At 53.6% G+C, this 230,686-nt stretch carries 197 protein-coding genes, 3 tRNA genes and 4 pseudogenes (1 of these 204 only partly in view); 87 read left to right on the forward strand and 117 right to left on the reverse strand.

Going from position 1 to position 230,686, the window contains the following annotated elements; translation table 11 throughout:
• The first annotated feature begins 53 nt into the window (after window positions 1–53).
• Window positions 54–890 carry an SDR family oxidoreductase gene (locus AC4EYZ_RS06990; protein WP_474192189.1) on the forward strand — a complete coding sequence of 279 codons (837 nt, stop codon included), beginning with the start codon at window positions 54–56 and terminating at the stop codon, window positions 888–890.
• A 30-nt stretch (window positions 891–920) separates the two neighbouring features.
• Here AC4EYZ_RS06990 and AC4EYZ_RS06995 read toward each other — a convergent pair whose 3' ends face one another.
• Window positions 921–1,853 carry an AraC family transcriptional regulator gene (locus AC4EYZ_RS06995; protein ID WP_474192188.1) on the reverse strand — a complete coding sequence of 311 codons (933 nt, stop codon included), beginning with the start codon at window positions 1,851–1,853 and terminating at the stop codon, window positions 921–923.
• A 167-nt stretch (window positions 1,854–2,020) separates the two neighbouring features.
• Between AC4EYZ_RS06995 and AC4EYZ_RS07000 the strand changes: the two genes are divergently transcribed.
• Window positions 2,021–2,764: an SDR family oxidoreductase gene (locus AC4EYZ_RS07000; RefSeq protein ID WP_474192187.1), complete on the forward strand. Its 744-nt coding sequence runs from the start codon at window positions 2,021–2,023 to the stop codon at window positions 2,762–2,764.
• A 142-nt stretch (window positions 2,765–2,906) separates the two neighbouring features.
• Here AC4EYZ_RS07000 and AC4EYZ_RS07005 read toward each other — a convergent pair whose 3' ends face one another.
• The 6 genes from AC4EYZ_RS07005 to AC4EYZ_RS07030 all read right to left on the reverse strand — a co-directional run bounded on the left by AC4EYZ_RS07005 (window position 2,907) and on the right by AC4EYZ_RS07030 (window position 12,004).
• A complete protein-coding gene (locus AC4EYZ_RS07005; protein WP_474192186.1) occupies window positions 2,907–3,473 on the reverse strand; it encodes a sugar O-acetyltransferase in 567 nt (188 codons plus the stop codon).
• A gap of 215 nt (window positions 3,474–3,688) precedes the next feature.
• Window positions 3,689–3,877 carry a hypothetical protein gene (locus AC4EYZ_RS07010; RefSeq protein ID WP_490204192.1) on the reverse strand — a complete coding sequence of 63 codons (189 nt, stop codon included), beginning with the start codon at window positions 3,875–3,877 and terminating at the stop codon, window positions 3,689–3,691.
• A 334-nt stretch (window positions 3,878–4,211) separates the two neighbouring features.
• A complete protein-coding gene (locus AC4EYZ_RS07015; protein ID WP_490204193.1) occupies window positions 4,212–6,053 on the reverse strand; it encodes a DUF3413 domain-containing protein in 1,842 nt (613 codons plus the stop codon).
• Window positions 6,054–6,675: 622 nt separating this feature from the next.
• Window positions 6,676–7,818, reverse strand: coding sequence for an amidohydrolase family protein (locus AC4EYZ_RS07020; RefSeq protein ID WP_474192184.1), 1,143 nt, complete (start codon window positions 7,816–7,818; stop codon window positions 6,676–6,678).
• A gap of 8 nt (window positions 7,819–7,826) precedes the next feature.
• Window positions 7,827–10,886 carry an efflux RND transporter permease subunit gene (locus AC4EYZ_RS07025; protein ID WP_490204194.1) on the reverse strand — a complete coding sequence of 1,020 codons (3,060 nt, stop codon included), beginning with the start codon at window positions 10,884–10,886 and terminating at the stop codon, window positions 7,827–7,829.
• Window positions 10,883–12,004, reverse strand: a complete 1,122-nt coding sequence (locus AC4EYZ_RS07030) for an efflux RND transporter periplasmic adaptor subunit (protein WP_223828014.1) — start codon at window positions 12,002–12,004, stop codon at window positions 10,883–10,885. Before AC4EYZ_RS07030 ends, AC4EYZ_RS07025 begins: the two co-directional genes overlap by 4 nt.
• Window positions 12,005–12,217: 213 nt before the next feature.
• On the opposite strand from AC4EYZ_RS07030, the gene AC4EYZ_RS07035 reads away from it, so the two are divergent.
• The 9 genes from AC4EYZ_RS07035 (at window position 12,218) to AC4EYZ_RS07075 (ending at window position 22,771) form a co-directional block, all read left to right on the forward strand.
• Entirely contained in the window at window positions 12,218–13,033 is an 816-nt protein-coding gene (locus AC4EYZ_RS07035; protein ID WP_190373881.1) for a MipA/OmpV family protein, read from the forward strand.
• The gene (locus tag AC4EYZ_RS07040; RefSeq protein WP_009286853.1) at window positions 13,033–13,719 is read left to right on the forward strand and encodes a response regulator transcription factor; all 687 of its coding nucleotides are present in this window, start codon (window positions 13,033–13,035) and stop codon (window positions 13,717–13,719) included. The genes AC4EYZ_RS07035 and AC4EYZ_RS07040 overlap by 1 nt, the downstream gene beginning before the upstream one ends.
• Entirely contained in the window at window positions 13,688–15,052 is a 1,365-nt protein-coding gene (locus tag AC4EYZ_RS07045; protein WP_190373882.1) for an ATP-binding protein, read from the forward strand. The genes AC4EYZ_RS07040 and AC4EYZ_RS07045 overlap by 32 nt, the downstream gene beginning before the upstream one ends.
• A gap of 49 nt (window positions 15,053–15,101) precedes the next feature.
• Window positions 15,102–15,527 (forward strand): Rid family hydrolase, encoded by a 426-nt coding sequence (locus AC4EYZ_RS07050; RefSeq protein WP_039858846.1) that lies wholly within the window; start codon window positions 15,102–15,104, stop codon window positions 15,525–15,527.
• 130 nt (window positions 15,528–15,657) lie between these two features.
• Window positions 15,658–16,809, forward strand: coding sequence for an alpha/beta hydrolase (locus AC4EYZ_RS07055; protein WP_278370992.1), 1,152 nt, complete (start codon window positions 15,658–15,660; stop codon window positions 16,807–16,809).
• A 107-nt stretch (window positions 16,810–16,916) separates the two neighbouring features.
• Window positions 16,917–17,246: a hypothetical protein gene (locus AC4EYZ_RS07060; RefSeq protein ID WP_190373884.1), complete on the forward strand. Its 330-nt coding sequence runs from the start codon at window positions 16,917–16,919 to the stop codon at window positions 17,244–17,246.
• 562 nt (window positions 17,247–17,808) lie between these two features.
• Window positions 17,809–18,426, forward strand: coding sequence for a class I SAM-dependent methyltransferase (locus AC4EYZ_RS07065; protein ID WP_190373885.1), 618 nt, complete (start codon window positions 17,809–17,811; stop codon window positions 18,424–18,426).
• Window positions 18,427–18,514: 88 nt separating this feature from the next.
• The gene (locus AC4EYZ_RS07070) at window positions 18,515–19,612 is read left to right on the forward strand and encodes an efflux RND transporter periplasmic adaptor subunit (protein ID WP_223828016.1); all 1,098 of its coding nucleotides are present in this window, start codon (window positions 18,515–18,517) and stop codon (window positions 19,610–19,612) included.
• Window positions 19,613–19,615: 3 nt separating this feature from the next.
• Entirely contained in the window at window positions 19,616–22,771 is a 3,156-nt protein-coding gene (locus AC4EYZ_RS07075) for an efflux RND transporter permease subunit (RefSeq protein WP_474192545.1), read from the forward strand.
• Between the two features lie 513 nt (window positions 22,772–23,284).
• Here AC4EYZ_RS07075 and AC4EYZ_RS07080 read toward each other — a convergent pair.
• Window positions 23,285–23,455, reverse strand: a complete 171-nt coding sequence (locus AC4EYZ_RS07080; RefSeq protein ID WP_190373888.1) for a DUF2790 domain-containing protein — start codon at window positions 23,453–23,455, stop codon at window positions 23,285–23,287.
• Between the two features lie 383 nt (window positions 23,456–23,838).
• Between AC4EYZ_RS07080 and AC4EYZ_RS07085 the strand changes: the two genes are divergently transcribed.
• A complete protein-coding gene (locus AC4EYZ_RS07085) occupies window positions 23,839–25,104 on the forward strand; it encodes an AAA family ATPase (RefSeq protein ID WP_223828017.1) in 1,266 nt (421 codons plus the stop codon).
• A gap of 71 nt (window positions 25,105–25,175) precedes the next feature.
• Here the strand turns inward: AC4EYZ_RS07085 and AC4EYZ_RS07090 are convergent, their stop codons facing one another.
• The gene (locus tag AC4EYZ_RS07090; protein WP_022519817.1) at window positions 25,176–26,288 is read right to left on the reverse strand and encodes an MFS transporter; all 1,113 of its coding nucleotides are present in this window, start codon (window positions 26,286–26,288) and stop codon (window positions 25,176–25,178) included.
• 455 nt (window positions 26,289–26,743) lie between these two features.
• Here AC4EYZ_RS07090 and AC4EYZ_RS07095 point away from each other — a divergent pair, with 455 nt between their 5' ends.
• Both AC4EYZ_RS07095 and AC4EYZ_RS07100 read left to right on the forward strand, forming a co-directional pair.
• Window positions 26,744–27,172, forward strand: coding sequence for a DUF2231 domain-containing protein (locus AC4EYZ_RS07095; RefSeq protein WP_022519816.1), 429 nt, complete (start codon window positions 26,744–26,746; stop codon window positions 27,170–27,172).
• Window positions 27,169–28,464 (forward strand): PQQ-dependent sugar dehydrogenase, encoded by a 1,296-nt coding sequence (locus AC4EYZ_RS07100; protein WP_190373889.1) that lies wholly within the window; start codon window positions 27,169–27,171, stop codon window positions 28,462–28,464. Before AC4EYZ_RS07095 ends, AC4EYZ_RS07100 begins: the two co-directional genes overlap by 4 nt.
• 156 nt (window positions 28,465–28,620) lie before the next feature.
• Here the strand turns inward: AC4EYZ_RS07100 and pip are convergent, their stop codons facing one another.
• Complete coding sequence (gene pip, locus AC4EYZ_RS07105; RefSeq protein WP_022519814.1) at window positions 28,621–29,571, reverse strand: prolyl aminopeptidase; 951 nt, start codon at window positions 29,569–29,571, stop codon at window positions 28,621–28,623.
• 194 nt (window positions 29,572–29,765) lie between these two features.
• Here pip and AC4EYZ_RS07110 point away from each other — a divergent pair, with 194 nt between their 5' ends.
• Together AC4EYZ_RS07110 and AC4EYZ_RS07115 are read left to right on the forward strand one after the other, a co-directional pair.
• Window positions 29,766–30,272, forward strand: a complete 507-nt coding sequence (locus AC4EYZ_RS07110; protein ID WP_022519813.1) for a hypothetical protein — start codon at window positions 29,766–29,768, stop codon at window positions 30,270–30,272.
• A 119-nt stretch (window positions 30,273–30,391) separates the two neighbouring features.
• Window positions 30,392–30,688 (forward strand): DUF1330 domain-containing protein, encoded by a 297-nt coding sequence (locus tag AC4EYZ_RS07115; RefSeq protein ID WP_022519811.1) that lies wholly within the window; start codon window positions 30,392–30,394, stop codon window positions 30,686–30,688.
• Between the two features lie 95 nt (window positions 30,689–30,783).
• Here AC4EYZ_RS07115 and AC4EYZ_RS07120 read toward each other — a convergent pair whose 3' ends face one another.
• The 3 genes from AC4EYZ_RS07120 to AC4EYZ_RS07130 all read right to left on the reverse strand — a co-directional run bounded on the left by AC4EYZ_RS07120 (window position 30,784) and on the right by AC4EYZ_RS07130 (window position 35,623).
• The gene (locus tag AC4EYZ_RS07120; protein ID WP_022519810.1) at window positions 30,784–31,773 is read right to left on the reverse strand and encodes a virulence RhuM family protein/type II toxin-antitoxin system death-on-curing family toxin; all 990 of its coding nucleotides are present in this window, start codon (window positions 31,771–31,773) and stop codon (window positions 30,784–30,786) included.
• A gap of 231 nt (window positions 31,774–32,004) precedes the next feature.
• Window positions 32,005–34,131 (reverse strand): TonB-dependent siderophore receptor, encoded by a 2,127-nt coding sequence (locus AC4EYZ_RS07125; protein WP_190373890.1) that lies wholly within the window; start codon window positions 34,129–34,131, stop codon window positions 32,005–32,007.
• Between the two features lie 292 nt (window positions 34,132–34,423).
• Window positions 34,424–35,623 carry a Bcr/CflA family efflux MFS transporter gene (locus AC4EYZ_RS07130; protein WP_190373891.1) on the reverse strand — a complete coding sequence of 400 codons (1,200 nt, stop codon included), beginning with the start codon at window positions 35,621–35,623 and terminating at the stop codon, window positions 34,424–34,426.
• A gap of 210 nt (window positions 35,624–35,833) precedes the next feature.
• Here AC4EYZ_RS07130 and AC4EYZ_RS07135 point away from each other — a divergent pair, with 210 nt between their 5' ends.
• Both AC4EYZ_RS07135 and AC4EYZ_RS07140 read left to right on the forward strand, forming a co-directional pair.
• On the forward strand, window positions 35,834–36,352 hold the full coding sequence (locus AC4EYZ_RS07135; RefSeq protein ID WP_230804764.1) for a cupin domain-containing protein: 519 nt from the start codon (window positions 35,834–35,836) through the stop codon (window positions 36,350–36,352).
• Between the two features lie 317 nt (window positions 36,353–36,669).
• Complete coding sequence (locus AC4EYZ_RS07140; protein ID WP_190373893.1) at window positions 36,670–37,599, forward strand: LysR family transcriptional regulator; 930 nt, start codon at window positions 36,670–36,672, stop codon at window positions 37,597–37,599.
• Here the strand turns inward: AC4EYZ_RS07140 and AC4EYZ_RS07145 are convergent.
• The 4 genes from AC4EYZ_RS07145 to AC4EYZ_RS07160 form a co-directional block, all read right to left on the reverse strand.
• Window positions 37,596–39,011, reverse strand: coding sequence for a YfcC family protein (locus tag AC4EYZ_RS07145; RefSeq protein WP_474192861.1), 1,416 nt, complete (start codon window positions 39,009–39,011; stop codon window positions 37,596–37,598). The genes AC4EYZ_RS07140 and AC4EYZ_RS07145 overlap by 4 nt on opposite strands.
• Before the next feature lie 55 nt (window positions 39,012–39,066).
• Complete coding sequence (locus tag AC4EYZ_RS07150) at window positions 39,067–40,248, reverse strand: M24 family metallopeptidase (RefSeq protein ID WP_159176158.1); 1,182 nt, start codon at window positions 40,246–40,248, stop codon at window positions 39,067–39,069.
• Between the two features lie 187 nt (window positions 40,249–40,435).
• Window positions 40,436–41,830, reverse strand: coding sequence for a YfcC family protein (locus tag AC4EYZ_RS07155; RefSeq protein ID WP_212751702.1), 1,395 nt, complete (start codon window positions 41,828–41,830; stop codon window positions 40,436–40,438).
• Between the two features lie 70 nt (window positions 41,831–41,900).
• Window positions 41,901–43,025: a M20 family metallopeptidase gene (locus tag AC4EYZ_RS07160; RefSeq protein WP_138801309.1), complete on the reverse strand. Its 1,125-nt coding sequence runs from the start codon at window positions 43,023–43,025 to the stop codon at window positions 41,901–41,903.
• Window positions 43,026–43,197: 172 nt separating this feature from the next.
• Between AC4EYZ_RS07160 and AC4EYZ_RS07165 the strand changes: the two genes are divergently transcribed.
• Window positions 43,198–44,133, forward strand: coding sequence for a LysR family transcriptional regulator (locus AC4EYZ_RS07165; RefSeq protein ID WP_190373896.1), 936 nt, complete (start codon window positions 43,198–43,200; stop codon window positions 44,131–44,133).
• A 146-nt stretch (window positions 44,134–44,279) separates the two neighbouring features.
• Here AC4EYZ_RS07165 and AC4EYZ_RS07170 read toward each other — a convergent pair whose 3' ends face one another.
• The 3 genes from AC4EYZ_RS07170 to AC4EYZ_RS07180 all read right to left on the reverse strand — a co-directional run bounded on the left by AC4EYZ_RS07170 (window position 44,280) and on the right by AC4EYZ_RS07180 (window position 50,237).
• A complete protein-coding gene (locus AC4EYZ_RS07170) occupies window positions 44,280–45,794 on the reverse strand; it encodes an MFS transporter (RefSeq protein WP_190373897.1) in 1,515 nt (504 codons plus the stop codon).
• A 116-nt stretch (window positions 45,795–45,910) separates the two neighbouring features.
• Complete coding sequence (locus AC4EYZ_RS07175; RefSeq protein ID WP_190373898.1) at window positions 45,911–49,057, reverse strand: multidrug efflux RND transporter permease subunit; 3,147 nt, start codon at window positions 49,055–49,057, stop codon at window positions 45,911–45,913.
• A 22-nt stretch (window positions 49,058–49,079) separates the two neighbouring features.
• The gene (locus AC4EYZ_RS07180; protein WP_190373899.1) at window positions 49,080–50,237 is read right to left on the reverse strand and encodes an efflux RND transporter periplasmic adaptor subunit; all 1,158 of its coding nucleotides are present in this window, start codon (window positions 50,235–50,237) and stop codon (window positions 49,080–49,082) included.
• A gap of 100 nt (window positions 50,238–50,337) precedes the next feature.
• On the opposite strand from AC4EYZ_RS07180, the gene AC4EYZ_RS07185 reads away from it, so the two are divergent.
• Window positions 50,338–51,111: a response regulator gene (locus AC4EYZ_RS07185; RefSeq protein ID WP_223828018.1), complete on the forward strand. Its 774-nt coding sequence runs from the start codon at window positions 50,338–50,340 to the stop codon at window positions 51,109–51,111.
• The gene (locus AC4EYZ_RS07190) at window positions 51,108–52,187 is read left to right on the forward strand and encodes an ATP-binding protein (protein ID WP_190373900.1); all 1,080 of its coding nucleotides are present in this window, start codon (window positions 51,108–51,110) and stop codon (window positions 52,185–52,187) included. The genes AC4EYZ_RS07185 and AC4EYZ_RS07190 overlap by 4 nt, the downstream gene beginning before the upstream one ends.
• 288 nt (window positions 52,188–52,475) lie before the next feature.
• Here AC4EYZ_RS07190 and AC4EYZ_RS07195 read toward each other — a convergent pair whose 3' ends face one another.
• Complete coding sequence (locus tag AC4EYZ_RS07195; protein ID WP_101148383.1) at window positions 52,476–52,943, reverse strand: VapA/VapB family virulence-associated protein; 468 nt, start codon at window positions 52,941–52,943, stop codon at window positions 52,476–52,478.
• 241 nt (window positions 52,944–53,184) lie between these two features.
• Between AC4EYZ_RS07195 and AC4EYZ_RS07200 the strand changes: the two genes are divergently transcribed.
• Entirely contained in the window at window positions 53,185–54,816 is a 1,632-nt protein-coding gene (locus AC4EYZ_RS07200; protein ID WP_223828019.1) for an FAD-dependent oxidoreductase, read from the forward strand.
• A 16-nt stretch (window positions 54,817–54,832) separates the two neighbouring features.
• On the opposite strand, the gene AC4EYZ_RS07205 is transcribed toward AC4EYZ_RS07200, so the two are convergent.
• The 3 genes from AC4EYZ_RS07205 to AC4EYZ_RS07215 form a co-directional block, all read right to left on the reverse strand.
• A complete protein-coding gene (locus AC4EYZ_RS07205) occupies window positions 54,833–57,979 on the reverse strand; it encodes an ATP-binding protein (protein WP_190373902.1) in 3,147 nt (1,048 codons plus the stop codon).
• A gap of 751 nt (window positions 57,980–58,730) precedes the next feature.
• Window positions 58,731–59,654: a bifunctional helix-turn-helix transcriptional regulator/GNAT family N-acetyltransferase gene (locus AC4EYZ_RS07210; protein WP_223828020.1), complete on the reverse strand. Its 924-nt coding sequence runs from the start codon at window positions 59,652–59,654 to the stop codon at window positions 58,731–58,733.
• 175 nt (window positions 59,655–59,829) lie between these two features.
• The gene (locus tag AC4EYZ_RS07215) at window positions 59,830–60,639 is read right to left on the reverse strand and encodes a sulfite exporter TauE/SafE family protein (protein WP_022519736.1); all 810 of its coding nucleotides are present in this window, start codon (window positions 60,637–60,639) and stop codon (window positions 59,830–59,832) included.
• A 107-nt stretch (window positions 60,640–60,746) separates the two neighbouring features.
• On the opposite strand from AC4EYZ_RS07215, the gene AC4EYZ_RS07220 reads away from it, so the two are divergent.
• The gene (locus tag AC4EYZ_RS07220; protein WP_022519735.1) at window positions 60,747–61,586 is read left to right on the forward strand and encodes an AraC family transcriptional regulator; all 840 of its coding nucleotides are present in this window, start codon (window positions 60,747–60,749) and stop codon (window positions 61,584–61,586) included.
• 37 nt (window positions 61,587–61,623) lie between these two features.
• On the opposite strand, the gene AC4EYZ_RS07225 is transcribed toward AC4EYZ_RS07220, so the two are convergent.
• From AC4EYZ_RS07225 to AC4EYZ_RS07265, 9 genes are all read right to left on the reverse strand, one after another.
• A complete protein-coding gene (locus AC4EYZ_RS07225) occupies window positions 61,624–62,310 on the reverse strand; it encodes a TetR/AcrR family transcriptional regulator (RefSeq protein WP_022519734.1) in 687 nt (228 codons plus the stop codon).
• 25 nt (window positions 62,311–62,335) lie between these two features.
• Window positions 62,336–63,934, reverse strand: coding sequence for a gamma-glutamyltransferase (gene ggt, locus AC4EYZ_RS07230; RefSeq protein ID WP_223828021.1), 1,599 nt, complete (start codon window positions 63,932–63,934; stop codon window positions 62,336–62,338).
• 24 nt (window positions 63,935–63,958) lie between these two features.
• On the reverse strand, window positions 63,959–64,498 hold the full coding sequence (locus AC4EYZ_RS07235; RefSeq protein WP_490204195.1) for a TRAP transporter large permease subunit: 540 nt from the start codon (window positions 64,496–64,498) through the stop codon (window positions 63,959–63,961).
• Window positions 64,470–65,213, reverse strand: a complete 744-nt coding sequence (locus AC4EYZ_RS07240) for a TRAP transporter large permease (RefSeq protein WP_490204196.1) — start codon at window positions 65,211–65,213, stop codon at window positions 64,470–64,472. The genes AC4EYZ_RS07235 and AC4EYZ_RS07240 overlap by 29 nt, the downstream gene beginning before the upstream one ends.
• Window positions 65,206–66,198 (reverse strand): IS30 family transposase, encoded by a 993-nt coding sequence (locus AC4EYZ_RS07245; protein WP_490203942.1) that lies wholly within the window; start codon window positions 66,196–66,198, stop codon window positions 65,206–65,208. Before AC4EYZ_RS07245 ends, AC4EYZ_RS07240 begins: the two co-directional genes overlap by 8 nt.
• Before the next feature lie 144 nt (window positions 66,199–66,342).
• On the reverse strand, window positions 66,343–66,846 hold the full coding sequence (locus tag AC4EYZ_RS07250) for a TRAP transporter small permease (RefSeq protein ID WP_190373906.1): 504 nt from the start codon (window positions 66,844–66,846) through the stop codon (window positions 66,343–66,345).
• An 84-nt stretch (window positions 66,847–66,930) separates the two neighbouring features.
• Window positions 66,931–67,941 carry a TRAP transporter substrate-binding protein gene (locus tag AC4EYZ_RS07255; protein WP_035576900.1) on the reverse strand — a complete coding sequence of 337 codons (1,011 nt, stop codon included), beginning with the start codon at window positions 67,939–67,941 and terminating at the stop codon, window positions 66,931–66,933.
• 539 nt (window positions 67,942–68,480) lie between these two features.
• Window positions 68,481–68,897, reverse strand: a complete 417-nt coding sequence (locus tag AC4EYZ_RS07260) for a type II toxin-antitoxin system VapC family toxin (RefSeq protein WP_022519783.1) — start codon at window positions 68,895–68,897, stop codon at window positions 68,481–68,483.
• The gene (locus AC4EYZ_RS07265) at window positions 68,894–69,148 is read right to left on the reverse strand and encodes a FitA-like ribbon-helix-helix domain-containing protein (RefSeq protein WP_022519784.1); all 255 of its coding nucleotides are present in this window, start codon (window positions 69,146–69,148) and stop codon (window positions 68,894–68,896) included. Before AC4EYZ_RS07265 ends, AC4EYZ_RS07260 begins: the two co-directional genes overlap by 4 nt.
• Window positions 69,149–69,258: 110 nt before the next feature.
• Between AC4EYZ_RS07265 and AC4EYZ_RS07270 the strand changes: the two genes are divergently transcribed.
• Window positions 69,259–69,564 carry a hypothetical protein gene (locus AC4EYZ_RS07270; protein ID WP_022519785.1) on the forward strand — a complete coding sequence of 102 codons (306 nt, stop codon included), beginning with the start codon at window positions 69,259–69,261 and terminating at the stop codon, window positions 69,562–69,564.
• A gap of 383 nt (window positions 69,565–69,947) precedes the next feature.
• Window positions 69,948–70,256: a hypothetical protein gene (locus AC4EYZ_RS07275; RefSeq protein WP_039858818.1), complete on the forward strand. Its 309-nt coding sequence runs from the start codon at window positions 69,948–69,950 to the stop codon at window positions 70,254–70,256.
• Between the two features lie 352 nt (window positions 70,257–70,608).
• Here the strand turns inward: AC4EYZ_RS07275 and AC4EYZ_RS07280 are convergent, their stop codons facing one another.
• The 4 genes and pseudogenes from AC4EYZ_RS07280 to AC4EYZ_RS07295 all read right to left on the reverse strand — a co-directional run bounded on the left by AC4EYZ_RS07280 (window position 70,609) and on the right by AC4EYZ_RS07295 (window position 72,448).
• A complete protein-coding gene (locus tag AC4EYZ_RS07280; RefSeq protein ID WP_022519887.1) occupies window positions 70,609–71,559 on the reverse strand; it encodes a DUF808 domain-containing protein in 951 nt (316 codons plus the stop codon).
• Between the two features lie 95 nt (window positions 71,560–71,654).
• Window positions 71,655–71,921: a hypothetical protein gene (locus AC4EYZ_RS07285; protein WP_022519888.1), complete on the reverse strand. Its 267-nt coding sequence runs from the start codon at window positions 71,919–71,921 to the stop codon at window positions 71,655–71,657.
• Window positions 71,918–72,148 carry a nucleotidyl transferase AbiEii/AbiGii toxin family protein gene (locus AC4EYZ_RS07290; RefSeq protein WP_022519889.1) on the reverse strand — a complete coding sequence of 77 codons (231 nt, stop codon included), beginning with the start codon at window positions 72,146–72,148 and terminating at the stop codon, window positions 71,918–71,920. Before AC4EYZ_RS07290 ends, AC4EYZ_RS07285 begins: the two co-directional genes overlap by 4 nt.
• A gap of 15 nt (window positions 72,149–72,163) precedes the next feature.
• Window positions 72,164–72,448 (reverse strand): annotated as a pseudogene (locus AC4EYZ_RS07295) (type IV toxin-antitoxin system AbiEi family antitoxin domain-containing protein).
• Window positions 72,449–72,800: 352 nt separating this feature from the next.
• Between AC4EYZ_RS07295 and AC4EYZ_RS07300 the strand changes: the two are divergent.
• Entirely contained in the window at window positions 72,801–73,175 is a 375-nt protein-coding gene (locus AC4EYZ_RS07300; protein WP_039858811.1) for a GFA family protein, read from the forward strand.
• 40 nt (window positions 73,176–73,215) lie between these two features.
• Here AC4EYZ_RS07300 and AC4EYZ_RS07305 read toward each other — a convergent pair whose 3' ends face one another.
• The 3 genes from AC4EYZ_RS07305 to AC4EYZ_RS07315 form a co-directional block, all read right to left on the reverse strand.
• The gene (locus tag AC4EYZ_RS07305) at window positions 73,216–73,398 is read right to left on the reverse strand and encodes a hypothetical protein (protein WP_039858808.1); all 183 of its coding nucleotides are present in this window, start codon (window positions 73,396–73,398) and stop codon (window positions 73,216–73,218) included.
• 34 nt (window positions 73,399–73,432) lie between these two features.
• Window positions 73,433–73,957: a helix-turn-helix transcriptional regulator gene (locus AC4EYZ_RS07310; RefSeq protein ID WP_490204197.1), complete on the reverse strand. Its 525-nt coding sequence runs from the start codon at window positions 73,955–73,957 to the stop codon at window positions 73,433–73,435.
• 567 nt (window positions 73,958–74,524) lie between these two features.
• Window positions 74,525–75,499 carry a LysR substrate-binding domain-containing protein gene (locus AC4EYZ_RS07315; RefSeq protein WP_490204198.1) on the reverse strand — a complete coding sequence of 325 codons (975 nt, stop codon included), beginning with the start codon at window positions 75,497–75,499 and terminating at the stop codon, window positions 74,525–74,527.
• A 93-nt stretch (window positions 75,500–75,592) separates the two neighbouring features.
• Here AC4EYZ_RS07315 and AC4EYZ_RS07320 point away from each other — a divergent pair, with 93 nt between their 5' ends.
• Window positions 75,593–76,513, forward strand: a complete 921-nt coding sequence (locus AC4EYZ_RS07320; RefSeq protein WP_490204199.1) for a DMT family transporter — start codon at window positions 75,593–75,595, stop codon at window positions 76,511–76,513.
• A gap of 34 nt (window positions 76,514–76,547) precedes the next feature.
• Here AC4EYZ_RS07320 and AC4EYZ_RS07325 read toward each other — a convergent pair whose 3' ends face one another.
• Window positions 76,548–77,498 (reverse strand): DUF808 domain-containing protein, encoded by a 951-nt coding sequence (locus AC4EYZ_RS07325; RefSeq protein WP_490204200.1) that lies wholly within the window; start codon window positions 77,496–77,498, stop codon window positions 76,548–76,550.
• 603 nt (window positions 77,499–78,101) lie between these two features.
• On the opposite strand from AC4EYZ_RS07325, the gene AC4EYZ_RS07330 reads away from it, so the two are divergent.
• Window positions 78,102–78,887 carry a helix-turn-helix transcriptional regulator gene (locus tag AC4EYZ_RS07330; RefSeq protein WP_490204201.1) on the forward strand — a complete coding sequence of 262 codons (786 nt, stop codon included), beginning with the start codon at window positions 78,102–78,104 and terminating at the stop codon, window positions 78,885–78,887.
• Between the two features lie 254 nt (window positions 78,888–79,141).
• Window positions 79,142–80,158 (forward strand): IS30 family transposase, encoded by a 1,017-nt coding sequence (locus AC4EYZ_RS07335; protein ID WP_317998401.1) that lies wholly within the window; start codon window positions 79,142–79,144, stop codon window positions 80,156–80,158.
• Window positions 80,159–80,186: 28 nt separating this feature from the next.
• Here AC4EYZ_RS07335 and AC4EYZ_RS07340 read toward each other — a convergent pair whose 3' ends face one another.
• Window positions 80,187–80,660, reverse strand: coding sequence for an acyl-homoserine-lactone synthase (locus AC4EYZ_RS07340; RefSeq protein WP_490204202.1), 474 nt, complete (start codon window positions 80,658–80,660; stop codon window positions 80,187–80,189).
• A gap of 142 nt (window positions 80,661–80,802) precedes the next feature.
• Here AC4EYZ_RS07340 and AC4EYZ_RS07345 point away from each other — a divergent pair, with 142 nt between their 5' ends.
• The 6 genes from AC4EYZ_RS07345 to AC4EYZ_RS07370 all read left to right on the forward strand — a co-directional run bounded on the left by AC4EYZ_RS07345 (window position 80,803) and on the right by AC4EYZ_RS07370 (window position 87,234).
• On the forward strand, window positions 80,803–81,819 hold the full coding sequence (locus AC4EYZ_RS07345; protein WP_317998401.1) for an IS30 family transposase: 1,017 nt from the start codon (window positions 80,803–80,805) through the stop codon (window positions 81,817–81,819).
• A gap of 486 nt (window positions 81,820–82,305) precedes the next feature.
• The gene (locus AC4EYZ_RS07350) at window positions 82,306–83,829 is read left to right on the forward strand and encodes an AMP-binding protein (protein ID WP_490204203.1); all 1,524 of its coding nucleotides are present in this window, start codon (window positions 82,306–82,308) and stop codon (window positions 83,827–83,829) included.
• Between the two features lie 7 nt (window positions 83,830–83,836).
• Window positions 83,837–85,309: an FAD/NAD(P)-binding protein gene (locus AC4EYZ_RS07355; protein ID WP_490204204.1), complete on the forward strand. Its 1,473-nt coding sequence runs from the start codon at window positions 83,837–83,839 to the stop codon at window positions 85,307–85,309.
• Between the two features lie 59 nt (window positions 85,310–85,368).
• A complete protein-coding gene (locus AC4EYZ_RS07360) occupies window positions 85,369–85,581 on the forward strand; it encodes a metallophosphoesterase (RefSeq protein ID WP_490204205.1) in 213 nt (70 codons plus the stop codon).
• 89 nt (window positions 85,582–85,670) lie between these two features.
• Window positions 85,671–86,663, forward strand: coding sequence for an IS30 family transposase (locus AC4EYZ_RS07365; protein WP_490203942.1), 993 nt, complete (start codon window positions 85,671–85,673; stop codon window positions 86,661–86,663).
• Complete coding sequence (locus tag AC4EYZ_RS07370) at window positions 86,656–87,234, forward strand: metallophosphoesterase family protein (RefSeq protein WP_490204206.1); 579 nt, start codon at window positions 86,656–86,658, stop codon at window positions 87,232–87,234. The genes AC4EYZ_RS07365 and AC4EYZ_RS07370 overlap by 8 nt, the downstream gene beginning before the upstream one ends.
• 507 nt (window positions 87,235–87,741) lie before the next feature.
• Here AC4EYZ_RS07370 and AC4EYZ_RS07375 read toward each other — a convergent pair.
• The 7 genes from AC4EYZ_RS07375 to guaB all read right to left on the reverse strand — a co-directional run bounded on the left by AC4EYZ_RS07375 (window position 87,742) and on the right by guaB (window position 96,231).
• Window positions 87,742–88,215 carry a DUF808 family protein gene (locus AC4EYZ_RS07375; RefSeq protein WP_474192580.1) on the reverse strand — a complete coding sequence of 158 codons (474 nt, stop codon included), beginning with the start codon at window positions 88,213–88,215 and terminating at the stop codon, window positions 87,742–87,744.
• Window positions 88,136–88,453 (reverse strand): DUF808 family protein, encoded by a 318-nt coding sequence (locus AC4EYZ_RS07380; RefSeq protein ID WP_474192575.1) that lies wholly within the window; start codon window positions 88,451–88,453, stop codon window positions 88,136–88,138. Before AC4EYZ_RS07380 ends, AC4EYZ_RS07375 begins: the two co-directional genes overlap by 80 nt.
• Before the next feature lie 386 nt (window positions 88,454–88,839).
• Window positions 88,840–90,300, reverse strand: a complete 1,461-nt coding sequence (locus tag AC4EYZ_RS07385; RefSeq protein WP_474192576.1) for a helicase-related protein — start codon at window positions 90,298–90,300, stop codon at window positions 88,840–88,842.
• Window positions 90,281–92,113: a DEAD/DEAH box helicase gene (locus tag AC4EYZ_RS07390; RefSeq protein ID WP_474192577.1), complete on the reverse strand. Its 1,833-nt coding sequence runs from the start codon at window positions 92,111–92,113 to the stop codon at window positions 90,281–90,283. The genes AC4EYZ_RS07385 and AC4EYZ_RS07390 overlap by 20 nt, the downstream gene beginning before the upstream one ends.
• Window positions 92,106–92,894, reverse strand: coding sequence for a hypothetical protein (locus tag AC4EYZ_RS07395; protein WP_474192578.1), 789 nt, complete (start codon window positions 92,892–92,894; stop codon window positions 92,106–92,108). The genes AC4EYZ_RS07390 and AC4EYZ_RS07395 overlap by 8 nt, the downstream gene beginning before the upstream one ends.
• Before the next feature lie 193 nt (window positions 92,895–93,087).
• Window positions 93,088–94,665 (reverse strand): glutamine-hydrolyzing GMP synthase, encoded by a 1,578-nt coding sequence (gene guaA / locus AC4EYZ_RS07400; RefSeq protein ID WP_490204207.1) that lies wholly within the window; start codon window positions 94,663–94,665, stop codon window positions 93,088–93,090.
• A gap of 96 nt (window positions 94,666–94,761) precedes the next feature.
• Window positions 94,762–96,231, reverse strand: coding sequence for an IMP dehydrogenase (gene guaB, locus AC4EYZ_RS07405; protein WP_474192524.1), 1,470 nt, complete (start codon window positions 96,229–96,231; stop codon window positions 94,762–94,764).
• A 170-nt stretch (window positions 96,232–96,401) separates the two neighbouring features.
• Here guaB and AC4EYZ_RS07410 point away from each other — a divergent pair, with 170 nt between their 5' ends.
• Both AC4EYZ_RS07410 and AC4EYZ_RS07415 read left to right on the forward strand, forming a co-directional pair.
• Window positions 96,402–96,992, forward strand: coding sequence for a DsbA family oxidoreductase (locus tag AC4EYZ_RS07410; RefSeq protein WP_039858764.1), 591 nt, complete (start codon window positions 96,402–96,404; stop codon window positions 96,990–96,992).
• A gap of 132 nt (window positions 96,993–97,124) precedes the next feature.
• Complete coding sequence (locus tag AC4EYZ_RS07415; protein WP_009286809.1) at window positions 97,125–97,853, forward strand: hypothetical protein; 729 nt, start codon at window positions 97,125–97,127, stop codon at window positions 97,851–97,853.
• 20 nt (window positions 97,854–97,873) lie between these two features.
• Here the strand turns inward: AC4EYZ_RS07415 and AC4EYZ_RS07420 are convergent, their stop codons facing one another.
• Window positions 97,874–98,386: an opioid growth factor receptor-related protein gene (locus AC4EYZ_RS07420; RefSeq protein ID WP_474192523.1), complete on the reverse strand. Its 513-nt coding sequence runs from the start codon at window positions 98,384–98,386 to the stop codon at window positions 97,874–97,876.
• A 162-nt stretch (window positions 98,387–98,548) separates the two neighbouring features.
• Window positions 98,549–99,325: a DeoR/GlpR family DNA-binding transcription regulator gene (locus tag AC4EYZ_RS07425; protein WP_474192522.1), complete on the reverse strand. Its 777-nt coding sequence runs from the start codon at window positions 99,323–99,325 to the stop codon at window positions 98,549–98,551.
• Window positions 99,326–99,436: 111 nt separating this feature from the next.
• On the opposite strand from AC4EYZ_RS07425, the gene AC4EYZ_RS07430 reads away from it, so the two are divergent.
• The 7 genes from AC4EYZ_RS07430 to AC4EYZ_RS07460 all read left to right on the forward strand — a co-directional run bounded on the left by AC4EYZ_RS07430 (window position 99,437) and on the right by AC4EYZ_RS07460 (window position 106,345).
• Window positions 99,437–100,084, forward strand: coding sequence for an SLOG cluster 4 domain-containing protein (locus AC4EYZ_RS07430; protein WP_474192521.1), 648 nt, complete (start codon window positions 99,437–99,439; stop codon window positions 100,082–100,084).
• Window positions 100,085–100,152: 68 nt separating this feature from the next.
• Complete coding sequence (locus AC4EYZ_RS07435) at window positions 100,153–100,944, forward strand: ABC transporter permease (protein WP_190373939.1); 792 nt, start codon at window positions 100,153–100,155, stop codon at window positions 100,942–100,944.
• Window positions 100,941–101,969, forward strand: a complete 1,029-nt coding sequence (locus AC4EYZ_RS07440; protein WP_041157641.1) for an ABC transporter ATP-binding protein — start codon at window positions 100,941–100,943, stop codon at window positions 101,967–101,969. The genes AC4EYZ_RS07435 and AC4EYZ_RS07440 overlap by 4 nt, the downstream gene beginning before the upstream one ends.
• A gap of 9 nt (window positions 101,970–101,978) precedes the next feature.
• Window positions 101,979–103,043: an extracellular solute-binding protein gene (locus AC4EYZ_RS07445; protein ID WP_474193185.1), complete on the forward strand. Its 1,065-nt coding sequence runs from the start codon at window positions 101,979–101,981 to the stop codon at window positions 103,041–103,043.
• Window positions 103,044–103,052: 9 nt separating this feature from the next.
• The gene (locus AC4EYZ_RS07450; protein ID WP_474193184.1) at window positions 103,053–103,877 is read left to right on the forward strand and encodes an ABC transporter permease; all 825 of its coding nucleotides are present in this window, start codon (window positions 103,053–103,055) and stop codon (window positions 103,875–103,877) included.
• 92 nt (window positions 103,878–103,969) lie between these two features.
• Window positions 103,970–105,319: an exodeoxyribonuclease VII large subunit gene (gene xseA, locus AC4EYZ_RS07455; protein WP_490204208.1), complete on the forward strand. Its 1,350-nt coding sequence runs from the start codon at window positions 103,970–103,972 to the stop codon at window positions 105,317–105,319.
• A gap of 66 nt (window positions 105,320–105,385) precedes the next feature.
• Window positions 105,386–106,345 carry a hypothetical protein gene (locus tag AC4EYZ_RS07460; RefSeq protein WP_474192291.1) on the forward strand — a complete coding sequence of 320 codons (960 nt, stop codon included), beginning with the start codon at window positions 105,386–105,388 and terminating at the stop codon, window positions 106,343–106,345.
• A 72-nt stretch (window positions 106,346–106,417) separates the two neighbouring features.
• Here AC4EYZ_RS07460 and AC4EYZ_RS07465 read toward each other — a convergent pair whose 3' ends face one another.
• Complete coding sequence (locus tag AC4EYZ_RS07465) at window positions 106,418–106,561, reverse strand: hypothetical protein (RefSeq protein ID WP_474192290.1); 144 nt, start codon at window positions 106,559–106,561, stop codon at window positions 106,418–106,420.
• 423 nt (window positions 106,562–106,984) lie between these two features.
• Here AC4EYZ_RS07465 and AC4EYZ_RS07470 point away from each other — a divergent pair, with 423 nt between their 5' ends.
• The 3 genes from AC4EYZ_RS07470 (at window position 106,985) to AC4EYZ_RS07480 (ending at window position 109,568) form a co-directional block, all read left to right on the forward strand.
• The gene (locus tag AC4EYZ_RS07470) at window positions 106,985–107,839 is read left to right on the forward strand and encodes an SDR family oxidoreductase (protein ID WP_474192289.1); all 855 of its coding nucleotides are present in this window, start codon (window positions 106,985–106,987) and stop codon (window positions 107,837–107,839) included.
• A 228-nt stretch (window positions 107,840–108,067) separates the two neighbouring features.
• Window positions 108,068–108,322 (forward strand): helix-turn-helix domain-containing protein, encoded by a 255-nt coding sequence (locus AC4EYZ_RS07475; protein WP_041157636.1) that lies wholly within the window; start codon window positions 108,068–108,070, stop codon window positions 108,320–108,322.
• A complete protein-coding gene (locus AC4EYZ_RS07480; protein WP_278369990.1) occupies window positions 108,309–109,568 on the forward strand; it encodes a type II toxin-antitoxin system HipA family toxin in 1,260 nt (419 codons plus the stop codon). Before AC4EYZ_RS07475 ends, AC4EYZ_RS07480 begins: the two co-directional genes overlap by 14 nt.
• Before the next feature lie 43 nt (window positions 109,569–109,611).
• Here the strand turns inward: AC4EYZ_RS07480 and AC4EYZ_RS07485 are convergent, their stop codons facing one another.
• Window positions 109,612–110,502, reverse strand: coding sequence for a MurR/RpiR family transcriptional regulator (locus tag AC4EYZ_RS07485; RefSeq protein WP_474192288.1), 891 nt, complete (start codon window positions 110,500–110,502; stop codon window positions 109,612–109,614).
• A 163-nt stretch (window positions 110,503–110,665) separates the two neighbouring features.
• On the opposite strand from AC4EYZ_RS07485, the gene AC4EYZ_RS07490 reads away from it, so the two are divergent.
• Both AC4EYZ_RS07490 and AC4EYZ_RS07495 read left to right on the forward strand, forming a co-directional pair.
• Complete coding sequence (locus AC4EYZ_RS07490) at window positions 110,666–111,991, forward strand: aspartate aminotransferase family protein (RefSeq protein WP_490204209.1); 1,326 nt, start codon at window positions 110,666–110,668, stop codon at window positions 111,989–111,991.
• Window positions 111,992–112,027: 36 nt separating this feature from the next.
• Window positions 112,028–112,585, forward strand: a complete 558-nt coding sequence (locus tag AC4EYZ_RS07495) for a carboxymuconolactone decarboxylase family protein (RefSeq protein WP_161463260.1) — start codon at window positions 112,028–112,030, stop codon at window positions 112,583–112,585.
• A 31-nt stretch (window positions 112,586–112,616) separates the two neighbouring features.
• Here AC4EYZ_RS07495 and argA read toward each other — a convergent pair whose 3' ends face one another.
• From argA to AC4EYZ_RS07510, 3 genes are all read right to left on the reverse strand, one after another.
• Window positions 112,617–113,930, reverse strand: coding sequence for an amino-acid N-acetyltransferase (gene argA / locus AC4EYZ_RS07500; protein WP_161463348.1), 1,314 nt, complete (start codon window positions 113,928–113,930; stop codon window positions 112,617–112,619).
• Window positions 113,931–114,155: 225 nt separating this feature from the next.
• Window positions 114,156–115,421, reverse strand: coding sequence for an inorganic phosphate transporter (locus AC4EYZ_RS07505; RefSeq protein WP_027957338.1), 1,266 nt, complete (start codon window positions 115,419–115,421; stop codon window positions 114,156–114,158).
• Window positions 115,422–115,431: 10 nt separating this feature from the next.
• The gene (locus tag AC4EYZ_RS07510; protein ID WP_009286796.1) at window positions 115,432–116,112 is read right to left on the reverse strand and encodes a TIGR00153 family protein; all 681 of its coding nucleotides are present in this window, start codon (window positions 116,110–116,112) and stop codon (window positions 115,432–115,434) included.
• A 137-nt stretch (window positions 116,113–116,249) separates the two neighbouring features.
• Here AC4EYZ_RS07510 and AC4EYZ_RS07515 point away from each other — a divergent pair, with 137 nt between their 5' ends.
• Together AC4EYZ_RS07515 and AC4EYZ_RS07520 are read left to right on the forward strand one after the other, a co-directional pair.
• Window positions 116,250–117,149, forward strand: a complete 900-nt coding sequence (locus AC4EYZ_RS07515; protein WP_443603723.1) for a CYTH domain-containing protein — start codon at window positions 116,250–116,252, stop codon at window positions 117,147–117,149.
• 51 nt (window positions 117,150–117,200) lie between these two features.
• Entirely contained in the window at window positions 117,201–118,118 is a 918-nt protein-coding gene (locus AC4EYZ_RS07520) for an ion transporter (protein ID WP_190373947.1), read from the forward strand.
• Between the two features lie 106 nt (window positions 118,119–118,224).
• Here the strand turns inward: AC4EYZ_RS07520 and AC4EYZ_RS07525 are convergent, their stop codons facing one another.
• The 3 genes from AC4EYZ_RS07525 to AC4EYZ_RS07535 form a co-directional block, all read right to left on the reverse strand.
• The gene (locus AC4EYZ_RS07525) at window positions 118,225–119,001 is read right to left on the reverse strand and encodes a 5'-nucleotidase, lipoprotein e(P4) family (RefSeq protein ID WP_022519942.1); all 777 of its coding nucleotides are present in this window, start codon (window positions 118,999–119,001) and stop codon (window positions 118,225–118,227) included.
• 188 nt (window positions 119,002–119,189) lie between these two features.
• Entirely contained in the window at window positions 119,190–119,813 is a 624-nt protein-coding gene (locus AC4EYZ_RS07530; RefSeq protein WP_233975493.1) for an L-threonylcarbamoyladenylate synthase, read from the reverse strand.
• A gap of 87 nt (window positions 119,814–119,900) precedes the next feature.
• On the reverse strand, window positions 119,901–120,821 hold the full coding sequence (locus tag AC4EYZ_RS07535; RefSeq protein ID WP_474193219.1) for a PHP domain-containing protein: 921 nt from the start codon (window positions 120,819–120,821) through the stop codon (window positions 119,901–119,903).
• 144 nt (window positions 120,822–120,965) lie between these two features.
• Here AC4EYZ_RS07535 and AC4EYZ_RS07540 point away from each other — a divergent pair, with 144 nt between their 5' ends.
• Both AC4EYZ_RS07540 and mnmC read left to right on the forward strand, forming a co-directional pair.
• Window positions 120,966–121,265: a YciI family protein gene (locus tag AC4EYZ_RS07540; RefSeq protein WP_138800953.1), complete on the forward strand. Its 300-nt coding sequence runs from the start codon at window positions 120,966–120,968 to the stop codon at window positions 121,263–121,265.
• A 158-nt stretch (window positions 121,266–121,423) separates the two neighbouring features.
• Window positions 121,424–123,433, forward strand: coding sequence for a bifunctional tRNA (5-methylaminomethyl-2-thiouridine)(34)-methyltransferase MnmC2/FAD-dependent 5-carboxymethylaminomethyl-2-thiouridine(34) oxidoreductase MnmC1 (mnmC, locus tag AC4EYZ_RS07545; RefSeq protein WP_490204210.1), 2,010 nt, complete (start codon window positions 121,424–121,426; stop codon window positions 123,431–123,433).
• 473 nt (window positions 123,434–123,906) lie between these two features.
• Here mnmC and AC4EYZ_RS07550 read toward each other — a convergent pair whose 3' ends face one another.
• Window positions 123,907–124,182 (reverse strand): YheU family protein, encoded by a 276-nt coding sequence (locus AC4EYZ_RS07550; RefSeq protein ID WP_022519947.1) that lies wholly within the window; start codon window positions 124,180–124,182, stop codon window positions 123,907–123,909.
• A pseudogene (gene ligA, locus AC4EYZ_RS07555) lies at window positions 124,182–125,057 on the reverse strand (NAD-dependent DNA ligase LigA); the annotation flags it as partial. The pseudogene ligA (AC4EYZ_RS07555) and the gene AC4EYZ_RS07550, both read right to left, overlap by 1 nt.
• Before the next feature lie 114 nt (window positions 125,058–125,171).
• On the opposite strand from ligA (AC4EYZ_RS07555), the gene AC4EYZ_RS07560 reads away from it, so the two are divergent.
• The 4 genes from AC4EYZ_RS07560 to AC4EYZ_RS07575 are packed head-to-tail and all read left to right on the forward strand — an operon-like array spanning window position 125,172 to window position 131,179.
• The gene (locus tag AC4EYZ_RS07560) at window positions 125,172–127,298 is read left to right on the forward strand and encodes a hypothetical protein (protein WP_286902492.1); all 2,127 of its coding nucleotides are present in this window, start codon (window positions 125,172–125,174) and stop codon (window positions 127,296–127,298) included.
• Window positions 127,291–129,312 (forward strand): site-specific integrase, encoded by a 2,022-nt coding sequence (locus tag AC4EYZ_RS07565; RefSeq protein WP_208797129.1) that lies wholly within the window; start codon window positions 127,291–127,293, stop codon window positions 129,310–129,312. Before AC4EYZ_RS07560 ends, AC4EYZ_RS07565 begins: the two co-directional genes overlap by 8 nt.
• A 2-nt stretch (window positions 129,313–129,314) precedes the next feature.
• Complete coding sequence (locus AC4EYZ_RS07570) at window positions 129,315–129,845, forward strand: hypothetical protein (RefSeq protein ID WP_141439926.1); 531 nt, start codon at window positions 129,315–129,317, stop codon at window positions 129,843–129,845.
• Window positions 129,845–131,179 (forward strand): site-specific integrase, encoded by a 1,335-nt coding sequence (locus AC4EYZ_RS07575; RefSeq protein WP_141439927.1) that lies wholly within the window; start codon window positions 129,845–129,847, stop codon window positions 131,177–131,179. The genes AC4EYZ_RS07570 and AC4EYZ_RS07575 overlap by 1 nt, the downstream gene beginning before the upstream one ends.
• 1,090 nt (window positions 131,180–132,269) lie before the next feature.
• Here the strand turns inward: AC4EYZ_RS07575 and AC4EYZ_RS07580 are convergent.
• Window positions 132,270–133,438, reverse strand: a pseudogene (locus AC4EYZ_RS07580) (IS3 family transposase).
• A gap of 177 nt (window positions 133,439–133,615) precedes the next feature.
• On the opposite strand from AC4EYZ_RS07580, the gene AC4EYZ_RS07585 reads away from it, so the two are divergent.
• The 4 genes from AC4EYZ_RS07585 to AC4EYZ_RS07600 all read left to right on the forward strand — a co-directional run bounded on the left by AC4EYZ_RS07585 (window position 133,616) and on the right by AC4EYZ_RS07600 (window position 136,309).
• Window positions 133,616–134,383, forward strand: coding sequence for a cation diffusion facilitator family transporter (locus AC4EYZ_RS07585; RefSeq protein WP_244317809.1), 768 nt, complete (start codon window positions 133,616–133,618; stop codon window positions 134,381–134,383).
• A complete protein-coding gene (locus tag AC4EYZ_RS07590; RefSeq protein ID WP_244317804.1) occupies window positions 134,374–134,529 on the forward strand; it encodes a hypothetical protein in 156 nt (51 codons plus the stop codon). Before AC4EYZ_RS07585 ends, AC4EYZ_RS07590 begins: the two co-directional genes overlap by 10 nt.
• Before the next feature lie 113 nt (window positions 134,530–134,642).
• Complete coding sequence (locus AC4EYZ_RS07595; protein WP_022521292.1) at window positions 134,643–135,320, forward strand: DsbA family protein; 678 nt, start codon at window positions 134,643–134,645, stop codon at window positions 135,318–135,320.
• Window positions 135,320–136,309: a M23 family metallopeptidase gene (locus AC4EYZ_RS07600; protein WP_141439928.1), complete on the forward strand. Its 990-nt coding sequence runs from the start codon at window positions 135,320–135,322 to the stop codon at window positions 136,307–136,309. Before AC4EYZ_RS07595 ends, AC4EYZ_RS07600 begins: the two co-directional genes overlap by 1 nt.
• A 93-nt stretch (window positions 136,310–136,402) precedes the next feature.
• Here AC4EYZ_RS07600 and cadR read toward each other — a convergent pair whose 3' ends face one another.
• Window positions 136,403–136,810: a Cd(II)/Pb(II)-responsive transcriptional regulator gene (gene cadR, locus AC4EYZ_RS07605; RefSeq protein WP_085920374.1), complete on the reverse strand. Its 408-nt coding sequence runs from the start codon at window positions 136,808–136,810 to the stop codon at window positions 136,403–136,405.
• Window positions 136,811–136,908: 98 nt separating this feature from the next.
• On the opposite strand from cadR, the gene AC4EYZ_RS07610 reads away from it, so the two are divergent.
• The 3 genes from AC4EYZ_RS07610 to AC4EYZ_RS07620 all read left to right on the forward strand — a co-directional run bounded on the left by AC4EYZ_RS07610 (window position 136,909) and on the right by AC4EYZ_RS07620 (window position 139,116).
• Window positions 136,909–137,805: a cation efflux transmembrane domain-containing protein gene (locus tag AC4EYZ_RS07610; protein WP_085920394.1), complete on the forward strand. Its 897-nt coding sequence runs from the start codon at window positions 136,909–136,911 to the stop codon at window positions 137,803–137,805.
• A gap of 87 nt (window positions 137,806–137,892) precedes the next feature.
• A complete protein-coding gene (locus AC4EYZ_RS07615; protein ID WP_227404214.1) occupies window positions 137,893–138,708 on the forward strand; it encodes a ZIP family metal transporter in 816 nt (271 codons plus the stop codon).
• A gap of 132 nt (window positions 138,709–138,840) precedes the next feature.
• Window positions 138,841–139,116: a ZIP family metal transporter gene (locus tag AC4EYZ_RS07620; RefSeq protein WP_242007719.1), complete on the forward strand. Its 276-nt coding sequence runs from the start codon at window positions 138,841–138,843 to the stop codon at window positions 139,114–139,116.
• Between the two features lie 28 nt (window positions 139,117–139,144).
• Here the strand turns inward: AC4EYZ_RS07620 and AC4EYZ_RS07625 are convergent, their stop codons facing one another.
• Window positions 139,145–139,603 (reverse strand): MerR family transcriptional regulator, encoded by a 459-nt coding sequence (locus AC4EYZ_RS07625; protein ID WP_127062889.1) that lies wholly within the window; start codon window positions 139,601–139,603, stop codon window positions 139,145–139,147.
• An 86-nt stretch (window positions 139,604–139,689) separates the two neighbouring features.
• On the opposite strand from AC4EYZ_RS07625, the gene AC4EYZ_RS07630 reads away from it, so the two are divergent.
• The 6 genes from AC4EYZ_RS07630 (at window position 139,690) to AC4EYZ_RS07655 (ending at window position 146,362) form a co-directional block, all read left to right on the forward strand.
• Entirely contained in the window at window positions 139,690–141,876 is a 2,187-nt protein-coding gene (locus AC4EYZ_RS07630) for a heavy metal translocating P-type ATPase (RefSeq protein WP_141439929.1), read from the forward strand.
• Window positions 141,873–142,376: a signal peptidase II gene (lspA, locus tag AC4EYZ_RS07635; protein WP_141439930.1), complete on the forward strand. Its 504-nt coding sequence runs from the start codon at window positions 141,873–141,875 to the stop codon at window positions 142,374–142,376. The genes AC4EYZ_RS07630 and lspA overlap by 4 nt, the downstream gene beginning before the upstream one ends.
• A 4-nt stretch (window positions 142,377–142,380) precedes the next feature.
• On the forward strand, window positions 142,381–143,913 hold the full coding sequence (gene lnt / locus AC4EYZ_RS07640; RefSeq protein ID WP_141441464.1) for an apolipoprotein N-acyltransferase: 1,533 nt from the start codon (window positions 142,381–142,383) through the stop codon (window positions 143,911–143,913).
• 53 nt (window positions 143,914–143,966) lie between these two features.
• Window positions 143,967–144,989 (forward strand): L,D-transpeptidase family protein, encoded by a 1,023-nt coding sequence (locus AC4EYZ_RS07645; protein WP_141441465.1) that lies wholly within the window; start codon window positions 143,967–143,969, stop codon window positions 144,987–144,989.
• Window positions 144,990–145,266: 277 nt separating this feature from the next.
• Window positions 145,267–146,052, forward strand: a complete 786-nt coding sequence (locus AC4EYZ_RS07650) for a cytochrome c oxidase assembly protein (RefSeq protein WP_233975634.1) — start codon at window positions 145,267–145,269, stop codon at window positions 146,050–146,052.
• Window positions 146,030–146,362 (forward strand): copper chaperone PCu(A)C, encoded by a 333-nt coding sequence (locus AC4EYZ_RS07655; protein ID WP_233975635.1) that lies wholly within the window; start codon window positions 146,030–146,032, stop codon window positions 146,360–146,362. Before AC4EYZ_RS07650 ends, AC4EYZ_RS07655 begins: the two co-directional genes overlap by 23 nt.
• 182 nt (window positions 146,363–146,544) lie before the next feature.
• Here AC4EYZ_RS07655 and AC4EYZ_RS07660 read toward each other — a convergent pair whose 3' ends face one another.
• Window positions 146,545–147,543, reverse strand: a complete 999-nt coding sequence (locus AC4EYZ_RS07660) for an IS5 family transposase (protein WP_141439932.1) — start codon at window positions 147,541–147,543, stop codon at window positions 146,545–146,547.
• Window positions 147,544–147,616: 73 nt separating this feature from the next.
• On the opposite strand from AC4EYZ_RS07660, the gene AC4EYZ_RS07665 reads away from it, so the two are divergent.
• A complete protein-coding gene (locus tag AC4EYZ_RS07665; RefSeq protein WP_141439933.1) occupies window positions 147,617–149,368 on the forward strand; it encodes a hypothetical protein in 1,752 nt (583 codons plus the stop codon).
• A 327-nt stretch (window positions 149,369–149,695) separates the two neighbouring features.
• On the opposite strand, the gene AC4EYZ_RS07670 is transcribed toward AC4EYZ_RS07665, so the two are convergent.
• The 5 genes from AC4EYZ_RS07670 to AC4EYZ_RS07690 form a co-directional block, all read right to left on the reverse strand.
• The gene (locus AC4EYZ_RS07670; RefSeq protein WP_141439934.1) at window positions 149,696–150,064 is read right to left on the reverse strand and encodes a hypothetical protein; all 369 of its coding nucleotides are present in this window, start codon (window positions 150,062–150,064) and stop codon (window positions 149,696–149,698) included.
• A 75-nt stretch (window positions 150,065–150,139) separates the two neighbouring features.
• The gene (locus tag AC4EYZ_RS07675) at window positions 150,140–151,807 is read right to left on the reverse strand and encodes a phosphoethanolamine transferase (RefSeq protein ID WP_141439935.1); all 1,668 of its coding nucleotides are present in this window, start codon (window positions 151,805–151,807) and stop codon (window positions 150,140–150,142) included.
• A gap of 24 nt (window positions 151,808–151,831) precedes the next feature.
• Window positions 151,832–152,518, reverse strand: a complete 687-nt coding sequence (locus tag AC4EYZ_RS07680) for a phosphatase PAP2 family protein (protein WP_141439936.1) — start codon at window positions 152,516–152,518, stop codon at window positions 151,832–151,834.
• Window positions 152,500–152,877 (reverse strand): diacylglycerol kinase, encoded by a 378-nt coding sequence (locus AC4EYZ_RS07685; protein WP_233975619.1) that lies wholly within the window; start codon window positions 152,875–152,877, stop codon window positions 152,500–152,502. Before AC4EYZ_RS07685 ends, AC4EYZ_RS07680 begins: the two co-directional genes overlap by 19 nt.
• 74 nt (window positions 152,878–152,951) lie before the next feature.
• Window positions 152,952–154,145, reverse strand: a complete 1,194-nt coding sequence (locus AC4EYZ_RS07690; protein WP_141439937.1) for a glycosyltransferase family 9 protein — start codon at window positions 154,143–154,145, stop codon at window positions 152,952–152,954.
• A gap of 298 nt (window positions 154,146–154,443) precedes the next feature.
• Here AC4EYZ_RS07690 and AC4EYZ_RS07695 point away from each other — a divergent pair.
• From AC4EYZ_RS07695 to AC4EYZ_RS07705, 3 genes are all read left to right on the forward strand, one after another.
• Window positions 154,444–156,014 (forward strand): IS3 family transposase gene (locus AC4EYZ_RS07695; protein ID WP_233926273.1). Its coding sequence is split into 2 segments (ribosomal slippage): window positions 154,444–154,897 and window positions 154,897–156,014, totalling 1,572 coding nucleotides; the frame shifts between segments, so codons are not numbered across the junction.
• A 112-nt stretch (window positions 156,015–156,126) separates the two neighbouring features.
• On the forward strand, window positions 156,127–156,789 hold the full coding sequence (locus AC4EYZ_RS07700; RefSeq protein WP_141439938.1) for a response regulator: 663 nt from the start codon (window positions 156,127–156,129) through the stop codon (window positions 156,787–156,789).
• Window positions 156,786–158,198, forward strand: coding sequence for an ATP-binding protein (locus tag AC4EYZ_RS07705; protein WP_141439939.1), 1,413 nt, complete (start codon window positions 156,786–156,788; stop codon window positions 158,196–158,198). Before AC4EYZ_RS07700 ends, AC4EYZ_RS07705 begins: the two co-directional genes overlap by 4 nt.
• On the opposite strand, the gene dmeF is transcribed toward AC4EYZ_RS07705, so the two are convergent.
• The 7 genes from dmeF to AC4EYZ_RS07740 form a co-directional block, all read right to left on the reverse strand.
• Entirely contained in the window at window positions 158,199–159,128 is a 930-nt protein-coding gene (gene dmeF, locus AC4EYZ_RS07710; RefSeq protein ID WP_141439940.1) for a CDF family Co(II)/Ni(II) efflux transporter DmeF, read from the reverse strand.
• A 42-nt stretch (window positions 159,129–159,170) separates the two neighbouring features.
• Window positions 159,171–159,446: a metal-sensing transcriptional repressor gene (locus tag AC4EYZ_RS07715; protein ID WP_141439941.1), complete on the reverse strand. Its 276-nt coding sequence runs from the start codon at window positions 159,444–159,446 to the stop codon at window positions 159,171–159,173.
• 368 nt (window positions 159,447–159,814) lie between these two features.
• Window positions 159,815–160,390: a hypothetical protein gene (locus tag AC4EYZ_RS07720; RefSeq protein ID WP_233974416.1), complete on the reverse strand. Its 576-nt coding sequence runs from the start codon at window positions 160,388–160,390 to the stop codon at window positions 159,815–159,817.
• A 1,932-nt stretch (window positions 160,391–162,322) separates the two neighbouring features.
• Window positions 162,323–162,967 (reverse strand): hypothetical protein, encoded by a 645-nt coding sequence (locus AC4EYZ_RS07725; RefSeq protein ID WP_141439942.1) that lies wholly within the window; start codon window positions 162,965–162,967, stop codon window positions 162,323–162,325.
• Complete coding sequence (locus AC4EYZ_RS07730) at window positions 162,955–163,914, reverse strand: MvdC/MvdD family ATP grasp protein (RefSeq protein WP_141439943.1); 960 nt, start codon at window positions 163,912–163,914, stop codon at window positions 162,955–162,957. The genes AC4EYZ_RS07725 and AC4EYZ_RS07730 overlap by 13 nt, the downstream gene beginning before the upstream one ends.
• Before the next feature lie 28 nt (window positions 163,915–163,942).
• Window positions 163,943–164,410, reverse strand: a complete 468-nt coding sequence (locus AC4EYZ_RS07735) for a hypothetical protein (RefSeq protein ID WP_208797127.1) — start codon at window positions 164,408–164,410, stop codon at window positions 163,943–163,945.
• Between the two features lie 366 nt (window positions 164,411–164,776).
• The gene (locus tag AC4EYZ_RS07740) at window positions 164,777–165,031 is read right to left on the reverse strand and encodes a helix-turn-helix domain-containing protein (RefSeq protein WP_141439944.1); all 255 of its coding nucleotides are present in this window, start codon (window positions 165,029–165,031) and stop codon (window positions 164,777–164,779) included.
• A gap of 100 nt (window positions 165,032–165,131) precedes the next feature.
• On the opposite strand from AC4EYZ_RS07740, the gene AC4EYZ_RS07745 reads away from it, so the two are divergent.
• Both AC4EYZ_RS07745 and AC4EYZ_RS07750 read left to right on the forward strand, forming a co-directional pair.
• Window positions 165,132–165,746 (forward strand): hypothetical protein, encoded by a 615-nt coding sequence (locus AC4EYZ_RS07745; protein WP_141439945.1) that lies wholly within the window; start codon window positions 165,132–165,134, stop codon window positions 165,744–165,746.
• Window positions 165,743–167,125: a DEAD/DEAH box helicase family protein gene (locus AC4EYZ_RS07750; RefSeq protein WP_141439946.1), complete on the forward strand. Its 1,383-nt coding sequence runs from the start codon at window positions 165,743–165,745 to the stop codon at window positions 167,123–167,125. Before AC4EYZ_RS07745 ends, AC4EYZ_RS07750 begins: the two co-directional genes overlap by 4 nt.
• 439 nt (window positions 167,126–167,564) lie before the next feature.
• Here the strand turns inward: AC4EYZ_RS07750 and ligA (AC4EYZ_RS07755) are convergent, their stop codons facing one another.
• The 13 genes and pseudogenes from ligA (AC4EYZ_RS07755) to ccmA form a co-directional block, all read right to left on the reverse strand.
• Entirely contained in the window at window positions 167,565–169,580 is a 2,016-nt protein-coding gene (ligA, locus tag AC4EYZ_RS07755) for an NAD-dependent DNA ligase LigA (RefSeq protein WP_141439947.1), read from the reverse strand.
• A 94-nt stretch (window positions 169,581–169,674) separates the two neighbouring features.
• A pseudogene (gene ligA / locus AC4EYZ_RS07760) lies at window positions 169,675–170,838 on the reverse strand (NAD-dependent DNA ligase LigA); the annotation flags it as partial.
• 182 nt (window positions 170,839–171,020) lie between these two features.
• A complete protein-coding gene (zipA, locus tag AC4EYZ_RS07765; protein WP_041157625.1) occupies window positions 171,021–172,844 on the reverse strand; it encodes a cell division protein ZipA in 1,824 nt (607 codons plus the stop codon).
• A gap of 640 nt (window positions 172,845–173,484) precedes the next feature.
• Window positions 173,485–176,979 (reverse strand): chromosome segregation protein SMC, encoded by a 3,495-nt coding sequence (gene smc / locus AC4EYZ_RS07770; protein WP_490204211.1) that lies wholly within the window; start codon window positions 176,977–176,979, stop codon window positions 173,485–173,487.
• A 24-nt stretch (window positions 176,980–177,003) separates the two neighbouring features.
• Window positions 177,004–178,242, reverse strand: coding sequence for a c-type cytochrome biogenesis protein CcmI (gene ccmI / locus AC4EYZ_RS07775; RefSeq protein ID WP_474192463.1), 1,239 nt, complete (start codon window positions 178,240–178,242; stop codon window positions 177,004–177,006).
• Window positions 178,239–178,709: a cytochrome c-type biogenesis protein gene (locus AC4EYZ_RS07780; RefSeq protein WP_039858734.1), complete on the reverse strand. Its 471-nt coding sequence runs from the start codon at window positions 178,707–178,709 to the stop codon at window positions 178,239–178,241. The genes ccmI and AC4EYZ_RS07780 overlap by 4 nt, the downstream gene beginning before the upstream one ends.
• Window positions 178,700–179,227 (reverse strand): DsbE family thiol:disulfide interchange protein, encoded by a 528-nt coding sequence (locus AC4EYZ_RS07785; protein ID WP_041157622.1) that lies wholly within the window; start codon window positions 179,225–179,227, stop codon window positions 178,700–178,702. Before AC4EYZ_RS07785 ends, AC4EYZ_RS07780 begins: the two co-directional genes overlap by 10 nt.
• Complete coding sequence (locus AC4EYZ_RS07790; RefSeq protein WP_474192462.1) at window positions 179,224–181,245, reverse strand: heme lyase CcmF/NrfE family subunit; 2,022 nt, start codon at window positions 181,243–181,245, stop codon at window positions 179,224–179,226. Before AC4EYZ_RS07790 ends, AC4EYZ_RS07785 begins: the two co-directional genes overlap by 4 nt.
• Before the next feature lie 52 nt (window positions 181,246–181,297).
• Window positions 181,298–181,807, reverse strand: a complete 510-nt coding sequence (gene ccmE / locus AC4EYZ_RS07795; protein ID WP_027957351.1) for a cytochrome c maturation protein CcmE — start codon at window positions 181,805–181,807, stop codon at window positions 181,298–181,300.
• Window positions 181,804–181,995, reverse strand: a complete 192-nt coding sequence (gene ccmD, locus AC4EYZ_RS07800) for a heme exporter protein CcmD (RefSeq protein WP_022519956.1) — start codon at window positions 181,993–181,995, stop codon at window positions 181,804–181,806. Before ccmD ends, ccmE begins: the two co-directional genes overlap by 4 nt.
• Window positions 181,995–182,762, reverse strand: a complete 768-nt coding sequence (locus AC4EYZ_RS07805) for a heme ABC transporter permease (RefSeq protein WP_474192460.1) — start codon at window positions 182,760–182,762, stop codon at window positions 181,995–181,997. Before AC4EYZ_RS07805 ends, ccmD begins: the two co-directional genes overlap by 1 nt.
• Before the next feature lie 14 nt (window positions 182,763–182,776).
• Entirely contained in the window at window positions 182,777–183,445 is a 669-nt protein-coding gene (gene ccmB, locus AC4EYZ_RS07810) for a heme exporter protein CcmB (protein WP_223828158.1), read from the reverse strand.
• Window positions 183,446–183,729: 284 nt separating this feature from the next.
• Complete coding sequence (ccmA, locus tag AC4EYZ_RS07815; RefSeq protein ID WP_342584773.1) at window positions 183,730–184,350, reverse strand: cytochrome c biogenesis heme-transporting ATPase CcmA; 621 nt, start codon at window positions 184,348–184,350, stop codon at window positions 183,730–183,732.
• 197 nt (window positions 184,351–184,547) lie between these two features.
• On the opposite strand from ccmA, the gene AC4EYZ_RS07820 reads away from it, so the two are divergent.
• Together AC4EYZ_RS07820 and AC4EYZ_RS07825 are read left to right on the forward strand one after the other, a co-directional pair.
• Entirely contained in the window at window positions 184,548–184,928 is a 381-nt protein-coding gene (locus tag AC4EYZ_RS07820; RefSeq protein WP_022519959.1) for a LexA family protein, read from the forward strand.
• Window positions 184,928–185,554, forward strand: coding sequence for an IMPACT family protein (locus AC4EYZ_RS07825; protein WP_022519960.1), 627 nt, complete (start codon window positions 184,928–184,930; stop codon window positions 185,552–185,554). Before AC4EYZ_RS07820 ends, AC4EYZ_RS07825 begins: the two co-directional genes overlap by 1 nt.
• A 230-nt stretch (window positions 185,555–185,784) precedes the next feature.
• On the opposite strand, the gene AC4EYZ_RS07830 is transcribed toward AC4EYZ_RS07825, so the two are convergent.
• The 3 genes from AC4EYZ_RS07830 to AC4EYZ_RS07840 form a co-directional block, all read right to left on the reverse strand.
• The gene (locus AC4EYZ_RS07830; RefSeq protein WP_022519961.1) at window positions 185,785–187,107 is read right to left on the reverse strand and encodes a sodium ion-translocating decarboxylase subunit beta; all 1,323 of its coding nucleotides are present in this window, start codon (window positions 187,105–187,107) and stop codon (window positions 185,785–185,787) included.
• 10 nt (window positions 187,108–187,117) lie between these two features.
• Window positions 187,118–188,932, reverse strand: a complete 1,815-nt coding sequence (gene oadA, locus AC4EYZ_RS07835) for a sodium-extruding oxaloacetate decarboxylase subunit alpha (RefSeq protein ID WP_490204212.1) — start codon at window positions 188,930–188,932, stop codon at window positions 187,118–187,120.
• 91 nt (window positions 188,933–189,023) lie between these two features.
• Entirely contained in the window at window positions 189,024–189,281 is a 258-nt protein-coding gene (locus AC4EYZ_RS07840) for an OadG family protein (RefSeq protein WP_022519963.1), read from the reverse strand.
• A 159-nt stretch (window positions 189,282–189,440) separates the two neighbouring features.
• Between AC4EYZ_RS07840 and AC4EYZ_RS07845 the strand changes: the two genes are divergently transcribed.
• The gene (locus AC4EYZ_RS07845; protein ID WP_223828023.1) at window positions 189,441–190,436 is read left to right on the forward strand and encodes a tRNA dihydrouridine synthase; all 996 of its coding nucleotides are present in this window, start codon (window positions 189,441–189,443) and stop codon (window positions 190,434–190,436) included.
• 173 nt (window positions 190,437–190,609) lie between these two features.
• Here the strand turns inward: AC4EYZ_RS07845 and AC4EYZ_RS07850 are convergent.
• The 9 genes from AC4EYZ_RS07850 to AC4EYZ_RS07890 form a co-directional block, all read right to left on the reverse strand.
• Window positions 190,610–190,686: transfer RNA gene (locus AC4EYZ_RS07850), tRNA-Arg, on the reverse strand.
• Between the two features lie 142 nt (window positions 190,687–190,828).
• Window positions 190,829–190,905: transfer RNA gene (locus AC4EYZ_RS07855), tRNA-Arg, on the reverse strand.
• A 56-nt stretch (window positions 190,906–190,961) separates the two neighbouring features.
• Window positions 190,962–191,054 (reverse strand) — tRNA-Ser (locus AC4EYZ_RS07860).
• Between the two features lie 133 nt (window positions 191,055–191,187).
• Window positions 191,188–191,376, reverse strand: a complete 189-nt coding sequence (csrA, locus tag AC4EYZ_RS07865) for a carbon storage regulator CsrA (RefSeq protein WP_007111501.1) — start codon at window positions 191,374–191,376, stop codon at window positions 191,188–191,190.
• 194 nt (window positions 191,377–191,570) lie between these two features.
• Complete coding sequence (locus AC4EYZ_RS07870) at window positions 191,571–192,821, reverse strand: aspartate kinase (protein ID WP_009286781.1); 1,251 nt, start codon at window positions 192,819–192,821, stop codon at window positions 191,571–191,573.
• 99 nt (window positions 192,822–192,920) lie between these two features.
• The gene (gene alaS / locus AC4EYZ_RS07875; RefSeq protein WP_490204213.1) at window positions 192,921–195,530 is read right to left on the reverse strand and encodes an alanine--tRNA ligase; all 2,610 of its coding nucleotides are present in this window, start codon (window positions 195,528–195,530) and stop codon (window positions 192,921–192,923) included.
• 214 nt (window positions 195,531–195,744) lie between these two features.
• Window positions 195,745–196,209: a regulatory protein RecX gene (locus AC4EYZ_RS07880; RefSeq protein ID WP_022519966.1), complete on the reverse strand. Its 465-nt coding sequence runs from the start codon at window positions 196,207–196,209 to the stop codon at window positions 195,745–195,747.
• Between the two features lie 24 nt (window positions 196,210–196,233).
• Window positions 196,234–197,307: a recombinase RecA gene (gene recA / locus AC4EYZ_RS07885; RefSeq protein ID WP_009286780.1), complete on the reverse strand. Its 1,074-nt coding sequence runs from the start codon at window positions 197,305–197,307 to the stop codon at window positions 196,234–196,236.
• 129 nt (window positions 197,308–197,436) lie between these two features.
• Window positions 197,437–197,976 (reverse strand): CinA family protein, encoded by a 540-nt coding sequence (locus AC4EYZ_RS07890; protein ID WP_035538996.1) that lies wholly within the window; start codon window positions 197,974–197,976, stop codon window positions 197,437–197,439.
• 83 nt (window positions 197,977–198,059) lie between these two features.
• Between AC4EYZ_RS07890 and mutS the strand changes: the two genes are divergently transcribed.
• The gene (gene mutS, locus AC4EYZ_RS07895) at window positions 198,060–200,621 is read left to right on the forward strand and encodes a DNA mismatch repair protein MutS (RefSeq protein WP_474193018.1); all 2,562 of its coding nucleotides are present in this window, start codon (window positions 198,060–198,062) and stop codon (window positions 200,619–200,621) included.
• 159 nt (window positions 200,622–200,780) lie between these two features.
• Window positions 200,781–201,104 (forward strand): ferredoxin FdxA, encoded by a 324-nt coding sequence (fdxA, locus tag AC4EYZ_RS07900; RefSeq protein WP_007111508.1) that lies wholly within the window; start codon window positions 200,781–200,783, stop codon window positions 201,102–201,104.
• A gap of 565 nt (window positions 201,105–201,669) precedes the next feature.
• Here the strand turns inward: fdxA and eno are convergent.
• The 12 genes from eno to pilM all read right to left on the reverse strand — a co-directional run bounded on the left by eno (window position 201,670) and on the right by pilM (window position 219,208).
• Complete coding sequence (gene eno / locus AC4EYZ_RS07905) at window positions 201,670–202,959, reverse strand: phosphopyruvate hydratase (RefSeq protein WP_009286778.1); 1,290 nt, start codon at window positions 202,957–202,959, stop codon at window positions 201,670–201,672.
• Between the two features lie 66 nt (window positions 202,960–203,025).
• The gene (gene kdsA / locus AC4EYZ_RS07910; protein WP_009286777.1) at window positions 203,026–203,889 is read right to left on the reverse strand and encodes a 3-deoxy-8-phosphooctulonate synthase; all 864 of its coding nucleotides are present in this window, start codon (window positions 203,887–203,889) and stop codon (window positions 203,026–203,028) included.
• Window positions 203,890–203,901: 12 nt separating this feature from the next.
• A complete protein-coding gene (pyrG, locus tag AC4EYZ_RS07915) occupies window positions 203,902–205,557 on the reverse strand; it encodes a CTP synthase (protein ID WP_009286776.1) in 1,656 nt (551 codons plus the stop codon).
• Window positions 205,558–206,112: 555 nt separating this feature from the next.
• On the reverse strand, window positions 206,113–207,531 hold the full coding sequence (locus AC4EYZ_RS07920; RefSeq protein WP_009286775.1) for an FAD-dependent oxidoreductase: 1,419 nt from the start codon (window positions 207,529–207,531) through the stop codon (window positions 206,113–206,115).
• 36 nt (window positions 207,532–207,567) lie between these two features.
• Window positions 207,568–212,010, reverse strand: coding sequence for a glutamate synthase large subunit (gene gltB, locus AC4EYZ_RS07925; RefSeq protein ID WP_490204214.1), 4,443 nt, complete (start codon window positions 212,008–212,010; stop codon window positions 207,568–207,570).
• 544 nt (window positions 212,011–212,554) lie between these two features.
• Entirely contained in the window at window positions 212,555–213,673 is a 1,119-nt protein-coding gene (aroB, locus tag AC4EYZ_RS07930) for a 3-dehydroquinate synthase (RefSeq protein WP_022520003.1), read from the reverse strand.
• Window positions 213,670–214,248: a shikimate kinase AroK gene (aroK, locus tag AC4EYZ_RS07935; protein ID WP_009286772.1), complete on the reverse strand. Its 579-nt coding sequence runs from the start codon at window positions 214,246–214,248 to the stop codon at window positions 213,670–213,672. The genes aroB and aroK overlap by 4 nt, the downstream gene beginning before the upstream one ends.
• The gene (locus tag AC4EYZ_RS07940; protein WP_022520004.1) at window positions 214,248–216,308 is read right to left on the reverse strand and encodes a type IV pilus secretin PilQ; all 2,061 of its coding nucleotides are present in this window, start codon (window positions 216,306–216,308) and stop codon (window positions 214,248–214,250) included. The genes aroK and AC4EYZ_RS07940 overlap by 1 nt, the downstream gene beginning before the upstream one ends.
• 13 nt (window positions 216,309–216,321) lie before the next feature.
• Window positions 216,322–216,897 (reverse strand): pilus assembly protein PilP, encoded by a 576-nt coding sequence (locus AC4EYZ_RS07945; protein WP_022520005.1) that lies wholly within the window; start codon window positions 216,895–216,897, stop codon window positions 216,322–216,324.
• Window positions 216,894–217,553: a type IV pilus inner membrane component PilO gene (locus AC4EYZ_RS07950; RefSeq protein ID WP_022520006.1), complete on the reverse strand. Its 660-nt coding sequence runs from the start codon at window positions 217,551–217,553 to the stop codon at window positions 216,894–216,896. Before AC4EYZ_RS07950 ends, AC4EYZ_RS07945 begins: the two co-directional genes overlap by 4 nt.
• Window positions 217,550–218,122: a PilN domain-containing protein gene (locus AC4EYZ_RS07955; RefSeq protein ID WP_022520007.1), complete on the reverse strand. Its 573-nt coding sequence runs from the start codon at window positions 218,120–218,122 to the stop codon at window positions 217,550–217,552. The genes AC4EYZ_RS07950 and AC4EYZ_RS07955 overlap by 4 nt, the downstream gene beginning before the upstream one ends.
• A 24-nt stretch (window positions 218,123–218,146) precedes the next feature.
• Window positions 218,147–219,208 (reverse strand): type IV pilus assembly protein PilM, encoded by a 1,062-nt coding sequence (gene pilM, locus AC4EYZ_RS07960; protein WP_009286767.1) that lies wholly within the window; start codon window positions 219,206–219,208, stop codon window positions 218,147–218,149.
• 202 nt (window positions 219,209–219,410) lie between these two features.
• Between pilM and AC4EYZ_RS07965 the strand changes: the two genes are divergently transcribed.
• Entirely contained in the window at window positions 219,411–221,936 is a 2,526-nt protein-coding gene (locus AC4EYZ_RS07965; protein WP_039858713.1) for a penicillin-binding protein 1A, read from the forward strand.
• 118 nt (window positions 221,937–222,054) lie between these two features.
• On the opposite strand, the gene AC4EYZ_RS07970 is transcribed toward AC4EYZ_RS07965, so the two are convergent.
• From AC4EYZ_RS07970 to AC4EYZ_RS07980, 3 genes are read right to left on the reverse strand one after another with little or no spacing between them, the layout of a single operon-like run.
• Complete coding sequence (locus AC4EYZ_RS07970) at window positions 222,055–224,073, reverse strand: TRAP transporter permease (RefSeq protein ID WP_009286765.1); 2,019 nt, start codon at window positions 224,071–224,073, stop codon at window positions 222,055–222,057.
• Window positions 224,074–224,105: 32 nt separating this feature from the next.
• On the reverse strand, window positions 224,106–224,618 hold the full coding sequence (locus tag AC4EYZ_RS07975) for a DUF1850 domain-containing protein (RefSeq protein ID WP_009286764.1): 513 nt from the start codon (window positions 224,616–224,618) through the stop codon (window positions 224,106–224,108).
• Window positions 224,619–224,664: 46 nt separating this feature from the next.
• Window positions 224,665–225,636 (reverse strand): TAXI family TRAP transporter solute-binding subunit, encoded by a 972-nt coding sequence (locus AC4EYZ_RS07980; RefSeq protein ID WP_027957372.1) that lies wholly within the window; start codon window positions 225,634–225,636, stop codon window positions 224,665–224,667.
• A gap of 361 nt (window positions 225,637–225,997) precedes the next feature.
• Here AC4EYZ_RS07980 and csiR point away from each other — a divergent pair, with 361 nt between their 5' ends.
• From csiR to AC4EYZ_RS08005, 5 genes are all read left to right on the forward strand, one after another.
• Entirely contained in the window at window positions 225,998–226,717 is a 720-nt protein-coding gene (csiR, locus tag AC4EYZ_RS07985; protein ID WP_022520012.1) for a DNA-binding transcriptional regulator CsiR, read from the forward strand.
• A 136-nt stretch (window positions 226,718–226,853) separates the two neighbouring features.
• Window positions 226,854–228,032, forward strand: coding sequence for an acyl-CoA dehydrogenase (locus tag AC4EYZ_RS07990; protein WP_039858710.1), 1,179 nt, complete (start codon window positions 226,854–226,856; stop codon window positions 228,030–228,032).
• Window positions 228,033–228,074: 42 nt separating this feature from the next.
• On the forward strand, window positions 228,075–229,289 hold the full coding sequence (locus AC4EYZ_RS07995; RefSeq protein WP_039858709.1) for a CaiB/BaiF CoA transferase family protein: 1,215 nt from the start codon (window positions 228,075–228,077) through the stop codon (window positions 229,287–229,289).
• A gap of 278 nt (window positions 229,290–229,567) precedes the next feature.
• Window positions 229,568–230,377 (forward strand): EAL domain-containing protein, encoded by an 810-nt coding sequence (locus AC4EYZ_RS08000; protein ID WP_051051935.1) that lies wholly within the window; start codon window positions 229,568–229,570, stop codon window positions 230,375–230,377.
• Window positions 230,364–230,686 carry the 5' portion of a GGDEF domain-containing protein gene (locus AC4EYZ_RS08005; RefSeq protein WP_009286759.1) on the forward strand. 616 nt of this gene lie beyond the right edge of the window, so 323 of the gene's 939 nt are visible here — the first part of the coding sequence; its start codon is at window positions 230,364–230,366; its stop codon lies off the right edge, out of view. Before AC4EYZ_RS08000 ends, AC4EYZ_RS08005 begins: the two co-directional genes overlap by 14 nt.

Here is a 230,686-nt window from a genome sequence, read left to right on the forward strand (position 1 = left end):
ACTGCCCTAACCTTTGTCTTGCAACATTTAATGAATGACTTAGGAGATATCTCATGGCTAAAACCTGGCTTATCACAGGCACATCCACCGGCCTTGGCCGACTACTCACTGAACGGCTGCTTGAACGCGGCGACCGCGTTATAGCAACGCTACGCCGCAAGGGTTCGCTGGACGACTTGCTCGCCCTGCATGGTGATCGCTTGCAGATACTGACCTTCGACGTGACGGATACGTCGACGATGAGAGATGCCGTTTCGCAAGCGTTCACTACGTTCGATCGAATCGATGTGGTCGTCAGCAATGCGGGGTATGGACTCTTTGGAGCTGCCGAAGAAGCCAGCGATGAACAGATTGAGCGGCAAATCGCGACCAACCTCACAGGCTCTATCCAGTTCCTTCGCGCCGTACTGCCACATTTACGTGAACAAGGGGGCGGCCGCATCGTTCAGGTATCGTCAGAGGGCGGCCAGATCGCCTATCCAAGCTTCAGCCTTTATCACGCCACGAAGTGGGGCATCGAGGGGTTCGTCGAATCCGTGGCAAAGGAGGTCGCGCCATTTGGTATTGATTTCGTTATCGCCGAGCCGGGCCCCACGGCCACTCACTTTGCTGAAGGACTGGATCGCACACCCACGACGACGATCTATGAAGATACCCCAGCAGGCGAGCTGCGTAGAGCACTGGCGTCAGGAGACTTGGCCATTAAAGGCGATGCAGGCAACACCGTTGATGCCATCATTAGCATAACTGACATGCCGAACCCACCACTGCGTATTACGTTAGGCAGCACGGCCTATGACTCCATTAGCCATGCGCTAAAAGAAAGGCTTGAGTCGCTCGAAGCGTATAAGGAGGTGGCGCTCTCTGCGGACAGAGATGAAGTGACTTAATATGCAACTCCCGCTATGCATTGTCTTCACTCAAGCGCCTATTCGTTGCGCTTCAGGAACGTCTCCATTAACGGCTTGGAGAGATTTTTGATAGCGGAGAGCATCGCGCTTCGGTGGTGTTTGAAAAAGACGGCCGTATTCGCGAGTGAATTGCGATACGCTCTCGTAACCGACCTCAAAGGCAGCATTACTCGCGGAGCATCCCTCGTCGAGCATGAGGCGGCGCGCTTCAATCAAACGCAGCCGCTGTTGATACTGTCCCGGCGTTAGCGAGGTCATGTGCTTGAAGTGTTTGTGAAACGAGCTGAGGCTCATGCCTGCCTTTGCTGCTAGTTGCTCCACCGACACCCGAGACGTGTACTCGGCTCGCAAGAGTGCAATGGCGTCAGCAAGGCGGCTCGCGTAGCTATCCGGGTCGGCGATATCCCGTAAAGCGGCCCCCTGAGGGCCCGACAGCAGCCAGTAATGCAACTCCTGCATGATGCCTGGGCGAAGAAGCGGCGCTGAATCAGGGCGATCCAGCAGTTTCATCAGCCTTGATACGCAGTCAATCACCTCGACTTCACTATCTTCGGCAAATAAGGTCGGCATCTCGGGTAGTTGCTGGGCATGGGCACTCCCTATATGAGCGGCTAGCTCACGCAGGATCGCCCTATCCAGCTCGACCGCAACGGCTAGATAGGGCTCCTCCGTACTTGCCTGCACAATCCTACCCACCACGGGCATATCAGCGCTGACGATCGCTGACTCCCCGGCGGACAAGACCGCTTGTTGTTTCCCAACAAGAATGCGCTTGGCGCCCTGCAGAACCAAACATACCAGTGGCTTATAGACCGATTGCAGATCGCCAGCTGGCGCCTCGACGCACATCATTCGAAGTCCCGGCACGGGTGTTAACGCCAAACCATCGCTATTGGCGTGACGTTTGGCATACGTCTGAACCGCCTGTTTGAGTGAATTCATCTGCTTTCCTCCAGCATCTCAACTCAAATTTAGCATGGCGGAGAAGACGCTTCTCCACGCGTGCAGGGTCAGGCAAGTTTTGCGTAAGTGATGGCAAGCCCAGCCCCCCGTCAAATTGATAAAAAGTACAGGGTATTGAGTCCTAAAAATAGACGGAGCGTGAAACCATGAAAATGTCAGGAAACACCATACTTATTACCGGCGGCGGTTCCGGGATTGGTCGTGAACTTGCCTTACGCTTCAATGCATTTGGCAACACCGTAATCGTCGCCGGACGGCGCATGGAAACGCTGGAGGAAACCATTGCTGGCCAGCGCGACATGCACGCGATGGTTGTCGATGTTGAGGATCCAGAGGAGATCACCTCCTTTGCTGAGCGTGTCATCGCCGAGCGTCCCAGCCTCAATGTGCTGATCAACAATGCGGGCATTATGCGTCGCGAGGACTTGTCCCGCACCCGCGACCTGAGCGATGCCGAGCAGACAGTCGTTGTCAATCTGCTCGGGCCCATCCGGCTAACGAACGCACTGACCGACCATCTGGTAAACCAGCCAGACGCGGCGATCGTGAACGTCTCCTCGGGGTTAGCGTTTGTGCCGTTAAGCGGCACGCCCACCTATAACGCCACCAAGGCAGCCATCCACTCCTATACAATCTCACTACGCGAGCAGCTAAAGGGTAAGGTCGAGCTCATCGAGCTTGCGCCTCCCGCCGTACAGACAGAGCTGACGCCAGGCCAGTCGACCCGGGAAGGCTATATGCCGCTTAATGACTATATCGAAGAGGTCATGACACTGTTTCAACAGCAACCGACACCCAAGGAGATTTTGGTGGAGAAAGTCAATTTCTTACGCTGGGCAGAGCGTGACGGACACTTCGATCAAGCGGTCGAGATGCTCAGCAAGATGTGAGTTCACCCATCCTCTAAGCTTCTAACTCGCACATGCACTGTTTGCTGATGGCCGCAGTGCATTTGCCCATTCACACCTGCCAACCGTGCTCAGAGCGAATAAAGGATAGAAGACAAACCCTTACCTCAACGCAAGCTAACGGTTACCCACCCTTAACTGCAATATTTTTAATTATGCGAGCAGGATTACCGCCTACCACCACATTATCGGGTACATCCTTGGTTACAACGGCGCCCGACGCTATAACCACGTTATTGCCTACTATAACGCCTGGGTTAATGATGGCGCCGCCACCAATCCAGACGTTATCGCCAAAAAAAATCGGCTTTGCATACTCTTTACCCGCATTGCGTTCATGGGGATCAAGGGGGTGCGTGGCCGTATAAATCTGTACATTTGGCCCGAGCATGCAGTTATCGCCAAACCGAATTTCACAAACATCCAGCAGGGTGCAGTCGAAGTTGGCAAAAAAGTTTTCGCCAACATGAATGTTATACCCGTAATCCAAGCGTAAATTAGGTTCTATATAGAGATGTTCCCCCGTCGATCCGAACAACGCTTTCAAGGCTTTTAAGCGCTGAGCATCAGTTTCCAAAACATGATTATATTGCCTCACCTTCCGCCTTGTTTCTTCACGCTCTTTTAGCAATACCGGATCAGCAGGGTTATAGAGCTCTCCCGCTAACATCTTGTCTTTTTCTGATCGCATTAGTTGCCGTCCTAGCTTGAACCCATTGTTAATCAACCATAGCCGTTATTACTTTTACGTCGCTTCGTCGTAACCTAACACAGCTGGTTGACGAGCAGACTCAGCGGCATTGAGGTCATCAGCCTCTGAACACGGCGAAGGCCATAGGGACGCTAAAGCTTGGATCGATGATCGCGCCCCAGCGATTCAGACCGTGATCCTTCCGCGCCCAGAGATTATTCCTGAACGACAAATGATCCATTGGGGTAATAGTTGCAGATGAACTCCACAAAGGCCCGGACTTTGGGGCTCTGTAAGCGTCGGGAGGTATGCAGAACCCAAAGCTCGACTTCGTTGCCGGCGGCGCCCCACGACACCAGCTCGCCTCTTTCCAGCAGGCCTCCGATGATGGATTGCGGCAGCATGGCCGCTCCTGCACCCGCTACAGCGGCATCTCGAACCGTCGCGTTCTGTACGTCAATGTGTCGCACTTTGCCGACAAGTATAGTGTGGAGCACATGATCGAGCAGATGGGCTTTAACGCCACCATCCTGCGGCGCAGCCAATTCACTATGCCACTACACTTGTTGTTCCTGGTCATTGAAACCGCCAAGCCTTCAACGCCGCACGGGGTTCGGGGTCGAAGACCTGTACCTTGTCGGGTTCCCCATTGGCCTGTTCAACAGATGGTTATAGGCATTGAGGCCATGGCTGATTCACTCCGTACGCTGAAGTCGGCAATGCACCACCCTTGGTGTTTTAGCGATAGAACCTCGACAGCGCCCTGAGTACCTCGTTCGACACCCGGGGCTGGAGCTCTATATCGTCGAGTTCGTTCATGCGGTAGTCATAGACTTCAAAGGCCCCCGTGGGGTGCACCGCCACCTGATAGTCGGGCATCAGGATGCCATAACCCATGTAGCTGCCTGAAAGCATCCAGTCGCGATGGGGTTCGACGTTCAACAGGCTTTGCCCCAGGGTGTAATGTTGAGGAGCCGATTCACAGTCGAGCAGCTCCTCGAGCAGCGTCGGTGCGATATCGGCGTGGTGTGTTCGCCGCTCCAGCGCACCACCGGATCGCCCCGGCAAATGCATCACCAGCGGAACCTGGATCTGCTCCGGCGTGTAGTTGCTGCCATGTCCCCAGTAGTTCTTGCCATGTTCGTTGAAGGACTCACCGTGGTCGGCAGTAATCACTATCGCAGTATCCTCAAGCCGCCCACGGCGCTCCAGGTCATCGAGTACACGTCCCAATTGCTGGTCCACATAGCGCGCTGCCGTACGATAGCGGTTCCAGTAAGGTTCGGGATCAAAGTCAGGCCCCAGGCTCATGTGGTTGATATGCTCCCAATAGGGCGTGAACCGCGGGAAGTCTGGCGGATGGCTGTAGCCATGCACGGCGTCATAGAACAGGAAACCAAAGAACGGGCGCTCATCTGACCTTGCCTCTTCTTTGTCCATCCAGGCTAGCCAGTTATCGGTGATCTGCTGATCGCGCTCCCAGGGCTCGCCTTTTGCTGGTTCCAGCGAGACATCCTTGAGGCCGGCAAAAACGTTACGGTCGAAGGCAGGGCTCACCAGCGTCGCCGAAGAGAGAACCTGAAATCGGTAATCGGCAGCCTCTAATCGCTCCATCAGTACCGGGGGCGTCTGGCTGGCAGTAAATGCATCCCAGTAGGTGACTGGCAGGCCATAGAAGAGGCTGAAGACGCCGGCCTTGGTGGAGTTGCCACCGCTGATATGCTCACGCGCCCTGAACCAACCGGGTTGATTGGCGTACCGGTAAAGATTCGGCATCACTTCAGGAGTGAGCACGTCGTGGCGCAGGGTATCCACCAGCACCAGCAGCAGGTTGTCGGAAGACACCGACGGCGAGCAGCTCAGCGGCGCGGAGGGGTAGACCAGGTTCTGCGCCTCGCCCTCCGTCGCCTCGAGATCCACCTGATCGCGCACTACCTGGGGATCGACCCACCCCTGCTTGACGAAGAAGCGCTTGGCAGTGGCTGGATAAAAGACCGGCACATGACGCGTTATGCCGGTGATGTCGCGGTCGTAGTGGGCATCCGCCCAGGCATGCCAACCGTGCCCCCCCAGCAGGGCCAACAAGCTCACTACCAGCATTGCGCCCACAGGCCGTGAAGGTGGACGTCGCTTGAACAGCAGTCCGAGACCACCCTGCACCGCCAACATGCCCAGCACGCCACCGACGGCCAGTGCCCAGGCGACCCATGAGAAGCTGAACACGTCTCCTCCGGCGTTAAGCAGCAGGTCGAGGATGAAGCCGCTCAGGTGAAAGCGATACTGAGCGTAGACGAAGGTATCAAGCAGCAGTAGCAGCTGCAGGCCACTCGCCCACAGGGTGGTCATCAACCATAGCCCGCTGCCGCGCAAAACCATGGCCAGCAGGAACATCGGCAAAGCTCCCAACCATACCAGCAGCGAGAGATGACCGAGGAAAACCATCAGCAGGTAGCTCCACTGCTTGGCCCCTTCGGGCTGAATATAGCCGACATAGCGCAGCGAGATCACCCAGGCAAGCAGCAGGTTGGCCAGGGTCCAGGCGCCAAGCCAGCGCCACCGGTACAGGAGTCGATAGATCATGCACGAATCCTCGAAAGAGCAGAGGCCCTTCAGTCGACGTTGAGTGGAAAGAGTGTTGACTGTCGCAGCCGCTGGCTTACTGAGAACTTACGCAATACTTCTCGATCGTTCCGATCCCCCGCTAAGGCTTCTGAAAGACGCATTACCGGGCAGTCTCGTCCTATGCGACGAGGACACCACATGCTTCCATCCACCGATGTCATTCCTGATGCCTTTATGCCTCGCCGTCGCTGCTCAATGATGGGCCTCGACATGATCGGAGAAGGTCAGACAAGCTGCAGAAGAAGCCGAAAACGTCCTATTCGCATTTGCTAGTATCACTAGATCGCCGCTTTCACATTTCAGCGACGTTTTAGCCACATTGGCTTTGCTAACCTCCCAGAGTTTCATCAAGACAGCGAGGCCGAGCCACTAATTGGTCTGCGACTAGGTTATGCCTGAAAAGGGGGATTAGCTGATGGGAAACGTGCTTGGAGCGGCACCGATTAGAGTGTTGATGGGAGGCAAGGCGCCTCGCTTGGCATCCTTTGGCTGTACCCTTGAGATACAGCCAAAGTGATCTCCGGTTATGGCCCCGCTGACACCAAAACCAATCGGCATCATTCGATCCCGGGCGGATGCATCAGACCTTTATTCCGAACAGCTTTTCTGCATTTCGGAACGCAATCTTTTCCTTGGCTTCACGGGGCAGATCCACCGCCCGAAACCAGTCGGTTCCTTGCTTCATGTCTGCAAACGGGTAATCCGTTCCAAACATCACTCGATCCACACTGATGTACCTCAGCAAAAGATGAAGCAATTCGTCCTGGAAGAATGCGCTGGTTGTGTACCAGAAATTGTCACTGAAGTATTGCCCGATAGGCTTGTTCAGCGAGTCTTCAGTCGACTCGCTCATATCTCCCACGATACGCTCGTAGTAGAATGGAAGGCCCTCTCCCATATGGCCGATAATCATCTGCAGTTTAGGAAATTTATCGAACACCCCAGTGATGATCAGTCGAAGACATTGAGTCAGCACCTCCTGGTGCCATCCATATCCTGAACCGCTGAAAATGTAGTTCTGGAACAATTGGTCATACCCTGGCCGCATGGTGTTGTAATAAATATTGAACACGTCTTCCGGGGGGAAGCCTGGATGCAGGTATATCGGCACATCAAGTGCCTCGGCGCGCGCCAGAATGGGCTCGAAATCCGGGTGGTCGAGGAATTTGTTGCCAATGAATCCGTTGGTCATGGCCCCCACAAAGCCATCTTCCCGAACGGCGCGTTCCAGTTCGTCCGCTGATGCTTCCGGGTTCTGCAGAGGCAAGGTTGCATAGGCCTGGTACCGCCCAGGATGGGTGGCCATCGGGCCATCGGCAATCATCTTGTTGAGACGATAGGCAAAATCGATGCCCTCCTGACCGGGGACATTCTGCACGCCCGGCGTATGTGCGGAGAGGATTTGAACATTGATCCCCGCCTTATCCATTGCGCCGATGCGGCCAGGACCGAGTTCGGCAAGACCCGTTTCCCTGAGGTACTCTACGTGTTGATCGTTAATCGCGTTCAGCGCGATCAGTTCCTCGGTGGTATAGGTCTCTTCCGTGGCGATAAATGGCAGATCCTGGTCTCGCAACGCGATGACCGATTTCTCTGTCGCGGCAGCACTGGAGATAATGGCAGGCGCGGACAACCCAGCACCAACACCAAGTGCAGCCGCGCCAGTTAGAAAACTGCGGCGTCCCATTGTCAGGCTCTCTAGGTTTTTTTCGATCTGTTTCATGACAATTTCTACTCCGATGTTTGCGTTGCGTGGTTTGGGGGCAGCTTGAACCGCCCCAGGATATTGCCGATGTCATCCACGTAGCTGTACACCACCGGGATAACCAGCAAGCTCAGAAGCGTTGAAGTGAGCAGTCCGCCAATGACCACGAAGGCCATGGGGGCCCGGAAGCTGGGATCGCCAGCCCATCCTAGGGCGATCGGCATCATGCCCGCCCCCATGGCAATGGTGGTCATCACGATGGGCCGGACACGTTTTTTGCAGGCATCAATAATGGCGTCCACGCGTTCCAACCCATGCACCCGACGGGCAATAATGATGTAGTCCACCAGCAGGATTGAGTTCTTGGTGGCGATGCCCATCAGCATGATCAATCCGATCATGGCAGGCAGCGACACGGGCGTCTGCGTGAGGAACAGCGCCAGGAAAGCCCCAGGTACGGAGAGCACCAGCGCCACCAGAATAGTGACCGGTTGCATGAAATCCTTGAGCAGCAGCACCAACAACATATAGATACACAGCACGCCGGTCAGCATGGCAATTCCGAAGCTTGAGGCAAGCTCCTCCATTTCCTCTGCATCGCCTTCTGCTTTCTGAAACACGCCGCGCGGCAACTGACGTAAACTGGGCAGTGCCTGCACGGCCTGTTCGATTTCTCCCAAAGGCTGCCCTTGCAGGCTCACCTCGAAATTGACGTTGCGCAGACGATCATGCCGGGTGATTTCCGAAGGACCGCTGCTCCACTCAACGTTAGCCACGCTCTCCAGCGGCACTGGCCCGTTCGCACCAGGCACTGGTAGCCGTTTAAGGGTCGCCATATCCTCCCGAGCGGCATCCGCCAGCCGAACCATCACCGGCACCTGACGCGAGCTGAAGTTCAACTTAGGAAGGTCCTCGGCGTTATCGCCCACGGTCGCGATGCGCAGCGTATCGGCGATGGTCTGAGCCGAGACCCCAAGGTCGGCGGCGCGGGCAAAATCAGGGCGTACAATGAGTTCAGGCCTGACCAGGCTGGCCGTCGAACTCACCGCGCCGATGCCGGGAATGGCGCGCATCTCCCGCTCGACTTGGCGGGCATGCAGTTCAAGCACTCGGCTATCCTCACCGGCGAGCACCAACTCATAGCCATCCCCCTCGTCGCCTACGCGAGTTCGCACGCCGGGAAGCGTGGCGAGTGCAATGCGTAACTGCTGCTCTATGTCTTGCTGCGTAACGCCCGCGCGGGTTGCGCGATCCGCCAAACCAACGGTCAGTTCCACCGAGGTCACATCAGAGTCACTGCTGCCGGAGTCCTCACCGACGGCCGCGAAGACGCTGACTACATGCTGTTGCGTCTCCAGTCGTGAGCGTGCCTGCTCGGCAAGCGCCTCCGCTTCAGACAAGGTGCTACCGGGCGGCAAGGTGAGCGTCGCCTGCGTCTGGGAATTATCATCGGGGGGTATGAAGGTCCCCGGCAGGGTCGAGGCCAGCCAGATACCTCCTGCAAAGCAGGCCGCCGCCGCGAGGAGCGTTGTCTTACGGTGGCGCAGGCACCCGTTAGCAACGATCAAGTAGTAGTTAATCCACGTTGGATCGCGCGAGGGATGTTGGGGTTTGCGCAGCAGATACGCAGCCAGCATGGGCGTGAGAAGACGCGCCACCAGCAGCGAAAACAGCACCGCTACCGAGGCCGTCCAACCGAACTGAACGAAGAATTGCCCGACGGTGCCACTCATAAAGGCCGTGGGCAGAAAAACGGCAATCAATGTAAAGGTGGTGGCGACAACGGCCAGGCCAATTTCCGCCGCCGCGTCCATGGCGGCCCGGCGCGGGGGCTTGCCCATCAGCAGGTGCCGTTCGATATTCTCAATCTCGACAATGGCATCGTCCACCAGCACCCCGATCACCAGCGAGAGCGCCAGCAACGTCACCACATTGAGCGAGAAGCCCACCAGGTGCATGAAAGCGAAGGTGGGGGTGATCGACAGCGGAAGCGTGACCGCCGCTATCAGTGTGGCCCGCCAATTGCGTAGAAAGCAGAACACCACCAGCACCGCCAGCGCCATGCCCTCGAATAGCATGTGCATGGAGCCCTGGTAGTTCTCCAGCACCGGCCCAACAAAATTGAAGGCTTCTTCGACCTCGACATGGGGATATTGCGCCTGCAAGTCGGCAACAGCAGCCTGCACCCCCTCGGCCACATCTACCTCGCCGTACCCCTCGGCACGGGTCATCTCGACGCCGACGACGGGCGCGCCATCAAGCAATGCCATCGAGCGCCGCTCGGCCACGGTATCGGTAACCGTCGCCACCTCATCAAGGCGAATACGCCGACCGTCGCTGAGTGCCAGCTCCATCGTCGCAAGCTCAGCTGCGGATTCAGCGTTGGCGATGATGCGCACGGCCTGTTCGGCTCCGCCGACATCCACGCGCCCACCGGGCGCCTCCAACTGCGCCTGGCGCAGCTGGTGTGAGATATCCAACGCTGTCGTGTTCATCGCCAGCAGGCGGTTCGGATCCAATGCCACGCGGACTTCGCGATCGACCCCGCCGATACGCCGAACCGAGCCAACGCCTGGCACCGACAAGACGGCCTTGGTCATTTTGTCATCGACGAACCAGGAGAGTGCCTCATCGTCTAGATCGGAGGAGCTCACCGCGTAGCGTACAATCGGCTCACTGAAAAACTCACCCTTCCGAATCACTGGATCACGCAGGTCGGCGGGTAGATCCGAGCGGATGCGAGCAACAGCGTCGCGCACATCCTCCAGAGCCTCTTGCAAGGACTTTTCCAGTCTGAATTCAATAGCAATGTCGGCATTGCCATCCGTCAGCGTTGTAGAGATGTTTTTGACGCCGGAGACGGTAGCGATGGAGTCCTCGATCTTGCGGGCAACCTCGTTCTCCATTAAGGCGGGAGCCGCCCCCGGCAACGAGGCGGATACCTCTACGAGGGGCAGCTGTACATCCGGCAAGTCCTGAATAAACAAGCCTCGGAAGGAGATTAGCCCCCAGAAGGTCAATAGGATGAAGAGCAGAACAACCGGAATAGGATTGCGAATCGCCCAGGATGAGGTATTGAGCGTCATACCCCCTCCTCGGCGTCGGTCTCAACCACCCGCACCTGATCACCGTTGCCAAGAAAAGCACCGCCCGAGGCGACCACCAAGGCGCCAGGTTCAAGGCCGGAGAGAATTTCAATGCGATCCCCCGAGTGCTGGCCCAGGGAAACTTTAAGCTCCGTTATTTGGCCAGCATCGCTGACGCGATGGACGTAGCCAAAGCCATCGCGTAGCTGCACCGCGGCACGGGGAAGCGTCATCACTTGGCGGCTGCCCAGTTCAAATTCACCCCGTGCAAACATTCCCGCCCGGGCAACGTCGCTTAACGGTAGGTCGACATAAACCAGACCATTGCGTGTAGCGGTGTCCACTAGCGGCGCGATGGTGCGCAAGCGCCCTTCGAGGTCGTAGCCGCCAGGCAGGCTTATCCTGGCAGTCTGGCCGGGTCGCAGCTTATTCAGATCGGACGCGGCGACCTCGGCCCGCCACTCCAGCCGACCGTGGCGCGTCAATCGGAACAGCTCCTGACCGGCGCCTGTAACAGCGCCAACAGTGGCCGTGCGGGAGGTAATCAAACCGTCGTCTGGGGCGGCAACCTGCGTCTGAGCCAAGCGTAGCGCTTGGGCTTCATTCTGCGCTTGCGCAACGTTGAGCCTCGCCCTGGCGGTGAGCTCGGCGGTTTCGTATTGCTGAATCTGCTGTTCTGAAAGCGACCCGGTGGTTTTCAAACCCCGGGCACGTTGGGCGTTAGCCGTTGCCTCCGCAAGCGTTGCTTCGGCTTCCGCCACGGCGGCGCGGCTTCTAGCCAGCTCCGCGCGCACGGTCGTGTCGTTATAAACGGCCAGCACCTGCCCTTCCGTGACCTCATCACCCACGTCTGCCTTGACGTCGACCAGCCGCAGGCCACCGATTTCGGTACCGATAATGATCTCCTGCCACGCAGCAATATCACCATTGGCCGCAATCGTCGTTGGAAGCGTCTGAGGTTCTAATGTCGTCACGTTGACTGATAGTGAGGGCTGCGCCGTCGGTTCGGCGACGGCATCACTTTCCGACGACACCGCCTGCATACATGCCAGCGCGGCAGCGCTAGCAATCACGACAATCATAATGCCGAAACAACTTTTTCGTTTTGGAAATGGCATAATCCAGGCCTGCTTCAAAGGGTTCAATTCATTGATGAAAAAGAAAATCCAAGAATTTCAGTTGAACCACTATCGGTCTGCCTTCCTTTCTCATTTCTTACTGACGTCACGTTTTAAATAAATCCGGCACCAGTAAGAAACGCGTAAGATAGCGCTCCTGATGATGGCACTTTCAAACCACTCTCACTTTCAAACCATGCTAGGAGTGCCACCATGAGTTATCATCAGTCGCTATTACTGAACGGCCGCCTCATCACTATAAGATTGGCGACAGCCGCATGTATCGGTGGTCTTGTTATTGTCTCTCCGTTGGCGTTCGCCGACGAAGAGGACTCAGACGAAACCACTTGGGGATTGGGCGTAGGCGCAATAAGCGAACAGGATCCCTATGCCGGTATCGACAGGAAAAACACCCCATTTCCCTTGTTCCTGATCGAAAACCGGTACATTAGTGTCTTCGGACCGGAAATCGAATTTAAACTGCCGAGTCTTGTCATCAACGACTCACAACAGCTCAATTTCGGCATCGTCGCCCAGTACGATGAGAGCGGCTACGAGCCAGGCGATGCCCCGATTCTCAACGGCATGCGTGAGCGCAAGGGCGGATTTTGGGCGGGGGCCAAAATGGAATGGGAGACCGACTTCGTTGATGTTAGTGCCGAATGGCTCACCGACGTCTCCGGCAACAGCGACGGACATCGCTTCGATCTTGGCCTGGAGAGAACGTGGGAATTCGGCGAACATATAATGGTAACCCCACACGTGGGGGCGTCCTGGCAGGACGACAAGAACGTCGATTACTACTTCGGCGTTCGCGATAATGAGGTTCGCTTCGATCGCCCCGCCTATAAGGGAGAGTCGGCTACCAATATCGAGGCGGGGGTGCGCGGCGTGTACCAGTTTGACCAGCATCACTCTGTGCTGTTAGGCGTTGAGGTCACGAGCCTGGCGAACGAAATCAAAGATAGCCCACTGGTGGATCGTTCGACCCAAAACGCCGTGTTAGTTGGCTATCTTTATACATTCTGATGAGCCGCATACTGCTGATCGAGGATCATGACCGGCTAGCCCACTTGATGTGCAAAGGGCTGGTGGACGCCGGTATCGGCGTTGATGTGGTCGACCGCATCGATTCGGCTTGGGCTGCCGTTCAGCAGATGCCCTACCAGGCACTGGTACTCGATCGTGGCTTGCCGGATGGCGATGGGCTGCTATTGCTCAAGAAGTTGCGCAACGCAGGCCTTAGCGTGCCCTGCCTGGTGTTAACGGCTCGCGATGCGCTGCATGACAGGCTAGAAGGCCTCGAAGCCGGTGCCGACGACTACCTCCCCAAGCCGTTTGCCATGGATGAGATGGTGGCACGTGTCCGTGCCTTGCTACGCCGCCCTGCGGAATTCCATTCAATCGACCCCATTCACGGCGACCTGAGGCTGCATACGGAAAGCGGCGTTCTGTTTAGCGGCGACAAGAGCATTACCCTCGCCCCGGCGGAGCTGCACATCATGCAGTTGCTGTTATATAAGCACGATGAGGTAGTTCGCCGCAGCGCGCTGGAAGCAGCGGCCTGGGGGCTAAGCGAGGCGGTGACACCGAACGCCTTGGATGTCGCCCTGCACCGTTTACGCCGCAAGCTGCTTGCCATCGGTTCGCGCCAGCGGATCGCCAACGTGAGAGGGATGGGATATGCGCTTCGTCAAGCGGATGACGCTCAATAGCCTGAGGCTGAAGGTGCTGCTGGCCTATTTGGCAGGTATGGTGCTGAGTATCACACTGCTGGTAATTGCCGCAGCAGTGGTGCTTCAGAGCGATCTACTGCCTCGTATGGATATGGCCGACGCGGCCGATGGGCTGGTGGACAATGTCGAGTTCGACAGCCGTGGCCGGCCCGTTGGTTTCGACGCCAGCATGGACGACCGCGCTTGGCTATACGAAGGCCCACAACCCGAAACGGCGTACCGTATTCTGGATGATGCCGGGAACGTGGCGGTGGCCTCGAGTGCCAGAGAAGCTTTCTGGCCAGCCGACGGCGAGGTTCTGCGTTTGGCGCGGGGCACCTTTTCCTTTGAGTATGACGACAGAACTTTCTACGGTGCCACGGAGCCCTTTGAGCATGGTGAAAGAACGTGGTATCTGCAGTTCGTCGCCAGTTCAAGATTCGTTGATGTCCTCTATCTCGTCGCCTTTCCACTGGTGGCAGCGGGCGTACTGGTGTTTGGCTTTGTCATGTTCGTTGCCTTCGGTCTATGCGCCTACATTACCTTGCGCTTAACCCTCAAGCCGCTGCGCGATGTTTCCAAATCGGCGGCGGCTATCTCGCCGCGCTCTATAGACGCCCGTCTCGATACGGACGCCGTGCCTGTGGAAATTGCCCCGCTGGTACATAGCTTCAATCACGCTCTGGAACGCCTTGGGCGGGGTTATCGCCTGCAGCAGGAGTTTCTCGGCCACGCGGCCCACGAGTTAAAAACGCCCCTGGCGCTGATCCGCGGGCAGGTTGAGTTGCTCGAGGAAGGGCGAAATGACCGCAAGGAACTATTGAGCGATGTCGAGTACATGACCCGCCAGGTGCAACAACTGCTACTTCTGGCCGAAGCGAGCGAGGCGCACAACTACCAGTTTAGCGTTGTTCGAATGCACGACATCGCCCACGAAGCTTCCATCTACTTGCAACGCATGGCGGAGTCCGCCGACGTGCATTTAACGGTGCTTGCCGCGGATCAAGGGGTGACATGGAAGGCTGATCACGGGGCATGCTTCACTCTGCTCAAGAACTTGCTGGAGAACGCCATCCAGCATGCCCCCGCGCAGACTCTCGTCAGCATGGAAATCCAGAGCAATACGATAACCGTGCGTGACCGAGGGTCTGGCGTCGAGCCTGAACAGCTGTCTCTGCTGTTCTCTCGTTTCTGGCGAGGTGCACATCGACGCGACCATGGTGCTGGTTTGGGGCTGGCCATCTGCCAGGAAATCGCCATGGCACACGGCTGGGTGCTTTCGGCTCACAACGCCCATCCCGGGTTGATCATGACGCTACGCAAAGAAGCCTAGGGTTAATCCCTGCAAACAGCGCCCTACATCACTTATCAACGAGGTGGTCATGCAAATTTTAAGACGCAAGCCCCTAAATCCGCCCAACCTGCCCGATACCTTGATCGAAGGTCACAGCCAAGCCGTATTAGTTCAGGGAGGCTCCCGGGTACTGATGTCCAGCCAGGTAGGGGTCGATGCCGAAGGCCATTTAGCGGGCCCTGAACTTCCCGAGCAGACCGAAGCAGCGCTGAACAATATCGAACGATTGCTATCAAGCCTCGGCGGCGATCTCTTGCGGGTGGTGATGTTGAGAATCTACTTAGCCGAATCCGCTCGCTACGACCAGCAAGTGGTAATGGAGGCGCTGAAGCATCGTTTCCCCACCGCCCCGCCGGCGGCTACTTGGTTGATTGTGTACGGCCTTGCCGAACCGGAATGGTTAATTGCTATCGAGGCCGAGGCAGTGCTGCCGGGGTTTGCTTTAAACAGCTAAATGACCGTAACCGTCGAAATAATAACGCTGCTCGTTAAACACCGCACCGCCCGGTTGCCCGATCATTCTAAATAAGGGGGAGCACATTTGTGGCTCTCTGTCAGAGGCAAGCACCTACAGAGAGGGTTTCATGATTAGCCGCCTGAACGTTCTACTTTTCACACTTTTCTTGCTGGCTTCCTGCGCCGTGCCACCGGATTCGCCGGGTTTTCAACCCTCAGAAAACCTGCCTCGCTATGATCAGGAGAGTTTCGATCAATATGTGCGCGAAACACGTGCATGGATTGCGGATAACCGCGCTTTCATCAGTGACGACCGCGACCTTGAAATACAGCTCAATACGCCGTTCGAACTCCGCCCTGATAAACCGGCCAAACGCGGTATCCTGTTAGTGCATGGACTGGGCGCAAGCCCGTGGTATTTCATCGATATCGCCACCGCCATGGCGAATGACGGCTGGCTGGTTCGCTCCATCCTTCTGCCTGGCCACGGCACACGCCCAGCCGATCTGATGCTGCCTGATAATGATGATTGGGAAAAAATCATTGCCCATCACGCGGAACTGCTAGCAGCCGAGGTCGATGAGCTTTGGCTTGGCGGTTTCTCAACCGGCGGCAACCTGGTCACCTCCCATGCGTTCACAGACGACAATGTCGATGGCCTGCTGCTGTTTTCTCCTGGATTTTACCCCGATACCCACTATCTATTTCTCGCCCCGACCATTGCCTATTTATGGGACTGGCTCGATATCGATGATGAAGACAATATCGTCACTTACCAATCATTTCCTGCGCGAGGGGCCTCGCTCTATTATCACTCGGTCAGTACCGTGCAAAAAAATCTCAAAACCTCACACTTTAATAAACCTGTCCTGATGACGATGAGTCAACATGATAGTGTCCTTGACCCCAACGCGACGCTCATTGCCTTTCAAAACCGCTTTCCCAACCAACAATCGCGCTTCATCTGGTACGGCGATCCACCACAGCACCTTGACGACCCCCGCGTCACCGCCTTTACCAGCCACCTTCCCGACCGGCGAATCAGCAACTTTTCCCACATGAATGTGCTGTTTGCGCCCGAGAATACCTATTACGGTCAAGCGGGTAGCTACCTCATGCTGGAAAACGGCCAGGATGGCCTCGCGCCGCCCGACGACCCGGATGCCCTGTGGTTCGGCGCATGGGGGCAGAGCGACGCGGAAAAATACCACGCTCGACTGACCTGGAATCCCTATTTTTACGACCTCCTCGATGGTATTCGCGAGGTAACAGGAGACTAATCGACGTCCCTCCCCGACTGAGTTTTTCGGGACTCATGGAGAATAGGTGCAATAAGATGGTTATATCTATATTTTCACTATCCAAGTGTTTTCTTGTAACGCTATGCATGGAAGAGAAAACGTTATTCACAAATGCTTGGCTATCAGAAACTCCTGGAACTTTAAGTCATTCACAGTGCTTTGCTTTACGCATCACAATAACTTTAACTGCCTTTTTAGCGTTACCCATGACACTTCTTGATGCAGGATCAATTGAAAACATCATTGCCGTCTTTAGCGTTGAAGCTAGCACTACAGCCTTAATCTTTTCCAAAGTAAAATCAAAAAGCACTACAGCTTGGCTACTGAGTGATATTGAGGATGAGATACTAGAGTGCACCAATACAATAGGAGTGGCAGGCGTAGGGACTCTTTTAGTTATATTTTTGTTGGCCTAATCCACTTCTTAATTGCTGTGCTGAATATCAAATGACGAATTAATCATTAATAACGACTTGGCCGCAGAATCTGAGAAAAGCAGCCCCTCGAATATACTTGCTGGAAGAGACAGGTAGCAGCACAGTGTCACTCGCAAGCCGGAGGAAACTCACTCGGTAAGTCAAAGACAGTCTCTTTTCTTTCAATGTGCCGCTCCCCCCCCCGACCGCCAATCATCATTCGCCTGAAACCACTGCTTAGCATTAGATGAGTTTGGTCTCGACCATTCGCAATAGAACTCTCCTCCGGTGGATAAGTAGCTGTGTGGCTTCAGCAACATTTACCGCGCTTTAGTTGTCTTGATGCACCTTGCTACAAAATACCCAATTCTTGACACACTGTGGGCATAACCATGGCTTACTTTTCATTTCCAGCGAAAAGTTTTGATAGCCCGGCTCGGTAAGCAGAGATAATCACATATAGAGAGCAGCGAAGTATTAATAGTAGGCAGGGTCTTGGTAACAATCGATAGCCTTCGCAGATGCTGCCGTCTTCGATCCTTTGGAAGAGTTTAGAAAAGCTATGGAACTTAGAAACCTTTCCGATACATTTTTATTCTTCAAGGCTTGGCTCTTTAACCCACTGAGTATTGGTGCGCTCATGCCTTCTGGTCGAGCGCTGGCCAACCTTATCACCTCGGAAATATCTACGGATACGGGTCTGATCATCGAGCTTGGGCCGGGGACGGGTGTCTTTACACACGCACTCATTGAGCGTGGTATCGACCAGAAAAACATAGCATTAATCGAGAATGACGCGGCATTCGTTACCAAGCTACAGCATCGCTTCGGGCATGCTCACACATTTTGTATTGATGCTTCACGGCTACACGAAGTTGAGTTTTTCGACGGGGCACATGCCGGTGCTGTCGTCAGTGGGTTGCCCATGCTGTCAATGTCTCCACGCAAGATGATCGCCATTCTGGACGGTGCTTTTGCCAAAATGCGGCCCGAAGGATCTTTCTATCAGTTCACTTATGGCCCCCGTTGCCCGATCCCACGAACGCTGCTCGATCGTCTTGGGCTGAAAGCAATGCGTGTCGGTCGCATACTCGTAAACGTCCCTCCCGCTACCGTCTACCGCATCGTTCGACGTAAGCCTCGTCCTGCCGCTAGCGGTGAGCGCATCAGCGTGCGATGACGGAGTGTCATCTGCACTACTCCATTCACAGTAATCGGAACCCACTGATGGCTTTTCTCCTAGCAGAGGATGGCCGGAGAGGATGACAATGACCATCAAATTCTGGCTTTCTGGATTCGCCTGTTTTCTGCTGACCGCCTGTGGCACCCCTGCTGACGATAATATAAGTGACAATGAGCGTGCTGCCGTACCTGTCTCAGCGGTACCAGCGGAACTGGCGACGTTAGGCGAGCAGTTGTCGCTTACGGGCACCCTAACCGCTGAGCGCCAGACACGTCTCTCCCCTCGCGCGGACGGACTCGTGGCACGCGTGCATGTTGAAGCGGGTGATCATGTTGAGACCGGACAGCTACTCCTCGAACTCGACCCGGCCCTTGCACAACAGGCGCTCACGCGTGCTCGCGCTCAGGAGGAAGAGGCAAACGCCTCGGTGCGAGAGGCTGAACGCTTGGTAAATGAGGCACAGCGGCTCGCTGAACGTCAGGCCATCCCCGCAACAGAGGTCGCATCGCGTGTTGCCGCGCTAAATCTAGCACGGGCATCGGCAGCCTCCGCTCAAGCAGCCACACGAGAGCAGGAAGAACTGGTTGAACGGCACAGTTTGCCAGCCCCCTTCCCAGGCGTCGTCGCCGAAAAACTCACCGAAGTTGGCGAATGGGTGCAACGGGGAACGCCGGTGTTATCGTTAGTCACGATTGATCGTATACGTCTGGATGTGCAAGTGCCCCAAGAGCGATTTGGGCAGCTAGATGAGCAGGCACAAGCGCAAGTATATGCCGATACGCTGGATGACACCCCATTGCCAGCGCAGATCATTGCACGGGTTCCCGTCACCGACCCCGAGGCGAGAACCTTTCTACTTCGCCTACTGGTAAACGATCCACAGGGTCGATTACTTCCTGGCACCTCCGCCCGAGCAGAAATTTCTTTACCCCCGCAAGCAACCGATACGTTGGCCATCAGTCGCGATGCGTTGCTGCGCCAACCGGATGGTAGTCACAGCGTCTACATCGTCGATAACACAGACGATGAACGCATCGCCCGCCGGCGCCAGGTGCAAATTCTGTATGAACAGGGCGGTCAGGTCGCCGTTGCAGGCGACACCCTGCGCCAGGGCGATCCGGTCGTCACCCGAGGCAACGAGGCCTTGACCGACGGTCAGTCCGTAGAAGTGGTGGAGCGTTAACACATGGATTTCGGACGCGTTATTCACCACAGCACCCTGATTGCCGTCGCGGTTCTGATCCTGTGCTTGCTGGGGATCACTGCTGCACTGCGGGTACCGGTTCAGATGATTCCCGACCTGGAAGTACGCACCATCAGCGTGGAGACAAGCTGGCCTGGGGCGTCTCCCCGTGACGTGGAGCAAGAGATCCTTATCGAGCAGGAACAATACCTCCGCACCTTGCCCAATCTCCAACGAATGGTTTCCACCGCCAGCATCGGCCAAGCCAGTATTGAGCTGGAGTTTCCCTTCGGCGTCGACATTAATGAAGCGCTGATACGCACCAACAACGCGCTTAGCCAAGTATCCAGCTACCCTGAAAATGTCGATGCCCCCGCCCTGACGACAGTCTCTTCCTCAGACGAACCTTTCATGTATTTCCGCATCGGGCCACATGCAGAGAGTGGGGAAAATCTCGATCTGGCGATGATGCGCAACTTTCTGGAGGATGAGGTGCGCCCCCGTATGGAGCGCGTCAATGGTGTTTCGCTCGTGGAAATATGGGGCGCGGAAGCACGACAGGTGCGGGTAGAAATCGATCCGTACCGTTTGGCCGAACGCGGGCTCGACATGACCGATGTTCGCAATGCACTACAGACCCGTAACGTCGACAGTTCAGCGGGCGACCTGGACAGTGGAAAGCGCAGTGTGATGGCACGCACGATCGGCCGCTTCCACGAGCCCGCCGATATGGGCGAGTTGATCATTGCCGAGCGCCAGGGCGCCTTGATGCGGCTCTCCGAACTGGCCAATATCCGGCTCAGTCACCATGAAATGCGTACCCAGGCATTCTATAACGGCCTACCTTCACTGATCCTGGCGGTGCGCCGCGAAACGGGATCGAATGTCGTCCAGACCAAGTATGCCGTACTGCCGGAAGTCGAGGCGATCAGCGACGAGATTCTGGCGCCGCTGGGTCTTGAAATGACGCTGATCAACGAAGATGCGCGCTACGTTGAAGACTCGGTCGCCAACGTCTGGAATAACCTTTTACTCGGGACACTGCTGGCAACACTGATAATGTTTGCCTTCCTGCGTTCGGCGCGCAGCACCTTTGTCGGGGTGATTGCCATACCGGTCTGTACGATCGCCGCCTTTATCGGCCTGTTACTCGCAGGCCGGACGCTGAACGTTATCTCATTGGCCGGCGTAGCGTTTGCCATCGGCATGACGCTCGACAACACCATCGTCGTCCTCGAAAGCATCGATCAAGCACGACGACGCGGCCTAAAACCCTTCGATGCTGCAGTGGCGGGTGTGCGCCGGGTCTGGACGGCGGTCATGGCGAGCACGCTTACGTCAGTCCTGGTATTTGCCCCCACACTGTTCATTCAGGAGGAAGCCGGACAGCTCTATTCGGATATCGCGATTGCGATTTCCTCTTCTATTCTTGCGTCGATGGCCGTTGCGGTGACCGTGCTACCGGCGATGGCGGCGCGGCTGCTACCGGCAATACAGCCAGATGTTACCGTCAAGGACGGCGCCTTTGACCACATCGGCCGCTGGATCACCCGCGCCTATAGCCGTCCGATGCGGCGAACGATGATTCTACTCGGCATGCTTGGCTTGTCGGCATGGGTCGTGGTGTGGCTAACCCCTCCGGCGGAGTACTTGCCGGAAGGCGAAGAGGCGCGCATCTTCTCTAACATGATCGCGCCGCCGGGCTACAACCTGACGGAGATGGAATCCATCGCGCAGGAGCTAATCCCGGAGCTGCAGCAGCGTCTTGATGACGAACCGGCACGCTTCCACCGTGGCGAAACGAATATGCCCGCACTGCGCTTCTTCGCCATGTTCGTCGATGCCCAGGGCATTCGTGTCATTACCGATCCGAAAGATCCAACCGATCTGGAAGCATTAATGGGCGCCCTCGAGGCACGCTTTACGGCCTGGCCGGGCATGCGCGCATTCGCCTCACGGGGCTCCATCATCTCCACCAACGATGGCGGTACGCGCAGTATCAACATGGACATTTCCGGCTCTGATCTTGCCGAGATCTATCAGGTTGCGAGCCTTGCCTATGCCCGCGCAGGAGCACTGTTCGACGACGCGCAGATTGGTTCCGAACCCAGCTCACTCAGCCTGGATCAGTTATTGCTGGAGATCCAGCCTCGGTGGGAGCGTCTGGTGGAAGTCGGGCTCGACGCTGAGCGCTTTGGCTATTCCGTGGCGGCGCTAAGCGATGGTGCGTTTGCCGACCAAATGATCCTGGATGACCGTCGGGTCGACATCTACCTATTCAGCAGCGCGGGTAGCGATCAGCGGGCAGAGCGCCTGGGTGACCTGCCCATTGCCACACCTTCTGGCGACGTGCTGCCACTTTCTGCATTGGCCGATTTGAACGAGTCCGTCGATACGGACAGCATTCGACGGCTGGACGGGCGCCGCACGGTGACGCTGAATATCGTGCCGCCGCGCTCGGTGGCGCTGGAAACGGGCGTCGAACGCGTGCAAAACGAGCTGATCGGGGCCATGCGCAGTGACGGTGAGATCCCGCACGGCGTCTCGATAGATATCACCGGTGCCAGCGACCAGTTGCAAGCCACCCGCGAAGCAGTCTCGGGTAATTTCATGATCGCGGTGCTGTTGTGCTATCTGATGCTCGTGGCGATTTTCCGCCACTGGGGGCGGCCGTTATTCGTCATGGCCACGATTCCTTTGGGGCTCGCGGGTGGGATTCTTGGGCTGGCGATACTCAACGGCGTAGGCGCTCCGTTTGGCATCCACCAGCCTTTCGATATGATCACACTCCTAGGTTTCCTGGTATTGCTCGGCTCCGTCGTCAACAATCCGATCCTGATCGTTCAGGAAACCTACAAGCGGCTGGAAGAAGGCGCGGAATCCATCGTCGCGGCAGTCGACGATGCGGTCAATATCCGTCTGCGCGCGATCCTGATGTCCAGCCTGACCACCATCTTCGGTATCGCTCCTCTGGTACTGATTCCCGGGGCGGGCACAGAACTCTACCGTGGCCTGGGCGCCATCGTGATGTTCGGCATCGCGTTTTCCACGGTCATCACCCTGACGTTCCTGCCCAGTTTGATGGTAGCCGCCATAAGCGGGTACCGGCATATTGCCGGATGGGTATCATCGCGCAGGGCTCAACGCTCAACACCATGAAAGGCGCGGGGCTGGACAAAGCAACACTTCACCTAATGGGGTAAATGTTGTGCTTGGCTATTGAGACTGCAGCCCTAGGAGGTAGCGTAAAATCTCAACCTTACTGAATCAAATGGAAGCCTGAAAATAAACGGGCGGGCCTAAAATTACTAGGCCCGCCCGGCATTACTGTCTATATCAAGATCAGTAGTTCGCTTTAAGGTTTATAACCAGCGTGTCAGATAATGGAAAACCCCTTTCGCTTGTTGCGAAGACATTTACTCGAGCTAAGCAATCTCTTTATCTTCATCGGAACCTCTCTCAACGGATGTTTCACCTGAGAAAAGTACTAATATAATTATTTAGGCTGCATTTAAAATTTTCATAATTTACTCCTTATCCTTAAATAACTAGCCATCACTCGACCAACCCTGTGACATGTGATTAATTTAAAATCCACATGCCACCGAGCAGTTTCAATGACTTTAATTCACATCAAAACACACTACCTACAACTGACCTACTTAGCTCTGTTCAAGGGTTGTCAGAAAGCACCTGGGAGGCCGGAATATCCTGATTACCGCTGTCTGTAGATGTCGATCCAGAATAAACAATCCTGTTATCTTCATCCGAGCCTCTTTCAGCAAGTGCTACGCCTGAAGAAAGCAGTAATGCAATGATTAAGGCCGCATTTAAAAGTTTCATGATTCACTCCTTACGTTTAACTACTCGATCAACCTACTGAGCTAAAAGCAACCTCATGGATCGCTTCCCCCTCTAATTTCCTACATGTGAGTTAATTAGCTCTTTTAGAGAAGAAGGCTTGGTTTGCTAGTCGCTTCATCAGCATATGAATGATAGATTCAAAATGAACGGATCAGAATGCCAAATACTCTTTCGTTCTTGCCTGATCCAGTCTTTCGGTATATTTCCGAGAATCTTTTAATACTGAGAAGAAGTGATGCCCGCATGAAACTCTCGTCAGACAGCTAGTACAGAATAAAGGCAACTGCCGACCAAAACCCTCACCGAAATCGAGGATATCAACATTCCGCCTCTCAATTGGCACTTAAGATCTCCAGCTATCGATGTCTTCTAGTGAGGGGGCACTTGGGGCTAAACTGTTATTTTCACGCTACTCAGAGCAGCCAGCCCCCAACGCCGCAGAGCCTATGATCAACACCTTTGCCGTATCCAACTACCGCAGCCTGAAAAACGTTGTCTCTCCCCTGTCGAGTCTCAATGTAGTGACTGGGCCCAACGGGTGCGGCAAATCCAATTTATACAAAGCGCTGCGGTTATTGGCAGAAACAGCCAAAGGCAATCTTATCTCATCGATTGCTCAAGAAGGCGGGCTTGATAACACCTTCTGGGCTGGCCCGGAAAAACTCACCAGAGGCATGAGAGACGGCTTCGATCCCATCGAGGGCACTGCCAAGAAAAACAGTCCCCGGCTTAGGCTGGGTTTTGTGGGTGAAGATTTCGGCTACGCCATTTCATTGGGGATGCCCGCACCTCAGGGCTTTGCGGGCTACCAAGACCCGTCCATGTTCCAGTTCGACCCCGAAATAAAACGGGAATGCATTTGGGCAGGCGATGTTTGCCGACCCAGCAGCTGTTTGATTGACCGAGTTGGGTCTGTGGTCAAAGTGCGTGCAGGTCGTAAATGGCAGGTTTACGGCGCCCACCTTAACAGTTACGAAAGCATTCTGAACGAAATCAGTGACCCGATCGCCGTGCCTGAAGTCCATGCGGTTCGGCAAACTATTCGTCATTGGCGCTTCTACGATCAGTTCCGAACCGATCCGCACTCCATCATCCGCACACCGCAAATCGGTACCCGTACCCCGGTGCTGGATCACGATGGCCACAGCCTAGTGGCCGCATTGCGCACCATACACGAGATTGGCGACCGAAAGGCCTTGTATGAGGCAATTGAAGACGCCTTCCCCGGCGCAACGATTGATTTTGGGGCCGATGCTGGGAATCGCTTTCTACTGCAGTTTCTACAAAAGGGGCTGTTGCGCCCCTTAAACCAGTCCGAACTATCAGACGGCACGCTTCGCTATCTGTTGCTGGTGGCGGCGCTGCTCACACCCAGGCCGCCTTCCTTGCTAGTGTTGAATGAGCCAGAAACCAGTCTACATCCGGATTTGCTTCCCGCCTTGGGCCGCCTGATTATCCGTGCATCGAGGGAAACTCAGGTGTGGGTGGTCTCCCACGCGCCACGCTTAGTGGCAACACTGGAGCAAGATCAGGCCTGTAACTCTATCGCGCTGGATAAAGAGTTTGGTGAGACCGTTATCCTAGGCCAGGGGTGGCTAGATGAACCGCCCTGGCAGTGGGCGGATTAAGCAGAACGCTAACGAACCGAGGACACTAGCGTTTCGTCTTTTCCATTTAGTTTGCCTAGAAGCCCTTTTCGCTAACTAAAGTGTAGCTGTTGGGGTGCTTTAGATTGATCAAAACGTAGGCTCATCACTATCAGCCCAATAAAAATCACCCCAAGCATCAGCCATGCCTGCTCAAACCCTCCCAGTAAGTCTTTTATCAACCCCGCCGCGATAGGTGCTAAAGAGGCGATGAGATAGCCGATCCCTTGTACCCAAGCAGCAAGCTGACCAGATAGCACGGGGTCGTCTGAGTGATCCATAGTGATGATCAAGCTTAAGGGAAAAAGGCCTCCAATTCCTAACCCCAGCAGCGCGGTTGCCAACCAAGCCATTGTTTTAGGCATTAGCCCAAGAAGCAAAAAGCCCGCCACCGATAACAGAAGCACCAGCAATAACACCGGGCGACGGTCTTTCATCTGTTGAGCCAGTATGGGAAACGTTAGGCCAGCCATCACCTCAATGGCAGTTAGCCAACTAAGCGCCAGCCCCGCTTGCGTTTGAGACCAGCCTAAATTGATAAAGGTGGGCGGAATCCAAGCCAGAAGGCAGGTATAACCCGCCGTACCTAAACCAAAGAAAATCGCCAACGACCAAAACCGAGGCTGCCGAGCCATCGCTGAAAAAGCGATGCTAACACTGTTGTTTTGACTAGGGGCTGGCAGTATTCGCCTGCGCATCACCCAGCAAACGAGCCCTGCAAGTGCTAAAAGTCCCCATAACGCCAAGGCGCTCTGCCAGCCAATATAATCACTCACCACAGGCGTAATGGCAGAGGCTAGAGCCGCGCCCCCCATGATGGAGGCAATGTAGAACCCCATCACCATCGGGGTTTTCTCGCCTGCCGCCTGTTTTATCACCGCAGGAAGTGCCGCCTGGATAAAGGCTATGCCAATGCCGGCGCCCAGCGCGGCTGCCCATAAGCCTGTATACCCGAAGCCAAACCAGTGTAACGCGTCCGATAAAGCAATCGACGCAAGCGCCAGGGTAATCACGCTATTAAAGCCGATCCGCTTTGCAAGCAACGCGCTAACAAAACACCCCAACCCCATCGCTAGTACCGGTAACGTGGTTAAAAGCGACAGCTGTGTAAATGAAAGACTCACATCATACCGGATTGCCTCAACCAGCGGGCCAATAGCCGCCATGGATGGCCTCAGGTTGAGCCCAATCAGAATGATCAGAAGGATCGTTCTTACCAACGGTATTGATCTCGAATTGCTATTGCGCATACCCACTGCCCACCCTTTATCGGCCATTGCTAAAATAAGAATCGGCGCTTACTTTAAAACCTCAGGTTAACTTGAGGTCAAGATAAATGATGAACTGGCTAATTAGGCCTAAAGAAGAGAGTGTTAAGCGTGGGTGCAGTGGCTAAAAGAAGCAGGTTTAACGTATCGACGATGTATTATTACGGTGCAGAAGGGTTATAACGAGCTGGCAAAAATCGCGGCGACCAGCGCCGCTTCGCTTTGGGCAAGTTGTTTATCGTCAACTATACTGCGCCCTAACGAACATGATGTCGTTGCCTGAGTTGGGGCTAGCGTGCAGCGCCAGCCAACAAAGGTAAATTAGTCAGCTTGAACAGCATAAGGAGTTTGCCGTGACAGCCACTAACGATCGCACTTATCGAAGCGGACCAAACCCGTTTCATACCGTAATGCTTGCAGGGACTACGCCACTCTTTCTTGGCACCATGCTATGTGATTACGCCTACTCAACCACCTACCATATTCAGTGGGCCACCTTTGCTTCTTGGCTAAATTTGGGTGGGCTTATTTTCGCGGGACTTGCGCTTTTGTGCGCAATTATTGGCTTTTTTCGTTCCCAAGACCGTCGTTTGGCTTTTCTGATGTATCCAGCGCTGCTATTGCTCACCTGGGTACTGGGTCTTGTCAATGCGTTAGCCCATGCACGAGACGCCTGGGCCATGATGCCAGTTGGCTTTGCTCTTTCGATCGTCGTTGTTTTGCTCGCAGGCACGGCGACGTGGGTCGGTTTTTCCCGCTTTGGTATCGGAGATAAGCCATGAAGTTTTCCCATTTCTTCGCCGCTCCTCTCTCGATACTTCTGGTGGCAGGTGTTGCTCGCGCTCAGGACTCTCAAAAGTATGGGCCAAACCCTGACCTTCCTGAACCACAACGTGGGCTTCTGCCGGATATGTCAGTTCCCGAGCCCGCAGAATGGGGCGACCAGCTACCGACGGTTCCCGACGGTTACACCATTACGGCCATTGCTACTGATCTTAAGGTGCCGCGCCAAACGCTGGTGTTGCCCAACGGCGATATTCTGGTGGCAGAGGGAAGCGGCGGCAACGCACCGCCCCTGAAGCCAAAAGATTTTATTGCTGGCTACATAAAAAGCCAGGGCACCACCTCCGTTGAAAGCGGTAACCGATTGACCCTTTTGCGCGATAGCGACGATGACGGCAGCTACGAAGAGCAAACGGTGTTTGCCGAGAACCTCAACGCGCCTTATGGGCTGGCATTGGTTGATAACAACCTCTATGTCGCTAACCAAGATGCGGTTGTACGCTTCGATTACGAGGAAGGCCAAACCGAGGCCAGTGGGTCGCCAGAAATAATTACGCTGCTACCCTCGGAAATCAACCACCACTGGACCAAGGCGATGACCGCGAGCGCTGACGGAGACTACTTGTACTTGGGCATTGGCTCCAACAGTAACATCACCGAACGTGGCATGGCAGCGGAGGTTAGTCGAGCCGAGGTATGGGAAATTGATGCCGACACCGGCATGCATCGGCCTTATGCCACCGGCCTGCGCAACCCCACGGCGTTGGCTATCCAACCCGATACTGAGCGACTTTGGGCAGTCGTTAATGAGCGTGACGAACTAGGCCCGGACTTGGTTCCAGACTACCTAACCACCGTACAGGACGGCAGCTTTTATGGCTGGCCATTTAGTTATTGGGGGCAGCATGTTGACCCCCGCGTACGCCCGCAGAACCCTGAAAAAGTGGAGTCAGCAGTGGTACCCGACTACAGCCTAGGCTCGCACGTAGCACCACTGGGTCTCGCCTTCTCCATACCGGAAATGGGAGATGAGTTCGCTGAAGGCGTGTTTATCGGCGAACATGGCAGTTGGAACCGCTCAGACCCTGTGGGCTACCAGGTTGTCTTTATCCCTTTCCGCAATGGCGAGCCCGACGGTGACCCAATTGATTTCGTTTCCGGGTTTCTTACTGAAGACGGTAAAACTCGCGGTCGCCCAGTCGGCGTCACCATCGATCCAGAGGGCGCCCTTATCATCGCTGACGACCTGACGAACGCCGTTTGGCGCGTGACCTACGATGGCGATGAGTAAACACTTAACCCTCCGCGTAAAAAAAGGCGGCAGCCTGTTGTACTGCCGCCTTTTCCGTTTGTTCTAAAGAAGCCTTTATATGAACAACTCATACCAGGTTAACTCATGCACTACTTCAATTAACCGCGCAGTAGCAAGTATTGTCATGGTTAAGATTTATGATACAAAGCGATCTGTCGCGCGTATCAACTGATCGAGAATGCCGGGTTCGCTCCAGGCATGCCCTGCCCCTTCGATCAAATGGAATTCGGATTCTGGCCAAGCGTTATGCAGTGCCAGCGCATAACGAACAGGGCATGGCATATCGTACCGCCCATGGACAATGACGCCGGGAATGCCTTTTAGGCGTGAAGCGTTAGCAAGCAGTTGCCCCTCCTCCAGCCAAGCGCGATGAGTGAAATAATGGTTCTCTAACCGCGCAAAGGCTAACGCAAAATGCCCCTCTCTGTAGGGAGCCGATAAGGCAGGGTCTGGTAGCAGGGTGATGGTTTCACCCTCCCATATCGTCCAGGCCTTCGCCGCCTCAAGCTGAGCGATAGGGTCGTCACCCATCAAACGATGATGGTAGGCGGCCACCATATCGTGTCGCTCTGCTTCAGGAATAGGCGTCTGAAACGCCGCCCACTTATCGGGGAACATTTCAGACACACCAAACTGATAGTACCAGTCAATCTCCGCTTGAGTGACCGTATAGACGCCTCGCAAAATCAACTCACTGACACGTTCAGGATGCGCCTGGGCGTACGCAAGGCCCAGGGTAGAACCCCAAGAGCCGCCAAAAACCATCCACTGGGTTACGCCAACATGCTCACGTAGCCTCTCGATGTCTTCGACTAAATACCACGTAGTATTGGCTTCGATACTGGCATGGGGCTCTGAACGTCCACAGCCACGCTGATCAAAGAGAAGAACATCGTAGTGCTCAGGGTTAAACAGACGTCGATGATCAGGCGAAATTCCACCGCCGGGGCCACCATGCAGGAACACCGCAGGCTTACCGCCCGGTTTGCCAACACGCTCAAAATAGACCGTATGGCCACCCCCAACATTGATCATGCCTGTTTCGTAGGGTTCGATCGGTGGGTATAGGGTTCTCAAGTTCGTCATTCAAGCCTCCCGCTTCAGTTTCACCTTTCCAAACACCGTTTGACACTTCCACCTTCGCCGACGACTTTACTACAGGCGATTCTCAAATGACCTCGAAGAACGGTCAGGAATGCTAGTATCTAGGAAAGGAAGTGAACCCGGAAGTGGTACAGCCAGCACTGGATCAATCTGGCAATAAATGAAAGGACCTCATCATGATTGAATCAATAGAAGAACTCGAAGCGATTAGAAAAACGTGTCATTCGATGGTCACCAAGAGTTCGAGCCTCTCTGCGGGCGCAGCGGTTATACCCATTCCAGGGGTGGATATAGGTTCAGACGTTGCCATATTGATGCGGCTAATTCCCAAAATTAACCAGAAATTTGGTTTAACGCCTGAACAAATCGACAGCCTGGATACAGAATCCAAGCTCTTTGTGATGACGGCCATCTCAAATACCGGCAGCAAAATGGCCGGTAAATACATCACGAAAAAACTTATCGTGATGCTGTTAAGCAAGATGGGCGTCAAGGTAGCGTCTAAAGGTGTTGCTAAGTTCGTGCCCTTTGTAGGTAGCGCTGTGGCAGGTGGCATTAGCTTCACCGCCATGAAGTACATGGGTAACAGCCATGTTGAAGATTGTTATCAAATTGCCTTGGCGGCACTGGAAAAAGAGCGTCGGGAACATGAAATCGTGATTGAATCAGAGCCAGACGTATAACCCGCCCCTCACTGCAGAGATACTCAGTAAAGCTGAATAGCGGTCTTTCTAATGTGGCTCCGCTAGTGGGCGGTGATATGCTCTAGTTGATTTCTTAACGATTACATCAGGAGAATTTAATGCCCGCTTACGTCGTACTAACCCGTGAACATACTCACGACGCCAAGGAAATGGAGCGCTACGGCGAGAAAGCAAAAGCTGCTCGCGAAGGCCACGATCCGCAACCGCTCGCTTTTTATGGCGATTTTGAAGTGCTTGAAGGTAGCGCTATGGAAGGTGCGGTGATTCTGCGCTTTCCGGATATGGCTGCCGCCCGCGCCTGGTATCAAAGCCCCGCCTATCAGGAAGCCCGCAAGCATCGCTTCCAGGGCGCCGACTACCGCGTTTTTATCGTTGATGGCCTAACAGAAGCCTAAAGAACCTCACCTGCAAAGGCGATGGAACCCTCGCCTTTGCGGGGCCGATTTTCCCTATCCCAATCATGACGCAACGATTACCCCCGCGTTAGCGCTCAACTTTCTTTAAGCAGTACAAAATGCTCAATCAATCGAATCATCAGCGTTTTCTGATCGGGCAGACTTTCCGCCACTAATAACGCTAACGCGACCAACGTGTTGTCATTAATAAGCTGCTCAACAGGGCGTGCCAGTAACGCGGCGTTGCGGCGCAGGTACCACAAAAACAGAAAAGAGCCACAGCGCTTATTTCCATCAGCTAGGGGATGGTTCTTGATAACAAAATAAAGCAGGTGCGCCGCTCGGGTAGCCACATTGGGGTAAAATAGCTCATCACCAAAACCTTGTTCGATGGTGGCGAGAGCTGATGTCAAACCATCACCCCGCACCTGTCCAAAAAGCTCGGTTGCTTCGCCTTTGCTAATGAGAGTTCGCTTCAACTCACTAATGGCTTTCAGTGCCTCTTCTAACCCTAGCGAATGCATATCAGGCTGCTTGATGTTTAACTCAGCTAATTGCTGTTCATCGTAGCCCTGCAGCAAACTCCAGGAGCGTGCGTAGTCGCTAATAACACGCGCAACGGCTTCGCCCTCGATAGATACCAGCCCTTGGTTGGTCAAGGTTCGGCTGAGCAGATTGACTGCCTGTTCAAACTCGATACCGCGCTCGGTTAGTCGGCGTTGGTTAAGGGTATAGCCTTGAACCAGATATTGTTTGAGTACATCGGTAGCCCACTTGCGGAACTGTACACCACGCTGAGATTTCACGCGGTAGCCAACTGAAATAATGACATCAAGATTGAAGTGATCAACCTGATAAGCTTTGCCATCTTCGGCAGTATGTGCAAATTTTGCACATACTGAATTTCGCTCCAGCTCTCCCTCGTTAAAAACGTTACGAATGTGCTTTGTAATAACCGAACGCTCACGCCCAAACAGTTCACACATCTGCGCCTGACTCAACCACACGGAGTCCTGTTCCAACGCCACTTCCAGCTGCGCTTTGCCATCTTCGCTGGTGAATATCTGTATTTGCTGGTCATTCATCGATTGCGCCCCCGTTTTTATCCCGATCTACCTGTCGCTAAAGCGACTTTCTTAGTTAGCTAAGTATAAATCGCGACTTAAACTGTACACCTATACAGCAAAAATCCCAAAAAATGTTTGCTGTTAAACATCCACGAACGCTCTGGGGGATGGAAAACGCGATACCAAAACGCCCCGAACCAAGTCGGGGCGTTTTGCCGTTGCTTTACCTCTGGGATAGGCGGAATTACATCACCAGCGATAGCTCACTTTCGCGCTGATTTCGCGACCCGGATTATAGTAATCGGCCGTGCTTGAACCGACCACGTGCTGCTCGTCGAGCAAGTTGCTGACATTGACGGCTAGGTCGGCGTCTTTAGTGAGCTGGTAGCTGAAGGCCGCGTCAAACAGCGTTGCCGCACTGCTCTTTGACGTATTGGCGACATCAAAGTAGTAGGAGCCAATGTAACGGGCGCCGAGACCAACGCTCATATCCTGGCTTGGCAAGGTATAGTAGCCCCACAGCGACGCCGTATGTTTGGGTGCTGCGGTGAACTCGTTACCCTCTCTGGCTGCGTTGCTGTCGCGTACCACCTCCGACTCCATATAGGAGTAACCACCGGCCACGCTAAAGCTATCGGTCAACTCAGCCTTCGCTTCCAGATCAAGACCCCGTACGCGGGACTCACCCACGGTTTCCCGCTCGATAACGCCATTGTCCTGTACAACCGAGATGGTGACGTCGTCCCTGGTTAGGTCATAGATGGCCGCCGAAAACAGCGCATTGGTACCAAAGGGGGAATATTTCGCACCAATTTCGTACTGCTCACCCCGTTCGGGGTCGACACCAATCGTGGGCGGTGCGACCGACTCCACCATGCTGACATAGGTAGAAATTTCGTCGGTGACCCGATAGGTCAGCGCACCGCGAAGTGAGGTCTCAGAGAAGTCATCGGAATCGGTAACGCCCGCCATGTTGGTGCTTGAGACATCCATCGAGTCGTTGCGCACACCCGCTGTCACAATGAATCGGTCATAGAAGGACAAATTCTGAGTCAGGAAAACAGACTCAGTGGTGAAGTCCTGCTTGTTGCTGCTGTAGACGTTCAGGCTACTCGGGGCACCGCTAAAAACGGGATTTGCGATATCAATGGAGGTCGCATCCCCGTAAAACGAACGGTCTTCGGTTGAAGCTTCGCGATACTCGACACCCACGAGCGTGCTGCTATCGACCTGATCAAAGCGGGCGTCGTATTGCAGGATAGCGTTGCCGATCAACTCCTGGGCTTCGTTGTCCGTTCCAAAATAGTCGCGATCCACCACGCTACCAACTCGCGCCGCGGAGTCAGTGATATAAACGTAGCCGAAGTCATCAGTCAGGTCGCTATAGCGCAGATTACCCCGCAGCGTCAGCCCGTTGTTGAAATCATGGGTGAGCTGTCCGGTAAGGCTGGTACGCTCAACATCGTGATAATTAAAATCAGGCTCACCAAAGAACTCGCTGCGATCGTACTCCCGGTCGAGTGGATAACCGCCGCTGTTAGGGGTGTCGTCACGCTTCAGGTAATCGAAGATAACGCTTGCTGAGGTGTAATCTGTCGGCTCCCAGGCCAAGCCCCCCATCAGGAAACCATTGTTGTCTTTGGAGTGATCGTATTCGCGGTCGCTGTCTCGGATGGTGCCGGTAAAGCGGTAGGCCACTGTCTCGTCAGCGTTCAGCGTGTCACCCACATCAACACCGGCTTCTTTTGCGTCAAATGAACCGTAGGAGAGATAGCCCTCTCCAAAACGCTCAAAGCGTGGCCGCTTGCTCACGAAGTTGACCGAACCACCTGGATCCGCCGGGCCAAACAGGGTGGAGTTGGCCCCACGCAACACTTCAACGCGTTCGTAGGCGTAAGGCTCTTCGCGTACACCGCGCATTGAGCCTAGCGTAAGCCCGTCACGGTAGGTGGTGGCCTCGAATCCGCGAATTTTAAAATAGTCGTTACGGTCATCGGTGCCGTAATAATCAGTGAGGACGCCTGGCGTATATTGCAGCACTTCCTCGGTGGTAGAGGCGTTGCGCTGCTCAATCTCCTTCTCAGTGACGACCGACACGGAAGCGGGGGTATCAAGGATACTGGTAGCCACCTTACCGCCGACCCATAGCTCTTGGGCCACTATCGAGTTGGCATCATCATCAGCGTAAGCCTGAGCATTGACGATAATGGGAGCAAGGCGATAGCCCTCATTACCTTCACTGCTCTCGCCGGTTTCCTGGGCGTTCCCAATCATGGGAATAGTCACCAGCGTGGTGCCGCACAGAATGGCGGTAGTGGTCTGCTGCCACCGTAACCAACTTGCGTTGCGCCGGACTGTGCTACTGCTATCAGTCATGTTGAAGATCCCTTGAAATGATTAAACCGGCCCTGCTCGCCTTATGGTTTTCTTTTAAAAGGCCGTGAGAGTATCCAAAGGTGGCAGCACCTAGTCAATAGTAATAACACAAATCATAATCATTTATTTTGAACTTTAGTTCATGATTGCAATACACGTATGAGGTCATGCACCAACCGACTACCCGTCCTATATCTGCAGCGCTCGTGTACCAGCGGCATCTGATCAACAAATAAAAAAAGCCCCGTGTTATCCAAAACACGGGGCTTTTGACAAAGGAGTGTGGCCTGGCTCAGTGTGCCTCGACAGCGGCACGCCCTTTGATGATAGAGCGGGCAAGCATCAGATACGCCACCGAGCCACAGGCGGCCATGGCCAGAATGACCGCTTCAAGCGTATGCGGCAACATGGCGGACAATGCGCTCAGCAGCCCGGCGACACCGAACTGTGCTGCGCCCAGAAGCGCTGCGGCCGTCCCGCCACTGGTGGGAAAGAACTCCAAAAAGCAGGCCTGAATATTCGGAGAGATCGCCCCCACCGCGCCGATGGTCAGCATCATGGCGGCGAGGAAGGCGTAAAGCGACCAATCCATAAAGGCAGCCATCACCAGCAATACTATACCCACTGCCTGACAGCCCGTTGCCAACTGCAGGATACGCAGTGACGGTAGCCTGGAAAGCAACACTCGATTGAGAATGTTGAAAATAAGCATCGCGACGATATTCGCCGCAAACAGCATCGAAAAGCTTGAAGGCGACTGGCCGAAATGCCCCTGATAGATAAATGACGCATAGGTGATGAACATCATCAGAGTAGAAAACGAAGCAGCCTGCCAAACGATGAACGGCAGCGCCGGTTTTGTCGACAGTACCAGTTTGTAACGCGCCAGCAGGCTCATCTTAGGGCTTTTCGCGCGCGACACCTTTCCCGGGCCGGTAAACAGCACCCGCACCAGCAACGGCACCAGCAGCACCGCGTACACCGCCAAGGCAAAAAAGATATAGTGCCAGGAACCCAGCGCCAGAATCGCGCTGCCTACGCTCGGAGCGATTCCAGGTGCCAGCACCATGATAAAGCCCATCATCGAGAACAGTTTCGCGGCGTCGCGGCCCGCCACCCGGTCGCGCACCAGCGCCGGCACAGATACCAGGGTAAAACCGGCGCCAAGAGCCTGAACTGCCCGCCCGCCGAGCAGGGTGTTCAAAGAATCCGCCATACCAATGACGATGCTTGAGAGCGCAAAAATCGCCAGCCCGCTCATCAGCACCCGCTGGCGCCCGAAGCGGTCTGAAAGCGCACCGCCGATCAACTGGCCAAACGCCAACGCGAGTACATACACTGAAACGCTCAACGATACCGCCTGCTGAGAAATCCCCAGCGATTCACCAATAACCGGAAAAGCCGGCAGATACGTATCCATGGAAAACGGGCCCAGCATCATGGTCATTGCCAGGCTCAGCACCACAGTGAAGGGCGTTTTAGATTGGGTCATAGAAGCTCGCGGTAAAAGGGCGTAATGATGGACAACATCAACGATATGATACCGACTGATGCTATCAAGGCAATCGAACAGAAAACGAGGGATACGCTGCCGGGCGGTAATTGACAAAACACACAGCCAGTTTGTTATCGGTTAGCGCGGCTATGCAAAAGAGTGTGCTCAAAGCTATTTTAAAAACACACCCCCAACGAGGAGACCAGGATGTCTACCCCTCAGCCAGAACGACTCCATCTCGACAGCGATGCAGCGACCGGCTACCCCAACTCCCCTCTACCAGTGCTGGTTTATCGCCAGGTTCTCGATATCAGCAATGCAGAGGAGCGGGCCGATGCCTTTGAAAGCATGTTCAAACACCACGGTTGGCCGCCTGCGTGGCGCTACCACCTGTATGACTTTGATCACTTTCACTCCACCGCCCATGAAGCACTGGGCATCTTCCGTGGGCAGGCCCGGGCACGGCTAGGTGGCCCTAACGGCCAGGAGCTGATGCTTTACCCGGGCGATGTGCTGGTGCTGCCGGCAGGAGTTGGGCATGCCAGCCTGGAGGCGGACGATGATTTCTGCATGGTAGGCGCCTACCCACCAGGCCAAAAGCCGGAAATAGAGCGCGGTGATCCCGCACAACTTGCAGCAGCAAAAGCCCGAGTCGCTGCCGTTGCCTTACCCGAGGATTCCCCGGCAGGAGGTTCACTAGCGGAGCTGTGGCGGGAAGGCTCTTAGCAGGTGGAAGGCAATTGGCAAGCTCGACGATTAATTAGCTTTTCGACGAACCGGAGCAGTTTTTAACTATTTATGCATAATCTGACGCTTCACCTGAGGAGTTTTAACAATGTAAGTAATATCTTGGGGAAACGACCAATGTAATGTGTGAAATATCATTAAATAGGTCGTCGGAAAAAGAGTACTCTATAGCACCATATATTGCTAACATGGCTTATTCTCTGCATTTATACTATTTTTTTCTACATAAAATCGTGGTTTCTCAGCCAATACAGCAGCCTTTTTCAATAAATAAAAACCAGCACTAAAGGGAGCTCATGGAACTCAGACACTTAAGATACTACATTGTCGTCGCCGAACAACTTCACTTCGGGCGCGCGGCTAAATTACTTAATATATCGCAACCACCCCTAAGTAATCAGATAAAAAACCTTGAAGAAGAAATCGGCGTTCAGCTTCTTATTAGGAATAACAAGGAAGTCCGCATCACGCCAGCGGGTCAGCATTTTCTCGAAGCGGCAAGAAAGTGCATTGCGACGCTGGATAAGGAAATAGCCTTTACTCAAAGAATAGCACAAGGCAAGGAGGGATCTATTTCAATCGGATTTAGCGGTACTATGTCGTTTCACTTGATTCCATCTATCGTTAAAGACTTTAAAAGAAGCCATCCAGGTATCGACATACGTTTGCAACAACTTACCACTCACAATCAGATTGTCGGCTTGATACATGGGACAATTGATGTCGGATTTCTTGTCTCTCCTGTCTCAGACAAACGAATAGACAATATCACGATACTAGAAGAGCACTTCGTTGCCTGTCTTCCTAAAAGCCATTCACTAGCGACCACTAACCAGGAGGTCGACGTAAGTAAACTCAGTAATGAAAACTGGGTGATGACACCCCGAGAAGCAGGGCACGGTTACTATGATGCGATAATGGCTCTGTGTAAAGAACATGGCTTCAAGCCCAATGTCATTCAGACAGCTCAGGAGCAGCAAACACTGGTGGCACTCGTGGCCGCCGAAATGGGCGTTACGCTACTTCCCCACTCGGCCACCTACATAAAAAATGACCATGTGGTGTACAAGTCGATTAATTCAGATGTGCAAAAGGTCAGCTCGATGGCGTGGAATTCCAATTTATTGACTGATACGGCACGTTTCTTTATTCAGTATATTGAATCGAAGATAAATGAAGGCACGATCGAAAAGCCGATCGTGCCTAAAACTTATCTGCTTTCTTAAAAAGGGCCTAGGTTGATGGCCACCGCAATGCTTAGCGCCGCAGCCCCAATGGCTATCCAGATTAATAGCAAAGGGATCACGAACTTAAGCCATTTAAGCCATGGAACCCCACCGATCGCAATACTGGCCATTAAAATTCCCGACGTAGGGGTAATAATGTTAGTAAAACCATCACCAAAGTTATAAGCCAGCACGGCAACTTGCCGGGTCAAACCGATAGTGTCTGCTAATGGCGCCATCACGGGGACAACAATCGCCGCCTGACCGCTGGCAGAACTAATGATGATATTGAACGCCAGATTGAACCCGTACATACCTAGTGCCGCCAACACATTAGGTAATGGCTGAAGTACCATCGCAATCGAGTTAACAATGGTGTCCAGAACGTAAGCGTTTTCGAGCACGACCACAATTGCCCTGGCAAGGCCCACAATTAATGCTGCGTACAGCATTCCTTGCGCACCTCTGATGAACAGATTCACATACTGGTTTGCGGGTACCTTTTCAATCGCCGCCGTTCCCAGGCTTATTACCAAGAACAGCGCGGCCATTTCATGCAACCCCCATCCTAAGTTAAAAATGCCCACTACGTAGCCAATCATACAGGTCGAAAAGTATCCCAATATCACCTTATGTTTCCGAGTAAACTCGGCGGGGATTGTGTTAGCGTTTTCAACCTCTGTGGGGAAAGGTGTAGCGCCCAGCACAGATTTACTTTGATCTTTTGAAACTTTGGAAATGTAATGACAAAGATAGGCGATCGTCGACGCTAAAATGCAGAGGTAGACGGCAAAACGAAACCATAGGCCGCTGAAAATGGGGAGCCCCGCGATCTCTTGACCAAACCCGGTGGTAATCGGATCCAAACCGCCAATCGTGTAGCCTGCATATGCTCCCAGGTAAATAATCGCCACGCCTGCTACCGCATCTAGCTTAAAGGCTCTGGCGATAATGATGCCGATGGGGATAAATGCAATAACAGCCGTTTGTAACGCGCCAATAAACCCCGCTGCCGAAAAAGCGATAGACACCGCCACTATCAACGCATATTTTTTATCCTGCGTTTTCTTGATCAGCTTCATAATGCCAGCCTGAATGGCTCCTGTGTGATCCAGGATGGCGAACGAGCCGCCAATGGTCAGCACAAGAAAGATAATGCTGGCAGAATCGATCAAACCAGACTGTATCGAAAGAAAAAAATCATAGAGCGTGGTGGGACTTGCAGGCAACGCTTCATAGCTACCTGGCACCACCATAGCAGTGCCACTTTCTGTTGTACGCTCAAAGCTGCCTGCTGGAATGAACCACGTCGCTATTGATGCAATCATTAGCATCGCGAACAGGATGACATAGGAGTCAGGTATATTTTTCTTCTTTTTAACAGCTGAGGCATTCGGGTCTATTTTTTTCATTTTTACCTCTCTAAAACTTATAAGGGCAAGGTCAAAGGCCTCACCCTATTGTGAATTAACCAATGATTAGCGACTCGAAGTCTCTGGGAAAGTAAGTGATCATATCCATACCCTTTTCCGTTACCACGATAGTGTCGGAGTGTCGGAAAGCGCCCAGGCCATCGACATACAGCCCCGGCTCAACGGAAAAGACCATGCCTGGTTCAAGCAGAGTGTGATCTCCCAGGTCGAAAAATGGGGCCTCGTGGTTTAAAAGTCCCATGTTATGGCCGGTATGATGTTTAACGTATTGCGTTAAGCCATTATCCTTAAAGTATCGTTGCACCTCTTCCTCTACTTTAGAAGCGGGAATACCTGGTTTAATAGTTCTAAAAGCTACTTCCTGCGCTTCATACATATGATTGAAGAATATTTCCTGTTCTTTTGTTGCTTCTTCAATAAACATGGTACGTTCTAGCTCGCTCTTGTAGCCCCAAACATCGCAGGCCGCCTGCGAGACAACATTGAACCCTTTCTTGAACATGGCGTTCTGGTTTTGCGAATGAGGGAAAGCCGAATGCGGGCCAATCTGACCGCGATAGAATGCATGCGCTGGCGATCCATAGGAACGATAACCTGCGCCCAGGGTTTCGAACATCGCCTTGGTCGCTTCCTGGGTAGCGCGGCTTTCCGCCTCCATTTCACGGCCACCCGCATGGGTATACTTAGTCAGCAGGTTGTGCGCCAAATTACCCCATCGGGCAGACTCTTTAATCAGCTCTATTTCCGTCGATGATTTAATATAACGCTGCTCTTCAACGAGCCCTTTGATAAGCACCTTATCGGCAAAAGTGATCAGTGAAGTAATTGCCGGCCCCGCATAGCCCTTTGCTGACCCATACCCCTCGGCATCAATGCCAACACTTAAAGAACCAAAGTTCTTATCCTGAAGTACCTTTTTGAGATACTCCATCGGATGAGTAATGCCAGGGTATTCAGGGTAATCGTAAGAAGTACTTATAACGGCGTATTCTTGTGCATGCTCTACCTCCATGCGGGGCACAAATAAACTGAAAAAGCCCTGTGCATCCACAATAAGAGCAATCGGCCTTTCTGAAGGGCGGAAGTTAAATCCTGTAAGATAGAAGATATCGGTAACACTAAAAAGCAACGCTGCGTCGCAGTGCTTATTTTTAAGATTAGTTAAAAAAATTTCTTGCCTTGCTTTAATTTCTGAAACAGAAATTTTCAAAATCATGTTGCTAGCTCCTGAGTTAACCACCTCAGGAAGCTACCAGTGCCCTCACGTGAGGGTAAAATACTATATAAATGTCATTCGATATCTTATAAATATCATTAATGGAGAACCAAACCGCTCAACTTGAGCGGTTTGGTTGTTTATTTCCAATGTATTGCATACTAACCGAGCGTATTCTTACGCTTGATTAGAAAGGCCCGTAGTTAATCAACACAGCGGTAACTACAAAGGCGATGCCCACTAGCGTCCAGAGGCATACCAACGGAAACGCGAAACGTACCCAGTTACTCCATGGCACTCCGCCCACGGCAAGCACAGACATCAACACCCCCGATGTCGGCGTAATAATATTGGTGATCCCATCACCAAGCTTGAATGCAATCACCGCCGTTTGCCGAGTGATATCAAGCATATCCGCAAGCGGCGTCAAAATCGGCATCACTACAGCTGCCTGACCGCTACCAGAAGGCACCAGGAAGTTGAAAAAGAGGTTGAATACAAAAACAGCGAGCGCACCCAACATGGAGGGAAGCGTACTCAAGGGCACAAAAATTGAATTCACTACCGTATCGAGAATCATCCCCTCGGCCATGAGCACCGTAATGCCTTTGGCAATGCCAATAATAAAGGCACCATATAGCATACCTTTGGCCCCCTTCATGAACATCTGCACAAACTCATTAGGCGAGAAACGAGCGAGTGCAGCGCTTCCTATCCCATTGATCATAAAGATGGCAGAAAGCTCATTAACGCCCCATCCCAAACCTAAAGAGCCATAAATAAACACCGCCAGGCAGGCAACAAAGAAGATTAAAATGACCAGATGCCGACGCGTAAACGTTAAGTTCTCATCATCGGACCCAATGGCTTCAGTGCTAAAGGGCTGATTCCCCATCAAACTACGGGCGGGATCGTCGCTAATGCGTTTGATATACCGACACACATAAGCAATTGTCACTGCCAGTAGCACGAAAAATAGCGCCACCCTAAGCGGCGCGCCAGAAAATAGTGGCAGCCCTGCTATAGATTGCGCGATACCCAGCGTAATAGGATCGAAAACAGCCGCCGCTGAGCCCGAAAAATAGCCCAGATAGACAATGGCGATCCCCGCGATCGCATCTAACTTAAGCGCTCGTGCCAACACGATACCCAACGGAATAAAGGCAATAACGGCATTCGACCCAACGCCAATGGCAGATACCACGCCAAATACAAAAGACACCACAATCGCGAGCAGATATTTACGCCCCCGGGCTTTATCAACTAGGCTTTTGATACCTGCATTGATCGCACCAGTAGACTCCACCACTGCAATCGCACCGCCCATTACCAGAACTAAAGCAATGAGGTTTGCTGAGCTGATAAAACCGTTTTGAATAGAAAGAAAAATATCGAAAAAATTAAGGCCGCTAGACTCCACCAGATGAAAACTGCCGGGAATAACCGTAGGACGCCCCTCTGTGGTTCGCTCAAACTGGCCCGAGGGAATAAAGAAACTCAATAGCCAAGCCACCAGTAATAACCCAAACAGAATCACAAAGGCATCGGGCATGGCCATTCTTTGTATTGATCTAGTTTTCACGTTGAAATTTCCTGAATATTTTTTCATATAGTTATTTATTTAACGCACTGACAAACGGCTGAATGGCGTATCAGACCTGCCGTATCAACGCCGCCAGGATCGCCGCACGCGGTACAATTGAGGCTATTTCAATGTGCTCATATTCCGCATGGGGGGCAGCGCCAGTTGCACCCAGCCCATCAAGGGTGGGAATACCTTTGGCTGCAGCGAAATTGCCGTCGCTTCCTCCACCTACCGAGGCTTCCGTAAGCTCAATGCCGAATGCACCGGCAGCGTGCTGGGCAAGTTCAAACAGACGAGCCGTAGCATGTGTTCGCTCCATCGGCGGGCGCGTCATGTCACCGCTAACGGTTAGCGTTACGCTGGGATGAAATGGGGTACTTTGATAAATGGCATTGTAGAGCCGCCCGGCTTCTTCCAGCGTCGTTACCCGAACATCAATACCTAACTCAGCTTCCTCCGGCACGACATTAAGTGGGCCACCGCCACGTACCATCCCAACATTCACTGTGGTTCCCAGGCCGGGGTCGGCCAGACTATGTAAGTACTGAATCTGGTGGGACAACTCCTCAATCGCACTCACCCCTTCTTCAGGGTTATTGCCCGCATGAGCTGCTTTACCCGTTATATGCATGTAAAAGCGTCCAGAGCCTTTACGTGCCGTTTTCAAAGCGCTGCCATTAGCCGTGGCAGGTTCAACAACCAGCACCACATCGCTCGCAACCGACTCCTCCTCAATTCGTTGTCGCGAGGTAGGGCTACCTAACTCCTCATCACTGGTACATAGAAAACGAATACGGGCATTGGGAAGCGCATCGAGTTCAACGAGTGCTTTGACAGCCCAAATGGCTTGAACAATACCTGCTTTCATATCCAAAATGCCGGGACCGTAAAACTTGTCCGTCTCACGGCGGATAGCGAGCCGGCCGATATCCCAAACCGTGTCGAAATGCCCCAAAATAAGAATCTGACGATCCCCCTCTCCTAGCGTGAAGCCAAGATGATCGCCCTTTTCAGTTTGTGGGAACGTTTCCGCCTGACATTGGAGCCGGTCTTGAAATAACTGGCGCAACATTTGACCACAGGCGTCCACTGCGGCTTTATCATTTGATGGCGATTCAGCACGTACCAACGCTTCAATATCATCGAGAATAGAACGCTGATGCTCTTGCAGATAAGTGTGAAGGGTATTCATATAGCCTCTCGAGTAAGAATGACAGCCTCTAAACAGCAGCAACTCAGAACAGCGTTGTGCTATTAGGCGCACGGTCAGTATGTGAGGGGCGTAACAAGGAAAGAATAAGAAGCACGCAGCCGAATCGTTGCGTTCAAAGCAACGGTTAAGAAGCCGGTGAAGGATAGAGAGAATGGTGCAACAACGCATAGACCAGGGAATTACCGAGCATCGACTGGCTTACCTTTACGAGGTTGCCATGCAAGGAGGTGTTAGAGCGGCTGCCGAGTCAGTCGGCGTTAACCCTTCGGCCATTAGCCGGCAAATAGCACTGCTTGAGCGCCATCTGCAAATTCCCTTGCTCGAAAAACAGGGAAGGAACGTCACGGTGACCCAGGCGGGAAAGCTACTGATCGAGCACCACCGGGAAATGCTGTATCGGCGGCGTCAGTTAGCCGAGACACTGCAGGATATGCGCCACTTGCGTCGAGGCAGTGTCAGCCTACGAGTCGGGCAGGGTATGATCAGTGAATTTGTGGAAGGGCCTCTCCAACAGTTCAGTGCAGATTACCCTGATGTGTTTGTCGATATTCACTCTGGCAACATGAGTGAAACAATCAACATGATGCTGCGGGGCAAAGTGGACATGGCGATCAGCTTTGGTCCATTAGGCGATCCTCCGGTCATGGTTCGCAGTTTTAACCGCGGCCCCATTTGCGCCATAGTGCCGCCACATCATGCTTTGGCAGGCCTTGAAGCCATTACGCTTGAAACCCTGGCCCCCCAGCGATTGATCTTTATGGCAGAACAATTCGGCATCCAACAGTACATCAATGAAATGTTCAGCAGCCAACACCTAGCCCCTCTGCCCGCTTACCAGTGCAATCATTTTTCAACGGCTATTGCGCTCGCAATATCAGGGCTAGGTATTGCCTTCATGACGCGGCAGTCTGCCCGCCCATTGGTGGATCGTGGTGATATCGTTGCGATCCCTGTCGAGCACCCTTTATCGCATACCGCTACCTGCCATCTCATCCGTAGCCAAGGAAGAAGGTTCACTCCTGCCGCTGAACACCTATGGAAAGTACTCGCGAGCTCAATGCAATCACAGTCTGCCGGGAAGCGCTGAGCTTAAATCAGGTAGCGGTTAAATTTGGGGAGTAATTCGCGCCCAGTAATGCCCCCATATGAAACTGCCAAGGCAACCCGCCACGCTTACCTTAACAGCTAACACCGGGGCTAGAACCACATGGATGTACCAGTGCCCGACCGACATCACTCGTGCGCACCCACCTTGTCTGGGTGGCTACCCAGCATCAGAAAAACCACCACCGACAGCAAGGCGATGAGAATCGCAGCAGCTGTTAGCAAGATCGAGTGCGTGGTGGAGAATGCCGCCTTCGCGGCCATGATGAGTGCATCCGCCTGATCTGCAGCCAGTCCTTGTGCCACAACGATGCTGTCGCTCATTGAGCGCGCTGCCTGTGCACCGAGGGCTGGCTCCAAGTGTGGCGGCAGTACAATAGTGCTGGTATAGACGCTCGCCATGAAAACCCCGAACAGGGTAATACCGAGCCCACTGCCCAATTCATAGCCGGTGGCTTCCAAAGAGCCTGCAGCCCCTCCTTTACTGGCATCCACGGCCCCCATAATGGCAATTGAGGAAGCGGTCAGGCCGATGCTCAGGGTGAGCCCCAGCACGGCCAAAGCTGTTGGCACTGTCCAGTCAGGCGCGTGGAAGTCAGCCTGCGCCAAGTAGCCCAACGCTGCAGCCGCTAACGCCATCGACATACTGGCCACCAGCCGTAAGCCAAACCGGTTGGACAGGTAACCTGCAACGGGCCCACCGACTGCAGCGGCCGCCATGATCGGCACCATGAACAAACCGGCCTGCAGCGGCGTCTTGTCCAGCACATATTGCAGCTCTTGCGCCAGCGTCAGTTCGACACCTGCCAGTGCGCCGGAAGCCACTAGCGCCATCACCATGCCAGCAACAATGGCCGGATGGCGAAATAGCGATAAGTCCAGCATCGGCTCCGCCGAACGCAACTGGATACGTGCAAACCAGGTCAGCATCGCTAGTCCCAGGAAGAGCACCAACCCTGCACGCCACAGCGGCTGCCCCGCACCCACCCCAGACTTGATGCCGTAAACCACCGAGATGATACCAACAAGCAAAATCAAGGCCTGACCGAAAGCCCATTTGCCTGGCGTCGTAGCCTCGTGGCGGGGCAGCAGCGCATAGGCGACCGGCGCCACCACTAGCATGATGGGCACATTGATGAGGAATACCGAGCCCCACCAGTAATGTTCCAACAAGACACCACCAATCAATGGGCCAACTGCCGCGCCTGCGGCCCCAACCGTTCCCCATAGGCCAAGCGCCATCGCACGCTCGCGCTCATCTTCGAAGGTTTTGCGGATAACACCTAGCACACAAGGCATAATCATCGATCCGCCAATGGCGAGCAGCACTCGAGCACCGATCAACATGACGGGTGTCGTCGAGAATGCCGCCAGTAGTGACGCCACCCCGAACACCAAGAGTCCGGTCAGCAGCACACGACGCGTACCGATTCGGTCAGCCAGCGTGCCCATCGGCACCAGCAGGCCCGCCATCAGCAGCGGATAAATATCGATGATCCACAGCACTTCGGTGCCAGTGGCACCTAGCGCCGGCGTCAGTACAGGTATAGCGACGTGCAGGATCGTCATGTCGATGACAACGGGCAGGAACGCCAGCATTACAGCAAACAGAACTAGCCAACGTTGTGGGATAGCAGAAAGCATTAGCCACTTAACTCCTAGATAATGATGTCACTTCCAACGCTGCCACTGAAAAGGTGTCTGACACAGGGGACGCCGACAGCGTTAGCACGACAGGCAGAATCAGTCGGCGCATGGCATTAATGCTCTATATCGTTATGAGGTTGTAAGGATGAGGGGCGACGAGCAGTACGCCAGCCATTCACCCGTTCCTGAAGGCCTATCACGAAAACGAAGAACACCGGAACAAAGAGAATCACCAGAAGCGTTCCGCTAACCATGCCGCCGAAAACGCCCGTGCCTATCGCATGCTGGGTTTTAGCACTGGCGCCAAACGCGACCATCAACGGCACCACTCCCAAGCCGAAAGCGAGTGAGGTCATAAGGATCGGACGCAGGCGCAGGCTGGCGGCTTCCACCGCGGCCTCCATCAGCCCCTTACCTTGCTCACGCAACTGTTTTGCGAACTCAACGATCAAGATCGCGTTTTTCGCAGACAACCCGATCACGGTGACCATACCGACTTTGAAGAACACATCGTTAGGCAGGTCACGCAGCAACATAGCAGCCACCGCCCCCAGCAACCCCAGCGGCACAACCAGGATGACCGACAGCGGAATGGACCAGCTCTCGTAGAGAGCGGCTAACACCAGAAACACCGCCAGGATGGATAGCGCAACCAGCATGGGTGCCTGAGCAGCGGACTGGCGCTCCTGAAGGGACTGCCCCGTCCAGGCCACTGCGAAACCGGGCGGAAGTTGCTGCGCCAGACGCTCCATTTCAGCCATGGCATCACCAGTGGAAGCCCCCTTCGCCGCACTGCCGGAAATGCTGGTGGCGGGATAGCCCAGGTAGCGCACCATTTGTAGCGGTGTTTCGTCCCACACCGGAGTCACCACCTCTGACAGGGAAACCATGCCCCCCCTGCTATTTCGCACATGCAGCTTGAGCACGTCGTCGACCTGCATGCGTGCCGACGCATCCGCTTGCATAATCACCTGCTGCATCCGGCCCTCATTCGGGAAATCGTTGATGTAGGACGACCCCATCGCGGTAGACAGGATTTCGCTAATGTTGGCGAACGACACGCCGAGCGCTTCGGCTTTCTGGCGATCGATGTCAAGACGAATGCTCGCCCCTTCCGGAAGGCCGTCGGAATAGACGTCACTAACTACCTTGCTCTGCGCCGCCAGTTCCAGCAGCGTCGTCTCGGCAGCCTTAAGGGCGGCCGGCCCCTGGTTGCGGCGATCCTGCAAGAACATCGTAAAGCCGGACTTGGTACCCAATTCATCAATGGCCGGCGGCAACATACTCATCACCGTCCCTTCGTTCAATTGACTCATGGCTGCCTGAGCTCCTTCCGCTTCACTCGCCGCCGTGGCACCGTCGCGCTTCCCCCACTCCTTTAGCGTGGTGAACGTCAGCGCTGTATTCGCGCCAGACCCAGAGAACCCGAAGCCCAAAATAGACATATTGCCGTCCACTGCAGGGCGCGCCATGACGTACTCCTCATACGCCTTGACGACATCCAAGGTACGCTCGGTGGTCGCATTGGCAGGTAACTGGATACTGGTCATGAAATAGCCTTGATCCTCTTCCGGCAGAAAAGCCGAAGGCAACTGGCGGAAGGCGAACACCAGCACACCTGCGATGACCACAAACACCAGCATGACCCGACCGCTGCGGGCGACCAGTTTCCCCACACGCGATTCGTAACGGGCGGTCATACGTTTAAGCGACCGGTTGAACACGCCGAAGAAACCGCCTTTGTCGTGGTGCCCCGGCTTAATGGGTTTGAGAAGGGTGGCGCATAGCGCCGGTGTTAGCGTCAACGCCAGAAACGCTGAGAACAGAATCGAGACCACCATCGCCAGCGCGAATTGCTGGTAGATCACACCGACCGAGCCACTCGAGAAGGCCATCGGGATAAACACCACCGTCAATACCAGGGTGATGCCCACCACCGCACCAGTAATTTCCTTCATCGCCTTGATGGTGGCGTCCTTTGGCGACAATCCCTCTTTGGCCATGATGCGCTCAACGTTCTCGACCACCACGATAGCGTCATCGACGATGATGCCAATCGCCAACACCATGCCAAACATCGTCAGCACGTTGATTGAGAAACCTGCCAGCAGCATCACCGCGAAGGTCCCCAACAACGCAATCGGCGCGACCAGTGCGGGAATCAGCGTGTAACGGATGTTCTGTAGAAACAGCAGCATCACCAGGAACACCAATACCATCGCCTCGATAAGGGTATGGATGACCTTCTCGATAGAAACCTTAACGAACGGGGCCGTATTAAAGGGGACCGATGAGCTCATACCCGCGGGTAGCGCCTGGTTTAACTCAGCCAAACGCGCTTGCACACTTTCCGACGTGCGGACAGCATTGGCACCGGGTGCCAGCTGTATGGCTGCCGCCGTCGCTGGCTGGCCATTCTCACGATTGGAGAAGCCGTAGGATTGGGCGCCCAACTCGACTCGCGCCACATCGCCCAACACCACTTTAGAGCCGTCGACATTAGCGCGAAGCACGATAGCGGCGAACTCTTCCGGCGTGCTCAATTGCCCCTGTGCGGTCAACAGCGAGGACACCTTTTGGCCGGGTAAGGCCGGAGACGCGCCGATGCTGCCCGGCACAATCGGTGCGTTCTGCTCCGTGATCGCGGTCGAGAGATCATTCACCGACAAGCCGAAAGCAATCAGCTTCTCCGGCTCTATCCAGATTCGCATTGCCTGCTCAGCACCGAACAGCTGCACACGACCGACACCGTCAATGCGGCGCAGCTCCTCGACGATATTGCGGGCCATATAATCGTTCAGGGCAATCTCATCAAAGCGCCCATCATCGGAATTCAGACCTACGATCATCAGAAAACTGGATGACGCTGACTCGACGCTCAGCCCATCCTGACGAACCGCCTGGGGTAACCGAGGCTCGACTGCCTTGAGTCTATTCTGCACATCCACTTGAGCCAGTTCCGGATTTGTCCCTGGCTTGAAGGTGGCGGTGACAGAGGCCGACCCTGAAGAGTCCGCCGACGATTCGAAGTACAGCAGATTCTTGACGCTGGACAGTTCTCGTTCGATGAGACTGAGCACGGCGTCATTCATGGTCTGCGGTGTGGCACCCGGATATGTCGCGGTAATGGTCACCGAAGGGGGCGCTACCGAGGGGTAGTGAGCGACCGGCAACTTAGGAATCGCGATCACACCCGCCAAGATAATAAACAACGCGACCACCCACGCGAAGACTGGGCGCTGGATGAAGAACTGAGGCATTGCGGAGACTCCTGAAGCTTAATTAAGAAGATGCCACTGAAGCCTCAAGAGGCGATGACCTATGCCAATCAGTCGCGCTGACTTCGACACCATCAGAAAGTCGCTCTATACCCTCGACGACAACCTTCTGCCCCTCTGTCACCCCCGTCTTAATCCGATAATTACCGTTCGCCAATTCACCAAGCTCCACTGAGACCATCACCGCCTTGTCGCTGTCACCAATCAACCACACGTAGGGCTTACCGCCGATGCGCACCACGGACTGTTGCGGCACCGTCAACGCGTTGTCATAGCGTGCGTAGGGCACGCGGGCGCGCACAAACATACCGGGCAGCAGGCGTCGATTGGGATTGTCCACGAGTACACGCAGTAAAAGGTCACCCGTGCTGGCATCCACATTGATGCCCGAAAAAAGAATGTGTCCGGTGACATCGTAGGGTGTACCGTTGCTGCCGAGGATGGTGACCGGTAAACCATTATCTAGCGAAGGTTGCGCCGCCATCGCATCTTGAAGCGATTCAAGTGAGGAAGCCGAACGCTGAACATCGACATAAACTTTATCGATCTGCTGAACACGGGCCATGGGCGTGCTATCGCTGCTACCGACAAGCGCTCCCACCGTTACCAACTCTTGATCAATTCGGCCAGAAATGGGAGACGCCACCGTGGAAAACTCTAAGTCAAGGCGGCGACGTGACAGCGTGGCACGCGCTTGAGCCACCTCAGCAGCGGCCTGCTGACTTTTGGATACGGCGTCGTCATAGGCCTGGCGGCTCACCGACTGCCCCCTGACCAGCGACTCCAACCGAGCGGACTGCGCACGGGCATTCGCAAGCTCGGCTTCGGCTTTCTGCAAAGCGGCTTCTGCCGTTTCCACTTCAGCTCGAAACGGCGCTGGGTTGATTTCGAATAATGGCTGCCCCGCACTCACGTCGGTTCCCTGTTCGAAAAGTCGACGTTGAACAATTCCGCTGACCTGGGGACGAATTTCCGCCACTTGAAAAGGAGCGACCCGGGCCGGTAAGTCTTCGGTCAGCTCCAATCTAACGGGTTCCAAGGTAACAACAGACACTCGGGCAGGCGGCGGCGCTACTTCTTGCTCAACTGGCCCGCAGGCGGTTAGCACGGTTAGCAGCAAGGCACAGAAGCCACCATTGCGGTAAATATGTCGGATCGTCATGCATCGTCCCTTCAGATATAGGCAAACATTTGCCTACTCATAGAATTGAAGGGGACTATATCGCTGTAGCGTGGTATTAACGTCGACGGTATGTGTAGATATGATGGAGAACACAATTAATGTTTCATTAGGCACTTTTATGTCCACGACTCAACAGTCGCCAAATTCTTCTTCTGGCCTGCAAGCACTGGTTCTCATCGCCGAAGACGAGCCTGAGATCGCTGATATTTTGCAGGCTTACCTGAAACGTGCGGGCCTGCGAACCATCTACGCAGAAGATGGACGCAAGGCATTGGACATGCATTTGTCGATGAAACCTGATCTCGTCTTACTTGATGTAAAGATGCCTAAAATGGATGGTTGGCAGGTGCTGTCAGAGGTTCGTCATCGTGGTGAGACGCCCGTCATCATGTTGACCGCAATGGATCAGGACATCGATAAGCTGATGGGCTTGCGTTTTGGTGCCGACGACTACGTCGTCAAGCCGTTTAATCCTGCCGAGGTCGTCGCACGCATTCAGGCGGTGTTAAGACGCACCATGGCTGATGCTAGCCATCAACCCCGTGTCCTCCGGGTTCCGCCCTTTGAGATCGATCTGGAACAACACGAAGCCTTTGTTCAGGTGGGAGGAGACTCGCATAGTCTTGCATTGACGCTCACCGAATTCAGGTTGTTGACGCACCTTGCACGCGCGCCCAAAAAAGTTTGCACCCGCGCAGAGTTATTGGCCGCCTGCCTCCCCGAGGGTGAGGCGCTTGAGCGCACTGTCGACAGCCATATCAGCAAGCTGCGTAAAAAACTGGAAGACGTCGATGTGAGAGGCATACCCGTTGGCATACGCGGCGTTGGGTACCGGCTGTGGGGAACAGAATGAAACTCATTGGATTGAGCCGGACAATCGCGTTGACAATGGCAGCAATGGCGTTTGGGATCACACTGTTAGTCGTGGTGACCTCTTATGTGTTCTATTTCATTACCTTCCATTTTTGGCAGGGGTCGATTAACGAACCCAACATGTTCCCGTCGGGGCTAGAGTGGGCTTGGCTCGTTGGCACTACGTTGGTTGGGCTGGCGTTCGCCGTGATAGTGGGTATTCACTTGGCACGTCGCATTCTGGTGCCGCTAAACTCCGTCACAGAAAGCATGCGTCGCGTCGCGCAAGGCGACCTGGACGCACGCGCCACGACGGGTGATCGCTCTTTAGGCGAGGCCGCCGTTTTGGCAAACGACTTCAATGCCTTGGCAGACCAATTACAGCGTATGTCCAAGGAAATGACGTTCTGGAATGCGGCGATTGCCCATGAGCTGCGTACGCCCGTTACTATTTTACGCGGACGCCTGCAAGGCTTGGCAGAAGGCGTATTCCCCCCCGAAAAACCCCAGTTTCAAAGCCTCCTTACCCAAATCGACGGTATGGCACAACTGATTGAAGACCTTCGCGCCGTAAGCTTGGCCGAAAGCGGCCATCTGAACCTTGAGATCAAGAAATGCGATCTTTCTACTGAAATTGAATCAGTCGTTGAATTTTGTAGACATGCCCTAGATGCATCAAATCATTATCCAACCCTTGATCTGCAATCTGGCGCCGCGTATTGCGATCCTGTCCGTATTCGTCAGGCATTGCTTGCGTTGCTGGAAAACGCTCGCCAGCATGCATCCCCAGGGACACTCATCATCCAAACGCGCCAGGACGACGGCTGGTGTATTTTGCGTGTTGTGGATTCCGGCCCTGGTATTCCTCAGGAATATGCTTCTCAGATTTTCACGGCATTCCGGCATGCGCGGGACGCTGACAGTGGTATGCCAGGAGACAAGCGAGGAAGCGGGCTAGGATTGGCGGTAGTGGCGGCGATTGCAAGAGCCCATGGTGGCGAGGCTAAATGCTACCCCTCTGATGAGGGTGGCTCTTGTTTCGAGTTGCGCTGGCCTTCTCAATCACATAGGGGGTGATGACATAGCGCGTTTACCCTCTTGGCGAACTACTAAGAAAAAATCCTTAGTGGTTGCCTGCTCGCGCAATTGGCGCTGCTCCCAGAGATACACGAGCCGAATAGAGTTCATATTCGGCTCATAGGTTAGTCAGAAAGCTAACTGGGATGGAGAAGTATAGGTGGAGGGAAATCAGGGGAGAAGAGTGGATTGTGAAGAATGGATTGAGAGCATGCTGACGTTCTTGCTCGCGGTTACCCGGGAACGCCGAGGGCGCCCCCAGGTTTAGAATCAGCATACGGCTAAGACTCAACTCCAGCTGCCTGTGCCACCGCCAGCGCCGGTAACGGTGGAGACGGCACCCGACTGGAAGTGGCCCAATAGATTACTGTCGCCGTCGAAGAACAGAATGCTCAGATAGACTGGCGTACCCTGAAATTCGAAACTTACCGTATCACGATAGAGCCGTTCGAGATCTTTGGTATAGACATCCCCAAAGAGAGCGCCGCCGCCCGCTGAGGAGATGCCGCCAGCATTGCCATCGAAGGACTTGCCATCGGTGATGTTAACCTGAAACCTAAGATAGAAGATCAGGCTGGCTACGCTGCCAGTAGCAGGATAGGCCTTCTCGGAAGCCATCAAAGCGTCGGCAACGTCATCGATCTGCTCAGGCTCGAGTTTTTCATGCATGGCAACACGAAAGTCGTGGGCGATCAGTTTTTTATCAATGGTTTGAGGAGCATTGTTTTGAGGAACATTGCTTTGAGGAGCATTCATGGTTAGATACCTCATGCGGATGTTGTGAAATCGGCGGCCGGTCATCGACCGCGGCTTACCTGCCCTAAGCATTTCAGCTTAGATACTGCGCAGTCACAGCATCAGCTCGGCATCACCAATATTGCTAACAATAGCCACACGAAGTACAACGGATCACTTCGGTATCAGCTTCTCTTGCGCCCTTGGCAGCAACGAACTCTTGGAAGATCCTGGAGCAAACGACTGCATAAGGAGAATAACGATGGACACTTCAACGCTTCGGGTTGCCATTATCGGCGGCGGCGTCTCTGGCCTGTCACTGGCCTACTACCTTCAGAAGCTCGGTGGCAAAGCAGCCCAGCAGATAGAAATCACCCTATTCGAGCGCAAAGCCACGCTTGGCGGCAACGCCGAAACGGTGTGGGTCGACCTCGGCAATCGGCGGCAACCGGGCAAGCCCGAGTCGCCCTATCGGCGCTGGGCCGACCTGGGGGTCAATGATGTCAACTTGGCCACCTATCATCGCCTGCGCACGGTGCTTAGCGAGATCGGCGAGCTAGAGCGCATGAAGCCGCTAGAGAATACCGAGAGCTACTTCAGCCGTGACGGAGCGATAGCCCTGACCGATGATAGCGACTTGGCCCGCGGTGTCAGCGACCCCGCCCACGAGCTAAATCAGGCCGAAGGGGGCAAGCTAGCGCCGTTGATCACCGTGGTGCATCAAAGCGCCATCGACCTAGTGGAGAGTGGACGCATTACGCCCCACTATACGGTAGATGACTTCTTCGACAGCTGTGTCGCCACGCCCGTCGAGATGCTGGCAGCCGCAGCGGATCATTTGAAAATCACCATCGACTGGCAGGACCCGGCGCTACCAGCTCGGCTGGAACGCATCCGCCACACCATCTACTATCCACGCATATCGGCCATGTACTTCGCCGACGATCGCGGCCCGGGCGGTATGCCACTCCAAGCTCCCTTCGAGTATTACCGCATTCAGGAAGGTGGCTCGCCCCCGGACCGCCGCTACTTCGAGCATGGCTCCCAGCACTGGCTTGAGGCCTTGGCCGCTTATATCGCCAACCCCGAGACTCAGGGCCCAAGAGTCAAAATCTTGCGCGGCATCGACGTAGAGGCAAGGCTCTCGCCCCAGGGCGCAACGCTAGCCGAGCGTACCGCTTCAGGTGAACGCCGCTGGCAGGCAGATATTCTAATCATGGCCACCCATGCTGAAGATGCCCTGCCGATACTGACCTTTGGCGACGGCCTGACTGAGATCCAGCAAGGCCTTCAGCATATTCTTGGCAAGGTGCGCTACACCCGCAGCTTCAGCGTCTGTCACACCGCTGCAGCCCGCCTGCCACCCAATCGCAACCTATGGCGTACCTACAATATCGAAGTACGGAACCCTGAAGACACCTTCTTCCCCTACCGTATCGACTATGTAGCCAACCGCCACCAGAACGATGCAGAGAACAGTGATTACAATCAGGCAGGCCTGCCGCAGTACTTCGTCTCTCTGGTGGATGATCTCAACAAGATTCCCCACCGCGAGATGCTCGAGCGGCGCCCTTCGCCCCTGAACGACTCCATAGCCACTGAGCCAAACGAAGCTGGCTACCGAGACCGCTTGCCGCCACTGGGCAGCGCTCTGGAAGCCAAAGCCTGGACCCTGTTCAAGCACAATGTACTGGATGCCAACTGCCTGGAAGCTCAAGCGGAAATCGAGCGCTATAACCAAACCACCGCCCAAGGACGCTTCGAGGGAAACCAGAACGTATGCCCGCTGCTGTTTGCTGGCGGTTGGGCGCGCGGCGCGGGCCTTCAGGAGCAGTGCCTGGAACAGTCAGAGCATCTCATCGCCCTGCTGTTGGGGGATACCGGATCAACGTAAAGATAACGCGCGACGACTAGTAACGGCTGGCAGCCAGACAAGGCATCGTCATCAGCAGACCAGCCACTTCGCCCTGGCGCCAGCAATCCCGTAAAGCTTCCAGAGCGCTAGACTCGCCGTTCTCTTCGCAGCTCTCCGACCAAACAGCGTGAGCCTCAATCAGCGCTCGGTGATGCTCGCCCCAGGCACAGGGCTCCGCCGCCATCAGCTGGGTCAAGCGCTGGGCATAGTGGCGGGCTGCGGAAGGGCGATGGTCAAGCAAGCTAACCTCCGCCGCCGTGACCAAAAAACGGTAGCCGTTGTGCCCCACGCAGCCAGCATCCAGCAGCGCTTCACCCTGTTGCAGCGTCTCCAAGCGAGCCTCGGGATCCTCTTCCAACAGCGCCCGAGTGCCGAGCACCCAAGGGCCAATAAAGGCCGTCAGACGGTGCTGTTCCACCAACTGCCAAGCACGCTCGATACTGGCTCGCGCCTCAGCCTGTCGTCCGGTGATCAGCTCGATACGGGCACGGCTCTCCAACAGAAAGGCCTCGAAGCGCCCTGACCCCAGGCCGCGAGCCACTGCCAGCGCCTGTGTGACCTGCTCGTCGGCCGCATCGGGATTGCCCTGGGAAATCAGAACCCAGGACGCCGTTAGCCGAGCCACCACTTCAGCACGCCGATTGCCAACACGCTTGCCCAGCTCAGCAGCATCGAAACAGTCGGCCAACGCCGCCTCGGTCTCGTTAGCATAAAGACGAGCCGTACCCAGCATGAACAAATTAGAGGCCTCTAGGTCAGCGTGGCCGTGAGTTCGGCAGAGTGCCACACAGTGGTCGAAAAGCTCGTAGGTGCTGCGCATCTGCCCCTCGGCATAATGCGCATCGCCCAGCCCACTCAGGGCCTGGATTTCGGTATGCACATCGCCACCCAATCGGGCCTGCTCTAGTGCCCGAGTGTGGTAGGCCCGGCTGGTGGCAAAATCGCCCCGGGGGAAATAGAGATTACCTTTTAGATAAAGCACTTCAGCTAGGGGCAAAGGGTCTTTCAGCATCTCGGCCAGGGGCAACAGTCCATCGAGTATCGCTTCTTCTGCCTCTAGGGCATCGAGCATGTTCAGCACCCGGGCTAGCCAAAGATCCGCGGTAATGCGCTGACACTCCTCTCGGGCGAACGTGCGCGCCGTCTCGAAGTGCTCGCGAGCCGCCTGGATGCGCCCGGTCGCCATCGCCACTTGGCCTTGCAGCAGCACTAACCGGTACTCATCCTTCGGCGCATAATCGATGGCTCGGCATTGTCTCAGCAGCGCCATGGCTTCCTCATGCCGATAACGCAGCATTTCCGCTGCCACCGCCTCCAGGAACGCATTCGGTGCTTCCAGGGAACGTGCACGGTGAAGATGGCGCGCACGTAGCCCCAGTTCCGTTTCACCATAGAGCTCGGCCAGCCGGAGATGCAGGCGGTCGCGTTGTATTTTTGGAATCCCTTCGTAGATGCCCTGCAGAATCAGGTCATGCACAAAGCGATAGCTCCCCTCTTCCAGCGGGCGTACCAAACTGTAGCGCTGGGGGAGTTCAGGTCGATAATCGGCCTGCCCCACCACTTCCTGCAGCAACGCTAGGGAGAAGCGCTGCCCCATAACGGCGGCGACGCACATGGCCCGACGATCCAGATCGGTGAGCTGATCCAGCTTGGTCTGTACCAGATTAGCGAGGCTGGCTGGCAAGCTGCAGTGGGGATGAAACAGCAACAGTTGAGTCAGAAACAGCGGATTGCCCTGGGCCTGAGTGACAAGGCGGGAGGCATGCTCGGTGGGAACCGCTCCGAAGCTGGCTACCAGGGCCTCGGCCTCTTGGGGGCGCAATGGAGGAAGTTCGATCAGGGTTAGCGGCGACTCAGGCAACTGTGGCCTTAGACGGGTCTCTAGTGGGTCCTGCTCTAAGCGTGAGGTAAACAGCCAGATCACCGGCGCTTCCAGGGTCTCCTGGAGTAGCCCAGTCAGGGTTCCCAGCAGCGCCTCATCGGCCCAGTGAAGGTCTTCCACCACCAGCAATTGGGGGCGATGAATAGACCGCGCCAGGAGAGTGTCGCGCAGTGCCAGAACCAAACGCTGGCTGCGGGTCTCCGGGGTCATGGCCGCATAGAGACGCTGCGCATCCTCTGGCTGAGCCAGCCCCAGCAAGGGGCGCAGCAGCATGGCATGATCCACGGGCAAACGCAGCGCCGAAAGGCGAGCGAGCAGGCTCGCTTCGTCTATCGTTTCACCTTTCGTCTCATCGGACGTTTGAAGCAGCGAACGAGTCAGCTGCATCAACGGGCCTTCATCGGCACGCGTGCCGAAGTCCAACACCTCGGCCTGATGATGATCGGCATGCGCCGCCGCCATCTCGGCAAACTCGGCGCTGAGACGCGTCTTGCCGATGCCCGCCACGCCGCGAATATAGATCAGATGGCCAGCCTGATAGTCACAGGTACTCTCTAAAATGGCCTGCAGCTGCCCCAACTGCACCCGGCGCCCCACCAGTTCGAAGCGGGCCTCCTGAGATTCGTCTCGGGGATGGCAGTAGCGCAGCCAATCTCCGCCTTCATCATCGAAGATAAAGCGTTCCGCCAACTGCACCGCCACCCCGCGCTCAACCCAAACACCGCTCCGCTCCTCCGCTATCGAAGGGGGCGTAGCGGACGGCCATTGGCCAGCCTGGAGATATACGACCTTCGCCACTCCCTGTTCCACCAGGGTAGCGGCGCACAACAGGCCCCGCTGGGCATCGCTACGGTAAGCCCGGGGCAGCCCAAACAGGGCCGTCCCTTCTTCCGCCAGGCTGCCGCCGAAATGCTGAACCCAGGTCGCCAGGGTTGGCTGGTCAGCCACCACGGCATGCAATTGAATCAAGACACGCGCGCTTTCCATCTCCTCGCTATCAGCGGCAGGCACAGCGGCGGCCTCTTCCGCATCCACTGACAACGCCTCAACCTCGACGCCGTAGATCTCAGCCAAGTGGCGAGCGGTGCGATAAAGCACCGCCCGCCCACTCTCGGCCCGTTTAATCGAAGCAATAGAAACGCATAGGCGCTGGTCGAAGCAGTACTCGGCCAGCGCCTCCTGACTAAAGCCCAGCCGTTTGCGGTGCTGCTTCAAGCGCTGGCGATCCAGCCGCAAACGCCCATCTTGGGGAGCGATCATGATTGCCTTCCTTTCTCGAACACGCGGGAAATGTCGACCATGGCACTGCATCACGCTTTACATGAAAAATCGGCGTGCAAAGACTGGCTAGCTTTTGTGCAAGCCTATGGTTTTTTAGTATTAGATGGAACTAAGCCTAGCAGATTACGAGCTAGTGCAGAGCAAGCGGCACTAGTTTTGAGGAAAGATGAGCAGAAATACATAGACCTACCACCTCGCCCATTCAGCTCACAGGATGAGCCGATTATGGTTTATATTCGGCTCATAATATAGCCAGATACTAATTGGAATTTGGTAAAATAGAATCAGTAGCAGAAAAAGCTTGATGCAGCTATGGCTGACGGTCATGCGTAGCGTTAAAACCAACATTAAAGAGGCAATTAGATAGCCAAAAGACTCACCCCGTTTGTTATTGCCTATGATTTTGATGGTACTGAAGGCCGTTACTACACGATTTATCTTCTCGGCTGGCTCCCACTGGTGCTGCCCATTCTGGAGGTAATCCTGGTTATTCAGGGGCCTTCCAGGCCAGTCCAGGAAATCGGCGTATCGCATAAGATGATTTACGTTCTTTACGTGCAGATTTTACATATGCTGACGTGCGGGTATTCGTGGATTGGGTCATTGAACGCATACAACTTGCCGAGCCACGGTGGCAAATTAGCAATATCATTTAAAGGTTTGCGCTCGCCCCCCTGTTGTCCGGCATACGGCCTTTACCTAGGCAAAGCGATGCTTCGCAACGTGGGTACTACAGCTCACGGCTCCACACCTGACCGACAAGATCCTTGCCGAAGCTGTGATGGGGCGTTTCCTCAACCAGTTCGAAACCCGCCCTTTCATAGATTTTTCGCGCACCAATAAGAACGCTGTTGGTCCACAAGATGATTTTTTTATAGCCAGATTGGCGGGCGAATCTTAGGCATTCATCGACAAGACGGCCACCTATTCCAAGACCGCGGGCGCAGGGATCGACATAGAGTAACCGCAGCTTTGCGGTCGCTTCGTCCTCCCTAACGACGAACACGGAACCAACGACACTTCCTTGCTTCTCGACGACCCAGCACCGTTCCCATTGCGGGTCATAATCACGCAGATACTTGGCGACGATGTCTGCTGTCAGTGCTTCATATTCACTGTTCCAGCCGTACTCCTGGGCATAAAGAACCGCCTGCCGATGGACGATCCATCCCATATCGCCTGGCTGCGGGTCGCGCAGCAGGTAGTTCGAATCAGTATCGCCAAGCAGGCTCTCGATTTGATGCATAGCCTCGATCAACTGGTGTTGCTCAGGCTCCGAAAGCCGCTTGAGCATGGCAACAACTTCGCGCTGCGATGCATCACTCAACGGCAGGTAAGTTTCCCGCCCATGATCAGTCAATTGCAGTTGCGCCGCCCGGCGATCGGAGGGCAAGGGGATCCTGGTGATAAGCCCCTTCTTCTCGAAGCCTTTCAGCACCCGGCTCACGTAACCGGCATTGAGCCCCAGCTCCCGGCAAATATCCGAGCTGGTAAGCATCGGCCGATGCGCCAGCTCATACAGAATGCGAACCTCCGTTAACGAGAATGGGCTTTCCAGCAGATGCTCGTGCAGCACACCGATCTGACGCGTGTAGAAACGGTTGAAGCTTCGCACCGTTCCAGCTCGCTCATGCAAGCGTTGTTCTACGGCCATGAAGAGGCCTCCAATTAGTTGCCTTAAGCACATAATTAATTGCTTTTGGTAACCATGTCAACAAGATCTCATAAGAAACTACTGACAAAATAAATCAAGCTCTCTCGACTGCGCGACGCCCTGAATATCAAGCGCCACACATCTCCCAAACAGGCATCTCCCAAGCAAGCAACACTCAATGAACAAAAACCATCACCACCAGCACCATGGTCAGCAATAGCAGGTACACCCTGGCATGAAGACGATCAGGGATGCGCCCGATCCAGGTCGATGCCAGGCGGATTCCGAGCCATGAGCCCACTGCAAGTACCAGCAAGGCGCGCAGATCCACATAACCGGCATACCAGTCCCCCAACGCTGGGTGATTTGCCGACAGCAACACATACGTCGCGGTGCCACTCACCGCCATGGGCAACGACAACGGATTGGCCATGGCAGTAGCTGCCGTCATACTTGCGCCTCTACGGCGCATGAGCGGTACGGTCATCACACTGCCGCCAACGCCCAGCAAGGCGGCCACCGCACCAATCAATGTCCCCGTCATCGCCGTTACCCCACGCCCTATAGGACGCACATCACTCCCCGCCTGATGCAGAAAACCGGGTCGCAGAGCGGCATCCGCAATCGTGATGCCCAGATAGCCGATGAACGCCCAGCGCACCCACTCCCCGCTCAACGACACGGCAGCCGCCGCGCCAAGCACGGCGCCCACGGCGATATAGCCCACCAGCGGACGCACCAGGTGCCACTGCACGGTCTGCCGTAGATGGTGGCGCCATGTGGACAGGGAAGCAGCAAATACCATCAACGCCGTCGAGGTGGCCACCGCGATATGCATGGCCGCCTGACCGATACCACTATCCGGCCCATGGACGGAAATCAGCAGGGTATACAGCAAGGGAACCACCACAAACCCGCCACCGAAACCGAACAATACGGTGGTCACTCCCGCCACCCCGCCACAAAGTAGCAATACGCTATACACCGGCACTCTCCTGATGAAACGAAACAGCAGGCACTATATGCTGGCGAGGATTGGCCGACATTCGTCATTCGGACAACCATCAACGCGTTTCAGCCAGGTTAACGCTAATGCTCAATACACCTCTTTCAGATGTGGATCATGTAGCACGGCCCGTGGTGGCCATCGGCACTGACTACCGCCCCGGCACCCTCCTCGACTTTCATACCCATCGCCGTGCCCAGTTTCTCTATGGCATGACCGGCGTGATGGAAGTTAATACGGATGATGGCACCTGGATGGTGCCGCCATTCAGCGGCGTCTGGCTACCTGCGGGCAAGCGCCACCAAGTGCGCATGAACGGGGTGAGCACCCGAAGCCTGTATATCGAGCCCCACGTTGCGCCACGCACATCGCGCAACTGCGAGGTGCTAGTCGTGACGCCTCTCCTGCATCACCTGTTGCTGGCTTCCGCCCACATCCCCGCGCTCTATGACGAAAACGGCCGCGACGGTGCCCTGGCGCAACTACTCCTATACGAGCTGGAACAGGCTCAGGCCCTGCCACTGTTTGCCCCCCTGCCCCATGACCTTCCGCTCGCCCGCCTGTGCAGAGAGTTCCTCGGCCAGCCGAGCATTCACACTCTTCCTGAGGAGTGGGCGCGGCAGTTACATTGCAGTCAGCGCACCTTCAATCGCCTGTTCCGTCAGCAGACTGGACTCTCTTTTGGCCGATGGCGCCAACAGGCCTGCCTGATGGCAGCAATTCCCAGGCTACTTTCGGGCAGTTCCGTTACCCGAACCGCACTGGAACTCGGCTACGACAGCCCAGCCGCTTTCTCCAGTATGTTTCGCAAGGTGCTTGGTCAATCTCCCAGCGCTTTTGTTCGGGCGGCTAGTCGCCCGCCGGAGGAAGGCGGCGGTTCTGGCTTGGTTTGCTGTCGTAAATTTATGCAGCAGATGGGCAAGTAGATGAGGTATTCGGAGCCCTGCAGATAGTCCTTGTCGCTTATTTAATCACCCGGGACTCAACACATAGATAGGAAAGTATTACCTCGACCGCATGGGCACGCCGCTCAATCAACCAATCCGGGTCAGCCAGATCCTGCTCGAAGATGATGGATAGCGTGTCGCGTTGATTGATGTGAATGATTGATAGCGAAAGAATAGAAATGTAGAGCTGGGTAGGGTCTACAGCCGAGCGAAATAACCCTGCTGCTTCCCCTCGCTTTAGGGTATCCCGGATCATGCCTACGAGCGGCGTCGTTTGCTGGACGACTTTGCTCGATTTGCGCAGCATGCGCCCACCCAGCAAGTTCTCATTGCGCACCAGGCTGGTGAACTCGGGATGCTCGGCCATATGATCGAAGGTGAATTCGACCAGCGCGCGCATACCTGCAACGGGCTCGAGATAGCTTAAATTGAGTGCCTGCTCCTTGGCGCGCAACTCCTCATAGACTCGTTCGAGAACAGTCAGGTAAAGACCTTCCTTGTCATCGAAGTAGTGATACACCATGCGCACATTACAATCGGCTGCACGCACGATACGTTCCATGCGAGCACCATCGTAGCCGCGCTCGGAAAACTCTTGAGTCGCCGCTTGAAGCAGGCGCTCGCGTGTTTCATGAGCATTACGGCGGTTTTTTCCCCGGGTACGGGCACTCTGTTTCACATCGAGCGTATCGCTTTTTGTCATGTACACATCCTTGTTTCTATTGGTGCTATAGCCCTAACGCGATGCCATCGCTGCGAGGGTCATGAGCAGCGTAAAAGCCTTTCGCCGGGTCGATAACGACCGCGCCGGGGTGGCCAGCCAGGGCACTTTGAACGGGTAGCGGGCTCATCTGATGACCACGCCGGGTCAATTCAGCGAAAATAGCATCTCCCGCATCCTGCTCAAGTTTTAGCGTGTCACGTCCATCGGAAAAGGTTCGCCCCAGTAGGAAGCGCGGCGCTTTAAGCGCACTGAGCGGATCCATGCCGTAGTCTATCAAGCGCGTCAGCACGGCAGCGAGGGTTTGCGGCTGTCCATCTGCTCCTTGAGTACCGTAAAGTAAACGAGGCTTTCCATCGACACGATACATACCCGGGTTAAGGGTATGAAAAGGACGCTTTCCAGGGGCAAGCGCATTCGGATGAGCAGGATCAAGACTGAACGCGGCACCACGGTTATGCCACAAAATCCCCGTATCACCGACACTGACACCACTGCCCCAGTCGTAATAAATCGTCTGCAGCATGGAGACGGCATTACCGAAACGATCAGCTGCCGCCAGATAAACTGTGTCGCCATGCTGATAAGCAAAGGGCCAATCCAATGCTTTCCCCGCCTCCACTTTTGCCGCTTCAGCATCAAGATGAGCAGGCGATAACAACCTTTCACAAGGCACCGACGCGAAATCGGGATCAGCCAGGTAGCTATTACGATCCAGGAAAGCGCGCTTTACCGCCTCCACCAGCAGATGGTAATAATCGGCGCTGCCCTCTTCGATCCTGGAGAGGTCAAAACGCGCCAGGATACCCATTATCTCTAGTGTCGTCATACCCTGGGTTGGGGGGCGATGGGCCAGCAGCTCGCCACCACGGTAGGGAACAGACAACGGCTTTTCTACTCGTGCTCGGGTAGCCGCCAAATCAGTGGCCGTGAGTGGAGACCCTACTGCTGCCAGTCCAGCGGCGATTTTCTTCCCCAACTGCCCTTCATAGAAGTCCCGGTAGCCGTGGGTCGCAATGGACTGCAGTGAAGCGGCCAGCTGTGGCTGGTACAGTTTTTCACCCTCATGGGGAATCTTCCCGCCTGGCATAAAGTGCTCTCGCACGCCTGGCATCATCGACAGCTCATCGCTACGAAAATCAAGCCAGAAGCGCTGCGATGGCGTTATCGGGAAGCCTTCCCTCGCTAGCTGTATCGCTGGCTCCATCAGCGCTGCCCAGCCAATTTGGCCGCCACAGTTCTGACGGGAAATCTCATGCGCCTGCCCCCAGGTATCAACCGTGGCAGCCGTGGTTAACATGGAACCTGGCCCTCTCGTAGGCAATTGGCCAGACAGTTCCAACTTGGCCTGTGGTGCCTGACCAATGCCTGACAGGGTTCGCACACCACCGCTTGCATCCGCAATGATCATGAAGGCATCGCCGCCAAGCCCGGTAAAATGCGGATACGTCACTGACAGACAAGCCCCCATGGTGATGGCAGCCTCAACCGCATTGCCTCCTTGACGAAGTACCTCACGACCCGCCTCTGTTGCCAACGTATGTGGACTGGTCACCACCCCCTCATGGGAATGCGCCAGCGCTGATGAAGTTAAACTAATAGACATTGCTACCATCCTTATTCGGGCTGTTTAGCCGCCATACACCACACTGGGTAGCCACATACTGATCGCAGGAATATAGGTCAGCAAAATCAAGGCAAACAGAGCAATGCCAATAAAGGGCAAGGCACCACGTACCGCCTGGACGTAATCGACGCCGTTGATAGTGCCCGCCACGAACAGGTTGAGGCCGAACGGCGGCGTAAACATACCAATCGCCCCATTCACGGTCAGTACTGCCCCCAGGTGGACAGGATCAATACCAACGCGCATGCCCACCGTGTAAAACAGGGGAGCGAGAATCACCATGATGGAGGAAGCATCAAGGAACATGCCGGCGACCAGTACCGTCACATTGATCAGCAGGAAGATATGGTACGGATTGTCGGATAACGACAGGATAGCGTTGGCCAACATGGCCGCTAGCCCATTACTGGAAAGAAACCACGCCAGAACCGAGGCAGCAGCGAGAATAATCATTACCTGAGCCGTTGTGGTCGCCGCTTCAATCATGCTTTGGAATAGCTCTGCAAAGCTCTTCTCACGATAAATCTGAGACCAACAGGGCATAGATCACCGATACAGCGGCGGCTTCAGTGGGCGTAAAGATACCCAGGTAAATCCCACCCAAGACGACGAGAGGAACCCCTAACCCCCACGAAGCATCTTTGAATCCTGCTAAAACCTCGCCCCAACTGGGCGGCTCCACGGGAGTGACACCGTCCTTTTTGGCGCGATACCAACAGTAAGGCAATAAGCATGCTGCATATAATAAACCGGCGCCCACCCCCGCCATGAACAGCGCACCCACTGACACACCAGTGACAGCCGCGTAGACGATCATTACAACCGAAGGGGGAATGATGATGCCCAATGAACCGGCAGACACCAGCACGCCAATCGAAAATTGACCGGAATATCCTTCCTTGCGCATGGCCGGATAGAGCAATGAGCCCACCGAAACCACCGTGGCCGGGCTAGATCCGGAAATAGCGCCAAAAAACATACTCGCTGATACCGCCGTCATCCCCATACCACCGGTAAAACGCCCCACCAACAAGTTGGCCAAGCGGATGATACGCTGCGATAACCCACCCGCACTCATCAAACTACCAGTGAGAATAAAAAAGGGTATCGCCATCAATGGAAACTTATCCAACCCAGCAAACAAGCGCTCGGCAACAATGGTCAACGGAATATGGCTAAAACTCCCCATCGCCACCGTGACGGAACCCGCCAACGCAATAAAGATGGGCGTTCCCACTAACATCCTGAATTCAAACATTAAGCGCAGCACCCGCGGTTTCCAGCGCTCCTGAATACTCTCCCAGGAACACTTGTGCCGGTGTCCGATACCCCAAGCGTTTTCTGGGGCGATTATTCAGCTTGGCAACGACTCGCCTCAGTGCTGAGTCGCTCACCTTTCGGAAGTCCGTCCCTTTCGGGAAATATTGGCGAATCAGTCCGTTGGTGTTTTCATTGGTGCCACGCTGGCATGAGCGGTACGGGTCGCAAAAATAGGTCTTGGCCGAGACGGCCTTGGCAACCTGTCGGTGCTCGGCGAATTCCGAACCGTTATCCAAGGTGATGGTCTGCACTGCACCTCGGCGTGGTTTTAATAACCGGGTCATCGCTTTGGCCGTTCCTGTGGCCGTGATTGTCGGCAGGCGCGCTGCCAAGAGGTATCCGCTGCGTCTCTCGACCAGGGTCACCAGGCCGGATTCTTTGTGGCCCTTGAGCACCGTATCGCCTTCCCAATGGCCGATATGGCGCCTTTCTTCCACTTCGGCGGGACGTTGTTCAATACCTACCCGGTGTGGAATTTTGCCCAATCCCGCATGCTTGGCCAATCGGCGCTGATAGCGCCGCTGGTGTGGTAAGCGGAGTCGCTTCCATAAGTCGCCGCCGTGTTTCTTGTCGTCCCAGATTAACGCATAGATCCACTGATGGCTTACGCAAACGCCGTTGGCATTCGCCATGAAGCCACTAATTTGCTGGGGGCTCCATTCGTCCATCAGTTGATCAGTGACCCATCGAATTAGGCTGGGCAGTCGCTTCGTCACTTTCCAGGCGCTGCGTCGACGCTGATCACTTCTCAATTGAGCCTGCTCAGGCGCATAGCCAGCAGTAAGCCCATTGCGCTTTATCTCCCGGCTAATGGTGCTGCTGTGAACCCCAATAGCCTTGGCTATCTGTCGCTGGCTGATGCCAGTCTCGAGGTAAGCGAAAATTTGGTATCGTTGGGCCTGGGTCAGTTGTCGGTATCCCATTCTCTGCTTCACTTTGGTCGGTAAAGTCGAGAGGGTACCGGCGCTGGCCCTCCTTCCTCTACTGTGTGATCCAAAGTGCTGCGGTTATTCTATGAATCCAGGATCAAAACAGCTAATAGAACCAGGAAGGTGATGACCATATTCTTATCCAATTTGATCAAGGTGGGCAGAGGATTGCTCTCGACCAAGCAACGTCCGGAAGAAATGCTGGGTAAAGCGAATGCCCATTAAGAGAGCGCCCACTGGAATGGCCAACTGAACGATCCACATAGGCGCCTGAAGAGCAGAGCTCACCTGACCGAACCGATGGGTTTGCTCAGTTAACTGGATACCGTAAACCACCAGGAAGAGGCAGAAAGCGATAGAAACCGCATGAACTAGCAACTCTATCCATTTCGCCATAAGGGGAGGACTAAACCTGCGTAGAATATCGATCCCAATATGAATCCCTTGCCGTGCAGCAACGCTCGCGCCAAGCAGCACCATCCATACAATTTGGTAACGCACCAGCTCCTCAGCCCATGAAAAACCATCGTTAAACACGTAGCGTGCAATGACGTTGGCGAAAAGAATGAACGAGGCGGACAAAATCAGCAGACCAATCAAGACCTCCTCGGCACGCGATATTAGGCGATCAAGTTTGCGCATAGCGGACTCCACCAGCGATGAAAACAATGGGGAAGGAAAGGGCTATCGGGATCACCGATCAGCCCTTTAATGGGTGAAGCGCTACTATTCAGCATCAGCAATGGCTTGCTGGAATTCCGCCATTAGATCTGCGCCAATTTCATTGGCAAACTCATCGTGCACCGACGCTGTCGACTCTCTGAAAGCCGTCAGTTGGGCATCATCCAGTGTGCTCACGTTAGTGCCACTTGCTTCGATAGTGGCAATGTAGCCCGTTTCACGGCGGGCGGTTTCTTCACGCTGGAATGCGGTGGTTTCACGTGCAGCGTCCGTCAATAGCGCCTGATTCTCAGGGCTTAAGCTATCGAACCAACTCTGGCTAAACAGAAATGCATAGGCTAGATAAGCGTGGTTGCTGATAACCACATCCGACTGCACTTCATAAAATTTCATTTGTGTAATCGATACCAGCGGATTTTCCTGGCAGTCGACAATGCGTTGCTGCAGCGCGTTGTAAGTTTCACCGAAGGCAATCGGTACCGGGTTAGCGCCCATCGCTTTAAACTGTTCCATGATGATAGGGCTTTGCATCACGCGTACCTTTTGGCCTGCGAAATCCTCCGGGCCATTAACGGGCTGGTCACAGGTAAATTGCTTAAAACCACTTTCCCAGAACGTCACCCCCTTCAGCCCCACCTGCTCTACCGTCGCCAAGAGGTCATCACCAGCCTGCCCATCCAGAACGGTGTGGGCGATATCGGGAGATGGGAACAAGAAAGGCAGATCGACGATCTGCATGGCGGGAACGAAGCCCGATAACTTGGCGGTCGGAATAATCGCTGCTTCCACAGCCCCCATCTGCAACTGTTGGGTGACTTCGACATCATCACCGAGTGTGTTATTAGGGAAAATTTCTACTGAAATCTCACCACCACTACGCTCAGCCACCATGTCCCTGAAGCGCTCAGCCGCCAGGTGCTGTGCGCTATCTTCAGGCAAATCATGGTGAAACTTGATATTAATATCGGCGCTTGCCATACCAGTATGTGCCAAAGCACCCAACGCGAAACTACAAGCGAGGGCCTTCAGCTTCATGTTCTTAAATTGCTTTTTCATGGTGTGATCCTTGCCATTGCGCCCATTCAGAAAACACTCTTCATGGAGCGAGTTAAGTAACTATTTACTTACTTAAAGAAAAAGCAATTATCATGCCACCTTGAAACATGAGAGATTCTGCGGGTTGTTGAACGTATCTATGCATAAATTCGCACCAACTTTGTGCTAAAGGGCTCAATATGGTGCGAATTTATTCGGGGCCTGATGCCACCCATCAAGCCATCGTCCTCTTAGTCAATTCTTGGCAGGATCGGGCCGGGAGCTCTTTGCCGCCCGGCAGTGTTTGAACAGCTTTTGCATCGAGGGCTTGGGGGTCGAACAGAGCGCGCTACTTGAAGGCTTTGAGGCCGCGCGCAGTTACTCCGTTAAAAAGACGGCCAGTGGTGCTATTCCCAAATATACATGAGCCGATTGCATCATCTATTCAGATCATCTTATGAGCCGAATAAGGTTTATATTCGGCTCATGGGCTAGTCGGAGGGTATGTTGGGGTAAGAAGAATGGGTTAAGCAATTAAAGTGCCCAGCAGACCGCACCAGTTAGGCTTCAAAAGGGTTAATGACGTCCACATTGGCTGCCTCAAAAGGAGCCATATCTCTGGAGGCGACTTGATAGCCTTGTGATACGGCAATAGCAGCAATGTAGCCATCCGGCACAGGAAAACCACGCCCGGCGGTTCTGGCTGTCACGGCTAGCTCTGCATACTTGCGAGCGGCGTCAACGTCAAAGGACAAAATCCGCCCTCTGAACAACTCCACAAGGCCGCCCAAGGTCTCGCTCAACATGTCCTTGCGCTTCCCGTTGGGCAGCGCCGCAATACCAAATAACAACTCTGCAAGTGTGACACTAGACAGGTATAACGTTTCAGCCGACTGCTCATTAAGCCAAGCTCTGACGGCTGGATCAGGCTCGGGTTTCATCGCCTCGGAAACGACATTGGTATCCAGAACGATCATTCAAACCTCATCGGTTCAGCAGGCGTCTTGTCACGCACCTTTTCAAAGACCGCTACGTCTTCATTGGTCAACCCGATCTTGCGACCCAAATCAGCCAGGGCATCACCCATTTTGAGGCGACTTTCTGGCCGTGTGATCTCTTCCAGGATGGCCCGCACCTCAGCCTCGGCGCTGCGGTGATTCTGCTTGGCTCGCGCTTTTAGTGCATTGTGTACTTCGTCAGGAATGCTTCTAATAGTCATCATGCCCATAGCCCAAACTCCTATTGCATGTGGTAAGCGCAGCTGCGCTCCAACTGCATTCAGTATAGTATACTGGATGCAAAAGGCAAGCACTTGCAACACTGCTTTTCAGAAGTAACGTGTACTTTAAGGATATTTTGCAACCGCAAAGCGATGCCTGCATAACTAATCCCGTGGAGAACACTCCCGCACCAATTGCTGACATATTTGGTCAAGAGGCTGCTTTTGTGGCCAAAAGACAATCAGATTATGGTCACACCGGCTTCTTTGCTGAGCGGGTACTACTGATCCGCCAAAACGGCTATTCATTACTGACTATGAACCATTGCATCAGGTTATTTCATGGCATGGGGAATGTCTGCCATCCTCAGCAGCCAAATACAGAAAGGGCAGTCACTTGGACTGCCCTTTCGTTTTATGTGTGAAGCGGGAATACGTAAATGAAAGCACGGATCAGCGCTGACCTTCAGTGCGCAGCTTTGCCACTTCATCTAGCGCCAAGCCTATCGCTTCAGCAATCTGCTCATCACTCTACACCTCACGCAGCCAACCCAATAATGCCTCGCTGCCTGGGCGCTGAGGTGCGCCTTGACGTGTGTATAGGACAATAGCATCGTGCTGAGGCGATGGGTGTCCGGAATCAGTGAACCACTACATAAAGCAGTTTAGTGTCGTAAGGTTGGCGCGGATCCTTGTGTAAACCAACTACTCGCTAACCAATGAAATCGGATGGGCAAAAAGTTATTATCCAGCTAAATAATTTTTCTACCGAATTCATGCACTTTTATATCCTCTCACTGGACACTCTATGCATAACCTATGGATTCCCGTCGTCGCCATTTTCGTCGTTGCTGGCCTGGTATTCGGTAACCAGGCCTATTCTGAGGCCCAGCGTGATGCCCACATCGCCGCGACTATATCTGAACGCCTCGACAGCCAGGCACCGGCCGAAATTTCCCACTTGACGCAAGTCAATAAGGGCTATGGGGTGTGCGGCGACTATGAGCTTTCAAGCGCCGAGTCCGGTCGTTTCTACTACAATCACGCCACCAAGCGCCTAGTGTTGGGTACCGATGCTCCGCTGTATCACGACAACTGCGAGGGCGTCTCTGACTGACCCCTTAGAACCTGTTCACGATCTTTTCAGCAGTAAAGTGATTGCGCACAAACCCCATGCCCCTCCTCACGCAGCGCTTTTCTATGCCGCTGCTTTAGTGGCCCTTTTACCCCTCGAAACTTCCACCATATTCTCTCGGGACAAGATCAGCCTCTTCGTCGCCCGTCCTGATAAGGTTGACGATCATTTGCGCGACCAATGACAGTGGGTGAGCTATCGAAGTTGCCCCAACCTCTTGCTCCTGTGCGGTGCTCAGGCCTGACGAGAGGGACAGCCAACAGAGTTCAATGATCCGGCCATAGCAGCGCTCTGAGCCGTTAGAAAGCTCCACCGGAAACACCCGGCGTAAACCTTACTCGACATGCGCCTTCTTAACAGGAAGTAGGTGCACCACGCCCACCACTACCGAGCCCACCAAAAAGCCAATCACCGCAGAGCACAGTGTATTGAAGCTCCAGCCCAGCGTGCCGCCCAGGGCACCGGTTGCCTCGCTAATGCCAAGCTCAATATGGTGTACCCACTCATAGGGAGCGTTGAACCAACCCGTACCATCGGCACCTAGATTGGCCATCAGTATATGCCCACCCACCCAGAGCATGGCGACAGTACCCACGACCGAGATGGTCGCTAGCACCTTAGGCATGGCTGTCACCAGGCCACGGCCCAGTGTCTGCACGCCCGAACTATCCCGCTGGGCGAGCCTCAGGCCGATATCATCCATCCTGACCAACAGCGCCACTACTCCATACACCAGAAGTGTGATGACAAACGCGACCACCACCAGGCTAACCATCTGCGACCAGAACCCTTGATGGGACACTGTTGAAAGCGCGATCACCATGATTTCGGCGGACAGAATCAGGTCGGTACGAATAGCGCCACCCACGATCTGTTTCTCGGCCTCCGGTCCCTTTTCTACCGCTGGTTTGTCGTCGTCATGCTGACCAGAGAGCTTGTGCCAGACCTTCTCAGCGCCCTCAAAGGCCAAGTAGGTGCCGCCCACCATCAGGATGATCGGCAATAGCGCGGGCAAAAAGTGATTCAGCAGCAGCGCCACCGGCAGGATAAAAATCAGCTTGTTGCGAATCGACCCCAGCGCGATCTTCTTCACAATCGCCAGTTCCCGCTCCGCTGTTACCCCCTGCAAATATTGCGGCGTCACCGCCGTATCATCCACCACCACCCCGGCCGCCTTCGCCGTCGCACGCCCTGCGGCGGCACTCACATCATCCAATGATGCTGCGGACAGCTTCGCCAATGCGGCAATGTCATCCAATAATCCTATCAAGCCGCCTATGGCCATGGGTGCTTCCTCCGTGAATAACAGGTGCAGATAGTAGAGCACAAAGCGGCTTGGGCGGATCGCCTCTTTTGCTTCAAGATTCCGACTTGCGCACCTTACCCCAGCAGTACTTTCAGCTCATGACGTTGTTCAGCATGTTTGGCCGCGTTTTCGTTTTTCAGTTTTTCCAGATTGATAAGCTTCCAGCGTACGGCAGGCAGATCCGCCGCCCGAGGGCGATCAATAGCATCAAAATCGGGCATACCGTCATGCAGGCTCATTAGGAATTGCTTGGTGTTCTCATCGAAGCGGGAATGAATATCTGCAATCAATCGTTTACGGGTGTCGAAGAGCTCTTGGAGACTGACAGAAGCTCTGGTCATTCCCTCAAATTTTTGGTGGCCATCGCGTTGTTGATCTCGGAAAGGCTATCGTTTCGATCTTTCACCGGCAGGTAGGTCAGGTCGATATCGACTGACAAACGCGGGAGATCACGATAGAACAGGTTTATCGCCGTGCCGCCCTTCAGCGCGAATACATCTTCCTTAGCGACATGCGGGAGAATACGCACAAGAAGTGCGACCTGTGCTTCATAGGTTTCACGTGCCATCGTTGGTCTCCGTCCTTACAAACGCTTCAGGCGCCATAATCCGATAGCGCGGACGTATCTTGCCCCTTTTACCAGTGCACGGTCGCCGCTGCCGAGATTGAACTCTGCTGGGTCGAAGCGCTTGCGCCAGGGGGGATCGAGGCGATCGACAAAGACAAAGAATAGCCGCTTTACCTTGATCTACTTACAACTCTGCAGCAGAGCTGCCAGTAGTTTAGGGCGCAGCGTTGTCAGGCTCTCAAATAGCATATCGAGATTGTGAAAACTCTCATGGTCGGGCAGCTCGTCCATAGCTTCCATAATTGCCCTTTCGAGTGCCGACCTCTTGAGCGTCCAGTCCCATGGCAGCGTGTCTTCGGCGTTGATTAACTAAAGAATCTTCCATAAGGCTCTTTAATATCGTCAAATTTTGTGTACTTTTAGTTCACAAAGCACCTATCTTTTAAAGACCCACGGGGAGGCGATTTACCAGCTTAATATCCGCGCCTGCTTGTAACCGAGATACAAACTAATTCCGGGCTCTAAGGCAAATCCGCCTCCTGCAACAGCTAGCTTTTATCGGTTTTCGGGCATCAAATACCAACGAGACGGCAGCAAGACAAAACAAAAAGTGCCACCTACTTTGAATGTATGAATCTTCTGGAGATTGGCAATGGAACAACTAACAGGTGGCTGTCTCTGCGGTAAGATCCGAATCTTGGCCAATGGCGAGCCGCTTCGGGTAGGTATTTGCCACTGTATGGATTGTCGCAAGCATCATGGGGCGCTTTTCTATGCGGCTGCTGATTATCCCAAGCAAGCTGTCATTATCGAAGGCGAACCGCACAGTTATCAGGGGCGCTACTTCTGTTCCGCATGCGGTTCGTCGGTTTTTTCGGTAAGCGAGGAAGAAATCGAAATACACCTTGGTACCCTTGATTCACCCAATCAACTTAAACCGACGTATGAGCTTTGGGGCATTCGCCGCGAACATTGGCTACCGCCATTTCAAAACGTGGAGCGATACGAACGAGATCGGGAAGATTGAGCGGGTTCAAGGGCTGCCGCTTAGGTCAGAAGGTAATCGATCAGCGCTTACCTTCAGTGCGCAGCTTAACCACATCCTCTAGCACCAAGCCTGTCGCTTCAGCAATCTGCTCGTCACTCAGCACTCCCAGCTTGAGCAGATTACGGGCCGTTTTCTCAATGCCCAGCTTTTCGCCTTCCTGGCGTTCTTGCTGAGCCCAGTTTTCCAAATTTTCTGCCAACATGTCTTTATCCTCCACCAAACTATTGAACTGTTGGCTACGCGGTCAGCAACTCCATTTCCTCGCGGCTACGAACCGGATGGCGGATCGCCTCTTTGGCTATATTCACTTCTAATGCCACTTTCGCAGTATCTAGCACGCCAACATCAATTTGGTAGCCCCCTCGGGTCATCAGCCAGTCAAGCACCTCCGCCAAGTGCCAGATTGAGGCACTGCCTTCGTGAACCGGCATAGGAAACGTCGCTCGGTGGGTGAGCATCAACTTCCTCATTGCCTGTCGCGAAACGCCCACAACGTCTGCTACATCCGTCAGGCCAACAAGATCCGGCGAGGCCTCGATCAGCCGCGCGGAAGGGATCGCTTTTTTTACGTCAACCAGGGCAGCGCGAACCGCTTCCTCGGCGCTGCCCGCTTCACGAGAGAATTCCAGCGCCAAGCGGCCCGGCTGCCCTACGCCCACCAGAGCATCATCACAACCGGCGGCGCCCAAACGCTCCACCAGTGCATCTAGGTCGCTGTCGCAGTCAGCCAGTTGGTATTTCAGCGTAAAAACATATTCCATTCTTCAATCCTCCGGCTCCGCTTCGTCTCGATGCTTGTGGGTCGAGCACTTGTCCACCACTCTCCGAATTGCCCGGGCGTGGCTGCCGGGATTTTTCGGTGTACTCCACACGCTCGCGATACAAAACTCACCGCAGCGGCATTCATCATCATTATAAGGACAGTAAATTTTGCCCCAGGCATGGCTACCGCCGACTTCAACTCGCCAGCCCTCCGCTTCCGCATGTTTGAGGGCAGTTTCGATCTCTTTTTCGGATGTGCTGGACGAGTCATTATTTGCCTCTGAGTATGAAGCCCCCTTCAATGGTTGTCAATTGACAACCATTGATGCAGCAGTTCATATGCTTGCCGACGTTCATCTAAATAGATAGACCCAAGTGTCTCTTTTAGCTCCCTAATAATCATTTAAGAAAGAATATCAGTAGGTACAACACTTAACCTGACGCTGGGGGCTTTAATGGCATGGGGAATGTCTACCATCCTCAGCAACCAAATACAGAAAAGGCAGCCAATTGGACTGCCCTTTCGTTTTATGTGTGAAGCGGGAATACGTAAATGAAAGCAAGGATCAGCGCTGGCCTTCAGTGCGCAGCTTAGCCACATCCTCTAACGCCAGGCCTGTCGCTTCAGCAACCGGCTCATCACCCAACACCTCACGCAGCCAACCCAATAACGCTTCGCTGCCTGGGCGTTGGGGCGCGCCCTGGCGTGTGTATAGGGCGATAGCATCGTGCTGGGGCAAGCTCTCTGTCACCGGGCGGATCAGTTCGCCATTTTCAATTAAGCGTTGCGTTGTGCGCCGCCATCCCAAGGCGACACCGTGCCCCGCGACAGCCGCTTGCAGTAGCAGTGGATAGCTATCGAAAACAGCACTCTCCGCCGATGAGAGTTCAAAGTGCCCCATGGCACGCAACCAGCCATCCCACTCCAGCCAATCCGCCGGGTCAGCGTGGTGGTGCAGTAGCCGCTGCTTCAGCAACGCGTTGAGACTCAACGGCGTAGTGACCCCTTTCAGGTAAGCAGGGCTGCAGACCGGAAATATCTCATCCTCGGCGGTAAACACCAATCGATGGCTCCCGCTGGGTCGTCCGTTGGTTTGCAGTGCAATATCGAAGCTGCCACTAAATTCGGTAATCGGCCTTGTCGAGGTCGCCAGCTGTATCTCAATGTCAGGATAACGACGATTGAAGTCAGCCAGCTGTGGCATCAGCCAATAGAACGCTTCGCATAACTGGCAGAACAACACGACGCGCTTATCATCCGGGTCGCCGCGCAGCGCCTGAGCCCCCGTAGCAATACTTTCCAGCGCCTGGGAGACTGTACGGCCAAACTCACGCCCTTCGCGGGTAAGAAACACACTGCGATTACGGCGCTCGAAAAGCATCACGCCAAGGTCTTCCTCCAGCGCACGGATCTGTCGGCTGATAGCCGCCTGGGTCAGGTGGAGCTCATCGGCCGCGCGCGAAAAGCTTTCAAGCCTGGCGGCTGCCTCAAAGGGGCGCAGCGTCGCCAGCGGTGGAAGAGACTTGATGAAGTTATCCATAATCTGAACTCATGCATTGTGACGCAGAAGTCGTTTGAAGCACTGCTAGAGGCAGCGGCATTCTAGAGCGGAATTCAACTCTGGAACGCTGCAATGAAGGCCACCGCTGAACCACAAGATAATATCCTACAGGGTGTATGCCTTATCGTGGGGGCTGTGTTTCTGCTGGCGTTGACCGACGCCCTGGTTAAGTATCTAAGTGCCAGTATGTCGCTATGGCAACTCTATGTCATCGCCTCAACACTATCGCTGCCGATACTCTTTGGATTGATCATTAGCCATTCAGGCCCCCGTCCCAAGGTAAAATCACGCCGCTGGGTGGCGATTAGAAGCCTGCTTCTGTTGCTGATGTGGATCGCCTACTACGCAGCACTGCCGCTGATTCCACTCTCGGTGGCAGCGGTCGCCATTTACACCACGCCGCTGTTTATTGCCGTACTGGCTGCTTTTGGGGCGGGCGAGCATCTTTCACGCCAGGCTTGGCTGGGCATTCTCTGCGGTTTCCTGGGCGTGGTGGTGGTGTTGCGCCCTGGCGGCGACACCTTCACTCCTGCCACACTGCTACCCGTGCTTGCCGCCCTCTTTTATGCGCTAGCCATGCTGGTCACTCGCCACCACTGCCAAAAAGAGCATCCCTTACTTCTCACCCTGGGATTAAATCTAGCCTTCCTGGCAGCAGGCGGTTTCTTCAGCGTGCTGGTGGCAATCAACAGCACGGCAACACTCGCTGAACGCGCGCCTTTCCTGTTCGCCGGTTGGCAACCGCTAGACGCCACAGCGTTATTGATCGTGGGCGCCTACGCCCTACTGCTGATCATTGTGAATACCGGGGTGGCAAGGGCTTATCAAATTGCTCCTTCGGCGTTGATCGGCACCTTTGATTACGCCTACCTCATCTTTGCCAGCCTTTGGGGCTACCTGCTATTCAGCGAAGTACCCGATGTCATGACCTGGCTGGGTATGGGCATGATCTTAATGGCGGGGGTGATGGTGTTACGGCAACGGCGGAGCTAATCGATATTTCTGCTTACTTCGTCGCAGCCCACACCTACTCGGCATGCGCCTTCTTATTAGGAATGAGGTGCAGCATACCCACCACCACCGAGCCCACCACAAAGCCAATCACCGCAGAGCACAATGTATTGAAGCTCCAGCCCAGCAAGCCGCCCAAGTCACCGGTTGCCTCGCTAATGCCTAGCTCAATATGGTGTACCCACGCATAGGGCGCGTTGAACCAACCCGTGCCATCAGAACCAAGATTGGCCATCAGGATATGCCCACCTACCCAGAGCATGGCAACGGTGCCCACCACAGAGATGGTCGCTAGTACCTTTGGCATGGCAGTCACCAGACCACGGCCCAAGGCCTGAACTCCCGAATTAGCCCGCTGGGCAAGCTTCAGGCCGATATCATCCATCCTGATCAACAGGGCCACCACGCCATACACCAGAAGTGTGATGACAAATGCGACCACCACAAGGCTCGCCATCTGTGACCAGAATCCCTGATGGGAGACCGTGGCCAGCGCGATCACCATGATTTCAGCGGACAGAATGAGGTCGGTACGAATGGCGCCACTCACGATCTTTTTCTCGGCTTCCGGCCCCTTTTCTACCGCTGGTTTGTCGTCATCATGCTTACCGGAAAGCTTGTGCCAGACCTTCTCCGCGCCCTCAAAGGCCAGGTAGGTGCCGCCCACCATCAGGATGATCGGCAATAGTGCGGGCAAAAAGTGATTCAGCAGCAGCGCCACCGGCAGGATAAAAATTAGCTTGTTGCGGATCGACCCCAGCGCGATCTGCTTCACGATCGACAGTTCACGCTCCGCTGTCACTCCCTGCAAATATTGCGGCGTCACCGCCGTATCATCCACCACCACCCCGGCAGCCTTCGCCGTCGCACGCCCAGCGGCGGCACTCACATCGTCCAATGATGCTGCGGACAACTTCGCCAGTGCAGCAATGTCATCCAGTAATCCTATTAAGCCGCCTATGGCCATGGGTGATTCCTCCGTGAATAACAGTTGCTGATAGTAAAGCACATAGCGGGATGGGTGGGCCGCCTCTTATGGCCCTAGAGTACCGCCAACAATGCCTCACTGATGGTTTGCCGTTCAGGCATTTGAGTCATTGCGTTAGCCAGAATCAGCGGGGAACACCTCCATCCAATCACATTGAATATGCTTAAAGAATGGCATTATTTGGAATATCTCATTGATTAAGGGTACTTATATATGTGGAAGGTCATTAGATATACATGAGCCGATTACCCTGCCTATTCAGGTCAAATTACGAGCTGATTATGGTTTTTCTTCGGATCATAAGTTAGATAAAGGATTGATTAGGATGGAAATAGGTATGCAGAAGAGAGAAGTCTGGACGTGAAATACCCATTTATTTTGAATTGTTGCTATAAAAACACTCATTGAATTGTGAGGTATTTAGGCGGTGGCGACGTCGGTAGCAGACCGTCGGCTAGACTAAAGTCGAACATTTGCAAAGAATATTGTAGTCATTTTCCTACATATAATGAGAACGAGGCATGCTAGCATATTGGTAAGTTCAAGTAGCCATAACAACGCGCTGGCCTTGGAGGATGCAACGTGACAGGAACTAAACAGGTTGGATCTGCTGAGATAATTAGAGGTTCCATGTTTCAAGCTGACGGGCGATCAATACGTGATCTTGGACATTACCTTCTGACTGAAATCCAGCACAACATTGGCAAAGGAGCACCAGAATATGTAGAAGTACTTTCTTGGGCCTTTGAAAAAATAGGGATCGCTAATTTCAGCTATGTCTATGTGGGTTATCTACCACCCGAGGCTGATAAGGCTGTCATTTTAGGTAACTATCCAAAAGACTGGGTAAAACTCTATGAATCGCATGCTTTATACCGCAACGATCCTATAATCAATCACTCTTCAACAACGTCCGCAGCTTTCTTTTGGAAAGGTAGCCTAAGGAGAGATAATAAATCAAGACACATATTTGACATGTCTGCTCAATATGGCATTGAGCAGGGTTTTACTGTCCCGATACACGAGCCAGGCTGTGCTTTTGGGTCAATGCACTTAGCGAGCAGAAAAGAAAATTTAGAATTTAAAAAAATTGTGCAAAATTATTCATATCTAATATCTACTATTAGCTACATAGCACACCAGAAACGCCCATCCCTTGCTAGGCTTAAGCCTTACCGACGCCTCTCAGAACGGGAAGCGGAATGTCTACACTGGGTTGCAATGGGCAAGTCCTACGGAGAAATTGCTTTAATACTAAGCATATCCGAAAGAACTGTTAAGTTTCACGCACAGAATATAATTAAAAAATTAGATTCAGTTAATATTAAGCAAGCAATGACAAAGGCATTGCGCATGAACTTGATTTAACAAAACAATCATTTACGTTGCCACTTCCATTATTCTTATTAGCAATAAGCATAATATCTTCAACTGCCTTTTGACAACAAGGAAGATTTCCATAATAAACTTTTTCACTTAATGACCCAAAACCAGAATTGAGAACATTGAGGGGCCACCCGCACATTCTTAACACACGCCTCATCATTTCATCAACAACGACTTCATAGCTTGGCCGCAGAAATTGAGTGCAACACCTGAGCATTTCGCTAAGGTGTTGTCCCATGTCTTACCTCGAACTCAGCATTGAAGAACGTGCCAGCATCCAAGTGGGTCAAGCCCAAGGGATGAGCCTTCGGCATATTGCCCAGCTCTTAGGGCGAGCTCCTTCAACCATCTCTCGTGAAATACGCCGTAACCAAATAGCCCAGAACGGTTACTGTGCCCGGCACGCTCAACGTCAGCGAGAAAAGCGTCGAGCTGCCTGTCGCCCGACACAGAAGCTTGTGCCGGGCACGGAGCGTTTTGACCTCATCGTTTATATGTTGCGACAACGCTTGTCTCCTGAACAAATTAGCGGCAAGCTCAAAATGATGAAACTACCTGATTTGCGCGATGCCTACGTCTGCCGAGAAACCATCTACACGGCCATTTATGCCTTGCCTGTTGGCCACCTTCGCAAGGAACTGATTCACTGCTTGCGACAAGGTAAAACCACACGCAAGCCTCGCCGTGGCGAAGTGGATCGACGTGGACAGATCCCTGACATGGTCAGCATTCACTTACGTCCGCCCGAGGTCAGTAAGCGTGAAATGCCCGGCCACTGGGAGGGCGATCTGATTAAAGGTAAGAATAACGCGTCTGCGGTAGGCACCTTGGTAGAACTTAGTAGTGGCTATCTGATACTCGCAAAAATGGATGACGCCACCGCCACATCCGCCGTCGCAGGCTTTAGTGCTGCCCTGAACCGAATGCCGACCACCGCTCGAAAAAGCATGACTTATGATCAGGGGCGTGAAATGGCACACCATGCAAAAATTACTCAAGAAACCGGTGTTGCGATTTACTTTTGCGATCCCCATAGCCCCTGGCAGCGGGGGGCCAATGAGAATATCAATGGCCTAATCCGTCAATATTTACCGAAAGGAACGGATCTTTCAGTGCATAGCCAGGAAGAGCTAGACGCCATTGCCTTTGAGCTAAATATGCGACCTCGAAAACGCTTTGGGTTTAAATGTCCGATAGAAGTGATGAGCGAGCTGATGACCAAGTACCATGAAAGCCCATCAACCATCCAGTGAGTGTGTTGCACTCAGAGTCTGCATCCGCCTAGTTTATAATCTCTCTATTCAAACCAAAATCAATCATACTTATAAATAAAGCATATATTCTTGCATCAAAACTCTTTTTACCTCCAAAGTTTATTTTTTCCGGAGTAATAAAAAACCGCGAGGCTTCCCAGCTATTATCAAGCTGACTTTCGTCAAACTTACTTGGCTCTTTTAACCACTTCAGAGCTCCAGTCATAAGAGTTGGGGATGTTGATGGACGAAGTCTTACACAACCAGAAATACAGTTATTAATTAACAGATAGATATAGTAAGCTTCATAATTATCATACTCGTCATATTCTAAATCCCCTCCAGTGTAGCTCTCTATATTCCATTTTCTTCTATCAATAAACACTTTCTTTCTAAGTTCAAAAATTTTATCAAGACTAGATTTAGGTAGACCAGTGTAATTAGAAACTACAATTTCTATGCCATGAAAAATTTGATTTTTATTTAATGAAGATAAAAACATAACCCTTCCTCTGAATCAATTCCTTAAAATAGTAAAACTAGTTAATTCATTAACACACCTGTCCCATAGTACAGTTGACTTTTAAGGGCTTGGCCGCAGAAATTGAGTGCAACACCTGAGCATTTCGCTAAGGTGTTGTCCCATGTCTTACCTCGAACTCAGCATTGAAGAACGTGCCAGCATCCAAGTGGGTCAAGCCCAAGGGATGAGCCTTCGGCATATTGCCCAGCTCTTAGGGCGAGCTCCTTCAACCATCTCTCGTGAAATACGCCGTAACCAAATAGCCCAGAACGGTTACTGTGCCCGGCACGCTCAACGTCAGCGAGAAAAGCGTCGAGCTGCCTGTCGCCCGACACAGAAGCTTGTGCCGGGCACGGAGCGTTTTGACCTCATCGTTTATATGTTGCGACAACGCTTGTCTCCTGAACAAATTAGCGGCAAGCTCAAAATGATGAAACTACCTGATTTGCGCGATGCCTACGTCTGCCGAGAAACCATCTACACGGCCATTTATGCCTTGCCTGTTGGCCACCTTCGCAAGGAACTGATTCACTGCTTGCGACAAGGTAAAACCACACGCAAGCCTCGCCGTGGCGAAGTGGATCGACGTGGACAGATCCCTGACATGGTCAGCATTCACTTACGTCCGCCCGAGGTCAGTAAGCGTGAAATGCCCGGCCACTGGGAGGGCGATCTGATTAAAGGTAAGAATAACGCGTCTGCGGTAGGCACCTTGGTAGAACTTAGTAGTGGCTATCTGATACTCGCAAAAATGGATGACGCCACCGCCACATCCGCCGTCGCAGGCTTTAGTGCTGCCCTGAACCGAATGCCGACCACCGCTCGAAAAAGCATGACTTATGATCAGGGGCGTGAAATGGCACACCATGCAAAAATTACTCAAGAAACCGGTGTTGCGATTTACTTTTGCGATCCCCATAGCCCCTGGCAGCGGGGGGCCAATGAGAATATCAATGGCCTAATCCGTCAATATTTACCGAAAGGAACGGATCTTTCAGTGCATAGCCAGGAAGAGCTAGACGCCATTGCCTTTGAGCTAAATATGCGACCTCGAAAACGCTTTGGGTTTAAATGTCCGATAGAAGTGATGAGCGAGCTGATGACCAAGTACCATGAAAGCCCATCAACCATCCAGTGAGTGTGTTGCACTCAGAGTCTGCATCCGCCCAATAAATAAAAATCGTCTAATTCTAGCAGTGGCATGTTATCAATCATTGCTACCATATACTTGGATGATTATCACTTCCCACACTTTAAATTGATAACAGCAAATAACTTTAAAAGCTTTTTTCTAAGTATATTCAAACGCATGTATAAATTTAATTTTTTAAAAATAAATATCTTACACTTTCAGCTGACATACGAATGTTTATTTTAACATAAAATTAATCATCCCTCGGCACATTACATCTTCCTATATAGCATCTATTCCTAAGGTTTTTCACTTAATTATAAATGCATAACCATCCATACACTTTCAGATCGTATAGATAGACAGAAAGGTATACATACCTGTCCTTTAGGCCAGTTGTTGTCACAGCAAAAATTTATTTTACTAAGTGTTGAATGCATGTGATGTGTGTAGCGTAAGCAGATAGATAAAATGACAATAAGGAGAGACTTAATGCAGCAAGCACAGAAGTCGGTACTGGATCTAATTGAAGCACATGCCTGTAAAGATCCTGATAGAAAAGCAATTGACAATGGAAACTTTAAATTAACTTATGGTGGTCTTTGGCATAATATAGAGAAAATTTCAGAATATATACAAGCTCAAGGCATAGAGCCAGGCACTATCATAGCGGTAGTCCAATATAATGTCTCAACTGCAATTGAAACTATACTAGGAGTAATGCATGCCGGTTGTATATATACACCTATATCCGCCGACATAGGCCCAGAAAGGATTAACAATTTAGTAAGCATGAATAATATTTCATGTGTGATAAGTGACGCACCAGAGACAACCGACGCCATTAAAAATGCAACTATTTATTCATATCAAGATATCATTTCGCAACTTTCATTAGCAACCTCCCCTGTAAGAAAACATCACCCTGTAGCCTACGTAATGTTTACTTCTGGCTCAACTGGAGTACCCAAAGGCGTCGTCATTAGCCACGCTAATTTATACTACGTGTATAATTGCTGGCGAAGTATATATGGGCTTGAAAAAATCAAAAGGCACTTGCAAGTAGCCAGCCTTTCATTTGATGTATTTGCCGGTGATTGGATAAGAGCGCTGGGGTCTGGTGCGACATTGTATATCCCTGATATAAGGGATAACAATGTGAGCGAACTCTATAAATACATTGAAAGAAACAGAGTGGAGTGCGCTGAATTTACTCCAATTATTTTGAGAAACTTACTAGATCATGTAATTAGTATCGACAGCAGGTTAGAGAGCTTCAAGGTTCTCGTAGCCGGCTCTGATGTAATGCATATAAATGAACTGAAGAAAATAAAGAGTTTCATGCATCAAAATGCTCGTTTGTTTTACTCATATGGAACAACAGAAACTACAATAGATAGCGTTTGTCTTGAAGTTAAACCTGGAATACTAAACATGTTGCCTGATGATGCAGCAGCACCAATAGGCAAGCCAATACCTGGAACCAAAATACAGATTCTTGATGAGAATTACCAGAGAGTAGCGGATGGGACGATAGGAGAGTTATATATTGGTGGGCATGGAGTAGGAGTGGGGTATCTAAAACATACAAAACAGACAGCAGGACGTTATCTAAGCGACATAAACGGCAACTTGAAAGGTACATGGTACAAATCCGGAGACCTGGCCTCGTGGAAAGATGGGATTCTATACCTCCATGGTAGATCAGATCATATAATAAAGTACGAAGGGAGAGTCGTAGATATTTCGGTAATTGAAAATAAATTAAGGAGCCATCCAGGTATAGAAGAATGTGCTTTAGTTCCGGTTGGTGAAGGGCTTAATCAGAAAATATCGATTTTTATTAAGGCTGAAAAGACAATACCAATGTCGAGGTCTCAAATTGTTCAGATTGCAAATGACTCATTTATTTCGGAGAAAAGTGTCGCTTCAATACTCGTAAATAACGAAATACCGCTTACTACAAGTGGTAAAGCTGACAGAAAAAAACTTCGTGAAATTATGGAAAAACTGTGAGGTTATCATGTTGCGTATTCTTCAAGTTGGAGCTGGGCCTTCAGGAGCAAGTTTTCTTAGACAGCTTACTCGGCGTTTGGGTAACTCAATGAGTAAGGTGGAGTACACCGTTGTAGATGAGATGCTATCTGGTGGCGGCGCAGCTTTTAGGACTCCTTGTAACACACATATTTTAAACTTGCCAGCAAGCTCAATGAGTTTGGATCCGAATAATGCAGACGAGTTTTTGGAGTGGCGTGAAACGTACAAAACGATTTGGCAGGAAAATATTGATAGTAACGAAGAAGTTTGGTCGGAATACCCGCCAAGGAAGCTGTATGGAATTTATGTACAATACGTTCTTAATGAAACAATCCGTAGCTTCAGAAATATTAGACTATGCCGCGACAAAGTAGTAAACATTGTTCCAATGGGCAGCGATAATTACATTGTAGAGTTTTCAGAAAACAAGACAGCTATATTCGATTTAGTTATTCTTTGCATAGGCTCCGTTCCAATAAAACCTTTATTTGATGAGAGTGTGAATGGCTTCATAGCATCACCTTATAGCGAATTTAGTGTGCCAGATAACGCAAATGTCGGCATTATTGGGACTAGGTTAAGCGCAATTGACACTGCCCTTAAGCTTAAGGAGACTGGACACCGAGGTAAAATAACAATGGCTTCTAAGAGTGGCAAATTGCCAAGCGTAATTGGCCCTCCCTATCATTATACATATAAAGATTTCAAAGAGGCTCTTGCTGAAACAGTAAACTCCCCTTCGTTGGTTGAAGTTTTTAATGTCTTCAAGCACGAAGTAAATAACCATTGCTTTGAAAGCTTCTCCTGGGATTCCATTTCAAAACCGGGGCCTACATCCCTAGGTGACCTCTCTGGCGAGCTCACCATTGTCGAATCCGGGAAAGTACGGCCATGGCAGTCCATACTTATGTCTAGTTACCTAACCAGTGAAGAAATATGGAGGAATTTGCCTTATTCTGAACGTGCATATTTTTTAAAAAATTATGCAAATATCTGGATGCGCTATCTTGCGGCCTTTCCTCCAGCCAGCGCCAAACGAATTATGAATCTTATCAGCACAGGGCAGTTGTTCATTAAAGATGGGCTTGAATACGTTGGCGTAGATAGTAGTGGTTTTAATTTTAGTTACACTGACCGTCCACCTGATAGATTCGATTATGTAATCGATGCGCGAGGCCTAGGGTATGATGAAGAATCTCTAACAAGAATTCCTTTAATTAGAAATATGCTCAAATCAAATTTGATAGCCACTGACGAATTGTGTGGTCTTAGAGTGGATCCAGAAAGCTTTAGATCGTTGAGTAAAGAAAATCTTGATATTTATATACTCGGAGACCTAACAAAAGGGGCTTTCCTAGCTACTACAGATGTGGCAAGAAATCTCGATCAAGCCGATCGCTTATCTTTGGTTATCAGTAGCTTAGTAAAAAAAATATCTAAACTTGACTTTTCTTCTTAAAAATGGATATAACGGAGCTTGAATTGGCTCCGTTTCCCTAACATTTTTTAGGTTTTATTGTGAAATTAAGAATATTATCTGATTTGCACTTAGAACATGATGGCTCTGATTCTGATATAACGTCAGCTGATGCTGATGTCGTTATACTAGCTGGTGATATTCACAATGGCGTATGCGGATTGGCTTGGGCAGCTAAGAAATTTCCTGATGTGCCAACTATTTATATTCCTGGCAATCATGAATTTTATGGCGCTTGCATCCTGGATTCATAGAATAACCGCAGCACTTTGGATCACACAGTAGAGGAAGGAGGGCCAGCGCCGGTACCCTCTCGACTTTACCGACCAAAGTGAAGCAGAGAATGGGATACCGACAACTGACCCAGGCCCAACGATACCAAATTTTCGCTTACCTCGAGACTGGCATCAGCCAGCGACAGATAGCCAAGGCTATTGGGGTTCACAGCAGCACCATTAGCCGGGAGATAAAGCGCAATGGGCTTACTGCTGGCTATGCGCCTGAGCAGGCTCAATTGAGAAGTGATCAGCGTCGACGCAGCGCCTGGAAAGTGACGAAGCGACTGCCCAGCCTAATTCGATGGGTCACTGATCAACTGATGGACGAATGGAGCCCCCAGCAAATTAGTGGCTTCATGGCGAATGCCAACGGCGTTTGCGTAAGCCATCAGTGGATCTATGCGTTAATCTGGGACGACAAGAAACACGGCGGCGACTTATGGAAGCGACTCCGCTTACCACACCAGCGGCGCTATCAGCGCCGATTGGCCAAGCATGCGGGATTGGGCAAAATTCCACACCGGGTAGGTATTGAACAACGTCCCGCCGAAGTGGAAGAAAGGCGCCATATCGGCCATTGGGAAGGCGATACGGTGCTCAAGGGCCACAAAGAATCCGGCCTGGTGACCCTGGTCGAGAGACGCAGCGGATACCTCTTGGCAGCGCGCCTGCCGACAATCACGGCCACAGGAACGGCCAAAGCGATGACCCGGTTATTAAAACCACGCCGAGGTGCAGTGCAGACCATCACCTTGGATAACGGTTCGGAATTCGCCGAGCACCGACAGGTTGCCAAGGCCGTCTCGGCCAAGACCTATTTTTGCGACCCGTACCGCTCATGCCAGCGTGGCACCAATGAAAACACCAACGGACTGATTCGCCAATATTTCCCGAAAGGGACGGACTTCCGAAAGGTGAGCGACTCAGCACTGAGGCGAGTCGTTGCCAAGCTGAATAATCGCCCCAGAAAACGCTTGGGGTATCGGACACCGGCACAAGTGTTCCTGGGAGAGTATTCAGGAGCGCTGGAAACCGCGGGTGCTGCGCTTAATGTTTGAATTCAGGATGTCTTCTCTTCGAGAGGAGTTGGCCAAAGAGGCAATGCGCTTAGGTATTCATCTATTAGATAACCAAAGTCTTACTCTTGGAGGTGTTCGTTTCTACGGTACTACACTGTGGACAGACTTTGCTCTTTATTCGAATCATCAGGATCATGACCCAGCGCTTATCGAAGAGAAAGCACAAAGGTTTATGCCAGACTTCAGTGTTATAAAGGCAGATGAAAGTAATGCTTTTACAATAGCTGAGAGTCAGCGGCTACACGCAGATGCGCTTGCCTGGCTAGATTCAGAGCTATCTCTCCCATTTAATGGGCCACGAGTAGTGATTAGCCACCATGCACCTCTTGCAGAGTGCATACCAAATAAATACCAGGGCGACGACCTTTCGCCCGCTTTTGCCTCGCATCTTCCTCATTTCATGGGTCGCATGAACCTATGGATACATGGTCATGTCCATGAACCAGTGGATCGAGTCGTGGAAGGTACACATGTCTTCGCAAATCCCAGAGGCTATCCGGGTGAATTTGCACCGCCACTATTCGCTCCCGCATGTATCCTTGAAGTATGAGGCACCGGCTACGATCTTTTCTATGAGCCCTTAGTAGCCGTTATGTGATGTATTGATGCAGCATCAGCAAGTGATCGTCGAGGGTGTCACCCCACGGACTACGGTTACTAGGCTCAGGACTGATGCCTAAGCAATGGGCAATGAGTGGGTAAAGAACTCCCTTACCAGGGCGTTGATGGGCTTCTGACGTTTTGCTCTGCCAGCCTGGCGCCCCCTCCTGGCCTGGGTTCGTCGTGTTAACCCGCCGCCGCCCCTCGCGGCCGAAAGGTGCCGCAAGCATATTCCAGCCTGCCCTTCAGGAAGGATAATCAGCAGAATGTAGTCGTGACGCTGGCCTGCTCCCGGGCTTTCAGGCCATCAATTTCAAAGGGCTGAGCCCGAGCGCCCAGGTCGATGACGTTGATGCGCTCTCTGTGAAATGGTGTGCCGAAACGGTCTTCGCATGCGGCGGTCTAGCTTGTTCTCTTTGGAAAGTAGTGGGCGATGATCACCCAGATGGTTGGGGCATTATATATACAGCTCATACATGAGTTTCTTCCCAGTCGAGGTAGTATGGCATTGGAGAATGGCAGCCACCAAACCACGGCCCAGGGCCTGAATTCCCGAATTATCCCGCTTGGCGAGTTTCAGGCCAAAGTCATCCATCCTGACCAACAGCGCCACTACCCCATACACCAGAATGGTGATGACAAAAGCGACCACCACCAGACTCGCCAGCTGTGACCAGAATCCTTGATGGGAGATCGTGGCAAGCGCAATCACCATGATTTCAGCGGATAGAATGAGGTCGGTTCGAATGGCACCACTCACGATCTTTTTCTCGGCTTCCGGCCCCTGCTCTACCGCTGGCTTGTCGTCCTCATGCTTGCCGGAGAGCTTGTGCCACACTTTCTCCGCGCCCTCAAAGGCTAGGTAGGTGCCACCCACCATCAGGATGATCGGCAATAGCGTGGGCAAAAAGTGATTCAGCAGCAGCGCCACCGGCAGGATAAAAATTAGCTTGTTGCGGATCGACCCCAGCGCGATCCTCTTCACGCTCACGCTCCGCTGTCACTCTCTGCAAATATTGCGGCGTCACCGCCGTATCATCCACCACCACCCCGGCCGCCTTCGCCGTCGCGCGCCCAGCGGCAGCACTCACATCGTCCAGTGATGCTGCGGTCAACTTCGCCAATGCGGCAATGTCATCCAGCAATCCTATCAAGCCGCCTATGGCCATGGATGCTTCCTCCGTGAATAACAATTGCAGAAAGTAAAGCATACCGCTGCTTGGGCGGGATGACTCCTTTGTCTTAAGGGCAGTACTGTTTCATTCTCTCAATTACCTGCCACCTGTTGTGTATGTTTAAAGAACGGCAACAGGCGAAATATCTCGTTGAGCGAGTGATACTAATCTAGGGGAAAGATCAAGATCCTTAAAGTCGTGTTAGCACACCACCATACGTTTATTTTTAAAGCCATCGCAGGCACAAAGCTAACACCTACAATGCCTGCAATTACCAATAAAAGTACATATAAATCAACTGCTTAAAAATCCACCCAGAAGATACATAACAGTTCATTCATAAGAGCTTATATTCAAATAATTCAGCTTTTTCACAGCTACTAAATTTCATTTAAAATTGCATTTTGGATACGATTCTCCATCTCTACGACTGTTTCATTAGCATTAGGTTTAACAATATAAGGTGATATTTCAAAAAAAGCTCTGTGAATTTCTCGACGGGCCCAATGATGTGACCCGACTTTTACTGCATAAACAGCCATCTCAGCACTCGCATAGCCCTTCCGTACGGAGCGGCTGGAGTAGACGAGTACTGGGCTAGCTTCACGTGGATCGCTTTTTTCAAGGTTTATATATCGTAGAAGTATTTGAAGAGGTGTGCCTATCAAATGCGCTAAGTCGGGCACAACTCGGATAACAAATTTCCTTGCACTTGTACTATGCTTAACATCTCTTGTCTTAGTAGACAATTCAGTTTGAACATCTATAAGAGGAGCACCATTCATCCATTTATTAAGAGCTGAATGTAATTTTGGAAGAGCGAAAAAAGCTCGTTCCTCGTCGTTTAATTTTTTGAAGTCTTCGCCAAATAAGGACTCAATATTTTGAGGTTTTATCAAGCGAGATAAGTTCGTCGGATTTTTAAGTAGCCAGCTGAACATCCAGTCGCATAAATCGACAACACTGGTAAAATTTTCAACTCCCCTTTCCTCGAGTGCACTGGAAAGGTCTACTAAAACATCCTCTGGTATACCCAAAATTGAGGCCAAATCACGTAAAGGCCAAGATTCAGTATCTACATTTTCAGTATCGCTATTAAGCAACACGAGAGCTGCTGCTGTTCGGCTGACTACCCAATCTTCTTCACCTCCCTGTTTTTTTCTAAATGCTGCAAAGCTGCGGCCCAGCCCAAGTCGAACGTGGCGCTGTTCACTCTCGCTGTGATCGACTTCAGCTAATCGAGCAACGATATATTTTTCCAAATCTCCTACTTCGTCTGCATTATTATGTATTCGATCCATTAATGCCGTAAGAGGGTCATCCAGAATAAGGCACTGATCAGAAAGACCAAAAATATTGCGCAGACGAGACCAGCGGTTGCCGATCTTGTTTTCGGCATCATTAAGGCCGACAACCTTACCAGGAATTACAATAACGATACCCGTTGCACTTTCACCCGCACGACCTGCCCTACCCGCAGCATTCAACAGTTCTTCAGGTTTAAGAATATCTCGACGTCCAGAGTCGGCGTTATATTGACTATCCTCAGCAATAATGACTATGTCTGCGGGTAAGTTCATTCCTTGACCAAGAGTTGGAGTCGCAGCCAGAACCGATATAGCTCCATTACGTGAGTATAGGGACTCGGCAAGATGTCTCTCGACGGGAAGCAGTTGACCATGATGACATCCAGCACGGGCCGTCAATTTGCCATCAGTAAGATTTATATAGAGCTGTTCAGACGACCCTAACTCATCAACTGCTGTGTCATAAAATCTGCGCTCTGATTCGGTCAGTTCAACTTCGCAGGCATCAAGGACTTTAGAGGTTTTTTTCAGCAATAGATACTGCATTTGGAATCGACTGAGAGAAGACTAGTGTTCTTAGACCTTCTTTAGCAGCAGCAGCGGCAATAGAGGACGCTACGACACCAGAGTTTGGGGTTAAGCCCCAAGCAGTATTTGTCGAAAGCTGCAACGATTCAGTCGCAAAGGGCACCAACGCATAGTCACGTCGAACTTGAGAAGCCCAAGTTTGTTTTACACTAAAAAAAGCTAAGGGACGCACTGTCAACTCTCTTTTTATAGCTGCAGGCACACTTCCCTTTGGCTTTCGGATACGCTCTTGCTGAAGTATTTTTTCGAGGGTCTCGAGACGATCAGAATCGTATACAATGCATCCTCTTAATTGGCGGGTCGGCTTCCAGGCATTATCCAATGCAAGTGCTTTTCGCCCAGTCAAATCGGAAAGCCAACTGCTTAATTCTTTCGTGTTTTTCATCATTGCAGACAAGAGAACAAGATCGGCTTTAGGTGCCACACGTACAAACCCCAGAATACATAGCATCGCGTCAACCGCGCGGCGATCACCATCAGTCTTAGGATGTATCAAATGACATTCATCAAAGATTAAAAGCCCTACGTCATCAAATCGCTCTGGTTCCATATGGGTCAAGAGTAAACAGGCTTCAGGCGTCATTATCATGACATCGGGAAGGTCTTCACCTCCATTCAAAAAACCAAACTCGTCAGCACGCTCGCCTTGAACACTTGCCCGCGGAAAATATTCACGCAAATCGCGAGTGGTCTGATCTACAAGAGCATGTGTTGGAGCCAAAAAAACAGCCTTGTGTCCTGACAGCAAATTGGCTTGAATTTTGAGTTGCGCTATCGTTGATTTTCCAGCACCCGTGGGGAATCCAATTGCGGAAGATGTTCCTTGCTCAAGATATCCCTGGCCCACAGCCTCTTTGTGATTTCGCCAGAGATAAGGTCTCGTCTTTGCAACAAACTTCATTGCACTTTGCCACTTGTCTTCCTCAACACCACTGGGTGGTGGAAGTTTAATAACAGCTCCGTCTAGCAAAGAGTTGCCAGCAGCCACAAGCAGGCTGGCAAGGTGAAATGGCCCTGGAAACACAGCAATCGCATCGTTTGATGAAGCAGCCGGCATTTCACCCGAAGTAGGTGCAGATAAAGTTTTTACCTTATAGAAAACCTCAATTGGATTCGCTATATCAGATAAGGTGCGCCCTTGTAAAAAGAACGCAAGCGCACGCACTCCCCGCAAAATCTGATAATACAAAGCCGCGTTAGCACGCTCTGCTCCTTCACCCTGCACCAATTTCTTTTGTGAAGATAGCTTACGATCAACAATGCTTCCGATCTGGCCTTTTGCCAGCATTATTAAGTGTGAAATTAATTCAAATTGAAGGGGATCTTCGGTTGGAATCTGAATCGAACGTGCAACCTCTAAAGCATCCGCTGACGCCTCAGCCACTAAAAAAAGGAGCATTGCCGATATATCAGAGCTTATAGCGGTTGATGTTATAAACGCCGCAGGGTGTTTTGGCTCACGTAAAGCTGTTGCTTGGTAAACAAGCTGATATGCCGTAGCAGCAACAAAACCAGCTGCAGCTCTGTTCGATCGCTCGGGCTCAATTGCAATTAAAGCTTCATTTGTTCTAGCAAGCCGTAAAGCGTAACGAATTGTTTCTGAGATTTGAACCCTGTCTTCAGCGACATCTCGTGCTATTACCCGAGAAGAAACAATCTCTGCAAAAGCACGGGAAAGGTCATCCGGCAGCGCTTCTCGATCTAAACCTGGTAGTTCCGGTGTTGACTGAATGAGTGCAGAAGTTACGGGATCATACATGGCTATTTGCCTCCTCTGCGTCTATAACTGCAATTGCTTTTGCAGAAATGCTAGCAATCCAACCCCGTACATCTGCGAGATAAAGAGTCTCAGCGCGACGCTTTGTAATATCACCAACAACCTTTTTCTCATAGCCCTTAAATAATTTTTCACGCCCCTTATCATTTGCGTGTTTTTTCCCAACGGTAACCGCAACTCTATAAGCGCGCAGATCTTGCCATAATATATTGGCGACTGTGCTATCAGGATCCGGATCAGTTGATCTATCTAATATTGATGTTACTGATGCGATAAGTTCATTGTCACGTGCTCCAGTCTCAAAATCTTCAAACTCTGGCCAAACGGCAGACTGAACCTTTTGACGAGGATTTTCTGTAGCCTTTTCTTCACATATTACTACTCGTGCAATATGGTCTTCATCAAATTCAATAATCAAACCATCCAAGCCCTTATCCGCTTTTATCATCTGTGGTGCTCTGATCAGGGCATCCTCATATGACTCATGTGCCGCTATCCAAGAGATAACCTGAAACACCCATCCATCACGGTGGTAAGGATCCTTGCTCGGATTTTCTGAAAGCAACTCTCTAGCGCCATCAAAACCACTCTTAGGAAAAACATTGCTTAGTGCGTCTGTCTCGCGCAGAACTCGCTCTACAACGCGTGACTGTCCAATCGCAACTCGAGCTATCATCTCAGCTAGTTTATCTTCGTCATCAATAGTCCAAGCTGTTCCAGACCAACAATCTTTTACAGAAATGGCTGTGAATGAAATTGGCATAGTTTATTCATCGGCTAATAGTGCATTTATTATTCAATTTATTAGTATTTTCGACAGCATTCTTATCATGCACAAACTGAGGGACGTTCATACCAAAATCAGCTGTTATATATAAACTTGAATATTCGACATCTTGACTAGATATAAAAAAGCCCATCGTAAGATGAGCTTTTGAAAAACCAATATCTAATAATCACTCCCACTCAATAGTAGCAGGCGGCTTACTGGAGACATCATAAGTCACCCGCGAAACCCCTTCCAACTCATTGATAATCCGGTTGGAGACTTTTTCCAGCAGCTCATAGGGAAGGTGGGCCCAGCGGGCGGTCATGAAGTCGATGGTTTCTACCGCGCGTAGTGCGATGACCCATTCGTAGCGGCGGCCGTCGCCTACTACGCCTACGGATTTCACCGGTAGGAACACGGCAAACGCCTGGCTGGTTTTTTCGTACCAGCCAGAGGCGCGCAGCTCTTCGATGAAGATGGCGTCGGCATCGCGGAGGATATCGGCGTACTCTTTCTTCACTTCGCCGAGGATGCGCACGCCCAGGCCGGGGCCAGGGAACGGGTGGCGGTAGACCATATCGTAGGGCAAGCCGAGTTCCAGGCCGAGTTTGCGCACTTCGTCTTTGAACAGTTCGCGCAGCGGCTCAACCAGCTTGAGCTTCATGGTTTCCGGCAGGCCACCTACGTTGTGGTGGGATTTGATCACGTGTGCTTTGCCGGTTTTAGAGGCGGCGGATTCAATCACGTCCGGATAGATGGTGCCCTGGGCCAGGAACTCAACGCCTTCGATCTTGCTGGCTTCTTCATCGAACACGTCGATAAAGGTGTTGCCGATGATTTTGCGCTTGGCTTCCGGGTCTTTCTCGCCTTTCAGCTTGCCGAGGAATAGGTCTTCGGCGTCTACGCGGATCACCTTAACGCCCATGTGCTTGGCGAAGGTTTCCATTACCTGGTCGCCTTCCGCTTTACGCAGCAGGCCGTTGTCGACGAATACGCAGGTCAGCTGGGTGCCAATCGCTTTGTGCAGCAACGCAGCAACTACAGAGGAATCCACACCGCCGGAAAGGCCGAGCAGTACGTGGCGGTCGCCCACTTGCTCGCGCACACGCTGAACCTGGTCTTCGATGATTTGCGCGGGCGTCCATAGCTTTTCGGCTTTACAGATATCCAGCACGAAGTGCTCAAGAATGCGCTGGCCCTGCAGGGTGTGGGTCACTTCCGGGTGGAACTGTACGCCGTAAAACTGTTTCTCTTCCCAGGCCATGGCGGCAATCGGGCAGCTCGGCGTGGAAGCGGTCACGGTGAACTCGGTGGGCGCTTGGGCCACCTTGTCGCCGTGGCTCATCCATACGTCCAGCAGGGCTTTGCCGCTTTTAGCGTCCACATGGTCTTTGATGTCTTTAAACAGCGCGTTATTTTCGTCGATTTGAATCTGCGCGTAGCCGAATTCACGCTGATTGGAGCCTTCAACCTTACCGCCCAGCTGCTCGGCCATGGTCTGCATGCCGTAGCAGATACCAAACACCGGCAGGCCCATCTCAAACACGCACTGGGGCGCACGCGGGGAGTCCAGTTCCGTCACGGATTCCGGGCCACCGGCCATGATAATGCCGTTGGGGTTGTACTCGCGGATCTCTTCTTCGGTGATATCAAACGCGCGGACTTCGGAATAGACGCCGATCTCGCGAACTCGGCGGGCGATCAGTTGGGTGTACTGCGAGCCGAAGTCGAGAATCAAAATCTTATGGGCGTGAATGTCACTCATGGCGGGGTCTCGGTTAAGCGGTGTGGGTGCCGCTGGTAAGGCCAAAAAGCAAGCGGCGGGGCAATGCCCGCCGCGCCATATAACTAATCTTGCTGGTTAGCTCACCCGGTAGTTGGGAGCTTCTTTGGTGATCTGCACGTTGTGGACGTGGGATTCGTTAAATCCAGCGCCGGTAATTTGTACGAACTCCGGCTTGGTGCGCATTTCCTGAATATCGCGGCAGCCGGTGTAGCCCATGGAGGCGCGCAGGCCACCCATCAACTGGTGAACGATGGCGCTCATCATGCCTTTATAGGGAACGCGGCCTTCAATGCCTTCCGGCACCAGCTTCTCGGCGCCTTCGCTCTTATCCTGGAAGTAGCGGTCGGCGCTGCCCTGGCTCTGCGACATGGCACCCATGGAACCCATGCCACGGTAGGCTTTGTAGGTACGGCCCTGGTAAAGCTCGACTTCGCCGGGAGCTTCTTCGGTACCAGCCAGCAGGCCGCCGACCATTACGGCGCTGGCGCCAGCGGCAATCGCCTTGGCCAAATCACCAGAGTAGCGCACGCCGCCATCGGCAATCAGCGGAATGTCGTACTCTTTGAGCGCTTCGGCCACGTTGGAAACCGCGGTAATTTGCGGTACGCCAACGCCAGCAACAATACGCGTGGTGCAGATTGAGCCAGGGCCGATACCGACTTTAACGGCATCCGCACCTGCTTCGGCCAGCGCCCGGGCTGCACCAGCGGTGGCGATGTTGCCGCCAATCACTTGAATCTGCGGGAAGTGCTCTTTGATCCAGCGAACGCGGTCGAGAACGCCTTGGGAGTGGCCATGGGCGGTATCGACAATGATCACGTCCACGCCTGCTTCAGCCAGGGCGGCCACGCGATCCGGGGTTTCCGGGCCGGTGCCGACCGCTGCGCCGACTAACAAACGGCCGTCGCTGTCTTTGGCGGCCATTGGGTAGGTGCGGGCTTTTTCGATATCCTGGAAGGTAACCAGGCCACGCAGGTGGAACTCGTCATCCACAATCAGCATTTTCTCGATACGATGTTCGCGCATTTTGGCTTTGCTGGTTTCGAGGTCGGTACCCTCTTTGACGGTAACCAGCCGGTCGCGCGGCGTCATGATCGCTTCTACACTGTCGCCGTGGTTAGGCTGGAAGCGCATGTCACGCTCAGTCACGATACCCACCAGGGTTTCGCCTTCTACCACGGGGAAACCGGAGAAGCCGTATTCACGGGCCATGGCAAGCAGGTCTTCGAGCTTGGCTTTCGGGCTAACGGTGACCGGGTCTTTCACAATCACGCTTTCGTGCTTTTTGACCTTGCGCACCTCAGCGGCTTGCTGGGCCATGGCCATGCTCTTATGGATGATGCCGATGCCGCCTTCCTGGGCCATTGCAATCGCTAGACGCGCTTCGGTGACGGTGTCCATCGCGGCAGAGAGGAGCGGAATATTGAGCGAAAGATTGCGGGTCAGGCGGGTTTTGAGGCTGACATCCTTGGGAAGGACATCGGAGAAGCCGGGAACGAGGAGAACGTCATCGAACGTTAGTGCTTCTTGGGCCATACGTAGCATAGCGGCAACACCCTGATTGAGAGGAAGTGGGGCGTGAAAGGTTAATCGCCTATTATAGCGTTTTGAGGGCCTTTCCAGCAATGCAGTCAGGCTTTTGTGCTTATACCAAATGCTAATGACGTATGCTGTTAGGCTGATAGCTGGCCATTTTTACTGTTCAAGGGGGCTTTTTGTCTCAACAGATTATTGTTTACACCGATTACGTTTGCCCCTTCTGCCTGCTAGCCGAAGAGGCCATTGTTCAGGCAACCGACGGTATGGATGTGGAAATCCGCTGGCGGCCCTTCGAGCTGCGCCCTGCCCCGGTGCCCACGTTGAAGGTGGAAGACCCTTACTTGCCTAAGATATGGCAGGATTCGGTTTATCCCATGGCCAAAAAGCTCGGCGTGCCCATCAAGCTGCCCAATATTTCGCCGCAGCCGCGCACCGACAAAGCCTTTGAAGTGTTTGCCATGGCCGAAGAGCAAGGCTTGGGCCACGCCTACTCCATGGCAGCGCTGAAAGCGTTCTTCCAGCAGGAGCGCGATATCGGCGACCCGGAAGTGCTGGCGGATATTGGTGAGTCGGTAGGCCTGGAGCGCCAAGCGGTGCTCGATGCGCTGGCCGAAGGCCGCTACCGCGAGCAGCACCAGATGGCCCAGCGCCACTCGGTAGAAGAAGCGCTTATCCAGTCGGTGCCTACCTTGGTCATCGATGGCGAAGTGATTCAGGGCGTGCCTGATCCTGCCGCCCTCAAACGTTTTCTGATTGAGCGCGCTTAAGTCTATGGCCTCCCCTATTCCCCAGGCCCTCACCGTCAACCAACTCACCCATCGTGCCTAGCAAACCCTTGAGTGTGATGGTGAGGTTATGGGGTGTATCATGCTGATTATTATTAATAAAAGGGGACAAGAATGGCAGACCAACCTAGGCAGCTCTACTACAGCAATCCAGATAACATCACGGGGGCACGTGTTTCGCGCGATATGATGGTGACGTTATGCAGTGCTTTCGGGGAAGCGCTTGACGACCCAGATACGCGTCATTTCATTCGCAATACGCGTATTCCCAATGAGCGGGAACTCTACGGTACCTTTATCAAGGCGCTGCTCAGTGATGGCTTTAATAGCCAGATTGGCCACATTGCCACTGAAGTACAGGTATCTCGTCAGACAGATGAAGCCAGCGGCAAAGGCCGAGTGGATATCATTTTCGACTATCGCAGCACCAGCTTTCTCGTCGAACTAAAAGTCATTCGTGCTTCTGTGAATGGTCGTCAACCTGGTGAAGAATACGCAACAACGACACAGCGACTCGTTCGCCCATGGCAGAAAGCCGTCAATCAGCTCATCGAGCTTGATGAAACAAGCCTGGGAAAAGCACTAAAGAAGAAGGTTATCAAGCTACCTATCGCCCTCTACCTGCATGTGGATAACAGACAAAAGGGCAATACGGATCAATGGGAAGCACTCTGCTCTGCAACACACGAAAGGATCGTATCTCAGTTATACGCGAGCTACCACTTCAGCTACTTCCAGCCACTGACAGACCCGGTGACCACATCACGCCGAAGAGGCTGCCTCGTAGAGGGAACGCCAGACGTAAGGCTTTACGGCTTTACCATTATTGCGGCATGCCAGTAACAATATCCGAATAATACAGGCTACTCCTTATGTGCCTCGCTCCAATACTGGATCGAGGCATCTGAAACGATGCCCTGCTCGGCACCAATACGTATCACCGCTTCCTGTAAAGCCAGCGCCAGATCGTACTGATGGCAAAGCGCCAACGAACGAATCATCCGCGAGATACGTAGGTGATTATGCCCGCCTGCTTTGAGCCAAATATGCTCGCGGATATTGAGGCTCGGCTGGGCAGTAATGGTGAGCCCATCCCGAGTTAAACCCAAAAAACTCAGCATGACATCCAGCGAGACTCGCTGTTGCTCACGTAACGCACTATCGTCTTGAAATATGTCACGCTCGACATCGGTCAGCCGCGGAGCAAAACCGTTAAAACGTCCAGCCTCGGGAATGGGAAAAAGCCATTGAATATAATCATGGGTGTGCTCCAGCCAGAAGTGCGACAAAGCCCAAATGGCATTGATATAGCGCCCTTTATGATCCGGTGCCTCGCCACGGTAAAAAGCGATCAGCGATGTAAGCTGGTGGCTCATAGCATTTCCTCGTGATTCCCTCGGTAATACAATGATACTTTGAAGTAACGACACCACTTTACTCGACTAGCCGTAAAGATTCCCGGATTCCCTAAAGCAAGGGACAGCAATGAACGCACCAACGCCCGCTACACTCTCCGTCAGCCAACTCAACCAGCGAGCCTATAAAGCTTCTTGCCAACGCTCAGGGTAGGTCATGAGCGCCTGAATTTCTTCGGGTGCAGGTACATCACAAATCACTTGATCAAACTCATCAAGATGAGTAACACGCTGGATACCGCGCTGACATAATTTCGCTGATCCCATCAGCAGCACTTTACGGCCAGCGTGGCGCATCATGGTTTGTTTTACTTCTATTTTTTCACTGTCGAAGTCGAGCAGGTAACCCTCTGCATCTATGCCTGAAACGGAAATCATCGCCACATCCAGCCGATAGCTGGTCAGCTCTTTGATGGTGCGCGACCCAGTCAGCGCCCCATCCCGTCCCGCCACCTTTCCGCCCACCACATGAATATCGAACAACTGATGCTGGGCAGCGAGCGTCAGCGCGGCCGTTAGGTTATGAGTGACCACGTGCAGCCTTTTACGGTAGTTCAACAGCTCGCGTGCAACATGATCGCAGGTTGTGCCCGTATCCAGAAACAGCGCTTCACCTTCCTGCAACTGCGATACCGCCAGGGTCGCCATACGCCCCTTCTCTACCTGCTGCGAATCCTGTTTGGTGGCGTAGCCAAGCCTAACCTGGGGTTTTTCGATCCGAGCCCCGCCCCGAAAACGCTGGAGTACGTTGGCGTCACACAGTTTACGAATATCGCGCCGCACGGTTTGAGCGGAGCAGTTGAGCCGCTGGGCAAGAAATTCGATCGAGGCATGCCCATGCAATTCAACCAAGGCAATTAGCTCGCGATGGCGTGGGTTCAAATGCGCTAGGTCAGTCATCGGTAACAAACAATCCCCTGATAAAAAATCCGGCCTTGCGACCGTCCGTCATCAAATTGACACAGCGGGGCGCGACCATAACGATCAAATTCTTACATTTTGATCAAAATCATGACTCATACATTACAAATTTATCTTGATGAATGCCAGCGTATCATGACCCACGCAGGTGAGCCTCTGTTGCCCAAAATGCGTCCGCTTGGCGAGGCCGACTGGCCAGCCGTGCTGCAATCCCCTTGTTTGCCCCGCGAAGCGCTGATTGCGCTGAAGCACAGCAATACGCCGATGCAGCGGCCTCCGGTGGGCGTGATTGGGCCTCGCGAGGCCACCCAGCGCCAGCTTGAAATAGCCTATGCCTTAGGCTCGGGGCTGGCCGAGCTGGGCATTCCGCTGTTATGCGGTGGCCGGGGCGGCGTTATGGAAGCGGCCAGCAAGGGAGCCGCACTCCAAGGAGGCGAGGTCATCGGCCTGCTTCCCGATACCCACGCAGAGGCTGCCAATCCTTGGGTTACCCTACCTATTGCCAGCGGCTTGGGCGAGGCACGCAACGTGCTTATCGCCCGAGCCAGTGTGCTGCTGATCGCCGTTGGCGGAAGCTTGGGCACCCACACCGAGGTGGCCTTTGGCCGCCATTTTGACAAGCCTGTACTCACCTTTCCGGACGCCCCCACTGCTGAAGGCATTACACCTGTCAGCAGCGTAGAGGAAGCCCTGCGCCTCACGGCTTCCTACCTATGGGGAGTCACACAACCGTCATGAATACATCAACAAACGATCAAATTCTTACATTATGGTCATTTATATTTAATCGTGGTTAGGGGGCAGACATGCGATTGATCACTTATGGTTACTTGGTTTACTTGCTGGCCCCTATCGTACTCCTGCTTATAGGCGCTTTCGGTGATCATTGGAGCAACACGCTGCTACCTGAGGGGCTAACTTGGCGCTGGTTTATCACGGTATGGGAAGACGCCACCTATCGAAATGCGATGGTAACGACCTTCAAGCTGGCCTTGACCACCTGCCTGATCAATATATTACTCGTCGTACCACTGGTGTATGGCGTCACGCTCAAGTTCCCTGCCGTGGCGCAGAGCATCACGCGCCTTCTGGTCATGCTGCCAGTAGCCGTTCCCCAGTTGGTCATAGGCTTTGCTTTCATTTTGGCCTTTAGTACCGCCATGCTGCCCTGGTTGGGTAGCCCCTGGCTGCTGGTAGCAGGCCATGTGGTGGTTACCTTCCCCTACCTTTTCTACACCGTATATGCCGATATCGAGGCCTCTCCCCTCAAGGCGTATGAACGCATGGCCCAGTCCCTTGGGGCAGCCGAGTGGCAACGTTTTGTGCACCTCTATTTGCCACTGGTATATCGCTCGGTATTCACCGGCAGCTTAACGGTTGCGGCGCTGTCCATTGGCGAGTTTGAGCTGAGCAACCTGATTTCAGGTTTTATGACCCAGCCCTACCCAGTGGTGTTGATCCAAGCGTTTTACCGCACCACAGGCTTCGCCTGCGCCGCAACGCTTTTCCTGCTTTCACTCGCACTGCTGTTCTCGCTGTTTTCCACCCTGGTGCAGTGGCGGCTGGGCCGATCCTCTTCCCGGGAGTTACCGCAATGATTGCGCTAGAAAACATCCAGTTCCACTACCCCCATAGCAGCGTGGGTGTTCACGACATCAACCTGCAGGTAGAAACGGGCGAATTTCTTGTGGTGGTGGGTGCCAGCGGATCGGGAAAAAGTACGCTTTTACAGCTTATCGCGGGCTTCCTCACCCCGCTTCAAGGGCGCGTTCTACTTGATCATCAGGATGTTACCCAGCTCTCATGCGGCGAGCGCGGGCTGGGAATCGTGCTGCAGGATTATGTGCTTTTCAACCATATGACAGTGCTTGGCAACGTCGCCTACCCGCTTAAGGTTAAAGGTGTTCGCCAGGGAGAGCGCCACCGACGCGCCCGCAAGATCCTCCATGATGTAGGCCTTGAGGCGTTGGAACATTGCTATCCATCCCAGCTTTCCGGTGGCCAGCAGCAGCGCGTGGCCATTGCACGCGCGCTGGTATTCGAGCCCCGCGCCCTTCTGCTCGACGAACCGTTTTCAGCGCTCGACGCCTCCCGCCGCGAGTCAATGCGCCAGGAGCTCAAGCATATACAGCGTCAATTCGGCGTCACCACGCTGATGATCACCCATGATCAAGAAGAGGCGCTGATGCTGGGCGATCACGTTGCCGTGCTTGAGCAGGGCGAACTCCTTCAACACAGCGCGCCCCACCAGCTTTACACGCAGCCTGTTAGTGAAGCCGTGGCACGTTTCATTGGTCGCACCAACTTTATCGACGCTCAGGTACTTGATTCACAGCGCATTCAAACCGCCGACCTGGGCATCTTAGAAGTGGCACCACACGCCTTCACGACGGGGCAGACCGTACGCGCCATGATTCGTCCCGAAGCCATTATTGCCAACCCAGCTAGCGATATCGCTAACCAGGCGCCTGCCACGGTGATAGAGAGGCAGTTTCTGGGCGCCCAGCAACGTCAGTATCTTCTCTGCGGCACTACCACGTTGTCGCTTGAGTCGGCGTCAATGCCGGATCACATCACTCACGTGGCGCTTCCTCCCACTCATATCCACCTGTTCAATCGCTGAGGTACTACCATGCAACGCTATTTTGCTTACTGCCTACTCTCCGCCCTTAGCCTGCTGCCTTTATCAGCGTATGCGGCTAACACGCTTGACGCTGAGCTCTACGACGGCGAGCAAGCCCTCTACGATGCCGCCCAGGAAGAAGGGCTGGTTGTATCGTTTGATACCGGCCCCACCTGGGCCAATTGGCAAAGCCAGTTCAACCGTTTCACGGAACGCTACCCGGGTGTTCAAATTGTTTTTAACGACCTAGGCTCGGGTGCCACCGTGGTCGCATTGGAGCAGGCCCGCAACCGCCCCCAGGCCGATACCGCCTACTACTACGCTTCTTCCGCCATTAATGCCTATGAAAAAGAGCTGTTAAGCCCCTTTACTCCCATCAATTTCGACAGCATTCCCGATGTCTTCAAAGCAGACGCGGGTGAGTGGTTCACGATCCACTCCTTGAACGTGGCCTTTATCGTTAATACGCAGTTAGTCGATGAAGTACCGCAAAGCTGGGAAGACCTGCTCGATGAGCAGTACCGTAACAGCATTGTGTACCTTGACCCGCGCTCGACCGGGCAAGGCCAAGTCCTAACTCTGGCGGCCAATTATGCGATGGGGGGCGATCTCGATAATTTAACGCCGGGCATCGATTATCTCGCGGAGTTGAGCCGCATCGGTAATGTTGCCCGTGTGGTTGGTACCACGCCCTATGCGCAGTTCGTGCGCGGTGAAATTCCTATCTGGATCGGCTATGAAAACGACGGTCTAAAAGCCAGCATTACCGATGGCATGGGCGACAACGCTGCGGTGGTGATCCCTGAAGAGGCTTCAGTGGCAGCGCCGTATGCTATTTCGCTGGTTAAGAACGGGCCAAACCCTAATGCCGGGCGCTTGTGGCTGAACTATGTGATGTCGGACGAGGGTCAACGTACCTTTGCGGAAGGATTTGTTCGCCCTGTCAATGGAGATATCGAGCTGCCCGACACGCTGGTAGAGGCGCCGCAGATTCGCCCGTTGGATGTGCAAAAAGCGTCAAGCATTAGCGCTGACCTCAGCCACCAGTGGACTCAGCACGTCCTTAATCAATAAGGCCACGCCATGCCTCGCCTGCGCTTTTTTAGCGTTTTGCCGCTGGTTCTACCCAGCGGCATTATTTACACGCTGTTTTTTATGGTGCCGCTGACACTGCTGATCATTGCAGCGCTTGAGTCACCTTTGATCACGGGTGCTCGTCTTCTTGACGAAGGGCTGGTGTTTAAAAGCTTAATAACCAGCGTTGCTTTATCAATGAGCACTGCGCTCTTGTCGGTCATCGTTGGTGTCGTGATTGCTGAGTTTCTCTATCATCAGCCGGAACGGCGACGCTTTTTTCTTCTCTGGCTGATCTCTCTCCCGCTGATTTTCAGCGGCTTGATTGTGGCATATGGTTTTATCCTCTTGTTGGGGCGGGCAGGCTTTATCACCCTGTCCCTGGCATCGCTGGGCGTAGACCCGGCATGGTTTGGCCGCTTTGTGTATACCCCACAGGGATTGGTGTTGGTGTATGCCTACTTCTTGGTACCCCGCGTGGTGTTACTGATGCTACCGGTGGTTCAAGGGCTTGACCGCCGCCAGCTGGTGATGGCCGAAAGCTTTGGTGCCTCTCGGTGGCAGCAAATTCGTGACGTGTACCTACCGCCGTTACTGCCTGCGTTGATCTCCTCCTGGAGCCTTTGTGCTGCCGTAGCTTTTGGCGCCTATGGTACGGCCCTGGCGCTTACCGGTTCACAGATCAACCTGCTACCGCTCCTGCTTTACAGCAATATTTCCGACGCAGGGTCTGATATGGCTTCTGTTGCTCTTCTTGCGCTGCTAATGATGTGTTGCTGCTTGTTGCTAACCCTTCCCGGCGAATGGATTCGTCGACGTTCTCAGCATCGATAGCGCTTGCGGGGCAACGAATTTGCCCCGCTCTATATTCGATGAGCGCTAGTATTTGATGCTAGGCTACAGTGCCCTGCATTCAGATATCCGCCATGACCCAAACACCCGCCCAAACACTCTCCGTCAGCCAACTCAACCAGCGCGCCAAGCAGACCCTTGAGCGCGATGTGGGCGAGGTGTGGGTGGAGGGCGAACTCTCTAACGTTTCTCGCCCCGCTTCCGGGCATGTTTATTTCACGTTGAAGGATGACCGGGCGCAGATTCGCTGCGCGCTGTTTCGTCAGCGGGCACGGTTTGTTTCGGCGCCGATGCGCGACGGTGATCAGGTCAAGCTGCGCGGGCGGGTGTCGCTGTTTGAACCCCGCGGCGATTACCAGCTAATTGCTGATGCCGTTCAGGCGGCAGGCCTGGGCGAGCTGCTGGCGGCCTTTGAGCGCTTAAAAGCGCAGTTGGAAGGCGAAGGCGTGTTTGCCAATGCCCGGCCGCTGCCCTTCCCACCCCGTAAGCTGCTGATTTTGAGCTCCGCCACCGGGGCAGCCATTCGTGATGTGCTGGCGGTGCTGGAAGCGCGCTGGCCACTGGCGGACGTGACGTTGATTCCGGTGCCCGTTCAAGGTGCCGAAGCCGCCCCGGCGATGATATCGGCGCTGGCGCTGCTTAACCGTCAGGCGCGGCTAGACCCTGAGCGGGATGTGATTCTGATTACCCGCGGTGGCGGTAGCCTGGAAGACCTCTGGGCGTTTAACAACGAACACCTGGCTCGGGCGATTTTTCACTCCCGGCTACCGGTGATGTCGGCGGTAGGCCACGAGGTGGATATCACCCTGGCGGATTTTGCCGCAGACATGCGCGCGCCTACCCCATCGGCTGCCGCCGAGCGCTTGGTTCCCGACCAAAACACCCTCAAGCGCCAGCTGGAGCACCAGCACAGCCGCCTGCAGCGGGCCATGCAGGCACGGTTAGAGCGCGACAGCCAGCGGCTGGATACGCTGCGCGCCAAGCTGCGCCACCCCGGCGAACAGCTCAACCGTCAGCGCCAGCACTTAACCGCCCTTGAGCAGCGCTTGAATCGCGCCATGCAGTTAACGCTCGGCCAGCAGAAAGTCCAGGTGACACAGCTGAGCAGGCGCTTGGCCAGCCAGGATATGGCGCGGTTGCACCGTGCAGAAAGCGAGCGTGTGAGCCAGTTACAGCGCCGTTTGGGAAGTGCGATGCAGCGCCAGTTAGAGAGCCGACAGGCACGCTTGAAAGCCGCCGCACGGGAGTTAAACGCGGTCAGCCCGCTGGCGGTGCTGGGGCGCGGCTATGCGATTGCCCAGGATGAGCAGGGGCAGATCATTCGCCGCGCGGAAGATACCCAGCCCGGCCAGAAGCTGAAACTGAAGCTTGGCGAAGGCAGGCTAAGCGTGGAAGTTAAGCGGCGTTTAAAGTCCGGGGGTTAAAGACCGGGGGTTAAAGTCCTAAGTTAAATGGTCGATATCTTCTAACAATGAGGAGAGGATACCGCCATGAAGATAGGATTTTCGTCATTCACACTGATTCACCAGCGCCAGGATAAGCCGCAGTTTTTAACGCCTACCCGCGTTGCCTCCCAAAAGAGCGAGCCTGCTGAAGACGACCCGTTCACAAAGCGGCTTAAAAAACAGCAGGAAGCGCTGGAAAGCTTGGCGTCGCTACCTACTCCAAAGGAAGCCTCCCAGCAGCAGGCCACCGATAAAGTGGGCTTCCTGCGCCAGCGGATTGAAATGCTGAAAGCCATGATGGCCTTTGCCTCTCCTGAACAGCTTAAAAACATGGCCAAGGAGCTCAAGAGCATCGCCCGTGAGCTTGCCGGTGCAGCTAAGCTGTTGAACAACCAAGGTGGCGGTGGTGCAGGCATGACCGCTATCCCGTCCGTGGTTGCAACGCCAGCAGTTCCCACGACAGCAGCTCAACCGGCCGTGGCTCAAACCAGCGGAGCCGAATCAGCGGGGGCCCCGGCGGGTGGCGATGAGAGCGCTCAGGCAACGGTTTCCAGTGACGCGCAGCAAGCCGAAGCCAGTGCGCAAACAGCCGAAGATGATGCTGAGAAGGCTGCTGAGCAAGAGGCCGAGAAGGCAGCGGGCGAGCCTGAAAGCGATGAATCCACCGAGCTCGGCGTATTACCAAGCCTACCTAACCTCATTCAGAATGAAGACAACCGCTCGAAATCCAATGGCCCCAGCGCTAGTGAACACGCACTACGCGGCGTACTGACTGACGCCCAAAAAGCGCTGCGCGAAGCAGTTAACGAACTTAAGGTTCGGCTGAATGAAGAAGATAAAGAAGCTCGTCGTGAGCTAAAGAAAGCTGAAGAAGCCATGGAAAAGACGGATCGAGCGGTTGCCGCATCAACCTCTGAGGCCCTCTACTCCTCATTGGGGCAGTTACTGCCTACCTCGCTAGGTGACGTTGCCGTATCAACGTCCTCTATCAACATAGAGGTTTAACGCTAATAGAAAAGGCGCTACCGGAAGTAGCGCCTTTGTTGTTTTGCGTTGGCCTAAAAAATGTTGCATAGATTATTTCTTGGTATCCCTGCCTGACTTTTTATCGTCATCGGACTCCGGGTTTACATGATGAGTATCCGGCATCGGATTGGCCTCATCATGGTGGTCATCCTTCTCTTTAGGGGCTTTCTTGTCTTTATCGGGAACTTGAGTCATCGCTTCTTCCTTACCGTGGTGGGTGAGCGAAAGAGTGGGAGGCGTTCGTGGTGCCTCCTATCTCTGGCTGACTTAACTGTAGCCCTTCCTCTTCAACTTGCAATTCACACCCATGGAAGCCCACAGCACAATCACAACTAAAATATATTAAAAAACAAACACTTAAAACAATACAACTTCATGCCAGCTATATTGGCAAGCTTGATAGCATTAATAACCTGACGCTATCAGCGTCTGTGGGTTACCAACCATTTTATCGCTATGCGTTCGCCCTCCGGTTTGCCGTTATTACTACCTTGGTCTACGTTTACAGCGTGAAGGTACTCGAGGATACGAGGGCCTAAACAGTGGTTAGTAAGTGATGTTTTACGATGACTAACCGTATGTGCAAACCAAATTGTGCCAACAATGGAGTGACCGCACATGAGTGATCAACACCAACCACCCCAGCATCAGGATAAACAGCCTGGTGATGAACACGCCATGCGCCCAGAGCCCGAATACATTCGTGAAAGCTACCGGGGCGCCGATAAGTTACTGGACAAGGTCGCGATTATTACCGGTGGCGACAGCGGCATAGGACGTTCAGTCGCCGTTCACTATGCCCGCGAAGGTGCCGACAGCGTGATCGTGCACCTTAAAGAAACCAAAGATGCAGAAGAGACCAAGCGGCTGGTGGAAGCCGAAGGCCGTCGCTGTTTGGTTTTGAAAGGCGATGTGGCAGCGCCAGCGTTTTGCCGTGAGATCGTTAAGCGCACTCTCGACCACTTCGGCAAGATCAATATCGTCATCAACAACGCCGCCGAGCAGTACGATTGGGATGACATTACCGAGATCCCCGATGACCAACTGCTGCGCACCTTCCAGACCAATATTTTCAGCCACTTCTATCTGAGCAAATCTGCCCTGCCGCATCTCAGCGAAGGTGACACCATTATTGCCACATCATCGATCAATGCCTTTAAGGGCAACGATACGCTGATCGATTACACCGCCACCAAGGGCGCTATTCAGGGGCTGGTGCGTTCGTTGGCGATGTCGCTGATGGATCGTGGCATTCGCGTGAACGCCATAGCGCCAGGGCCGGTATGGACGCCGCTGATTCCCGCCAGCTTTGAGGATGAGAAAGTGGCCTCCTTTGGTGGCCAGGTACCCATGAAGCGCGCAGGGCAGCCTAGCGAAATGGGGCCGGCGTACGTCTATTTGGCCTGCGAAGAGTCCTCTTACATGAGCGGCCAGACCATGCACCTGAATGGTGGGGTTATCTTAAATACCTAAGTGTTTCTTATTAAGATATAGCGCACTTTAACGGGGCGGCCTTGGGTCGTCCTTTCGCCAGAGCACCGTACATAAAATCACGGCAACGCCAAAATATTCCCGCTCGGGAATATTTCCTTCCAGAAAGCCTCTCTAAACACTGAAAGTTACCGATCGGGAATAATCATAGCGTTTTGATCACTAATATGGTCTATCATTACCGTACGGTAATTTTATTGGACAGTCGCTATGACCTCCCAGATAGAGAGCGCAAAACGTATTCGCAACAGTGAAGAGCTGGGCAAGCTAGTTCAACAAACCCGGCGTGATCAATCATTGCTGCAAAGTGATATTGCCGGGCTTGCGGGTACAGGCAACCGCTTTATCGTCGATCTTGAGCGCGGCAAGCCAACCCTGCAGCTACAAAAAGTACTCGATGTTTTGGATCTAATGGGATTGGAAGTGATTATACAGCGCAAAGGGAATCACCATGGCCGCCCATAGCGAAGCGCTTGACCTGTTCTGGGGGGAACTGCATGTCGGGCGTTTGCATAACACTCAGCCGTTGCGGTTTGACTATACTCAGGAGTGGCTAGCCAATAACCAAGCGAATAGCCTTTCGCCCCAGCTACCGCTGACTCAACAACGACATAGCGGCGATAGTGTGCTGGCATACTTCGAAAACCTACTGCCTGAGGGCGAACTACGTCGCTATATTGAGCTACGCCACCACACCACCACTGTTTTTGGTCTTTTAAAGTCGATTGGCGGTGATACGGCGAGTGGCTACACCCTACTCCCGCAAGGTGAAACGCCTCGACCAGCCAGCTATCGCAAGACGAACTGGGAAGCTATAAACGACTTTCTGCATAATGAAACCCAGGGTGAATTAACCGGGCAACTTGCTCCCCAAGCGCGAATTTCATTAGCGGGCGCTCAAAATAAACTGCTGCTAATGGTACTCGCTGATGGCAGCCCGGCGCTGCCTGAAGGGGCCGCGCCTTCAAGCCATATTTTGAAACCGGATATCCGTGGTTTGAAAGGCGTGTGGTGTTCTGCGCTTAATGAAACGCTCTGTATGCAACTAGCCGCCGCGTTAGCGCTAGGGGTAGCTGAAGCTACCTTCCAGCCTCAAACACGCGCCTGTTTAGTTAAGCGCTATGACCGGTTTTATGATGAGCACGGCAACTTACAGCGTTATCACCAGCTAGATATTTGCCAATTAGCAGGGACACCTTCCACCCTCAAATACGAAAGCGACGGAGGGCCTGGTCTCATTGAGTGTCGACAGTTACTTCAGGCGGCGGGTGTTCCCGCAAAAGACCTGCTGCGTTTTTCGCAGTGGTTTTTTTTCAACCTGTTTATTGGTAACAATGACAGCCACGCCAAAAACCTCTCTATATTGCAAACGCCGCAGGGCGTTCAACTAGCCCCGTTTTACGATCTCATGTGCACAACGCTCTATAGCGGCCTCTCGAACCGCTTTGCATTTCGAGTGTCAGGCATTGATCAGCCAGGCAGTATCGAACGCTCACACCTTGCGTCTCTCGCCCAGGCGCTGGGATTTAAACCTGCTTACTTCATGAGCTTAGGCGCACGTCTCGCCGATGAGATTCTCAGCGTTTTGCCCTCTGTGATGGAGGCCCTACAGGAGGTCGCAACGCCAGGTACAGAGCATGTATTGTTAGAGCGCCTGTCTCGGCGCATTAAACAAAACTGCCAAAAAATGACAAAACGCTGGTCGGCTTAAGTAATGATCTACCCAGATCAAAATGACTGACTGGCCTCGCTTCTCACTGCCGCCTGGGGATAGCCGTCGCATACGTATTGAGATGCGAGAGGTGTTCATCCGCTTGCTGCAAAGCGTCTAGCGTCTTAGGCCGGTCGAATTCCGCCAATAAGCTGCACAGCACTTCGGAAATGGCTAATGCCGGGGTTAGCGTGTGGAAAAAGCTATCGGTTTCCGTGGGGCATAGAATCGTCTGCGCTGACATCCCCACCAGCGGCGACACTTCACTATCGGTGATGGAAACAATGCCTACCCCCTTATCTTTTGCCAGTTGGGCCAGTTCCAGCGTCCCTGTTGCATAAGGTTTGATGGAGATAACGAGCAATACATCCTCAGATGTGGCACGAATTAGCCCATCTCCGCCGGTACACCCAGGCCCATCCAGATGCACCGAGCGCTCGCCCAGTAGGGTCATCACGTAATGGAAATGCCAGGCAACGGCATGGCAGGAACGTAAACCCAGCACGTATACCTTTCTCGCTGATCTCAGCCTAGTGGCGGTGGCTTCCAGCTGCCGTAGTGAATCGGGTTCGCAGAGCTTAGCAAGCTGGGCACTCAGCCCTTGAAGCATATGCGAAGCGGTATCGCTGACTCCCCTTTCACTGCTGCCTTCATCTACCCGCTGGCGAACCTTGGCCGCAAAGCCATCGCCCCCCTGACGTAACACCGCTGCATACTGCGCCCGAAGTTCATCGTAGCCTGGCAACCCCAAGAATTTGGCAAGCCGTGTCATGGTGGCGGGTTGCACACCCGCTAGGCGCGCTACCTCTCGCATGGACACCAGCGCCACTTCCTCCGGATGCTCAAGCACGTAGCGAGCGGCCTGTTGCAGCTGCGCAGACATGGCATCGTACTGGGCAATAATCTGCTCTCTCAGCGAATCGCTCGGCTGCATAGTAGTTGGCTCTGTGAAGAAATAGTCGGTTGGCTCTGTGAATATATGATCTACATGTTTCACATTATATTTAAATGATTTATTTGTTGCAAACATCTTTGTGAGTGTGCCAATCTCATTGTCATATGAATTACTCACCGTTTGATAATGAGGGAAAGAGGCTATGACGCGTATTCTTCACCGCGGTATCGGCGGGAAACTGCCTCATGCTGCGTCGGCACAAGGCGTCTATATCACGGACACCACGGGGCGCCGCTATCTGGATGGCTCGGGAGGCGCTGCGGTCACCAGCGTAGGACACGCCCACCCGGAAGTGCTGGCCGCCATGCGCTCACAGATCGATAGCCTCTGTTACGCCCACACCTCATTTTTCACTACCGATGCCGCCGAAGCACTTGCCGAAAAGCTCGTGGATTTAGCCCCCGCAGGGCTGGATTACGTCTACTTGGTGTCGGGTGGGTCAGAAGCCGTCGAAGCGGCGCTGAAAATGGCCCGGCAGTACTTTGTAGAGATTAATCAGCCCCAGCGACGGCATATCATTGCCAGACGCCAGAGCTACCACGGCAATACCATCGGCGCGTTGGCAACCGGTGGCAATGCCATGCGGCGCCAGCAGTTTCAGCCCATTTTGCCAGAAACACACCATGTATCGCCCTGCTATGCGTATCGCGACAAGGGCACCGACGAGACGCCCGAGGCCTACGCTGCACGGCTTGCCGAGGAGCTTGAGGCAAAGATTCTGGAACTTGGCCCTGAAGAAGTCATGGCCTTTGTTGCCGAGCCTGTCGTCGGTGCCACCTTAGGGGCGGTCGCCTCTGAGGCGGATTACTTCAAACGCGTGCGTGCCATTTGCGATAAATACGGCGTACTGCTGATCCTCGACGAAGTGATGTGCGGCATGGGAAGAACCGGCACCGTCTTCGCCTGCGAACAAGATGGGGTAACGCCAGATATCATCACGATCGCCAAGGGTTTGGGCGGCGGTTATCAGCCTATCGGCGCGGTGATGCTATCGGCCGACATCTACGCCAGTTTTGCCAATGGGTCTGGGCTGTTTCAGCATGGTCATACCTATCTTGGCCACCCTGTGGCCGCCGCGGCCGCCAACAAAGTGGTTGAGATCATTGCACGGCCAGAGACGCTGGCGAACGTCAATGCCATGGGCACGAGGTTACAGAGCGGCCTTGAAGCGGCGCTCGGCGCATCCCCCCATGTGGGCGATATTCGCGGCAGGGGCTTGTTTCGCGGTATCGAGATTGTCGCGGACAGGGAAAACAAAACACCTTTCGATCCGGCTAGAAAGATTTACGCCAAGATCAAGCGACAGGCCATGGCGCGTGGCCTGATCAGCTACCCGATGGGCGGCACTATTGATGGCATTAACGGTGATCATATCTTGCTGGCTCCGCCCTATATCATTGCGCCTGACGAAGTAGACCTGATCATTGAGCGTATTGCCGAGGCCATAACCGCCGCCATCGCAGAGTGATGACACAATCAATAACATCTGAAAGGAGACCCACCCATGCCCTCTTCTCCCTGCCCGCCTATTTCCGATGCCGACTGGCCTGAGGAGATCCCTGATTTACGCGAGGGCTTTGCTGGCGCACTCAACGTTTATCGCACCATGGCCCATCACCCGGCCTTGCTTAGAGCGTGGGCGCCCTTGCGCCAACACGTTGTTAAGGAGAATGCGTTAGGCCCGGAACTGACCGAAGTGGTGATTTTACGCGCGGGTTTACGTATGGGCTCAGCCTACGAGTGGGCCCATCATGTTAGTCGTGCACTTGCCCTGGGATTCTCCGAACACCGGATCACGGCTATTCGCGGTACTCCCGAAGGTGTTGACGGTCTTATCGTCAACGCCGTGGATGCGTTATTCGATGAGCGCATGCTGGCCAAGGAGCAGGAAGCAGAACTTGCCGAGGCGATCGGACGCAAAGCAGTGATCGACCTGATCGCCATGGTGGGTTTTTATTCGGTGCTCGGTTACCTGCTCAAAACCTACGACACACCGATTGACGACACTATTCAACAAGAAGCGCAAAAACAGCCGGAGCTGTTTTCGCTAATGCCGCGTTAAACCAGCTAATCCAGATCTGCTAATAAGCGAATTACGCTAACTGCTTAACCAACACCTTCGATTTGCGGGCGTGGTTGTAGGTTTCGCGTTTCAGCGGCGGGAGGTCTTCCAGGCTGGCGGCGCGGAAGCCGTGTTCCACAAACCAGTGGGCGGTGTGGGTCGTCAGCACGAAGATTTCAGTTAAACCGCGCTGGCGGGCGCGGCGCTCCATGGCCTCCACCAGGCGCTCGCCCCGCTCGCCACCGCGGTAGCTGTCGTGCACCGCCACGCAGGCGAGTTCGGCAATGCTGGTATCCGTAAATACATGCAGCGCGGCGCAGCCAATCACCATACCGTCACGCTCGATCACCATGTAGTCATCGATTTCGTGCTCCAGGCGTTCACGGGAGCGCGCTACCAGCATGCCCCGGCGCTCTAGCGGTTCCAGCAGTTCCAGCAGACCCGCTACATCGTTGAGCGTGGCCGGGCGCAGCTGTTCGTAGCGGTGCTGGGTAATCATGGTGCCCACGCCGTCCCGGGTGAACAACTCACCCAGCAGGGCATCGTGGTTGCGCCAGGAAAGCAGGTGCGTACGCGCCACGCCTTCCCGTGCGGCGGTGCAGGCGGCCTGTAAGTGGCGGGCTAGCTCGCTGCCTGGCACTGCGGCGCTTAAACGCGGCTCGGCCTCCGCTGGCGAAAGCTGGCGCAGCAGCGCGCCCTGCTCATCTTCCAAGCCTTCGGATTCCCCCAGCAAGATCAGCTTATCGGCTTTCAGCGCCACGGCGGCGTGTTGAGCGACTTCAGAGGCGTCTAAATCAAAAACTTCACCGGTACTGGAGAACCCTAGCGGCGGCAGCAGCACCAGCGAGCCTTTTTCCAGCAGGCCTTCAATGGCGCTGGCACGCACCCGACGCACTTCGCCGCTGTGGTCGAAATCCACCCCTTCGCGCACGCCTAATGGCTTGGCGGTCACTAGGTTGCCGGAGATCACGCTCAGTTCCACACCGTGCAGCGGCGTGCTGGGCAGGCCAAGGGAGAGCCGTGCTTCAAGCCATAGCCGCTGGTGGGCAGCTACCTGCTCAACGTGAGCCATCACCGCGCGATCCGCGACCCAGCGGCCATCGATGCGCGTGGGCTCTACGCCAGCGGCAGTCAACGCTTCATGCACCTGGGGGCGAATGCCGAACACGACAACCAAACGCACGCCCAGGGTATGCAGCAGCGCCAAATCCTGAATCAGTTGCTCCCCTCGGCCAGACGCCATGGCTTCGCCTTCAATTAAGATGACAAAGGTTCGCCCCCGGTGGGCATTGATGTAGGGGGAAGCGTTACGAAACCAATCAACAAAAGGGAAGCGCGTATCCAAGGGCCGCTCTCCGGCAGCAGGTGAAAGAAACAATCTCAAAAACAATTTCAAAAACAATCTCCAGTTACTTTACCAGAGCACGAAAAACAGCGGCACCTTCAAATGCAAATCTGCTCGATCTAATGCAGATAAACATGAAGATGCCGCTGTGATCTTATCGCTCAGATGCTTCTAAAGCCTTTCGAGCCTTGGCGTACTACGTTTACAAGTGCTGTTTATTATTCGTTAACCGAACATGCCCTTGAACATGAAGAAGAACAGAATCGCCAGGCCAGCGCCTGCTGGTAGTGTGATCAGCCACGACATGGCAATCGTGCCGATGACCCGCAGGTTCAAAGCCGCCATGCCGCGTGCCAGCCCCACCCCAAGAATCGCGCCGACCAGGGTGTGGGTGGTGGAAATCGGCAGGCCAGTGCCCGAGGCCAGCACCACCGTGGTGGCTGCCGCCAGGGTAGCGGCAAAGCCACGGCTGGGGGTCAGTTCTGTAATACCGGTGCCCACGGTAGCGATGACCTTATGGCCGTAGGTGACCAAGCCCACCACGATGCCGCTGCCGCCAAGTACCAGCACCCACCAGGGCACCAGTGCAGAGCCGCCAATTTCACCGCCGGTTTGCACCACGCTGATGACTGCCGCCAGTGGGCCAACCGCATTCGCCACATCGTTGGAGCCGTGGGCAAAGGCCATGGCGCAGGCGGTGAAGATCATCAGCACGCCGAACACACGCTCAACATTGGCATAGCCGAAGTGGTCGTTGGTATTGTGCTCGAACTTGATACGCCGCTGCATGATCAGGCCAATACCCATGATCACCAGGCCCAGCAGGATCGACAGCAACAGGCTCTGATTGAAGGTTAGGTCCAACCCCACATGAGATAACCCTTTGGTCAGCGTGACCATCGAAACGATGAAACCTACCAGAAACACATAGCCGGGTACGTAGCGTTTGGCGGCCGTGAATGGGTTGGCGTCCTCGAAAATCAGGTGGTGTACCGATTTAAACAGCACGAAACCGATGGTACCTGCCAACAAGGGGGAGACCACCCAACTGGCGGCAATCTTGCCTACCGCACCCCAGTCCACCGTGGCAGGGCCTAGCCCTGCAACCGCAAAGCCTACGATCGCGCCGACAATCGAGTGCGTCGTGGAAACCGGCCAGCCTTTCATGGAGGCCACCAGCAGCCATGTTCCCGCCGCCAGCAGGGCTGCCAGCATGCCGTAGACCAGCAATTGTGGGTCGTCCTGTAGCAGTTCGGGGTCGATAATACCTTTACGGATCGTATTGGTAACTTCGCCACCGGCTAGCCAGGCACCCAGGAATTCAAAAATGACCGCAATCAGGATAGCCTGTTTGATGGTGATCGCTTTCGACCCCACCGAGGTTCCCATGGCATTGGCCACGTCGTTGGCGCCAACGCCCCAGGCCATGAAAAAGCCAAACAAACAGGCCAGGATGATAAAGATTTCACCGTGCTGGGCAATAATCAGCATGAAAGTCCCCTTAGCGGGCAGTCAGGATCTGCAGACGGCTACCCACGCGCTCGGCGCGGTCGGATAGTTCGCCAACCCATTCAATGATCTTGTAGAGAAAGATCACGTCCACTGGTGGTAGCTGGCTCTCAAGCTTGAACAGCTGGCGGCGAATGGTGATCTGTTGGTCGTCGGCTTGGTGTTCGAGGGTGTGCAGCTCACGGATCATCTTCTGCATCACATCCGAGACATTTTTGCCAAAGCCGGACTCGAGCAGATCCTTGAGCTCTTCTAGCGCTTGACGCGCTTGCGCCACGCAGGCAACGCTGGTTCGAATGTAGTCGCGCATCGGCGCGGCCAGCTCATCCGGCACGCGCATTTTACGCCCCAGCATAATGCCGGTAATGTCACGCACCTTGTTGGCGATCTTGTCCTGCACGCTGATCAGATCAAGCAGATCGGAGCGCGACACCGGAAGAAACATGGTGTTGGGCAGGTTCAACCGTAGTTCTGTTTTCAGCGTATCGGCGTCATGCTCTAGGCGGGTGACGTTTTCGCGCAGCTCAGCCGCTTTGTCCCAGTCATCAACCAGGGTTGCTTCAAAAAACGGCAACAGCTGATCGGCACACTCATTCGTCTTGACGATATGGGCCAATAACGGCTGGAATGGCGAGCGGCCAAACATCGAAGAAAAAGGATTGGAGGTAACCATAATGCCTTTTAGCCTGTTTTCGGGGAGCCTGGAAATGGCGGCGCCAGTATAAAGAGTGCGCCTGCCGCCGTCATGAAAAGTTCACAAATGTAATCAAATATTCATTTAAATGTCACGATAACGAGGTGGCTAGCGTCATGAAAAGCCCAAACCCCATGGAAGTGGAACTTAAACTGGCCCTTGCCCCGACAGGGCCTGCGGCGCTGACTCAACACCCGTATCTCGCTTCACACGCCGTGCGTAAACAAACGCTGACCAATACCTACTTTGATACCCCTCAGGGTGATCTGGCGAAAGCACATATTGCGCTGCGACTTCGCCAGGTAGACGGCCAGGTGCTGCAAACGGTGAAAACCGCTGGCCAAGGTGGTGGCGGGCTTTCCCAGCGCGAAGAGTGGGAGTGGCAGATTGCTGGCCCGCAGTTGGATCTCACTTCAATTGCCAAGCTCCCCCCTTTTCAAGGCGAACTTAGCAGTGTGCTAGATGCCCTCGCCCCCCAACTCAGCACCGATTTCACACGGCGTAGCTGGCAGCTAAAAGAGGGTGGACAAGGCCAGGAGAGTCATGTCGAGCTGGTATTGGATGAAGGCGAAATTATTAGCGGTGGCTACCGCACGCCGATTCGCGAGGCAGAGCTCGAATTAAAAGGCGGCGAGCCTGAAGCTCTGTGGGCGCTGGCATTGACCCTTGCTGAACAGGTACCCCTGCGACCCTCGGACAGTAGCAAGGCGGCCCGTGGCAATGCCCTTAGCACCCAACACTGGCCGCTACCCGAAGCGCACTCCCCGGCAGAGTGGCTGCACCGTGCCACGCTGGCGCTGGACGCCTACCACGACAGCCAACAAGCCAGCTTTTTAAACGATGCCCAGCAGGCGCTGGCCACTCTCGCCGAACATCCCGAACTGGATACCACCGCACGCGCTTATGCCCAGGCGCTGCCTGGCGCGCTCGATGCGGACGGCCAGCCCAATGCAGCCTACGGTAAAGCGGCGTTAGCGCTCGCCCATCGCTTGGCGTACCAAACCGCGCTACGCTAGGTCCTAGCGCACTTTTCAGGACGGCATTGAGGTCCACTTCAGGATGATGCAATGAATTTAAACTTAACCCCCGGCGCGGAAGGCCTACGCACCCGCCTGTTTCATATCATATTTGAGTCTGACACGCCGGGAGCAAAAGCTTTTGATATCGCCTTGATTGTGGCGATTCTACTCAGTGTTGCGGTCATTATGCTGGGCAGTATCGAGACTTATGCCGAGCGGTACGGCGACCTATTCTTCTATCTTGAGTGGGTCTTCACGCTATTGTTCAGCATTGAGCTGATCTTGCGCATTTACTGCCTGGAAAAGCCGACACTCTATTTAAGAAGCTTTTATGGCATCGTCGACTTAATCGCGATTTTGCCCATTTGGCTGGTACTACTGGTGCCCGGTGCACATGGTCTGGTGATTGTACGTTTGCTGCGGGTACTGCGCATTTTTCGTATTCTGCGCCTGATGGAGTTTGTCGGCGAGGCGCGTCTTTTAATGGATGCCCTTAAACGCAGCATGCGCCAGATATTGCTGTTTTTTAGCGCCATATTAATGGTGATTACCCTGTTCGCGGCGCTGATGTACACCATCGAATCCTCTGAGGCGGGCTTCACCAGTATTCCGATGTCGATGTACTGGGCCATTGTCAGCATGACCACCGTCGGCTATGGCGACATCGTCCCCGCTACTGCGCTGGGTAAATCGATTACGGTGGTACTCATGCTGCTCGGCTACTCGATCATTGCCGTGCCCACCGGGGTATTTTCCGCTCAGGTGATTCGCTCGATCCGTGAAGAGCGTTACTCCGAAGAAGCCTGCCCCGGCTGCGGTCACGAACGCCATGAAAAACGCGCCCGCTACTGCCTACGCTGCGGCACCTGGCTGGATGAAGACAGCGAAGACCCGCGCAAGAAGGACGACGACAAAACAGATGACGCTCAAGAAAATAGCCACGAGAGTGACGAAGACAAGAACTAAGACAAAAACACGCCCCAAGACAGCTAAACTAAATCGTCAAACAAAATAGCCAAATCTGGGGCGCGCAGCGTTTATTTAATGCGGTATGGAGTGGTTATCTAACCGATCACTCCACTTCGTGCGGGGCTTCCCAGGCGTCTAACTCAGCCTCGCTCCAGGCACCGTAAGTAGCGTTGGGGAACACGATCCAATCGTTGCCAAAACGCTCGGCATTCTCTTCAACAAGCGCATGCTGCTGGTCAAGGTCGGCGCCCGCGAAGTCACCCGCGAAATCGTGAAGGGAATCACCCAGCTGCATCACCAGCGTGTGGTTATCCACCACTTCCGCGCGGCGTTCTGCCTTGGCAGGCCCCAGCAACATCACGCTCTGTTCAGAGACTTGGGGTAGCTCTAGCGCTTCCAAGGTGGCGATAGTGTCGGCCTCGTTCTCCTGGTAGCGATCAGAGACGTAAAAAATGGCCACGCCCTGCTCATCCGCGTAATCCAGGAACGCTTTGGCACCCGGCATCAAACGCGGTTCGCCTTCACGCTCCCAATGCTTCCATGTGTCCCAGGTGGTGTAGTCGTGGCACGCCTGCATGTCGCGAACCAACAGAGCGCTATTATCCAGCACCGTTTCATCCAGGTCGGTAATGATCGCCAAGTCGTCGCTGCCACCATGCGCCTCAATCTGATCCTCAAGCCGGTAGGTGGCGAGGGCAAAACCCTGACGCTGCAGAGCAGCGGCTTCAGCAGACTGCTGTTGATAGCGCAGGCCCATTGCATAGGCTTCCTGGGCACATATTTCTGCGTCATCACTATTTGCATGGCTGGTCAGCGGTAAAGCGGTGAGGCTGGCTAGAGCAGCAAGGGTGCAGAGGCGAGAAGGGAATGGCTTCGTCATTGAATGATCTCCTGGGCTAGGCGATCTCAAAAAGACGAGGCGATTCCTCGCCTTAAAGGATCACAATTTATTATCGAAAAGAACCGTTAGGATCATATTTTATTTTCATTGAACATTCAAATAATGAAAAATAGACAAATTCCCTGCTCATTAAAGCTAAAAGCAGGGATTTGCTCTGAAAAGTGTTTTTAGACGACGAAAGGAGAAATATCGCCGCGCCCTTCACGGATGATTTTCGGCGGCAGTTCGCGCAGGTCGATGACGCTGGTGGGGTCTAAATGGCAGGCGCCGCCGTCGATAATGGCATCCAGGTGGGCGCCAAAACGCTCGCGGATCTCTTCCGGGTCGTTCATGGGCAGGTCATCGCCCACCGGAATCAACGTTACGCTCATCAACGGCTCGCCTAATGCGGCCAGTAACGCGTGGGTAATGCGGTGATCCGGTACGCGCACGCCAATGGAGCGACGCTTGGGATGCAGTAGCAGGCGCGGCACTTCTGAAGAGGCATCCAGAATATAAGTGTAAGGCCCTGGAGTATGGGCTTTCAGCAACCGAAATACATCGTTATCTACCTTGGCGTAGGTGCCAATTTCCGAGAGATCGGAACACACCAGGGTGAAGTTGTGTTTATCGTCCAGTGAACGTAGCCATTTTATCTTCTCAATGGCTTTCTTCTCACCCAGATGGCAGCCAAGCGCATAGCCCGAATCAGTGGGGTAAGCAACCACACCGCCTTTACGAATGATCGCAATCGACTGATCGATGAGGCGTTTCTGAGGGTTTTCCGGGTGAATCTGAAAATATTGGCTCATTGGTAACTCCTGTCCGTAGGCACTGCCTATACAGCATAGCCGACTTGGCTTTTAACTGACCGGGCTTTGCAATGACCCGGCTGTGATTTAACCGACCGCCAGCAGGCCGGGTGACGCATCGCGCAGGTGCAGCAGCCGGGGATGCTGCCATATGGGGGGCGCCGCAGTGCGCGGCACTAGGCTCATGCTGCCGGGGGCCGCATGACTGCCAGGGAAGTGAAAATCGCTGCCCATAGAAGCGTAAAGGTCGCGCTCCACTAGCTGACGCGCCAGGTCGCGGGTGCTATCCGGGTTCTGCTGGCCGCTGACCAGTTCAACCGATTGGCCGCCCGCCGCTTGGAAGGTATCCATCAACAGGCCTCGCTTGCGCCGGGTTAAGCCGTGGCGCAGTGGATGGGCAATCACGGCCACGCCACCGGAATCGACAATCCAGCTCACGGCTTCGCTGATTTCCGGCCAGTGGGCTTTAACATCGCCCTTTTTGCCGCTGCCCAGATAGCGCTTGAAGGCGCTGGCCCAGTCGGGCACCACGCCTTCCGCTACCAGCGCTCGGGCAAAGTCCGGGCGGCCTAGCGGGCGGTCGCTGCCGGCGTGCAGGCGCGCTTTTTCCAGCGCGTTGGATAAACCGACTTTTTCCAGCCTTTCGGCGATCACTGCTGCACGCTGTATCCGCGCTTCACGCTGCTGAATTAGGCCTTCTACCATTGGCCCCTGTAAGCCACCGGGCATCAACGCCACCACATGGATATTGACGCCCTGCCAGCGTGTGGATAACTCACAGCCGGGGATAAGACACAGCCCTGCTTGCTCCGCCGCGCGGCCCGCTTCTTCAATGCCGTCCATGGTATCGTGATCGGTGAGCGACATGTGCGTCAGCCCGCGTTCGGCACACAGGGTTACCAGCTCGGTGGGCGTTAACGCGCCATCGGAAGCGGTTGAGTGCATGTGCAAATCAACTGGGTAGCGCTGATCGGCATCAAAGGTATAGGGAAGTCGAGGCATAAGCATGACGCCGTGTGGCCAGTTTGTCAGAATGCGCTTTTCAGCTGTGAATGAACCCTTCGCAATGGGTAAGATATGGTGCGCGCTTATGCCAGTGCGGTCAATTAACGGTCACTTTGCATCCTCGTCTTATCAAGGAGTTAACCCCAAATGCTGTATGCCATTATGAGTGAAGATGTACCCAATAGCTTAGAGCGCCGCTTAGCGGCCCGGCCAGACCACTTGGCACGCCTGGAAGCGCTGCGCGATGAAGGCCGCCTGGTACTGGCTGGCCCTCACCCTGCCATCGACGCTGAAAATCCTGGTGATGCAGGCTTTTCCGGCAGCTTGGTGGTAGCGGAATTCGACAGCTTGGAAGGCGCCAAGGCGTGGGCCGACGCTGACCCATACATTATTGCAGGGGTGTATGCCAAGGTAATTGTTAAGCCGTTCAAGAAAGTTATGCCTTGACGCCAATAGGCAAGTATGGAGGGTTCGTCGGCTTTTTCACAGAGCCTGTGGAAAACTCTGTGCAAACCCGGCGGACGCTTTGCGCTAAGCCAGAGATAACGCCAGCGCTAACAAATTGATCATTTTTTAACCACCTGTTCATCAATACGGATACCTGCGTGACCCAACGTTCAAACGCTTTGCCACCGCTTGCGGCATTAACGACGCCAACCCTTACCTGGAACGAGGGAGCCCCCCACGCAACAGCGTTTGATGACATCTATTTCACCCGTGGTGATGGGCGCGCAGAGACCGAGCATGTCTTTCTGGGTGCCAATCACCTCCCCGAACGCTTTGCCGCCTGGGAAGCCGCGCGGCCCTTTGTGATTGGCGAAACCGGCTTTGGCACCGGGCTCAATATGCTCTGCGCCTGGGCCTGTTTTGAACAACATGCCCCTTCTTCTGCACGGCTGCACCTGTTATCCACAGAGAAGTTTCCCCTTGAGCTAGTTGCCCTTGAACAAGCATTAGCGAGCTGGCCCTCGCTGGCGACTTATGCACAGGCGCTCTGCGGACAGTGGCCCACCGCCGTTAGCGGTATTCACCGCCTGCACTTAACCGATCGTGTCACCCTTGATCTGCATTTTGGCGATACCACTGAGCGCCTGGAGCAGTTGGATGGTCAGGTCGACGCCTGGTTTTTAGACGGCTTTGCGCCCTCTAAAAACCCCGATATGTGGCAGCCTGAATTGTTTAACGCCATGGCCGCCCGTTCACACCCCGGCGCAACTTTCGCCACTTTTACCTGCGCAGGAATCGTCAAACGAGGCCTGAAAGCGGCGGGCTTTAACTGGAAGAAAGTGCCGGGCTATGGCCGCAAGCGGGAAATGCTAGCGGGCAGTATCGAAGCTCCACCAGCGGATCACCGCCGCCAGGCCACTCCCTGGTTTATCCCACCGCCTGCGACACCGGCCAAGCACGTTGTGATAGTCGGCGCCGGGTTGGCGGGAAGCAGCGTAGCGGCAGCGCTGGCACGGCGGGGCGTTAAGGTGACAGTGGTGGAGCGCGAAGCACTCGGTGCGGGCGGTTCGGGTAATCGCCAGGGCGCGCTATATGTAAAGCTTGCCGCCGAGACCAATCACCAAAGCCGGGTTTATCTTGCTGGGCTGTTGTACAGCCAGCGCTGGTTAACGCAGCAAAACTCCCCCCAAAGCTTATGGCAGCCCTGCGGCGTGGTGCAGTTGGCAAGCAGTGATAAAGAGGCACGCCGCCAGCAGCGTTTTATCGAGCAACACCCGCTGCCACCTGAAGTCGTCACGGGCATGGAGAACCCGACGTTAACCGAAACGGCGGCAATCACCGTCAGTGCACCTCACGGGCTTTATTATCCACAGGCGGGGTGGGTAAGGCCTAAGGCGCTGTGTGAGTACTTGCTTAGCCAACCAGGCATTAGCTTGCAGCAAGGCGACGTTAGCTCCCTTACCCAACTAGAAAACGGCTGGCAACTGAACTTGGCCGATGGCAGTACGTTGCGGGCGGATCAGGTGGTGATTGCCAGCGCGCATTTGGCTAACTGCTTTACGCAAACGGCGGAATTACCGCTACAGTCGGTGCGCGGCCAGATTAGCGAGCTAACGCTACCCAATGAGGTAGCGGGCCCTAAACGCGTAGTCTGTGCTGGCGGCTATGTGGCGCCCGCTTTAGATGGTGTGCTGACCTTCGGGGCTAGCTTTATACCCAACAATGCGACAACTGATGTGACGGATGACGACCATCAGCGCAATATCGATGAGCTGCGTCAGACGCTGCCCGCGCTGGTAGAGGCGTTGGAAAAGGCAGGCATTGAGCTGAGCCCTGAGAGCCTTAAGGGCCGTGCCGCCGTGCGTGCAGCAAGCCCCGACAAAACCCCTTACGCTGGGCCGGTGCCGGTGGCAGAAGCATGGCGAACGGATTATTCGCTGCTGAGCAAGGATGCCACCCGCGTGGCGGAGATACCTGGCAGGCACCATCCAGGCCTGTGGATATCCACCGCCCACGGCTCAAGGGGGCTCGCCAGCGCGCCGCTTTGTGCCGAGGTAATCGCCTCACGAATCTGCGATGAACCAATGCCACTAGAAGCGCCGCTGGTCGATCACCTGCATCCGGGGCGGCGGATTATTAGTGCGATTATTCGCGGCGAGAATGCTTAATAGAAAACCGGGTAACAGCTCTTTTTTGTCACTGCGAAGTACTCCGCCTCATTATATGGGGTGCCATTGCAAACGCAGTGAAGCAAACTGGGGTGGGGGCCCCGACAGGTTGAGATTGCTTCGTCGTTTCACTCCTCGCAATGACACATAGGCGTCATTGCGAACGCAGTGAAGCAATCTGGGGTGGGTGCCCCGACAGGTTGAGATTGCTTCGTCGTTTCACTCTCGCCATGACACATTGGCTGGGCGCCTGGCTACAACATTCTTTTGTCATCGCGAGCGTAGCGCGGCGATCTCGGGTTTGCCTGCCAATGCCAGCAAAGATTGCTTCGTCGTTTCACTCCTCGCAATGACACATAGGCGTCATTGCGAACGAAGTGAAGCAATCTGGGGTGGGTGCCCCGACAGGCTGAGATTGCCGCGTCGCTGCGCTCCTCGCAACGACATATTGGGAGGCTTTTCGCAAGATGAGGCTAAATATCGCCCTCTTCTTCGTCGTCGGCGACATCGCGCCCAAACGAACGCCACTGAGCCAGGGTCATCACTTCGGTCATCTCTAGCTCAAGGTCGTGGGCGATAATCAGCTCATTGCGCTCAAGCTGCTTTTTCAGTTCGGCTACCCAGCCGTGCATGCCCTCGCCCGTGGTATCAGTGGTGTCGTAGCCCTGGCGGGTCACAAACGCCTCCAGCAGGGCATTGAGGGTGTCCGGTGGCAGCATTCGGGCGGGTACTTCAATAAAACGGCTCATTAACGCTGCTCCCACTCTGCCAAACGTTCGATAAAGGTGGCTTCGTCCACGACTTCCACGCCCATCTGTTCAGCTTTGGTAAGTTTACTGCCCGCCGCTTCGCCTGCGACCAGGCAGGTAGTCTTCTTCGATACACTACCCGCTACCTTAGCACCCAACGCCTGCAAGCGTGCTTTGCCCTCATCCCGGGTCATACTCTCCAATGAGCCGGTGAGCACCCAAGTCTGGCCTTCCAGCGGCGTAGGGCCTTGAGTGACTTCCGCTTCTTGCCAGGTAATGCCCGCATCAATCAGCGCGGCAATGGTTTCCTGGTTGTGCGGTTGGCGAAAGAAAGTATGCACATGGGCGGCTACAATCGGGCCGACATCGTTGACCGCTTCCAGCGCTTCCAACTCAGCGGCTTGAATGGCCTCAAGGGTACCAAAGTGGTTGGCGAGATTGGCCGCCGTCGCCTCACCTACTTCACGAATACCTAAAGCATAAATAAACCGCGCCAGCGTAGTCGATTTAGCGGTTTCAAGCGCGTTGACCAAGTTGGTGGCTGACTTCTCGCCCATACGCGGCAGGTTTTGAAGCTGTTCAACAGACAAGTGAAACAGCGCCGCCGGCGTTTCTACCCAGCCCAAATCAACTAACTGCACGATCAACTTTTCGCCCAAGCCGTCAATATCCAGCGCTTTGCGACTGGCGAAATGCTTGAGCGCTTCTTTACGCTGCGCCGCACAGTAAAGGCCCCCCGAACAGCGAGCGACCGCTTCACCTTCAATACGCTCGATATCCGAACCGCACACCGGGCAATGTTCGGGAAAAATGATCTCCCTTGCATCCGCTGGTCGCAGCTCGGTATGCACGCTCACGACTTGAGGAATCACCTCGAAGTGTCACTCTCTACAATTACATCATATGAATAATTTCTCATTTTATCAATTGTTTATACGATAACAATAGTGCACGATCTCTACTTGATACTTTCAAATAGGTATTGAGCATTGACTTACAACGACAAAATTGAATATCTATCTACCTTCATTGATAGCGAAACTCTTAATTTCATCACTGGATATGCGAATAGCCTAGCCAAGTCGAACCGCGAGGCCACTATGCATGCTCTTTGTACATGCATCGGCTTGCTCATCGAATCCAAGACTGGAAACAATAATTCATTTTCTCTGGTACGAAACCTCGAATTTATTCGTTCGTATTACTGCCAACAACACACTCTGACAACCGCCGCAAAAAATTATGCATACATCTTAATTATAACTAACAAACTTATAGGTTATGGCTTTATTAAAGAAGATGGCGAACTTCCATCTAAGCCTCAAACAAACATGGATCACCAAAAGTACAAAGAAGAAAAAATTCCCGATAAAACGCTCAACAAGCTAAAAGCAAAGCTAAGTGCCGACCAAATCTTTGACGCTATACTTTTAAAATGTTGCACTCCAAATATTGCTAAAAGACTTAAAGAACATGTCAACTCGAAAAAAAATAGCAAGCATCATCGCGGCCCGCTGGTTGAAATTCTACCGCAGCTTCACGCAACATCCACTAACTGGCATGAAAATCCAAAAATTATTAACAACGAACTCTCTATATTTCGAGATGATTTGTTAAATAATTATCAGCGAAGTAGCGCATATGGTCGTTTTCAGAATGTAAAAAATTCGTTTTTGGTACTCATCGAGCACCAATTGCTACCCAATAATATTGTTCTCCCGAACAACTTGCGTCGATGCACACGAACGCAGAAAGTGCGTTCTAACAACCCTTTAATATCAAATATTAAAGTGTATGACGAACATCAAAAAGAAAAGTTTATTGACTCCAGCACATTTATATCTGATTTAAAAAAAGATTTATCTAACAATTTAAATATAATCGTATCAGAAGCAAAAAATATAGTTTACGACGCTTATCACGCCTTCCAATCAAAGAAAGAAATAGTTGAAAAAAGCCAGGTTAAGGAGTTTATTAACCACCCCAAAATGCTGGTAAAAAACAATACAAAAGGTAAGAAATATCTTAATCCATTTTATAATACAAACCCACTGAGTTTTGAAAATCAAGTTGCAGCACTTGATCATTATTTTGATTCCGTGGTGCAGAACGTTCAAACATTTAGTATTTATGGATTTCGTTGTCGTCATGAGCTTTTAGGTTATTTGGGACTACTACCTAAAGTTGCGTCTGCCATGCAAATCATCATTGTAGAAGAACTCGGGATTAATCCCTACTCACTCTACAAAGTTAAAATCTATAGTGATAGCCACGGCCATGAATTTGTTCAAGTAACAGATGAAGGGAGTGTACGACTCAAGGCCTTAAAGCCTCGCGCCAGAAATGCTCGAACCAGACATGCTGCTGGCAGCACATTTCCACTGACTGAAATAGATCCTAATGATATTGATGCAGCAACGTGTTTGAAGATGGCACTAGAAATGACATCACGAACTCGAGGTATAACCAAACAATCTGAGCTTTGGTTATGCCTAACCAAGTGGGGAGCAACATCCCCAACACCAGAAACTTTCCAGAACTGTTTTAATAACATAAGACAAAAGCTTGCAAAAGAAAAAACAGTTTTTAATGAAGCTTCGTTGAAAAAAATTCGCACGTCGAAAGCAATTTTAATTTATCTTGATTCGAATGGAAACGCATTAAAGTCCGCAACCTATCTTGGTAATCACGTAAAAACAACACTTGCACGGTATATACCCCCATACCTTTCAGAGTTAGTTTATAGAGTCAAAATCCGAGCTTTCCAAAATATTTTATTATATATGGCAGTATCTAGTGATGCTGCACCAGCTCAGTCACTTTTGCTTGACAGCGAAACTTTTGAAAATCAAGTCAAACAAGCTTTTAAAAATCCAGATATGGGCGGTAATCTCTTCGAGAGAATCGCTTTTCACCCACAAACAGTAAGTAAACCCTCCAACATATATTTTTGTGTATCCGAAAAAAACATCGCTCTCGCAATTAAATATGCCTTAGAAGGCTCCGAAGAGACCTTGCGGGAATACTGCAAAAATGTACTTACCAAAATCTCAGAAGGTCCTATCACCATGAAACAGCTTTTGCGTAAAGCGCATTTAGCCGTGCAGAATGGATAATATGTTAAATAATATGAAAAATTTCAATTTTAGTCCAAAAAGAGAGCTGGTCGATTATATTGAGGCGGTCAATATAATAGAGGATAAGAACTACCCAAAGCCCAGATGGATGTTAAATAATTCTGTAGACGATGAAGTATGGATACTGGCGAAGACAGCATTTCCCGCTACAATACCAGGAGAGGATCCCCAGAGTGTAGATAAACTGGAATTCAAACGATCCGTGTCATATGGAGAATATTTAACGGATCCTCTATGGTCACCTTTACTAATCGATATCCGCCATAGCCTTTTGTACTTACACCTAATCGGAAAGATCAGCCGACCTCTTCGCATGAGAGACATATTAATTACGACAACATATGTCATATTTCATGCGAATGAGCTACGACATAGAACCAATAAGCCACCAGTAAGGAATCTAGACCAATTAACATTCAACGACCTTAAACACTACCTACTGTCATACAAGGTTTCTAGACAACATTTAGATGCTGCATTAGAAATTATAATGCACCGCTGGAGAGCAAAATCAGAAATTGATTGGAATGAACTTTCTCATGAATTTCAGATGACTTTAAGAGAATTCATGAGTCTGAAACACAAGTTGATTCTCCTCTTAGATTCTCGTTTCGATAACTTTCAAGCACAAAAAAATCAATTTCGAAAGTATCAAAAAGCAAACACGAAGGATTTTAACTCAGATATAGACCTAGCTCCTAAAGAAAAAACAATCTCAAATATTATTTCTCATTTAGAAGCGCTCTACGTATCGCGGACGGCTCAGCTATACAAATTCCAGCACTCCCCCATAAAGTTATTTTCTTCGGGAAAAACAATATTTAAGCACATGCTGGAGCCAGAAAAAACGCCCTTAATGCCTGTTAATGTTGCTCTTCATACAATTTCTTCAGCTTTACATTTTGCACGGAATTTTGGCCCCCCGTTACTAGAACTTGTTTCACAACTTAATAAAACAGAGCAAAATAAAATCAAAGAACTAGGGCACTCACCATCTACAATTCAAGCTAGATATTCTAAAGAAATTAAAGAGTATACGTTTAAACATACCAGTATTCCAGACGCTCTTACCTCTCTCAATATAACATCGTGGCTCACAGAAACAGAAGAAACAGTTTCGCCAAACGATAAAAAAGGCTTATCAGTATGTAATGCCATAACATTATACTGTGCGGCTATATGGCTTTTATTAGCGAGCTTTTCAGCCGGGCGTTCAACCTCCCTACTCTCACTTAAGCGTGACTGTTTTCGACAATCTCCAATCGATGGTTTATTCGACCTTGTTCTTCGCATCCCAAAAACTTCAGAACGATTTGATTTAGAGGAAGTGCATCGACCCATTCCCAATTTAATTCATGATTATGGGCTAGACTTTGCGGCACTTATTTGTGAACTTGAATCACGTCGCAACTTCTTCTCACAAGACTCTGAATCATACTTATTTGGCGCGATAATAGCAGAGAGATCAATGTACGCTAACCTTTATTCCGGTGGAGAATTTTATAAAGCGCCTTTAGGACTCGATAGTATCTACAATGCTATAGATTTTTTCCAAGACTGGAGTGAATCTCCACTCATAGATGGTAAACGCTGGTATCCAACCACACACCAGTTTCGTCGTTTATTCGCAGTGCTTTATTTTAACTTCTCTGATTCTTACGGTTTAGATGAATTATCTTGGTTTATGGGACATGCAGACCTAGATCAAACATTCCATTATGCCGAAGTATCGCCTACAGATGAATGGCTTGAGGAGGCAAAATTAACGATTGCACGTACTGCCGCCCAACTACATAAATGTATTTACAGTGATGAAACCATACAAAATATCGTTTCATCAGCCAGGCAAGAATCAAAAATTTCCACTGTTTTGGAGCCTCTTGTCCACAGTATGATCAATGATCACATAGCAAATACTGGCGAACAAGTACGTTTTCATAAAATAAATGGTGAGGATGTTTTTTTCTATTTCTCAGATAAAGAGGAATCTTAAAAGTGTCAAAATTTAAAACTGGTGAAACATCTAAAAACGTGCTTGATAAGAAGAATAAAATAACAAAGTCAATATTGCTAAAAGCTAAAATTCTTGATCAAATTGATATTATAGATGATATACCTACAAGCCTTATGATAAAAGGGCGAAAAATATCTGAAGTTGCTATACACAAATGGCACGATGAGGAACTTAATATATGTGCATATTCTCGTAATACAGCGTACGCAGACCATAACGCAAACGCTCTCAAAACCTTACTTTCAGCTATTAATAATGCAAACCAAAGAATTATAAACTCGGATACGAGTAGCCGTGAATATAAATTCTCCTCAAATGCTAGTTACGATAGTTTAACTGATCTTCGTGAAGAGAATGAAATGTTGAGATCCGCTCTTGCGGAGGTATATCGCGCCTATATGCAGTTAATCGAGAAAAATCGAGAAGACAAACATATTGATGAAGCATATAGAACAATGATTTTAGATCAATCACGAATTCTTGGAAGGCATCGTTTTCAGATGATTAAGTAATGTCTAAACTACAGATAGCTAAGTATCCGCGCTTAGATTTTATACTGACCAGCAGCCGAAAGCACGAAAGCTCCAATTGCCCATTACCTTTAATCATAAAAAATGATGGTAGCTTCGACTGGGAAGCAAATGCATATTTAACAAATTACGGCGGGGGTTCGCAAGTTTACAACATTTCTCCCTTAGCTACTACTGTAGTTAAAAAGGCATACAGCCTTAATATTTTTACTTCTTTTTTAGACGATAATAAAATCAAACTAGAAATGATTGATGATAGTATTATTTATGATTTCATTGAAACCTTAAATGATCGAGGCGTCAATGACGACACTATTATCTCCCATGGTAGAACTGCACTCAACTATATTCTTTACCTAAGTGGTAAATACCCAGAATGGCAATTGGCTACTTCAAATTTTTCATTAGATAAGAAATTCAATGTACACTACTCTTTATCAAGTTTTCAAAAAAACGGTCGTAACATTGAATATATAACACACCGCGCCTTAGATGGTTTAATACATATAAGTCGTGAAACTGATTACATTCGTGACCACGAACTAATGATGTGGTTTGATGCAATTAATCATACCACCTATCATCCTAATATTAATGATTTTTTAGTTACTCGTTGGCAAGCATTAGGCACTTTACTAGATATATCAGGATCACGAATTACTGAAATTCATAAAATTACACGATCAATGATTAAGAAGGCAATGCATCCATTAGCGGATGTCAATGAAGTAGCTGTTATCCGGGACCTCCCTATTCTTAAAGGAAAATATAAAGGTAAGACCCGTCAAGTTCCCACTACAATGGATGACTTGCAAATTATAATGATACATATCTTAAAAGTTGAAGATAAATTTCCAAATTTAAATCATGATGCAATTTTTGTTGATATAAGAACTGGGAATCCTCTTACTGCATCCTACATAAAAAACTATGCTAAGAAAGTGATAAATGGTAGCCAATACTCTGACTACTTAAAACACCTCAACAATCACTCTTTTCGTCATCGTTTCATAACAATTAACATTGCTAAGGCAATCCAAAAAATTTCATCTTCAGGTAGTTTCTTCAACGTATTAACAGTAGCTGCAGACGCATGCAGAAAATTAACAATGCACGCATCAAACGACACGTTATCACGATATATACATTTAGCTTCAGAATACAATAATTTACAGAATGGCAATAATGAGAATATTTCTACGCAAGTTAGAATACGCATACAAAAAATGAAAACTATTGCAAAAGATTTAAGATTAAACAATATTAATGAGAACAAAGCATTACAAAAACTATTAGTTTTACTTGATGAGCTATAAAGGATTTATCCACGTTTAATTAATATAACTCTACGACTGTTTATCTTTGCAATTGGTGTTTAATTACATTTTAAATGGCGTCAGTTAGACGCCATCAAGTGCTTCCCTCACTATTGTTATATTTATAGTATTGAAAATATTAAATGTACGCTCTTGTTGAAATGATAGTTATGAAACCTGTATATTCGATCTATTTACTTCCGGCTTAGTTTACTCCTTTGTTTTGATGTGCGCTAAACACTCTGCCTCGGTTAGTATATTTACTTCTTTTTCTTTAGCATCTTCAAGCTTATTTCCAACATTATTGCCTACAACTAAAAATGAAGTATTTTTTAGATACTGATTTACTAACTTTTGCACCAAGTTTTTAAGCGGATGCTTTCATAATAGATCTTCCTCAACTTTCCATCGTACCAGTAAGTACAATTTTCTCTCCCGACAAGAATTGGCTAGATTCATTATCTGATTCTTTAGTCTCTACAACATTAAACCCTAAACCATACACTTTTTAAAATTCGTTTCTTATACTTCTTAGATCTTCATAAATAGTCGATGCGCTAACTTGAGCAAAACCATCTAACTCGATCATAGGGCCTTTACTCAAATTAAAGCCAGAATTCATCAAATGCTTAAAATTGCAGGTTACTATAATTCCAACGAAATGAGTGACAAAGACGCACTCAACTCACTTCTGACTACTATTTCAGAACTGCGCAGACTTCCTTCACTTATAAGCTAATGATTTCAGCAGCATCGTCACGCCTCAATCAACTGGATGGAAGCATTTAAAGGCAGATCTGTCTAAATTTTCTATCACTCATGCTTAGATAGGCGGCTTATTCGATCTATTGGCTCAATCACACTGAATACCGACTGCCCTTGCCGCGATGAGCCCAGCTAGTATTGGACACTGTAAGAATAAAAACCATATAACCCCCTAATTTTAACTTATTTTCCATTAGCTTTTTATAGCTCGTGAAGTAGGTATTGTTTTCTCTATCCAAGCAGAATGGTTACCATAGCAACTTCTTTTTCATCATCGATTGCTTGAACCCTTTTTGGAGTGGTCAACCAATTTGTGACACCCCAGTTAAGCTACTTTCTTTAGTTCTGCCATTGCTGATTCGTAATCATTGGGGCTGGTGTAAACTAGATATGAGTGTAGCCGCCGACTGTTATAAAACATCGCGATATAGTCCAGAATGTCTTACTGCGGCGCGGGTTTGATAATGTTTCCATTGGACTCGCTCCTTCATAAGGCTGGCAAAAAAGCTGTCTGCCAATGCGTTGTCCCAGCAATCGCCTTTGCGACTCATGCTACCGACAAAGCTATGGGCTGATAGCAAACATCCATACGAGTTGCTTGCGTACTGAGATCCCCTGTCTGAATGCACTATCAAGCCTGCTGCTGGCCGTCGCTGCCATAAGGCCATGTGCAGCGCATCAGTGACCAGACGGGCCTTCATCCTCGACCCCATACTCCAGCCCACGACCCGCCGACTGAACAGTTCAATATAGACAGCCAGATATAGCCAGCCCTCTTGTGTCCAAATATACGTAATATCTGATACATAAGTCTGATCCGGCACCGCCACCGTAAACGCTCGCTTCAGGACGTTTTCAAATACCGGCTGTTTATGCTGACTGTTGGTCGTTACCTTGTATTTCTTACGGTAGCGCGCCCTGACGCCGGCCTCGCGCATCAGTGATCGGGCTTTCCTGCGGCCCACCGGGTAGCCCAAAGCATTGAGCGCCCGTTTCATTCGCCTCACCCCGTAGCTGTAGCCACTCGCTTCAGCAATTTCTGTGACCGCTGCCAACATCGCTTGGTGTTCAGGCGCTGGCGGTTGGCTCTGATGGCGCCGTCTGTACTTATAGTAGCCATTGCGGCTTACACCCAGTAATCGACACATTAAAGCGATCGGCCAGATCTTCTTATGTTGGGTGATGAACGCGTATTTCACCGCGTTTCCTTGGCAAAGAAGACCGTCGCTTTTTTTAGAATTTCTTTCTCCATCTTCAGAAGCCGCACCTCTTCACGCAGCTTGCGAATCTCAGCCTGCTCCGGCGTCAACTTTCCGTTACCGCGAAATGCTTGCCCGTCGTCGGTCGCCAGCTCTTGCTCTTTGATCCACCGGCCCATCATGTTGGCATTGATGCCTAAGCTGCGTGCTGCTTCCGCTCGGCTACAGCCTTGCTCTAACACGAGGCTAATGGCGTCCAGCTTGACTCCTTTGAATACTTCTTTTTTGCAGTCATTTAGCACAGTCTCCAGTAGAGGGGATTATTCCTTAACTGGGTTGGTCACATCCATTAAGCCACTTCAGAACGCTCTTCCCAATCAAGCGATGCAAATAGACAATGCTCAAGGGTTGAAGCTTTAGTTGCTAGAGGTTTTATAGTACCAAGAACAGATAATTCGAGAGAGGGTAACAGATGGGACATCATCATGATCATCCCCACATTGATCCTGCCTCTGGCGACCGGCGCGTCAGCATCTCCATTTGGGCCAATGGGCTCTTAACCATCGCTCAAATCGTCGGTGGCATTATGGCGGGAAGCTTATCGCTGATCGCTGATGCGTTACATAACTTTTCAGACATGGCAGCGTTAGTCATTGCCTTTGCCGCTCGTAAAATCGCCAGACGGCCCGCCGATGCGCACATGACCTTTGGCTATGGCCGCATCGAGATAGTGGCAGCACTCATCAACTACACCACCCTCATTATTGTCGGCGTCTACCTGATTTACGAAGGCGCTATGCGGATGATCGATCCTCCTGAAATAGAGGGATGGACGATCGTGATTATTGGTGGCGTCGCGCTTGTCGTCGATGCCCTTACCGCCGTGCTCACGTGGTCAATGCAAAAAGAGAGTGTCAATATCCGCGCCCTTTTTCTGCATAACTTATCGGATGCTTTTGCCTCCATCGCCGTGATTATCGGTGGTTCGCTTATTTTACTGTACGACATGCGCTGGGTAGACCCCGCGATCACGATAGGGATTGCGCTATATATTCTTTACCTAGCCTTCTCTGAAATTGGCGGCCCTATCCGTACGCTAATGCTGGGATCTCCCCCGGACATTGACGGGCAGGCAGTCGTTGAGACCGTACGAGATATCGAGAGAGTCCAGGATATTCACCATGTGCATCTATGCAGATGCAGGAAAACACGGCAGCCCTTGACTGCCACGTGGTTCTGACAGAAACCGGCTGGCAGCAGCTTGAATCCGTCAAAGCAGAGATCAAGGAGCAGCTAAAAACGCGCTTCAATATTGCTCATTCCAGCCTAGAGTTTGAGCATAGTGACCACGCCCATCAAAATGCCTATCTATATGGGCATGAGTGACAGACCGAGGCCGGCTCCCGGCTTAGGTAGATAGCGAGCAGCTTACTCCCATAGCGATTGGCTTATTTTTCAACCCGACTTTTCCACCCTATCGTTGAGACAGAGAGAAAAACATGTTCAAAAAAGCGTCTTTTATATTGGCCGGTACGTTAATGCTGACCGCTGCGATCGTCGCCGTATCGAAACCTGCCCTCTTAGACATGCAAGCTCAGGCAGCAAAGGAGAGCGGTGTCCAGGCAGAGGACTCCTTGGTGCGCTCACACTCCCCCATCTTGGGGCGAGAAGACGCGCCGGTGACGATTGTGGAATTCTTCGATCCGGCTTGCGAAGCCTGCCGTGCTTTCTATCCCCTGACAAAAAGTATTCTGGAAACCTACCCAGAAAAAGTGCGGCTCATCGTGCGCTACACTCCTTTCCACGGCGACGTATCTGATAAGGCCATTCGGGTATTAGAAGTTGCTCGTCGTCAGGGCGTCTTTGAACCGGTACTGGAGAGGCTGCTGGCTCGCCAGGATCAATGGGCTTCACATGGCAGTTTTGATGAATCCGCTATCCTCGATATCGCGAGCCAAGGGGGCCTTGATTTAGCGGCTGCCGAAGAGCAACTGACTTCTGCTGAGGTGCAGGCGGTGATTGACCAAGACATGGCGGATGTCAGAGCCAATCAGATTCGCCAAACACCCACCTTTTTTGTCAATGGCGAGCCTTTAGACCCCTTTGGTATGCAAGAGCTGATTGATGCCGTCGAGAGTGAAGTAGCGGAGATCTCTGGGGAAGAGGATGGCCAGTGATGCAGCGCTGGTGGTTACTAGGCTTGGTGGGCTTTTACCCCTTGCTAGCCGAAGCCAATTGGCAAACGCATCTTTCGTTGCCGCCGTCTGAACTTAGCCCTGTCAGGTTACAAGCGACTAGCGAGCAAGAAGGCACATTACCGCTTGATAGCGTTGATACCCTAACCTTTGGGCGTGATGTCATCATTGATACCACCCTCTACGAGGCTTTAGCAGCAGAAGGTGTCCCTACGCGTTTCGCCAGTAAACTGGAAATACTGCTCAGCGAGTTTATCGCAGCGCCGCTGGAGTTTTCTGGCAGTGAACGTATTCAATTAGTGTGGGAGGAAGATCGACGCCAGGACGGCACCCGTGTTGGGCCACCACGCCTCAGTTATGCAGCTCTGCCTGATCAGGCAGAGCCCTTGGAGGTCGTTTGGCCGGTCACCCAAAAGGGGGACGTAGCTCTTTTCAAAAGCGACACCCTGCTAGGCACGTTGCGGTTGCCCGTGCTTAGTGCCCGCTTAACGTCTCGCTTTGGGAATCGGCGACATCCTGTGTATGGAGGGATGCGTCCTCATAATGGAATTGACTTGGCTGCGCCGACAGGAACGCCGGTCATTGCCACCGCACCTGGGCGCGTATCCTTTATGGGTCGCCAAGGGGGATATGGGCAGGTGATCGAGGTGGAGCACGACACAGGGGCCATTAGTCGCTACACACACCTTAGCCGAATCTCCCCACAGCTAGTGGTTGGGGATTTAGTCAACGCGGGAGAGTCGCTCGGAGAGGTAGGTTCGTCCGGGGTCGCCACGGGCTCCAACCTGCATTACGAAGTGAGAGTCAATAACCAGCCTGTTGATCCCCTTGGTCAAGGTCAACGCATCATGCTAGGCAAACAGCCGACTCAAAGTGAATATCAAGCGTCACTTTACGAGGCAAGAGATCGCTTAGAACAAGCTATCGGTACGGCTTCTATTTACGTTCTGATTTCACTTAACGAGCAATAAAATTTAGATAAGTGGATTAAATGGTGGGTGTCACCTTTGCATGAGAGTGAGGCAAACCGACCTCTCATCGGAATATCTGGTTGATGCTTGAGCCTACTGTGAGTACATATTTCCTTCGCTAATTCCGGCAAGAACGCCACACGCTTCAATTTCTCGATCATCATTGCAACATGCTCGCAGTGAAATGAGATGTTTCTCAAGCGTTTGCAGAGCGGTTATCTGCGATTGCACATGAGAGATGTGCTCATCCAGCATTGCGTTGACGGCAGTACACGGCTGGTGAGGGTCGTCCTGATAGCGTTGTAGCTCGCGAATCTCTGTCAGTGACAGATCAAGGATTCGACAGTGACGGATAAAGGCAAGCCGCTCACCATGCTTCTCGTTATAAATGCGGTAACCATTCTGCTGGCGGTCTGGCAGCGGCAACAGGCCCTGTTTTTCATAGAAGCGGATCGTCTGCGTGTCGATACCCGCTATCTGGGCTAACTGACCAATGCGCATCAGGCTTACTCCTTAACGGATCATCTGTCCTATTGACCTTATAGTGACTATATAGTTTTAAATGATGACAAACTATGTTGGCTAACTGGAGCCGTACCGTGCGTAAAACCTGTGGAGGCCCATGTGGCTGCGACGCAACGTCTGCAACGGATACCGATATGCCGGTCTTCTCCGAAGCGTCAGGGAAGTATGTCAGTGTGTATGCCGTGCCGAAGATGGATTGTCCTTCAGAAGAACGGATGATCCGCTTGGCGCTGAATGGCTTTGATGAGATTCAAACGCTGTCATTTGACTTGTCGAACCGCCGGTTGGAGGTCTTGCATGATGGTGAGGCTGAGCCCATTACCGCGAAACTGGCAACCTTGGGGCTAGGTGCTTCTCTTCAGGAAACTGTCATTGCCGACCCAGAGACAATTAGGGCCGCTGAGAGCTCGGCGGCTTCTGCGACGCAGGAGTCTGGCACCCTGCGCGTGTTGCTCGGCATCAATGCGCTCATGTTCGTGGTGGAAATGACTGCTGGCCTGATCGCCCAGTCTACCGGCTTGATCGCTGATTCCCTGGACATGTTTGCCGATGCAGCTGTCTATGGCCTGGCCCTCTATGCCGTAGGGCACAGTGCGAAGATGCAGGTACGTGCCGCGCATCTGGCTGGGGTACTGCAACTGATTTTGGCTATCGGCGTGCTCGTCGAGGTGGTGCGACGCTTTGTATTCGGCAGTGAGCCCGAATCACTGATGATGATGGCCATCGCCTTCGTCGCGTTGATCGCCAATACCGGTTGTCTGCTGTTGATATACAAGCACCGCGAGGGCGGCGCGCATATGAAGGCAAGCTGGATATTCTCGGCCAATGATGTGTTGATCAATATGGGCGTCATCACCGCCGGTGCCTTGGTCGCCTGGACGGGGTCTAGCTACCCTGACCTGATTATCGGTACCATCGTGGGCCTGATCGTCCTCAACGGCGCCCGGCGCATCCTAGCGCTCAAGGCATAAGGCTGCACGGTATGCAGCTATCGATGCCTGGGACACTTAATCGAAGTGGCTGTACAAGTGCGCTAGGCCTGAACGACTACGAGTAGCGTGAGGTCCGGAACTAGTAAGGCAGCGTATCTAGGAATCTACCAAGGAAGGAAGATGATGGATAGTATTTGGCTGGTACTCGGCTTGGCGCTGTTGCCCGCGTTGGGAAACTTCAGCGGCGGGCTTGCTGCGGAGGCCTCCCGAACGACAGGGCGCCGTCTCAATTACGCCCTTCACGGTGCTGCCGGCCTCGTCATTGCGGTGGTGGCGGTGGAAATCATGCCACGTGTGCTGGAGAGCCTTTCAGCCTGGCTAATCGCCCTCGCTTTCGCGCTGGGTGGCATTGTTTACGTAGGCCTTGAGAAGCTCGTTGAGAGTCTCCAGAAGCGGCAAGGTCAGCAGAAAGAAGGCAGTCAGACGAGTGTCTGGATGATCTATATCGCCGTGTCCATCGACCTGTTCAGCGATGGCCTCCTGATCGGGGCGGGGTCGGCGGTCTCACCGTCGGTCGCGATAATACTGGCGGCGGGGCAGGTGCTCGCGGATGGCCCTGAGGGGTTCGCGATGATCGCCAACATGAAAGACAAAGGAATTCCCCGCAGCAAGCGCTTGCTGATCTCTGCCTCCTTGGCGGTTCCCGTACTCTCGGCAGCCATCTTCGCTTATTTCGTGCTCAGGGACCTACCGGAAGCGTTCAAGCTAGCAGCATTGACGTTCACGGCAGGCCTTCTCACGGTCGCTGCCATCGAGGACATGATATCCGAGGCTCATGAGAGCGGAGAAGATACCCACGTCTCGCCGCTGGCCTTCATAGGCGGCTTTGTCCTGTTCGTTCTGGTATCGGCAGGCTTGGAAGGGGTTGTGTCACAAGGCTAATGTACAGCTCTCCAATAAAGCCCCTGTCGTGCTGGCCCACGAAGCAGCCCCTGTTTACGGTGCACCTAGTCGTGGACAGAAATATTCACTTTCCCCCCAGGTCAATCCCGCCGAATGGGTTGATGTGCAAGAATGCCAAGCGTGGGCTATTCACGTTGGCGGTCATGGACGATTGCCGCCCTTACGGGGCTTGTTGAACCGTTGGGTGGCTTATTAGGCGCTGGAGTCATCAGCATGTCACAAGCGCTACTTCCCTGGGGTTTGGCCTTTGCGGCGGGAGCGATGCTGTATGTGATTAGTCATGAGATTATTCCCGAAACTCATCGGAGCGGGCACCAAAAAAAGGCCACGCTGGGCCTCTCCATCGGATTGGTACTCATGCTGTTTTTGGATGTTTCTCTGGGCTAACCAGTGGGCGTGGGGCGTAGCGTTAGTTCTAACCCAAGTCGTGAGCCCCTCCGTGCGATTTTTCAGTGATACAGAGCTGATGATCACTGATGACCTCAATGATTCGGCAGCTTTCCACTTTGCCACCGGCACACTGTGTGACCATCCGTTGAAGCTCCTCACGCAGTGCGGACAGTCGTTGAAGGCGGGATTCCACTTTCTTTAGGTGATGCGTGGCGATGGCATCGACTTCTTGGCAAGGCATGTCAGGTTGATCTGACATGGCCAAAAGCTCTCGCACTGACTCTACCGAAAAGCCAAAGTCTCGGGCATGACGAATAAAGGTCAAGCGCCGCACAGCGTCGTCTCCATAGCGGCGCTGCCCCCCACCGGTTCGTGTCGCATCGCGCAACAGCCCAATACGCTCGTAATAGCGAACCGTTTCAGGTTTGCAATCGGCTCGTCGTGCTAACTCACCAATGCTGATACTTTGCCCCATCATCGACATGGTAAAACTCCTTACGCAGGGCTTGAAGCTATAGTTGCTACAAGGTTTACACTGCGAAACCATAGCCCATTGGGAGAAGAGGCACCATGAAAACATCAACGCAGGCGACAGCGCCTACCTTTTTGACGCTGCGTGTTGAAGGCATGGACTGCGGCGGTTGTGAGCGCAAGGTCGTGTCGGCGCTAGAGCGGCTGGACGGCATTGAGGAAGTCACGGCAAGCTCGGTCACGGGATCGGTGAAGATTCATCACCACGATCACGGGGCCCCCTCGCGAAAGACCATTGAGGGCATCCTGAACGAACTAGGCTATCAAGTGGCTTCCCATGATGGCCAAACACACGCATCTGGCTCTGCATCCCCTTGGTGGCAAACCGCTAAAGGGCGCTTGGTCATTATCACAGGAAATCTGCTGATCGTGGCCTTCGCGCTTCGTTTAGCATGGCCTGCGCTGGGCAATGTGCCTTTCATTCTGGCCACGCTGGTCGGCTTAATGCCCATTGCGCAGAGTGCCTGGGGTGCCCTCAAGATGCGCAACCCCTTTACCATCGAGATGCTGATGTGCATCGCTGCGCTTGGCGCATTGGCCATCAATGCTGCCGCTGAAGCTGCGATGGTCGTGTTCTTGTTCGCCGTAGGTGAGCTACTCGAAGGGGTAGCTGCTTCTCGGGCGCGCCGCAGTATCTCAGCCTTGGCAAATTTAACACCCTCAACGGCGAGGCTGATGGACAACGGCCATCTGCGTGACGTCTCGGCGGAGTCACTTAAACCCGGTCAGCGTGTGCTGGTGCGGCCCGGTGATCGCGTTCCCTGCGATGGACGCATCCTGGTGGGCACCTCCGACATTGACGAGTCGCCGGTTAACGGCGAGTCCATCCCCCGTTCGCGAGCGCCTGGTGATGACATTTTTGCTGGCACAGTGAATCTTGATGCCGCCCTGGAGGTGGAGGTAACACGAGGCGCTGATGACAATACGATCGCACGCGTTATTCGCCTGGTTGAAGAAGCACAGGCCGCCAAGGCACCGATAGCACGCTTTATTGATCGTTTTGCGTATTACTATATGCCCGCCGTCGTCTTACTCGCCCTCCTGATGGCGATAGTGCCACCGCTGGTATCGACCATGGCATGGTCGGAGTCGATTTACCGTGCGTTAGCATTGCTGTTAATCGCATGCCCCTGCGCGTTAGTCATTTCCACCCCAGCCGCCATCGCCGCAGGCCTCTCGGCGGGCGCTCGGCGCGGCCTACTGATCAAAGGGGGAGCCGTTCTTGAACAGTTAGGTAAGCTTCGCTTGGTGGCATTAGATAAAACGGGCACCCTCACTGCGGGTACCCCAAGAGTCACAGATGTGGAGTCTTGGATCGCTGAGGAAGACGATAACAGCGTATTGCGGCTCGCCGCTGCGATAGAGCGAGATTCCAGTCACCCTATCGCCATGGCTATCGTTGAGCATGCCCGACAGTCAGGCCTAAACCTCCCCACCGTCACTGGCAGTCGTGCTTTGGCGGGGCGCGGTGTCTCAGGCCGGGTGGAGGGTCGCGAGCTGAGCTTAATGACGCCTCGTCACCTTCACGAGCAAGTCATCCTTGAGGAAAGTCTCAGTGCTCGGATTATCGCGTTAGAAGAAGCCGGTAAGAGCCTCGCTCTCCTCGTCGAAGGCGAGCGTTTGTTGGGCTTGATCGCGGTTCGCGATGAGCCACGCGAAGATGCCATTGAAGGCCTAGCGGCGCTATCCCGTTTAGGCGTACAGGCGGTCATGCTCAGCGGTGATAATGCCCGCACCGTCGCTGCCACGGGGGGTCGCTTAGGCATTGAAGCGTACGGCGAACTAATGCCTGAAGACAAGGCAGCGTATGTTCGAGACTGGCAAGCGGCAGGCCGTGGCCCCATCGGTAAAGTAGGCGATGGCATCAACGATGCACCGGCACTCGCGGCAGCCGATGTGGGTATCGCGATGGGGGGCGGCACGGATGTGGCGTTGGAAACCGCCGATGCAGCCTTGCTCAAGAACCGCGTTACCGGCATCGCTGAGCTGATAGACCTCTCTCGTGCCACGCTGCGCAATGTGAAAACCAACGTTGTTCTCGCCCTTGGCTTAAAAGCCATTTTCCTGGTCACCACAGCGCTGGGTATTACCGGTATGTGGATTGCGGTGATGGCCGATACCGGTGCTACCGTCCTGGTGACGTTGAACGCCATGCGACTGCTGGGTTATCGCTTTTCGCCCAGTACCGCATTGACAGGCCTGTCACACGGAAAAACAACGTCATGAGAACAGCGCAACACGACAGCCCTTCACGACGTTGGCCATGGTTCACATTTGCTTGCGTGTTGGCTCTAGCCGATCAACTGGTCAAAGAAATCGTGCATGCCCAGATGTCGTTTGGCCAAGTCATTCCGCTAACACCGTTTTTTAACTGGGTTTACACCGGTAATACAGGGGCCGCTTTCAGCTTTCTCGCGGAGGCAGGTGGTTGGCAGCGCTACCTCTTTCTTGGTTTAGCGTTGGTGGTGGTCGTCGTATTGCTCGTGCAGCTATGCAAACCCAAGCCGCGCTTGGAAGCCTGTGCGTACAGTCTGATTCTTGGCGGCGCACTCGGTAATACCGTTGATCGCTTAGCGCGTGGGTACGTCGTTGACTACCTGGACGTTTACTGGGGCGAATGGCATTGGCCCGCCTTTAACATGGCCGATATCGCGCTGTTTGCAGGTGTATTGATGTTCGCAGTGGCGTTATGGCGTGAAAGTCCTGCTTTTAAGCGCTCTGAGTAACGCTATGGATGTGGTCGATAAAGATAAAGAATATACGCTTTTTGCTGGGCGCTCCTCACCAATAGTCGATTGCGTTGTAGCGCTCGCCGCTGGGGTACTGACCACCTTGAGTGCCGCCCCCTTTTCCCTATGGTGGCTTGGCCCAGTGGCCGTGGCACTGGTCTATTGGAAAATAGCGTCGCTAACGCCCGCCATGGCCACCCTGCGTGGGTGGTGTTATGGCGTAGGCCTGTTCGGTTCAGGCACGTCGTGGGTCTTCGTTGCTATTCACGATTTCAGTGGCACCGGGGCCTTAGTAGCGATGTTCCTCACCACTCTTTTTGTCAGCGTCCTGGCGCTCTTCTTTGCAGTCCCCTTTGGGCTCTATCGACGCATCACGGGGCCACGGTTCGCCTTTCTTAGCTTTGCCGGTATGTGGGTGGTGAGCGAATGGCTACGCACCTGGTTGCTCACCGGCTTTCCCTGGTTATTGCTGGGCACCTCTCAGATAGATTCTCCACTAGCCCCATGGGCGCCCGTTGGTGGTGTGTACTTGCTGTCACTCATGACCGCGCTGACAGGCACGTTAGGGGTAGAGGTACTGCGTCGCCGCTGGGGTTTCCTCGTCCCAATGGCCGCCTTGTGGATCGTTCCATTCCTATTGCCCGCCCAATGGACAACCCCTGCTGGCAAGCCCATCCAGGTGGCATTGCTGCAAGGGAATCTTGATCAGCGCATTAAGTGGACTGCCCAAGGGCAGCGCGAGGCGGTCAATATCTACACAACAATGACACAAGAGCAAGCAAGGGACATCGATCTCATCGTTTGGCCCGAGGCAGCCCTTCCCATGCTTGAGCAGGAAGCACAGCGAATACTGGAGCAAGTAGCGTCAGACCTGGGGCCTGACACCGCCTTGTTGACTGGCATTTTGCAACGCGATGGTGAAGGGCGCTCTTATAACAGCGTCATAGGGCTAAATGATGTGCAAGGCGAATACCAAAAAGCGCACTTAGTACCCTTTGGCGAGTATTTGCCATTCCAAAGCCTCCTCGCTGACACCCTTGCTTTTTTCGACTTGCCAGCACCCCGCCTGACCCCAGGGTCAGACGAACAGGCTCCGTTACACGTGGCTGGAGCCACCATTGGCACTGCCATCTGTTACGAGATCATTTTCGCCGACCATGTCGCCCAACAGGCGCGTAATGCCGAGCTGCTATTAACGGTTTCCAACGATACGTGGTTTGGGCGTTCCATTGGCCCACACCAACATCTTCAAATGGCGCGTCTACGTGCCTTAGAAAATGGTCGTCACCTACTTCGAGCTACCAGTAATGGCGTGACGGCCATCATCGATTCACAAGGTCACGTCACAGCCCGTGCCCCACAGTTTGAACAGGCCAGTTTAACTGGCAAAGTGACCCCGATGCAGGGCCTAACTCCTTTCACACGCACCGGTAGTGGCCCCTCTTGGATACTCGCTGCCTTGCTGACGCTGCTCGGATTACAACTCAACTTATCTCGATCAAAAAACGACGCATTAGATGAAAAAGGAACCTAGCGATGCTCTCGGTAAATAACGCAGCAATACTTAAGAGACTCCTCCCATGGCCAATGCAGATGGGCTTCATCATGAGTGTGATGGTTTCGTCTCTGGCATGGCTCCCTGTTGCCATGGCGGCACAACCCGCCACTACCCAGGAGACGGAATGGCCCAAGGGGCATTACCCGCTACCTGAGGAAGGCAATATTATCGGAGAGGCTGACACCTTCACCGTGAAGGATTACGACGATACATTGATAGATATTGCCAAGCGTCACAACCTTGGCTATTTGGAGATGACCCGTGCAAATCCAGAGGTCAGCATCTGGGTTCCAGGGGTGGGCACGGAAGTGACTATTCCCGGACGTTTTATTCTGCCGAATGTCGAGCGAACTGGGATCGTAATCAATATTGCCGAGCTGCGGCTTTACTACTACCCAGATGTCAAAAAAGGTGAGACACCGCGCGTTGAGACCTATCCTATCGGCATCGGTCGCGAAGGGTTTGATACCCCTCTCGGTGTGACCGAGACCACCATGAACATTAAAAACCCCGCATGGTACCCGCCTGAGTCGGTAAAACGTGAAGCTGAAGCACGCGGCGAAACCGCGCCAAGTGTTGTCCCGCCCGGCCCCGATAACCCGCTGGGAGACCACGCCATTATCTTAGGCTTCGATGGCTATTTGATTCACGGTACCAACCAGCCCGATGGCATTGGCATGCGTGCAAGCCGTGGCTGTATACGAATGTTGCCTGACGATATTGAATCAATTTTTGACCGCATACCGGCGGGCACCCAGGTCAATATCATCAACCAACCTATTAAAATCGGTTGGGACAACGGACAGCCGCTGGTACAGGCATTACCTCCTTTAGGGGTGGAGGATCACACCGTGACCGCTATATCAGATGCCATTTCACGCCTTGAGCAACGCAATGTAGATGGCGTTAGCTTCGATTACGAACAGCTTAGCGATTTACTAGCATTATCCAACGGGCTTATCGAACCTCTGTATCCGAAGCCGGAACCGAGTAATAAAGAAGACGACAATATCAACAGTGTTTATGAAGAACTGACACTTCATTCGTCGTGAATGTCGATAAAGACAAGGCAGCGCGTTTTGTCAGACCTTAGGAGAACAACGGCTTGGCTACCGTCAAGCCCTTAATATTCGTCGTGTGTTGTTGATTGAGCTCTTCCATCCCTAGCGTAGAAAGAGCTAATACGATCATCACAACGTTGGTAGCATCCACTTGCCGCATCGTGCAGTCGCTGCCTCAATGTGTTTAATCTGAGGGAGAAGGGCTATTGACGTCGCTCTGAGCTACTTAAGGCCTTGGGAGTTCTCACTGACGTGGGCAACCGCCTGTGTGCTGGCTATCGTTCTCTACCTGCGTGGCCTCCGACAGTGCCAACGGCTCGGCGAGCCTACAAGCATAGCCCGCACGTTCACCTACCTGCTCGGAGTTGCGGCGATCTATGGCGTCACCCTGACACATTACGACTACCTCGCTCAGTACATGTTCTTTGCCCATCGTGCCCAACACTTGGTACTGCATCACGCTGCCCCCTTCTTGATCGCTTTGGCAGCACCCCTGCCGGTATTGATCGAAGGTTTGCCAACACGAATTAGACAACTTTCTAGGGGGAGGCTATTCACACATGTGCTGCACCCCGCCTACAGGATACTTCAGCAACCATTAATCGCCACCGTGTTGTTCGTTGGGCTTATCTATTTCTGGCTGATCCCCGAGATCCACTTCGATGCCATGCTGAGCGCTGACCTTTATCAGGTGATGAACTGGAGCATGGCGCTGGATGGGTTACTGTTTTGGTGGCTGATCTTTGATCACCGCTCGCCACTACAAGGTGGACTCGGCTATGGTAAGCGAATTGCCATTCTAATGGCGGTGATCCCACCGCAGATTGTTCTGGGTGCCTACATCGCCTTCAGTGAAGAGGTGATTTTTGATGTCTATGAGGTTTGTGGCCGTGCTTGGCCGTTGGATCCTCTCGATGATCAACGTATTGGCGGCCTGCTGACCTGGATTCCAGCCACCATGATGAGCGCTCTTGGAGTGCTTATTGTTCTTAGCTTTATGTTCCGTGACGCTCGAAATGAGGATACTGTTCATGCTCCCCACCCAACTCGCTAAATTACCGCGATCAGCGAGCATCTGGTGCTCGACTTTTGTGTTGGCTTTCGGAATGCCCGGCACGCTGCTCGCTGCAGATTTGCAGATCTCTGATGCTCGTATACGACTACTGCCAGGCGATATTCCTGCAGCAGGCTACTTTACCCTCACGAATACCGGTGAAACAGGCACCACGCTGATAGGGGCGGATAGCTCGGCCTTTGATAACGTCACGATACATCAAAGTGTCAGTCAGGACGGTTGTCATTTTCAACAATTGTTGCGACTAAACAATAATTGCTGCGACAATCTCTATGTTGAGTTTACATAGAGCGCGCCCTTGTGACCGTTTCCCTCAAACAATACAGAACCTTTAGGGAAACGCTGATCAATTTGTCTCTGGGCAACTGAAGCGCTCAATGTGGCCCGAGTATTGTCTCCGCGTTCACTATTTAGCCGCTGTCGGTGGCGTTTTTTACCTGGCAGCCGTGTTTTCCGGCTGCCAGACCGAATTCAAGACGCACTTACCCCCTTAGGGTGTTTCTGGCATCGTCCAGCGAGTACCAGGTTGGCCAACGCAAATAGGCTGAACAGCTGCGCTTGGTTCTTGGTCAGCCCTTTGTAGCGAACCTTGCGATAGCCGAACAGGTTTTTGATGACATGAAACGGGTGCTCGACCTTGGCGCGGATACTGGCTTTGGTCTTTTCGAATGCCAGCAGCAGCGTTTTCTTCCGGCTGTCTTCCATTTTCTTAATCGCGCCGCGCCTGGCAGCGGCACAGCACCGAGTGGCCGGATCCTGCTTATCTTCACCCAGGTATTTCCCCATGCCGAGATAACCCGCGTCGCCGTATATCCGTTTGTCATCTTCACGAACCAAATGCCCCGTCATGGTGACATCGGCGACATTAGCCGATGTGGCGACCACACTGTGGGTCAGTCCGGTCACGGCATCGACGCCGATATGGGCCTTCATCCCGAAGAACCATTGATTCCCTTTCCGGGTCTGCTTCATCTCCGGATCGCGTTGCTTGGCCTTGTTCTTGGTGGAAGGCGCAGCGGCCACAATGGTGGCGTCGACGATGGTGCCTTCACGCATGAACAAGCCTTGCTCAGCCAGACTGGCGTTGATCTCCTCGAAGATCCGTTGGGTCAGGGCATGCTTCTCCAGAAGGTGGCGGAAACGCAGTAGCGTAGTCGCGTCAGGAACACTCTCAATGGCTAGGTCGATACCGATAAAATCACGCATGGCTTGGCTGTCATAGATAGCATCTTCAAGCGCCTCGTCGGCCAGTGCATACCATTGCTGAAGAAAGTAGACCCGCAACATCCGTTCCAGGCCGATGGGTGGCCGTCCGCGCTTGCCCGCCGACGACGGAAAGTAGGACGGCGACAACGCCTCGATCAGGCGTTGCCATGGCATCAAGGCCTCCATCTGCGCCAGAAACCGTTCCCGGCGGGTGACCTTCTTCTTGTTCTGGTGTTCAGCCTGAGCAAACGAGATCTGCTTCATTGGAAACTCTGTCGGACAGTGGAAGACTATATTTTACCCTGCCGGTGGCACTTAGGCAGCCACGGCTGTATTTATGCAGCGTTTCCTTAGCTTCCCAGATGGCACTCTCAAAGACGAAGCTGAGCGCTTGGTCGTTTGGTGGTATGGGCCTATCTTCAAAAATACTCGCTCACAAAGCGTCCCTAAAATCTATGTGTTTTTAAGACCTATTGATCAGTGGAACAATTTAGGAGATGTGATTAAGCGTGAGACGGTCTTAACGCATGTGGGGCTATTGAGAATAGGGTCTGTCTGGGAAAAGGGGGTGAGCAACTCCCGCATCGCGTTTGATGAGAAAATATTCCCCGTTTCGTTCTCCCCTGGCGGCTGGCGGATTATCTCCTTAGACGACTTGCACAAAGCAGGGCGCAGCCTCCATACCCCCTTTCATGATGCAAGCTATTTACCACTGGATAGAAAGCACAAATCGTACCTGATTGAATTTGACCTCCCAGATGGCAAACATCTGCTCATCCCTTGCACAGAATTTTTTGCACGCGTTTACGGTCGATCCTCTGAAATAAAGCGTGTGCTCGCCACTTACTGTTGGGAGGAAGTCAAAGAACGGCTTTATCGACCGCTTAATGCGCCCCCATCGCCAGGAACCTGGCCTGTCAGATTTACATATCGTGTTCATAGGCACGATGCGATTTTGCTCGCGCACATGCTGTACGACCCCTATGCCGAACAAGCTGCCAGAAATATTTATTCGCAGACTGAAGCCAGCTTCCCCCAAGATAAGATGCTGTTAAAAGTCACTCCCTGGTTTCAAGGCAGCGGGGAAATCTCTGTTTCTGGCGTTCCAATTGATGATGGCAACGCATTTCTAGGCTTGCAGATATTGGGCTGTACCCAGCCCGACGGTGCCACGATCCACCGTGAAAGAGAGAAATCAACGCCGATATCAGCCACCGATGGCGACGACGCACTACCTCAATTTCCCTATAATCAGCTTCAAGATATCCCCGATGTCATTGACCTTACGGATGATGACGAGCCTGACCATGGTTCATCTTGGCTTGATCTTCCTGAGGACGAATTCGTTGTTCTAGGTAAGCCCCGCGCCGTCCTTGATAAACAATATATTCAAAAAAGCGTACCCAGTAAACGAGGCGTTCCGGTTCCTGGTGACGAAACCATTTTCTCCACCGGGGAGCCACATGGATCAGGAAAGGGGGTCGGACAGGCCTCTATTCACGCTCCTATTACACTGGGGTCGCAGGGATTTCTACGTGATATGTGGAATGCGCTGCTCTATTTACAATCTGCTTATCCCAAGTCGGTTCATAGCGTTAGCTGGTTTACCTTTGAAGATGGCTTTAGCACTTCCCCCGACCCTCGATTGATCAGCCTCGAACCTTTCGAAATAGACGACGATGTTGAAACGTCAGTCGCCAATTGGGTTTACATTGATACTCAGACCAAGGTATCTCGCGGGGTGCTCGTCATTAGGGTGCATGTGTTAGATCAAACACTCTATCTCATGGAACTCCAACGCCGCCCTCCTAAACCCAGAGCTGACGGAAGTGAGGAGGTATCCAAACCTCCCTCCTACAAAGGTTTAGTATTCACTCTTAACCATCAAGGTCGCTTTGAGAGTTGGTTACGCCAGGTGCTTTCCAACGTGCGGCTCGTCCAAGGTGTCGTGCAAAAACTGACCGACCACAGTCCCGAGTTTGCCGACACTTTCAAACATCCTAAATCTAAAAGCGAGAGTGTACCTTGTGAAGCCTCTGTGCTTAATGCATTTAGCAAAGTTGGAATTACACGCGATGATCTAGCTTAAAACCTGGATTTAACTCATAGCTAGGTGGCAAGAAGACTACCTATAACTAAAGCTATAAATTTTTACTTTTGGATTGTGCACTGAATTTCTATAGCAATTCATAGGAGAGAAGGTTCTTGGCCATCTAACTACATAAACAGGCTACAATCCCACTAAACTCGTGCTGAGTTCCAGGCAGAACCCACTAACACCGGAGATAGCGAGCTGGTTAACCAGTATGCGGCCTGACCGATTCGACTATCCGCCGTTGGCCTCCCCCCCAGCGGCGATGTTATGGTCTCGATAGTACCAAATATCAGCCTAATGCTGATGGCGTGCCGAAGTTTGCTACCCCAATAAATATAAAATTATTAATGTTCCAACTCCTGCAGTTCCTAATGCGTTGAGCGTATCTATCAAATCATTTTCAACTATTTTTAATACACTGACAGAATCATAGCGTCCAAGTAACTGTGATATACCATTTGACGTTACACTTAATGCGGCGATGGTAATCTCGATTTTTTCTATTCCTGTTAACCACAGCAGAGTCGCTAGCAAAGTAATCAAAACAACGCTAGCTCTAAAGGAAAGCCATTTAGCAGAATGAATAGATGAATTGACACCGCCTAACAAGCCCTCCTCTGTTGCCATTTTTTTGGGTAGCAGCCGTCTCCAAAAACCTTGGCTGGAGTCCAATAAATGCGATAAAACCATATGCATACACCAGAATAATTGAGCAGAATGGATAGCAGCTTGCCATGGAATACTTAACGATCACTTAAGCATTCATTAATTGGCGAGGCTCCGGCACGTTTGGCTAATATCTTTTGCCTGCAGGTAAACGTCCGTTGCTACGTCAAGCAAACCCAGCACACTGTGAAATAAGTTATCGTGCGAGGCGGCTTGATCAGAGACTTGGCGTAAGCAGTCCGTATCAAGCCCTTGTTGCTGTGAAAATGAGTTGGAAAGCCACCAAACCATAGGCACATGCGTCTGTTCGTCAGGGGCAATGGCGTAGGGAATACCGTGCAAATAAAGCCCTTTTTCGCCCAGTGATTCACCATGGTCAGAGAGATAGATCATCGCCGTTGCATAGTCTTCCTGACGCTTTAACGTCTCAATTACCTGATCCAACACAGTGTCGGTATACAGAATGGCATTGTCGTAGCTGTTGGTAATGGCGTCTCTTGAGCACTTGGCTAAATCAGCGGTGGTGCAAGCGGGAACAAAACGTTCGTAGTCATCAGGGTAGCGTTGGTAATAGCTGGGACCATGGTTGCCTAGCTGATGCAGCACGACCACCTGATCAGCTGAGGTACCGCTAATTTGCTTGGTCAAGGCTTGAACCAGTGCTTCATCCAAGCATCGCCCATCTTGACACAAAGACGCATACTCCTCTGGCGAGAGCGCTTTTGTTGTCACTCCGTCGCAGACACCTTTACAGCCTGACTGGTTATCAAGCCAGGTGACCTCTAACCCGGCGTGGGCCAATACGTCCAGCAAGGATTCATGTTGCTGAGCATAAGATTTAGCGTAATCGTCACGCCCTGGTAATGAAAACATGCAGGGTAATGATACTGCTGTGCTTGTACCGCATGAGGAAACATCTGAAAAATTGATAACGTCAGGCTGCAGGGCAAGTTTAGGTGTGGTTTGGCGTTCATAACCATTTAACCCCCAATTCGCCGCCCGTACCGTTTCGCCCACCACGATGACGAGAAGTGTGGGCTTGTCACCCGCTTGTGAACTGATACTGGCGTCCTCACCCACTGGGGAACGCACCGTATTCGCGGAAGCGTGTTGGCTGGAAAGAGCCTGCGCCATCGAAACAATATAATTACCTGGGGTCACCAAATAGCGAAGCTCTTTATTGTTGCGCATGAGTGACGACACTTCTTGGTAAGATAAGAAAATTGCGAACAGCAATATAATAGTGCTGGCAAGGCAATAAGCCGAGCGACGCAACATTGCCTTCTTCCAGGTTGAAGGTGTGATTTTAACGCGCCAAATCATGACGGTAGGCAAGCCAAAAAAGATCGCCAAATGAATCAGTAAACCAGCTGTGAGAAGTTCCTGTGCTTCGTTAGTGTCCGTTTGAAGCACATTGTCTAGCATGGAGGTGTCAAAATAGGTGCCATAGTAACTGGTAAAGTAACTGACAAAGGCGGCAATCAGAAACAGCAAGGTTAATAAAGGTTTTACCAGCGTTCGAAAAGCAAGGCTCACGAAGACCAAATAGTTAAGGCAGGTCATCACCAAAAACATATTGGCAAAGGTTAGCCACGTCTGGACGGCAAGAGGGTCATAGCCAGCAAAGGCTTGTTGCCAAAAAGGGACATTGTAAAAAACACTGAATATGACAACGCCCCATAAGACAAGCTGCTCCGTACTTAATGTAGGGCGATAATGCCAAGCGGTGCCTACAATTTTTGAAGGCAATGATAGCAAAGGACGCATCGAAAGGCTCTCTGTATGAAAAGATTAATGAACGCTGGTGGGTAATAAGAATCTTGAAAGGACAAAGCTTACGGTCCAACAAATCATGACGGTCCAGAGGTCGTGGGAGAGAAAGTGCGCCCCGCGGAACTGTTGAGTGATTCCAAACGTAAGGCCAAGTCCTAAACCCAGTGCAAGCCCTGCCCATCGCCAGTGGGGCCGTATGGCGGTAAAAAAGAAATACAGGGCTATCCACGTATATCCTGCGCTGGCATGCCCGGCGGGAAAGCAGGCGGACGCTGGCATTGAGGAAGGCCTTATGTTGAGCAAGCCAATAAAGTCTCGTGCCCCACCATAGCGAACTAAATCCCAAGGGCATTCCATGCTCACCAAGTGTTTAATAGTTGCTACAAGTAGCGCTGAAAGAAGCGTTGCGGAAAAAAGATATAAAAGCGGAGTTCGATACACTTTAAAGCGAGCAACCACGGTGCTTAGCATCAAAAGGAGGAGTGTGATTAAACCCATCGTTAAGCTTAACCATTTACCACCTTTATGAAGAACATCTTGGGTAATTAAGGTATCTTTCCACGCCCAGGCATTACCCTGAAGGCGATATATAAAATCAGTTATGGTGAAATCTATTTTTAAAACACTGAAGACTGACATGGCGATTAGAAATAAAAGCCATGCTGATGCTACGGGTTTGAGAACATTTAGTAGAGCAGCACGCATAGCCAAATACCCATCATCATAAAAATGGTCATCATGACGGCGGCAGCCCCCATGTCTTTAGCACGCCCGCTAAGTTCGTTATGTTCTAGTCCGATACGGTCAATGGTGCTTTCTATGGCGGAGTTAATGAGCTCCACTATCACTACAAGTGTGAGCGAAGAAAACAGCAATGCTTTTTCCACAGAAGTGACATTAACAAAAAAAACAAAAGGGTAGAGAATGAGACAGAGCACCACCTCTTGTCTAAAGGCAGATTCATTTACCCAGCAAGCTTTTAAACCCGACACTGCATTCATAGAAGCGCGGAAGATGCGTTTAACACCCGTGCCATTAGGTTTTGACGTAGTTGAGATAGGCAAGACAGTACTCTCGATAACGTAATAGTAGGGTCACTATAAAGCGCAAAACTTAACGAACAGTTATGCGCTTTAATTTAGTAACTAGAATACAGAGGGTCAGCACTGGGTGGTGGTGTTACCCACTGTGTTGGTTGGTTTGTTGCCGAGGCCGGTTGAACGGGAGCCGTTGAGTTTTGTCCGTCAAGATTAGCGCGTATGGCTTCTATTACCGTGCTGATCTCTGGGCGCCACAGAATAGTGTCATAGGCTTCTCGTGGTACGAAGGCGAGTGATTTTTTCTGGCGTACCAGGGAAATAGTGGCTACATCGAGTGCTGCCGCTAAGTGCATAGGCCCGGAGTCTGGCGTCACGAGTAACTGCGCACGCCCTAGAACAGCGGCAAAGTGCCGGATAGGAAGCGGTGGGCATAAGCTACCATACAGCGATGACCTCAAATGCTGCTCAATAGGCGCTAGAAGCCTAAACTCCTCCGGGCCAAGAAATACGACATAGCGCATTTTACGGGCTTCCATGGAATCAATGAGCATTAACCAAAATTCCAACGGCCAACGTTTGTTTTGATGCCCACCAACGAAGATCGCAATAAAATTTGTATCTGATGATTGATGGCTATGAAGGCTTACTAGCTTTTGTATTTTCGTTATTGCCTGATAGCGTTCCTGCTCTGTTAACTGGAGCAATGGCCGGTTACGGCAAGCAACACCGAGCGGACGAGTCAAATTAACGATGGCATCGTAGGCATGTGATGACTTGCCTTCCGCCTCAATGTTGTACCAACGCTGGTGACCTTTACCTGACCCCATGCTGTACCGTGCCCCAATTAACCGGGTAACGATAAAGCCGCTCGTTGATCCTCCGCTCACTTGTACCGCCAAGTCATAGCGTTGTGCTCGTAAACGTCGTAATAGTGTCACACACTGCCAAGGTCGAAGAATGGCGGTTCTCGACAGTAAATAAAAATGATCAACAGGACGTTGCTGCAACAGTGGCCATGTTTTATCAGTCGCTAAATAATCTATGCGTGCGGAAGGAAAACGGTCACGAAAAGCATCGATGACAGGAGTGCTGATTAGCGCGTTGCCCAGACGAAAATTGGGGCGAATAATGAGGATTTTTTCTATTCCCACAAGGCTGTCAATGGTTTCTGTTGCAGGCGCTTTGACGATATACCGTATGCCTCCCAGTAAATATCGCTTCATTCTTTTTTCTAAAAAACGGGCCATTATTTTTAAATAATAGTTTGTTCTAATCAATGTTAGCAAGTGCATACTCTGGCGCTCTGTTCAGTTAATAAAAAATGACCTGCCCACGATAGCGACAGGGCAGATTCAAAATGACCGCCATTGAAGGCACTGCTTTGGCTTTGCCCATGGCGAAAGATGAAGCTTGAGCCTAAATAACTTAAAGAAGAGTTAAGCAGCGCAAGAGATTCGCAAAAATAGAGTGGTGGGCTTACTGGTTGGATTAGATGAGGTTGTTTTTTTTTGGAAGCCCCCTCTGTCAGCCTTGTTGTCCGGTTGGTGATATCGCCTAAATCTAATCCAGAGGGAGCGGCATGGAGTCCTTGTGCCACGTTATTCTGCAGAGCGTAAAGCAGCCGTCCTGAAGAAGTTGTTACCACCCCATAATCACAGTGTGGCATCGGTAGCAACAGAGGAAGGCATCTCTGACGCGACGCTGTATAGTTGGCTAAAACAGTGTCGAGTAAAAGGAGTGCCTGTGCCGGGTTACACCCAAGGCGACAGCGAATGGTCGCCCGACGCCAAGCTCGCCGTGGTCATCGAAACCGCCACCCTGTCAGAGGCGGAGCTTGGCGCTTACTGCCGCGAAAAAGGCCTTTATCCCGAGCAAATTCAACAGTGGAAAGCGGCTTGCCTCGAAGGCGCTGGTCGGCAAGAAGATCAGGAAAAAGCGGCGCAAAAGCAACGTAAAGAAGACCGTAAGACCATCAAGCAACTCAAAGCGGAAGTGCGACGCAAAGACAAGGTAGTGGCAGAGACGACGTCGTTACTGGTGCTCTCAAAAAAGCTCGACGCCTTGTACAGCGAAGATCCCGACAGCGGCGAGGACGACTAACGCCGCTCGACGAACGTGCAAGGCTTATCGCGCTATTTGACGAAGCGGTTATGGGGGGCGCTTCCCGCTATCAAGCAGCCGATATTATCGATGTAAGCGAGCGCACACTAAAGCGTTGGCGATCTGAGTGTGGCACTGTTGTTGAGGATCAGCGTCCACAGGCGGCACAAGGGAGGCAGCCGCATCAGCTGACGCATGAGGAAAAGCAGACCATTTTGAACACGTGTCATCGTCCCGAGTATCAGAGCTTGCCGCCGTCTCAAATCGTGCCCTTACTGGCAGACAACGGCGTCTATCTGGCCTCCGAATCGTCGTTTTATCGGGTCTTGAAAAAGCATCACCAGCAGCATCATCGTGGCCGTACGAAAGCACGCCGCACAGTACCCGCGCCGACCAGTTTTACGGCGACAGGGCCGAACCAGGTTTGGAGCTGGGATATTAGCTATTGCGCCTCCGTTGTACGAGGCCAGCACTGGTATCTCTACCTGATCATGGATATCTACAGCCGCAAAATCATTGCCTGGGAAGTTCATGAGACGGAATCGGGCGACTTGGCTAAACAGCTGATGGAGCGTGCATTATTGCGTGAGAAATGCTGGCATCAGCCGCCGGTGTTGCACTCGGATAATGGCGCGCCGATGACGTCCTATACGCTCAAAGCGAGGTTAACCGAACTAGGGATGTTGATGTCTTACAGTCGACCGAGAGTAAGCAACGACAACCCTTACTCGGAAGCGCTGTTCCGTACCGTCAAATACTGCCCAGCATGGCCCACCAAGGGCTTTACATCGCTGAGCGCGGTACGAGAATGGATGTTGGTGTTCGAGCGGGCTTACAACGAACAGCACCTTCACAGTGGCATCCAATATGTCACGCCAGCTGACCGGCATCGTGGCGTTGATCGAAAACGCCTTGAACGTCGTAAAGCGGTTTATGAAAGCGCTAAGCGTCGCTATCCGAAACGCTGGTCGGGCAGCACCCGAAACTGGGAGGTCACTGGTTCAGTGTCGCTTAACCCAGGGAAAGTGCAGGAAATCGAGCGTAATAAAAAGGCTGCTTAAGTGCAGCCATTTGGACAACTGGGTTGAAAATCACCGGAAGTAAGATTCCGTATTTAAGAAAAGCTTAAGTTTTGGAGGCGACAATAGCGGTTTGTCGATTAAGGGGATCAGCATGCGCGCACTATTAATAGAAGATGACCCCTTGCTTGGGGATGGCATTAAAACGGCACTTGAGCGCGAGGGCTACACAGTCGATTGGTTTATGCTTGGCCGAGAGGCAATCAGCGCTATCGGCAGCGAGACCTTCAGTGTGATTATTTTGGATCTTGGACTGCCCGATATGGACGGTATCCAGGTACTGCATTTACTCCGACAGCAATCTACTCTGCCTATTCTGATTTTGACGGCCCGCGATGGGATGGAAGACCGTATTGGCGGCTTAGATGCGGGGGCGGATGACTATGTGCTCAAGCCTTTCAATTTGCAGGAGCTACTCGCCCGTTTGCGTGTCGTAATGCGACGCGCTGAGGGACGTGCCTCGCAAATATTGACGCTGGGAGCACTGAGTATTGATGAGGCCCGCCATGCGGTGAGTTGGCGAGGCAAAGACGTAAAGTTGGGTCGACGCGAGTATGCTTTATTGCTAGAGCTAGCTAGGCATCCGGACAGGGTGTTATCTCGCCCTCGTTTAGAAAATTTGCTTTACGGCTGGGGCGACGAGGTAGAGTCCAATGCGGTGGAAGTTCACATTCATCATCTGCGTAAAAAGCTTGAAAAGCATCTGATTATTAACGTGCGCGGGATTGGCTACCGACTGGATAGCCAGGCGCAATGAGATCGATACGGCATTATCTGCTTCGCACGCTAGCCATTACCATGGTTGTCGCGGGGGGCGTTGCGGTTACTGCGGCTTACTTAATTACAGATCACGAGTTAGAAGAAATTCTCGATACACAGCTCAGTCTGCATAGCCGGATTGTGGCTGGCCAACTCGATCCAAACGCCACCATTGACGACTATGCTCGCCTGGCTTCACGCATGGGCCTTCCAGAACATCCGGCTCAGCTATATCGCGACGGTAACTCAGTGCCCGTGAGCAGTTCTGAATCAGGTCCCAAGCTTTATCACGAAGAAGAACTTAAATTAGTACTGGGTTTTTGGAATGCCGATAGCTCTCCCAGGCTGTTAGGGGCCAGTTGGAGTGATGCAGGCCCTTTCCCCGCGCCTTTAGGGGAGGGTTTTCGCTGGGAAAGTTACAATGGTCATCGCTGGCGGGTTTTCAGCATGTTCGATGTTGCTAGCGATACCTGGATTAGCATGGGGCTACGAGGTTCGTTTCATGATGAAGTAGTGGAGCGCATCACCTGGAACAATTTATTGCCGATGCTCTTGTTGCTGCCACTCCTCCTTTGGCTGATGAGTCGTATTATCCGGCGGGGTATCGCGCCTATTCAAGCGCTTTCCAGCCAGGTACAAGGCCGCTCCGCCCACGACCTGCGTCAAATCGATAACGCGGTTCCTCAAGAGCTTAATGGATTACGCCAATCGCTAAACGACTTTATCGCCCGGTTGAAAGAAACGTTAGAGCGCGAGCGGCGCTTCACTGCAGATGCGGCCCATGAATTACGCACGCCCTTGGCAGCGCTGAGAATCCACTTAGATAATGCGCAGGCAGGGGGAGAGCAATCATTACAAAAGGCTTATGTCGGGGTTGAGCGACTTCAGCGTGTGGTAGAGCAACTACTTATTTTGGCTCGATTGGATCAAGTTGCCACAACCTCACCGGCCACTATCGACCTTTATCCGATTATTGCTGAATTGTTAGCCGAGCTGTGGCCACTCGCTGAAGAGCGAGATCAGCACTTGAGGCTAACAGGCTTAACTCGGCTGGAGGTTCGCGCCGACGAAGTCGAGGTGGGAATTCTCTTTCGTAACCTACTAGATAACGCCTTGCGCTATACGCCGGGAGGCGGCCAAGTGGAGGTAGAATTAGCGCTTTGGGAGGGGTTGCCTCAACTCACGGTGAGAGACACTGGCCCCGGGCTCCCCGAGGCACTTTTGGATAAAGTCACTGAGCGCTTTAGGCGAGCGTCTGGCCAGGGCACCACCGGCAGCGGATTAGGTTTATCGATTGTCTCGGAGTTGGCTCAGCGCCAAAACGCACGCCTTACGCTTAGTAATCGCACGCCCAACGGTCTAGCGGTCAGTGTGACCTGGGAGCAAAACCAACATCAAGATCGTTGATTAGTTTGCTGGGCTGGTCTTCGAACTTAACTGCGTTTCCACCGATATATGCACCAGAGAATCGCACTGTTGCTGAATGCGCTGTCGGTAAATGTCAGGTGATTCTGGGGTGCCCGAGACCAGGGCGACAATCGCTGCATGGATATTAGGGCCAATAGACCAAATGTGTAAGTCGGTGATATGAGTTTGCTCGTCTTCGATAGCCTTTTTAACCTGTGCTTCTAGTTCACTGCGCTGCTGATCAAGTAATACGCGGGCAGTATCCTTAAGCAAAAGCCATGACCATCGGGTGATCAGCACGGCGCCAACAATGCCCATGGCCGGATCCAGCCAGTTCCAGCCCATGTATTTACCTGATAGTAGGGCGGCAATCGCCAGCACTGACGTCAAGGCATCGGCAAGTACGTGAAAATAGGCCGCCCGGCGATTGTGATCGTGGCTGTGATGGTCATGGCCATCATGATCGTGTCCATGCCCCTCTCCACCTAATATCCAAGCCGAAAGACCATTGACTGCAAGCCCTATAATCGCCACAAAAATCGCCCCGTTAAAAGAAATCGCCACGGGATTGATAAAACGATCAATACTCTCGATGACCATGTACAGCGCGAATACGGCTAGCAAAATAGCCCCGGTGAAGCCACCTAGGGCGTTAACCTTGCCGGTGCCGAAAGAGAAGTGTGCGCTAGTGGCATGACGACGTGCATAAATATAGGCGAAAGCTGCAATGCCCAACGCCACCGCGTGCGACCCCATATGGAGACCATCGGCAAGTAAGGCCATTGAGCCATAGGCAATACCGGCGGTAATTTCCCACACCATCATGACAAGGGTGAGGCCAACCACCAACAGCGTGCGGGTCTCGCCGCTGCGTCGTTTATCCTGATCGAAAACGTGATCATGCTGCCAAGCACTAAGGTTATGGTGCATTGGAATACTCTCCATTGAGATAGCTATTAAATGAGATATCCATTAAAGGTAACGAGCAATAGCCTTGAAATCCTTGACATGCTCACGTTGTAAGGCTGTTAAAGGCCCGACTGCCGCTTCCATACAGTGGTCGATGTGATCCTGCACCAAGGTTTTTTTGGCTTGTTGAATGGCTTTCTCAACGGCGTGGAGTTGCTGGGCAATCTCTAAGCAGGGCCGCTCGTCTTCTATCATGTTGGTCACGCTTTGAAGGTGGCCGCGTGCTCGGTTTAGCCGCTTGATGATCTCTGGATGTGTTTGATGTGTATGCGATGTCATGATGTGTCCTCTTTATATTCCTATCCCCCTGGAGGGGATACTAGGTTATTCAGAGTTTTTTTACTATAGCCTGTGAATGACGGGCATCGATGATGGTGCATTGCAATGGATTATGCGCCCGATGTTGTTGCTATCAGAGTCGCTGTGAACGCTTGTCCATCGAAATTTACGTCAACGCCTGAGGTATTTAATGTTACTGCTGATGGTGATGCAGGGGCTTGTCGTGACTAGTATTAATCTCTCACTTGAACCGCTCCGGTCAAAAGGCCGGAGCGCCTCCCCCTTAGCGCATCTAGCTATTAACACCTGGGCTTGCTCTTAGTGTGTGCATTGATGCTTGTTAACGCATCAATAATACATCTGAACACTCATGCAATAGGCAGCCAGTAGCTCTCGTCGCCCATGGTAACCCGTACCCCGTCTCCTGAACTCTCTATGGCCTGCCACCGAAGTGCTTTTTTGGTCACTTTCTTGTCATGAAAGTATTCCATGGCAGTTACGATCCACCGCTCCCTCCACTCATCCCCTTGTTCAGCGCACTTAGCCATTTGCATCATGGTGCGAGCCAACATTTCTTTTCGCCGGTTTCTTGCCCGTTTCTCATTCACCCTAGGGGCCAGTGTGGTGGCATATTGTCGATTTAAAAAATTGATAAACCCCGTCACCGAGGCAGCTTGTCCAGGCACTGCCTGCAAATAGCTGTCTACATCGCCTTGTTGAGGCAGCCGCTGCCCCTCCTGGTCAGTAGCGAATAGCAATGCGGATGCCGCTCTTAGGGCAAGCCGTGCGGATGTGTGGGACGCTTTTCCCGCCTCTATACGGGTTTCCAATTGAAGCCAATAGGCTTGCAGCACTTGGCCTGATAGCGAAGCGGACGGCATAGAACTGAGGCACGCTTGGATACGTCGTTTCTCTGAGTCGATCTTCTTTGCTTGGTGATCCAACTCTACCCCTTACTCTTCATGCAACCATCGCATGGGCAGCCTCACTCGCCGCACCCCCTCCGCCCCGAAGTGATGAAGTAGCTCCGAATAGCTCGGTATCCGTGACCACGCCTGGTCGAGCTCAAGGAAGAAGGAGAAGAAATGATTGATCTTGAGGGCAGCTTTATGCGTCCCCGTGGTACGGATCAGCCATTCACCAAATTCCCCAATTGCCTCACTTAACGCTTTTGTGGTGATACCGGCTTGTCCAATGGTGATGCGTTTACGGCATGTTCGCGTCCTGTAACAGGGCTCACAGACATCGCCTCGACCCGCAGGCATAGGATGGCCACACGATGGGCAGGCAATCTCACCTTGCTCATAACAAACTTTGCACAATGCGTCACCGCTTGATGTCATGACCAATAAGCGATGTCGACGACACGCAGAGCAGGTACCGTGATCAGCCATCGCACAGCGTGGACATAAGCGATGATCATGCCCCATACGCGTCACTCGGGTAAGACGTTGAGATGCTTTCCCACACGCCTCGCAGGGCTCTGGTGCTTTGAAATAGGGAGCGCAGGCGTTACAGACAGGGCCGTAGGGAGTGACCTTGCCGATGGTGTAGTCTGAACTAGCTTTTCCACATCGTGCACACGGTTTGTCGACGTCGCACTGATGACAGGCGACGTCTGGATCATTTTTAGGCAGACGGGCTAACTCGCCACATCGTGGGCACATCCGCCGCTTAAACACACGAGCATAGCAAGTTGAGCAGTAACCATGACCATGACCCTTATGGCGTCGCCACAATTTAGAGACTTCTCGACCACACTCATCGCAGTCTACCGTTAGGTGTTGCTTCAAGAGGTTGGCTCCGCTTTCATTCTCCGTTTTAAACGCGCCCATGAGGCTCTAACTGCGCGTTCCGACATGGGCGATGAGCCGGTGGAGCGCGGCGGCGATGCGGCCCATGGGGGTGGTGGGATAACCGTGTTATCAGCGCCAACAACACAACGGTGGGGTGACTTTCGGGGATCATGAAGCGCGCTCGTTTTGACCTTGAACGCGACCAGAGCGCTGAATATTTGATTGTCTGTCTAAGCGCTCGACATCTTGCTGCCAAGGGGGAATTAATCGCTCGCTGGTCCATGTCACCAATTGAAGGAGTGTGGCCTTTATCAGCTCTCTATGGTTAACGGATTGGCACCATATCTCGACCGGAAATGCTTGAATATTTTAGCCGCAAATCTTGGTTCAAAAGCTGGGGCAGAATCGCCCCAGCTCTCATAATCAGCGTGTCTACCGCGGCGAGCTCGGGGTATCCCTCCCTTTAACCAAGCTGCTGGAACATCCGTGAGAGGTTTATCGATGGTTGCAGGAATCCTAGTCAAGGCATTCGATAAGCTCCGCTCATCCGCGATTCGATCGGCAGAATTTTCTCGCTGACCATCTTTATTGATTATCAACCGGTGATATAGGGACAAATCCATCACTCGCTGGGCTGCAATTAAAAGGATATGTTTATCTTTAACCAGGTAGAGAGCCTGCAATGCTGTGCTGACGATGTCTTCCAGCGTATGAGCTGTAAGCTGGTATCAGGCCTGGAGTGTCTACGAAACCTGGGGCGATTCAATGCCAGTCAAGCAGTTTTTTAGTCGTTTTTATTAATGTAATTCACACCTAGGGCCGGTACCAAGAACCGAGAAGTGGAGTACTACGGCCGTCAGTGAGCCAGGTCCGGCAATGCAGCCCAACTCAGACGCCGATGCCGACAACCGCCTCCATTAGGGTCGATTACCCCGCATCATTACCGCCGACCAAAATGTTGAGGCCTTTGTTTGGATTGAGGGTGAATCACCTTAGACCCGATAGTCTTGCACCCTGATTTTCATGATCATATGCAGTCCTTATGTGAGTGCTAAAGATTCTGAGATCGTATCATGCAGCCTATTGGAGACAGCTCATCAGCGGCGCGACGATTTCATTATGAATTCGGCTAACAGCCCAGGCTGCCACCGGCCAAACCGCTTGGACTGCAAGAAAAGCTACGAAGCAAAAGAAGGCGCGCAGTAGGTACTCATGCGTCATTTTTATGCAGCTGATCTTTTGGTTTGTGCCGTTGTAGTTGTAAATCACGGCGCTCAGCAGATGTTTCACAAGTTGCTCTTCAGGCCTATCGGAGCTGAAGGTTTCTGCGATATCACCTGCACCTAGCTGTGCTGCAGCAGAGGTCTTGATGGTCTTCAGTGCCCATAAACCTGCTCGCATAAGGTATATCAGCGCGAAAATGAATATACCCAGCAAGGTGCCAGCCAAAGCTTTATTGATTTGATCATCCCAGAGACGAGGGAGGATCGTTGCCAGGATCGGCATCAGCGCTGTAATCGCCGCGAGATAAAGCCCGGCTTTGGAATCAGCCCCACGACGGCGCTCCTGCTCTGCGTCAAAAAGCCTGCGCGCCTCCTCCAGAGCGACATCATTTTTTTCCAGCCAAGAACCTTGGTTGACCTTGTCCCTCTCACTTTGAAGCCACTCGTGCTGAGATGAGAGCGTAAGGCGAGGCCACAGCCATTGAGGGATTAACTTTGGCACCGAGCAATTTCCTCAAGTTCATCAACTATCGCAGCGGCAATGGGGTAGCCGGTGAGGTTTTCAATCCAGGCCCATTGGCCATTCGGGTTGATCTCAAGAAACCACAGTTTGCCCTGCTGATCGCAGATTAGGTCAATCGCTCCATAACGTAGTTTCAGGCATTCCATCAGTGCCAAGCACTGATCGTTGACCTCGCCAGGAAGTTCAATGCGTTCATGCTTGAGATCGGGCCGGCGCCCCTGGCGCCAATCCACTGTGGTTTCTTCGTGTTCCTGCGACTTGATTGCGGTTGCGAACACCTGGCGGCCTACGACTGTAACTCGAACGTCATACTGTTTTTTGATTTCGGCCTGGGCGATGAACGGTGCCAAGGCAATTGATTCTTTGTCGCTGTCGCGAAGAATCTCCAGTCGGGTGGTAAAAATCACCCTTTCTTGGTCTCCGTTGATCAAAGCCTGCCGAAGCGGCTTCCCGATCGCGGGTCCAGCCTTAGCAACCTCACGAATCGAGGCGATGTCGTTCGTGATCTGAACCTGCGGCACGTTGAAACCGATCTCGCTCGCGAGCATCAGTTGCTTTGGTTTGTCTTCAGCAGCAAAGATATCCATCGGCGAATTCAGCCAAAGGCCTTCCAGACGCGCATACAGGCTCTTCAGAAAGGCTTCCCACTCCGCGCCCACGTATTCCCTTTCACCGTCATCCGAAATGGTGAGGTTGCTAGCAGGCGGAGCAGGACGTCGAAAATACGCAGCGCGCACATCGGCTCCCTGGAGTATTCGCTCTCTGAAAGATAATGACCATGCGCTTCTCGGAAATGCGGACATTGTGCAGCGAGCCGTCGACAGCTCTTCGGTATTCAAGCGGAAAAAAGACGTCTGGCGGCGTTTGAGTTCAGCCACGACATAGTCGATCGTAATGTCGCGGCGATTTGTGACTAACAAAAGCATTCGCTTTCCTTAACTCGATCGGTCCGGGTCAGCAATCAAATCCTAGGGTTCGGAAACCATCGTCATCTGTTTCCTGCTCTACCTTGGTTTTGGTAACTAGCTCCAGCAGTTGGCTCGCGGAATAGTTGTCATCGACTTCCTGTATCGAATCTGTCTTGGTGATTAACTGCAGGAGGTTGTTGTATCCCGTTGGTCTGGTGTCGTCGTCACTTTCGAGCTGCTGGTAAGTCTTGGTAATCAGTTCAAGCGCAAGATAGTTGTCGTCATCCTCTTCATTATGCACTCGTGTCTTGGTCATCAGCTGCGAGAGCGCTTGCTCGTTGATAATAGGTAGTGCGCCTTGCTCCGTATCGACCACCCACATTTGTTGCTGTTCGCAATAATAGCCAGGAAGCTGATCTTCTCCAGTGCGAGGCTTTCCAGCCTTAGCTAGAAAGGGCGAAATACCTTTTTCACTGCGGTAGTTTCGAGCTTCCATGTTTATTGTATTACCCATGAAGCCAGTCCTTTAGATTAATTGTTCGAAATGGGTTTAATGCTACTTTGCGATCAGCTACCGAAAACATGATTTTTTCGGCGGTGCGCACACCACTGTTGCGATAGCTTCAGCAACGTAGCATTTGATCAGAGCATTTAAGGTACAACACTTCAGCTTTCAGAGACGAAGCGTTGCGTTATCCAAAGCATGTGCAGCTGATGCAAGCTGTGAAAGAGCCATAAGCATGGATGTCCACGCAACTTAGGTAAGAGTACGTGGCCCTGGACTCATAGATATCCATACTTGGAGAAATTAACCTTTCTCTGATGAAGCTAACGTCTGCGTTAACAAGCATCAATACCCGGCACCATGTTCTTTTTGGTTCTAACCGCTTTTGGCCGGTTTGTGCCCTTCTGGTTCCAAGGTGGTTTGATCAGGTAAAAGAGATGCTGGTTCACATTGGAGCACGGCAGCAATCTCATATAACTTTTCCACGGTGATATTAACTTCTCCTCGTTCGACTCTTCCTATATAGCTGCGATCAATACCAGCAGCTAAGGCAAAGGCATCTTGCGAAAGCCCCTTCTTCTTCCGTTCTTCCCTGATATTTTGTCCCAGAGTCTTCGCTAGCTCACCCATACCCGCCTCATTTCCTTTTGGCGGGACTATCCTTCGTTGCGGCCTACCTAGCCACGGACTATAATCCGCATTTCGTTTTTACCTCTCCTAGGTGATGGTCATGTCGGGTACCCCCCCTTCGATTGAGGAGCGCATTTTCGAACTCCTTTTAGAAACTGATAACGCTCAATTCACTATACGCAGCCTCCGTGACCAATATGCACACCAACATGGCATAGCCGCTGAGTACCGCACTGCTCTGAGGCGTTTTATCTATGAAAGAATTAAAAAGCTAATCACCGCTGGCTTGGTGGAGAAAGACAGTGAAAAACGCAAACGCGATCAGCTCTATTTTGTTTTGCCTTCAATTAGAGAAGCGGGCTTGAGCCTGGAGGGAGAAAGTTTTGAAGCATGGCACCAGCGGCTCGTGTCGCAAACAGCAAATGAAACAACAGAGACAACCGTTATTCCAAAAGACGAAAATAGTAGTGAACAGAGCCCCAGTGCTAGAAAGGCTTCGAGTCAATATGCCTTGGAGAAAGTGTTAAAGGAAACGCAAAGTGAATTCCTTTCTACACTGGGTGAAGTCGAGGCGTTCCGTGAGCTTATGGATGAATACCCTGATCTTAAGGCGAGTATCGTGGTTGATCATCGTGATGCTTATGACCGGAGCGCACGCTTAATGGGCCGGGTGCGTGCACTAGAAAAATCCCTACATCGGCTAAAGGGTACATGAGCACGAGGCTGCGGAGATGGCAAGCAGAGTGCTTGGAGCTAGCGAAGGTTCACTACTTACTCCATAGCGACTTTTTCGTGCAAGCAACACCTGCGAGCGGAAAAACCCGACTGGCAGCTGAAATGACTCGATGGCTCCTTGAAGAAGGACATATTGATTTTGTTATCTGCTTTGCGCCAACGAGAGAAGTGGTGGCTGGTATCCAGCGCACCTTTACCGTCGTATTGAATCAGCGGTTTGGCGATACGCTTGCGTCAGTAGGGGCTGCCTATACCTACCAATCAATGGAATATCACCCTGAGGATTTTTGGACGTTATTCACAGAATATCGCACATTGACCATTTTCGATGAGATACATCACTGTGCAGGCCATGATCCGCTCCTCAGCAACACGTGGGGCCAGCAGATAATTCAGCGTATCCAAAATGCGGCCACTTACACGTTAGCGCTGTCAGGAACGCCCTGGCGTTCGGATGAGTTACCTATCGCATTAGCTCGTTACAGCGATCCAGAAGGCAAACTCATTTGCGATTACCGTTATGACCTTAAAACCGCCATTCAAGACGGTGTATGCCGCTCGCCACGAATTACGCTCATCGATAACCCACTGATCCGCTTAACCGAAGAGAACGAAAGCACAGCATCGGTAAGAGCGTTTTCCTCATTTCAACAGTTGCTTAGTGAGTCGCCAATCAGCTACGAAGACCTGTTGCGACACGACGACATCCTGAATGCGGTGCTAGACCTTGGCATCAAACGACTCAACAAAGAGCGGAACAGCGTGCCTAATGCTGGCGGTCTAGTCGTTGCTACTGACATTGAACATGCCCATCAAATCGCTGAGCTTTTGCTTCATAAGGGTGAAAGTTATGTAGTGGTGACTAGCCAAACACCGAAGGCGCATCAACTAATTGACCAATACCGATATAACAGTACGCGCTGGATTGTCGCGGTAAGCATGATTTCCGAAGGGACGGATATCCAACGGTTATGCGTTTGTGCGTACCTGAGCAGGATTCGAACAGAGCTGCATTACCGGCAGGTTTTAGGGCGCATTTTACGCAAAATGGGCGACTCAGATGTAACAGCATGGCTCTATGTCATCGCCGAGCCACTGCTGCGTAAATATTCGCAGCGAATAGCTGAGGATTTACCCGAAGATCAGGCGATGCTTCAAACCCAAAAGCTGAACCTACGATTGGAGAAAGCGCGCTCCAGTCAAATGGGCGGCACTGAGGAGAGTGAGCCAGCTGCGAGTAATAGCCAACCGTTATCAGCAGAAAATATTAATGAGCGTGAGATGCTGTCTCTTGAGCCTCCCTTGCTAACGCTTAGCTTCTCGGAATACTACCGCCAGCACCTCTTGTCTCTTATATAGGCCCTCTTTTATAAAGTTTTATGAACAAAAAACCTTTTGATTCATCTACGTAAGGACCACCAAAGATGAATCAGAGCCGTCTGCTCTATGGGTCATTCCCCCATTTTAAAAAGCTACAGAAGTAGAGCTCAGAGCACAGCCGGGCACCTCTATATTTCAACAACGTCGGTAATAATAGCTTTTTGCCAACCAAAATGTGGCGCTTAAGTGAAAAGCTGCATAAATACTAACGCAGCAGATTGATCGGTGCCGCCAGTGTAGAATCTGTCCATCAGGACACCGTATAACAGAACTACCCAATGGAAGCAGATCTCGGTAGCCAAGAAGTTACCTGCCGAGATCGGTTCCTGGCCCGGAGGCCGTGTGTCAAAGCAACAATTGATCGAAGTACTGTCGCCGTCCTACTTCGCCCAATGCGGCATGTGTCAAACTGACCTGGCTATGCTTTTGCGTACTTAGCTAGCATCTGAATCAGCTCACTTTCATTAATTACCTCTACACCGAGGTCTTTAGCTTTTGTAAGCTTAGACCCTGCACTCTCTCCCGCCACAACGTAAGATGTGCGAGTTGACACGTTTCCAGACACTTTGCAGCCTAGGCTTTCCAGAGATTCCTGTGCCTCAGACCTAGTCATACTGTTCAAAGTACCTGTTAAAACGAACGTTTTTCCTTTCAACGGCTGCGAACTCTCATCTACCTGGACTACTTCCCACCGTACGCCTTGCTCGATGAGCGCGTTAATTACCGACAAGTTTCTTTCCTGCCGAAAAAAGTGATAGATATGTGTTGCGACGATTTCTCCTATATCAGGAACATCTACCAACTGCTCCATAGAAGCAACTATGAGTTTGTTGAGATCCCCAAAGGATAGTGCCAAGTTCTTTGCTGTAGCCTTTCCAACTTCTCGTATCCCTAATGAATAGACGAACTTATCAAATGTCGTTTCTTTAGAATTATCAATAGCTTGAAGTATATTCTCAATCTTTTTAGGACCCATTCGATCCAGATGCAATAAAGAGGGCGCGGTTAGGGTATAAAGGTCAGCGGGGCTTTTGACTATCTCTTGCCTAACCAACTCCTCAATAATTTTTTCACCTAGACCAACTACGTTCATGGCATTTCTAGAGCAGAAATGTCTTATTGCTTCTATCAACTGCGCTTTACAAACTAGCCCACCGGTACATCTTGCATCAGCTTCCCCTTCAACCTTTTCAATATCTGATTTGCATACTGGGCAGGATTGAGGAAATATGATGGGCTTTCTATCTGCCCCCTTGGTTGATACAGACATGACCTGCGGGATGACATCTGCTGCGCGGCGAATGATCACCTCATCACCTATACAAAGGCCAAGGCGCTCAATTTGATTCGCATTGTGTAACGAAGCACGACTTATTGTCACTCCTCCTATAAAAGCTGGCATCAGAACTGCAACTGGCGTTATCTTTCCAGTTCTCCCAACTTGAAACTCAACGTTTTCCAATCGGGTCTTACCTTCCTGGGCTGGAAATTTATGAGCGATTGCCCACCTGGGAGCATTTGTAATGAAGCCAAGTGACTCCTGTTGAACAATTGAGTCAACTTTAAAAACGACCCCATCAATCTCATACGGAAGGGCTGAACGAGAAGCCATAAGCTCCTCAATGTAGTCGTGACAACCAGATACTCCAACTTTAGTCGTACTTTCTTTCGGAAGTGCAAACCCCAGATCTTTGAGATAAATTAGTCGCTCAAACTGGCTAGCAGGGAGCTCTTTACCTTCACAAACGCCGACTCCATATGCAAAAAACTCTAGAGGCCTACGTGCTGTTACATCAACATTCAGCTGTCTCAAACTCCCAGATGCCGCGTTTCGTGGATTTACGAGCAAGTTTTTTCCTTCGCTCGCTAGGCGTTCATTAAGTTCTTCAAACTTTACCACAGGAATTACGACCTCACCCCTAACCTCAAGCCTATTAGGAGCATTAATATTTGATAGCGTTCGAGGCACATTACGGATGGTTTTTACATTCCGTGTTACATCTTCACCAACACTGCCATCGCCTCTAGTTGCCCCCCTGACCAGAGCCCCATTCTCGTATATCAGACTAACGGCCAATCCATCTAGCTTCGGTTCTGCGCAAAATGTTACAGGACTCGATGTACCAAACGATTTCTCGATCCTTCGAATGAAATTTTCCAAGCCACTGAAATCAAACACATTGTCCAATGAAAGCATTGGAACTTCGTGCCTCACCTTTTTAAAGCCCTTCGCTACTCCTCCTCCAACTTTCTGAGAGGGTGATGAAGGATCACTTCTCTCGAGATTTTCACTTTCTAGTTCCTTCAACTCACGCATTAGCTCGTCGTATTCGGAGTCAGTAACGGAGGGCTCATCCAAAATGTAATATTCATGATTGTATTTTTCTACAAGAGCTCTCAGCTCCGAAATTCTGTCTTGATTTTTATGATTCATCGTCATCAACTCGACCGCTTGGGTGCATTTGCTACCTAGCTATGATTATTTTACAAATTAGCCTATTTGAAACTCCGAGCTACAGGGTGACACCTACATCACCGGCCCGGCGAATCGACACCGTATCGCCGATCATGACATCCAAGCGTTTGATTTCATCGGCGTTGTGCAGCGTCGCGTTAGACACCGTCACACCGGCCACGGTGACTGGTTCCAGGCGCGCCACGGGCGTAATCGCCCCGGTTCGGCCGACCTGGAACTCCACATCGTTAAGCGTGGTGACCTCTTCCTGAGCCGGATACTTGAACGCCACCGCCCAGCGCGGCGCGCGGGCAACAAAGCCAAGTTCACGCTGGTAGCGCAGGTCGTTCACCTTGATCACCACGCCGTCGATATCGAAACCTAAATCGTCTCGCCTTTCGCCTAACTGGTCACAGTAATCGGCAACGGCCTGCGGGCCTTTGACCACCTTCAATTCTGAACTGGCGCGAAAGCCTAACGTGGACAAACGCTGCATTAGTTCGCTGTGCGCAGTATCCCCTAAGTCTGGCTCCAAGCGCGCAGCCTGATAAGCATGAAACTCTAGCGGGCGCTTTGCCGTGATGCGTGGATCCAGCTGGCGCAGGCTGCCTGCCGCCGCGTTGCGGGGGTTGGCAAAGACCTTGCTGCCCTCTTCCCGGGCGCGCTCGTTCAGCGCCTCAAAGCCCGCATGGCGCATAATTACCTCGCCACGTACTTCTAGCAGCGCGGGCACGTTTTTGCCCATTAGCTTGAGCGGCACCGAGCGCAGCGTGCGCAGATTAGAGGTAATGCCTTCGCCGGTGCGACCATCACCTCGAGTCGCACCGCTCACCAGCATGCCCTGCTCATAAACTAACGAGACGGCCGCGCCGTCCAACTTTGGCTCGCAGGTAAACTCAAGACCGTCTGCCGTGCATTCGAGGCGTTCGGCCACCCGTTCAGCAAAGGCGAGGATATCGTCACGGCTAAAGGCGTTATCTAGCGACAGCATGGGGATAGCGTGGGCCACCGATGGAAAGCCATCCGCAGGGGCAGCGCCCACACGCTGAGTGGGTGAATCGGGAGTGACCAACTCCGGATGCTCAGCCTCCAACTGCTGTAAACGCTGAAATTTACGATCATAGTCGGCATCCGTCAGCGTCGGTTCATCCAGCACGTAGTAACGGTAGTTGGCCTCGTCCAGGGCGGCCCGCAGTTGGTTAATCTCTTCCAGAGATTGAGAATCAGACTGACTCATTGGGGTGGGTTCCAGTACTAGCTAAAATCGGCAGCGAAAACGCAAAAGCTAAATTTCAAAAGCTAAATTTCAAAAACATAAAAAATGACAAAACAACAGCGTATTGAACAGAAACACCCGCCTCCTGGCAAGAAGGCGGGTGTTTCACAGCAAGTGCTGCTTCGTCGGTTAGTAGGCGACGATTAGCGGGCTTGCAGTTGACGATGCAGGCGATGGCGGCGCTCAAACTCACGCACCCGCTGGCGGGCAAATTCGATCGTTTGTGCGGTCATCACGCTGCGGTTTTCGTCTTTTAGCTCGCCGCCCATATGGCGAACCACCACCATGGCGGTTTCTACCATCGCCTCAAAGGCAGCGGCACTATCGATGGCGCCAGGTAGCGGCATCAACAGCGTGATACCGGGCGTCATAAACTCACCCATCTCTTCAATGGGGAAAGTACCCGGTTTAACCACATTCACCATCGAGAACTGAAGCTCACTAGCATCGCTCTCGGTTTCAAAGCGGTGGAAAACACCCATTTCACTGCTGTAGCGCAAACCGCACACCATCATCAGCTCAAGTAGTTTGGTGCCATCGAAGCCTTCTGGATCACGGGACAGAACGCTAATCACCACGACTTCTTCGGCATTGGACAGCGTCTCTTTAGCGTGTTCACCGTTCACATCATGGCGCAGAGCTTTTTCTAACGTTGGGTGTACGCGGACTCGCTCGTTCATACCACGCTCGCCGGCCGTTTGGCCATCATAAGCGTCTGCCTCGAAGCTTTCTTCAAAACCTTCTTCGTGGGCTGCATACTCATGGCTTGCGTAGCGACGCGCCTCTTCATCGGCAGCATGCTGCTGGGCGGCTAGCCTTTCGGCGGCAGCCGCTTCTTCACGAGCTTGGGCCTGCTCTTGAGCAAGGCGGGCACGCTCTGCGTCAGCGGCTTCTTTGGCTTCACGCTTCTGCTCTGCTTCCAGCGCTTTGCGCTCGGCCTTCTGTTGGGCCAAGGCTTGATCACGCACCGCTTTCTCAGCTTTTTTGCGCTGCTTCTCTTTACGCCGCGCAATCAAACGACGCTTCAGCGAGCGCCCCATGCCTTCAAAGTCGACCAGGCGATACTCATCAACTTCGTCATCATCCAACTCGTCGTATTCGCCCGCTGTATCAGAACGCAACTGACGCCGTTTCGGCGAATGCTCATTGGCGTGTTTAGCAAATACTGCATCTTCTGGCTCAGCCCGCAGCACAGGCTCCTGGGTGTGCTCTGGTTCCTGCTGAGTGCGAGGCTGTGCCGCCATTTCGCTGTCTGTTTCAGTGGCAGCTGCGTCACTGGCGGTGAACGAGATAGCATCTGAAGCAGCAGGTTGAGACGCTTCAACGTTCTCTTCTGCCACCGGAGAGCTAGGCGTTGCAGCAGAATACGCAGGCTGCTCGCTTTGTGGTTCCGGCTGCGAAGGTACTGTCGCCTTGACCTGCGGCCTCTCAGTTTGAGGAGAGCCAGTTTGTGCAGAGTCAGTCATTGAGATACTGGGCTCGCGGCGCTCATGTTCAGTGGGCGCATTGTGGGCAGCATAACTAGCAGAAGACGTCGCCGCAGAAGTGACTGGCGGCTCTGTCTTAACGGCTACGCTTGGTGCTGGCTTAGCAACTGATGCTGCTTTATCGAGTTTATCTGCCTTATCAGCTTTGCGCTTGGCGGCTTTAGCAGAGGCGGAACGTCTAAACTCTGAAAGCACTCTAGAAGGCCCAGGATGCTCTTGACGTTCTAACTTTGGTTTATTACCTAAGCCACTATAGTCTGCGGGTTTAACAACTCGAGCACCGCCATTTGGAAGTTCCCAATTGATCTCCGCAGCTTTAGCAGCCTCCTCGGGATCATCTAGCGAACTCCCGGATAGGTCTTTCTCCGCCTGATCCAGACGGGGTACACGACGCTGCCGTTGAAGTCTTCGCACACCGTCAATAACGATGAGCGATACCAACGCCAGCCCTAAAATGATTAGCCACTCTCTTAGTTCCATGTCGAACGTTCCATGGTCGTCTTGCCGGTTGCTAAGGCACGGTGTCTAAAATGTCATGCCTGAATATAGGTAACGGCTATTGAATAATTACCTGCTATCAATAAAGCCAAGCATAGCGCGATTACTACCAAAAGGGCCAATTTTTGCTGCATTTAACGCGATTTTCACGCCATGGCAGAATTCTGCCTCTCTTTAGGCCAGAGAAATCTGACCTTAACTTCAAACAAAAGTGCCGCAATCATTAGATCTAACATCTATAAATAGCTTTATAAAGGAATCCGAGAAGCAAGAAAAGCCGTTTTGACAACCGACACACCCGCCATTGCGTATTGCCTCTATAAGCCGTTTAACCATCTCAAGCGCGCTATTAGTAGGGTTAATATAGTTAAGAAGAACGCTTTAGGACATTTTTTTACGCATTTTTCCAACAAAAAGTTTATCTACTTGGCGTTTGCCGCTTCAGCTTTGCTCACTCTACTATCGCCAATAGTGCTTTCGCTAACTCTGCTTTCGACAATAGCCTCCTTGGAAAAACGCTCTCAACAGAAGTGCTCTTCCAAGAACTCTGCTGCTTAGTCTTCGTTCTCCCAGGTCTCAATCAGAATGCTTTCACTGCTGCTTGGTAGGATAGGGAGTTAGTTTAATCGACCAGCGCCGCCGCTTCTTCAATACCCACCGAGACTAACCGCGATACGCCGGGCTCTTGCATGGTGACACCCATCAAGCGCTCGGCGGCTTCCATGGCAATCTTGTTGTGGGTGATGTAGATAAACTGAACGTTTTCAGACATCTCTTTCACCAGCCTGGCGTAACGGCCCACGTTGGCGTCATCCAAGGGGGCATCGACTTCATCCAGCATACAGAACGGCGCGGGGTTAAGCTGAAAGATCGCAAATACCAGCGACAGCGCAGTCAGCGCCTTCTCGCCGCCCGAGAGCAGATGAATGGTGCTGTTCTTCTTACCCGGCGGGCGGGCCATAATCGCCACGCCGGTTTCCAACAGATCATCGCCGGTTAGCGTTAGCCATGCAGCACCGCCGCCGAATACGCGAGGGAAAAGGGTTTGTAGCCCAGCGTTCACCTGATCAAAGGTTTCGCGGAAACGCACACGGGTTTCTTGATCGATACGCTTAATCGCCCTTTCGAGGGTTTCCAGCGCTTCGGTCAGCTCAGCATGCTGCGCTTCCAGATAATTTCGCCGCTCGGCCTGCTGGTCGTACTCCTCAATGGCAGCGAGGTTGATCGCCCCCAAGCGGCGAATTTTATCCGTGGTGCTTTCCAGGCGTTCCTGCCAACGGGTTTCCGTCGCTTCCTGGGGTAACTGTTCGGCAAGAGTCTCGACGTTATGACCAAGCTCAGCTAGCTGCTCATCCTGGGTGGTGGCTTTAAGCGCCAGCGCCTGCACGTCCATGCGCCGCTGCTGGAGCTGCTCGCGGCTCTGTTCCAGGTTGCGCTCGTGCTGCTGGCGGGCAAGTTCATCGTTACGCAGCTGTTCTGCCAGTGCCTGAGCCTGCTGACGAGTGGCGTTTAAGCGCCCTTCCTGCTGCTCGCGCTGATGAAGCAGCTCTTCAAGCTCTTCACCGGCCAGCTCGTCGGGTTCGATCAGCATTTCCCGTGACTCTTCCAGCTCGGCAATCCGCAGCGAGAGCCGCTCTTCAGAGTCACTTGAACGCGCCTGCTGTGAGCGCAGACTATCGCGCTCGGCACTCAAGCGTTCACGCTCCAGCGCCAGCGCCTGCTGCTGCGCTTTGAGCGGGGCGTGCTGCTGGGTCAACTGGTCACGCGCTTCACGCTGCCGGTTGCGCTGTTCGGCGCTGGTTTCCCGCGCTTGCGCCGCGCTTTCCAACTGTTCCATCGCCACATGCCAGCGGGCACGCTGCTCGTCGATGGTAAGCGCTAACTCCGCCTCATCTTCTTGCAGCTGGGCAAGCTCTTCATCGAGTTCAGTGGCGCGACTCTCCAGATGTTCCAAGCGCTGGGCCAGGCTGCGCTCTTTTACCGCCAGCTGTTGCAGGGTGGCGGCGTGGGCGCGCTCCTGTTCGGCCTGCTGTTCACGGGCCTGCTCCAGGGTTTCAATGGTTTCACTGGCCGCTTCACACTGCGCTTCTGCCAGCGCCAGCGCCTCTTCTTCGCTTTCGCGCTGGGCGGTCAGTTCGGCGTAGCGGCGGCGCGTTAATAGCAGCCCGTCGATACCTTCGCCGTTGGCCTGCTGGTTCAGCCAGCCGCGGCCCAGCCAAACGCCATCCTGGCTTACCACGCTTTCGCCAGGTGCGAGGTGCGCTACCAGCGCCTCCGCTTGTTCTGCCGTTTGCGTATAGTGAATGCTCGCTAACCATTCACCCAACGCACCGGCGCCTTTGACCAAGCTGTCTAATCGCTGGCCAGAGGTTGAGGCGGCGGGTGGTGTTTGATCAATCAGCCGCCACTCCGTGGCTAAGGCTTCAGGTAAAGCGGCCAGTTGGTGGCGGTTCACCAAGCGGGCATTGAGCCAGGGCGCGAGCAGCCAGGACACCAGCGTTTCCCAGCCGGGCTCAACCTGCAGTGCTTCACCCAGTTGGGGGGCATCCGCTAAACCATACGCTTCCAAGGTCGTGCCAATAGCAGGATCGTGATCCACCAGGGCGGCATCAATCAACGCTTGAAGTGAGGCTAACTCCCCCTGGCGCTGACTGAGTTCAGCGCGCTGATTGTCCCGCGTCTGAGTGGCCTGCTGGTAGGCTGTTTTGGCATCGCCGTAGCGCTGCTGCCATTGATCCCGCTGGGTTTGAAAACCTTCCGACTGCTCCTCGGCCTCGGTCAACTGCGCCTGGCACACAGCGTGCTCTTCACGCAGCGCGGTGAGATCGGCTACCTCGCTGCGCTGCTGACGGCGGCGCTGATTTTCCGCTTGTAAACGCTGAATACGCTGTTCAAGGTCGCGCAACTGATCCTGGCTACGATCCGCATCGCGGCTGGCATCCCGCCAGCGGGTTTCGGCATCGGCCCACTGCTGCTCGGCGGCTTCCAGCGCGGGAGACGCGTCGGCCAGCGCCTGCTCCAGGCTTTCGAGCTGCTCCTCCAGCGCTTCATGTTCGGGGAGTAGATCGTCAAAGCGCTCGTCAATGGCGGCTAAGCGCTCCTGATCGCCTTCGCTAACGCGGCGCTGCTCGTCCAATTCGCGGCGAGCCGTGGCGATGTCGCTGGCCAGTTGGGTTTCACGGCTACGCCGGTGGGCCTGATCCTGTTCTAAACGGGCGATGCGCGTAGTGGTTTCAAAGAACTGCTGCTGATGGCGATCGAGCACCTCAGAAAGTTCGTCGTGCTGCTCCCGGGCCTGCTCCAGGCGGGTTTCGCACTGGCGGACACCGAAGACATCTTTTTCTACCGCTATTTCCAATTCGCGAACGCGGCTCTCTTGATGCGATTGCTCGGCACGCAGGGCGCGCCCGCGCAGCAGCGCCAGCTCGCCCTTGAGCCGATACTCCTGTTCCTTGAGATCCTGATAGCGCTTGGCGGCTTCGGCCTGACGTTTGAGGCGCTCTAGCTGCTTATCCAGCTCTTCGCGAATATCGTCCAGTCGCTCCAGATTCTCCTGGGTTCGCCGCATGCGGTTTTCGGTTTCCCGGCGGCGCTCTTTGTACTTGGAGATACCCGCGGCCTCTTCAAGCGTTGAGCGCAGATCGTCGGGGCGGGCTTCGATCAGCCGCGAGATCATCCCCTGGCCGATAATCGCGTAGGAGCGCGGCCCCAGACCGGTACCCATAAACAGGTCGGCGATATCGCGCCGACGGCATTTCTGGCCGTTAAAGAAGTAGTTGGATTGTCCGTCGCGGGTGACCAAGCGCTTAACGGCAATTTCCGCGTACTGGGCGTAAACGCCGCCCATGCCGCCATCACGGTTGTCGAACTTGAGTTCTATGGACGCCTGGCTGATTGGTTTACGGCCGGTGGAGCCGTTAAAGATAACGTCGGCCATGGATTCGCCGCGCAGGGTTTTGGCGGATGACTCCCCCATTACCCAGCGCACGGCGTCGATAATATTGGATTTACCGCAGCCGTTGGGGCCTACGATGGCGGTCATATTGCCATCAAAGGGCACCGTGACGGGATCCACAAAGGACTTAAACCCGACTAAGCGAATCGACGTTAAGCGCATACCGAAGCGGCGTTCCTGTTGCGATTATTCAAAGACACGGTTAATCACCACTTCGGCCGCTTCGTCGTCTTCAATTGGCCCGATGCTGACGCTCTCAAGGTCACCAAACAGATCCCCGGGCTGGGGCGCTGCTTGGCCAGAAGGAGAAACACGCACCACTAAACGGGCTTCCTGTACCTGGGATATTTGCGCCTGGGGAGACATTGCGACACTGTTATCTAGCGTCACGGTCATAGGCAGCTCGGATACCTGTGCCCGCACCACGGCCAGGGGCGGTAACTCGCCCTCAATATCGCGGGCGGTAATAAAGACGCTGGCATCGCCATCTACGCGCCCGACGAGCTCCTCATCCAGCGAGACACGCACACGAATGCCGGTGCCCTCGGTGACGGCTTCTTCGGGTTCAATACCCAATCGCTCCTGAGCCACGCGAATGCCGTCGCGTAGCGAGGACACAGTGTTGGGATCCTCGATATTGGCAATCGCCCGGCGCCAGTGGTCAATAGCCTGCTCGTAATCGCCGTTGTCGAAGGCATTAATGCCCAGCAAGCCCAGCACGGTGGGCTGGCGGGGATCCTGCTCCAACGTCTCGTCGACCAACGCTTGTACTTCGTCGGTAAGCTCGCGCTCAGCCATAAAGAAACGAATCTGCGCCAACTGCGCAAGCAGCGGTGGAATGCGCCCTTCAATCTCGATCAGGCGCTCCAGGGCGTCCACGGCCTTGGGCATTTGTCCGGTTTCACGGTAGAGCGGAAACAGCTCGCTCCACACATTAGGGTTATCCGGCTGGCGTTCGGCCTGCTCCTCCATGCGCTCGATATACATGGCAAGCGATCCATCAGGGTCGTTCTGCACTTCTTGCTGCACGGCCAGTAGCACCAGGTCGCCCTCAGCGCCCTTTTGCTGATACCAAATAACGCTAACAGCGACCACAGCGAGCATCACCACAGGCACGACAATACGGCCGGCGCTGGCAGCCTTTAGCGGCCGACGCTCGCGAAAAGCAGTGTCTTCCAGCAGGCTGCGCTCGAGTTCCAGCCGGTCTTCCTCAAAGCGTGCGGCATCTATGTCGCCGCGTTCAAGAGCCGCTTCCAGTGACGCCAAGCGGCGCTTGAAAATCGCCACGTTCTGCTCGGCGGAGGTGTCGTTGGCTTCAAAATCGCGCTGCTGGTCATGCAGGGCACGCGCGTTTCTTAGCGGCGAAACCAGCAGCCACAGCGCGGGGAGCAGTAGAATGGCAATGGCTATCCAGATCAGCGTCATGAAGACCCCTTACGGTTAGTCAGCGCGTCTATGCGCTGGCGTTCTTCGGCGCTCAACGCTTTAGCAGAGGCGTTACGGCGGGCGCGAATCATCAGCACAACCACCATCGCACCTAGCAACACCAGGGCGATGGGCAAGCCCCAAAGCAGGTAGGTACGGCTCTCTAAACGCGGGTTGTAGAGAATATATTCACCAAACCGCTGCACCATATGGTTGATAATTTCGATATCCGACTGCCCGTCTTGCAACAGTTGATAAACCCGCTCACGCATATCTGCCGAAATGGGTGCATCGGAATCGTTTATGGCTTGGTTTTCACACAGTGGGCAGCGCATGGAGGCGGTTAAATCGTGATAGCGCTTCTCCATGACCGGGTCGTCAAATTCGCGCAGTTCGATACCACCTGCCGCTGCACCAAACGCTATGACCAGCAGTAGTAGCGCTGCCATGGTTCGCATTAGCGCCATTTTTCCACCTCCGGAAGAATTCGCTCGCGCACGTCTTGCGGTGATACGTAGCCTTTATGGTGATAGCGAATGACCCCGTCGGCATCGACCAGGAATGTCTCCGGGGCGCCGTAGACGCCAAGATCAAACCCTAGCTCGCCTTCCGGATCAAAAATATTAACTTCAAACGGATCGCCAAATTCGCTGAGAAACTGCATGCCTTTCTCGCGGGTATCGCGGTAGTTGACCCCGACCATGCGAATGTCGTTATCAGCCAGTTCCAGCAGTTGCGGCATCTCCTGCTTACAGGCCGGACACCACTCGCCCCACACATTCACCAACGTCACCTCACCCTTTAACAGCGTTTGGTCAACGCGGCGATTCTCATCACGCAGCGTGCTGGCTTCAAAGGTCGGGAACTCCCGCGCCATCAGCGCTGAATCCCGCTGGGAGGGGTCCAGCGAGAGGCCTTGGTAAAAGAACAGCGCCAGGGCTAAAAAACACACCGGCAACAGTAATAGCAGTAGCCGTCGCTTCATGCCGTGGCCTCCCGTGCGCTGTTCTGAGTACTATCATCCTGGCTAGCCACTTTGGGCGCTTCACGGGTGGATGCGGTACGGCGGTAGCGCTTGTCGAGCACCGCCAATACACCGCCAAACGCCATTAGCAGTGCGCCCAGCCAGAGCCAACGGACGAACGGCTTATACTGCACCCGCATTGCCCAACTGCCATCGCCCAGGTTCTCACCCATGGCGACATAGAGGTCGCGGAACAGCCCTGGGCGCAGGGCCACTTGCGTCATCGGCATACCGGTGGCCAGGTAGAGACGCTTTTCGGGCCGCATGGTAAAGCTGCTGCCTGAGTCGCCGCGCTGCACTTGTAGAATCGAGGTGTCCGCCAGGAAGTTAGCGCCACGACGCTCGGTTAACTCGGTCATGGTGAACTGATAGCCCGCGACTTCGACCGTGGTGCCCGGCGACATGCGCACGTTGCGCTCAATGTTGTAGTTGGACACTACCGTCACGCCGACGATAGTGACCGCAACACCTACGTGCCCCAACACCATGCCCCAATAAGCCAGGGAGAGCTTACGAACACCGGCCAAAAACGAACTGGCGTGGCGGGTTTTATCGAATACATCGCGCACCATCGGCAGCACAATCCAGAGTGCAGAGACAATGCCCAGGGAGACAAACAGGTTCCACTCGCCACGGTACAGCAGCGGCATTAATATGCCGATCACCAATGCGGCCACACCGGCTAACCACAGTTTACGAATCAGATCCCGTGCCGCCATGCTCTTCCAGCGCGTTACCGAGCCAAGCCCCATAAAGATACACATCAACACGGTAAGCGGCACAAACAGGGTATTAAAGTAAGGCGGGCCCACGCTGATTTTCCCCAGCCCCAGAGAATCCAGAATCAGCGGATAGACGGTACCCAGTAGCACGGTGACGGTCATAATCACCAGAAAGATATTATTAACCAGCAGCAGCGCATCCCGGGAGAGCCAGTTAAACCCCACCTTATGACTTACCCGCGGAGCGCGCAGGGCAAACACCAGCAGCGACAGCGTTACCGTAATGGCCAGCAGCATCAGGATAAAGAAACCGCGGGCCGGGTCGTTGGCGAACGCATGCACCGAGGTCAGCACCCCAGAGCGCACCAGGAAAGTGCCCATTAGCGACAGCGAGAAGGTCGAGATCGCCAACAGCACGGTCCAGCTTTTAAACGAGCCGCGCTTCTCGGTGACCGCGAGTGAGTGAACCAGTGCGGTTCCCGTCAGCCAGGGCAGCAGTGAAGCGTTTTCGACCGGATCCCAGAACCACCAGCCACCCCAGCCAAGCTCGTAATAGGCCCACCAACTGCCTAACGCGATACCCACGGTCAGGAATGCCCAGGCCAGATTCGTCCAGGGCCTTGCCCAGCGCGTCCAGGCCGCGTCTAAACGACCGCCCATCAGCGCTGCAATGGCAAATGCAAAGACCACGGAAAAGCCCACATAGCCCATGTAGAGCATCGGCGGATGCACCACTAGCCCGAAGTCTTGCAACAGCGGGTTAAGGTCGGCGCCATCCTGGGGCATACCGGGCAGTAGCCGCTCGAAGGGGTTCGATGTCATCAGAATAAACAGTAAGAAGCCGACGCAAACCATACCCATCACGCCCATTACTCGCGCGACCATATCCCGCGGCAGGTTGCCGGTAAACAGGCTGGCCGCACACCCCCAGCCCGCGAGCATAAAGCTCCACAGCAGCACCGACCCTTCATGGTTGCCCCACACCGCGCTGAACTTGTAGTACCAGGGCAGCAGCGAGTTGGAGTTGTTGGCCACGTTCGCCACGCTAAAGTCGTCCAGCATATAGCTGGCGGTCAAACAGGCGTAGGCAATGGCAATGAACACAAACTGCCCCACCGCCATGGGCTGACCATAGGCCATCCACAGCGGGCGCCGGGTGGCCGCACCGGCCAGCGGCATCACGGCCTGCACCGCCGCCATCAGCAACGCGATAATGAGGGCAAAGTGGCCAATTTCAGGAATCATTTTGATAAACATGTGCGCTCCGAACCAGCACTGGCGGTAAGGCAAGGCGGTTAAACGGTGGGTCTTAGTATTCGCTTGCTTGGGGTACGCCTTCTTCGTCCAGGCGTTTACCCACTTCCGCGGCTTTGGCCTGGTAGTCGGCTGGCGAATAGCCCGCCTCTTCAAGTGCCTGGGCGACTTCAGGGGGCATATAGTTCTCATCGTGGCGCGCAAGCACTTTATCGGCGTACAAACGACCATCGGACTGAAGCTCTCCGATCACTACCACGCCTTGGCCTTCGCGGAACAAGTCGGGCAGGATGCCGCTGTAGTAGACCTCCAGGTCATCAACGTAATCGGTGACGACAAACTCGACGTCCAGGCTCTCGGGGTCACGGGATACTGAACCCTCTTTCACCATGCCACCGGCGCGAATCTGCCGCTCCATGGGCGCGTCGCCCTGGGCGATCTGTACCGGGCTGAAAAACAGATTGATGTTAGCGCGCAGCGCGTACAGGGTCAGCCCCACGGCAATCGCGGCCAGCGACACAAGGCCCAGGATAATAAAGAGTTTCTGTTTACGTTTAGGCGTCATTGGGCGTTTCCCCTTGCGCTGTTTGCGCGTCTTGCACGGCGTTTCAAGCCTTTGATCAATTGGCGCTGTTCAGCACGCGCATGCCATACGGTGGCGAGCAGCAGTAGCGCTGTCACGCCCCAGGCAGACCACACATAAGGCGCGTGACCACCCATGGCGAGAAATTCGGAAAATGAGTCAAACGCCATTAGCGAGCCTCCTCTGCCGGTACTTTCACCACTTGGCCGGTCACCAATTCCTGTACCCAGCGTTTGTTAGCTTCGCGGCGCAAAACTTCACTGCGTGTGCGCATCAGCGTTAAGGCAATGAAAAAGCAGTAAAAACCCAGCACCATAATGACCAGAGGCAGCCACATTTCAGTAGGCATGGCCGGGCGCGAGGTCAGCGTAAATGAAGCGGGCTGGTGCAGGGTATACCACCAGTCCACCGAGTATTTGATGATGGGAATATTGATCACCCCCACCATGGCCAGCACCGAGGCTGCCCGTGAGGCGCTATCGCGGCTGGTAAAAGCCCCACGCAGAGCAATTACGCCCAAGTACAAAAACAGCAAGATCAGCATTGACGTTAGCCGTGCATCCCACATCCACCAGGTTCCCCAAGTGGGCACACCCCATACGGCACCGGAAAACAGCGCGACAAAGGTCATAGCTGCGCCAAGAGGCGCCATCACCGCCGCCGCCATATCGGCGACTTTAATTTTCCAGACCATAAACACCAGGCCGGAAACCGCCATGGCAATGAAGATAGACTGAGCCAAAAAGGCCGCCGGCACATGGACGTAAATAATTCGGAAGCTATTACCCTGCTGGTAATCCGCTGGCGCAAACGCCAACCCCCACAGCGAGCCAGTGACGATCAACAGCGCCGCCGCGGCCCAAAACCAGGGCTGTAATTTGGCACTAATGCCGTAGAACCACTTGGGTGATCCCAGCTTGTGTATAAAGGCCCACATAGCGTGTCCCGTCCTTAACCGTTAATACTGATACGCAGCGATGCGGCAATCGCCCACGGCGCCAACATGAGTGAGGCGGCGAGCAGCGCGCCCAGGATAGCCAGGTGTGCGGAGACACCCTCTCCAAAAATGGCCGCCTGCACCGCGCCTGCGCCAAAAATGAGTACCGGGATATACAACGGCAGCACCAGTAGCGAGAGCAGCACTCCGCCCCGTGCCAAGCCAACGGTTAACGCCGCACCGATGGCGCCAATCAAACTCAAGCTTGCCGTACCCAATGCAAGCGACAGCGCCAGCACTGCGTAGCTACCCGCCGGCAGCGCCAGCATAATACCCAATATCGGCGCCATCAGCGCCAACGGTAGGCCTGTCAGCAGCCAGTGTACGGCCACTTTGGCCAAACTTAGCGCGACTAACGGCTGCGGCGCCAATAGCAGTTGCTCCAGACTACCGTCGTCATAATCGCTGCGAAACAGGCTGTCTAATGAAAGCAGCGCGGCTAACAAAGCCGCGACCCACAGCAAACCCGGTGCAATCACCGCTAACAGCTCAGGATCGGGCGAAATAGCGATCGGGAACAGCGTGATCACCAGGGCAAAAAACACCAGTGGATTGAGCACTTCGCCACGACGTCTCAGCAATAGCGTTAAGTCACGCACGAGCGTGGCCTTCACTGCGGTCATTAACCCACCATTATGCTCACGCAGTGGCACTGCTGAAACCTGTTGGGTGGTCTCCGAGCTTTGTGAAGAGCTATTTGAAGCGCCATGTAAAGAGCTGTGCAACCCTTTCTCCTCTACCATACAAGCATCGGTGCCCAGTGGAGGTTTCCGCGAGGGCGCTGTAAACCCCTCCCTGGGCGCTACTTTTGTCATCCATGACAAAAGACCCTCGCTTCAACCTCCCCTGGCACCACGCTGTCGAGCGTTATTTAAGCCGCTATTTCCAATTGAGACAGTCCTGCTTTCTACCCTAGGGATATCCGTCTGAGCAACGGTGAAGCGGTTAACTCGTGGTGTGTCGTTACTAACACGCAGCCCCCCGCCTGAGCGTGGGCAACCAGCTGTCTTTCTAGATCAGCGACGCCGTGGCGATCAATCGCGGTAAAAGGCTCATCCAGTACCCATAGGGCGCGCGGCGTTAACGTTAAGCGCGCCAGGGCAACACGGCGCTGTTGGCCTGCCGAGAGTTGCCCTGCGGGCACATCTTCAAAGCCTGCCAACCCAACCCGTTCAAGGGCTTCCAAGCGCTGATCTTCATTACCACTTTCCCCGCTTAAGGCCTGGTACCAGGCTAAATTTTCTAACGGTGAAAGCCCTGATTTAATGCCTGGTGCGTGTCCTAAATAGAGCAGATTCGCGAGAAAATGTTCGCGTGTCTCGTTCATCGCAGCGCCATTCCAGAACAGTTCGCCCTGGTAGTCACTGAGCTGGCCGGAGAGAATTTTCAGAAGGCTGGTTTTACCACTACCATTGGGCCCTTCAATTCGCACTATTTCACCGCTGCGAACCTCCAGATCCAACCCTTGAAACAGCCAGCGGTCATCGCGTTCACAGGCAAGCTGTCGGGCTTGTAGACACAGGCTCAAGCGTCTCTCCTGGCATATTGATTTCGCGTCGAACTCTACACGTAAAGCCCCTTTCTCGCCACTCACACAATGCGGCGCTGGGTCGCAGCGTGATCTTCATCAATATGTCGTGAGAGCAATTATCTCTGGCACTGTATGCAAAAACAGGTCTACAATGAAAACCACTGTATGAAAGAACATGCAATGGAGATTCTTTGATGACCCTATCGATGGCAGCACCTACCGTTACGTTTGGCCGTAGACAACCGACACCGCGCCCTTACGCAATGGCGCCTAGCATTACCCGACGCAATACCTATGCACTCAAAGTGCGTGGCAATGCACTGTGTGATTGCAACTTGTTCGATGGCGATGTCATTATTATCCGGCGCTATCAACACGATACCCAGACAGAAACTGCCGTTGCCGAAATAAACCAGCAAACGATCGCCTTGAGGCAGCTCTCTATCAGCCGCTTTGGCGTAGAGCTATGGCCAGAAGATACTTTGCAGCCAGCGCTATTTTTGCACAACCGGGATATTCAGGTACTCGGCATGGTAATGGGTGTGAAAAGTGAGACTACCTTTACGGAGCATTAATGCGCTATCGGGTTCCCGAGTTACCCACAGGGTCATGGCACACGGCTGACATTGAAGTAGAAAAGAGCCAATTTATCACCTGGATCTGCCACGCTCCCGATATCAACGCATTCACTACTCTGCTGAATGCGGCGAAAACCGCGCATCCTAATGCCAGCCACCACTGCACTGCCTACATTGCCGGGCCACCCGGCGAGCAAAATCTGATTGGCTTTTCCGATGATGGCGAGCCTGGCGGCACCGCTGGCCGCCCCATGTATCAGGTTCTCCAGGGGAGCCAACTGGGCCAGATTGGCTGTGTGGTCATTCGTTATTTTGGCGGTACAAAGCTCGGCACCGGTGGCTTAGCCCGCGCCTACGCTCAGGCGGTTAGCCATGCCCTTGAGACACTCGCTACCCGGGAAGTGGTTGAGCGCGACACCTACACCCTGCGCCTTACTTTTGCCAATGAAGCGATTGCCCGCGCCTGGTGCGAAGAGCACGACATCCCTATTGAGCAAGCCGACTACGATGGTGATGGCGTTCGCCTGACCATTGGCTGGCCACGGGACTGCCCGCTTGACCTTGCCCCGCTAGAAAACCGCTTGAAGAGTGCTATTGAGGTTCTCTCTGCACCAAAGGCATAACGCAGCAGATGAAAGGGCCCCATATGTCATTGCGAGGAGCTTGCGACGCGGCAATCTCGTTCTGCGGTGGCAAACAAACCGAGATCGCCGCGCTTCGCTCGCGATGACACTCACCGGCCATTGCGAGGAGCCTGCGACGAAGCAATCTCAAGCCTACCCTGAGAACCAACCCCAGATTGCTTCACTGCGTTCGCAATGACACCCCTATGTCGTTGATGGCAGAGGACTAGTTAACCCAGGTATTTAATCATTACCCCGGCCGCGACTGCCGACCCAATAACACCCGCCACGTTGGGGCCCATGGCATGCATCAGCAGGAAGTTATGTGGGTTGGACTCCAGCCCCACCTTATTCGCCACCCGCGCTGCCATAGGCACGGCGGAAACGCCCGCGGCACCTATCAATGGGTTGATGGGCATTTTGCTCACCAGGTTCATCAGCTTGGCCATCAATACCCCAGCGGCCGTGCCGATACCAAAGGCGACAATACCCAGACCTAATATCCCCAGCGTCTCAAATGCCAGGAAACTCTCGGCCATCAGTTTGGAACCTACCGACAGTCCCAGGATAATCGTGACGATATTGATCAAGGCGTTTTGCGCGGTATCCGACAAGCGCTCGACTACGCCACACTCACGCATCAGATTACCGAAGCAGAACATACCGAGTAGCGGTGCCGCATCGGGCAGAAACAGCGCGACCAGAATCAGCAGCATAAGCGGGAAGATGATTTTTTCCAGCTTGGAGACCGGCCGCAACTGGGTCATCTTGATTTGACGCTCTTTATCGGTGGTCAGCAGACGCATGATGGGCGGCTGTATCAGCGGTACCAACGCCATATAGGCGTAGGCAGCCACCGCGATAGCACCCAGCAGCTCCGGCGCCAGCACGCTGGAGACGTAGATGGAGGTCGGGCCATCCGCCCCGCCAATAATACCAATGGCGGCGGCCTGATTGAGCGAGAAATCCATGATGCCCATCGAGGTGAGCGCCACGGCACCAAACAAAGTGGCAAAAATGCCAAACTGAGCGGCCGCACCTAAAAACAGCGTGCGCGGATTGGCCAGCAGCGGACCGAAGTCGGTCATGGCGCCCACACCCATAAAGATAATCAGCGGGGCGATACCTGAACCAATTGCTACTTTATAGAAGTTGTAAAGCATGCCATCGCTATAGCCGACGCCCACGGCGATATCACGTGCGGCACGCACCTGATCCGGTGCGACGCCATCGTGGGCTATCACTTTTAACGATTCACGCCAGGCTTCCGCATTCGCTAACGGATCCAGCGTCGCGCCCAGCGCTGCCGCTATCTGCTGTAGCACTGCGGGTTTCGCCACCTCGATCGCTTGGTCTAGCGCTGAAATCGCCAACCCTGCTTCGGGAATATTGGCCAGAATGCCGCCAAAGCCAATCGGCACCAGCAGCAGCGGCTCAAACTTCTTATAAATGGCCAGGTAAAGCAGCAGTAGCCCCACCATGATCATGACGGCTTGGCCAAGCTCAAGGTTATATAGCCCAGAGCCTTCCCATAACGTTACTAATTTATCCATTACTGGGCCCTTAGAGCTCGATCAGCGCATCGCCTACGGCTACGCTGTCGCCCTCGCTGACGTTAACCTTAGACACAGTGCCTGCGATACTGGCACGCACTTCGGTTTCCATTTTCATCGCTTCAAGAATGATCACCACATCCCCTTCAGCGACTTTATCGCCAGGGCGGACATTAACCTTGAAGATATTGCCGGCCAGCGGCGCATCAATGCTCTCACCAGTGGGTGCAGACACTTCCTCTTTGGGGGCGCCAGTGCTGGCCGCCGTTTGCTCCTGCACTTCGCCCAGTTCACCACCTTCAGACACTTCCACCACGAAGGCTTTACCGTTGAGCTTAACGGTATAGGTTTCCGGGCCACTGCTAGCCACCGGCGCTTTGCTTTCCACCTTGGCGGGTGTCTTTTCAGCACTTGCGTCAGTTGCCTGGGGGGCAGGTTCAAAGGCGTCGGGATTGTCGCGGTTTTTAAGGAACTTCAAGCCGATCTGCGGGAACAGCGCGTAGGTCAGAACATCATCTACTTCGCGCTTGCCTTCGGCCAAGCGAATGCCTTCAGCGCTAGCCTTCTCTTTCAGTTCGGCAGCCAGCCTATCCATTTCCGGTGAGAGGTTATCCGCCGGGCGACAGGTAATCGGCTCGCCGCCTTCCAAGACGCGCTTTTGCAATTCGGCGTTGAAGGGTGCTGGGGCAGCACCATATTCACCTTTGAGCAGCGCCTGAACTTCCTTGGAGATCGACTTGTAGCGCTCGCCCATCATCACGTTCATGACCGCCTGGGTGCCGACGATTTGCGAGGTGGGCGTCACCAGCGGAATAAAGCCAAGATCTTCGCGCACGCGGGGAATCTCGCTGAGCACGTCGTCCAGCTTATCGCCCGCGCCCTGCTCTTTCAGCTGGCCTTCCATGTTGGTCAGCATGCCGCCGGGCACCTGAGCAATCAGGATGCGCGAATCAATACCACGCAGCGAACCTTCAAAGGCGGCGTACTTCTTACGTACTTCGCGGAAGTAACCGGCAATATCTTCCAGCAGCTCAAGATCCAGACCGGTATCGCGGCCGGTGTCTTTCAGCATTGCCACCACTGACTCGGTGGGGCTGTGACCGTAGGTCATCGACATGGACGAGATCGAGGTGTCGACGTTATCGATGCCCGCTTCTACCGCTTTCAAAATAGTCGACGTAGAGAGGCCGGTGGTGGCATGGCAATGTAAATGCACCGGAATCGATAGCTCTTTCTTCAGCCGGGAGACCAAATCAAACGCTGTGTAGGGCGTCAATAGCCCCGCCATATCCTTGATAGCCAATGAATCTGCGCCTAAGCCGGCAATGGTTTTGGCGAGATCAACCCAGCTATCCAGGGTATGTACCGGGCTCACGGTGTAAGAGATGGTGCCCTGGGCGTGACCTTCGACGTTACGCACCGCCTGAATGGCGCGCTCTAAATTGCGCGGGTCATTCATGGCATCGAAAACACGGAAGACATCAACGCCGTTGGTTTTCGCCCGCTCGACAAACTTATCGACAACGTCATCGGCGTAGTGGCGGTAGCCCAGCAGGTTCTGACCACGTAGCAACATGGCCTGAGGTGTATTGGGCATAGCCTCTTTTAATGCACGAATGCGCTCCCACGGATCTTCGCCCAAATAGCGGATACAGGCGTCATAAGTGGCCCCACCCCAGGTTTCCAGCGACCAATAGCCAACGCGATCCAGTTTTTCGGCGATCGGCAGCATATCGTCCAGCCGCATACGTGTAGCGAATAGCGATTGATGGGCATCGCGCAGCACGACATCAGTAATGCCTAGAGGGCGTTTTATTTCGTTCATTGTCATGGCTCACAGTAGAGAGTTGTAAGTTTGTAGTAAAAATAACAAAAAAATAGCCACAAGAGGGCCAAAATGAAAAAAATCGAGAAAGTTAACGACGCCGGCTTGAGCGATAACGGTGCACTGCAGCACTGATCACCGCCATGACCTCGTCATTTTGCGCAGAGGAACCCGAAGATGGCGACGATTTATTGCCCGTATTAACAGCCACAGGGGCGGGCTGAAAACGCCCAACAAGCTTCGACATCAGCGTAACGCTAATGACCAAAACAGTAAGAAAAACAAACACTACGCCCATACCGAGCGCCATCAACGCCAGCCCTTCTTGCAATAGTTCTAGATCCTGCATAAAGCGATCTCCTTGAAGCCCGGTGTCTTGAAGCACAGCTCAAGTACCATTTTTACGCACATCATGACGCCAATACGGTGAAAGGCGCTTGGCGCAGTAAGGGGAATGCACTAACCTGCCACACCCAGAATAGAATGCAATGGCGCGATAGTGGAAGTCATGGTTGTTAATTTACTACAAAACGGCAGAATCGGCCTAGCCCCGATGGAAGGGGTAATCGACGCCCTGACTCGTGATCTGCTGACCCGGCATGCCGGGTTCGACTGGACAGTCACCGAGTTTGTACGTGTGGTCGATGCGCGCCTGCCGCCAAGAGTGTTTTATAAACACTGCCCCGAGCTTGCGCAACCGCCTGTGGCCACACCAAGCGGCATTCCCGTGCATTTACAGTTACTGGGCTCTGACCCAGTCGCCCTGGCGGCTAACGCGCGCCAGGCGCTTAGCCTGGGCGCGGTGAGCGTCGATCTTAATTTCGGCTGCCCTGCCAAACTGGTTAACCGGCACGATGGCGGCGCCTCGCTGTTACGCCAGCCTGATCGCGTCTATAAGGCGGTTAAAGCCGTTCACGACGCTTTAGAGGGGGAAATCCCGGTGACCGCCAAGATTCGCCTGGGCTTCGCTAATCGCCGTTTAGCGGTGGCCTGCGCCCAAGCCACCGAAGCGGGCGGAGCAGCACAGCTGGTCGTTCATGCACGCACCCGAGACGAGGGCTACCGCCCACCGGCACACTGGGAGTGGATCGGCAAAATTCGCCGCCAAGTGAGCATCCCCGTGGTCGCCAACGGCGATATCTGGACACTGGAAGATTACTGGAAAGCCCGCACCCTGTCAGGGTGTCGCGACGTGATGCTGGGACGGAGCGCCCTGGCCGATCCTTGGCTGGCGCCACGCATTCGCCACTGGCTGCAAACCGGCGAGCGGCTACCTGAGAGTAGCTGGGCGATGCGCGCCAACGTGCTCAAAGAATACGCCGCTCTACAGCGTCAAAAGCTACCCGACCGCGTCGTGGTCTCTCTGGTAAAGCAGTGGCTTGCCCAAATGCGTCAAGGCAGCAGTGAAGCTGAACAGAATTTTCAGCGCGTAAAGCGCATCACCGAGTTAGACCAACTGCTCGACAGCCTTGTTGTCGACGAACAGCAAGCTGCAATGGCTTAGCCCTTCTTTCGCACCACCCCTTTAACAGGCAAAAAAAAGCGCCCTACCGCAAAGCGGGGGCGCTACAAACGATCGCAAGACCGGGGCGCGAGCGACTTCCGGTCAGGCTAGAAACTGGCGGTCAGACTGGAAACAGAAAACCCGCTCTCAATAAGAGAGCGGGTTTTGGAATCTGGCGCGCCCGGGAGGATTCGAACCTCCGACCCCCTGATTCGTAGTCAGGTACTCTATCCAGCTGAGCTACGGGCGCGTAACGTTTTACTAACGTTTACTTTTACTGCGACCAAGACTATTACAAATACTGATTAATGCAATTAGCCTCTGGTACAACTAACTTTAAATACAGCTAATCTCAAATACGATTAACCATAAATGCAGTCAGCATAAAAAGGTGGCGCGCCCGGGAGGATTCGAACCTCCGACCCCCTGATTCGTAGTCAGGTACTCTATCCAGCTGAGCTACGGGCGCATACCTTGTGACCATGCACTTTTTAACAAAGTAAAAGCACTTACTGGCCATGCGATTGGCGGAGAGAGAGGGATTCGAACCCTCGATAGGGCTATAAACCCTATACTCCCTTAGCAGGGGAGCGCCTTCAGCCACTCGGCCACCTCTCCTCAACGGCACGGCGCGAATATTACCGATTTAGTCTTCTTGTGTCTAGTCTTCTACGGATTTTTTTCGCACCGGCCATATCTTACATATAAGCTTACGCTTTAAGCATCGTTTCATCATGCGAGCTCGCAAGGCTTATTCCACTTCATTTTCACTGTTTCGTTCACGCTGAATACGCTGGTAAATCTCTTCACGGTGAACTGCCACATCTTTAGGCGCATTTACGCCGATACGTACTTGATTGCCTTTCACACCTAGCACGGTGACGGTGATTTCATCACCGATCATCAGCGTTTCGCCAACACGGCGAGTTAGGATGAGCATGGCTGATCTCCTTTTCAGACGTTTTATGCAACGGGATATGTCAGCCGGAGGCAACACCATGCCATTATGCGACATAGTGTTCCCTGTCACCAATGACTCCGGCTCCATGACACCTTATACCTCCCGTTGAAAGAAAGCTCACCACCACACGGCAGTAAGTACCCCTTCAGCGTAGAAGGTTTAAGGTATTAATGTTATTCAGATTCGATATCTGCCTTATCTAAACCAAAAGCTTTGTGTAATGCATTAACAGCAAGCTCCATATGCTTCTCATCAATCACGACCGAGATTTTAATCTCAGAGGTGGAGACCATACGGATATTGACGTTTTCGTCGGCTAGCACACGGAACATTTTCGACGCCACACCGGCGTGAGAACGCATACCGACACCCACTAAAGAGACCTTAGCAATATTGTCGTCGCCACGCAGCTCACCGCCGCCCAAATCAGGAATCACCGTCTCTTCAAGCAGCTTCTTAGTGGCTTTGTAATCGCCCTTAGCAACCGTAAAGGTAAAGTCGGTATAGTCTCCGGCCGGCGCCACGTTCTGCACGATCATGTCCACTTCGATATTGGCATCGGCAATGGGGCCTAGAATGCGTGACGCCACACCCGGCACGTCCGGTGTATTCAGCAGGGTTAATTTTGCTTCATTTTTGGTGAAAGCGATACCGGAGATCAGTGGTTCTTCCATAGCGTCCTCGTCTTGGTCGGCTTCTGCAACAATTAGGGTACCGGGGCCGTCTTCAAAGCTCGACAGCACCCGCAGGGGTACGTTGTACTTTCCGGCAAACTCTACCGCGCGGATCTGCAGCACTTTAGAGCCGAGACTGGCCAGTTCCAGCATCTCTTCCACGGTAATGCTCGTTAAGCGCTGGGCTTTGGAGCAGACGCGAGGGTCGGTGGTGTATACCCCGTCAACATCGGTGTAAATCTGGCACTCATCGGCGCCTAGCGCGGCGGCTAGCGCCACCCCTGTGGTGTCAGAACCACCACGGCCCAGGGTGGTGATATTGCCGTCTTCATCGACCCCTTGGAACCCGGCCACAACCACTACCTGACCAGCGTCCAGATCGGCCTTGAGGTCTTCGGTTTCAATGCGCTGGATACGCGCCTTGGTATAGGCACTATCGGTATGAATACCTACCTGGGCGCCTGTGTGCGAAGTGGCTGGCACACCGATTTGCTGCAGTGCCATGGCGAGCAGTGAAATAGTTACCTGCTCGCCGGTCGACAGCAGCATATCCATCTCACGCGGTGCGGGATCGTCGTTAAGCGCCTGTGCCATGTCCGTCAGGCGGTTGGTTTCGCCACTCATGGCGGAGACCACGACCACTACCTGATGGCCTTGATCGCGGAAGCCCTTAACCTTTTCCGCTACGGCCTTGATACGCTCGACAGAGCCCACCGAAGTGCCGCCGAACTTCTGTACGTATAGTGCCATATGCCGTTTTTCCTATGCGTTCGGGAATGGAGGGTGAAAGTGTCACAAGTTTTAAATAAATAATAAGGCCGGTGACAATAATGCCACCGGCCCAGAGGTTTAGCTAAGAACGTTTTCCAACCATGCTGGTACGCTCTTCAACGCATCCGGCAGGGCGTCGGGTTGACTACCTCCCGCTTGGGCCATGTCGGGGCGGCCACCGCCCTTCCCTCCTACCTGGGAGGCAACATGGTTCACCAGCTCACCGGCTTTCACTCGGCCGCTCAGATCCTGGGTGACCCCAGCGATCAGACTCACTTTGCCCGCCGCCTGGTCGGCAACGCCGAGGATAATCACTCCAGAGCTTAGCTTGTTCTTAAGCTGATCAAGGATGCCGCGTAAATCTTTGCCTGATACGCCATCCAGCTGCGTCGCCAGCAGCTTCACGCCATTGACCTCCTGCACCTGGCTGAGCATATCGCTACCCGCTGCACTGGCTAGTTTGGCCTTGAGCTGCTCAAGCTCTTTTTCCAGGCTACGGTTGCGCTCAACCAGTGATTCTACCCGCGCTTCGACCTGTTCAGGCTTGGTCTTCAAGCGCTCACCCAAGCGCTCGAGGCGGGCTTCCTGCTCGCGAAAGTGGGCCAGCGCATTTTCGCCGGTGATCGCTTCGATGCGGCGCACGCCAGAAGCAATGCCCACTTCGCTCATCACATGGCAGCAGCCAATATCACCGCTGCGTGCCACGTGGGTACCACCGCATAACTCGATCGAGAAGTCATCGGCCCCAATGGTCAGCACGCGCACGTTCTCGGCGTATTTGGCCTCAAACAGCGCTGCTGCGCCCTTGGCCTTGGCTTGGTCCAGGCTCATCTGCTCGATCTTGGTCGGCGCATTAGCCAGAATCTGCTCATTGACCAGCCGTTCGACTTCCGCCAGTTGCTCGGCGGTCACCGGCTCGAAGTGGCTAAAGTCGAAGCGCAGGCGCTCGGCGTTCACCAGCGAGCCTTTCTGCTGTACGTGATCACCCAGCACCATGCGCAGCGCTTTATGCAGCAGGTGGGTGGCTGAGTGATTGCGAATGGTGGCTGTGCGCAGGCTGGCATCCACTTCACCACGCACGCTTGCGCCAACGCTTAGCGAGCCTTCTACCATCATGCCCTGGTGAAGATGATGACCGCTCTGCTTTTGGGTATCAGTGACCTGGAAACGGCCACCGTCGACATACAGGTAGCCGGTATCGCCCACCTGGCCGCCTGACTCGCCGTAAAACGGCGTGCGGTCTAGTACCACGACACCCTTCTGCCCCGCTTCCAGCGCTGCCAGTGGATTGCCCTCGCTGTCGACCAGCGCGGTTACCTTGGCCTGATCTTCCAAGCGGTCGTAGCCGGTAAAGGCAGTTTCGCCCTCCAACTCGATGGAGGCGGTGTAGTCGGCGCCAAATTGGCTGGCCGCCCGTGCGCGTTCACGCTGGGCCTCTAACGCCTGCTGAAAGCCATCTTCGTCCAGGCTAACGCCACGCTCACGACAGACGTCGGCGGTAAGGTCGAAGGGAAAGCCGTAGGTGTCATAAAGCTTAAACACCGTCTCACCCGGCAGCACCTTGCCATCCAACTCGGCCAGTGCCGCATTCAAGAGCCCCATACCGTGATCCAGGGTGCGTGCGAACTGCTCTTCTTCTTTCAGCAGTACACGGGCAATTTGATCGCTCGCTTCACGCAGTTCCGGATAGGCATCGCCCATCTCCGCATCCAGCGCCTCCACCAGCTTGTGGAAGAACGGCTCAACCGCGCCCAGCTTGTGGCCGTGACGAATTGCACGGCGAATGATCCGACGCAGGACATAGCCGCGCCCTTCGTTGGAAGGCAGCACGCCATCAGCAATCAGGAAGGCACAGGAACGGATATGGTCGGCAATTACGCGCAACGAAGGCGTAGCGGTATCAGGGTGCCCGGTCGCTTTCGCAGCGGCTTGCAGCAGGTTCTGGAACAGGTCGATCTCATAGTTGGAGTGGACGCCCTGCATGACAGCGGCGACACGCTCCAGCCCCATACCGGTATCGATGGAGGGCTTGGGCAGCGGGTTGAGCGTGCCCTGGGCATCGCGATCAAACTGCATGAACACCAGGTTCCAGATTTCGATATAGCGATCGCCATCCTCTTCCGGGCTGCCCGGCGGCCCCCCCCAAACCTCTGGGCCGTGATCAAAGAAGATTTCCGAACTGGGGCCGCAGGGGCCGGTGTCGCCCATCTGCCAGAAGTTATCTTCATCCAGCTTGGAGAAGCGCTCAGGGTCGATGCCAATCTCATCTTTCCAGATGCGCTCAGCTTCGTCATCGCTGATGTGTACCGTTACCCACAGCTTGTCTTTGGGGAGTCCCAGCGTTTCGGTTAAAAACACCCAGGCAAAGCGAATGGCGTCGCGCTTGAAGTAGTCGCCAAAGCTGAAGTTACCCAGCATCTCAAAGAAGGTGTGGTGGCGTGCGGTATAGCCGACGTTGTCTAAATCATTATGCTTACCGCCCGCGCGAACGCAGCGCTGCGCAGAGGTGGCGCGCACGTAAGGGCGCGGATCGCGGCCTAGAAACACATCTTTAAACGGCACCATGCCGGCATTGGTAAACAGCAGCGTCGGGTCGTTGCCCGGCACTAATGAGCTGGTGGGTACAATCGTATGCCCCTGCTCTTCGAAGAAGGTGAGAAAGGCCTGTCTAATCTCTGCGCTTTTCATAGGGTATCCGTAACAAGAAAGCGTGATGTCCCAGGGCGCTGTTGCCGCTACCCTCAGGGGTCGCAAAGCAGCCATTATAGCGCAGTTGTCAAACGACTAAAGCCGCACTTAGTGGCAGAAAGGCAAACAGCCACGTAAACAACTGGATGAACAAGCGTATTAGAGCGCTACTAGAAATGTAAGAGGGGGTATTGTATAGGCTGGGGAAAACGTATTACAGACAGGAGAGCGCATAGCGAATTTGTTCAAAATCGAAGCCGCGACTGGCGAGAAAACGTTCACGCCTAGCGCGCTCTTTGGGGGTCTCACCGGGGCTATCAAAACGCCGCGCCAGGGTTTCCCGGGCTAGCTCAAACCAGTCGACCTGCTCGCCCCCCTCCACTTCTTCAAAAGCGGTGGCAAGGGTTTCCTGGTCTATGCCGCGCTGGCGCAACTCGCCTTTAATACGAATCACGCCTTGGCCACGCAGTATGCGCGAGCGCACGAAACTGGCCGCAAAGCGCGCGTCAGACTGCAGCCCTTGTTCAACCAAGGCGTCCAGGCACTCATCAATAGCGGCATCGTCGAAAGACTTTTTCTTCAGACGCTGAGCAAGCTCGGCGCGGGAGTATTCGCGCCGAGCCAGTAAGCCAATGGCGATATCACGGGGCGTAGCATCACGCTGGGAGGTGAATGCCATCAGCTTATCTTAGCGAGAGTCGTCTTAAAGCAGATCGTCATCACCCGCATCCAATTCTGCCGCTGCTTCGGCAGGCGCATCTTCCTTCTCCTTTTTAGGATCGGGCTTGGCCAAGAGCTGCTCACGAATCTGCGTTTCGATTTCGAGCATAATTTCCGGGTGCTCTTCCAGATACAGCGCTGAATTGGCTTTACCTTGACCGATTTTCTTACCTTTATAGCTGTACCAGGCACCGGCTTTGTCGACTAGGTTGCACTGCACGCCCAGGTCGATGACCTCACCGGCGTGGTAGATACCCTTGCCGTAAAGAATCTGGAATTCAGCCTGACGGAATGGCGGTGCTACCTTGTTTTTGACTACTTTCACGCGGGTTTCGTTACCGGTGACTTCATCACCCACTTTCACCGAGCCGGTACGACGAATATCCAGACGCACGCTGGCATAGAACTTCAGCGCGTTACCACCAGTGGTGGTTTCGGGGCTACCAAACATGACGCCGATCTTCATGCGGATCTGGTTGATGAAGATCACCAAGCAATTGGCGTTTTTGATATTACCGGTGATTTTACGCAGTGCCTGAGACATCAAACGCGCCTGTAGGCCAACGTGGGAATCACCCATTTCGCCTTCGATTTCAGCGCGCGGGGTCAACGCAGCGACCGAGTCGATAACAATCACGTCAACACCGCCAGAGCGTACCAGCATGTCGGTAATTTCCAGCGCCTGCTCACCGGTGTCCGGCTGGGAAATCAGTAGATCATCCAGGTTGACGCCTAGCTTTTCTGCGTAGCTGGGGTCAAGCGCATGCTCGGCATCCACGAAGGCACACACTTTGCCCTGTTTTTGCGCCTGAGCAATCACCGAAAGGGTCAGGGTCGTTTTACCCGACGATTCCGGGCCAAAGATTTCGCACACACGGCCAAACGGCAGCCCGCCGATGCCGAGGGCGATATCCAGACCCAATGAACCGGTGGAAACCGACGGCATGACGACACGCGGTGCGTCGCCTAGACGCATGACGGTGCCCTTGCCGAACTGACGGTCGATTTGGGTGAGTGCAGCGTTTAGCGCTTTAGTGCGGTTGTCATCCTGAGCCATTCAGAGATTCCTCATAACAAGCTGTATAATTAGCCAGTAGTATGCCAAAGATTGCGCCGTAAACAAATCCTTGATCGCGCTTTCTCTCATCTATTTTATCAACAGCCTTTTTGCATATGCGCCTTTTTCTTACGGCTGGTTCGTCTTGCTCGCCTTCTCGCGCTCATTCAGGCGCGCCACCAGCCCAACCAAGGCCTGACGCACGGCCTGCTCTCGCACCGACTGACGGTCACCTGGAAAGTGAAAGCATTCAGCTTCCTGGGCAGCAGCATCTCCCCAGGCCAACCAAACCGTACCCACCGGCTTTTCAGCGCTCCCCCCCTCTGGGCCTGCAACACCGCTAACGGCAACAGCTAAGCCCGCGCCACTTTCATTACAGGCGCCCAGCACCATGGCTTTGACGACCTCCTTGCTGACAGCACCGTGCTCGGCCAGCGTGGTCTCAGGCACCCCCAATAAGCGCGTTTTAGCAGCATTCGCATAGGTCACATAGCCCGTCGTAAAGTAAGCAGAGCTACCCGCCACCTCGGTAATGGCGCTGGCAATGCCGCCCCCCGTACATGACTCAGCGGCGGTCACTTCCACATTCAACTGCTTACACAGCCGCCCCAGCCGCTGAGCTAACAGGGTTAAATCAAGATTTTTCAGGCTAGTTTCGCTGGGCACTATGGTCGCTCCTTCAAGTGAGTCGTCTGTTCAGCGTAGAATACTGCGTTTAGCTTTCTCAAAGAAATTGCTCAATCAGGACGCCCATGTCACAGGCTATTCCCGCCAACACGCCAATGATCACCCAGTATTTAAAGATCAAACGCGAGCACCCCAAGGTACTGCTGTTCTACCGCATGGGGGATTTTTACGAACTGTTTTTCGACGACGCCAAGCGCGCCGCCGCACTGCTGGATATTACCCTTACCCAGCGTGGGCAGTCAGGCGGCAAGCCTATCCCGATGGCGGGCGTCCCCTATCACAGCGCTGAGGGCTATCTGGCCCGCCTCGTCGCTGGCGGCGAGTCGGTCGCTATTTGTGAGCAAATTGGCGACCCCGCGACCAGCAAAGGGCCCGTTGAGCGCCAAGTGGTGCGTATCGTCACCCCTGGCACACTCCACGATGAAGCGCTGCTCGATGCCCGCCGCGACAACGTCCTGGTGTCCGTTTCTCCCGGAAAAGAGAGCTGGGGCCTTGCCTGGCTGGAGCTCTCCAGTGGTCGCTTCAACGTACTGGAAGTAGACAGCGAAGCCGAAATGCTCGCCGAGCTGACGCGTCTCTCCCCGGCCGAGCTGCTGGTACCCGAAAGCTTAACGCTACCCGAGGCCTGGTCGCAGAAACGCAGCCTGCGCCGCCAGGGCGAGTGGCTGTTTGATTTGGAAAGCGCTACCCGTAGCCTCTGCGACCAGTTCGAAGTGCAGGATTTACGTGGCTTTGGCTGTGCGCACTTAACCTCTGCGCTAATTGCTGCCGGGGTATTGATCGATTATGCCCGGGACACTCAGCGCTCGCGCCTGCCCCACGTGACCGCCATCAGCGTTGAGAACCGCGACGACGCGGTGGTGATCGACGCTGCCAGCCGCCGTAATCTGGAAATTGATATCAACCTGGGCGGCAGCAGCGACAACACCCTGGCCAGCGTGCTGGATACCTGTACCACCGCCATGGGTTCACGGCTACTCAAACGCTGGCTTAATCGGCCACTGCGTCAACGCGAGATTGTCCAGGCCCGTCATGCGGGTGTGGCGCTGCTAAGCCTGGATGCCGCCTATATGCCGCTGCGCGAGACGTTGAGCGCGGTGGGCGACGTGGAGCGCATTCTGGCCCGGGTGGCGCTGTATAGCGCCCGCCCGCGCGATTTGGCACGGCTGCGGGATGCACTGGTAACGCTTCCGGAACTGGAGCAACAGCTTAGCGAGGTTGAGAGCGGCAGTGCGCTGGATAACCTGCGCTCGCATATTCGCCCCTACCCAGAAATGGCCGATATGCTCAGCCGGGCGCTGGTAGAAAATCCGCCGGTGGTGATCCGCGATGGTGGGGTGATTGCCGATGGCTTTGATTCAGAGCTGGATGAGCACCGTGGCATGGCCGAAAACGCGGGCGACTATCTTATTCAGCTCGAGCTTCGCGAGCGCGAGCGCACGGGGCTAGCCAATCTCAAAGTGGGCTACAACCGGGTGCACGGCTACTTTATCGAACTACCGCGTTCACAAGCCCAGCAGGCGCCCGCCGACTATATTCGCCGCCAGACACTTAAAAATGCCGAGCGGTTCATTATCCCCGAGCTCAAAGAGTTTGAAGATAAGGCACTCTCCGCTAAATCTCGCGCGTTGACGCGTGAAAAATGGCTCTACGATCGCCTGCTTGGCGATCTCAACGCAAGCCTTCACGCGCTGCAGAGCACCTCGCAAGCCTTGGCGGAACTGGACGTACTGTGCGCCTTTGCCGAGCGCGCCGAGGCGCTGAACTGGGTGCGTCCAACACTCAGCGAAACCACCGGGATTCAAATTGACGCGGGACGACATCCGGTGGTCGAGCAGGTGAGCGAGACACCCTTTGTGCCCAACGACGTGACGCTCAATCCTGACCAGCACATGCTGATTATTACCGGCCCCAACATGGGCGGTAAATCGACCTATATGCGTCAGACGGCGCTCATCGCCCTTCTCGCTCACTGCGGCAGCTTTGTGCCCGCCAATGCCGCCGAGATCGGCCCGCTGGATCGAATATTCACCCGCATTGGCTCATCGGATGACTTGGCCGGCGGGCGCTCTACCTTTATGGTCGAGATGACTGAAACCGCCAACATTCTCCACAATGCCACCCAGCAAAGCTTGATCCTGATGGATGAAATTGGCCGCGGCACCAGTACCTTTGACGGTCTGTCGCTCGCCTGGGCAAGCGCTGAACATTTGGCAAAAGGACGCGCGCTAACGCTGTTTGCGACCCACTACTTTGAAATGACGGCGCTGCCTGAGCATATGGAAGGGGTGGCCAATATCCACCTAACGGCGACCGAGCATGGCGACAGCATTGTGTTTATGCACCGCATCGAAGCGGGCCCGGCCAGCCAGAGCTATGGTTTACAGGTGGCGCAATTAGCGGGTGTGCCCAACCATGTGATTAAACGTGCCCGCGAGAAGCTGATAAGTTTGGAGCAGCGCGATGTGGATAACACGGCGCAGGCGCCGCGAACCGCACCGCAGCAAAACGACCTGTTCGCCGCTGCACCGCATCCGGTGGTCGAGGCGTTGGAAAACGTCGATATGGATGGTTTAACACCGCGGGAAGCGCTATCACTATTGTATCAGTGGCGAGACCTGATCTAATGGTGCTTACAGGAGGGAAAGCCATATGGCGCTTGCCGCCAGGTATGCGCACCTCTAGAATGTCGTTCAAACTTTTAGCTTATAAAAAACGGCTGATTTATAACCATTCACGATTGACCATGGCTGGGAGTTACCCGGCCCTGCAAGAGGGATAGCAAGATGACGTTTGTCGTTACCGAGAACTGCATCCAGTGCAAATACACCGACTGTGTGGAAGTCTGCCCGGTCGACTGTTTTTACGAGGGCCCGAACTTCCTGGTCATTCATCCTGACGAGTGTATCGACTGCGCGCTGTGTGAGCCCGAGTGCCCCGCCGAGGCGATATTCTCCGAGGATGAGCTGCCGGATGGACAGGAGGCCTTTATCGAGATTAACGCTGAGATGGCCGAAGTATGGCCCAACATCGCCGAAAGAAAAGACCCGCTGCCGGACGCCGAAGAGTGGGATGGCAAGCCCGGCAAGCTTGAGAAACTAGAGCGCTAAACGCTGTGACGGTTTAAAAATCAGCACATAGCTCTTTTTAAAAGCTCTCTTTAAAAATTCTCTTTAAACCAGCGCTGGTTGTTAAAAACAGCGCTGGTTTTTTTGTGTTTTCAAAAGTGTATCGTCAAAAATGTGCTGCCAAATTGCGGGCAAAAAAAGGCGACCCGTAGGCCGCCCGCTCCAAGCACTTCCTCTGACCACTCCCTGGATCAACCTCCTCAGATGACGTCCTTGCCAGGGCTCACCTCACTGTATCACCCGGCGCATCTGACCTACATCCCGCTGCATCCTGACTGAAGCGTCCTTGCCTCCCCTTGTCCTGTGTATATTGTGTCAGATCATGGCCGCTTCTCAACAAAGCCAAAATACAAAAGGGCGAGCCGCTGCGACTCGCCATTTTTAAAAAACCACTTATTAAACAATTACTTAAATTTTAATTAGTGGCAAAGTAAGCTATTTCTTACCCTAAACTGAGCGATTCTCGTCGGTATTTGTAAGATATCTCTTACAAAATTTTGAGACATCTCTTACAAGCACCTCTAAAAATTCGCTCGATATTGGCATTTTACTGCCCTTTAATGGCTTTCAAACCTGGGTAGGTCACATCACCCAGCTCTGCTTCAATCACCAGCAAACGGTTGTACTTGGCAACCCGATCAGAGCGGCAAAGTGAGCCCGTTTTGATCTGACCGGCACAGGTACCCACCGCCAAATCGGCAATGGTGGTATCTTCGGTTTCACCGGAGCGGTGAGAAATAACCGCCGTAAAGCCAGCATCCTGCGCCATCTTAATCGCGTCCAGCGTCTCAGAGAGCGAACCGATCTGGTTGAACTTGATCAGGATAGAGTTACCGATCTGCTCATCGATACCGCGCTTGAGAATCTTGGTATTGGTCACGAATAGGTCATCGCCCACCAGCTGCACTTTATCGCCCAGCTTATCGGTCAGCGCTTTCCAACCCGCCCAATCCGATTCATCCATGCCGTCTTCGATAGACACAATCGGGTAATCGGCACACAGGCCTGCCAGGTAATCGGTAAAGCCTTGGGCGTCGTAGCTTTTGCCTTCACCGGAAAGGTTGTACTGACCGTCTTTGTAAAACTCAGACGAAGCACAATCCAGCGCCAGCGTGACGTCTTTACCCAGCTCATAGCCAGCATCGGCAACGGCTTGTTTAATCACCGCTAGCGCATCAGCGTTAGACGCCAGGTTAGGCGCAAAGCCGCCCTCGTCACCGACGGATGTAGAGAGCCCTTTCGCGGAGAGCACTTTCTTCAGCGCGTGGAAAATTTCCGCGCCCATGCGCAACCCTTCGCGGAAGTTAGGCGCGCCCACTGGCTGCACCATAAATTCCTGGATATCGACGTTGTTATCCGCGTGCTCGCCGCCGTTGATGATGTTCATCATCGGCACCGGCATGCTGTACTGGCCAGGTTGACCGTAGAGCTCGGCAATGTGGGCGTAGAGCGGTACGCCTTTGGCGTTAGCAGCTGCTTTAGCCGCCGCCAGCGAAACGGCTAGGATGGCATTCGCTCCCAGATTCGCTTTGTTCTCAGTGCCGTCCAGCGCTAACATGGCATCGTCCAAGCCGCGCTGATCACGCGCATCCATACCCATCAGCGCATCACGAATTTTGCCATTGACCGCATCGACTGCTTTCAGCACGCCTTTGCCCAGGTAGCGCGACTTATCGCCGTCGCGCAGCTCTAACGCTTCCCGGGAGCCGGTTGAAGCACCACTGGGGGCACAGGCTTCACCGACAGCACCACTGGCAAGGCGTACGTGCGCCTGCACGGTCGGGTTACCACGAGAATCCAGCACTTCCAACGCACTGATAGCAACAATTTTGGTCATGGCAGTATCCTTTCCTGTTAGTCAGATAAAATTATTAATATAACGACCTGATTAGCTAAATACAGCTTAGCGAATCGTTAGCGGCTCAAAACCTTTAACCAGCGCATCCAACTGGGCAAGCTGAGTCAAGAACGGCTCTAATTGATCCAGCGGCAATGCACAGGGACCATCGCATTTGGCGTTGTCTGGGTCAGGGTGGGCTTCCAAAAACAGCCCGGCAAGGCCGACAGCCACGCCTGCACGCGCTAACTCAGCCACCTGGGCACGGCGCCCATCAGCACTATCGGCACGCCCACCGGGGCGCTGCAGCGCGTGGGTCACATCGAAAAATACCGGGTAGCCGGTTTGCTTCATATCACCAAAGCCCAGCATATCAACAATCAGATTGTTGTAACCAAAGCTTGAGCCGCGCTCGCAGAGCATCAACTGGTCGTTACCCGCTTCCTGGAACTTGCTGAGGATATGACGCATTTCATGGGGCGCCAAAAACTGCGGCTTTTTGATATTGATGACCGCGCCGGTTTTGGCCATGGCGACCACCAAATCAGTTTGGCGAGCCAAAAAGGCCGGCAGTTGGATAATGTCAGCGACTTCAGCGGCTGCTTGCGCCTGCCAAGGCTCGTGAACGTCAGTGATGATCGGCACGTTGTGGCGAGCTTTGATATCGGCCAGTATCTGCAGCCCTTTCTCGATACCTGGGCCGCGGTAGGAGTGAATCGAACTGCGATTGGCTTTGTCAAAGCTGGCCTTAAAAACGTAGGGCATACCCAGCTTCTGGGTCACCGTGACGTAGGCTTGAGCGACTTCGTCGGCAAGATCGGCCGACTCCAGTACGTTCATGCCACCCAGCAGCATAAACGGCAAGGAGTTACCGGCGGTTAAGCCGGCAACGTTAATATGACGCTCTTGAGATCGGTCTTGAGAAGCCATGCTTCTGCCCTCTTATTCCTGCGAGTTCGCGTGGGCGCGACTGCGCGCTGTTTTGTAATCCAAGGCGGCGTTCACAAAGCCAGAGAACAGCGGGTGACCATCACGGGGAGTAGAAGTGAACTCCGGGTGGAACTGGCAGGCTACGTACCAAGGGTGGTCAGCCAGCTCGATGACTTCAACCAGCGATTGGTCGACGCTCTTGCCTGAGATAACCAAGCCCGCCTTTTCAAGCTCATCGATAAACTGGTTATTGACCTCGAAGCGGTGACGGTGGCGCTCGACAATCTCATCCGAGCCGTAGGCTTCGCGTGCTTTGGTTCCCGATGCCAAACGGCATACCTGGCCACCTAAGCGCATGGTGCCACCTAAATCAGACGCTGCATCACGCAGCTCGACTTTGCCTTCTGGGCTTAGCCATTCGGTGATCAAACCTACTACCGGGTGCTGGGTGTCGTGGGTGAACTCGGTAGAGTTGGCGTCGTTCCAGCCTGCCACATTACGGGCAAACTCAATCACCGCCACCTGCATACCCAGGCAAATACCCAGATATGGCACGTTGTTTTCGCGGGCGAATTGAGCGGTCATAATCTTGCCTTCTACGCCGCGCTCGCCGAAGCCGCCGGGCACCAGAATGGCGTCTTTACCCGCCAAGCGCTCGGTGCCGTGACGCTCGATGTCTTCGGAGTCAATATAGTCGACGTTGACCTTGATACGACCCTGGATACCGGCATGAATCAGCGCTTCGTTGAGCGACTTGTAGGCATCCAGCAGCTCCATGTATTTACCGACCATGGCAATACTGACGGATTTGAGCGGGTTGAGCTTGGCATCAAGTACCTTCACCCACTCGGATAAATCTGCTTCCGGGGCTTCCAGGCGCAGCTTATCGCAAACGATCTCGTCCAGACCGTGTTCATGGAGCATCAGCGGAATGCGATAGATCGTATCGGCATCCTGCAGCGGTACCACGGCACGCTCTTCGACGTTGGTGAACAGAGCGATTTTGCGGCGCTCGCTCTCTTCCAGCTCAACTTCGCTGCGGCAAATCAGAATATCCGGCTGGATACCGATAGAGCGCAGCTCTTTAACGCTGTGCTGGGTCGGCTTGGTTTTGGTCTCACCCGCCGTTTTGATGTAGGGCACCAGAGTCAGGTGCATAAACAGCGCGCGGTTGGCGCCCTGCTCACTACGAATTTGGCGGATCGACTCCAGGAAAGGCAGCGATTCGATATCACCGACCGTGCCGCCGATCTCTACCAGCGCCACATCAAAACCTTCACCGCCCGCGTAAACGCGCTCTTTAATCTCGTCGGTGATATGCGGAATGACCTGGACGGTGCCACCGAGATAGTCGCCCCGACGCTCTTTACGCAGCACGTGCTCGTAAACACGGCCGGTCGTAAAGTTGTTGCGCTGGGTCATTTTGGTGCGAATAAAGCGCTCGTAATGCCCGAGATCAAGATCGGTTTCGGCGCCATCTTCTGTGACGAACACCTCACCGTGCTGGAAGGGGCTCATGGTGCCCGGATCCACGTTGATGTACGGGTCGAGCTTGAGCATGGTGACCTTAAGGCCGCGGGCCTCTAAAATCGCCGCAAGCGAGGCGGAGGCGATGCCCTTGCCAAGAGAGGACACAACGCCGCCGGTCACGAAGATATATCGTGTCATGGATAACCTGTCGAAACGTGATCAGAAGGCACGGCAGAAAGCCACGCCAGGATGGGTCGACAGACTAGCAGATTACGACCTAAGGCTCAATTTGAACTGCACTGCTTAAAGTACGCGCTGTCATTCTGAAGCATCGCATCTTGTCATTGAGAGGAGCGCAGCGACGCGGCAATCTAACCCAGATCGCCACGCTTCGCTCGCGATGACATGAAGCTAAATACGCGCTGTAAATTGTGAAGCATCGCGCCCTGTCATTGCGAGGAGCGCAGCGACGCGGCAATCTAACCCAGATCGCCACGCTTCGCTCGCGATGACATTAAGCTAAATACGCGCTGTAAATTGTGAAGCATCGCGCCCTGTCATTGCGAGGAGCACAGCGACGCGGCAATCTAACCCAGATCGCCACGCTTCGCTCGCGATGACATGAAGCTAAATACGCGCTGTAAATTGTGAAGCATCGCGCCCTGTCATTGCGAGGAGCGCAGCGACGCGGCAATCTAACCCAGATCGCCACGCTTCGCTCGCGATGACATTAAGCCTATAAAGGCACTTCTTTCACACGCCCAGGTAATCCAGAATGCCTTCCGCCGCCTGGCGACCTTCGTAAATCGCCGTGACCACCAAATCAGAACCGCGCACCATATCGCCACCGGCAAAGATTTTTTCGTTGCTGGTTTGGAAGGCGTACTGGCCGTGCTCCGGCGCGGTGACGCGATCGCGCTCGTCGACCTGAATATTGGCGCTATCGAACCACGGCGCAGGGCTTGCCTGGAAGCCGAAGGCGATAACCACGGCATCCGCCGCAATGATCTCTTCAGAACCGGGCACTACTTCAGGACGCTGACGGCCGTTTTCATCAGGCTCACCCAAGCGTGTGCGCACAACTTTCACGCCTTCGACCTTCTCTTCACCGACGACCGCCACCGGCTGACGGTTGAACAGAAACTCAACGCCCTCTTCACGAGCATTGGAGACTTCACGGCGCGACCCCGGCATGTTGCCTTCGTCACGACGGTACGCACAGGTCACGCTGGTAGCGTTTTGACGAATCGAGGTACGGTTACAGTCCATCGCCGTATCACCGCCGCCCAGCACTACCACACGCTTGCCTTCCATGGAGATATAGTCGTTAGGATCTTTTTCAAAGCCCAGGCAGCGATTAACGTTGGCAATCAGGAAATCGAGGGCCTTGTACACGCCCGGCAGATCTTCGCCAGGGAAGCCGCCTTCCATGTATTTATAAGTCCCCATACCCAGGAAGACCGCGTCGTACTCCTGCATCAAGGTCTCAAACTCAATATCGGTACCGATTTCGGTATTCAGGCGGAACTCGACGCCCATCTCTTCAAAGACTGCCCGGCGGCGCTCCATCACGCTCTTTTCCAGCTTGAACTCGGGAATACCAAAGGTCAGCAGGCCACCGATTTCCGGGTACTTGTCGAACACCACCGGCTTGACGCCGTTACGGGCCAAAATATCCGCACAGCCCAGGCCCGCAGGGCCTGCGCCAATGATGGCGACTTTTTTATCCGTCCAGGTAACGTGGGACATATCCGGGCGCCAGCCCATGGCAAACGCCGTATCGGTGATGTACTTCTCCACCGAGCCAATGGTGACCGCACCAAAGCCGTCATTCAGCGTGCAGTCGCCTTCGCACAGACGATCCTGGGGGCACACGCGACCACATACTTCGGGCAGCGAGTTGGTTTTGTGCGACAACTCAGCGGCTTCAATAATGTTGCCTTCCACCACCAGCTGTAGCCAGTTGGGAATGTAGTTGTGCACCGGGCACTTCCACTCACAGTACGGGTTACCGCAGTGCAGGCAGCGATGCGCCTGACTGGCCGCATCGGTGGGCTTGTAAGGTTCGTAAATTTCCGCAAACTCTTTGGCACGGGCGCGGGCGTCTTTCTTCTGTGGATCCTGACGACCCACATCGACAAACTGAAAATCGTTATTTAAACGGTTAGCCATGATCTCTCTCCTGTCAGCGTGAGGGGCATAAGCGGGTTATTGCGGCTGACGCCGAGACTGATCCAGCAAACTACCCAAGCTGGCCGCTTTTGGCTTAACCAGCCAGAAGTGACGCGCATAGTCGCTGAAGTCTTCCAAAATAGCCGCCCCACGCGCGGAACCCGTCGCGGCCACATAGGCTTCGATCATTTCACGCAGGTGACGACGATACGCCTCCATGGCCTCTGTGTTAACGCGGTGAATCTCGACCAGTTCGTGGTTGTACTTGTCCACGAAGGTGCGCTCTTCATCCAACACATAGGCAAACCCACCGGTCATGCCCGCACCGAAGTTGACCCCGGTCTCACCGAGCACGCAGACCAAACCGCCGGTCATATATTCGCAACAGTGGTCGCCTGCGCCCTCGATCACCGCTGAGGCACCAGAGTTACGTACTGCAAAGCGCTCGCCCGCGGTACCGGCGGCGAATAGCGTTCCGCCGGTGGCACCGTAAAGGCAGGTGTTGCCGATAATGGCCGTTTTATGACTCTCAAACTGGCTGACTTTGGGCGGCACAATCACGATACTGCCGCCATTCATACCCTTGCCGACGTAGTCGTTGGCGTCGCCTTCCAGGAAGAGATTCAGCCCCCGAGCATTCCACACCCCGAAGCTCTGCCCCGCCACGCCAACGAAATTGGCCGTGACCGGCGCCGCTTCTAGCCCCTCTTCACCGTATCGCTTGGCAATGGCACCAGAGGTGAGTGCACCCACGCTGCGGTCACAGTTGGTGATGGTGAAGTGGAATTCACCGCCCGACTGGCTTTCGATAGCATCTTTCAGCGCCGCCAGCACTTCCTGGTTTTTAGCGCCCGGATCGTGGGGCACGTTACGGCTAACCCTGCAGAACTGCGGCGCATCTTTGGGTACAAAATCATTGGCCAGCAGCGGCGTTAGATCGAGCTTACGCTGGGAAGCCGTATCGCCTTCAAGTACTTCCAGAAGGTCGGTACGCCCGATCAAATCAGTGAGCTTGCACACACCGAGCATAGCCATCAGCTCACGCACTTCTTCGGCGATAAAGCGGAAGTAGTTCTTGACCATATCCACGGTGCCGCGGAAGTGCTCGCCGCGCAGGAAGTCATCCTGAGTCGCGACCCCAGTGGCACAGTTGTTGAGGTGACAGATACGCAGGTATTTACAGCCTAACGCCACCATGGGCGCGGTACCGAAACCGAAACTCTCGGCGCCGAGAATCGCCGCTTTGACCACATCCAGGCCGGTTTTCAGGCCGCCATCGGTCTGCAGGCGAATCTTGTCACGCAGGCCATTGATACGCAGCGCCTGGTGCACTTCCGGCAGCCCCAATTCCCAGGGTGAACCGGCGTGCTTGATCGAGGTCAGCGGGCTTGCCGCTGTACCGCCGTCGTAGCCTGATACGGTAATCAAATCCGCGTAGGCCTTGGCCACACCGGTGGCGATCGTGCCGATCCCCGGCTCGGAAACCAGTTTCACCGACACCTGGGCATCCGGATTGACCTGCTTAAGGTCAAAAATCAGCTGGGCCAAATCCTCGATAGAGTAAATATCGTGGTGCGGCGGCGGTGAAATCAGCGTGACGCCGGGGACTGCGTAGCGCAGCCGAGCAATCAGCTGGTTTACCTTACCGCCGGGTAGCTGACCGCCCTCACCGGGCTTGGCGCCTTGGGCGACCTTGATCTGCAGTACTTCTGCATTGACCAGATACGCCGGGGTTACACCAAAGCGGCCAGAGGCAATCTGCTTGATCTTGGAGCTGCGAATGGTGCCGTAGCGGGCTGGATCTTCACCGCCCTCACCGGAGTTGGAACGCCCGCCGGCTTCGTTCATGGCCTGGGCCAGCGCTTCGTGGGCTTCCGGCGATAGCGCCCCCAGTGACATACCGGCGCTATCAAAGCGCGGCAGTAAATCTTCAACCGGCTCTACGTCTTCCAGCGCAATCGGTGTTTCCGCAGGCTTGAGCTTGAGCAAGTCACGAATAGTGGCCACAGGCCGCTCGTTCACCAATTGAGCAAACTTTTTCCACTTGGTATAGCTGCCTTCCTGAACCGCCGCCTGTAGCGACATCACCACATCGGGGTTGTAGGCGTGGTACTCGTGGCCGTGGACATACTTGAACATGCCGCCTTGGGAGATGCCTTTACGGGGAATCCAGGCATCTTTCGCCAGCAGCGCTTGCTGCATCTGCAGCTCGGCAAAACCGGCGCCCTGAATGCGCGACGCCATACCGACAAAGCAGAGATCCATTACTTCATCTGCCAAGCCCACGGCTTCAAACAGCATCGAGCCGCGGTAGGAAGCCAGCGTCGAGATACCCATTTTAGACAGGATCTTGAACAGGCCTTTCTGCAGCCCTTTACGGTAGTTCTCACGACCGTCAGCCGGGTTGCCGGTCAGCTCGCCCGTGCGGTGCATATCCGCCATGACCTGATAAGCGAGCCACGGATAAACCGCCGTAGCGCCCACGCCAAACAGCACCGCCATTTGGTGGGCGTCGCGAGCGTAGCCGGTTTCTACCACGATGTTGGCGTTGGGGCGCAGCGCCAACCGGCCTAAGTGAGAGTGCACGGCACCCACGGCCAGGGCGGCCTGAATGGGAATCAGCCCTTTCGTCAGCTCCGCATCGGTGAGTACCAGAATGACTTTCCCGGCGCGGACTTGAGCTTCTGCCTCCTCACATAAAGCTTTAAGCGCTTGATGCAAGCTCTGCTGTTCGGGGTCGTAACCCAACGACAGTGTATAGCTGGCAAACGCTGGATCGTCCTGGCTAACCAGGGCGGTAAACTTGCGTGGGGACAGTACCGGTGTGGTCAAGATCAAGCGATGCGCGTGCTCAGGCGTCGCTTTAAAGACGTTAAGCTCAGCGCCACAGCAGGTTTCCAGCGACATCACGATCGCTTCACGCAGCGGGTCGATGGGCGGGTTGGTGACCTGAGCAAACTTCTGACGGAAGAAGTCAGTCAGCAGGCGCGGACGGCTCGACAGCACCGCCATGGGCGTATCGTCGCCCATGGAGCCAACGGCTTCCTGGCCACTCTCTGCCAGCGGGCGCAGCACCTGGTCACGCTCTTCGAAGCTAACCTGGAACAACTTCTGCTGAACGTTGAGCGAATCGGCATCCATGGTTTGGAAACGCGCAAGCTCGGTCAGTGCCGACTCTAAATAGTTCGCCTCCTGCTTAAGCCAACGCTTATAGGGGTAGGCAGATTTCAGCCGCTCATCTATATCAGTGGTGTGCAGCACTTCGCCGGTTTCGGTATCCACGGCGAGCATTTGACCAGGGCCAACGCGGCCTTTAGCGACCACGTCTTCCGGCTTATAACCGTAGGTGCCGATTTCAGAGGCCAGGGTAATGTAGCCATTCTTGGTAATGACCCAGCGCGCCGGGCGCAGGCCGTTACGGTCTAGCATACACACCGCTTGGCGGCCGTCGGTCATCACTACGCCCGCCGGGCCGTCCCACGGCTCCATGTGCATGGAGTTATATTCGTAGAAGGCGCGCAGCTCGGCGTCCATGGTCTCTACGTTCTGCCAGGCGGGCGGCACCATCATGCGTACCGCGCGATGCAGCTCCATACCGCCGGTCAGCAACACTTCCAGCATGTTGTCCATACTGGAGGAGTCGGAGCCGGTGGTGTTAACGATCTCGTCCAGCTCGGTGATATCCGGCAGACGCTCGTTAACGAAGTTGGCTTTACGCGAGTTCGCCCAGCCGCGGTTGGCCTCAATGGTGTTGATCTCGCCGTTATGGGCCAATAGACGGAACGGTTGTGCCAACGGCCAGCGCGGCGCGGTATTGGTCGAGAAGCGCTGGTGGAAAACGCAAATGGCGGTTTCCAGGCGCGGGTCATTCAAGTCCTGATAAAACGCCGGTAGGTCTTCCGGCATCACCAGGCCTTTATAGGAGACCACTTCTGACGAGAGCGAGGCGACGTAGAAGTCTTCTTCACCGCGTAGCGCCTGCTCGGCACGGCGGCGGGCCATAAACAGGTCAACATCGAAGTGTTCACCCTGGCCTGGCTGCACAAACAGCTGACGAATACGTGGCAGGCAGTCCAGCGCCATGGGGCCGCAAACGCTGGAATCAGTGGGCACATCGCGCCAGCCAACCACGTTCAGCCCACGTGCTTCCAGCTCGCCAGTCAGGGTATCGCGGGCATGCGCTTCACGGGCATCATCGTTGGGTAGAAACACCACACCCACGGCAAAGCGTTCGCCCAGCTCAGCATCAAACGCCTCTTTGGCCAGCGCCTGCATAAACGGGGTGGGCATTTTCAACAGCAGACCGCAGCCATCGCCGGTTTTGCCGTCGGCAGCGATACCACCCCGGTGGGTCATGCAGGTCAGGGATTCAATGGCAGTTTTCAGCAAATCGTGGCTAGCCTGGCCTTCCATATGGGCAATCAGGCCAAAACCACAGTTATCGCGAAACTCGCCAGGCTGGTGAAGACCTCTATTCATGGGCGTGCCTCTACTAGTCAGCGTATTTTTTTTAGCAGCGTGCTTATGGTATAAAGGACGGTTTCGCTTTTTTTATAGTGCTTATAACCTGCCCAGAATGGGGTACTTCCCAAGTTCGCTGCCGCAACAAAATGGCCGGTCAGCATAGCGATTGCTAGCCACTTTGCGCAATCTCTTGGCGCCCACATCGTTAGAGAAACTCTTTTCAAATCCTGTATTTGCATCCTCATTCAAGGAAAAAATACATATACTTCAACCACTTGTAACAAGGTAAAACGCTATTTTAACGCTTTTTATTTTCCATTAAACTTTAGTCTAAACAGCGCCCAAAAACCCATGCCGATAGCGCATAAGGCATACGGATTATATAAAACAGCGTTCGACAAATGGGCTCACGATGTAGCCGAGCGAATAAAAAACCGCCCAATGAAAACCACTCTACGTAAGGAGCGATCCATTGGGCGGATAGGATATAGCTGGCCAGGTTTTGAAATGACCAGTTTTTGGAATGAATAAGTTTTGAAATGACTAGCTGGTGAAAGAATTACTTTTCCACTGGGCAGCGCGGGTAATCATCGAGCAGCGTGCGAAGGACATCAACGGGCGTGGCATCGCTAACACAAGCATCGCCCAGGGCGTTAAGCAGCACCAATCGCAGCCGCGTATCGATATTTTTCTTATCCAGCCGCATGCGGGTTAAAAAGTCATCGCTGGTCATATTCGCCGGTGCCGCTAACGGTAGCTCGGCGCTCTCGATCACCGCCAGGCTGCGTGCTAGCGCCGCATCGGTGAGCCAGCCCAAGCGTCGGGAAAGCGTTGCCGCCATGGCCATGCCAGCGCCCACGGCTTCGCCGTGTAGCCAGTTGCCGTAGCCCTGATGCGCCTCAATGGCATGACCAAAGGTGTGGCCCAGGTTGAGCAGCGCGCGGACGCCCTGTTCCGTCTCATCTTCGGCAACAATGTCTGCTTTGATTTGGCAACTTCGTGCAATGGCGTCTGCGACGACCTCAGGCTCCACATCAAGTAGTGCGGGCATGTTGGCTTCCAGCCAGCTTAAAAACGCTTCGTCGCGGATCAGGCCGTACTTGATAACCTCGGCCAGCCCGGCGGAGAGTTCGCGACGGGGCAGACTCTTGAGCGTATCAATATCCACCAGCACCGCTTTGGGCTGCCAGAAGGCGCCAATCATGTTTTTCCCCAGCGGATGGTTAACGCCGGTCTTGCCCCCCACCGACGAATCCACCTGGGAAAGCAGCGTGGTGGGCACTTGGATAAACGCTACACCTCGCTGATAGGAAGCGGCGGCGTAGCCGACCATATCGCCGATCACTCCACCGCCTAAAGCAATTAGCGTGCAGCGGCGGTTAAAACCGGCCTCTAGCAGCGCGTCCCAAATACGGCTGACCTGTTCGATGGTTTTGTATTGCTCGCCATCGGGGAGTATGACCGTGCGCACTTCCAGATGATCCGGCAGGCTAGCGCAAAGCTTGTCCAGGTAGAGCGGCGCGATAGTCTCGTTAGTGACGACCATCACCTGCTGGCCGGCCAGATAAGGCGTTAGCATATCGGCACGCCCCATCAGCTCGGTGCCAATATGAATCGGATAGCTGCGCTCGTCTAAAGCAACATGAAGGGTGCGTTGCGCGCTGGCTGTCGAGTTCATGGTGATACCTTATGGTTAAGCGTTTTAGCCGACGATGATGAGGGCTCAAGTGGATCTACCAACCGATGCACCCGGCGCAGAATTTCATTGACCACCGCTCGCGGGCTGCGCCGGTCGGTGCGCACGGCAATATCCGAGGTGGCGCGATAGAGCGGGTCGCGCTGGGCAAACATATCGTTGAGCACCTGCTCGCGGTTGGCGCACTGCAGCAGCGGCCGGTTGCGATCTTTCGCTGTCCGTTTGAGCTGCTGGTCGACGGTGGTCAGCAGATAAACCACCGTGCCACGCTCGCGCAGTGCGCGGCGATTCTCTTCGCGCAGCACCGCACCGCCGCCAGTGGCGACCACGACCGGAGAGAGCCGGGTTAGCTCATCAATCATATGAATTTCCCGCAGGCGAAAGCCCTGCTCGCCCTCGACATCAAAAATCCACGGGATATCTGCCCCGCAGCGGTCTTGGATGGCGTGGTCACTGTCGTAAAACGGGCGCGCAAGCTCGGCCGCCAATAGGCGACCAATGGTGCTTTTGCCAGCCCCCATGGGGCCTATGAGAAATAAATTGGGTAAATCCTGCATCAGCGAACCGTTAAGCCATCGTCTAGGAGTCGTGGAGTAATAAAGACTAACAACTCTACCTTTTCATTGCTCTCTTCGGTATAGCGAAACAGTCTACCGAGCAAAGGAATATCACCCAAAAGCGGTGTTTTGGCGATTTGGCGCAGCTCTTCGGTGGTCAAAATTCCGCCTAACACCACCGTTTGGCCGTTATCTACCAGCACTTGGGTCTCAATCTGGTTGGTATCAATCGGCGGTTCACCGCCAAACTCCGATTCACGAAAACTGTCATTTTTAATCACCAGATCCATAATAATGCGGTTATCCGGGGTAATCTGCGGGGTGACTTCCAATGAAAGCTCGGCTTCTTTGAATTCGGTATCCAGGTTGTCGTTGCCATCCACACTCTGAAAGGCACGCTCTTCACCCTGGCTAATTTTGGCGGTACGTTGATTGGCGGTAATAATTCTGGGCTGAGAAATAGTCTGGCTTTTCCCTTCGCTTTCCAGTGCGCGCAGCTCCAAATCCAACAGGATATCACCAGATAAGTAGCCAAAGCTAAAACCGGTGCCCGGCCCAGTGGCAGCACCTAAATCCACAGCCAGGCCGCCCTGTGCCCGGTTGATGCCATCGGGGTTGATATCGCGTCGGCTGAAGGTGCCATCTTCCGCCTCCTGAAAACCGCGGGTACTCGACATACCCCAGTTAACTCCCAGTTCACGGGAAGCAGTGTCCCTTGCAATGACAATGCGTGCCTCAATCTGTACCTGCCGAACAGCCACATCCAGGCGGTCAATGGTGCGGGCGATATCGCGCACTTGATCAGCGGTATCTTGCACCAGCAGCGTATTGGTGCGGTTATCAATGCTGACGCGCCCCCGCTCGGTGAGCAAACCAAAGCCGTCATCGCCACCTCCGCGTAGCAACTGAGCTAAATCTTTGGCCCGCGCATACTTGATCTCGATAAACTCGGTGACCAACGGCGAGAGCGTTTCACGCTGATTGCGCGCCTCTAGCTCTTGGCGTTCCAAATCGGCCAATTCACTAGCGGGCGCTACCACGATCACATTGCCCTGCTCACGGCTCGATAGCCTCTTACTTTGCAGAATCAGTTCGAGCGCCTGATCCCAGGGCACATCATTTAAATTGAGCGTTACACGCCCCGATACGCTATCGCTGGCGACTAAATTTAGCCCGGTAAATTCGGCCAGTTTCGCTAGCACCGAGCGTACTTCTATATCCTGAAAATTAAGACTCAACCGTTCGCCGGTGAAGCGTTCACCTGTCGTCTGGGAGGGTTGCGCCTTCTGACTGGCGGGCTGGACTTCCACAGTCAGCGTGCGGCCATTTTGCGTGGAGATCATCGCATAAGCACCCTGCGTGGCGATCGCTAACTGGGTGGCGTCCTGGCTGGTGCGGGGCGTAATCCGTGTTATGGGAGTGGCGAAATCGGTGACATCGTAGATTTGGTTAAGCGAGTCTGGAATCGCCACATCGCGCAGATCCACCATCACTTGATCGGGGCCACCTTCCCGCACGTTCGCCTCGACGCCTTCGCGATCAAAGGTGACTATCAACCGTCCGGCACCATCTGCACCGCGACGAAAGTCAATATTCTCAACCTGCGGCCCTTCATCGGTTTCAAGCCCCGCTGAGGCGATGCTGGGCGAAGGGCTAGGCAAGCGGCTGGCACCTGAAGCAAAGGTAATGCGTAGGCGATCATCCATTACCCGTGATGTGAACGCCTGCGACTCGCTCAGATTGATCACCAAACGCGTGCGGCCATTGCCCTCCAGCGCGGTAATCTGTTCGATACCGTTACGATTAACGTTGATGCGCCGATCAGTGAGACCACTTTGGGTTGCTGCCAAATCCAGCGTCACTCGGGGAGGAGAGTCTAAGCGGTAGCTGCGTAGTTCAGGCATATCACCGGTAAAACGCAGGTCAAGATGGGTTCCACCGTTCTTAGCGGGTTGAACCTCAATACCGGTCAGCACCGAGGCAGCTGCCAATGAGGGCAACAGTAAGCATAGTGCGGCCATGGCCATGTAGAGAGTGATTCGCCAAGCTGTAACTGCCATGAGCTGTATCCGCTTACTCGCTGTTTTCGTTGATGACTAGTGACACTTGCCGCTCCTGCCACCCTTCAGGCTGAGTGAACACCCGTTCGGTAACGCGTATTTCTTGGGCGTTGATCTGGGCGATACGCCCATAGTCGGTGCCCATATAGTTACCCTCTTTGACGCTGGTCACGTTGCCATCCGGCGATGCAATCAACGCCACTTGTCGCTCTCCCATACGCATAGTACCGACCAATCGCAGCTCTTGCAGTGAGAAGCGCTCCAGCGGCTCTGGCGCGCGCTGCCGGTCGGGAGCGAGCGCAACTTCGCCTCGATCAGCGCTATCCTGAGCAATCTCGTCGGGAGGCAAAAAAGGGCTACGCCCGTCGCTATACAAGTAGGATAAATCTTGGTTTTCGGGCAGCGCGACAGCCATAACTGGCGGTTGCCCGCCAGGGGTCTGACGAATATCGGCCAGCGTGCCTTCAAGCTGAGCCAAGTCGGCGTCTGCACAGCCGGTGAGCACCACCGCGGAGACCGTCAAGGTGACGGCCGAGGTTGCCCTTCTTGTCCTTCTTGTTGCTACAAAAAGCAGTTGTTCAGCTCTCATGGCGCCTGCGCCCCCTCTGTGGAGGTTTGGTCGCTCTCCTCCACATAGCGGTAGGTGCGGGCCAAAAGCGAAAGACGCAGCGCTTCGCCGCGGCCATCGGCGGGTTCCAGGTTAAAATCGTGCTGGGTCACCATGCGGGGTAGCGAGGCGATATCGGCACTAAAGCGCGCTAACTGGTGATAGCCGCCACGCACCTGTATATCCAGCGGCTGCTCGACATAATGGGCCTGGGCTTGCGCTGTGCGCAGCCGAATCGTTTCAATGGTCAGGCGGTTATCGGCGGCGGCATCGCTAATGCTATCCAGCAGCGAGGGGATTTCTGCATCGGTAGGGAGCATGGTACGCAAGCGCCCCACCTGCCCTTCCAGAGTCGCCAACTGATCGCGCATTTCCGGCAGGAAGGCCGCTTGCGAGGCTTTGCTGCGGTATTCGCTCAGCAGCCTGGCTTCTTGGCGCTGGGCGACCATCAAGGCCTCGCGCTGTTCACTCACCACTAGCCACAGCATGACGCTCAATGCTGCCAGCAGCGCCAAGCAGCAGCACAGCACTTTTAATAGCCACGGCCAGCCGCCGGCCTCTTTAACGTCTAGATCCCGCCAGTCGACATCCCACAGGTGCTGCCACTCAATAGCCCACTGCTCGCGGTTAAGCGTCATGGAAGCGCCTCCTCAACGCCTTGCGGCAGCGCTGCGGTGGTCTGTTCCACATCAAAACGAAATACTCGGCCTGAGCCGTTTTGCTCACTCTCTACCGCCAATAGCGAGGGCACAGCCAACCCCGGTAGAGCGGCAATGCGGCGCAGTTGCTCGGAAACCTGGCGATCACTGCCTGCCACCGCAGTAACACTGACGTTATTCCCGCTCTTCGATAAGCGTTGATAAATGACGCCATTGGCCACGCTCTCTGCCACATCATTAAACAGCTGCACAGCATCCGTTCGCTCGGTCTGCAGCGCCTGAAACACCGCGATCTGCTCGCCTAAACGCTCGGCTTCGCTGGAGTAGCGTGAGACGCTCTCGATATCGGCATTAAGACGCTCAATATGGTTACTAATGTAAGCATTACGTTGCTGCTGGGCTGCCAGCTTGAGCTGGTAAAAATGCGCGACCAGCAGGCCCAGTACAACACCCACCACCAGCATGCCCGCCACCACGACGTAGAATTTGCGGGTTCGCCGTTCACGCTGCGCTTCCCGCCAGGGCAGGAGATTAATTGTCATGCTCATTGGTTAACTCTTATTGACCATATCTCATTGACTTACCCTCATGGCCAAGCCACCCGCGGTAAGCATCGCTGGGGCATCGCTAGTCAACGCCTGAAGGTTCAAGCGCTTGTTCATCCGCATGCTCTGGAAGGGGTTGGCAATGGTCACCGACATACCGCTATCTTCAGCAATGCGCTCGGCAAGCCCTGGAATCACACTCGAACCGCCCGCTAATACGATGTGTTGCACTTCTTGCTGACGCCCGGCGGTGTAATAGAGCTGCAGGGAACGCCCCACCTGCTGCACCACGGTTTCCAAAAAGGGGTTGAGAACACGCTCATGGTAATCATCGGGTAGCCCGCCGCGCTCTTTGGCGAAACCCGCTTCCTCCATGCTTAAATCGTAGCGGTCGCGAATCGCATCGGTGAGCTGACGGCCGCCAAACAGCGTATCGCGGGTATAAACGATATGCCCGCCGCGGACGACGTGGAAAGCATTCATATTGGCACCAATGTCCACCAGACCAACGCAGGCGGTAGGGTCATTCTCCACCTTAAGCTGGCGCCGCAGCTCGGCAAGTGAACGCTCCATGGCGAAGGTTTCCACGTCCACTGCCGCGGGCTCTAAACCTGCCTGTTCTAGCGTGTCGGTGAGCTGCGTCACATCCTGCTGCCGACAGGCGACCAACACTACCTGCTGGTGCTCATCGTCAAAGGGCGCAGGGCCAAGGCACTCAAAATCAAATGCCACTTCATTGAACGGAAATGGAATATGGCGGTCGGATTCGGCCACGATGCGCTCTTCGATCTCCTCATCGCTTAGCCCGATAGGGAAGCTCAGCGTTTTGGTAATCGCGGCGCTAGCGGGAACAGCCACTGCAGCTTTACGGGTAGAGGGTTTAGCGTGTTCCACTGCACGACTAAGCACACTGGCAACGCCATCGATATCGCGAATTCGACGCTCCACAACCGCCCCTTCGCGAAGTGGCCGCACGGCATAGCTTTCTACCTGGTAATTATCATGGCATTGTTTTAGCTCAAGCAGTTTGACGGTCGCCGAGGTAATATCGACGCCAATCAACCCTTTACCAGGTTTTAGAAAGCGCATATTGGGTCTGGCTCCACCTGCTTGTCGCCCGTTTTCACATGTGATTTGAGGTTACATGATTTTTAGTTCCGTCACACGCGAACCCACTTAGCGCATATCAACACTGGTGGCCGCCGCTTCAGGTTCCTATAATGGCTGCCAATTGCATGATACGGCCGTTTAGATGCCGATCTTTTCATTCTTCCCAGGGTGCTCTTCGTACATGACGTTTCTTCGAACCCTTATTGTGTCGCTGTTTTTTCTCATTGTCTCGTTGGTGGGCGCCACCGCCTTAGCCGTGGTGGGGGCCGCCATTTACTTTGCCCCAGGGCTGCCCGACGTCCGCCAACTGCAGGACTTCGAACTGCACACACCGCTACGTATTTTCACCCAAGACGGTAAATTGATTGGCGAGTTCGGCGAAGAGCGCCGCATGGCGATCAATTTTGATGAAATTCCGCAGGATATGATCAATGCCTTGATCGCCGCCGAAGATGCCAGCTATTTTGACCACGCCGGTGTCGACCCGCGGGGCCTGGCGCGGGCGGTGGTTCAACTTGCGATGAGTGGCGATATCCAATCGGGCGGCTCGACGATCACCATGCAGGTCGCGCGTAACTATATGCTGACACTCGATCAGACGTTTACGCGTAAAATTCGTGAAATCCTGCTGGCACTACAAATGGAGCAGATACTCGATAAAGAGGAAATCTTCGAACTTTACGTGAACAAGATTTTCCTGGGCAATCGCGCCTACGGTATCGCTGCCGCCGCCGAAACCTATTACGACAAGCCCCTCGCCGAGCTTAGCCTAGCGCAAACGGCCATGATTGCGGGGTTGCCCAAGGCACCTTCTGCCTTTAACCCGCTGGCTAACTCCGAGCGTTCGCTGATTCGTCGCAACTGGATTCTGTTCCGTATGCGCGAACTCGGCTACATCGATGATGCCACCTATCAGACAGCGGTTCAGGATCCTGTAACGGCCCGCCGCCACTATACCCAAGCTGAAGTCGATGCCGCCTATGTCTCCGAAATGGCACGTCAGTATGCCGTGGAACGCTTTGGCGATGACGCTTACACCGGTGGCTATCGTATTTACACTACGATTGATAGCGAGCTGCAGCCCTTTGCCCGCCAAGCGCTGGCCAACGGCCTGACGGCCTATGACCTTCGCCATGGCTGGCGCGGGCCGGAGCAGCGTGAGATCGCGGCAAGCCTTGTCGAGGCCCAGGAGCAAACCGCGACCCAAGGCCTGGAGGAGGAGCTTTCTGAGTCTCCCGAAATTCGCCAAACCGCACGCCAAGCCGCCCAGCGCAGCCAAACGGAAGTCGAAGGGATCGAGGGCGACGTCAGCAACTGGGTTCAGGTACTTGAGCGCACGCCCAATTATGGCCTGCTTCAGCCCGCCATCGTGGTAGAAAGTAGCGGCCGCGAAATGCAGGTGCTAACTCGCAACGATGGTCTACAGACGATCGGCTGGGAAGGTTTGAACTGGGCACGCCCTTACCTGAGCCCGCGGAGCCGCGGAGCTGCACCCAGCTCGGCTGAGGAGATTGCCGTACGGGGTGATATGGTGCGCGTCATTGAGAATGAAGACGGTTCGCTACGCCTCTCTCAACAGCCGGATACCGAAGGCTCGCTGGTCGCTCAAGACCCTCAAACGGGTGCTATCCTGGCACTCCAGGGCGGTTTCGACTTTAACGCCAGCAAGTTCAATCGTGCTGTACAGGCACGACGCCAATCAGGCTCTATCTTCAAGCCGTTTATTTACTTAGCGGCCCTTGAGGATGGAGAGATGAACGCCGCCAGCGTCGTTAATGATTCGCCCGTGGTGCTCGACGATGGCAGTAACTCATTGTGGCGGCCGGTCAACTCCAGCCGTGACTTCCAAGGCCCTATGCGCTTACGTCCAGCCCTTGCCCGTTCGCGCAACCTGGTCACTATTCGCGTTCTACAAACCATGGGGCTGGATTACACGATTAACTTTTTGGAGGGCTTCGGCTTCTCTCCCGCCCAGCTCCCTCGTGGCTTATCATTAGCGCTAGGCAGCGCGAGCTTAACGCCGATGGAAATGACCAACGCTTACGCGGTGCTCGCCAACGGTGGTTTCCAGGTGTCGCCCTGGTTTATTGAGCGGGTTACCCGTGACGACGACAATGAGCTGATTGATGAAGCCACGCCGCAGGTTGCCTGCCCCAGCTGTGCCGAAGACCAGGAGACGGTGGAAATTGATGGCCGCGAATACCCGATCGCCAAACGGGTAGCCGACCCAGCCGCTGTCTACATTCTACGCGATATGCTACGTGACGTTATCACCTCGGGCACTGGCCGCGGCGCACTGAGCCTTAACCGTGAGGATATCGTCGGTAAAACTGGTACCACCAACAGCCAGCGTGACGCCTGGTTTGCGGGCTTCAACAGCAACTTGGTGACTACGGTTTGGGTCGGTAAGGACAGCAACGAGACCATTTCTGAATATGGGGCTCAGGCCGCGCTTCCTATCTGGGTAGAATTTATGGGGGATGCCCTGGAAGGTACGCCGAACGCCGTGCCTGAACGTCCAGCAACGGTGGTCACCGCTCGCGTTGACCCTGACTCCGGCCAACGCTTAGCAGATGGCCAGTCTGGCGGGATTACCGAGCTGTTCCACCAGGATCACTTGCCGGATTACCAGCAGCGCCGCATTAGCCGCGAGCTGGAAGAAGCCAGTGGTTCTGAGGGTTCAGGCACCGCTGAGTCGATCTTCTAACTCGATCTTCTAAACCAGTCAATCCTGTAGCACACCAAGCAAAAGGCCCGGAGATTATCTCTCCGGGCCTTTTCTGTTACTGGCTACCTTTGGGTCTGTATGTAGGGTCGCCTAACGTTTAACCACTAACGGGTGTCGCAGGCGCTTCGCGCTTACTGGCCAACCAGTTAGCGCCTATGGCGACGATCATGACCGCGACACCAGCAATTTCGGTCATCAGATTGGGATAGAACACCCCAAAGATCGCGGCGGTAATCGCGATGCGCGGTAGCCACGACATTTTGGTAAACAGATAGCCTTCTAGCGCCGCGGCAAATGCACCTAATGCCAGAATGGCAATCACCCCGTTCCAGATGACCACCGGCACCGGGCCACCAATGATAATCTCAGGGTTGAAGACCATAAACAGTGGGATCAGGTAGAGCCCTTTGGCAAACTTCCACGCCTGGAAGCTGGTTTCCATCGGCTTACTGCCCGCAATCGCCGCCCCGGCAAAGCCTGCCAAGGCGATGGGAGGCGTCACGTTGGAATCCTGGGAGTACCAGAACACGACCAGGTGGGCGACCAGCAGCGGCACACCAAACTCGGCTGTCAGTGCAGGGCCGACGAGGACGATGAGCACGATATAGCTGGCGGTAACGGGCAGCCCCATCCCCAGTACTAAGCTTGCCAACAGTACCATCACCAGCGCCAATACCAGGTTGCCGCCGGAGAAAGCCAGCATCATGGAGGAGAATTTCAGTCCCAAGCCGGTTAAACCCACTACCCCAACGATAATCCCGGCGACTGCACAGGCCATGGAAACCGCTACCGCATTGCGAGCACCTAGTTCCAAGCCCTCGATCAGCTTGGCAAAGCCTGTACGTACCACGTCTTTAACGGCCGTTGCGGTCACTGGCTGGCCCTGCCTGGGCGCCACAAAGAAGAACCACAGCACATAGCGCAATACCGCTACCGCCAAAATGGTGATCACTGCGTAGTAGCCTACCCGCATGGGCGACATACTCATCGCCAGCAGCCAGACCAGCACCGCCAACGGCAGCAGGAAGTGCCAGCCATCCTTCATGACCTGGCGCATCTGCGGCAGTTCATCCTTGGGTAGCCCCTGCATGCCCTGCTTGAGAGCGATGATATGCACAAACAGGTACACCGTCGCGAAATACATGATCGCTGGCAGAATACTGACCTTGACGATGTCCAGGTACGGCGTATTGGTGTACTCAGCAATCAGGAACGCCCCGGCCCCCATTAACGGCGGCATGATTTGCCCGCCGGTCGAGGCTGCCGCTTCGATACCACCTGCCTGCTTGGCTTTGTAGCCCAGCCGCTTCATCAATGGAATGGTAAAAGCACCGGTGGTGACCACGTTGGCAATCGCGCTGCCAGAAATCGAGCCCATGCCCGCCGACGCCAATACCGCCGCCTTGGCTGGCCCGCCACGCTGGCGGCCGGTCGCCGCATAGGCCATATCGATAAAGAATTTACCCGCCCCGGTGCACTCCAAAAAAGCACCAAAGAGGACAAAAATAAAGATATAGGTCGCCGCAACGCCTAGCGGCAGGCCGAAAATACCCTCTTGCCCCAAGTAGAGTTGACCGGCAACTCGATCAATGGTGTATCCGCGGTGCTCAAGAATGCCCGGCATCCACTCGCCAAGCCACGGCAGCTCGCCCCGCGGCCCCGCAAAGGCATACACAATCGCCAAGAGGCCAATCACGGTCATACCAAAACCTACCGCGCGACGGCTGGCTTCCAGTACCGTCACCGTAGCAATACAGGCAACCAGAATATCGGTACTGTTCCAAAAACCCGCACGGCTAAAAATCTCATCCAGGTTGAGTACCAAGTAACCACCGGTGAGAATCGCCCCGGCAAAAAACACTAGATCAAGCCCCCAGCCCAATACACCACGTTTGCGAGTGGGCCCAAAGGCTGGAAACATTAAAAATGCCAGCACCATAATCAGTGCCAGGTGAATACTGCGCTGATAAAAAAGCCCTAAGGGCTGAATACCGGCAGAGTAGAGCTGAAACAGGGAAAGACCCACCGCCACAATGGTGATCGACCACAGCACCATGCGGGGTTGAATCACATTACCGCCAGGCACCACGCTCGACGGCTGATTGGATTCGCTCATGAAGTCCTCGGAAGCGTTAACTAATGTCGTTTTTATTCACGCGGGGATGCGTGAGGGTCTATCAACTGAATGGTCACGCGTTGTCCAGCGGCGTGCTCACTGAGGCTCACTGGCGCATGCTCACCGCCAGGCCACACCACACGATGATTAACAGCCGGTGAACCTACCCTCAACACATAACGGTTATTGGCTACAGGCTCGTTAATGGCATTAATCCAGTAACCGCCCTCACCGTCTGATACCTGCTCGCCGCGGCCAAAAATATGCCCAAGCCCTGCGGCGAAATCGGGTTGATGGCTACGCTCTAATTGCATGACGCCCGCTACATTACGATAGCAGTCCAGCACCGTGAAATGTTCAACGGAGTGCTGCCACTTAATACACCAGCGACCGTCAGCCGGCACCGCTTCATCCACTAGCGTGTCGCCTTGTTCGGTCACCACGGCTAGGCGCATAAACGCCGACGCCGAAGCGGGGGAAGCCCCCACTTCGGCGAACGGACAACATGCAATCAGTAGCGCCATCAGTCGTCGCTGCCACTGCATGGCAATGTCCTTATGGCAATCTGATTATGAAAATATCATTACACGATTAAGGACGCAGACGATCCGGGATTTCAGCACCGACTTCTTCGAAATAGCGCAGTGCGCCCGGGTGCAGCGGCACGGGGGTCGACTCCATAGTGAACTCAACGGTGGTGTCGTTAGCCGCCGGGTGAACCGCAATCAGCTCATCGGTGTTTTCAAACAGCAGTTGGGTGAGTTGATAAGCCAGCTCTTCGTCCATATCGGCATTAACGACCAGCACGTTGGGGATACCGATGGTCTGAACGGCTTCGTCCATACCGTCGTACATACCCGCAGCAAGCTGGTAGGGAGCAAATACCGCTTCTTCTTCCTGGGCATTGGCTACCTCTTCATCAGACAAGCCAATCAGGCGAATATCGCGGGTGGCTGCCAGGTTGAGAATCGAGCTGGTGGGTGGCCCAACGCTCCAGAAGCCGGCGTCGATATCACCGTCGCGAATGGCATCAGCGGTTTCGTTGAAGTTAAGGCGCTGGGGAGTGAAGTCTTCATAGCTAATGCCATTGGCTTCAAGCAATGCACGGGCGTTCAGCTCGGTGCCGCTACCCGGTGCACCGACGGAAACGCGCTTACCCGCTAGATCAGCAATCGATTCGATATCCGACTCGGCCAGGGTCACCAGCTGTACCGCGTTGGGATAAACCGACGCCAGTGCGCGAGTATTTTCAATCTGGCGGCCTTCAAAATCATCCGTGCCGGTATAGGCTTGATAGACCGTATCGGCCAGAGCCAGGGCGAGATCCGCGTCACCGCGCATGATCAGGCCCATATTTTCAACCGAGGCACCGGTCACTTCAGCAGTCGCCTGAGCGCCTTCGATATGGTTGTTGATCATTTCGGCAAAACCACCGCCGATAGGGTAGTAAACGCCACCGGTACCGCCAGTCGCGATTGAGAGTTGTTGAGCGCTTGCTGGAAGTGCAACCGCGAGCATAGAAGCGGCAGCGGCTGTGGCGTATAGAGAGCGTAGAGTTTTCATGAGCATTTCCTCCGTCCTGCTTGGACTTATAGGTATGGTTGACGATAAAAAGGAGGTGTTGAAGCCCCAGCTTCTGGCTGCCGTCACGACGAACCGGAAGCGGTGGAGGTGAAGTTAGCACGGCTTATGCGTTGGATGCTAATAGGGCGTTATCAGCGCAGCAGTGCCTTTACCTCATACAGCCATGAGTGCCTCAGAAGGTGTAACCGCCCAGCAGCTGGATCGAATAGCCAGCTATTAAAATCCTGAAATCCCGCATAAATGTCTTATTTTATGCCGAATTGTTATTATTTATTGTTAATGGCCGTCAATTTCGCCCACCCCACCGTTATTATTGATTCAGGATAGGAGCCACACTGCTATGGAGCCCGGTTTTAAAGAGGACAATAGTCGGGATAAAGGCGCGCCGCGGCAGAACCTCGCCATTAGTGCTTACCGCCAACTCAAGCACGACATTATTCGTGGCCGCTATGCGCCTGAGCAGAAGCTGCTGATGAGCAGGCTCAAAGAGCAGTACGGCGCCAGCACCGGGCCGCTACGGGAAGCGCTATCGCAGTTAGTCTCTGACCGCCTTGTGGTCGCGATAAGCCAGCGCGGCTACCGGGTAGCACCCATGTCGCTGGCCGAACTCAACGATATTTACGACGCCCGGGCTCAGCTTGAAGGGCTGATCCTGCGCTTGGCTATAGAGCGCGGCGACGACGATTGGGAAGCCACGGTGCTGGCTACCGCACATCGGCTGGCCAAGGTCACCGACATCAACACCCCCAACGACCTGCTCGACATCTGGGATCAGCGCCACAAAGCCTTCCATACCGCCATTGCCAGCGGCTGCAACTCCCCTCACCTACTGCAAATGCGCAACACCCTGTTTGACCAGGTAGAGCGCTACCGCCACCTGTGGTTGCAGGAAACCGTGATGTCGTCCCAGGCGCTGGAGCTTAAGCGCCAGGAGCACGCTGCGCTGGTCGATGTCATTCTGGCGCGCGATACCGCCGAAGCCGACACCCTGATGCGCGATCACCTGATGACCCCCGTACCGATCATTACCCGCGTCCTTCAAGAGCGCGGCATCGGCTGAGCTTTTCGTTTCGGCTCTTCGTCCCAGACCAAAGTTCTACGTTTTAAAAAAATGTAGATATTTTAAAAAAACGGCGATACATTGGCTGCAAGCTATTTTGCATCTATTCCTTCCCACTATCCGAGGAATCTACGCCATGACGCATTTCAACTGGGACGACCCGCTACTTCTGGAACAACAGCTCACCGATGAAGAGCGCCAGATCCGCGATGCGGCCTACGACTACTGCCAGGAAAACCTTCAGCCCCGCGTGCTAACCGCCTTCCGTGAAGAGCGCTTTGACCGCGAGATCATGACCGAAATGGGTGAGCTTGGCCTGCTGGGCGCCACCGTTTCCCCCGAGTACGGCGGCGCAGGCGTTAACCACGTAGCCTACGGTTTGATTGCCCGCGAAGTAGAGCGCGTAGACTCCGGCTACCGTTCGGCCATGAGTGTGCAGTCTTCGCTGGTAATGTACCCCATCGAGACCTACGGCTCCGAAGAGCAGAAGCAGAAGTTCCTGCCCAAGCTTGCCAGCGGCGAAATGGTCGGCTGTTTTGGTTTGACCGAACCCGATCACGGCTCTGATCCGGGTGGCATGATTACCCGCGCGGAAAAAGTCGACGGCGGCTACCGCCTGACTGGCGCAAAAATGTGGATCACCAATAGCCCAATTGCCGATATCGCGGTGGTATGGGCGAAATCAGCGGCTCACGACAATCAGATTAAAGGCTTTATTGTCGAGCGCGGCACCGAAGGTTTCACCACGCCCAAAATCGAAGGCAAAGTCTCTTTGCGCGCATCGATTACCGGTGAGATCGTGCTGGATAACGCCTTTGTTCCCGAAGAGAACCTGCTGCCCAACGTCAGTGGCCTGAAAGGCCCCTTCGGCTGCCTCAACAAAGCCCGCTACGGCATCGCCTGGGGTGTGATGGGCACGGCCGAGTTCTGCTGGCACGCAGCGCGCCAATACACCCTCGACCGCAAGCAGTTTGGCCGCCCGCTGGCCGCCAACCAACTGATCCAGAAAAAGCTCGCCGATATGCAGACCGAGATCACCCTTGGCTTGCAGGCAGCCCTGCAGGTGGGCCGGCTAATGGATAGCGGCAACTGGGCACCGGAAATGGTCTCGCTGATCAAGCGCAACAACTGCGGCAAAGCGCTGGATATCGCCCGCCAGTCTCGCGATATGCACGGCGGTAACGGCGTCTCCGACGAATACGGTGTTATTCGCCATATGGTCAATCTGGAGTCGGTAAACACCTACGAAGGCACCCACGATGTACACGCTCTGATTCTGGGTCGCGCCCAGACAGGCATTCAGTCGTTCTTTTAATCACCGCACCTTGATCACTTGTCACTTATTAACGGAGCCTCTATGAACGAGCTAACCAAACCACTGGCCGGTATAAAAGTACTCGATATTTCCCGCGTACTGGCCGGGCCGTGGTGCGGACAAATGCTCGCGGATATGGGGGCAGATGTGATTAAGGTAGAGCGCCCCGGTAGCGGCGATGACACCCGCCACTGGGGCCCTCCTTGGCTGGCGGGCAGCGAAGAGTCGGCGTACTACCTGTGCGCTAACCGAGGTAAACGCTCGCTGACCGTCGATATGGCCAAGCCCGAAGGCCAGGCAGTGATCAAGCAGCTAGTCGCTAACTCTGACGTGCTGATAGAGAACTTTAAAGTTGGCGGCCTGAAACGCTACGGGCTGGATTACGCCAGCTTAAAGGCGCTCAACCCTAGGTTGATCTACTGTTCGATTACCGGTTTCGGCCAGGAGAGCCCTTACGCTCACCGCGCCGGTTATGACTTTATGATCCAAGCCATGGGCGGGATCATGAGCCTAACTGGCAAGCCCGACAGTGAACCCGGCGGTGGCCCGGTAAAAAGTGGCGTCGCCTTTACCGATATATTCACCGGGTTATATGCCGCTAATGCAATTTTAGCGGCGCTTTATCAGCGCCGTGATAGCAGCGAGGGTTGCCATATCGATATGGCATTAATGGATGTGCAGGTAGGCGTACTCGCCAATCAGGCACTCAATTACCTCACCTCCGGCAATGTGCCCCAGCGATTGGGTAACGCTCACCCCAACATCGTGCCTTATCAGGCGTTTGCCACCCAGGATGGCCATATGATTATGGCTGTCGGCAACGACGAGCAGTTCAAGCGTTTTTGCGCGGTGCTTTCGCTACCGGCTTTGGCGGAAGATCCACGCTTTGCCACCAATGGCGCCAGGGTAAACAATCGTGCTCTGCTCGTTCCGCAGCTGGAAGCGGCGTTGGCCCAGCGCAGCACTGATGAATGGCTAGCCGCTTTTGAAGCCGTAGGCGTTCCCTGCGGGCCGATCAATACGCTGGATCGGGTGTTCGACGACCCCCATGTGAAAGCCCGCGGGCTTAAGCAAACCCTGCCCCACGACCAAGCAGGCCAGGTGGATCTGGTCGCTAACCCTATCCGTTTTAACGGTGCCCAAATGAGCGCCACTACGGCGCCGCCTCACTTAGGCCAACATACGGAAAGCGTGCTGGAAGAACTTGGTATTAGCTTGGAGCAGCGCACTGCGCTTCGCGCAGCAGGCATCATTTAATAGCACTAATGGTTTATGCACTCGATTTATGCACTTCCCTCTTATAGGCGCCTACTTGGCGCCTTTTTTTAAGCCAAAAGAAGCGACCAATATTGCAAGCTAAGAAGCAGGCACCTGGCTAATGCTTCGCAATCCATTATTGTACAAAAGCTATACAAAAAGTATATTAAGACCTAAAGTTAAGAGCGTTGAATGCTTCAACATAGGCTATAGGCATTAATCTATCTAATGTTATGGCATTAACAGCGCCATCCAACACCCATCCCTCAGGAGCAGCTATGAGCCAGTGCGCACGCGTCAATGGCAGTTGCAAACGCTGTGAAGGCGACTTGCCCTTTGAGTTCACCATGGCCTTTCAGCCAATCGTGGATCTATCGCTGGCCCAAATCGTCACCTATGAAGCACTGGTTCGTGGGCCGTGCGGTGAATCCGCTTGGAGCGTCATTTCGCAAGTGACTGATGAGCTCCTCTACCGTTTTGATCAGGCCTGCCGGGTAAAAGCAATCGAAATGGCCAGCGCACTGGATATGCAAACCGACCTTTCGATCAACTTTCTGCCCAACGCCGTTTATGAGCCCGAAGCCTGCATCCAGGCAACGTTAGCGGTATCAAAACGGGTGGGTTGGCCTACCCATCGGCTTATTTTTGAAATCACCGAAACCGAGCGCGTCCGCGACCGGCAACACCTGTGCAATATTATTAATGCCTACCGCTCCATGGGCTTTAAGACGGCGCTTGACGACTTTGGCAATGGTTACGCCAACCTTGACCTGCTCACTGACTTAACCCCCGATAAACTTAAAATCGATCGTGAGCTGGTGATGAACTGCGATAAGGATCTTCGCCGCCAAGCACTGTTAAACGCGATCATCCTGCTCGCCCAAGAGCTCGATATGACTCTTATCGCCGAAGGTGTCGAGACTCGTGCCGAAGCCTTATGGCTAGCACGGGCTGGCATTGTCCAGCAGCAGGGTTTCTACTTTGCGAAGCCTTCCATCAACTCGCTGGGCCAGGACATTACTCCCCTGCTCGCTGGGTTAAAAAGTGAAGCGCATGACAAGTTAGGAGCGATGGATGCAAGATATTAGTCCTGATCAGCTTTACCAGCTTTTTAACCGCTCCAAGCGCAACACCGAAAACGTCATCAAAGCGGCACCGATTGGAATCTGTATTACAACCCCTTCGGGTCACTTTGAAATGGTCAATCCAGCTTACTGTGAATTTTATGGCTACCGGCAGGAAGAGCTTTTAGGCCAGCACCTTACCCACGTAGTGCCCGAAGAGAACCATGCGATTTTATCAGCGCTGCATGCTGAGTTTATGCAGGGCAACGAGGATCAAGAGCTGCGCCAAGAGTGGGATGTGGTTCTCAAAAACGGCGGAAGACGCACCATCAT

The organism is Vreelandella sp. 162(4c) (assembly GCF_058152265.1).

Bases quoted from the DNA above. Each gene is read 5' to 3' on its own strand.
- AC4EYZ_RS06990 (WP_474192189.1), top strand. From the start codon at position 54: ATGGCTAAAACCTGGCTTATCACAGGCACATCCACCGGCCTTGGCCGA.
- AC4EYZ_RS06995 (WP_474192188.1), bottom strand. From the start codon at position 1,853: ATGAATTCACTCAAACAGGCGGTTCAGACGTATGCCAAACGTCACGCC.
- AC4EYZ_RS07000 (WP_474192187.1), top strand. From the start codon at position 2,021: ATGAAAATGTCAGGAAACACCATACTTATTACCGGCGGCGGTTCCGGG.
- AC4EYZ_RS07005 (WP_474192186.1), bottom strand. From the start codon at position 3,473: ATGCGATCAGAAAAAGACAAGATGTTAGCGGGAGAGCTCTATAACCCT.
- AC4EYZ_RS07010 (WP_490204192.1), bottom strand. From the start codon at position 3,877: ATGCTGCCGCAATCCATCATCGGAGGCCTGCTGGAAAGAGGCGAGCTG.
- AC4EYZ_RS07015 (WP_490204193.1), bottom strand. From the start codon at position 6,053: ATGATCTATCGACTCCTGTACCGGTGGCGCTGGCTTGGCGCCTGGACC.
- AC4EYZ_RS07020 (WP_474192184.1), bottom strand. From the start codon at position 7,818: ATGAAACAGATCGAAAAAAACCTAGAGAGCCTGACAATGGGACGCCGC.
- AC4EYZ_RS07025 (WP_490204194.1), bottom strand. From the start codon at position 10,886: ATGACGCTCAATACCTCATCCTGGGCGATTCGCAATCCTATTCCGGTT.
- AC4EYZ_RS07030 (WP_223828014.1), bottom strand. From the start codon at position 12,004: ATGCCATTTCCAAAACGAAAAAGTTGTTTCGGCATTATGATTGTCGTG.
- AC4EYZ_RS07035 (WP_190373881.1), top strand. From the start codon at position 12,218: ATGAGTTATCATCAGTCGCTATTACTGAACGGCCGCCTCATCACTATA.
- AC4EYZ_RS07040 (WP_009286853.1), top strand. From the start codon at position 13,033: ATGAGCCGCATACTGCTGATCGAGGATCATGACCGGCTAGCCCACTTG.
- AC4EYZ_RS07045 (WP_190373882.1), top strand. From the start codon at position 13,688: ATGCGCTTCGTCAAGCGGATGACGCTCAATAGCCTGAGGCTGAAGGTG.
- AC4EYZ_RS07050 (WP_039858846.1), top strand. From the start codon at position 15,102: ATGCAAATTTTAAGACGCAAGCCCCTAAATCCGCCCAACCTGCCCGAT.
- AC4EYZ_RS07055 (WP_278370992.1), top strand. From the start codon at position 15,658: ATGATTAGCCGCCTGAACGTTCTACTTTTCACACTTTTCTTGCTGGCT.
- AC4EYZ_RS07060 (WP_190373884.1), top strand. From the start codon at position 16,917: ATGGAAGAGAAAACGTTATTCACAAATGCTTGGCTATCAGAAACTCCT.
- AC4EYZ_RS07065 (WP_190373885.1), top strand. From the start codon at position 17,809: ATGGAACTTAGAAACCTTTCCGATACATTTTTATTCTTCAAGGCTTGG.
- AC4EYZ_RS07070 (WP_223828016.1), top strand. From the start codon at position 18,515: ATGACCATCAAATTCTGGCTTTCTGGATTCGCCTGTTTTCTGCTGACC.
- AC4EYZ_RS07075 (WP_474192545.1), top strand. From the start codon at position 19,616: ATGGATTTCGGACGCGTTATTCACCACAGCACCCTGATTGCCGTCGCG.
- AC4EYZ_RS07080 (WP_190373888.1), bottom strand. From the start codon at position 23,455: ATGAAACTTTTAAATGCGGCCTTAATCATTGCATTACTGCTTTCTTCA.
- AC4EYZ_RS07085 (WP_223828017.1), top strand. From the start codon at position 23,839: ATGTCTTCTAGTGAGGGGGCACTTGGGGCTAAACTGTTATTTTCACGC.
- AC4EYZ_RS07090 (WP_022519817.1), bottom strand. From the start codon at position 26,288: ATGGCGGCTATTGGCCCGCTGGTTGAGGCAATCCGGTATGATGTGAGT.
- AC4EYZ_RS07100 (WP_190373889.1), top strand. From the start codon at position 27,169: ATGAAGTTTTCCCATTTCTTCGCCGCTCCTCTCTCGATACTTCTGGTG.
- pip (WP_022519814.1), bottom strand. From the start codon at position 29,571: ATGACGAACTTGAGAACCCTATACCCACCGATCGAACCCTACGAAACA.
- AC4EYZ_RS07110 (WP_022519813.1), top strand. From the start codon at position 29,766: ATGATTGAATCAATAGAAGAACTCGAAGCGATTAGAAAAACGTGTCAT.
- AC4EYZ_RS07115 (WP_022519811.1), top strand. From the start codon at position 30,392: ATGCCCGCTTACGTCGTACTAACCCGTGAACATACTCACGACGCCAAG.
- AC4EYZ_RS07120 (WP_022519810.1), bottom strand. From the start codon at position 31,773: ATGAATGACCAGCAAATACAGATATTCACCAGCGAAGATGGCAAAGCG.
- AC4EYZ_RS07125 (WP_190373890.1), bottom strand. From the start codon at position 34,131: ATGACTGATAGCAGTAGCACAGTCCGGCGCAACGCAAGTTGGTTACGG.
- AC4EYZ_RS07130 (WP_190373891.1), bottom strand. From the start codon at position 35,623: ATGACCCAATCTAAAACGCCCTTCACTGTGGTGCTGAGCCTGGCAATG.
- AC4EYZ_RS07135 (WP_230804764.1), top strand. From the start codon at position 35,834: ATGTCTACCCCTCAGCCAGAACGACTCCATCTCGACAGCGATGCAGCG.
- AC4EYZ_RS07140 (WP_190373893.1), top strand. From the start codon at position 36,670: ATGGAACTCAGACACTTAAGATACTACATTGTCGTCGCCGAACAACTT.
- AC4EYZ_RS07145 (WP_474192861.1), bottom strand. From the start codon at position 39,011: ATGAAAAAAATAGACCCGAATGCCTCAGCTGTTAAAAAGAAGAAAAAT.
- AC4EYZ_RS07150 (WP_159176158.1), bottom strand. From the start codon at position 40,248: ATGATTTTGAAAATTTCTGTTTCAGAAATTAAAGCAAGGCAAGAAATT.
- AC4EYZ_RS07160 (WP_138801309.1), bottom strand. From the start codon at position 43,025: ATGAATACCCTTCACACTTATCTGCAAGAGCATCAGCGTTCTATTCTC.
- AC4EYZ_RS07165 (WP_190373896.1), top strand. From the start codon at position 43,198: ATGGTGCAACAACGCATAGACCAGGGAATTACCGAGCATCGACTGGCT.
- AC4EYZ_RS07170 (WP_190373897.1), bottom strand. From the start codon at position 45,794: ATGCTTTCTGCTATCCCACAACGTTGGCTAGTTCTGTTTGCTGTAATG.
- AC4EYZ_RS07175 (WP_190373898.1), bottom strand. From the start codon at position 49,057: ATGCCTCAGTTCTTCATCCAGCGCCCAGTCTTCGCGTGGGTGGTCGCG.
- AC4EYZ_RS07180 (WP_190373899.1), bottom strand. From the start codon at position 50,237: ATGACGATCCGACATATTTACCGCAATGGTGGCTTCTGTGCCTTGCTG.
- AC4EYZ_RS07185 (WP_223828018.1), top strand. From the start codon at position 50,338: ATGATGGAGAACACAATTAATGTTTCATTAGGCACTTTTATGTCCACG.
- AC4EYZ_RS07190 (WP_190373900.1), top strand. From the start codon at position 51,108: ATGAAACTCATTGGATTGAGCCGGACAATCGCGTTGACAATGGCAGCA.
- AC4EYZ_RS07195 (WP_101148383.1), bottom strand. From the start codon at position 52,943: ATGAATGCTCCTCAAAGCAATGTTCCTCAAAACAATGCTCCTCAAACC.
- AC4EYZ_RS07200 (WP_223828019.1), top strand. From the start codon at position 53,185: ATGGACACTTCAACGCTTCGGGTTGCCATTATCGGCGGCGGCGTCTCT.
- AC4EYZ_RS07205 (WP_190373902.1), bottom strand. From the start codon at position 57,979: ATGATCGCTCCCCAAGATGGGCGTTTGCGGCTGGATCGCCAGCGCTTG.
- AC4EYZ_RS07210 (WP_223828020.1), bottom strand. From the start codon at position 59,654: ATGGCCGTAGAACAACGCTTGCATGAGCGAGCTGGAACGGTGCGAAGC.
- AC4EYZ_RS07220 (WP_022519735.1), top strand. From the start codon at position 60,747: ATGCTCAATACACCTCTTTCAGATGTGGATCATGTAGCACGGCCCGTG.
- AC4EYZ_RS07225 (WP_022519734.1), bottom strand. From the start codon at position 62,310: ATGACAAAAAGCGATACGCTCGATGTGAAACAGAGTGCCCGTACCCGG.
- ggt (WP_223828021.1), bottom strand. From the start codon at position 63,934: ATGTCTATTAGTTTAACTTCATCAGCGCTGGCGCATTCCCATGAGGGG.
- AC4EYZ_RS07235 (WP_490204195.1), bottom strand. From the start codon at position 64,498: ATGCCCTGTTGGTCTCAGATTTATCGTGAGAAGAGCTTTGCAGAGCTA.
- AC4EYZ_RS07240 (WP_490204196.1), bottom strand. From the start codon at position 65,213: ATGTTTGAATTCAGGATGTTAGTGGGAACGCCCATCTTTATTGCGTTG.
- AC4EYZ_RS07245 (WP_490203942.1), bottom strand. From the start codon at position 66,198: ATGGGATACCGACAACTGACCCAGGCCCAACGATACCAAATTTTCGCT.
- AC4EYZ_RS07250 (WP_190373906.1), bottom strand. From the start codon at position 66,846: ATGCGCAAACTTGATCGCCTAATATCGCGTGCCGAGGAGGTCTTGATT.
- AC4EYZ_RS07255 (WP_035576900.1), bottom strand. From the start codon at position 67,941: ATGAAAAAGCAATTTAAGAACATGAAGCTGAAGGCCCTCGCTTGTAGT.
- AC4EYZ_RS07260 (WP_022519783.1), bottom strand. From the start codon at position 68,897: ATGATCGTTCTGGATACCAATGTCGTTTCCGAGGCGATGAAACCCGAG.
- AC4EYZ_RS07265 (WP_022519784.1), bottom strand. From the start codon at position 69,148: ATGGGCATGATGACTATTAGAAGCATTCCTGACGAAGTACACAATGCA.
- AC4EYZ_RS07275 (WP_039858818.1), top strand. From the start codon at position 69,948: ATGCATAACCTATGGATTCCCGTCGTCGCCATTTTCGTCGTTGCTGGC.
- AC4EYZ_RS07280 (WP_022519887.1), bottom strand. From the start codon at position 71,559: ATGGCCATAGGCGGCTTGATAGGATTATTGGATGACATTGCCGCATTG.
- AC4EYZ_RS07285 (WP_022519888.1), bottom strand. From the start codon at position 71,921: ATGACCAGAGCTTCTGTCAGTCTCCAAGAGCTCTTCGACACCCGTAAA.
- AC4EYZ_RS07290 (WP_022519889.1), bottom strand. From the start codon at position 72,148: ATGGCACGTGAAACCTATGAAGCACAGGTCGCACTTCTTGTGCGTATT.
- AC4EYZ_RS07300 (WP_039858811.1), top strand. From the start codon at position 72,801: ATGGAACAACTAACAGGTGGCTGTCTCTGCGGTAAGATCCGAATCTTG.
- AC4EYZ_RS07305 (WP_039858808.1), bottom strand. From the start codon at position 73,398: ATGTTGGCAGAAAATTTGGAAAACTGGGCTCAGCAAGAACGCCAGGAA.
- AC4EYZ_RS07310 (WP_490204197.1), bottom strand. From the start codon at position 73,957: ATGGAATATGTTTTTACGCTGAAATACCAACTGGCTGACTGCGACAGC.
- AC4EYZ_RS07315 (WP_490204198.1), bottom strand. From the start codon at position 75,499: ATGGATAACTTCATCAAGTCTCTTCCACCGCTGGCGACGCTGCGCCCC.
- AC4EYZ_RS07320 (WP_490204199.1), top strand. From the start codon at position 75,593: ATGAAGGCCACCGCTGAACCACAAGATAATATCCTACAGGGTGTATGC.
- AC4EYZ_RS07325 (WP_490204200.1), bottom strand. From the start codon at position 77,498: ATGGCCATAGGCGGCTTAATAGGATTACTGGATGACATTGCTGCACTG.
- AC4EYZ_RS07335 (WP_317998401.1), top strand. From the start codon at position 79,142: ATGTCTTACCTCGAACTCAGCATTGAAGAACGTGCCAGCATCCAAGTG.
- AC4EYZ_RS07340 (WP_490204202.1), bottom strand. From the start codon at position 80,660: ATGTTTTTATCTTCATTAAATAAAAATCAAATTTTTCATGGCATAGAA.
- AC4EYZ_RS07345 (WP_317998401.1), top strand. From the start codon at position 80,803: ATGTCTTACCTCGAACTCAGCATTGAAGAACGTGCCAGCATCCAAGTG.
- AC4EYZ_RS07350 (WP_490204203.1), top strand. From the start codon at position 82,306: ATGCAGCAAGCACAGAAGTCGGTACTGGATCTAATTGAAGCACATGCC.
- AC4EYZ_RS07355 (WP_490204204.1), top strand. From the start codon at position 83,837: ATGTTGCGTATTCTTCAAGTTGGAGCTGGGCCTTCAGGAGCAAGTTTT.
- AC4EYZ_RS07365 (WP_490203942.1), top strand. From the start codon at position 85,671: ATGGGATACCGACAACTGACCCAGGCCCAACGATACCAAATTTTCGCT.
- AC4EYZ_RS07370 (WP_490204206.1), top strand. From the start codon at position 86,656: ATGTTTGAATTCAGGATGTCTTCTCTTCGAGAGGAGTTGGCCAAAGAG.
- AC4EYZ_RS07380 (WP_474192575.1), bottom strand. From the start codon at position 88,453: ATGGCCATAGGCGGCTTGATAGGATTGCTGGATGACATTGCCGCATTG.
- AC4EYZ_RS07390 (WP_474192577.1), bottom strand. From the start codon at position 92,113: ATGTATGATCCCGTAACTTCTGCACTCATTCAGTCAACACCGGAACTA.
- AC4EYZ_RS07395 (WP_474192578.1), bottom strand. From the start codon at position 92,894: ATGCCAATTTCATTCACAGCCATTTCTGTAAAAGATTGTTGGTCTGGA.
- guaA (WP_490204207.1), bottom strand. From the start codon at position 94,665: ATGAGTGACATTCACGCCCATAAGATTTTGATTCTCGACTTCGGCTCG.
- guaB (WP_474192524.1), bottom strand. From the start codon at position 96,231: ATGCTACGTATGGCCCAAGAAGCACTAACGTTCGATGACGTTCTCCTC.
- AC4EYZ_RS07415 (WP_009286809.1), top strand. From the start codon at position 97,125: ATGGCAGACCAACCTAGGCAGCTCTACTACAGCAATCCAGATAACATC.
- AC4EYZ_RS07420 (WP_474192523.1), bottom strand. From the start codon at position 98,386: ATGAGCCACCAGCTTACATCGCTGATCGCTTTTTACCGTGGCGAGGCA.
- AC4EYZ_RS07425 (WP_474192522.1), bottom strand. From the start codon at position 99,325: ATGACTGACCTAGCGCATTTGAACCCACGCCATCGCGAGCTAATTGCC.
- AC4EYZ_RS07430 (WP_474192521.1), top strand. From the start codon at position 99,437: ATGACTCATACATTACAAATTTATCTTGATGAATGCCAGCGTATCATG.
- AC4EYZ_RS07435 (WP_190373939.1), top strand. From the start codon at position 100,153: ATGCGATTGATCACTTATGGTTACTTGGTTTACTTGCTGGCCCCTATC.
- AC4EYZ_RS07440 (WP_041157641.1), top strand. From the start codon at position 100,941: ATGATTGCGCTAGAAAACATCCAGTTCCACTACCCCCATAGCAGCGTG.
- AC4EYZ_RS07445 (WP_474193185.1), top strand. From the start codon at position 101,979: ATGCAACGCTATTTTGCTTACTGCCTACTCTCCGCCCTTAGCCTGCTG.
- AC4EYZ_RS07450 (WP_474193184.1), top strand. From the start codon at position 103,053: ATGCCTCGCCTGCGCTTTTTTAGCGTTTTGCCGCTGGTTCTACCCAGC.
- xseA (WP_490204208.1), top strand. From the start codon at position 103,970: ATGACCCAAACACCCGCCCAAACACTCTCCGTCAGCCAACTCAACCAG.
- AC4EYZ_RS07460 (WP_474192291.1), top strand. From the start codon at position 105,386: ATGAAGATAGGATTTTCGTCATTCACACTGATTCACCAGCGCCAGGAT.
- AC4EYZ_RS07465 (WP_474192290.1), bottom strand. From the start codon at position 106,561: ATGACTCAAGTTCCCGATAAAGACAAGAAAGCCCCTAAAGAGAAGGAT.
- AC4EYZ_RS07470 (WP_474192289.1), top strand. From the start codon at position 106,985: ATGAGTGATCAACACCAACCACCCCAGCATCAGGATAAACAGCCTGGT.
- AC4EYZ_RS07475 (WP_041157636.1), top strand. From the start codon at position 108,068: ATGACCTCCCAGATAGAGAGCGCAAAACGTATTCGCAACAGTGAAGAG.
- AC4EYZ_RS07480 (WP_278369990.1), top strand. From the start codon at position 108,309: ATGGCCGCCCATAGCGAAGCGCTTGACCTGTTCTGGGGGGAACTGCAT.
- AC4EYZ_RS07485 (WP_474192288.1), bottom strand. From the start codon at position 110,502: ATGCAGCCGAGCGATTCGCTGAGAGAGCAGATTATTGCCCAGTACGAT.
- AC4EYZ_RS07490 (WP_490204209.1), top strand. From the start codon at position 110,666: ATGACGCGTATTCTTCACCGCGGTATCGGCGGGAAACTGCCTCATGCT.
- AC4EYZ_RS07495 (WP_161463260.1), top strand. From the start codon at position 112,028: ATGCCCTCTTCTCCCTGCCCGCCTATTTCCGATGCCGACTGGCCTGAG.
- AC4EYZ_RS07505 (WP_027957338.1), bottom strand. From the start codon at position 115,421: ATGCTGATTATTGCCCAGCACGGTGAAATCTTTATCATCCTGGCCTGT.
- AC4EYZ_RS07510 (WP_009286796.1), bottom strand. From the start codon at position 116,112: ATGGTTACCTCCAATCCTTTTTCTTCGATGTTTGGCCGCTCGCCATTC.
- AC4EYZ_RS07515 (WP_443603723.1), top strand. From the start codon at position 116,250: ATGAAAAGCCCAAACCCCATGGAAGTGGAACTTAAACTGGCCCTTGCC.
- AC4EYZ_RS07520 (WP_190373947.1), top strand. From the start codon at position 117,201: ATGAATTTAAACTTAACCCCCGGCGCGGAAGGCCTACGCACCCGCCTG.
- AC4EYZ_RS07525 (WP_022519942.1), bottom strand. From the start codon at position 119,001: ATGACGAAGCCATTCCCTTCTCGCCTCTGCACCCTTGCTGCTCTAGCC.
- AC4EYZ_RS07530 (WP_233975493.1), bottom strand. From the start codon at position 119,813: ATGAGCCAATATTTTCAGATTCACCCGGAAAACCCTCAGAAACGCCTC.
- AC4EYZ_RS07535 (WP_474193219.1), bottom strand. From the start codon at position 120,821: ATGCTTATGCCTCGACTTCCCTATACCTTTGATGCCGATCAGCGCTAC.
- AC4EYZ_RS07540 (WP_138800953.1), top strand. From the start codon at position 120,966: ATGCTGTATGCCATTATGAGTGAAGATGTACCCAATAGCTTAGAGCGC.
- AC4EYZ_RS07550 (WP_022519947.1), bottom strand. From the start codon at position 124,182: ATGAGCCGTTTTATTGAAGTACCCGCCCGAATGCTGCCACCGGACACC.
- AC4EYZ_RS07565 (WP_208797129.1), top strand. From the start codon at position 127,291: ATGGATAATATGTTAAATAATATGAAAAATTTCAATTTTAGTCCAAAA.
- AC4EYZ_RS07575 (WP_141439927.1), top strand. From the start codon at position 129,845: ATGTCTAAACTACAGATAGCTAAGTATCCGCGCTTAGATTTTATACTG.
- AC4EYZ_RS07585 (WP_244317809.1), top strand. From the start codon at position 133,616: ATGGGACATCATCATGATCATCCCCACATTGATCCTGCCTCTGGCGAC.
- AC4EYZ_RS07595 (WP_022521292.1), top strand. From the start codon at position 134,643: ATGTTCAAAAAAGCGTCTTTTATATTGGCCGGTACGTTAATGCTGACC.
- AC4EYZ_RS07600 (WP_141439928.1), top strand. From the start codon at position 135,320: ATGCAGCGCTGGTGGTTACTAGGCTTGGTGGGCTTTTACCCCTTGCTA.
- cadR (WP_085920374.1), bottom strand. From the start codon at position 136,810: ATGCGCATTGGTCAGTTAGCCCAGATAGCGGGTATCGACACGCAGACG.
- AC4EYZ_RS07620 (WP_242007719.1), top strand. From the start codon at position 138,841: ATGCCAAGCGTGGGCTATTCACGTTGGCGGTCATGGACGATTGCCGCC.
- AC4EYZ_RS07625 (WP_127062889.1), bottom strand. From the start codon at position 139,603: ATGTCGATGATGGGGCAAAGTATCAGCATTGGTGAGTTAGCACGACGA.
- AC4EYZ_RS07630 (WP_141439929.1), top strand. From the start codon at position 139,690: ATGAAAACATCAACGCAGGCGACAGCGCCTACCTTTTTGACGCTGCGT.
- lspA (WP_141439930.1), top strand. From the start codon at position 141,873: ATGAGAACAGCGCAACACGACAGCCCTTCACGACGTTGGCCATGGTTC.
- lnt (WP_141441464.1), top strand. From the start codon at position 142,381: ATGGATGTGGTCGATAAAGATAAAGAATATACGCTTTTTGCTGGGCGC.
- AC4EYZ_RS07645 (WP_141441465.1), top strand. From the start codon at position 143,967: ATGCAGATGGGCTTCATCATGAGTGTGATGGTTTCGTCTCTGGCATGG.
- AC4EYZ_RS07655 (WP_233975635.1), top strand. From the start codon at position 146,030: ATGCTCCCCACCCAACTCGCTAAATTACCGCGATCAGCGAGCATCTGG.
- AC4EYZ_RS07660 (WP_141439932.1), bottom strand. From the start codon at position 147,543: ATGAAGCAGATCTCGTTTGCTCAGGCTGAACACCAGAACAAGAAGAAG.
- AC4EYZ_RS07665 (WP_141439933.1), top strand. From the start codon at position 147,617: ATGCAGCGTTTCCTTAGCTTCCCAGATGGCACTCTCAAAGACGAAGCT.
- AC4EYZ_RS07670 (WP_141439934.1), bottom strand. From the start codon at position 150,064: ATGGTTTTATCGCATTTATTGGACTCCAGCCAAGGTTTTTGGAGACGG.
- AC4EYZ_RS07675 (WP_141439935.1), bottom strand. From the start codon at position 151,807: ATGCGTCCTTTGCTATCATTGCCTTCAAAAATTGTAGGCACCGCTTGG.
- AC4EYZ_RS07680 (WP_141439936.1), bottom strand. From the start codon at position 152,518: ATGCGTGCTGCTCTACTAAATGTTCTCAAACCCGTAGCATCAGCATGG.
- AC4EYZ_RS07690 (WP_141439937.1), bottom strand. From the start codon at position 154,145: ATGCACTTGCTAACATTGATTAGAACAAACTATTATTTAAAAATAATG.
- AC4EYZ_RS07700 (WP_141439938.1), top strand. From the start codon at position 156,127: ATGCGCGCACTATTAATAGAAGATGACCCCTTGCTTGGGGATGGCATT.
- AC4EYZ_RS07705 (WP_141439939.1), top strand. From the start codon at position 156,786: ATGAGATCGATACGGCATTATCTGCTTCGCACGCTAGCCATTACCATG.
- dmeF (WP_141439940.1), bottom strand. From the start codon at position 159,128: ATGCACCATAACCTTAGTGCTTGGCAGCATGATCACGTTTTCGATCAG.
- AC4EYZ_RS07715 (WP_141439941.1), bottom strand. From the start codon at position 159,446: ATGACATCGCATACACATCAAACACATCCAGAGATCATCAAGCGGCTA.
- AC4EYZ_RS07730 (WP_141439943.1), bottom strand. From the start codon at position 163,914: ATGCTTTTGTTAGTCACAAATCGCCGCGACATTACGATCGACTATGTC.
- AC4EYZ_RS07735 (WP_208797127.1), bottom strand. From the start codon at position 164,410: ATGGGTAATACAATAAACATGGAAGCTCGAAACTACCGCAGTGAAAAA.
- AC4EYZ_RS07740 (WP_141439944.1), bottom strand. From the start codon at position 165,031: ATGGGTGAGCTAGCGAAGACTCTGGGACAAAATATCAGGGAAGAACGG.
- AC4EYZ_RS07745 (WP_141439945.1), top strand. From the start codon at position 165,132: ATGTCGGGTACCCCCCCTTCGATTGAGGAGCGCATTTTCGAACTCCTT.
- AC4EYZ_RS07750 (WP_141439946.1), top strand. From the start codon at position 165,743: ATGAGCACGAGGCTGCGGAGATGGCAAGCAGAGTGCTTGGAGCTAGCG.
- ligA (WP_141439947.1), bottom strand. From the start codon at position 169,580: ATGAATCATAAAAATCAAGACAGAATTTCGGAGCTGAGAGCTCTTGTA.
- zipA (WP_041157625.1), bottom strand. From the start codon at position 172,844: ATGGAACTAAGAGAGTGGCTAATCATTTTAGGGCTGGCGTTGGTATCG.
- smc (WP_490204211.1), bottom strand. From the start codon at position 176,979: ATGCGCTTAACGTCGATTCGCTTAGTCGGGTTTAAGTCCTTTGTGGAT.
- ccmI (WP_474192463.1), bottom strand. From the start codon at position 178,242: ATGACGCTGATCTGGATAGCCATTGCCATTCTACTGCTCCCCGCGCTG.
- AC4EYZ_RS07780 (WP_039858734.1), bottom strand. From the start codon at position 178,709: ATGGCGCTAATGCGAACCATGGCAGCGCTACTACTGCTGGTCATAGCG.
- AC4EYZ_RS07785 (WP_041157622.1), bottom strand. From the start codon at position 179,227: ATGAAGCGACGGCTACTGCTATTACTGTTGCCGGTGTGTTTTTTAGCC.
- AC4EYZ_RS07790 (WP_474192462.1), bottom strand. From the start codon at position 181,245: ATGTTTATCAAAATGATTCCTGAAATTGGCCACTTTGCCCTCATTATC.
- ccmE (WP_027957351.1), bottom strand. From the start codon at position 181,807: ATGACGCCTAAACGTAAACAGAAACTCTTTATTATCCTGGGCCTTGTG.
- ccmD (WP_022519956.1), bottom strand. From the start codon at position 181,995: ATGGCGTTTGACTCATTTTCCGAATTTCTCGCCATGGGTGGTCACGCG.
- AC4EYZ_RS07805 (WP_474192460.1), bottom strand. From the start codon at position 182,762: ATGTGGGCCTTTATACACAAGCTGGGATCACCCAAGTGGTTCTACGGC.
- ccmB (WP_223828158.1), bottom strand. From the start codon at position 183,445: ATGACCGCAGTGAAGGCCACGCTCGTGCGTGACTTAACGCTATTGCTG.
- AC4EYZ_RS07820 (WP_022519959.1), top strand. From the start codon at position 184,548: ATGACCCTATCGATGGCAGCACCTACCGTTACGTTTGGCCGTAGACAA.
- AC4EYZ_RS07825 (WP_022519960.1), top strand. From the start codon at position 184,928: ATGCGCTATCGGGTTCCCGAGTTACCCACAGGGTCATGGCACACGGCT.
- AC4EYZ_RS07830 (WP_022519961.1), bottom strand. From the start codon at position 187,107: ATGGATAAATTAGTAACGTTATGGGAAGGCTCTGGGCTATATAACCTT.
- oadA (WP_490204212.1), bottom strand. From the start codon at position 188,932: ATGAACGAAATAAAACGCCCTCTAGGCATTACTGATGTCGTGCTGCGC.
- AC4EYZ_RS07840 (WP_022519963.1), bottom strand. From the start codon at position 189,281: ATGCAGGATCTAGAACTATTGCAAGAAGGGCTGGCGTTGATGGCGCTC.
- AC4EYZ_RS07845 (WP_223828023.1), top strand. From the start codon at position 189,441: ATGGTTGTTAATTTACTACAAAACGGCAGAATCGGCCTAGCCCCGATG.
- csrA (WP_007111501.1), bottom strand. From the start codon at position 191,376: ATGCTCATCCTAACTCGCCGTGTTGGCGAAACGCTGATGATCGGTGAT.
- AC4EYZ_RS07870 (WP_009286781.1), bottom strand. From the start codon at position 192,821: ATGGCACTATACGTACAGAAGTTCGGCGGCACTTCGGTGGGCTCTGTC.
- alaS (WP_490204213.1), bottom strand. From the start codon at position 195,530: ATGAAAAGCGCAGAGATTAGACAGGCCTTTCTCACCTTCTTCGAAGAG.
- AC4EYZ_RS07880 (WP_022519966.1), bottom strand. From the start codon at position 196,209: ATGGCATTCACCTCCCAGCGTGATGCTACGCCCCGTGATATCGCCATT.
- recA (WP_009286780.1), bottom strand. From the start codon at position 197,307: ATGGCTCAGGATGACAACCGCACTAAAGCGCTAAACGCTGCACTCACC.
- mutS (WP_474193018.1), top strand. From the start codon at position 198,060: ATGTCACAGGCTATTCCCGCCAACACGCCAATGATCACCCAGTATTTA.
- fdxA (WP_007111508.1), top strand. From the start codon at position 200,781: ATGACGTTTGTCGTTACCGAGAACTGCATCCAGTGCAAATACACCGAC.
- eno (WP_009286778.1), bottom strand. From the start codon at position 202,959: ATGACCAAAATTGTTGCTATCAGTGCGTTGGAAGTGCTGGATTCTCGT.
- kdsA (WP_009286777.1), bottom strand. From the start codon at position 203,889: ATGGCTTCTCAAGACCGATCTCAAGAGCGTCATATTAACGTTGCCGGC.
- pyrG (WP_009286776.1), bottom strand. From the start codon at position 205,557: ATGACACGATATATCTTCGTGACCGGCGGCGTTGTGTCCTCTCTTGGC.
- AC4EYZ_RS07920 (WP_009286775.1), bottom strand. From the start codon at position 207,531: ATGGCTAACCGTTTAAATAACGATTTTCAGTTTGTCGATGTGGGTCGT.
- gltB (WP_490204214.1), bottom strand. From the start codon at position 212,010: ATGAATAGAGGTCTTCACCAGCCTGGCGAGTTTCGCGATAACTGTGGT.
- aroB (WP_022520003.1), bottom strand. From the start codon at position 213,673: ATGAACTCGACAGCCAGCGCGCAACGCACCCTTCATGTTGCTTTAGAC.
- aroK (WP_009286772.1), bottom strand. From the start codon at position 214,248: ATGCAGGATTTACCCAATTTATTTCTCATAGGCCCCATGGGGGCTGGC.
- AC4EYZ_RS07940 (WP_022520004.1), bottom strand. From the start codon at position 216,308: ATGGCAGTTACAGCTTGGCGAATCACTCTCTACATGGCCATGGCCGCA.
- AC4EYZ_RS07945 (WP_022520005.1), bottom strand. From the start codon at position 216,897: ATGAGAGCTGAACAACTGCTTTTTGTAGCAACAAGAAGGACAAGAAGG.
- AC4EYZ_RS07950 (WP_022520006.1), bottom strand. From the start codon at position 217,553: ATGACGCTTAACCGCGAGCAGTGGGCTATTGAGTGGCAGCACCTGTGG.
- AC4EYZ_RS07955 (WP_022520007.1), bottom strand. From the start codon at position 218,122: ATGAGCATGACAATTAATCTCCTGCCCTGGCGGGAAGCGCAGCGTGAA.
- pilM (WP_009286767.1), bottom strand. From the start codon at position 219,208: ATGCGCTTTCTAAAACCTGGTAAAGGGTTGATTGGCGTCGATATTACC.
- AC4EYZ_RS07965 (WP_039858713.1), top strand. From the start codon at position 219,411: ATGACGTTTCTTCGAACCCTTATTGTGTCGCTGTTTTTTCTCATTGTC.
- AC4EYZ_RS07970 (WP_009286765.1), bottom strand. From the start codon at position 224,073: ATGAGCGAATCCAATCAGCCGTCGAGCGTGGTGCCTGGCGGTAATGTG.
- AC4EYZ_RS07975 (WP_009286764.1), bottom strand. From the start codon at position 224,618: ATGCAGTGGCAGCGACGACTGATGGCGCTACTGATTGCATGTTGTCCG.
- AC4EYZ_RS07980 (WP_027957372.1), bottom strand. From the start codon at position 225,636: ATGAAAACTCTACGCTCTCTATACGCCACAGCCGCTGCCGCTTCTATG.
- csiR (WP_022520012.1), top strand. From the start codon at position 225,998: ATGGAGCCCGGTTTTAAAGAGGACAATAGTCGGGATAAAGGCGCGCCG.
- AC4EYZ_RS07990 (WP_039858710.1), top strand. From the start codon at position 226,854: ATGACGCATTTCAACTGGGACGACCCGCTACTTCTGGAACAACAGCTC.
- AC4EYZ_RS07995 (WP_039858709.1), top strand. From the start codon at position 228,075: ATGAACGAGCTAACCAAACCACTGGCCGGTATAAAAGTACTCGATATT.
- AC4EYZ_RS08000 (WP_051051935.1), top strand. From the start codon at position 229,568: ATGAGCCAGTGCGCACGCGTCAATGGCAGTTGCAAACGCTGTGAAGGC.